Raw genomic sequence first — 230,686 nt, forward strand, 5'->3', positions numbered from 1 at the left:
GCTTTGAAATGTCCCTGAGCCTGAAGGCGAAATGGCGCCCGGATCTGGATGCGCTGGAAATTTGCCGCGAGCACGGCCGTGAAATCGCCCGCCAGTGGGCCCTCTCCCCGCTGCCGGCCAGCGCCGATAAAAAAGCGTCGGCTGAACAGAGCGCCTGCGCCGCTGCCGCCGCGGCCGACCTCGGCCCGTCGATGCAGTGCAGCGTGTGCCAGTGGATCTACGATCCGGCGAAAGGCGAACCGAACCAGGACGTCCAGCCTGGCACCCCGTGGAGCGACGTACCGGATAACTTCCTGTGCCCTGAGTGCTCTCTCGGCAAAGATGTCTTTGACGTTCTGGCAACGGAGGCAAAATGAGTGATGGTATCGTCATCATCGGCTCGGGCTTCGCGGCCCGCCAGCTGGTAAAAAATATTCGTAAGCAGGACCCGCAGATCCCGCTGACGCTGATCGCCGCCGACAGCATGGATGAGTACAACAAACCGGATCTCAGCCACGTCATCAGCCGCGGTCAGAATGCCGAGGATCTGACCCTGCAAACCGCAGGGGAGTTTGCCGAACAGTATAACCTGCGCCTGTTCCCCCACGTCCGGGTGAGCGATATCGACGCCGAGGGCAAAGTGGTCAAAAGTCAGGATCGCGAGTGGCGCTACGACAAGCTGGTGCTGGCGACCGGCGCCGCGCCGTTTATTCCGCCGGTGCCGGGCCGCGAGCTGATGCTCACCCTCAACAGCCAGCGAGAATACGGCGCCGCCCAAACCCGGCTCCACGACGCGCGGCGCGTGCTGATCGTCGGCGGCGGGCTGATCGGCTGCGAGCTGGCGATGGATTTCTGCCGCGCCGGCAAAGCGGTGACGGTGGTCGACAATTCCGCCAGCGTGCTGTCGGCGCTGATGCCGCCGGAGGCCAGCAGCCGCCTGCAGCATCGGTTAACCGATATGGGCGTGCACCTGATGCTGAAAACCCAGCTCGAAGGGCTGGAGCAAACCGCTGACGGCATCCGCGTAACCGTCGATCGTCAGCGCAGCGTGACCGTGGACGCGGTGGTTGCCGCCGCCGGCCTGCGCCCGGAAACCGCCCTGGCGCGTCGAGCAGGCCTTGAGATTAACCGCGGCGTGGTGGTCGATAGCCGCCTGCGCAGCAGCCATCCGGCAATCTTCGCCCTCGGCGACTGCGCCGAAATTAACGGCATGGTGCTGCCGTTCCTGCAGCCTATTTTGCTCAGCGCCATGTGCCTGAGCAAAAATCTGCTGGAGCAGCCGGGCGAGCTGAAGCTGCCGCCGATGCTGGTGAAGGTGAAAACCCCGGCTCTCCCGCTGCATCTGGCCGGAGATACGCGGCGCGAAGATTTAACGTGGAATATCGTGGCCGCCAACGACGGCCTGGTGGCTAAAGGCGTGGATGCGGAAAACCAGCTGCGCGCCTTTGTGGTCAGCGAAGACCGGATGAAAGAGGCCTTTGCGCTGCTGAAGCAGCTGGTGAGCTAAGCGCTTTCCTGGGTCGCGACGTCAACGCCTTGCCCGTGTATGGATGCCCCCCGTTATACAACCCATCTCTTCAGTTGTGTAACGGGGGTATATTGCGTTCGTATATCCGGCCCCTCTCTCAACACCATCACCATCACCACCGTATACGGCCAGGATGCTATCTGCGCGCCAGCTTCCCTTCGGGCTATCGGCTTGTTTATCAGAGCGCCTTCAGCCAGGCCAGCTTATTATGAGAAATGTTTATCTGGTAAAAATGCTCAACCAATTGCGTCCATTGCTCCCTTGTTTCGCAAAGTGAATGGGCTAACGCAAAAGACGTGTGTGGAAGGTGAAGAGTGCCCTGCAGATTTACGCTCCCCCGCCACGGACAGAATCACCGCAAAATCCTTCAGGATGAAAATTAGTTTTACCCCTACATTTAGTGGTGGCTACGTGAAGGAGGTTCATCTATTCTGCCTTTATCAGCGAGCAGGCCGGAGTCCCTCTTTGTGGATAATCCCATTCTTCAGAAAACCCTCATCATCTTTATTCTCATCCTGTGGGTAATCGATGAATTCCGGACCAGGAAAAGAAAAACTTCTGACCCCGCTATTGAAGCCGCTGATGCCAGGGAACGCCATCAATGGCGCTATCTCAGATGGGGGTTCCGGGCAGTACAAGCGGCAGCGACGGTGTATATCTTCGTTCAGCTGATTCAGGTATTGCTGAGATAGATGCCACAGGCAGGTACCGCTGGACAAACACATTTTACTGTCCAACTGGGCCTCGATGGGCGCCGTTGTGTAGGTGCCATGAGTGCCACGGGCGGACATCATTTAACCTTACCTGATGTGCGAGAAGCTAAGGACTACCTTGTAATCAATTTCTACTGAACGGTATTAAAAATGAAAAGCACAATTCTTTTTATAAACTGAAGTCTATTGTACATTATTAATAAATAAGATGATTGGGTAATTGATTCATCAGGGCTGTAGCAGCCCTGATGATTTCTTTGACCCTAATGCTTTCAACTCTACTAACTTATATAAAAATATCATTAGCGAACGATCATAGACCATAAATTTACATAAACTACAGCGCTCACGTTTTATTTTTTAATTCCTGGCAAAACTCTTGGAATAATCGTAATTGGATTATCAGATGGAGATATTTCGAAAGGGAACGCAGCACGTTCAAATAATGGTGATGAAATATCAACTTCAAACTTAAGGTGTTGCTCGGTAGATTTATTAGTTAGTTTGAAAACTGTTGCATCAATCCCGATTGTAGATCTGGCTATTATATCAAGTTGTTGATCGCTACTGTTGAATGTCATGCCAAGCATCACTGGTGTCAAAATAGCACCGAGTTTCATACGAAGGAGATGATCTTCATCGACAAGCTGGTTTGGTGCAGCATAATGTAAGGCAGCATAAATATCATCATAGCATGCTGCAAGTTCGTGTGTTTCTCGAGTTTCAAATCCAGCAGCCTCTAGTGCTGCACGATCTGGCTTTCCTGTTCCAATCTCTTCTGTCACTCCATAATAATTCTCTATTGCCCCCCGACGTAAAAAAAAGCATCCAAGATTGTGTAACGATTTCAATAGCACATCGTATTTTTTGCTAAGACTTTCAGCTCTAGATGATGCTTCGGCACCAAAACTTTTCGGTTCAGTAAGAATACGTGCTAACGTCACGCGACGTTTGGCATCAGCCCCAGAATCTTTACTTGACCAATCAAGATAATTTTCAGCCGCTAAATCTACCTCCTCCTTAAAGTCAGTAATGAAGGTTGTAATTGCTACTCGCAAATCTCTGTCAAGATCAGCGAGATTTGTTCGCCCTACCTGGTCTGCAATCGTCCCAGCTTCTGGTAATCCACTGAAAAAATTCACTAAATCATTCTCGTCAGCTAGAGCATCGAGATCTGCAAGCAAACTAACTCGCTTGTTCATCAGGCGAAAAAGCTTCGCAGCTTCTATAAATTCTCCCTTACCAGTAACTGGAAGTATCTGAGCGTTACGCGCAAGGAGACGGAGACCGAACTTTCTCGCCAGTTGTGTTACGATTATTTCGTCGCTAGGTCCTTCGACTAATAATACATGCTCAGCGAACATAGCTGTTCGATGGGTAGCGCTAAGGCGTGCTATTAATGCAGCCAGTTTTTTATTTCTAAGAATGTCCGCATTGTTTGAGATCTGAGCTGGAATCTGCTGTGCTGAGTTAAAAAATATTATTTTTGATAACTCTCCAATTCGTCGCAGCGGCAACATTGAAGGTGAATGTGTTGCTATGATAATCAACTTTTTATTTGGATTATTGGGATCGCCTGCTACCAATTCCATCTCTTCAAGCAGGAATGCTTGATGTTGTGGGTGTAGTGAGATCTCTGGCTCATCGATAATCAATGCGCCTATCTCGTCGTTATGAATTGCAGATAGTAACGCGACAACCTGCAGTATTCCGCTTGCTTCGTGATTAGCTGCATAGCCATCGCCGCCAGTGAGGGATGTTATTCTAATAGTCATTCCACTTTGAGACCACTTTAGTTCAACGCTTCGATCAAACAACTGTTGCAAACGTGCTTCAATTTTAAGTTTGAGGTCAGGTCGCCGGTCTAAAACCATTAAGTCACCAGTAACACTTTCATAATTCCACCAGTGTTCAAGGTAACTAACGTTTCCAATTGCTGCATCGCCAGAATTGACACCATGAGGACTATCTGAGCTAGACCTATAGGATTCAAATGGGCTACTACGTCCTGCCGAAAGAAAATGTACTTTCCTATTTTGAGCAGTCATCATATTTCCACTCATTAATTTTAATTTTATTGCACGTAGTGCTCGAGTTTTACCACTACCATTTGGCCCAACCAGCGTTGTAATCCCTGGCCCAATTTGTATTGTTGCTTTCGTATATAGGTTATCGACCAATGAATATTCAACATTAATCGGCCACGTAAAGTCTTTAGCTGTAGCATCTAAATTCATATACATCCCTTACAATATTATTTCGTTAAACTCAACATCACAATATACTGACGTGGTATTAGATTATGACAACAATAAAAAAGAAAGAAATTTTTAAAGTCTTAGGTCCGATATTCGCTCATAGATACCCTTTAGCCTTACCGTTCATCTCGTTGCCCGTACTCTGGCTCGCCCCAGTATCCAGGGTGGAAGGAAGTATTCATCAGTCCGCCATTCTTGACAGAAGGCAGCGGATAGATACCCTCAATGCCGCTACCCATGACAAAAGTACCGTGTACTCCTATTAATAATGCAACGTTGCATGATCTTATATTCTTTCCTGAATCCCCTTCGCAATAATCAATACTGTCCATGAAATATATACTGTGTTTTTATTCAGCACGGTGTAATAAATAAAGCCAGATAAAATCCTCACCTGTCATAACGGAAGGATGGAATAAGCAGGAAGATTTTTAAAGAGCGCGGTATGAAAGTGTTACCAGCACCTCCACACCGCTAACCACAGACAACTATCAAGGAGTTGAATATGGCTGAGCAGAATTTTAAGCCAGAAAGTGCTATTGCCAAAATAGATTCTGATGAATCAGAAACGAGTGGTAAAAATTGCGAGCTGTTACGTAAAAAATCCGTTAAGCACTTGCAGAATAAATCCACAGCGGAGTCACCGCAACCGCTTAGCCGCACGGAGTTTTATGACCGTATGCGGCATGACTATATCCCGCTCGAGGGTGACTGGCTTTCGCAGGCCGGATTTACGCCGGGTATGCCAATAAAAATCAGAGTGATGCCAGATTGCATTGTGATCACCGCCCAGAACAGCCGGGAGCTGTTCGGCTGTGCCGAAGGGTTAAGCGCGGCTCATTTCAGCAAGAAGAAAATGGATTTGTGGATCAAGACGTTCCCCGGGGCGCTTAACGATACCGGTGACCTGCCGGTCATCCGGCGGGAGAAGCCCCGCTATGATTGCCTGAAACGAAGCCGTGACTGATCCTTAAGGTAAAATCCCGGCTCAGGCGGCCGGGATTGTTATGAAGATCAATCAGCATCTGAAGGCGGTGATTTACGGGCTTTACGCTCATCTAAATAGCTGCCTTTCCCGGCCCTGGTGAATAATGCGCGAGCCGGGACCCCGAACCATTAAAAGGCCCGACCTACTGCGCCAGATTATCGTATCCGCGCCAGCGATAGTTAATCACCGACAGCACCCAGCAGGCGACAAACAGCCCGATAACCACGAAGCCGGCGTTGCCAAGATTATCGTTCAGCGCCCCCACCCAGCGCCACGGCCCGCCGCTGAGCGCAAATTTATCCATCAGCAGGCCCAGCGCCTCCATGCCGCCGATAAACAGCGCCACCACCACCGAAGTCCCGGTAATGGTCATATTGTAATAGAGCTTGCGCTGCGGCTTGCTGAACGCCCAGCCGTAGGCGCCCACCATCAGCACATTATCGAGGGTATCCACCAGCGCCATGCCGCTGGCAAACAGCGCCGGGAAGACCATAATCGACCAGATAGAGATGCCGCTCGAGGCGCTGGCGGCGGAGATGCCCAGCACGCCGATCTCGGTCGCGGTATCAAACCCGAGGCCGAACAGAAAGCCAACCAGGTACATCTGCCAGCTGCGGCTAATCAGGCGGAAGGTTTTGCCGAACAGCCAGCTCATCATCCCGCCGCCCGCCGCTACCTCATCGCCCACCTTCTCCCCGCGTTTCCACGCCTGAAAGCTGCGCCAGACGCTGCGCAGAATAACCAGGTTGATAAAGGCCATCAGCAGCAGAAACAGCGCCGAAACGGCGGTGCCGATCGCGCTGCCGGTATCGTGAAACCAGCTCATCTGCTGGCCGAACGCCGTCGCGGTGGCGGCAATGGCGGCGGAGGCCAGCACCACAATCGACGAGTGCCCCAGAGAGAACCAGGCGCCAACGCCGAACGGACGCCGCCCCTGCTGCATCATCTTGCGCGTCACGCTATCAATCGCCGCAATATGATCGGCATCGACCGCATGGCGCAGGCCGTATCCCCAGGCCAGCAGGCTGGCGGCCATCAGCGCGCCGCTGTCGCCAAAGGCCTGCCACGCCCAGACCCAGGCAATCAGGTTGGCTACAATAAGCCCCAGCACCAGCGCCGCAGCGCGCGGCTGCTGGCGTAAAATCGTCACTATCATGATGGTGTCCTGTGAGCCTGCCGGCGGGCGGCGGCGACCGCCGCCTGACCAAACGCTATCGCTCCATCACCGGCAGGCAGCTGATGCGGAAACAGCAGAGTAAAATCCGCCAGATAAAACGTCAATCGGCAAACCAGCAGCCGGTTGTGCAGCACACCGCCGCTAAACACCAGCGTAGAGATGCCGCGCCTGACGGCGTGGTCGCGCGCCATTGCCGCCAGCCCGCGGGCCAGCGCGTCGTGAAAGGCCCAGGCCTTGTGCGCCGGCTGCGCCTGCCAGCCTAGCCACCGGCGCCAGAAGGTGGCGAGATCCAGCCGACCGTCGCGCCACGGCAGGCTAACCGGATGATCGACACCCTCGCAGGTCGCCGCCAGTGCCTCCAGCCGGCAGGCCGCTTCCCCTTCGTAGCTCAGGCTCGTCGGCGCGCAGCCCAGCGCGCAGGCCACGGCATCAAACAGCCGCCCGCAGGAAGAGGCCTTAGGCGCGTTAATTTCCCGCTCGACGGCGCGGGCAACCAGCGGCCACGCCTGCCGGAGCAGAACCTGGGTTTCAGGATAGTTTTGCCAGTCCGGCACAAAGGCCAGACAGTGGGCCAGCAGGTTGCGCCACGGCTGACGAGCCGCCAGATCGCCGCCGGGGAGCGCCACCGCCGGCAGGCCCGCCAGATGTTCACACTGGCGGTAGTTGACCCGCAGGCATTCGCCGCCCCACAGCGCGCCGCCCTCCCCCATGCCGATGCCGTCCAGCACCAGGGCGATGACGTCCCCACCCGCCAGCGGCCAGCCGTGCTCCGCCAGACAGGCGGCGGCATGGGCGTGATGATGCAGCACCCGCTCGATCGGCAGCGCCATCGACGCCGCCCACCGCGTCGAACGATAGCCCGGATGCGCATCGGTCACGATCCCCTGCGGGGTGAAGGCGTAAATCTCCTGCATCAGGCGCAGCGCCTCGCGCCACTGCGCCTCCACGCCCTCATCGCCGAGGTCGCCAAAATGCTGGCTCAGCACCGCTTCATCGCCGCGCGCCAGGCAGAAGGTATTTTTCATATCCGCCCCGAGGCACAGCAGCGGCGGGACGTCGTGAAACCCCGGCGGCAGCGGCAGCGCATCCGGCACGTAGCCGCGCGAACGGCGCAGCATCTCCCCGCTCTGCCGCACCACGGAATCATCCATTCGCTGCACGATATCGCGGTTATGCAGCAAAAATCCGTCGGCAATCCCGGCTAAATCCGCCAGCGCCCGGTCATTAGCCAGCGCCGGAGGGCGCCCGCTGAGATTGCCCGAAGTCATCACCACCGGGCGCGCCAGCGCCTGCAGCACCAGGTGCTGGAGCGGGTTCGACGCCAGCATGACGCCCGCCTCCGCCAGCCCCGGCGCGATATCGTCGCATAGGCCGTCGATCCGCGTTTTATCCACCAGCACCACCGGCGCAGCGGGCGACGACAGCAGCGCCAGCGCCTCGGCCGGCAGTCCCTCCGCCGTCGGCAGCATCACCGCCAGCGGCTTAGCCGGGCGATGCTTGCGCTGGCGCAGGATTGCCACGGCGCGTGGGTTCCCGGCGTCGCAGGCGAGATGGAAGCCGCCAAGCCCTTTAATCGCCACAATCTGCCCGGCAGCAAGCCGGTCTGTTGCCGCCCGCAGCGCCGCCTCGCCGTAGCGGCTCTCCTCCCCGCTGCGCCACTCAAGCCGCGGCCCGCACGATTCGCAGGCCACCGGCTGGGCATGAAAGCGCCTGTCGGCCGGATTGCGGTATTCGGCTTCGCAGGACGGGCACAGCGGGAACGGCGCCATCGCGGTAAACGGACGATCGTAGGGCATGGCGCGAATAATGGTAAAGCGCGGTCCGCAGTGGGTGCAGTTGATAAACGGATAGCGGTAGCGGCGCTCCCGCGGATCGTTCATTTCCGCCAGGCACGCCGGACAGGTGGCGGCATCGGGAACAATCTGCGTGCGCATGGTTCCGCCTCCGCTTCGGCAGATGGTGAACGCCTCCGGCAGGGATTCCCAGGCAAAGGGTGAGGCCTGCGCGCTGTCGATACGCGCCAGCGGCGGGCAGCGGCGGGCCAGCGCGGCGACAAACTCCGCCTCGTCGCCCAGCAGGCGAACCAGCACGCCGTCGCCGTCGTTGCACACGTCGCCGAGGCGCCCTAAGCGCTGCGCCAGCTGCCAGACGAAGGGGCGAAATCCCACCCCCTGCACCTTACCGCGGATGCGGATTTTCACCCCGTTCATGCCGCTATCGCCCTACCAGGCCAGCGCCGTACGGCGACGTTTTTCAATATTCATCTGCTCAAGCTTATTGCGGTCAACGCAGATAAGCGCGTGCGTCGGGCAGGCGTCCATACAGGCGGGCCCCTCTTCGCGATGATGGCAAAGGTCGCATTTATTGGCTTCGGCCTTTTCCGCCGTCACGTTCAGGCCCGCGCCGCTATGGCGGATCACCGGACGCACCACCACCTCCATCGCCCCATACGGGCAGGCCACCACGCAGGTTTTGCAGCCGATGCAGCGCTCCTGCATCACGTGGACAAAGCCCTTATCGCGGCTGATGGCCCCGTTCGGGCAGACGTTAGCGCAGGGCGCATCTTCACACTGACGACAGGCGGTGGCCGTCGACACGTTGACACCCTTGATGACATGGATACGCGGTAAAAAGGATTTTGGCGTCAGCGCGGCGCAGTCCTGATTGGCCTGATGAGAGACCACGCAGGCCACTTCGCAGGTACGACAGCCGATGCATTTGCTCGCGTCGGCAATAATGAAACGGTTCATCCATTTCTCCAGCAGTAAGAAGGTTACGCGCCGGAGTATGCATAATACGTTCCAATTATTATCTAATTGATAGTAAAGGTAATTAATCGGGTGATTTCTGTCATCGTCACATCTGACGATGACAGGTGACGATCTCAGGCGCCGGGGCCTGCGCCAAGAGAATCGCGCTCAATCAGCTCGCCGGGGAACGTTTGCTGGAATTTTAAATCACCGCCGTCGAGCATGAAAATCAGCCGGTTAATGCTCTCTTTGATCATCTCCGTCACCGGGATTTTGACGCTGGAAAGCGCCGGGATCATATAGGGCGCCAGCACGATATCATCGAAGCCAATCACCGAGACCTGCTCCGGCACCTTCACGCCGTGCAGATGCAGCTGCTTCATCGCGCCAATCGCCATATCGTCGTTGCTCGCCACCAGCGCGCTGTAGCCGGCGTTGCGCTGGCGCAACGTCTCAACCCCGGCCGCACCGGTTTCCGGCGTCCATTTTCCCTTCACGATCAGCCCTTCATTGAGCGGAATGTCGTGCTGAGCCAGCGCATCTTTGTAGCCGGCGAGGCGCTCGATGCCGGTAGGTGAATCCAGCGAGCCGGTGATAAACGCAATCTCACGGTGGCCGCGGGCGATGAGCTGCTGTACCGCGGCAAAGGCCGAGGCTTTTTGATCGGACCAGACGCAGTGGCTGGCGTTGCGCCGCAGGCGGCGGTTAAGCACCATGATTGGCCGGTCGTGCTGCTCGACGATCTCGTCCATTTCATCGACGCTAAGAAAGCGCGGGTAAATAATAATCGCGTCGCAGCGCAGGTCTAGCAGGTACTGAATCGCCTCGCGCTCTTCGTCGGCGCTGTGCTTGCCGTCGGCCAGAATCAGCTGACGCCCCTTGTCTTCGGTCATCCGCGCCACCTGAAACAGCAGCTCGCTGAAGTAAACCCCGTGATAGAGGGTATTGGTGACGACCAGTCCCAGGGTCTGGCTCTTTTTGGTGGCCAGGTTGCGCGCCAGCAGATTCGGCCGGTAGCCGCTTTCAGCAACGGCCTGGAACACGCGATCTTTCGTCTCCTGGCTGACGTAGCCGTTGCCCGATAGCACCCGCGAAACCGTCGCCTTCGACACCCCTGCGCGCTTAGCGACCTCCAGCATCGTTGCCATGTTGTTCTTCCTGTTGCAAAAGATGCTCGCAGTGTACTGCACGCCCTGCCGTTTTACAGCCTTCACGTTGCTGACGGCCTGTTTTCCCTCTTCGCGACAAAGCGATCAAAATCACAAATTTGAAAACTGATTTTTTTAGATCTTGTATGAATCGATGAAACTAATCATGATTTTGTGGAACCGGTTTCCTACATATGCACGACGCCACGCAGCTTTACGGCGCGGTGAAAAGCCAGTACCCCATTGATAAACAGGATAAAATCCGATGTCTAAAAATTATGCAGCCCTGGCACAGCAGATCGTCTCGGCGATTGGCGGCGTTGAAAACGTCACCGCCGTCACCCACTGCATGACCCGCCTGCGTTTCGTGGTCAAAGACAACGAGCAGGTGGATAGCGCGACCCTAAAAGGGCTGAAAGGCGTACTTGGCGTCGTGCGAAGCGATAACCAGTGCCAGGTGATCGTCGGCAATACCGTCTCCCAGGCCTATCGCGAAGTCGTTGGCCTGCTGCCGGGCGATATGCGCCCGGCGGAGCCCGTGGGCAAACCGCCGCTGACCTTCAGGCGAGTTGGCGCCGGGATCCTCGATGCGCTGATCGGCACCATGTCGCCGCTGATCCCGGCGATTATCGGCGGATCGATGGTCAAGCTGCTGGCGATGATCCTCGAGATGAGCGGCCTCCTGCCGAAAGGCGCGCCGACGCTCACCATTCTGACGACGATCGGCGACGGCGCATTCTTCTTCCTGCCGCTGATGGTCGCCGCCTCTGCGGCGGTAAAATTCAAAACCAATATGTCGCTGGCGATTGCCCTCGCCGGGGTGCTGGTGCATCCGAGCTTTATTGAGCTGATGGCCAAAGCCGCTCAGGGCGAGCACGTCGAGTTCGCCTTTATTCCGGTCACCGCGGTGAAATATACCTACACCGTGATCCCGGCGCTGGTGATGACCTGGTGCCTCTCTTATATCGAGCGCTGGGTCGACAGAATCACTCCGGCGGTGACGAAAAACTTCCTCAAGCCGATGCTGATCGTGCTGATCGCCGCGCCGCTGGCCATTCTGCTGATCGGCCCGCTCGGGATCTGGATCGGTAGCGCCATCTCGACGCTGGTGTACACCATTCATCACTATCTGGGCTGGCTGTCGGTGGCGATTATGGGCGCCCTGTGGCCGCTGCTGGTGATGACCGGGATGCACCGCGTCTTTACGCCGACGATCATTCAGACCATTGCCGAAACCGGCAAAGAGGGCATGGTGATGCCGTCGGAAATCGGCGCCAACCTGTCGCTGGGCGGCTCTTCGCTGGCGGTGGCGTGGAAAACGAAAAACCCGGAGCTGCGCCAGACGGCGCTGGCGGCGGCGGCGTCGGCTATTCTCGCCGGGATCTCCGAACCGGCGCTGTACGGGGTCGCGATACGGCTCAAGCGCCCGCTGATCGCCAGCCTGATCAGCGGCTTTATCTGCGGCGCGGTAGCCGGCATCGCCGGGCTTGCCAGCCATTCAATGGCGGCACCGGGCCTGTTTACCAGCGTCCAGTTCTTCGATCCGGCGAATCCCATGACTCTCGTCTGGGTCTTCGGCGTGATGGCGCTGGCGGTGGTGCTGTCGTTTGTTCTGACCCTGCTGCTCGGCTTTGAGGATATCCCGGTGGAAGATGCCGCCGCCGATGCCCGACAGCGCCAGGCGACGGCCGAAGCATCGCACGCCTGAACATAATTTTTGACACAGAGGTAACGCATGGCGACTTTTCCACACGGATTTTTATGGGGCGGCGCACTGGCCGCCAACCAGGCTGAAGGGGCATATCTGGAGGGCGGCAAAGGGCTGACTACCGTCGATACCCTTCCCCACGGGGCCAGGCGCCTGCCGGTTAAGCTGGGGCTGGAGAAGCGCTTTCAGCTGCGTGACGATGAGTTCTACCCAAGCCATGAAGCGATAGACTTTTATCATCGTTATAAAGAAGACATCGCCCTGATGGCGGAGATGGGCTTTAGCGTATTTCGCACCTCCATCGCCTGGAGCCGCCTGTTCCCCAACGGCGACGAGCAGGAGCCGAATGCGCAGGGGATCGCCTTCTACCGTTCGCTGTTTGAAGAGTGTAAAAAGCACAATATCGAGCCGCTGGTGACCCTGTGCCACTTCGACGTGCCGATGCATCTGGTGACCGAATACGGCTCCTGGCGCAATCGCAAAATGGTGGGATTCTTTACCCACTACGCCCGCACCTGCTTTGAAGCCTTTGACGGGCTGGTGAAATACTGGCTGACCTTTAACGAAATCAACATCATGCTCCATAGTCCCTACTCCGGCGCCGGCCTGGCGTTCGAAGAGGGCGAGAATCAGGAGCAGGTGAAGTACCAGGCCGCGCACCATGAGCTGATTGCCAGCGCCCAGGTGACCAAAATCGCCCACGAGGTGAACGCGCAAAATCAGGTTGGCTGTATGCTGGCGGGCGGCAACTTCTACCCCTGGTCCTGCAAGCCGGAAGATGTGTGGATGGCGCTGGAAAAAGATCGCGAAAACCTGCTCTTCATCGACGTGCAGGCGCGCGGCGCCTGGCCGGTATGGGCGGCGCGGGTGCTCCGCGAGAAGGGCGTGACGATTGTCAAACAGCCGGGCGACGACGAGATCCTGCGCAACACCGTCGATTTTGTCTCCTTCAGCTACTACGCCTCGCGCTGCGCCTCGGCGGAGATGAACGCCAACAATACCAACGCGGCCAATATCGTGAAGTCGTTAAAAAATCCGCATATTCAGGCCAGCGAATGGGGCTGGGGAATCGACCCCCTCGGCCTGCGCATCACCATGAATATGATGTATGACCGCTACCAGAAGCCGCTGTTCCTCGTGGAAAACGGCCTCGGGGCGCGGGACGAAATCGACGCCAACGGCGAGATTAACGACGACTATCGCATCAGCTATCTGCGCGAGCACATCAAAGCGATGGGCGACGCTATCGAAGACGGTATTCCGGTGATGGGCTATACCAGCTGGGGCTGCATTGACCTGGTGGCCGCCTCCACCGGCGAGATGAGCAAACGCTACGGCTTCATCTACGTTGACCGCGATGACGCCGGCAACGGCACTCTCGACCGTAAGCGCAAGAAGTCGTTCTGGTGGTATAAAAAGGTCATTGCCAGCAACGGCGAAGACCTGGCGTAACGGCAATCCCCCGGATAGCGGCGCTGACGCCTCTCCGGGGAAACCTCACTCCGCCACCGCTTCCAGCGGAGCAAACCCGCCGAGGCCCTGCCAGCCGTTCAGCCGCCGGTAAACCTCGGCCACCGCGTCTTTAATCGGCTGGGTCATCGGATAGTAGAAGCCGACGATATCCGGCTGAATGCCTAAGAAAATCACCTCGCCGACGTCCTCTTTCAGCTGATCGATCAGATAGTTGAGCGGCATATTGTGGGTGGTCATCATAAACATTTCGGCGATATCGTCAGGATCGACGATGCGGATCGCGCCGGGACTGAGCCCCATGTCGGTCGCGTCGACGATCAGCAGGCGATCGGGGCGCAGCTCGCGGATCGCGACGATGTCGTTTTCCGGGGCGCTGCCGCCGTCAATGACCACCCAGCGGCCCGTCGGGTTTGCCGCGCACGTTTCCGCCAGCAGCGGACCCGCGCCGTCGTCGCCCATCATGCTGTTGCCCACGCAGAGTAAAACGTCAGTCACGGAGTCTCCTCACCATCAGATAGATGGCGCTTTCCTGGTGAATATCATGCAGCATGCTGAGCATCAGCCTGCTCCACGCCTGCTGCTGCGGCGTCTGCGCAACCTGCGCGTTATCAAAGGCGTTGGCCAGCATCGTCACGTGATTGCTGTCGATAACGATTTCGCCATATTTCGGCACGCCTTCCATTTTACGCCGGGCGGTGCTGCCCGCTTCAAGGGTCGCAATCCACGCCTGGTACTGGTCCCACGGGCAGCTCAGCGCCGTTTCCAGACAGTCGATAACCCCAAGATGGTGACCAATCGCCAGGCTGTAATAGACAACCTGCTGCGCCTGGTCAGGCGTGGCGTCGTTCTCATCAATAAATTTACGGCTCAGCTGGCTGAACACCACCGTTTCACTCATCGGATGCGCGCCTCCTCAACCACCTGATTGAGATGGGTAACGATCTCGGTCAGACGCGGATCTTTTTCCGCCTCCAGCCAGCGCACGACCTGGCTGTCGCCCTGGCCGAGCAGGCGCATATAGTCATCGGCAATCTGCCGACCGTAGCGATAGCCCGCCAGGCGGCGCGCTTCGCGGTCGATGCGCACCCGCAGCGGCTGGACCATATTCGGATGCAGAATTTCCGCCGCCTTATCATCCTGCTCGCCCGGCAGACGGGCGTGAATTTTCTGCTCCAGCAGGCCCAGCGCCATCGCAAAACCGTACAGCGTCGCGGCCGGCGTCGGCGGGCAGCCGGGAATATAGACGTCGACCGGCACAATTTTATCGGTGCCGCCCCATACGCAGTACAGATCGTGGAAGATGCCGCCGCTGTTGCCGCAGGCGCCGTAGGAGATACAGATTTTCGGGTCCGGCGCGGAGTGCCAGGCGCGCAGCGCCGGTGAGCGCATGGCGCGGGTCACCGCCCCGGTGAACAGCAGGATATCGGCGTGACGCGGCGATGGAACGACCTTTATTCCAAAGCGTTCGGCGTCAAACAGCGGCGAAAGCGTGGCGAAAATCTCAATCTCGCAGCCGTTGCAGCCGCCGCAGTCCACGCGATACACGTAGGCGGAACGCTTAATATTCTTCAGCAGCGATGCCTTCATGCTGGCGATAGACTCGTCTACCGTCATCGGCACAGGAATACCGTTTTCATCGCGCGGGCCCAGTAAATTACTCATCAGCTGGCCTCTCTCATATGGCGAGTCAGTTCAATACGATCGGACGGCACCAGGCACTTCTGGCGCTTGCACTCGGGGCAGGTTTCGAAGCTTTCGCGGCGCATCCCGGCGCGGGTATCGCCGTTGTGCTCCAGCAGCGCGATGGCGTAATCGATCTCTTTCTGCACGGCGAAGGGACGCGCGCACGTCCGGCAGTGGCACATATCAAAGCGCGACTGCTGGAGGAAATCCTCTTTCTTCCACACCGCCAGCTCGTACTCCTGCGAGAGCTTAATCGCCGCCGTCGGGCACACCTCTTCGCAGCGGCCGCAAAAGATGCAGCGCCCGAGGTTGAACTGCCACGCCAGCTGGTTAGCGGCGAGGTCAGTCTCCACCGTCAGGGCATTCGACGGGCAGGCGTTAACGCAGGCCGCGCAGCCGATGCACTGCTGGGGAGTGTGTTCCGGCTTGCCGCGGAAGTTTTTATCCACCGGCATCGGCTCCAGCGGATAGGCGTGCGTCGCGGTGCCGGTATTAATAACTTTTTTAATAAAGGTAAACATGGCGGCTCCTTATTTCAGCGGCGAGTTTTTACGCTCGATGCTGTAGCGCTCCAGCTCTTTGTACGGCACCACTTTGCTTTTCTTCTTCCGCACGTCGACCACGGTCATTCGGTCGGTACAGGAGTAGCAGGGATCGAGGCTGCCGATAATCAGCGGCGCATCGGAAACGGTATTGCCGCGCAGCATATAGCGCAGGGTCGGCCAGTTGGCGTAGGTCGCCGCCCGGCAGCGCCAGCGGTAGAGCTTCTGATTGTCGCCGGTCATGCTCCAGTGGATATCATCCCCGCGCGGCGCTTCCGAGAAGCCCAGCGCAAAACGATGAGGAATATAGGTGAAGCCATCCACCATCAGCGGGCCGCCCGGCAGATTGTCGAGGCCGAAGTCGATCATATTTAGCGCGGTGTAGACCTCGTTGATGCGCACCTTCAGGCGCGAAATCACGTCGCAGCCCTGCTCGCTGTGCACTTCCATCGGCAGCAGGCCGTAGCCGACAAACGGATGGTCGGCGCGGGTATCGCGCGCGTGGCCGCTGGCGCGCACCATCGGGCCAACGTTGCTGAAGTCGCGGGCGATTTGCGGATCGAGACGGCCAATGCCGACGGTACGCTGCGCCATGTTCGGCGTGCTGAGCAGCATCTCCACCAGCTCCTGCACGTCGCGGCGCATCTGCTGCGCCAGCTGGCGGGTCTGGAGCATATCCTCTTTCAGCAGGTCGCGACGGAGGCCGCCAATCAGGTTCAGACCGTAGGTTTTACGCGCCCCGGTGAGGATCTCCGCCATCTTCATCGACGTCTCGCGCACGCGGAAGAACTGCATGAAGCCGGAGTCAAAGCCGGTAAAGTGGCAGGCGAGGCCGAGGTTGAGCAGATGCGAATGCAGACGCTCCACCTCCAGCAGAATGGCGCGGATCATCTGCGCGCGCTCCGGCACCACGATGCCCATCGCGTTTTCTACGGAGGTGGTATAGGCGGTGCTGTGGGCAAAGCCGCAGATGCCGCACACCCGATCGGAGAGGAAGGTCACTTCGTTGTAGCCCATCCGGGTTTCCGCCAGTTTCTCCATCCCGCGATGGACGTAGAACAGACGGTAGTCGGCGTCGATAATATTTTCCCCGTCAACGAACAGGCGAAAATGGCCGGGTTCATCGGAGGTGACATGCAGCGGGCCAATCGGCACCACGTTGTTTTTCTTACTGCCCAGCTCGTTAATGAACTCGTAGGTTTCCGCATCGGTGGTCGGCGCCGGACGCTGACGGTAATCCATGCTGTCTTTGCGCAGCGGATAGAGTTCGTCCGGCCAGTCGTCCGGCAGCACCAGACGGCGCTCATCCGGCAGGCCAACCGGCAGCAGGCCGTACATATCGCGCACTTCGCGCTCGCCCCATACCGCAGCGGGCACCCGCGGCGTCACCGACGGATATTCCGGCTTATTGGCGTCCACTTCCACGCGCACGGTTATCCAGCACTTCGTCCCCTGCTCCATCGACAGCACGTAGTAAACGGCATAGTGGCCGTTGAGCTTGCGTTCGTCGTTACCGAACAGCACCGACAGCCAGCCGCCCTGCTGGTAGTAGAGAAACTCCACCACTTCCGGGAGATAGTTGATCTTCACCGTGACGGTGAGCTGATCGTTGGTCTGCCAGGCCTCGTCCAGCACCACGCCCGGGAAGGTCTGATGCAGCGCGGCGAGATAGCGTTGACCCGGTTTTTCTTCGTTCATATATAAAACTCTCTTAAATCACGCCGCCAGCAAGGAGACGAAGGCTAAAAAGGCAAAGCCAAAACCGGCCCAGGTAACGCGGGACGTGGCACAAAAGCGCAGGCGCGCCATGCTGTTTTCAAACAGGGCAATAATCAGGACGCCGGCCACCAGCTTGACGACGGCGACGACCAGCGCCAGCAGCAACCCGCCGACGCTAAAGCTGGTCATCTGCCCCCACGGAATAAACACGCCGACAAACATCTGCAGGACCACCAGCTGCTTGAGGCTAATCCCCCACTTCAGCACCGCGAAACCGCTGCCGCTGTATTCGGTCAGCGGCCCCTCCTGCAGCTCCTGCTCCGCCTCGGCAAGGTCGAACGGCAGCTTGCCCATTTCGATAAAGGTGGCAAAAGCGCAGGCGGCCAGCGCGAGGATCAGCGGAATGCTGCGCGCGGCGGGCCAGTGGTAGATGGTGTCGGTGATGCTGCTGATATGGGTCGAGCCGGCAACCTGCGCCGCCACCCACAGCCCCAGCAGCAGAATCGGCTCAACCAGCACGCCGAGCATCGCTTCGCGGCTGGCGCCGATGGCGGTAAACGGGCTGCCGGTATCCAGACCGGCGATAGCAAAGAAGAAGCGGGCGATGGCGAAGAGATAGATCAGCGTAATCAGGTCGCCCAGCCCCGCCATCGGCGAGTCAACGGTAACCACCGGCAGCGCGGTGGCGATGGTCAGCATCACGCCGACCATCACGTACGGCATCAGGCGAAACGCCCAGCCGGAGGCATCCGGACCGATGCTCTGGCGCCCCATCAGCTTGATAATGTCCCGATACTCCTGCAGCACGCCCGGCCCGCGGCGGTTATGCAGACGGGCGCGGGCGACGCGGGTGATGCCGGACAGCAGCGGCGCGGCGGCAAACAGCGCCAGCGCCTGCAACAATGCAACGAATACGCTCATTCTCAGGCTCCTCGTGAAATGACAATAACGACCAGCACCGCCAGCTCAATCAGCGCAACGCTGCGCAGCAGCGCGGGCGCGGAGCCGTTCTGCCAGCCGGGGATCAGGCGTACCGGGTTCAGCCAGTGGCGCAGCTTGAGCAGCGGAGCAAAGGCCTCTTTGACCGGCATCGCGAAGCCGTGGGCGGTCACCACCATCGATTTTTCATGGTCGTAGCCGCAGACCCAGGCCGCGCCGCGGGAGCGCGCGGGCAGGCGGTCGCCTTTGTAGAAAATCATCAGCAGCAGCGGCAGCAGCGGACAGGCGATCAGCAGAATGGCAATCAGCGGCTGCGACACCACGCTCGATACCTGAGCCTGGGCCGGGACCACGCCGCTCACCAGCGGCAGAAGCCACGGAGCTGCCACGCCGCCAATCACGCAGCAGAGCGCGGAAAACACCACGCTGAAGGTCATCAGCCACGGGGCGCTGGTGGCGTTTTCCGCCTGCTGGCTCCGCGGCGCGCCGAGGAAGGTGACGCCGTAGACTTTAGCCATGCACATCACCGCCAGGGCGCCGGTAATCGCCAGGCCTACCGCCAGCAGCGGCCCGAGCAGGCGGCCGATAAACGCCTCGCCGGTGCTGAGCCTAAAGAACGACTGATAGATAACCCACTCGCCGGCAAAGCCGTTCAGCGGCGGCAGCGCCGCCATAGCCATCAGGCCAACCAGCATAGAGAGCGAAATCAGCGGCATTCTTTTGCCGATGCCGCCCAGCTTTTCGATATCGCGATGGCCGGTGCGGAACCACACCGCCCCGGCGCCAAGGAACAGCGTGGTTTTAAACAGACTGTGGTTGATCAGGTGATACATCCCGCCGATAAATCCCAGCACCATCAGGCTGGCGTTACCGAGGGCCACGCCGGTGACAAACGCGCCGAGGCCCAGCAGGATGATGCCGATATTTTCCAGAGTGTGGTACGCCAGCAGGCGCTGGATATTGTGCTCCATCAGCGCGTAGAGCCCGCCGATAAACGCGGTGATCATCCCCAGCACCAGCAGCAGTACGCCCCACCACAGCGGCGGGACGCCGCCGGCAAGGGAGACCGTCAGGACGCCGAACAGGCCAACCTTCATCACCACCGTGGAGAACAGCGCGGCGGCCGGCGCGCCAGCGCCGGCATGGGCCTGCGGCGCCCAGCCGTGCAGCGGAATAATCCCCGCCAGCAGCGCAAAACCGACCAGCGCCGGGAGCCACAGCAGCATCTGCTGCGGGGCTCCGGCGGCCAGCAGGCTAATCTGCGTCAGATCGAGCGTGCCGTAAAACGACCACACCAGCCAGCAGCTCCACGCCAGCAGCAGCGTGCCGAAGCGGCCCAGCGCAAACCACAGCTTGCCGGACTGGGCGCAGCCGGTAAGGAAGGCTCCGCACAGGGCCATAATTTCCGCCATCACCACCAGGCTGCCAAAGCTGGTCGTCACGACGGCGCAGGTGGCGGCCGCCAGCAGCAGGTTGACCAGCAGGCCGTTAGCTTTTACCTGCGGATGGCGGTGCCAGGAGATATTAAATAGCGAAATCGGTAATGCCGACAGGCCGATGGCCAGCAGCCACAGGGCGTTAACCCCGCTAACCCGCACGGGCAGCGAGATCATCTGCAGCACGCCGGTGCTCACCCGGCCCGGCATCAGCAGCGTCGCCATCCCGGCGACGATCAGCATCGCGCTGGCAACCGCCCCGCCGATCCCGGCGATCGCGCCGCTTAGCGGTTTTCTCAGGCTAAAGAGCAGCGCCAGCACGGCGCTGACGGCGTACCAAACCACCGCCTGATTGACTAAAGAGATAATGTTCACTTCACGCCCCCTTGTTGCGCCTGAAACAGCGACAAATCGCCGAGGTCGGTGTTAAAAGTCAGCTCGCGCTTACGCCTGCTGGCCAGGGCGATGTCGCGGATATCAACCAGCAGCAGCGCTTTTGTCGGGCAGGTACGCACGCAGGCAGGTCCCTGCTCATCGAAATGGCACAGATCGCATTTCACCGCGATGGCGCGTACGCCCGGTACCCAGTCGAGCAGCGAGCTGACGCGGGCGGGCGCGGGCGGCGCGGCGGGCGCCATCGGCGTATTCGCATTTGCCGGAATATCCAACGGCCGGCTGCCGGAAAATTCGATCGCGCCAAACGGGCAGGCGATGCCGCACAGCTTGCAGCTTACGCACAGGCTTTCGTTTAGCTGGACCGCGCCGTCGATGCGGTTAATCGCGTTAACCGGGCATACTGCGGCGCAGGGGGCGTCTTCACAGTGGTGGCACATCTGCGGCGCGGATTCTTTTTCATTACGCATGACCTGCAGTCGCGGCATCGCCTGCAGGCCCTGCTGGCGATGCGTCTCAGCGCATGCGGCTTCGCAGGTGCGGCAGCCGATACAGACGGTGGAGTCAGCAATTACAAAACGGTTCACCGGGTCTTCCTCGGGTGAAAGTCATTTTTGACGAAATCAGGTGGTGCAGATGTCATTTTCGACACCCGTCGACACCTTGCGCTTAATCGTCCAGCTGCAGATGGCTTAAATCCACCGGCTGGTCCTGTTCCATGGCGTCGTACAGGCGGTCGTATACGGTCGCCACGATCGCCAGATAATGCTCCAGCACCTGCTCGCGGGAGCGGTTGCTGATGCGCCCGTCGATGGTGCCGTCAGAAGCCAGCGTAGCCTGCGCGATCAAGCGCTTATCTTCGCCATTTTTGCTTTGTACGTAGTATTCGATGGTGTGGTTGTTAAAGCCTTCCGCCAGCGCAACAAAAACCTGAAAGTGGCCGAACAGCACGAAGCACAGCTCTTTGTCCGGCGCGCAGCTCATCGCATGATGCAGGCGCGCCTTCGACAAGGTGATGCCCTGAACCAACGAGTTGCAGTAGGTATGCCACTGCTCCTGATGCTGGCGGTGACGATCGGCGATGTAGTCCGCCTTTTCACTTATTTCCCAAATAGTCATCTCGGATCTCCCGGTTGCATGAGATGCACTGCACTAGCATTTTCTATGCCAAATTTTATCTTATTGATATTTATTAAAATTAATAAAAGTCGGGGCCTTCAGCGACATGTCGACGACGTCATCAGGCCATCGTCATCGACAGTTTCTCCGACAGTACCGATGCCCTGGCATCGTTATTGCATATATGGCCCATTGCGGCGATGTGGAGGCCACCATGCACGAAATCACGCTTAGCCAGCGGGCGTTGGAAATTATTGAACAGCAGGCGCAGCAGGCCGGCGCGCGTCGGGTCACCGGCGTGTGGCTCAAGGTCGGGGCCTTTTCCTGCGTGGAGGCCAGCGCGCTGACCTTCTGCTTTGAACTGGTGTGCCGCGGCACGCTGGCCGAAGGCTGCGAGCTGCATATCGCCGAACAGCAGGCCGAATGCTGGTGTGAGTCCTGCCAGCAGTACGTGCGCCTGATCTCTCAGCACGTGCGGCGCTGCCCGCGGTGTCAGAGCGACAGGCTGCAGATCGTGGCGGACGATGGCTTACAGATTCAGAGAATAGAAGTGATCCCCGCATAGTGCGCCCGGGATCGCGGCGGCAGGCGCGCGAGCGCCGCCAGCAGAGAAACAACGCGCAGTATGGCGGGATAGACCAGGAGTAAAATTATGTGTACCACCTGCGGCTGTGGGGAAGGCAACCTTTATATAGAAGGTGACGAACGTAACCCCCACTCGGCGTTTCGCAGCGCCCCCTTCGCGCCGGCTACGCGCCGGCTGATGACCATTACCGGCGTCAAAACAGACGGTTTTACCCCCAGCCGCTCCGCTGAGGGCGACCTGCACTACGGCCACGGCGAGGCGGGTACCCATGCGCCGGGCATTAGCCAGCGTAAAATGCTGGACGTTGAAATTGACGTGCTGGAGAAGAACAACCGTCTGGCCGCCCGCAACCGCGCCCGCTTTGCGGCCAAAGGCCAGCTGGTGCTGAACCTGGTCTCCAGCCCCGGGTCCGGCAAAACCACCCTGCTGACCGAAACCCTGCTGCGCCTGAAGGCGAAAACCGCCTGCGCGGTGATTGAAGGCGACCAGCAAACGGTCAACGATGCGGCGCGCATTCGCGCCACCGGCACGCCGGCCATTCAGGTCAACACCGGCAAGGGCTGTCACCTCGACGCGCAGATGATCGCCGAGGCCGCCCCACGCCTGGAACTTGCCGATAGCGGCATCCTGTTTATTGAAAACGTCGGCAACCTGGTGTGCCCGGCGGGCTTCGATCTCGGCGAGCGGCACAAGGTGGCGGTCCTGTCGGTGACCGAAGGTGAAGACAAGCCCCTGAAGTATCCGCATATGTTCGCCGCCGCCAGCCTGATGCTGCTGAACAAAATCGATCTCCTGCCGTACCTCAATTTTGACGTTGAGCAGTGCCTCGCCTGCGCGCGGGAGGTAAACCCTGATATTGAAATCATCCTGCTTTCCGCCACCAGCGGAGAGGGCATGGAGCAGTGGCTTAACTGGCTGGAGGCGCAGCAATGTGCATAGGCGTCCCGGGACAAATTTGCGCCATTGAGGGCAACCAGGCCAGGGTCGAGATCTGCGGCATCCAGCGCGAGGTCGACTTAACGCTGGTGGGCGCCGTCGATGAGCAGGGCCGGCCGCGGCTCGGCCAGTGGGTGCTGGTGCACGTCGGCTTCGCCATGAGCATCATTAATGAAGCCGAAGCCCGCGATACCCTCGCGGCGCTGCAAAATATGTTTGAGGTCGAGCCGGACGTCGGCGCCCTGCTGTTCGGCGAGGAGCGATAATGCGTTTCGTTGATGAATACCGCGCGCCGGAGCAGGTGCTGCAGCTGGTGGATCGCCTGCGGGAGCGCGCTCGCCTGCTGCCGTATACCGCCGCCCGTCCGCTGCGGATTATGGAGGTTTGCGGCGGCCACACCCACGCCATCTTTAAATTCGGCCTCGACCAGCTGCTGCCGGAAAATATTGAATTTATCCACGGTCCCGGATGCCCGGTCTGCGTCCTGCCGATGGGCCGCATTGACGCCTGCATTGAAATTGCCGGCCGCCCGGGCGTCATTTTCTGCACCTTCGGCGATGCGATGCGCGTACCGGGGAAAAACGGCTCCTTGCTGCAGGCAAAATCGCGCGGAGCCGACGTGCGCATCGTCTATTCGCCGGTCGATGCCCTGAAGCTGGCGCAGCAAAACCCCGACCGCGAGGTGGTATTCTTCGGGCTGGGCTTTGAAACGACCATGCCCGCCACCGCGCTGACCCTACGCCAGGCGCGCGACCGCGGCGTCGATAACTTCTTCTTTTTCTGCCAGCACATTACCCTGCTCCCGACCCTGCGCAGCCTGCTCGATACTCCGGACAACGGTATCGACGCCTTCCTCGCCCCCGGTCACGTCAGCATGGTCATTGGTACCGAAGCCTACGGGTTTATCGCCAGCGACTACCGCCGGCCTTTAGTGGTTGCTGGATTCGAACCTCTTGATCTACTGCAAGGCGCGGTGATGCTGGTTGAGCAGACAATAGCGCGGTGCAGCCGGGTCGAGAACCAGTATCGTCGCGTGGTACCCGATGCAGGTAATCCGCTGGCGCAGCAGGCGATTGCCGACGTGTTCTGTCTCTCCGGCGACAGCGAATGGCGCGGGCTTGGGGTCATCAGCGATTCCGGCGTAGGGCTGACGCCTGAATATCAGCGTTTCGACGCCGAAGCCCATTTTCGCCCGGCGCCCCAGCGCGTTTGTGACGACCCGCGAGCCCGCTGCGGCGAGGTGCTGACCGGCCGCTGCAAACCGCATCAGTGCCCGTTATTCGGGCAGGTCTGTAATCCGCAAAGCGCGTTCGGCGCGCTGATGGTCTCATCAGAAGGCGCCTGCGCCGCCTGGTATCAATATCGCAGTCAGGAAAACGAAGCATGAAAAGCATCCAGTTAGCCCACGGTAGCGGCGGTCAGGCGATGCAGCAGCTGATCGCCTCCCTGTTTATGCAGGCCTTCGCCAATCCGTGGCTGGCGGAGCAGGAGGATCAGGCGCGGCTTGACCTGGCGCAGCTTGCCGCCCAGGGGGATCTCCTCGCCTTCTCCACCGACGGCTACGTTATCGATCCGCTGTTTTTTCCCGGCGGCGATATCGGCAAGCTGGCGGTATGCGGCACCGCTAACGACGTGGCGGTAAGCGGCGCCCTGCCGCGCTACCTCTCCTGCGGTTTTATCCTCGAAGAGGGGCTGGAGATAACCACCCTTGAGAAGGTGGTGAACAGCATGGCGCAGACCGCTCAGGCGGCGGATATCGCTATCGTCACCGGTGATACCAAAGTCGTGCCGCGCGGGGCGGCGGATAAGCTGTTTATCAATACCGCCGGGATTGGCGCGATTCCTCCCGAGATCCGCTGGGGAGCGCGGCAGATTACGCCCGGCGACGTGCTGCTGGTCAGCGGCACGCTGGGAGATCACGGCGCCACCATTCTGAATTTGCGCGAAGGGCTCGGGCTGGACGGCGCGCTCTCCAGCGACTGTGCGGTATTAACGCCGCTGATTCAGACGCTGCGCGACCTTCCCGGCGTGAAAGCGCTGCGCGATGCCACCCGCGGCGGCGTTAACGCGGTGGCCCATGAATTTGCCGCGGCCAGCGGCTGCGGGATTGAGCTGCACGAACGAGAGCTGCCGGTCAACGATACCGTACGCGGCGTTTGCGAACTGCTTGGGCTCGATGCCCTCAACTTTGCCAATGAAGGCAAGCTGGTTATCGCCGTCGCTCGCGATGCGGCGGAAGCGGCGCTGACCCGGCTGCGGGCGCACCCGCTCGGCCGCCGCGCGGCGATAGTCGGCGAAGTAGTTGAGCGCAGCGGCGTGCGGTCCGTCGGCCTGTACGGCGTGAAACGCACCCTCGATCTTCCTCACGCCGAGCCGCTGCCGCGAATTTGCTAGTCGCCTCTGGCCGCCGGGGTAGCGTTGCGGCGGAAAGCGCCCGACTGGCGCAAAAATGCTTTATTAACATACTATTACATCCTAAATAATTCGAGTTGCAGGAAGGCGGCAAGCGAGGGGATCCCGATGAGCTTACTCAGGTAAGTGATTCGGGTGACTGAACGCAACCCACGCAAATGCAACTTGAAGTATGACGGGTATATTTATGTCATCACTTTCTTATGCGCTGCTTTGTCGGCGCTTTTTGGACGTAAGCAATGTCGTATACACCGTTGGGCGATTTCGGGCAGCAGGGTCTGTTCGACATCACCCGTGTTTTATTACAGCAGCCCGATCTGGCCGCGCTGAGCGAAACGCTGACGCGTCTGGTCCGGCAATCTGCGCTGGCGGATCGCGCCGCTATTATTCTCTGGAACGCCGGCAACCACCGCGCGGCAAGATACGCCTGCGACGAAGCGGGCCTGCCGGTGAGCTACGAAGATGAGACCGTGCTGGCGCACGGGCCGGTGAGGCGCCTGCTTTCGCGCCCCGACGCGCTGCACTGCGATCGCGCCACATTTGTCGAAGCCTGGCCGCTGCTGGCCGATAGCGGCCTGTACCCGCCGTTCGGCCATTACTGCCTGCTGCCGCTGGCGGCAGAGGGCCGCATCTTCGGCGGCTGCGAATTTATCCGCAACGATGCGCGTCCGTGGACGGAAAAAGAGTATCAGCGCCTGCATACCTTCACGCAGATCGTCGCCGTGGTCACCGAGCAGATCCAGAGCCGGGTCAGCAATAACGTTGATTACGATCTGCTGTGCCACGAGCGCGATAACTTCCGCATTCTGGTTGCCATCACCAACGCCGTGCTCTCCCGGCTGGATATCGATGAGCTGGTCAGCGAGGTCGCCAAAGAGATCCACCGCTATTTCCGCATCGACGCCATTAGCGTGGTGCTGCGCAGCGGCCGCAAAGGCAAGCTGAATATCTACTCGACCCACTACCTCGACGCCAGCCATCCGGTGCACGACCAAAGCGAGGTCAACGAGGCCGGAACGCTGACCGAGCGGGTGTTTAAAAGCAAAGAGATGCTGCTGCTCAATTTGCACGAACACGACTCCCTGGCGCCGTACGAAAAAATGCTCTTCGAGATGTGGGGTAACCAGATTCAGACCCTGTGCCTGCTGCCGCTGATGTCCGGCAATACCCTGCTTGGGGTCCTGAAGCTGGCGCAGTGCGATGAGAAGGTCTTCACCACCACCAACCTCAAGCTGCTGCGCCAGATTGCCGAGCGCGTATCGATCGCCGTCGATAACGCGCTGGCGTATCGCGAGATCCAGCGCCTGAAAGAGCGGCTGGTTGATGAGAACCTCGCGCTGACCGAGCAGTTGAACAACGTCGAGAGCGAGTTTGGCGAGATAATCGGCCGCAGCGAAGCGATGCACAGCGTGCTCAAGCAGGTCGAAATGGTGGCGCACAGCGACAGCACCGTGCTGATCCTCGGCGAAACCGGCACCGGTAAAGAGCTGATTGCCCGCGCGATCCATAACCTCAGCGGCCGCAACGCCCGGCGAATGGTGAAAATGAACTGCGCGGCGATGCCCGCCGGGCTGCTGGAAAGCGACCTCTTCGGCCACGAGCGCGGGGCCTTTACCGGCGCCAGCGCCCAGCGCATCGGTCGTTTTGAGCTGGCGGACAAAAGCTCGCTGTTTCTCGATGAGGTCGGCGATATGCCGGTTGAGCTCCAGCCGAAGCTGCTGCGCGTGCTGCAGGAGCAGGAGTTTGAGCGCCTCGGCAGCAATAAGCTGATCCGCACCGACGTGCGGCTGATCGCCGCGACCAACCGCGATCTCAAGCAGATGGTCGCCGATCGCGAGTTCCGCAGCGATCTCTACTACCGGCTCAACGTTTTCCCGATCCATATCCCGCCGCTGCGCGAACGTCCGGATGATATTCCGCTGCTGGTCAAAGCCTTCACCTTTAAAATTGCCCGCCGTCTTGGGCGCAATATCGACAGCATTCCGGCTGAAACCCTGCGCACCCTAAGCCGCATGGAGTGGCCGGGCAACGTCCGCGAGCTGGAAAACGTCATTGAGCGCGCGGTGCTGCTGACCCGCGGCAGCGTGCTGCAGCTATCCATGCCCGAGCTGAACAGCGATCCGGAACCTCCTGCGGCAGAAATTCTGCCGCAGGAGGGCGAAGACGAGTATCAGCTTATCGTCCGCGTGCTGAAAGAGAGCAACGGCGTGGTTGCCGGCCCCAAAGGCGCCGCCCAGCGTCTTGGCCTAAAGCGCACGACCCTGCTGTCGCGGATGAAAAGATTGGGTATTACAAAAGATGAGCTAGTATAGGTCCGACACGCACTCAACCAGGTACAAGGAGATTCTATGGCGGTATCAGCACGTAATCAGCTCACCGGCACGGTCAGCGCGGTAGCCACGGGCGCAGTTAACGATGAGGTTGAATTAACCCTCGCGGGCGGCGCAAAGCTGGTGGCAATTGTCACCCACAGCAGCAAGGAAGCGCTGGGCCTGGTCGCAGGAAAAGAGGCCATTGCGCTGATTAAAGCGCCGTGGGTCACCCTCGCGACCGAGGATTGCGGCCTGAAGTTCTCCGCACGCAACCAGTTTGCCGGCAGCGTGACCCGCGTAACGGAAGGCGCGGTCAACGACACCGTACATATTAAAACCGATGCCGGTTTTGAGATTGTCGCTGTCGTCACCAACGAAAGCCAGCAGGAAATGAAGCTCGCGCAGGGCAGCCGCGTGATTGCGCTGATCAAAGCGTCGGCGATCCTCCTCGCAACCCGCGCCTGAGTCAGACTCAAAGCGCTGCTTCACTTTGAGTGAAACAGCGTTCATTGCAAACCTCCGCGTCAGCAGCGCCTTTCGGCATTTTTCCGCTGGCGCTGCGCCGATCGGGCGTCGATTTCGCGCCCGTTTCCCCTCCGCCGCTATGCCGATCTATCGTTTCCACGCTCATTATTCGCCCACCATCTAAATAATAATCATTTTCATTTAGCAATAGCCTGTGCTATATAACATAGCACAGGCTATAAATGATGATTAATTAATCGCAACGTTGTGAGGGAACCTATGCTGCACCTGCCACCGCTGAAACACCTGATGTTTGCCGCTACTCTGGCGATCCTCGCCGTCGCCCCCGCGCAGGCGAAAGATAAATTTAAGGTCATCACCACCTTTACGGTGATCGCCGATATGGCGCAGAACGTGGCCGGCGATGCCGCCGAGGTGAGTTCAATTACCAAACCGGGGGCCGAAATCCATGAGTATCAGCCCACGCCCGGTGATATCAAGCGCGCCCAAGGAGCGCAGCTCATTCTCGCCAACGGTCTGAATCTCGAACTGTGGTTCGCCCGCTTCTACCAGCATTTAAACGGCGTGCCGGAAGTGGTGGTCAGCAACGGCATTCAGCCGATGGGCATCAGCGACGGCCCCTATAACGGCAAGCCCAACCCGCATGCGTGGATGTCGGCGGACAACGCCTTAATCTACGTCGATAACATCCGCGACGCGCTGGTGAAATACGATCCGGACAACGCCGACGTCTATCGCCGCAACGCCGAGGCCTACAAGGAAAAAATCCGCCAGACCATGGCGCCGCTGAAAGCGCAGCTGGCGAAACTGCCGGAAGATAAGCGCTGGCTGGTCACCAGCGAAGGCGCTTTCTCCTACCTCGCCCGCGATAACGGCCTGCAGGAGCGCTACTTATGGCCGATTAACGCCGACCAGCAGGGCACGCCGCAGCAGGTGCGTAAAACCATCGACACCATGAAAAAAGAGCATATCCCGACCATCTTCAGCGAAAGCACCATCTCCGATAAGCCGGCGCGCCAGGTCGCGCGCGAAGCCGGCGCCCACTACGGCGGCGTGCTCTACGTTGACTCCCTGAGCACCGCCGACGGCCCGGTACCTACCTATCTCGATCTGCTGCGGGTGACCACGCAAACCATCGTCCAAGGCATCAACGACGGCCTGAGGAAACAGCCATGAGCGCAGGAACGGCGGGGCTGGTCATCGATCGGGTCAGCGTAACCTACCGCAACGGCCATACCGCGCTGCGGGATGCCTCCTTCAGCGTCCCGCAGGGTTCGATTGCCGCGCTGGTTGGGGTGAACGGCTCGGGGAAATCGACCCTGTTTAAAGCGCTGATGGGCTTCGTGCGCCTGGCGCGCGGCGATATTGCGATTCTCGGCCGGCCGGTCAACCAGGCGCTGCGGCAAAATCTGGTGGCCTACGTCCCACAGTCCGAAGAGGTCGACTGGTCGTTCCCGGTGCTGGTGGAGGACGTAGTGATGATGGGACGCTACGGCCATATGGGCTGGCTGCGGCGGGCAAAGGCTCGCGACCACGAGATCGTTGACGCGGCGCTGGCGCGCGTAGGCATGAGCGAATACCGCCAGCGGCAGATCGGCGAACTCTCCGGCGGCCAGAAAAAGCGTGTGTTCCTTGCCAGAGCCATCGCCCAGCAGGGCAAGGTGATCCTGCTGGATGAACCCTTTACCGGCGTCGACGTGCAGACCGAAGCGCGGATCATCGCCCTGCTGCGGGAGCTGCGCGATGAAGGCTGCACCATGCTGGTCTCAACCCACAATCTCGGTTCGGTCAGCGAGTTTTGCGACTACACCGTGATGGTCAAAGGCACCGTTCTCGCGAGCGGCCCGACCGAGACCACCTTTACCGCCGAGAATCTGGAGCTTGCCTTTAGCGGCGTGCTGCGCCACGTGGTGCTGAAAGGCGGCGAGGATCGCATCATTACCGACGATGAACGGCCGTTTATCAGCCGCCGGGCAACAGGAGGCGAAGGATGAACTGGCTGATCGAGCCGTTTGGCTATCAGTATATGCTGAACGCGATGTGGGTCTCCGCGCTGGTCGGCGGCGTGTGCGCATTTCTCTCGTGCTACCTGATGCTTAAAGGCTGGTCGCTGATTGGCGATGCCCTTTCCCACTCGATCGTCCCCGGCGTGGCGGGAGCCTATATGCTCGGCCTGCCCTTTGCGCTGGGCGCCTTTCTCTCCGGCGGGCTGGCGGCGGGCAGCATGCTGTTTCTCAACCAGCGCTCAAAGCTCAAGGAAGATGCCATTATCGGGCTGATTTTCTCCTCCTTCTTCGGTATCGGGCTGTTTATGGTGTCGCTCAACCCGACCTCGGTAAATATTCAGACCATTATCCTTGGCAATATTCTGGCGATTGCCCCGGAGGATATTATCCAGCTGGCGGCGATTGGCTTTATTTCGATAGTCATCCTGCTGCTGAAATGGAAAGATCTGATGGTGACCTTTTTCGATGAAAGCCACGCTCGCTCCATCGGCCTGAACACCACCGGACTCAAGCTGCTGTTCTTCACCCTGCTGGCGGCCTGTACCGTTGCGGCGCTGCAAACCGTGGGCGCGTTTCTGGTGATTTGCCTGGTGGTCACCCCCGGCGCCACCGCCTGGCTACTCACCGACCGCTTTCCGCGCCTGCTGGCGATTGCCGTCGCCATCGGCAGCCTGACCAGCTTCTTCGGCGCCTGGCTGAGCTACTATCTGGACGGCGCCACCGGCGGCATTATCGTGGTGGCCCAAACGCTGCTGTTTCTGGCGGCATTTATCTTCGCGCCAAAGCACGGCCTGCTTGCCAGCCGCCGTCGCGCCAGGGAGGCCTCATGCTGACCGCTCTGCTCGAACCGTTCCAGTTCTCTTTTATGATTAACGCCATGCTGGTGGCGGCTATCGTTGCCGTCCCCTGCGCCCTGCTGTCGGTGTTTTTGGTGCTTAAAGGCTGGGCGCTGATGGGCGATGCCATGAGCCACGCGGTGTTTCCGGGGGTAGTGGTGGCGTACATCGTCGGCATTCCATTCGCCATCGGCGCCTTTATTGCCGGGCTGTTCTGCGCCATTGCCACCGGCTATCTTGATGACAATAGCCGCATCAAGCGCGACACGATCATGGGGATTGTCTTTTCCGGCATGTTTGGCGCAGGGCTGGTGCTATACGTCGCCATTCAGTCCGAGATTCATCTCGACCATATTCTGTTCGGCGATATGCTGGGCATCTCCGCGAGCGATATCGCGCAAACGTCGCTGATCGCGCTGGCTATTGCGCTGATTATTGGGCTGAAGTGGCGCGATTTTCTGCTGCACGCCTTCGACCCGCATCAGGCCAAGGCCAGCGGTTTACGCTGCGGGCTGCTGCACTACGGGCTGCTGTGTATGATTGCGCTGACTATCGTCGCGACGCTGAAAGCGGTGGGGATTATTTTGTCGATTTCGCTGCTGATAGCGCCGGGCGCTATCGCGCTGCTGCTGACGCGGCGCTTTATCAGCGCGCTGCTGCTGGCGGTGGCGCTCGCCGTGAGCTGTTCGCTGGGCGGCGTCTGGCTGTCGTTTTATCTCGATAGCGCCCCGGCGCCCACCATCGTGGTGCTGTTCACCGCGCTGTTCATCATTACGTTCGTTTATACTTCGATGCGCGATAGCCAGACGCAGGCCGACTCCGCAGAGGTCGAGGGCCGCGGCTAGCGCCAGGGCCCGGAAAGGTGCCGGCTATTTTTTTGGCCGGTATTTTTCCGGCAGCTCGGGTACCGGGCGCCGGTCATCAATCAGATGACGAATGGTTAATATCGGGTGGCGCCAGAGCATTCGCGGCCCCGCCCAGCGCATGATCTGCTTCATCTCTTCGCGTTTTGCCGGCTGATAGCAGTGCACCGGGCACTGCTTGCAGGCCGGCTTTTCTTCACCAAACACGCATTTATCCAGCCGCTTGTCGGCATAGGCATTGAGCGCCTGATAGTGCTCCGCGTCGCCTGTAGCCTCCGGGCAGCGGCGCCGATAGAGCGAAATCATCCTGCTGATGGTCTCTTTTTCGCGATCGATACGTTTACCCGCCATAGCCTGCCCCCGGCAACAAAGATGCACCTATAATACACCTTAAGGCGGCGCGGTGCAGCCGGTTACTCCCTGAGGATTAGGCCGGCTTATCCACGTGCCCCAGCGGTTTTTCCGGGAAGCAGACATCGCGTACCCGACGCTTGAGCTCCGCCGCATCGGGGAAACCGTCGTCCTGTTTGCGATCCCAGATTTGCACATCGTCTACGCTGATGGTGAATATTCCCCCGGTTCCCGGCACCAGCGTTACCGAGCCGATATCGGTGCTGAAGGTGTGCAGCAGCTCCTGCGCCATCCAGCTGGCGCGCAGCATCCAGTTACATTGGGAGCAGTAGGTGATGGTAATGGCGCGCTTAGTCATTGTTATCCTCAATAGTTCCTACCTGAATGATCAGGTTAGTTAATCGTTAAGCCGAATTGTAAGCAACTTTATGAATAAAATGTGGAGATATAATGAATTAGTTGCAAATGGAAATACTTATCATTAGTATTCGCAAAATTACAGGGAATGAATTCGCCAGCGAAAGGAAATAACGGGGTGAATCGACAAATCTGGAAGTAACGCGTGAGCCGATACTAATAATTATCAAGGCGTGGCTACTATGTACAAATCCACTCAATCAACAGCATGGTTTAAAAAAAGCCTGCTGGTGACTTCTTTGCTCGCAGCAATTTATCAGACCTCCGCCGGGGCGGCTGACAGCACCAATAAAAATCTCACCAGCGATGCATCATCCGATGATAGTTCGGAGCTGATGACCGTGACCGCACCCGCGCCCGAGCTGAAGGCAGGCAGCGAACACTCCGTTAGCGCCCAGGATCTGCAGGATAAAGGCGCGAAAGATTTTGGCTCCATCATGCGCTATGAACCGCTGATTGGCGCCACCGGCGCCAGCGGCGGATCGGGCAACGGTAAAAGCGGCTTCGACCGCGGCGGCTATACCGGCTACAACATTCGCGGCATGGAGAGCAACCGCGTCGGCATCGACGTCGACGGCATTGCCCAGCCGAACGCGACCGGACGCAGCTACGTCAGCCGAGCGGGCCTCAACACCTTCGGCATCGGCCGCGACTACATTGACCCGTACATGTACGGCAGCATCAATATTCAGTCCGGCGCCACCTCTACCGAAACGGCCAACAGCTCCATCGGCGGTAACGTCTCTTTCCGTCCGAAATCTGCCGATGACTATCTGCACTCGGGTAAAACCAGCGCCTTTGGCTACCGCAGCGGCTACGACTCCGCCGACCGCAGCTGGCACAACGGCGTCACCATCGCCGGCGGCGATGAGACCCTGCGCGGGATCTTCGTCTACAGCCGTCGCGACGGTCAGGAAACGGAAAATAACAGCGGGACGGTCGATTCATATCCGGCCAACTGGCACTCCGACGCCTTTATGACCTCCGGGATCTGGCAGCCAAACGAAGAGCACAAGCTGACCGGCACCTTCGATTACTACCATAAAACCAACCATACGCACTACGACACCTGGGACTCCAGCGGCGGCAGCGTTATCGGCACCGCCAACCAGACCAGCCAGACGCGTCGCTGGGGCCTGAGTCTGAAAGACGACTGGACGCCGATGAACGACTATATCGATAGCGTGTCGACTAAGGTCTACTACCAGCATACCGAGGCCCATGACTGGACCTATATGCCGGATAGCACCTCCCTGGCAATGGAGACCGTGAACTCGAACTTTGACACCGACACCTGGGGGTTCCAGACCGCGCTGGCCAAATCCGTGGGCCGTCATGACCTGAGCGGCGGCCTCAACGCCAGCACCACCAAAACCCAGCGTCCGTTCAGCCAGTCGCCGGTACCGAGCGTCTACAGCGCGATCATGCAGCCGGAAGCGGATAGCCGCGGCTACGTCATCGCCGGCTTCGTGCAGGATAAGATTAACTTCGATCTCGACAGCCATAACTTCGCCGTGATCCCGGGTATTCGCGTAGTGCACCAATCGACCAAACCTGAGAACCTCTCGGATCTGACCACCAACAGCAGCGTGCTGACCGGCTCCGCCGTCTCGACGCTGTACGGTAAGAACTCCGATACCCAGGCGCTGCCGTCGCTGACCCTGCAGTACGATATGACTCCGCGCCTGATGACCTACCTGCAGTACCAGCGCGGCGCGCAGTTCCCGAACGCCAGCCAGCTGTACGGCTCATGGAACCTCGGCTCCAGCTATGCCGGACGGGCGCAGTACGCGCTGATCGGCAATACCGATCTGAAAACCGAAACCAGCGATAACTTCGAGTGGGGGATGAAAGGCGAGGTGACGGAAGGCATCACCATGCGTACCGCGCTGTTCTACAACAGCTATAAAAACTTTATCGCCTATAGCCGCTACACGCGCTCCGGCAACCCGGACCAATTCACCAACGTACCATCGAATATCTATACCATTTATCAGGCGGAAAACCGCGATAAGGCCTATATCTACGGCGGCGAAATCAGCGCCAAATTTAACTTTGGCACCTGGTTTGAAGAGGTTAACGGCCTGAGCGCCACCCTCGCCTACGGCTATAGCGAAGGGAAATCGAAGTCCAGCTATAACGGCGACAAGTACGTCGACCTCGATAGCGTCGCGCCAATGAAGGCTATCGTCGGCGTGGCCTGGGACGACCCGGCAAAAGTGTACGGTACCGCGCTGACCGCGACCTTTGTTAAGGGCAAACGCGCCAGCACCACCAACCGCGAAAGCTATACCAACACCGGCTCGGCGATCACAGATTCCACCAGCGAATATATGCGCGTGCCTGGCTACGGCATGCTCGACTGGACCGCTTACTGGCAGGTGGCGAAGAACGTGCGCCTGAACGGCGGGGTTTACAACATTACCGATCGTAAATACTGGGATTACCTGAGTAGCCGTAATATCGAGACATCGACCAACCAGGATGCCAATGACAAAGCGCTGGCGACGATGCCTGGCCGTACCTGGCAGCTGGGCGTGAACGTCGATTTTTGATAGATCCAATAATAAGAAACCTGCCCCCGGCCATCGTGCCGGGGTTACTCATCGTAGAGAAGGATGTGAATTATGCGAGACGCTCAACATCAACCTGCCCCGCTGTGGCAGCGCTATCTGACCACTAAAGCGCAATCCTCCGCCAAATACGCCCGCGATATCGCCGCCGAAATGGGGATTAGCGAAGCCGAACTGACCGAAGCCCGCCTCGGCTACGATGCCGTGCGCCTGCAGGACGACGCGCGCGCTATCCTGGCCGCGCTGGAAGCCGTCGGCGAAACGAAGTGTATCTGCCGCAACGAATATGCGGTACACGAGCAGGTCGGCGAATTTACCCACCAGCACCTCAACGGCCACGCCGGGCTGGTGCTCAACCCGCGGGCCCTCGACCTGCGCCTGTTTCTCAGCCAGTGGGCCAGCGCTTTCCACCTGACCGACAACGATCGCCAGAGCATTCAGTTCTTCGATCATCACGGCGACGCGCTGCTGAAGGTCTACGCCACCGAACAAACCGATATGGCCGCCTGGGACGCGCTGATTGCTGAGCACACCCAGAACGCGCCGACGCCGCTGGCGATTCGTCCCGTCGAGATCGCAAAATATGCAGACACCGTCGACGGCGCCGCGCTGGAGAGCGAGTGGCGCGCGATGACCGATGTGCACCAGTTCTTCGTCCTGCTGAGAAAGCATAATCTGTCGCGCCAGCAGGCTTTCCGGGCGGTGAGCGACGACCTCGCCTGCCGCATTGAAAACGATGCCCTGCCGCGCCTGCTGGGCGCCATCCGCGAAGAGGGCAACGAAATTATGATTTTCGTCGGCAACCGCGGCTGCGTGCAAATTTTTACCGGCGCGATCGAAAAGCTGCTGCCGATGCGCGGCTGGCTCAATATTTTCAACAGCACCTTTACGCTACACCTGCGCGAAGACAGCGTTGACGAGGTTTGGGTGACCCGCAAGCCGACCACTGACGGTCACGTCACCAGCGTCGAGCTGTTCGCCAAAGACGGCACGCAGATCGCCCAGCTCTTCGGCCAGCGCAGCGAAGGCCACCCGGAGCAGGAGCAGTGGCGCAGCCAGGTTGACCGTCTGACGACGGAAGGACAGACCGCATGAAACGCTGGCTCGTACTGTTGACGGTCTTGCCGCTGGTTGCCAGCGCCGCCGCCGAACGCATCATCTCTCTCGGCGGCGACGTCACCGAAGTGGTTTACGCCCTCAATGCCCAGCAGCAGCTGGTCGCCAAAGACAGCACCAGCACCTGGCCCGCCGAGGCGCAGTCGCTGCCGGACGTGGGCTATCTGCGCCAGCTCAACGCCGAAGGGATCCTCTCGCTACGTCCGACCCTCGTGCTGGCCAGCGCCCAGGCCCAGCCTTCGCTGGTGCTAAAAAAGGTGCAGGAAAGCAGCGTGAAGGTTATTGACGTGCCGGGGGGCTACAGCCTGGCGTCAATTGATAAAAAGGTCGCCACGATTGCTGATGCCTTAGGCAAACAGGAACAGGGCGATGCGCTGCTGCAGAAGCTGCACCAGCAGATCGCGCAAATCCCCACCCAGCCGCTTAACAAGCGGGTGCTGTTTATTCTCAGCCACGGCGGGATGAACACGCTGGTTGCCGGGAAGCAGACGGCGGCTGACGGCGCGATCCGCGCCGCCGGCCTGCAGAACGCGATGCAGGGCTTCGACCACTACCGCAGCATGTCCCAGGAGGGCGTGGTCGCCAGCCTGCCGGACCTGGTGGTCATCTCCGCCGACGGGCTTAAGGGCATGGGGGGCGAAGCGGGACTGTGGAAACTCCCCGGCCTGGCGCAAACCCCGGCGGGACGCCATAAGCAGGTGCTGGTGATTGACGATATGGCGCTGCTCGGGTTTGGCCCACGCACGCCGCAGGCGGTCATCACGCTGCGGCAAAAAGCGGAGCAGCTGCCCTGATGCGTGCCGCTCCCGCCCGTACTCTGTGGCTAATGCTGTTGCTGCTGGCAGGACTGACGCTGTTCGCCACCACCCTCGGGGCGATGCGTCTGCCGCTCGCCAGCCTGTGGCCGTCAGGAGATGAGGTGCTGCGCCATATCTGGCTGACGATTCGTCTGCCTCGCGTGCTGCTGGCGCTGCTGGTGGGCGCCGCGCTGGCGCTCTCCGGCTGCGTGATGCAGGGGCTGTTTCGCAACCCGCTCGCCGACCCGGGCCTGCTGGGGATCAGCAGCGGCGCGGCGCTGGCGGTAGCCTGCTGGCTGGTGCTGCCGCTGTCGGTGCCGGTACTGGTGGCGCTGTATGCGCCGATGCTGGCGGCCTTTATCGGCAGCATGGCGGTTATGGTGGTGATTTTTATCCTCAGCCGGGCCGGCGACGGCTCGCTGTCGCGCCTGCTGCTGGTCGGGATTGCCATCAACGCGCTGTGCGGCGCGCTGGTGGGCGCGCTGGCGTGGATAAGCAACGATACCCAGCTGCGCCAGCTTTCCCTGTGGGGGATGGGCAGCCTCGGCCAGGCGGAGTGGTCTACGCTGCTGGTGGCGGCCACGCTGATGGTCCCGGCATCAGCGGCGGTATGGCTGATGGCCTCGCGCCTCAATTTGCTGCAGCTTGGCGATGAGGAAGCGCACTACCTTGGGGTCAACGTCCGGGCGCTGCAGCGGCTTCTGCTGCTGTGCAGCGCGCTGCTGGTGGCGGCATCGGTAGCCATCAGCGGAGTGATCGGCTTTATTGGCCTGGTGGTTCCGCATCTGATGCGGATGTGGCTGGGGCCGGACCATCGCGGCCTGGTCCCCGGCTCGCTGCTCGCCGGCGCGATTTTACTGCTCCTCGCCGATACCCTCGCCCGCACCGTCGCCGCTCCCGCCGAAATGCCGGTCGGCCTGCTGACCAGCATGCTCGGCGCGCCGTGGTTTTTATGGCTTATTTTCCGCCAGCAGAGGACGATCAATGGATAACAGCTATATCGCCCGCTCGCTGTCGCTGCGCGTCGGCCAACGCCTGCTGATTGACGATATTTCACTGCAGCTGAGCGCGGCCGGAATGACGGCGCTGATTGGCCCGAACGGCGCGGGCAAATCGACCCTGCTCCGCCTGCTGACCGGTTTTTTAACCCCGGACAGCGGCGAACGGCGCGTAGAGGGCCGACCGCTGGAAAGCTGGACGCCGGAGGCGCTCTCCCGCCGTCGGGCGGTGATGCTGCAGCGTACCCAGCTTCACGCCGACTGGCCCGTTGAGACGGTGATCGCTATGGGACGCTCCCCGTGGGGCAAAACCCCGGACCTCCAGGCGGTCCGCAGGGTGATGGCGGAGACCGGCTGCGACCATCTGGCCGGCAGGCGCTACCCTTCGCTCTCCGGCGGCGAGCAGCAGCGGGTGCAGCTGGCCCGCTGTCTCGCCCAGCTGTGGCGCGACGACGCTCCGCAGGGCTGGCTGTTTCTTGATGAGCCGACCTCGGCGCTGGATCTTTACTATCAGCAGCACCTGCTGCGCCTGCTGAAACGGCTGACCCGCAGCGGCCTGCTGCACGTCTGCATCGTGCTGCACGATCTTAACCTCGCCGCGCTATGGGCTGACCATATCCTGCTGATGCATCAGGGAAAGCTGGCGGCGGAAGGCACGCCGCATGAGGTGATACAGCAGCCGATCATCAGCCGCTGGTACGGCGCCGACGTGCGCACCGGCCAGCACCCCGATCACCCGATCCCCCAGGTCTATCTGGCGCCATAATTCCGCCGTGGGTAGCGCGCTCGTCCGCGCTACCCGCTTTAGCAACTGGAACGCGGATCGCTACATCTCGTTTCGTCACTTTCCCTGAAAGTCGTATCTCCGTTATGATGTCTCTCCCATGTGATACCAACGAAAACAAAAAAGATCGCAACCCATTAAAACCCAGGGAGCTGGATAACTTTCTATGAGTACAATCGACAATCTCGACGCCCACACCCCCATGATGCAGCAGTATCTGAAGCTGAAAGCGCAGCATCCGGAGATCCTGCTGTTCTACCGCATGGGCGACTTTTACGAGCTGTTCTATGACGACGCTAAACGCGCCTCGCAGCTGCTTGATATCTCGCTGACCAAACGCGGCGCCTCGGCGGGCGAGCCGATCCCGATGGCCGGGATCCCGCACCATGCGGTGGAAAACTACCTCGCGAAGCTGGTGAATCAGGGCGAGTCGGTGGCGATTTGCGAACAGATTGGCGATCCGGCCACCACCAAAGGACCGGTCGAACGGAAAGTGGTACGCATCGTCACGCCCGGCACCATCAGCGATGAAGCGCTGCTGCAGGAGCGTCAGGATAATCTGCTGGCCGCCATCTGGCAGGACAGCAAAGGCTTCGGCTATGCGACGCTGGACATCAGCTCCGGGCGTTTTCGCCTCAGCGAGCCGGCCGATCGCGAAACCATGGCGGCGGAGCTGCAGCGCACCAACCCGGCAGAGCTGCTGTATGCCGAAGATTTTGCCGAAGCGGCGCTGATTGAAGGCCGCCGCGGCCTGCGCCGTCGCCCGCTGTGGGAGTTTGAAATCGACACCGCACGCCAGCAGCTGAATTTACAGTTCGGCACCCGCGACCTGGTGGGCTTCGGGGTCGAAAACGCCCCGCGCGGCCTGTGCGCGGCGGGCTGCCTGCTACAGTATGTCAAGGATACCCAGCGTACCTCCCTGCCGCATATCCGCTCGATTACCATGGAGCGCGAGCAGGACAGCATCATTATGGATGCCGCCACCCGCCGTAATCTTGAGATCACCCAGAACCTGGCCGGCGGCACCGACAATACCCTCGCCTCGGTCCTCGATTGCACCGTCACCCCGATGGGCAGCCGGATGCTTAAGCGCTGGCTGCATATGCCAATCCGCAACAGCGAGGTGCTGATCGAGCGCCAGCAGACCATCGGCGCCCTGCAGGAGCGCTATGGCGAACTGCAGCCGGTGCTGCGCCAGGTCGGCGATCTCGAACGTATTCTGGCGCGCCTGGCGCTGCGCACCGCGCGGCCGCGCGATTTAGCCCGCATGCGTCATGCCTTCCAGCAGCTGCCGGCGCTGCGCGACATGCTGGCCGACGTCCCCTGCGCCCCGGTGCAGCAGCTGCGCGATAAAATGGGCGAGTTCGCCGAGCTGCGCGAGCTGCTGGAAAAGGCCATTATCGACGCGCCTCCGGTGCTGGTGCGCGACGGCGGCGTGATTGCCCCGGGCTATAACGAAGAGCTCGACGAGTGGCGCGCGCTGGCCGATGGCGCCACGGACTATCTCGATAAGCTGGAGGTTCGCGAACGCGAACGGCTGGGGCTGGATACGCTGAAGGTGGGCTACAACGCGGTTCACGGCTACTACATCCAGATTAGCCGCGGCCAAAGCCAGCACGCGCCGATTCACTACGTGCGTCGCCAGACGTTAAAAAACGCCGAGCGCTACATTATTCCTGAGCTCAAGGAGTATGAAGACAAGGTGCTAACCTCGAAAGGCAAGGCGCTGGCGCTGGAGAAACAGCTCTACGACCGCCTGTTTGATATGCTGCTGCCGCATCTTGCCGACCTGCTGCAGAGCGCGAGCGCGCTGGCGGAGCTGGACGTGCTGATTAACCTCGCCGAGCGGGCCGAAACCCTTAACTACTGCTGCCCGACCTTTAGCGATAAACCGGGCATCCGCATTGTCGAAGGCCGCCATCCGGTGGTGGAGCAGGTGCTAAAAGAGCCGTTTATCGCCAACCCGCTCACCCTGTCGCCGCAGCGGCGGATGCTGATTATTACCGGTCCGAATATGGGCGGTAAAAGTACCTATATGCGCCAGACCGCGCTGATTGCGCTGCTGGCGTGGATCGGCAGCTACGTCCCGGCTGAAAAGGTCGAAATCGGCCCCATTGACCGCATCTTCACCCGCGTCGGCGCGGCGGACGATCTGGCAAGCGGCCGCTCAACCTTTATGGTCGAGATGACCGAAACCGCCAATATTCTGCATAACGCCACCGAACACAGTCTGGTGCTGATGGATGAAATCGGCCGCGGCACTTCGACCTACGACGGCCTGTCGCTGGCGTGGGCCTGCGCGGAGAACCTGGCGAATAAGATAAAAGCGCTGACCCTGTTTGCCACCCACTACTTCGAGCTCACCCAGCTGCCGGAGAAAATGGAAGGGGTGGCTAACGTGCATCTGGACGCGCTGGAGCACGGCGACACTATCGCCTTTATGCACAGCGTTCAGGACGGCGCGGCGAGCAAAAGCTACGGCCTGGCGGTCGCGGCGCTGGCGGGGGTGCCGAAAGAGGTGATCAAGCGCGCGCGGCAGAAGCTGCGCGAGCTGGAGAGCATTTCGCCCAACGCGGCGGCGACCCAGGTTGACGGTACGCAGATGTCGCTGCTGTCGGCTCCGGAAGAGACCTCCCCGGCTCTCGAAGCGCTGGAGCATCTTGACCCCGATACGCTGACGCCGCGTCAGGCCCTGGAGTGGATCTATCGGCTTAAAAGCCTGGCGTAATCCTCTTATCCTCTGAACGTCACTCCCGGGCAGCAATGCTTCGCCCGGGAGTGAACCGCAGAAATGGCCGCAGAAACCGGTATGTTACCCCACCCGCTGACGTAAAAAATCGATAAACGCCCGCACCTTAGTCGGCACGTGCCGCGCATCCGGATAGACCGCATAAACTCCCTGCGACGGAAAGCTTACCTCCGGTAGCAAATGGATCAAACGCTTCTGAGCCAACGATGAGGCCACCAGCCACTCCGGCAACAGCGCCACGCCGCTGCCGGCAAGGGCGAAGGCCATTAGCGCACTGGCGCTATCCGCCGACAGACGCGGGGTCTTTTGAATTTCAAAACCGAACGCCTCCTGATCCTGCCCGCTGAGCTGCCAGCGCAGCGGCGTTTGCAGGCGCTCATGAATAATCCACTCGGCCTGGGCCAGGTCTTCGAGGGTTGCCAGCGGATGCTGCGCCAGCCACGCAGGCGCGGCCACGGGCAGGATCGCGAAACGCGAAATCAGCGCCGCGCGGTAGCGCGAGTCCGCCAGCGTCCCGAGACGAATGGCGACATCAAAGCGTTCAGAAATTAAATCGGCATGATGCGAGGATGAAACGTGGCGCACGCGCAGCGCCGGGTGCAGCTGGCTAAACTCGGCCAGGGCGGGAATAATCACCCGTGCGCCGTACTCCGGAGTGGTGGTGATGCGCAGCTCGCCGCTCAATCCGGCGTGGCTGGCCCGCACCTCGTCCTGGAGATTTTCCGCCGCCTTCAGCAGCCCGACGCCGCGGTGATAGAACACCGTCCCCGCATCCGTCAGGGTCAGCCGCCGCGTGGAGCGTAAAAGCAGCGTGACGCCAAGCTCGCTCTCCAGCTGCCGCACGTTAAAGCTCACCACCGCCTTGGTCTGGGCCAGGGCGACCGCCGCCGCGGTAAAACTTCCGCACTCCACCACCGCCACAAACATGGCCATTCGTTGCAGATTCAGCATGCTAACTCAGCTTATTGTCAAAAATTATCAGACAGTATATCCCGCTTCGCCGCGTTTATCCCCCCGACGCAGAGGTTTAGAGTAGCGACCTTCTTTACCGGAGATCGCCATGACCTATCGCAGCAAGGTTGCCACCGTTTTTCTGCTCGGTTTCTTTCTCGACTTAATCAATATGTTTATCGCCAGCGTTGCCTTTCCCGATATGAGTCGGGCGCTCAACGCCTCCGTGGGCGAGCTGACCTGGGTCAGCAACGGCTATATCGCCGGGCTCACGCTGGTGATCCCCTTCAGCGCCTGGCTCGCACAGCGATTTGGCGCCCGGCGCGTTTTTCTGCTGTCGCTGCTTCTGTTCAGCGCGGCGGCGCTGGGAGCAGGAATGGCGGATTCGCTGAGCGCGCTGGTTTTCTGGCGCACGCTTCAGGGGATGGGCGGCGGGCTATTAATTCCCGTTGGTCAGGCGGTGACCTGGCGCTACTTTAAGCCCCACGAGCGGGCAAAGCTCTCTGCCGCCGTGATGCTGGTCGGGCTGCTGGCTCCCGCCTGCTCTCCGGCGCTTGGGGGGCTGCTGGTGCAGACGTTCAGCTGGCGATGGGTCTTCTTTGCCAGCCTGCCCGTCGCTTTTCTGACGCTGATCTTAGCCGCCTGCTGGCTTGAGAAAGAGGTGACAACGACGCGCCCGGGCCGCTTTTTACACCTGCCGCTGCTGGCCGACCCGCTGCTGCGCTTCGCGATGCTGATTTATCTCTGCGTCCCCAGCACGTTTATTGGCATCAACGTGGTCGGCCTGTTTTACCTGCAGACCCTCACCGGGATGTCGCCTTCAGCCATCGGGTCATTGATGCTGCCGTGGTCGCTGGCATCGTTTGTGGCGATAACGCTGACCGGCAGATACTACAATCGATTCGGCCCCCGGCCGTTTATTATCAGCGGATGCCTGCTTCAGGCGGCGGGGATCCTGCTGCTGATCGGCGTAAGCCCGCAGACATCGGCGAGCACCCTGATAAGCGCCTTCACGCTGATGGGCGCGGGCGGCAGCCTGTGCAGCAGTACGGCACAAAGCAGCGCCTTTTTGAATATCGCCAACCACCACCTGCCGGACGCCAGCGCGCTGTGGAATATCAACCGTCAGCTCAGCTTTTTAGCCGGCGCGGCGCTGCTGGCCGCGCTGCTCAGCGCCCTGCTCCACCACTATTCCACCGCGCTGGCATGGCGCGGGGTTTTTATCACCGCAGCCGGGATCACCCTCATCCCCCTGCTGAGCTGCCTGCGATTCGACAACCGGGCGCTGATCCTGCGTCTGCATAGCAAAATGGAGAAGAAATGAGCGCATATTTCGAGGAAGTCCTCAATGCCCACGTCATCATTGAAAACTGGTTAGGCCGTAAGGAAGGAAGCGCTGAGGCGTTAATGACGCGCTTTACCCACGATTTTACGCTGGTCGCCGCGGGCGGCGCCCGTATGGATCGCCGGGCGGTCAGCAATTTTTTTCAGCAGGCTGGCGGCAGCCGCCCGGGCCTGAAGATCGCTATTGATAGCCTCACGGAGCTTGCCAGCTGGCACGACGGCGCGGCGGTTCTCTATCGCGAAACGCAGACACTTCCCGGTCAGGTGACGACGGTGCGCTGGTCAACGGTAGTGTTCAGGCAGGAGGATGAGCGGATTTTGTGGCGCCACCTGCAGGAGACCTGGCTGGGGTAGAATAAGGCTGGCTAAAAAAGGAAAAGGCCCAATCAACCGATCGGGCCTTTTTTAAGAAAAATGTCTTATTCGCGGAATAGCGCTTCGATGTTCAGCCCCTGACCTTGCAGGATTTCCCGCAGGCGGCGCAGGCCTTCAACCTGGATCTGACGCACGCGTTCGCGGGTCAGGCCAATTTCACGACCTACATCTTCAAGCGTAGCGGCTTCATAGCCCAGCAGGCCAAAACGACGCGCCAGGACTTCACGCTGCTTGGCGTTCAGTTCGAACAGCCATTTGACGATGCTTTGTTTCATATCATCGTCCTGCGTGGTGTCTTCCGGGCCGTTATCTTTTTCATCGGCCAGAATATCCAGCAGCGCTTTTTCCGAGTCACCGCCCAGCGGGGTATCCACCGAGGTGATGCGCTCGTTCAGACGCAGCATACGGCTAACGTCATCAACCGGCTTATCCAGCTGTTCGGCAATCTCTTCCGCACTCGGCTCGTGGTCCAGCTTATGGGACAACTCACGCGCGGTACGCAGATAGACGTTCAGCTCTTTCACAATATGGATAGGTAAACGAATGGTACGGGTTTGGTTCATAATCGCCCGTTCAATCGTTTGACGGATCCACCAGGTTGCATAAGTTGAAAAACGGAACCCACGTTCCGGGTCAAACTTTTCAACCGCGCGGATCAGCCCCAGATTGCCCTCTTCAATCAGATCCAGCAGCGCCAGACCACGATTGCTATAACGACGGGCAATTTTTACCACCAGACGCAGGTTGCTTTCTATCATCCGGCGGCGTGAAGCGACATCACCACGCAACGCGCGTCGGGCGAAGTAGACCTCTTCTTCAGCCGTCAGCAGCGGGGAATAACCAATCTCACCAAGATAGAGCTGAGTCGCATCAAGCACGCGTTGCGTTGCGCCTTGCGACAGGAGATCTTCCTCGGCCAGATCGCTATCACTGGGTTCCTCTTCTACTAAGGCTTTCTCATCGAAAACCTCAACTCCGTTCTCATCAAATTCCGCGTCTTCATTTAAATCATGAACTTTCAGCGTATTCTGACTCATAAAGATGGCTCCTACCCGTGATCCCTGAGCAAAGCACCTTCGCTAAATATCATTCAAACGTCGCCAGGACAGCTTTTTAGCCCCAATGCAGAGCGGCGTTCACCGCCCCGGCGCCTTTTAACTGACGTTATGCTTATGCGTACTTCGCCAAATTATCGCTGCGGTAAATACTGCAGCGGGTTGACGGATTTCCCCTTGTAACGAATTTCAAAATGTAATCTTGTCGAGCTGGTTCCGGTGCTACCCATGGTAGCGATTTTCTGCCCCGCTTTAATTTCCTGTTGCTCCCGGACCAGCATGGTATCGTTATGAGCGTAGGCACTCAGGTAATCATCGTTGTGTTTGATGATAATAAGATTACCGTAACCGCGCAGTGCGTTACCGGCATAGACGACGCGTCCATCAGCGGTCGCGACGATAGCCTGTCCTTTACTGCCTGCAATATCGATGCCTTTATTACCGCCTTCGGCGCCGCTAAAGTTCTCGATAACCTTGCCCTCAGTCGGCCAGCGCCATGAAGAGATCGGCGAACTGGTTGACGTGCTGCTTGCAGTCGGTTGGTTGCTGCTGATAGCTGGAGCCGTAACCGGCGCAACGACTGTCGTCGCAGGCTTATTGTTCGGCAACATCTTATTAGCATTCTGTTCACCTGAGGGTTCAGAATACGTAATAGTTGGTTGTGACGCAACCACTGCGGTTGATTTTTGTGCAGGATGTGAGGCCGCCGTCGCACCTCCGCTTGCCCGAGCGCTGGCCTGAGCAACGGCGTTATCGCCGGTGATTGGCTGGCCCGCGGAGTTGCCAACCTGCAGAGTCTGGCCGACGTTCAGGCCGTACGGCGCCGGGATATTATTGCGTTGGGCAAGGTCACGGAAATCGTTGCCGGTCACCCAGGCAATATAGAACAGCGTGTCGCCGCGTTTGACGGTGTAGGTGCTGCCGCCGGTGTAGCTGCCTTTCGGAATATCGCCATATTTGCGGTTATAAACGATCTTGCCGTTCATGGTCTGCAGCGGCTGCTGCTGCTCCATCGGCTGAATTTGCGTCGGCCGGGTTTGAACCGGCTGCACCTGAGGCACGGCGGTAACGCCCGTTTTCGCCGGCGGGGTAATCAGCATCCCGGAGCTGGTCCCGGAGGAGGAGGCGCCTCCAGCCGAACTGACCGGCGCAGGCGGATTATTCGTATTCGAACAGCCTGCCAGCCACAGTGAAACCAGCGATAGTGCCGCAATACGGCTTAAGGTAAATTTTGGGCTTCCCGCGCTCATTTATCCCCCAGGAATAGGTTAACTACCAATATCTTGCTTACCGGGCAACGCCCGGCCAGGACACTGAAAATGTGTCCACCCTACGCCTAAAATCAGGCAAAAAAAACCTGGAATAATCCGGGTCTCACGCCAGCTCACCTTGAACCAGGGGAACGAAGCGAACGGCTTCAACGGTATCAATAACAAACTCATTACCGCGACGACGGATCCGTTTCAGAAACTGATGCTCTTCACCTACCGGTAAAACCAGCACGCCACCTTCATCCAGCTGCGCCAGCAGCGCCGGCGGAATTTCCGGCGGCGCGGCGGTGACGATAATCGCATCAAAAGGTGCTCGCGCCCTCCAACCCTGCCATCCATCACCATGACGGGTTGAAACATTATGTAAATCAAGTTGTTTGAGGCGACGCCGCGCCTGCCACTGCAGGCTCTTAATTCTCTCGACCGAACAGACGTGGTGCACCAGCTGCGCCAGTATCGCCGTCTGATAGCCCGAGCCGGTGCCAATTTCCAGCACCCTGGACTCTGGCGTCAGCGTCAGAAGCTCCGTCATCCGCGCCACCATATAGGGCTGCGAAATGGTTTGCCCCTGGCCAATCGGCAGCGCGGTGTTTTCCCACGCCTTATGTTCGAAGGCCTCATCGACAAACTTTTCCCGCGGCACCAGCGCAATCGCTTCGAGCACGCGCTCGTCGACGATGCCCTGAGTACGGAGCTGATTCAGCAGGCTTTCAACACGTTTGCTTACCATTGGCTGTCTACTCCGACGCGTTCGAGCCAGTCGGTGACCACTTCATGGGCCTGGTGGGCGGTTAAATCAACGTGCAGCGGCGTAACCGACACGTAGCCTTCATCTACTGCCGCAAAGTCGGTATCGGGCCCGGCATCGTGCTTCTCGCCCGGAGGACCAATCCAGTACAGGGTATTGCCGCGCGGATCTTTTTGCGGGATAACCTGATCGGCCGGATGGCGGCTGCCGCAGCGGGTCACGCGGATGCCTTTAATCTGCTCAAGCGGCAGATCGGGTACGTTGATATTGAGAATGCGCCCGGTGCGCAGCGGCTCGCGGCTGAGCGCGCGCAGAATAGTGCAGGTGATGGCCGCCGCGGTAGCGTAATGCTGATGGCCGTTTAGCGACACGGCCAGCGCCGGAAAGCCAAGGTGCCGGCCCTCCATCGCGGCGGCCACGGTACCGGAGTAGATTACGTCATCGCCAAGATTCGGCCCGGCGTTAATACCAGAAACCACGATATCCGGACGGGGGCGCATCAGGGCGTTGACGCCGAGATAGACGCAGTCCGTCGGAGTGCCCATCTGGACGGCGATATCGCCATTATCAAAAGTGAAGGTGCGTAGTGAAGACTCTAGCGTCAGGGAGTTCGATGCGCCGCTGCGGTTACGATCGGGTGCGACAACCTGGACCTCAGCGAATTCCCGTAAGGCCTTCGCCAGGGTCTGAATGCCCGGCGCATGAATCCCGTCATCGTTACTCAGCAATATTCGCATAGTCACCCGTTGTGTTGATAAGTTCCCTTACCACGCTGGTGGCGAAGCTGCCCGCTGGCAGCCAGAAACGCAGTTCAACGGTTACGTCATCCCACCAGTTCCAGCTCATCTGCTGCGGATAGAGCAGCATCGCCCGGCGCGCGGCCTCTACTTTTTCACGCACCAGCAGCGCCTGGAGCGGCGTCTCTTCAGCCACCGCCGCCCGTTCGGCGGCCAGCGCATCGCGTTGGCTGCCCCAGTCGCCGCTGCCCGGCAGCGCAGCGGTAATCAGCAGCTCGCGGTTATCAACCCGCCCCTGCAGTTCCGCCAGCTCTTCAGGCGCAGCGACAAACCAGCTGCCGCGCCCCGCTAATTGTAGCGCATCGCCATCAACAACCTGATTAAATTCTGTTTTTTTTAATCTAATACTGACCTGCTGATTAAACAAGCCGCTACGCGCCGCCGACAGCCAAAAACTGCGTTTATTTCGATCGCGCACCGGGGCTCCGCTCTCTGCCCAGCGCAGCGCGCCCAGCAGGTTGCTGCCGCCAATCCCAAAGCGCTGAGCGCCAAAATAGTTTGGCACGCCGCCGGCAGCGATGGCCTGCAGGCGCTGCTCGACATCATCGCGGTGGCTGACTTCGCGCAGGATCAGGGTGAACTGATTGCCCTTCAGCGCCCCAAGGCGTAGCTTGCGCTTATGGCGCGCGTACTCCAGCACCTGGCAGCCCTCGAGCTGAAACTTGCTGAGGTCGGGCATCTCTTTACCCGGCACCCGGGCGCAGAGCCACTGTTCGGTCACCGCGTGCTTGTCCTTTTGCCCGGCAAAGCTAACTTCCCGGGCATGGATTTTAAGGAATTTTGCCAGCGCGTCCGCGACAAAGCGCGTGTTGCAGTCCTTTTTGAGGATCCGCGCCAGCACGTGCTCACCTTCGCCGTCGGGCTCAAAGCCGAGGTCTTCTACCACCATGAAGTCTTCCGGGCTGGCTTTCAGCAGCCCCTGCCCCAGTGGTTTACCGTGCAGCCAGGTGAGTTCGTTGAAGGCGATCATTGTGCCGCCTTACGCAGCAGCGCCACCGCTTCACAGGCAATGCCTTCGCCGCGGCCGGTAAACCCGAGCTTTTCGGTGGTCGTCGCCTTCACGTTGACGTCGTCCATATGGCAGCCAAGATCTTCGGCGATAAAAACGCGCATCTGCGGAATATGCGGCAGCATTTTGGGCGCCTGGGCAATGATGGTGACGTCAACGTTGCCGAGGGTATAGCCTTTCGCCTGAATCCGGCGCCAGGCTTCGCGCAGCAGCGCGCGGCTGTCGGCGCCTTTGAAGGCCGGATCGGTGTCCGGGAACAGCTTACCGATGTCCCCCAGCGCAGCCGCGCCCAGCAGAGCATCGGTCAGCGCATGCAGCGCGACGTCGCCATCGGAGTGGGCCAGCAGCCCCTTCTCGTAAGGAACGCGCACCCCGCCAATAATGATTGGGCCTTCACCGCCAAAAGCGTGTACGTCAAAACCATGTCCAATTCGCATTAAGCCTTCTCCTGGTGTCGGGAACGGGTAAGGTAAAATTCTGCCAGCGCCAGGTCTTCCGGGCGCGTCACTTTAATATTATCAGCGCGTCCGGCTACCAGTTCGGGATGGAAGCCGCAGTACTCCAGCGCCGACGCTTCGTCGGTGATGGTTGCGCCTTCGTTGAGCGCACGCGTCAGGCAGTTAAAGAGTAATTCACGCGGGAAAAACTGCGGCGTCAGCGCATGCCACAGGTCGTTGCGATCGACGGTATGGGCAATGGCGGCTTTGCCGGGTTCGGCGCGCTTCATGGTATCGCGAACCGGTGCCGCCAGGATGCCGCCAACGCGGCTGGTTTCACGCAGCGCCAGCAGGCGGGTGAGATCGTCCTGATGCAGGCACGGGCGCGCGGCGTCATGCACCAGCACCCACTGCGCATCGGGCAGCGCCTTGAGGCCAGCAAGAACGGAGTCGGCGCGTTCGCTGCCGCCATCAACGACGGTAATCTGCGGATGGGAGGCCAGCGGCAGCTGGCTAAAGCGGACATCGCCGGGGCTGACGGCAATCACCACGCGCTGGACGCAGGCGTTGGTCAGCAGCGCGGCGACCGCGTGCTCGAGAATCGTTTTGTTACCGATTGAGAGATATTGTTTCGGGCATTCCGTTTGCATACGACGGCCAAAACCGGCCGCCGGCACCACGGCGCAAACGCCCGGAAAAGTGGCTGCCATGTCGTAATCCTGGGCTTATTTATCGATTATTCTGCGCCGATCCCTGATTGCGTTTAGACGCATCCGGGACCAGACGATAAAACGTTTCACCCGGGCGGGTCATACTTAGCTCGTTGCGCGCGCGTTCTTCGATCGCTTCCTGACCGCCGTTGAGGTCGTCGATTTCCGCAAACAGCTGATCGTTGCGCGCCTTTAATTTACCGTTAGTGTCTTGCTGAGCGGAGACATCGTCATTAACCCGACTATAGTCATGCAGACCATTTTTACCGAACCACAGCGAGTACTGTAGCCAGACCAGCAAAGCCAATAATAGCAGCGTTAATTTACCCATCCTGCCCCCTGAAAAACGGCATCATCATCCGATAACTCGCCCGAGCGTTTTACTCCGACGCGCGGACGATGCCGCGTAACGCGGGGACTGTACCACATTTTTGTCATCGATACCCAGGCTTGATTCATACGCCAAAAAGACTATCCCAGCAGCCAGAGGAACAGCAGGCCGAACATCAGTCCGATGGTTAAAATCGTCGCGCACGAGCTGTAGAGGAGTTTACCATTCAACAACGAATGCAGCGCAATACCGACCACAACGGCAACCGGCATCAGTGCAAGGAAGAACGGCCAGGTGTAGAGAAGAAAAAACAGCGTATTGCTGCCATAGATGAGAAAGGGGATACCCAGCGCCAGCAGCCATGAGATAAATCCCACGGCGGCGCCTGACAAAGACCAGGTGGTCTCGTCATTCGCCACCGGGGGTGGTTCTGAACGAATCATACTGAGGTTCTGGGTATTGCGCATATCGAATCCTGTTCACCGGGCGGCCAACATCTCAGTGCCGCCACCGTTTCAGGATCTGATAATATCGCTCTGTCTGAGCAGGTCTAATAGTTGGTGCACCAAATTTGTTACCAATTGTTCACCATCCAGATGAATTTCCGCCTTTTCCGGTGCTTCATAAACTGAGTCAATTCCGGTGAAATTGCGTAATTCTCCCGCTCGCGCCTTCTTGTATAACCCTTTCGGATCTCGCGCCTCGCAGATCGCCAGCGGCGTATCGACGAATATTTCGATAAAGCGCCCTTCCCCCAGGCGCTCACGCACCATCTGGCGCTCGGCGCGGTGCGGAGAGATAAAGGCCGTCAGCACAACCAGCCCGGCCTCAACCATCAGCTTAGCCACTTCGCCCACGCGGCGAATATTCTCTTTCCGATCGCCGTCGCTAAAGCCCAAATCGCTGCACAGGCCGTGACGCACGTTATCGCCATCCAGCAGATAGGTACTGACGCCTAGCTGCTGGAGCGCCTCCTCCAGCGCGCCGGCAACGGTAGATTTACCGGAGCCGGAGAGCCCGGTAAACCACAGCACCACGCCGCGATGGCCGTGGCGCTGCTCGCGCTGCTGCTGAGTGACCGGATGGGCATGCCAGACGACGTTTTCGTCATGCTGCGCCATTACTTGCCTCCCAGCAGATCGCGAGCGTCCCAGTGCGGGAAATGCTTACGGATAAGCTGGTTCAGCTCCAGCTCAAACGCGCTGAACGACGAAGCGGACGCCTGAGCGTGCTCCTGCGGTTCGCGCACCATGCCGGCGCCGACGGTGACGTTCGACAGGCGGTCGATAAAAATAAGCCCCCCGGTCACCGGGTTGTCCTGGTATTTGTCCAGTACCAGCGGCTCATCAAAGGTCAAATCCACGAGGCCGATGCCGTTGAGCGGCAGCGATTCCACCTCACTCTGGGTCAGATTGTTAATATCAACCTGATAGCGAATGCCGTCCACGCGGGCGCGGGTTTTCTTGCCGGCAATTTTAATATCAAAGCTCTGGCCCGGAGAGAGCGCCTGTTCAGCCATCCACACCACGTCAATGCTGGCGCTCTGCACGGCCGGCAGCAGTACCTGCGCATCGACCAGCAGGTCGCCGCGGCTGATATCAATCTCATCCTTCAGCACGATAGTAATCGCTTCCCCGGCTCCGGCTTCCTGCAGGTCGCCGTCAAAGGTCACGATGCGCGCCACGCTGGACTCCACGCCCGACGGCAGCACCTTCAGACGCTGGCCAACCGTCACTTTGCCGGAGGCTACGGTACCGGAGAAACCGCGGAAATCGAGGTTTGGACGGTTCACAAACTGCACCGGGAAACGCAGCGGCTGGGTTTCGACCTGGTGATGGATCTCAACGGTTTCCAGCACTTCCAGCAGCGTCGGGCCGCTGTACCAGCCCATCTTCTCGCTCTGGCTGGCAACGTTGTCCCCTTCCAGCGCGGAAAGCGGCACGAAGCGAATATCGAGGTCGCCCGGCAGCTGTTCGGCAAAGGTCAGATACTCTTCGCGAATCTGGTTAAACCGCGCTTCGCTGAACTCCACGAGGTCCATTTTATTCACCGCCACCACCAGGTTTTTAATACCCAGCAGCGTTGAAATAAAGCTGTGACGACGGGTCTGATCCAGCACCCCTTTGCGCGCATCGATCAGCAGGATCGCCAGATCGCAGGTTGAGGCGCCGGTCGCCATATTGCGGGTGTACTGCTCGTGCCCCGGCGTGTCGGCAATAATAAACTTGCGCTTTTCGGTAGAAAAATAGCGGTAGGCCACATCGATAGTGATGCCCTGCTCGCGCTCCGCCTGCAGGCCATCCACCAGCAGCGCCAGATCCAGCTTCTCGCCCTGGGTTCCGTGACGCTTGCTATCGTTATGCAGCGATGAGAGCTGGTCTTCATAAATCTGGCGGGTATCGTGCAGCAGGCGGCCAATCAGCGTGCTTTTTCCGTCATCAACGCTGCCGCAGGTCAGGAAACGCAGCAGGCTTTTGTTCTGCTGCGCGTGCAGGTAGGCTTCGACGCCGCCTTCATCAGCAATTTGTTGTGCAATTGTCGTATTCATGGCGGCTCCTTAGAAATACCCCTGACGTTTCTTCAGCTCCATTGAGCCTGCCTGGTCGCGGTCAATCATGCGACCCTGACGTTCGCTGGTCGTGGAGACCAGCATCTCTTCAATAATTTCCGGCAGCGTTTGCGCGTTGGACTCCACCGCGCCGGTCAGCGGCCAGCAGCCGAGGGTACGAAAACGCACCATCTGCTGTTTGATAACCTCGCCCGGCTGCAGGTCGATGCGGTCGTCATCGATCATCATCAGCATGCCGTCACGCTCGAGAACCGGGCGCTCTGCCGCCAGGTACAGCGGCACGATTTCGATATTTTCCAGATAGATGTACTGCCAGATATCCAGCTCGGTCCAGTTAGAGAGCGGGAACACGCGGATGCTTTCGCCTTTGTTAATCTGGCCGTTGTAGTTGTGCCACAGCTCCGGGCGCTGGTTTTTCGGATCCCAGCGGTGGAAGCGGTCGCGGAACGAGTAGATACGCTCTTTAGCGCGAGATTTCTCTTCATCGCGGCGGGCACCGCCGAACGCGGCGTCAAAGCCATATTTGTTCAGCGCCTGCTTGAGACCTTCGGTCTTCATGATATCGGTATGCTTGGCGCTGCCGTGGACAAACGGGTTGATGCCCATCGCCACCCCTTCCGGATTTTTGTGCACCAGCAGCTCGCAGCCGTAGGCCTTCGCGGTACGGTCACGGAACTCGTACATCTCACGGAATTTCCAGCCGGTATCAACGTGCAGCAGCGGGAACGGTAGGGTTCCCGGATAAAACGCTTTACGCGCCAGATGCAGCATCACGCTGGAATCTTTACCGATGGAGTACATCATCACCGGATTTGAGAATTCTGCGGCCACCTCGCGAATGATATGGATGCTTTCCGCCTCCAGTTGTCGCAGGTGAGTGAGTCGTTTTTGGTCCATTAACCGTTCCTTATAAGGCCTGTTGCGCCGGGCCTAAGCCAGATTGACCACAGAAGAGCCAAACCCTTCTGCGTTCGTTGTGTGTTGAAACCAGGCGAGCTGCTGATGTAGCTGCACCACTTCGCCCACCACCAGCAGAGCCGGCATCGGGGCATCTTTCGCCAGGTGTTCCAGTTGTTCTAACGTGCCGATCGTCGTTTGCTGATCGGCGCGAGTGCCGCGGGAGATAACCGCTACCGGCGTGTTCCTGTCGCGCCCGTGCGCGATCAGCTGCGCGCTGATTTCCGCCGCCTTCATCGTGCCCATATAGATAGCCAGCGTTTGCCGGCTCTGCGCCAGCAGCGCCCAGTCGAGCGGCGCGCTGTCCGCCTTGTAGTGGCCGGTGACAAAGGTCACGCTCTGCGCGTAATCGCGATGGGTCAGCGGAATTCCGGCATACGCCGTCGCGCCCGCTGCTGCGGTCACGCCGGGAACAACCTGAAAGGAGATCCCCGCAGCCGCTGCCGCCTGCAGCTCCTCGCCGCCGCGACCGAAAATAAACGGATCGCCGCCCTTCAGGCGCACCACCGTTTTGCCCTCTTTCGCCGCCGCGACCAGCATCTGATTCGTTTCATGCTGCGGTACCGAATACTCTCCGGCGCGTTTACCGACGCAGATCATCTCCGCATCGCGACGCACCAGCTCGCGTATCTCCGGCGTTACCAGACGATCGTAAAACACTACGTCCGCCCGCTGAATCGCCTGAAGGCCGCTTAGCGTAAGGAGTCCGGCATCACCCGGCCCGGCGCCGACAAGGATGATTTCACCCAACCGTTTTTCCGGCTGATACAGCTCATCCTCCAGCGCCTTATCCGCGGCGGCTCTGTTGCCGGCAATCATCAGGCTGACAAAGCGGCCGTTGAAAACGCGCTCCCAGAAACGGCGCCGCGCCGCGGTAGTGGTCAGATGCGTTTTAATATGATGCCGCCAGTAGCTTGCCGCTTCGGCAACGCGTCCCAGATTGGTCGGCAGCAGCGCTTCAATTTTTTCGCGTATCATCCGCGACAGTACCGGCGCCGAACCGCCCGAAAAGATCGCCACCAGCAGCGGGGAGCGATCGACAATGGAGGGGAAGACCACCGAACAAAGCGGCTGATTGTCCACCACGTTCACCAGGCGAAAGCGCGCGTTCGCGGCGGCAAAAACCCGCTGGTTCAGCGCGTCGTCTTCGGTGGCGGCAATCACCAGGAAAACGTCGTCGATCTGCTGTTCCTGAAACGCTTCTGCGCGCCACGTTATTTCCTGGCGCTCGACCAGCCCAGCAAGCTCATCGGATAGCGCAGCGGCCACAATCTGCACTTTCGCCCCCGCCCGACGCAGAAACATGATCTTGCGCTCGGCAATCTCGCCGCCGCCGATAACCAGCACCGGCCGCTCTTTTAATTCGGCAAATAAGGGCAAATAGTCCACGATGCCATAACTCGCTTACAATCAGTCATAGTGCGACTATAGGGTGCCACTTAGAGCAAATGAAATTACGAAATGGAATGAGTTGTTACTCAAAGGAATAACGACCTGGGAAAGCAAAGATCAAAAAGTGCTTAACATGCGACTTTTCCGCTATTTAAGAGCAAATGAAATTGTTTAACCTCGGTCACAGTTTCATACTAAGCGGGTCAAATTGTTCTGTTGCCGTAAGGACCCTCTTATGTTTTCCGCGTTGTGCCGCCGCCTGCTTCCACTGGCGCTTGGCGCAGGTTTTGTCTTCTCCGCCCCGGCTTTTAGCGCTATGGGCGAAACCGCTAATACTCAGGCTCGTCATATAGCGACCTTTTTCCCCGGAAGAATGACCGGCTCGCCCGCAGAGATGCTGTCGGCGGACTACCTGCGTCAGCAGTTCGCGCAGATGGGCTACCAAAGCGATATCCGCAGCTTTCATACGCGCTATATCTACACCACCAAAAATCAGCGACAGAACTGGCAAAACGTCACCGGCAGCACGGTGATTGCCGCCCACGAGGGCAAGGCGCGCCAGCAAATCATCATCATGGCGCACCTCGATACCTACGCTCCCATGAGCGATAGCGACGTGGAAAAAAACCTCGGCGGTTTAACCCTGCAGGGGATTGACGACAACGCCCTTGGCCTTGGCGTGATGCTGGAGCTGGCCGAACGACTCAAGAACGTGCCCACCCATTATGGCATTCGCTTTATCGCTTCCAGCGGTGAAGAGGAGGGCCGCCTCGGGGCGCAGAATCTGCTGAAGCGTATGGGCGACGAGGAGAAGAAAAATACCCTGCTGGTGATCAACCTCGATAATCTGGTGGTCGGCGATAAGCTCTATTTTAATAGCGGCCGCAGCACGCCCGCGTCGATTCGCAAGCTCACCCGCGACCGGGCGCTGGCCATCGCGCGTAGCAAAGGGGTTGCCGCCTTCAGCAACCCAGGGCTGAACCGTGACTATCCGCAGGGCACCGGCTGCTGTAATGACGCCAGCGTTTTTGACAGCGCCGGGATCCCGGTGCTGTCGGTGGAGGCCACTAACTGGTCGCTCGGTAAGAAAGATGGTTTTCAGCAGCGGGCAAAATCACCCGCCTTCCCAGACGGCAACAGCTGGCACAGCGTGCAGCTGGATAATCAGCAGCATATCGACAAAGCGCTGCCCGGCCGCATCGAGCGGCGCAGCCGCGACGTCGTCAAGGTGATGCTGCCGCTGGTAAAAGAGCTGGCGAAGGCCGATAAGCGCGGCTAGCTGGCGTTTTGCTGCTGCCGGTTGCACGAAAAAGCCCTCAGCGTGAAACGCGAGGGCTTTTTTTAAAACTCAATGTGTTTAAAGCAAACGTCTTTAAAACAAAGGCGATCGAGACCTACCCTTCGTGCAGTCCGCACTCGCGCTTCAGGCCGAAGAAGCGCGTCTCTTCTTCCGCCATCCCCGGCTCCCATTTGCGGGTAGTATGGGTATCCCCCACCGAAAGGTATCCCTGATCCCACAGCGGATGGTATTTCAGGCCGTGCTTCTGCAGGTACTGATAAACAGTGCGGTTATCCCAGTCGATAATCGGCAGCACCTTAAATACCCCGCGCTGAATCGCCAGCACCGGCAGGGTTGCCCGGCTACCGGACTGTTCGCGGCGCAGGCCGGCAAACCAGGTACGGGTGTTCAGCTCCTGCAGAGCGCGGTTCATCGGCTCGACTTTGTTGATGTCATTGTATTTCTCAATGCCCTCAACGCCCTGCTCCCACAGTTTGCCATAGCGGGCTTCCTGCCAGGCCGGGCTGGTCTGCGCCCGATAAACTTTCAGATTCAGCTGCAGCTTATCGGTAAGTTCATCAATAAACTGATAGGTTTCCGGAAACAGGTAGCCGGTATCGGTGAGGATCACCGGAATATCCGGACGGATCTGGTTAACCAGATGCAGGCTAACCGCCGCCTGAATACCAAAGCTTGAAGAGAGCGCATAGTCGCCGGGCAGGTTTTCCAGCGCCCACGCCACGCGTTCTTCGGCGCTGAGCTTCTCCAGCTGAGCGTTGGTTTCCGCCAGCTGCAGTACGCGTTCAACTTTCGGCAGTTCATTTAGCGCGTTGAGATCGAGTACGGACATAGTTACCTCGTTATTTTCCCTTCACCTCATTCCGCTCCCCGTAAGCAGGGAGGGAATCGTCAGGCGCAGATGAATAGGTTTATTCCCAGAAATCACGGGCTGGATCGAGCACCGGACGCACGATACCCGCACGCACCGTAAAGTCGCCGAAGCCTTCACCCGCTTCGCGCTCTTTCGCCCAGCGCCCGACCAGTTCGTCTATCGAATCGAGAATTTCCGACTCGGTAATATTTTCGCGATACATGCGCGGAATGCGCGTTCCGCTGCGGTTGCCGCCAAGGTGCAGGTTGTAACGGCCCGGCGCTTTACCGATCAGCCCAACCTCCGCCAGCAGGGCGCGGCCGCAGCCGTTCGGGCAGCCGGTCACGCGGGTGACGATATGCTCCTCGCCCACGCCGTACTTGCTCATCACGCCGTCCACCTTATCAATAAATGATGGCAGGAAGCGCTCCGCTTCGGCCATCGCCAGCGGGCAGGTCGGGAAAGAGACGCAGGCCATCGAGTTTTCACGCTGCGGGGTGACGCTATTCATCAGCCCGTGATCGCGAGCCAGCTTTTCGATCTTCGCCTTCTGATCTTCCGGCACGCCGGCAATAATCAGGTTTTGGTTCGCCGTAATACGGAACTCGCCTTTATGGATCTTAGCAATCTTCAGCAGACCCGTTTTCAGCGGACGCCCCGGATAGTCAAGGATACGACCGTTTTCAATAAACAGCGTCAGGTACCAGTTATTGTCGATACCTTTTACCCAGCCAATCCGATCGCCGCGACCGGTAAACTCGTAGGCGCGGATCGGCTCGAATTTAATGCCGGCACGGCGCTCAACTTCGGCTTTAAAGGTCTCAACGCCGACGCGTTCCAGGGTGTATTTCGTTTTCGCATTTTTGCGGTCGGTACGGTTGCCCCAGTCGCGCTGGGTAGTGACCACCGCTTCCGCCACGGCCAGAGTGTGCTCAAGCGGCAGATAGCCGAATTCGCTGGCGGTGCGCGCGTAGGTTTTCTTGTTGCCGTGCTCAATAGACAGACCGCCGCCCACCAGCAGGTTAAAGCCCACCAGCTTGCCGTTTTCGGCAATCGCCACGAAGTTCATGTCGTTGGCGTGCAGATCGATATCGTTCTGCGGCGGGATAACCACGGTGGTTTTGAACTTACGCGGCAGATAGGTCTGGCCAAGGATCGGCTCTTCGTCCGTGGTGGCCACCTTCTTCTGATCGAGCCAGATCTCCGCATAGGCGCGGGTGCGCGGCAGCAGGTGCTCGGAGATTTTTTTCGCCCACTCGTAGGCTTCAGCATGGAGCTGAGACTCGTTGGGGTTAGAGGTGCACAGCACGTTACGGTTCATATCGTTGGCCGTCGCCAGCGCGTCCAGCCCCACCGAGTGCAGCATCTGGTGCACCGGCTTGACGTTCTTCTTCAGAATGCCGTGGAACTGGAAGGTCTGACGGTTGGTCAGACGAATGCTGCCGTAGATCGTGTTATCGGCGGCAAACTTATCAATCGCCTGCCACTGTTTGGTGGTGATCACCCCGCCCGGCAGGCGGCAGCGGAGCAGCATCGCGTGACGCGGCTCCAGCTTCTGCGCCGCGCGTTCGGCGCGGATGTCACGGTCATCCTGCTGATACATGCCGTGAAAGCGGATCAGCAGGAAGTTATCGCCTTTAAAGCCACCGGTGAGGGGGTCGTTTAAGTCTTCTGCGATGGTGCCGCGCAGGTAGTTGCTCTCTACCTTCATACGCTCGGCGTCGGTCAGTTTACCTTCGACCACCAGCGGTCCAGGATGTTTTTCGCTCATTAGTAGACATCTCGCTGATAACGGCGCTCAACGCGCAGCTCACTTAAAAATTCGTCCGCCGCTTCGGCGTCCATCGCGCCGAATTCGGCAATCACTTCCAGCAGCGTCTGTTCAACGTCTTTCGCCATGCGATTGGCGTCGCCGCAGACATAAATATGGGCGCCGTCATTAATCCAGCGCCACAGTTCGGCCCCCTGCTCGCGCAGCTTGTCCTGAACATAGACTTTTTGTTGTTGATCGCGGGACCATGCCAGATCGATGCGGCTCAGTACGCCCTCTTTGACGTAGCTTTGCCATTCAACCTGGTAAAGGAAATCTTCCGTAAAGTGCGGGTTGCCGAAGAACAGCCAGTTCTTGCCCTCGGCGCCTTCCGCCGCGCGCTGCTGCATAAATGCGCGGAATGGCGCAATGCCGGTACCCGGGCCAATCATGATGACCGGAGTCTGCGGGTTGGCAGGCAGGCGGAAGTTATCATTGTGTTCGATAAAGACGCGGACTTCGCCATCTTCTTCCACGCGATCGGCGAGGAAGCTGGAAGCGCCGCCGGCGCGCGCGCGGCCTTCGATCTCATAGCGCACAACGCCGACGGTCACGTGAACTTCGTTTTCCGTTTCCGCCTGCGACGAGGCGATCGAGTACAGGCGCGGCGTGAGCGGGCGCAGCAGATCAATCAGCGCCTGGGCATCCAGCTGCGCCGGAGAGAAGCGCACCATATCGACGATCGGCGTGGTGGCCGCATAGTGCTGCAGCTGCGCTTTATCGCCCACCAGCGGCAGCAGCGTTTCGCTGCGCGTTAGGGTGGCATAGTTCTCAACGATGTTGCCGGTGTTCACCGTCAGCTCAAAGTGCCACGTCAGCGCTTCGGCCAGCGGCAGCGTCTTACCGTCAACGCTAACCGGCTCATCGCCCTTCAGCCACAGCAGTTCAGCCAGCTCTTTAACCAGCGCCGGATCGTTCTGATACCAGACGCCCAGCGCATCGCCAGGCTGATAGCGCAGGCCGGAGTCACCCAGATCGATTTCCACGTGGCGCACGTCTTTTTCCGAATCGCGACCGGTAATTTTTTGGTTTACCGAAAGCGTCGCGGTCAGCGGCGCTTCTTTAGTATAGGGGCTGGTGTGAATGTCATTGACCGCCCCGCTCGTCGCCAGCTGAGCCGGCGTCGCCGCCGGCGCACGGGCTTTCAGCACATCGACCACGCGGGTGCGCCATTCGGCCGCTGCGCCCTGATATTCGACGTCAGAATCAACGCGATCGAGCAGGCGCTCCCCGCCCAGCTCGGCCAGCCTGCTGTCGAAATCTTTACCTGACTGGCAGAAGAATTCGTAGGAGGTATCGCCAAGACCAAAGACCGCAAAAGCGGTGCCTTCGAGCTTCGGCGCTTTTTTCGAGAGCAGGAATTTATGCAGCGCGACGGCTTCTTCCGGCGGCTCACCTTCGCCCTGGGTTGAGGTCACGACGATCAGCAGTTTTTCGGAGGCTATTTGTTTGAATTTATAGTCGCCTGCGTTAACCAGCTTGACGTTCAGCTGCGCTGCCTGAAGGTCGTCACGCAGCGCTTCTGCCACGCGGCGGGCGTTGCCGGTTTGCGAGGCGGAAAGCAGCGTAATGCTCGGGACTTCCACAGCCTGAGCCGGAGCGGCAGCTGCCGCGCCGGAATGCTGATTCAGCACGCCCCAAAAATAGCCGGAAACCCAGGCAAGCTGGGTCGGTGTGAAGTCTGTCGTGGCCGCCTGCAGGCGCGCCATTTGCTCCGGGTTTAGCGGCAGCAAATTGGAAGGTGGGACCTGTGTCGTCATGCGTCGTTATGTTCCAGTAAGCAAAGCTGTTATTCGCACCCTGTCAGCGCGGCAAAAACAGAAGAGAATGTAAGGTTAACGGCGCTGATAGTAACAATTAAATAAGGGATGGAAATAACAAATAACCAAATGAACTAACCTGTTTTATCTATAGTTATTAACAACAAAATCGATTAAATAACCACATGAAATATAAAGAGATAATATGCATCAGCGCGGCGGATGCGGCGATTTTCCGCTCAGGGCCGTTTTAGTTAATGCTAAAAAATGTACTTTCCGGTACCCTACGGCGGTTTTTTTGTCTTATTGAGAGTAAAAGATGTCCACCACCCTGTTTAAAGATTTTACCTTCGAGGCCGCCCACCGCCTGCCCCACGTACCGGAAGGTCATAAGTGCGGTCGCCTGCACGGTCACTCTTTTATGGTACGTCTGGAGATTACCGGCGAAGTCGATCCTCATACAGGTTGGATCATGGATTTTGCCGAGCTTAAAGCCGCCTTCAAGCCGACCTACGATCGCCTGGATCACTACTATCTGAACGATATTCCAGGGCTGGAGAACCCGACCAGCGAAGTTCTGTCGCGCTGGATTTGGCAACAGATTAAACCCGTTGTGCCGCTGCTGAGCGCGGTGATGATTAAAGAGACCTGCACGGCGGGCTGCGTCTATCGCGGCGAGTGATTAAAGCCTTTGTGTCGATGGTCAATATTCCTTAGATAACGCCATGCTAGCCTATGCGCTCTGGGTATCTGGGGCGCAATATGGCTGACGATTTTGATATTATTATCATCGGTGCAGGGATAGCCGGCACCGCTTGTGCTCTACGCTGCGCGCGGGCAGGACTTTCGGTCCTGCTGCTCGAACGCGGCGAACTTCCCGGCAGCAAAAACCTCTCCGGCGGGCGCCTGTACTGCCGAGCTCTCGCCGAACTTCTCCCTCATTTTCAACAATCCGCCCCGCTTGAACGCCGTATCACCCAGGAAAACCTGACCCTGCTGACCGACGAGGGCGCCACAACCTATTCCAGCCTTCAGCCCGGCGGCGACTCCTGGAGTTTACTGCGCGCCCGTTTCGATCCGTGGCTGGTTAACCAGGCCGAAGGCGAAGGCGTACAGTGTATTACCGGCGCGACGGTCGCGGCGCTGCATCGCGAAAACGGCCGGGTTTGCGGGGTCATTTGCGATAACGAAACGCTGCGCTCCCGCTATGTCGTGCTGGCGGAAGGGGCCAACAGCGAGCTGGCGGAGCGTCACGGTTTACTCCCTCGCCCGTCCCCAACCGCCATGGCGCTGGGGATCAAAGCGGTGCTGGCGATGGAGCGCAAGACGCTGGAGGATCGTTTCCGCCTCGAGGGCAACGAGGGCTCCGCCATGATATTCACCGGCGGAGTCTGCGGCGATTTACCCGGCGGCGCGTTCCTTTATACCAATCAGGATACGCTCTCATTCGGTATCGTATGTCCACTCTCCTCGCTGGGAAAAGGTGCGGTTCCTGCCTCCGGGCTGCTGGATCGTCTCAAATCGCATCCGGCCCTGCGTCCTCTGCTGCACGGTAGCGAAACGCTGGAATATGGCGCGCATCTGGTACCTGAAGGCGGCCTGCACGGCATGCCGGCGCAGTATGCCGGAGAAGGCTGGCTGCTGGTCGGCGACGCGCTGCGCACCTGCGTCAATACCGGCTTCACCGTGCGCGGGATGGACATGGCCTTAATCGGCGCCCAGGCGGCGGCGCAAACGTTAATCCGGGCCTGTCGGCACGGCGCGCCGCAAAATCTGTTTGCGCAATACCATCAGGAGATCGAGCGCAGCCTGCTGTGGGACGTGCTCCAGCGCTACCGGCACGTTCCCGCGCTGCTGCAGCGCCCCGGCTGGTATCGCCGCTGGCCCGCGCTGATGGACGATATCTCCCGCGAACTCTGGCAGCAGGGCGAAGGTCCGGTTCCGCCGCTGCGCCAGATAGTCTGGCGTCATCTTCGCCGTCACGGCCTGCGTCATCTGGCAGGCGATCTTGTCCGGAGCTTACGATGTCTGTAGCACGTAACGTCTGGCGTCCCGCCGACGCCCCGCATATTGTCCCGACGGCTACGCCCGACCGGGAAGTCGTCGAACTGCTTATTGCCTCCTGTCCCGCCGGGCTTTTTTCACGAACGGCGGACGGCGGCGTGCAGGTCGACTACCGGGGATGCCTGGAGTGCGGCACCTGCCGGCTATTATGCGATAAGGCAACGCTGAAAGAATGGCGCTATCCTGACTCTGGATTCGGTATTACGTTCCGTTTCGGCTAATAAAACGACTCGTTATAATTCAGGCTGCAGGAACGCTCGCGCCCCCGCAGCCTGAATGATGACGAGTAAAATACGAAGGACACACCATGCCCCTGTTACACCTGCTACGACAAAACCCGGTCATTGCGGCCGTCAAAGATAACGCCAGCCTGCAGTTAGCCATCGATTCCGAGTGCCAGTTTATTTCCGTGCTGTACGGTAATATCTGCACCATCAGCAATATCGTGAAGAAAATCAAAAACGCCGGTAAATACGCGTTTATTCATGTCGACCTGCTGGAGGGGGCGTCGAATAAAGAGGTGGTGATTCAGTTTTTGAAGCTGGTTACCGAAGCGGACGGGATCATCAGCACCAAAGCGCCGATGCTAAAAGCGGCCAGAGCGGAAGGCTTTTTCTGCATTCATCGCCTGTTTATCGTCGACTCTATTTCCTTTCACAATATCGACAAGCAGGTGGCGCAGTCCAACCCGGACTGTATTGAAATCCTGCCGGGCTGCATGCCAAAAGTGCTGGGATGGGTGACGGAGAAGATTCACCAGCCGCTGATTGCCGGAGGCCTGGTCTGCGATGAAGAAGATGCGCGCAATGCGATGAAAGCCGGCGTTGCGGCCCTGTCGACCACCAACACCAGCGTCTGGAAATTAGCGAAGCAGCTTAATTAATCCTGCGTACAGGCTACCAGTGCTTCCAGTACCGGTAGCCAGTCATCCACGATGCCGACATCCGCCTGAGAAAATACCGGCGCGCTGGCGTCATGATTAATCGCCACGATAAATCGGCTCCCGCGCACTCCCGCCATCAGCGCCGCCGCCCCTGATGCGCCAGCCACAATGCAGATATCCGGAGCCAGCAGATGGCCGGAAATACCCACCAGGCGATCGGCATCATAGCCGCCATTCATCACTCGCGCTCGGCTGTAGCCCGCTTCCGCGCCCAGGTTTTGCGCAAGCGCCGCAATGCCTCCCGCATCGGCCTCTTCCCCGCCCTGCCCGACAACCAGCACCCGCTCCGCCGCCAGCAAAGGGTGCGCGCCCGCGCGCTCAACGCGCTCAATCTCCGTCAGCCACTCGGGCTGCGCCGCCGGTACGATACGGCGCTCCGGCAGGCCGTCAGGAAAATCCCCGGACGCATTCCCTCCGGGCTGGCGCGCCAGGGAGAGGCACAGCGGCCGGGCGCTCACCTCCAGCGTGGCCGTGAGCGCATTGCCCCAATGAGACTTCGTTACCCGACCCTCCGGCGCATTCAGCGATAGCACCTGGCATACGCTGCCTCCCCGCAGGCGCCAGGCCAGCCGCGTGGCCAGCTCATCGGCCAGCGTTCCCGCCGGGAATAGCACCATATCCACCGGCGTCTGTCGCCACTGAGCGACCAGCGCATCCAGAAGCTGCCCGGCAACCTCCGCCCCGGCGTTTGGCGTCCAGCGCTCGAGGTCCGCCGCAGCGAGATCGTTTGCCGCCAGCCAGCCGCCCATCGCGGCGCGATCGCCGGCGGCCATAACTATCGCTATCTTCATGGCCGCATCCTCTGGCATAAATAGTTCTCCCACAGCGCCCCGGCTTTCTCCTGCGCCGTCGCGCCCTCAACGATAACGGCCGCGCGCCGCGGCGCCGGGCGCATCAGGCGCAGGCACTGAACGTCAGACGTCGCCTCAACGGTCGCCGCCTGGCGCACGATGTCCGCCTTTGCCGCCGCCAGGCGCTGGCGCATGCCGGGCACCGGGAGCGCCACTTCGCCGCACTGCCTGACGGCAATCACCGCCGGTAGCCGCACCCGGCAGCGGCGGATGCCGGAGTCCGTTCGCTGCTCGACAACGGCGAAAGGCGGTTCGAGCGTAAAGCGTTCAACCTGGCTGAAACAGGGCCAGTTGAGCATTTCCGCCAGCAGAAACGGCGTCTGGCCATTTTGCCCTTCGCTGCTCTGACAGCCGGTCACGATCAGCTCCCCGCCGTGGCTGCGCTGCCAGTCTGCGATCTGTCCGGCGATAAACGATGGCGCAAAGCGCAGATCCGCTGCCGTCTCCAGCAGCACCCGCTGGTCAAACCCCAGCGCGGCAAAGTAGCGCAGCCAGTGCAGCGCGCGCTCGTCGCCAATGCTTAATGCGCTCAAGGTCATCTCGCAGCCCGCATTGCGCTGGGCCAGCAGCAGCGCGGCGGCGGCCTGCTCATCGGCGCCGATAGCGCTGCGCAATAGTGCGACATCCGGCCCGCAGGTATCCAGCGCGGCGGCCTGCCAGTCCTTTTCCGCCAGCATGCCGGCGTCAGGCTCCGGCTTAAACGCCAACAGAATGTTCATTCGCTCCTCCTTGTCTTTTGTCGCCGCTCCCGGCAGCAGCCAGCGGCAGCGCTTTGGTTTCCGGGGCCCACAGCCAGGTCACCACAAAGCCGATCAGCAGTACGCCGGCCAGTAGCAAAAGGGTGACCGTCATCCCCCACTGCGCCAGGGTCCAGGGCAGCAGGCCGGTGCCGATCGCGGCCCCAAGCCGGCTCATGGCGGTTGCGAAGCCAACGCCCAGCGAGCGGATATCCGTAGGAAAGCTTTCCGCCGGTAGGATCCCCACCAGATTGCTGACCGCCGAAATCGTGGTACTAAACAGGATAAAAAGCAGCAGCGTCCAGGGGCTGCCTGCCGGCAGGCAGGCCATGACGAGTAGCGTCGTCGCCAGCAGCAGAAAGCTGCCGAGCAGGAAATGACGATGGGCCAGCAGATGGGTTAATACCAGGCCCAGCAGCGCGCCAACGATCAGCAGCGCATTCAGCAGCAGGCTGGCGGTCAGCGCATCTTCAAGACCGATGGTTTCGGCGATGGTGGGCAGCCAGGTATAGATAACGAACCACGGGATCACCAGGCAGACAAAGAAGATGCTGTTAAATGCCGTTCGCCGCCAGTAGCGCGGTGAAAACAGCGTTCTGATCCGTTTATTGGTTGCCGTCACCACCTCGTCGCCGAGCAGCACGTGCGGGCCAAAGCAGCGGCGCACCACCGCATGAGCCTCGGCGAAGCGGCCCTGGCGTAATAGCCAGCGCGGAGACTCCGGCGTCCCCCAGCGCAGCAGCGTGATTAACAGCGCCGGTAGCGCGGATGAGGCCAGCAGCCAGCGCCAGGCCTCCGGGTTTTCGCTAATAAAGTGGTGCCCGGCGAGGCTTGCCAGAACGTACCCGATGGTCCACACCACGCTAAACGCCCCGAGCAGGATGCCCCTATGCCGGCGCGGCGCAAATTCGGCGAGCAGCGTATGGCCTACGGAGTAATCCCCGCCCAGCCCAATGCCTATCAGGATCCGCAGGCCAATAAGCTGTTCAGGCGTGGTGGCAAAAAACTGCAGAAAAGAAGCGATGGTAATCAGGACAAAGCTGAGGTTGAAAATCTTCTGGCGGCCAATGCGATCCGAGACCCACCCAAGGATCAGGCTACCAATAAACAGCCCAAGCAGCGCCTCCCCGCCGATCATCCCGGCCATAAAAGGCGTCAGGTGCATGGCGGGGGTCAGCTGGATAATGGCGTAACCGATGACGCCGAGGACGTAGCCGTCAACCAGGTGCGCGCCGAAGGTTAGTGCAGCAATCCGGCAGTGAAAACCGTTAAGCGGCAGGTCGTCCATTCTCACCGGTGAAGCGTTCATTTCTACCCCTTCATGGTCCGGTAAAGGCGGCTTCCCGGTTGAGAAGCCGTATATACCCGTCATACTTCAAGCGGCTTGTGGGTTAGCTTTGTTACCCGGCTCATCCATGAGCCTCGCCCTTGAGGACCGCCGCTACACGGCGTTCAAATCTGTTCCGGACAGATTTGTCGCTCACCCAACATAGCTATCTATGCTCCAGGGAATTGACTCTCTTGCCGCCTGCGAGCAACTCGAATTATTTGGGATATAACTATTATTTTTCAATCGGGTAAATCGTTCCGGTATTCATAATTCCGTTTGGATCAAACTGCTTCTTCAGCCCTTCCAGCAGCGGCCACGCGCTGCCGTGCTCCAGCTTGCTCCAGTGAACGCGATGTTTACCGATTCCGTGGTGATGCACCATTGAGCCGCCGAGGCGAATGGTCTCTTCGCAAATGATCTTGTTGAGCGGGTTATGGTATTTATCAATTTCCTCTTCCGGCTTACAGTCCACCACGTTGTAGTCGTAGACGAAGTACATGTTGGTGCCGTTCATATAGCTATGAGAAGAGTGGCCGCCCAGCATGGTGATATCGTCCGCGTGCGGGAACTCGGTGCGGATGCGGTTGATTACGCTTTCATAGATCTCATTGATGCAGCTCCAGCAGCCCGACACCTCCGTGGTAAAGCCCATATTGCCGGTTTTGAGGATCTGTACGCGTTCGGCAGCCACTTTTTCCGGGCCCCAGTTGAGGTGGTTGAACCAGGTTTCGATCAGCTTGCTGTCTACGCGCCGGCACTGCGGATAGCGCGCGACAACCTGCGCAATACCTTCCCCGGTTGCTTTCGCCATCAGCGGGTTGCCTTCGGCCATAAAGATCAGCACGCATTTGCCATCGGCAAAATGGGTAAAGTGCTGGGTGCCGTCCTCGGCATCGTACAGACGGGCGATCGACGGGCGATAACCTTCCACCATGACCTCGCGCAGGATGCTGAAGCCCACCTTCATATCGTCCAGCACGTAGCCGTAGAACAGGTTATTTTCCGGCGTGAACCTGAAGATTTTCACCGTCACTTCGGTGATATAGCACAGCGCACCTTCGTTGCCGATGATGATATGGCGAATATCTGGCCCGGCGGCGCGGCGCGGAACGTTTTTGATGCGGGTGACGGTGCCGTCGGGCAGCACGGCCTCAAGCCCGACTACCATATCTTCGATCGCCCCGTAGAGCGTGGAAAACTGGCCGATGCTGCGGGTTGCCACCAGGCCGCCCATCTGCGCCAGCGGCTTGGACTGCGGCGAGTGCCCGGTGGTGTAGCCTTTTGCCCGCAGCGCGTTTTCGAGAATTTCCAGCGGCACGCCGCACTGCGCGGTTGCCTGCATATTTTCAATATCAATATTCAGGATTTGGTTCATCCCGGCACCGTCCAGCACCACAGAATTTTCCACGACGGTTTCGAGGCCACCTTCGGTCGCCGAGGCGCCGGTACGCGGTACGCCGTTGATCTTATGCTGGTTCATAAAGGACAGTACGTCAGAAACCTGTTCGGTCGAGCCTAGCTTAACGACCGCGGCGGGCAGCGGCAGCGTAAAGACGCCGTGGATGTCGGCATATTTACGAAAGCGGTCAATACTGTTGCGCTTTAAAACGGTTTCATCGGTGATCACGCGATCGGAACCGACGATTTCTTTTAACTGGTCAACAATCGCTTCACGGGATAAAGACATAGTAATACCTTCCTGATAATTAATTCGGAACAGACACTTCATCCTTCAAGCTGCCTCTTTATTAACGGCTTTTATAAACCCCAATAACATTGCGTTCTATATTACCGGAGATTTATTTCCTTACGGCCTCGACGCATCCTGAATGATATTTTGTGACATAATTAATAAAAACACAGAAACCACCGGTTAAGAATTAACGCACCAGATAACCGCCGTCGACAACCAACAGATGGCCGTTAACATAATTGGATGCCTGACTGGCTAAGAATACGGCTGCGCCCATTAGGTCCTGAGTATCGCCCCAGCGGTTTGCCGGAATATGGTCCAACACGCGCTGATTGGTTTCGGGATTGCTGCGGGTCGCCAGCGTAATATCGGTTGCATAATATCCCGGGGCGATGCCGTTGACCTGGATATTATACTGACCAAGCTCGTCGCAATATGCCTTAGTAAAACCGGCAAGCGCGTGCTTAGTTGCAGAATAAGCCGGTGACCACTGGCCGCCAAGGTAAGAAAATAATGAGCAGATATTAATAATTTTGCCGCTGTGTTGCGGGATCATAATTTTTGCCGCTTCATGGCTGAGCTCGAAGGGTGCCGTCAGGTTAACATCGATCATCGGGTCCCAATCCGCACGCCCGAAGTCCAGCACCTTATTCAGTTTACAAATTCCGGCATTGTTGACGAGGATATCGACCGTGCCAAAGCGTTCACAGCAGGCGGCGATGATCTGCTGCGGCGCGCCTTTGGCGGTAATATCCACCTGCATAAACTCAACTTCAACACCCTGTTTTTCAATAATTTCTTTCGTCTCTCCGTTATCCTTGACGACGCTTGGGATAAACAGATTCGCTCCCGCTTTAGCCAGCGCCATAGCAAAGGCCTGACCCAGCCCGCTATTGCCGCCGGTCACAATTGCCGTTTTACCTTTCAGAGAGAAGAAATCCATTGAGAACGCGTTAAGAGATTCGATTGACATAGTTGGCTCCAAATTCCTTTAGGCAAAAAAAAAGAAAGGTAACTTCCCCCACGAGAGGGAAGTTACCTTTCTCATTGTCTCTGGTAACTGAGCTAATTTTTTAGCACAGCGCCCGAGCACCTAATGTGATCGCAATCACAGATAAATATTTCATTCATAAATTATGCGCAAAGCTATGAAGCGTGATTATTCTCACACTAAAACCCACGCTGACATGTTATTCCTAATCGCAATTACTAGAGACCAGAGAAAAGTAATCCACCTGCAAAGGCGGTTTACTTTTCTCTTTTTTTCGTCTATTTAAAATGAGATCACGATATGCAACAGAATTCATATCGCCGTTGGATAACCCTTGCCATTATTAGCTTTAGCGGCGGCGTCAGCTTTGACCTTGCCTATTTACGCTATATCTATCAAATCCCAATGGCAAAATTCATGGGATTTAGCAATACCGAAATAGGCTTAATTATGAGCACCTTCGGTATTACTGCTATTATTCTTTACGCCCCCAGCGGGGTTATTGCTGATAAATTTTCCCATCGTAAAATGATTACTTCAGCGATGATCGTTACCGGCCTGCTCGGTTTATTAATGGCGACCTATCCACCGCTGTGGGCCATGCTCTGTATTCAGGTCGCCTTTGCCATCACCACCATTCTGATGCTGTGGTCCGTTTCAATTAAAGCCGCCTCGCTGCTCGGCGATCATAGCGAGCAGGGGAAAATCATGGGCTGGATGGAGGGGCTGCGCGGCGTTGGCGTTATGTCGCTGGCGGTATTTACCATGTGGGCATTTTCCCGCTTCGCCCCTGACGATAGCAACAGCCTGAAGGTCGTTATCCTGATTTACAGCGTGGTTTATATCCTGCTGGGGATATTGTGCTGGTTCTTCGTCAGCGACGCGCCTCAGCGCGGCGGCGCGGCGCAGGAAGATAAAAAGGCGTTTCAGCTGAGCGATATTCTCGCCGTCCTGCGCATCAGCACGACCTGGTACTGCAGCATGGTCATTTTTGGCGTCTTTACCATCTACGCCATCCTCAGCTACTCCACCAACTATCTGACGGAGATGTACGGTATGTCGCTGGTGGCCGCGAGCTATATGGGGATTGTCATCAACAAAATCTTCCGCGCGATTTGCGGCCCGCTGGGCGGCATTATTACCACCTACAGCAGAGTGAAATCCCCGACTCGCGTCATTCAGCTGCTGTCGATCGTGGGGGTTCTGGCGCTTATAGCGCTGTTAGCCACCAATTCAAACCCGCAGTCCGTTGCGATGGGGATCGGCCTGATCCTGCTGCTGGGCTTCACCTGCTACGCTTCGCGCGGGCTCTATTGGGCCTGCCCCGGCGAAGCGCGGACGCCGGGCTACATCATGGGAACAACCGTCGGTATCTGCTCGGTTATTGGCTTCCTGCCTGACGTTTTTGTCTATCCGATCGTCGGCCACTGGCAGGACACCCTCCCTGCCGCAGACGCTTACCACAATATGTGGCTAATGGGCCTGGCCGCGCTGTGCATGGTGATCCTCTTTACCTTTTTGCTGTTTCGTAAAATACGCCGCACCGACGCCGCGACAGAACGCGAGGCATCGCTGGCCGCAGAAACTGCTGGCGAGTGATGGTGAAAATTTAAAGGAGAATAATAATGTCGAAGAAATACATCATTGGAATTGATGGCGGGAGCCAGAGCACCAAGGTCGTGATGTACGACCTGCAGGGAAACGTGGTCTGCGAGGGAAAAGGCCTGCTGCAGCCAATGCACACGCCGGACGCCGATACGGCGGAGCACCCTGATGATGATTTGTGGACCTCTCTCTGCGCCGCCGGACGGGATCTGATGGGCCGGTTCGCGGGCCAGAAAGAAGATATTGTCGGCATCGGTCTGGGCTCCATCCGCTGCTGCCGCGCGCTCCTTAAAGCCGACGGTACGCCCGCAGAACCTCTCATTAGCTGGCAGGATGCCCGCGTCACCCGGCCTTATGAACACACCAATCCCGACGTGGCCTGGGTCACCTCATTTTCCGGCTATCTGTCGCACCGCTTAACCGGCGAATTTAAGGACAATATCGCCAACTACTTTGGTCAGTGGCCGGTGGATTACAAAACCTGGGGGTGGAGCGACAATGATGAGGTCGTTAAGCAGTTTAATATTCCGCGCCGGATGCTATTCGACGTGCAGATGCCCGGCACGATTCTGGGTCATCTCACCGGCCAGGCGGCTCTCGCGACCGGCTTCCCGGCAGGATTGCCCGTTATCTGCACCACCAGCGATAAGCCGGTTGAGGCGCTCGGCGCAGGGCTACTGGATGATGAAACGGCGGTTATCTCATTAGGCACCTACATCGCCCTGATGATGAACGGCAAAGCGCTGCCGAAAAATCCCGTCGCCTACTGGCCGATTATGTCCTCCATTCCGGAGACGCTGCTGTACGAGGGGTACGGTATTCGCAAGGGAATGTGGACGGTTAGCTGGCTGCGGGACATGCTGGGCGAATCCTTAATTCAGGACGCCGGGGCCCAGGGCCTGTCGCCGGAAGATCTGTTAAATAAAAAGGCCGCAACGGTGCCACCGGGCTGCAACGGTTTAATGACCGTACTGGACTGGTTAACGAATCCCTGGGAGCCCTATAAGCGCGGGATAATGATCGGTTTTGATTCCGGCATGGACTACGCGTGGATTTATCGTTCCATTCTGGAGAGCGTTGCGCTGACGTTGAAAAATAACTACGACAATATGTGCAATGAAATGAATCGATTCGCTAAACATATCATCATTACCGGCGGGGGTTCGAACAGCGACCTCTTTATGCAGATCTTCGCCGATGTATTTAACCTGCCGGCCAGACGCAACGCTATTAACGGCTGTGCAAGCCTCGGGGCGGCAATCAACGCCGCGGTTGGATTGGGTTTGTATCCCTCCTACGCGGCAGCGGTTGCAAATATGGTGCGGGTAAAAGATACCTTTATGCCAGTAGAGAAGAATGCCAACAGGTATGAGGCATTAAATAAGGGGATCTTCAGGGAGTTAACCACGTATACGGATACGATTTTGAAAAAGTCGTATGCGGTCACCCACGGTAGCCTGGAAAACGTTGACGCGATTCAAAGCTGGTCGAACGCGTAGCGGACGCGCCGGGTAGAACGCATCTACCCGGCGATTTATCAGGCAATATTCAGATACTTATGCGTTTGCATCGATAGCCGCCAGTTGCGGGCGATGCAGGTCTCAATACACAGACGCGTCGCATCCTCTTTTTGGCTGATAGGCTGCAGAGCAATAATCCGCGGCTTGTCGTCGGTGAGCGTTTCCAGCAGTTCATCCAGCGCTTCGATATCGCGCACGCGCCCCACCGGATGCTTGATTTCATCCGCCCGCAGCAGCGCCTGCGACAGCACGTCGTAACCGCCGCGCATGTTGACCTTAGGGGAAACCGTCACCCAGGCCCGCGGGCTGCAGCGCACTTCATGGGTGCCGCTGGTTTCAATCTGGCAGCTGAAGCCGTTATGCTCAAGCAGGGTCGTCAGCGGGGTAAGATCGTGGATGCAGGGCTCGCCGCCGGTGATCACCACGTGACGAGCGGTCCACCCCTGACGGCCAATAATCGCCAGCAGATCTTCGCCGCTGGCCGGGCCCCATTTATCGCTCTCTTTGGTTTTCGCCAGAATGCTGAACAGCGACACTTCCCGATCGGCAAGTTTGTCCCAGGTATGTTTGGTATCGCACCAGGCGCAACCAACCGGGCATCCCTGCAGGCGAATAAAAATGGCGGGCACGCCGGTAAAGTAACCCTCGCCTTGCAAGGTCTGGAACATCTCGTTAATCGGGTACTGCATAATCATCTCTGTTTAGGTTCTAAACGATCATTATCGCAGATTTGCGCGCCCAGGTCTTGTCCTCAGCTGCGATGGCGCGTGCCTCGCCCCCCATACCCTAAGCAACGCCCTATCCGCCATCTGACGATAAAACTGCGGCTATTATTCATCTTTACGCTGCCAGATTTATGGATTATCCGCACCGTATTAATAATTCATTTTATTTTTTAGATTCGCGCCTTTGATGTAACAAAAAATTTTAAATATTACATTAATGAAAAATATTAAAACCTGAGAAATAAATAAAATAATCAATAAAATCATTAATGTACAAACTGATACATGAAAGTTCGAATCTTTATAAATAGCCTGATGTCGAATCCAATCCACGCCCGTTCATAACCTTAAAACAGTCTTAAGAATTGGTTTAAATGGCCCATTTTCCATTTACCCGCCGTTTAGTTTAGCCCGCCTAGAATCCACTCGACTAACCATGATGAGACTGTATTCATGAATACATTATTAATTACAGGCGTTACCGGATTTCTGGGTGGAGCAGTTTTAGAGAATATCCTGAATCAAAAAAATGGGGTTAATCTGCTGCTTTTAGTTCGTGCCAATAATGGTGAAGCAGCGCTTGCCCGGGTTAAAGACAATCTGCGTAAATTCAATATCGCTGAGGAGACGCTGGCGACGCTGAGCACCCGGCACATACTGCTGGGCGATTTGGCAAATCCTGAAGAATTCCTTGCCGATCCGCGCCTTGAGCGCGTTACCCACGTGCTCAACTGCGCCGCCGTCGCCTCGTTCGGCAATAATCCGCTGATCTGGAAGGTCAACGTCGAAGGGACGCTCCGCTTTGCCCAACGCATGGCCGAGGTCTCCGGGCTGCAGCGCTTCCTGCACGTTGGCACGGCAATGTCGTGCTCGCCGGAGCCTGATTCTCTGGTCGCGGAAAGCGCCGAATTCCGCGAGCGCGCCGAACATCTTGTCGAGTACACGCATTCTAAATCGACCATCGAGCGGCTGATGCGGCAGGAGTGCCCGACGCTTCCGCTGGCTATCGCCCGCCCCTCTATCGTCGTCGGCCATACCCATCACGGCTGCCAGCCCTCCAGCAGCATCTTCTGGGTATTCAGCATGGGCCTGATGCTGCAAAAGTTCATGTGTTCAATGGAGGACAGGATTGATGTTATTCCCGTTGATTACTGTGCCGACGCGCTGCTGATGCTGCTCGACAGCCCGCTTGCCCGTGGTGAAGTGGTGCATATATCGGCGGGGGAAGAAAACAGCGTCAGGTTTGCCGAGATTGATAGCGCGATGGCCTCCGCGCTGGAGCGGCTGCCCGTCGGCGACAGCTATGCCCAGGTGAGCTATGAGACGCTGGTTAAGATGCGCCGTGAGCTAAAGGACATCTTTGGTCCGTGCAATGAGCGCCTGATGCTGAAAGCCATGCGTCTGTATGGCGCATTCGCCACGCTTAACGTACGCTTCAGTAACGATAAGCTGCTGAGTATGGGGATGCCCAAACCGCCGCGCTTTACCGATTATATTGACCGCTGCGTGCAAACTACCCGCGGGCTTTCGATCCCGCAGCAAATGGCCGTCGACTTTAAATAATCGCCGCTGTGCAGACAAAAAAAATGCCAGTCCGCAGACTGGCATTTTTATATCAGATAAAGACCGGCTTATGCCTGACCTTTGATCTCTTTACGACCGTTGTACGGTGCTTTTTCGCCCAGAGCTTCTTCGATACGAATCAGCTGGTTGTATTTAGCAACGCGGTCAGAACGGCTCATAGAACCGGTTTTGATCTGGCCTGCAGCGGTACCAACAGCCAGGTCAGCGATGGTAGCGTCTTCAGTTTCGCCTGAACGGTGAGAGATAACGGCAGTGTAGCCAGCGTCTTTCGCCATTTTGATCGCAGCCAGAGTTTCGGTCAGAGAACCGATCTGGTTGAATTTGATCAGGATGGAGTTAACGATGCCTTTGTCGATACCTTCTTTCAGGATCTTGGTGTTGGTTACGAACAGATCGTCACCAACCAGCTGGATTTTGTCGCCCAGAACTTTAGTCTGGTATGCAAAGCCGTCCCAGTCAGATTCGTCCAGACCGTCTTCGATAGAAACGATCGGGTACTGTTTGGTCAGGTCTTCCAGGAAGTGAGTGAACTCTTCAGAGCTGAACGCTTTGTTGCCTTCGCCAGCCAGAACGTATTTACCGTCTTTGTAGAATTCAGAAGCCGCGCAGTCCATCGCCAGAGTGATGTCTGTGCCCAGCTCGTAGCCAGCAGCTTTAACCGCTTCAGCGATAACCGCCAGAGCTTCAGCGTTGGAACCCAGGTTCGGCGCGTAGCCGCCTTCGTCACCAACTGCAGTGTTCATGCCTTTAGCTTTCAGAACTTTAGCCAGGTTATGGAACACTTCAGAACCCATACGTACGGCTTCTTTCAGGGATTTAGCGCCAACCGGCTGAATCATAAATTCCTGGATGTCGACGTTGTTGTCCGCGTGCTCGCCGCCGTTGATGATGTTCATCATCGGAACCGGCATGGAGTATTTGCCCGGGGTACCGTTCAGCTCGGCGATGTGTTCGAACAGCGGCTGACCTTTAGCAGCGGCTGCTGCCTTGGCGTTCGCCAGGGACACGGCCAGGATTGCGTTCGCACCGAAGTTAGATTTGTTTTCAGTACCGTCCAGATCGATCATGATCTTGTCGATGCCGGCCTGGTCTTTGGCGTCTTTGCCAAGGATTGCCTGAGCGATCGGGCCGTTAACCGCGCCAACAGCTTTCAGTACGCCTTTGCCCATGAAACGGGATTTGTCGCCATCGCGCAGTTCCAGCGCTTCGCGGGAACCAGTAGAAGCACCTGACGGAGCTGCTGCCATACCAACGAAACCACCTTCCAGGTGTACTTCGGCTTCAACAGTCGGGTTACCACGGGAGTCGATGATTTCACGACCGATGACTTTAACGATTTTGGACATTAGATTTTCCTCAGTACAAGTTAAACTAAAACTCCAGACAAACAATGCACCCGGATGGGTGCATTGCCGTTCTAACTCTTTTACTTCGCCTGACGCTTCTGATACTCGCTTGCCGCTTTCACAAAACCTGCAAACAGCGGATGGCCATCGCGTGGCGTAGAAGTAAACTCCGGGTGGAACTGGCAGGCCACAAACCACGGATGGTTCGGCACCTCGATGATCTCGACCAACTGATCGTCCCCGGAACGGCCCGCAACGCGCAGGCCCGCATTTTCAATAGGTTTCAACAACATGTTGTTGACTTCGTAACGGTGACGATGGCGCTCGGTGATTGTCGGCTCGCCGTACAGCTGGCGCACCAGGCTCTCTTCGTCCAGCTGGCACTGCTGCGCGCCCAGGCGCATGGTGCCGCCGAGATCGCTTCTCTCAGTACGAACTTCAACGTTGCCTTCTTCATCACGCCATTCGGTAATCAGCGCCACTACCGGGAACTTACAGTCTGGCACAAATTCCGTGGAGTTGGCGTTCTCCATCCCCGCTACGTTGCGCGCGAACTCAATCAGCGCAACCTGCATGCCCAGGCAAATACCCAGGTATGGAATATTGTTTTCACGCGCAAAGCGCGCGGTGGCAATCTTACCTTCAACGCCGCGGTAGCCGAAGCCGCCCGGGATCAGGATAGCATCTAAATTCTTCAGAATTTCGACGCCGCGCGTTTCCACATCCTGCGAATCAATCAGCTTGATGTTCACGGTCACGCGATTTTTCAGACCGCCGTGTTTCAGCGCTTCAATCACCGATTTGTAGGCATCCGGCAGCTCAATGTACTTGCCGACCATACCGATGGTGACTTCGCCTGCCGGGTTAGCCTCTTCGTAGATAACCTGTTCCCATTCGGCCAGGTTTGCTTCCGGGCAGTTCAAGCTGAATCGTTTACAAATATAATCGTCCAGCCCCTGAGATTTCAACAGGCCTGGAATTTTATAAATGGAATCGACATCTTTCAGAGAAATAACGGCCTTTTCCGGGACGTTACAGAACAATGCAATTTTAGCACGTTCGTTCGCCGGTACCGCCCGATCGGAGCGACAGATCAGAATATCTGGCTGAATACCGATAGAAAGCAGCTCTTTTACGGAGTGCTGAGTCGGTTTGGTTTTGACTTCACCGGCTGCTGCCATGTACGGCACCAGGGTCAAATGCATAAACAGGGTATGCTCACGGCCGATTTCTACCGCCATCTGGCGAATAGCTTCGAGGAACGGCAGGGATTCGATATCACCCACGGTACCGCCGATTTCAACCAGCACCACGTCGTGACCTTCGCCACCGGCAAGCACGCGCTCTTTAATGGCATTAGTAATGTGCGGAATGACCTGTACGGTTGCGCCCAGGTAATCACCACGGCGCTCTTTGCGCAGAACGTCGGAGTAAATACGGCCCGTAGTGAAGTTATTGCGGCGACTCATTTTGGTACGGATGAAACGCTCGTAATGACCCAGGTCCAGATCGGTTTCAGCGCCGTCTTCAGTAACGAACACTTCCCCGTGTTGGATAGGGCTCATGGTACCCGGATCGACGTTGATGTACGGATCCAGTTTCATCATGGTCACGTTAAGCCCACGGGCTTCGAGAATAGCTGCGAGGGAAGCTGCGGCAATGCCTTTACCCAGAGAGGATACGACCCCGCCGGTCACAAAAATATAGTTCGTTGTCATGCTGAACCTGAGAAGTTAGGGTGAAACGATGGAATAACCAGGACGGGAAAGTAGTATACCCGAACACGACGAGCGCCACAAACTTTCATTCTCCGTCTCCTTTCCAGGTCATGACAATCATAAGGAGTGAGAAAATAGCTCCTTTTGGGTAAATGTTTTTGACGCAAATCAAGCGCTTGTCATTTAAAAAATCACACAAATTGCGCTTGATCGCAAAATTTCGTTAGAGATCAGTTTCCTGCCGCTTTACCTCTTGCCACACTTCTTCCATGGTATCGAGGTCAACGCCGGTCATCTCCAGCCCGCGAGCGGTCACAATCCGCTCAACTTCGCGGAAGCGACGCTCAAATTTCAGGTTGGCTTTTTGCAGGGCGACTTCGGCTTTAACGCCTAAATGGCGGGATAAATTGACCGTCGCAAACAGCAGATCGCCAACTTCCTCCTCCAGTTTAGCTTCATCTACCACCGCCTGCTGCACTTCGTGCATCACCTCATCGATCTCCTCGTGCACTTTGTCCAGCACCGGACCGAGCGAGGTCCAGTCAAAGCCAACCCCCGAGCAGCGTTTTTGTATTTTATGCGCGCGCATCAGCGCCGGCAGGCTATGCGGAATATCATCCAGCGCGGAGTGCTGGGATTTTTCCGCCCGCTCGGCGCTTTTAATCTCTTCCCAGCGCGCCAGCACTTCCGCGCTGGTACCGGCGCTGGCATCGCCGAAGATATGCGGATGGCGGCGCTCCAGCTTGTCGCTGATAGCGGCGCAAACGTCGTCAAACGCAAAACGCCCTTCTTCCTGCGCCATCTGGGCGTAGAACACTACCTGGAACAGCAGGTCTCCCAGCTCGCCGCGCAGATCGTCGAAATCTTCGCGGGCGATAGCATCCAGCACTTCATACGTTTCTTCGAGGGTATAGGGAGCAATGGTGGCAAAAGTCTGCTCTTTATCCCACGGGCAGCCGTTCTCCGGGTCGCGCAGCCGTTGCATTATCCCGAGCAGGCGGTCGATTTGAGTCATGGTGATTCCTTGCAAAATGTTGGTCTTTTTCGCTTCCCCCGGTGAAAACGCAGGAGAAAATCAGCGCGGTTGCCCTCTCCCCGGAGGAGAGAGGGTCATGGATGGAGGGATAAACCATTACCCGCCGTGCAGGCGGCGGGCATCAATAACATCCGGCACCTGGTTCAGCTTGCCGAGCACGCGGCCCAGCACCTGCAGGTTATAGATTTCGATATTCATATCGATGGTGGCCAGCTGCTGTTTCGTATCGCTACGGCTGGCAACGCCCAGCACGTTGACCTTCTCGTTGGCGAGGATGGTGGTGATATCGCGCAGCAGCCCGCTGCGATCGTTGGCGACCACGCGCACCACCAGCGAGTAGCCCGCCGAATAGCTCTCCCCCCAGACCGCATCAACGATCCGCTCCGGCGCGTGCGACTGCAGCTCCGCCAGCTGATCGCAGTCAGCCCGGTGCACCGAGATCCCGCGCCCCTGGGTGATAAAGCCGACGATCTCATCGCCGGGGATCGGCTGACAGCAGCGCGCGATGTGGTGCATCAGGTTGCCGACGCCTTCCACAACTACCCGACCGTTGTCTTTGCTGCGATTCTGCGGCGCCCAGCTCTTCTGCTGCAGCTGCTTCAGCGCCGCCGCATCCTGCTCGGCCGCGCTCGGCTTGTTGAACTGCGCCTGCAGGAAGTTGACCATCTGGTTAAGGCGAATATCTCCGCCGCCAATGGCCGCCAGCAGCTCATCCAGCTCGTTGAAGTTGTAGCGCGGCAGCAGATGTTTTTCTGCATCCTTCAGGCTGATGCCAAGATGCTCAAGCTCATCGTCAAGGATCTGCCGCCCGGCGATAATATTCTTGTCGCGATCCTGCTTGCGGAACCAGGCGTGAATTTTGGAGCGCCCGCGGCTGGTGGTCACATAGCCGAGGTTCGGGTTCAGCCAGTCGCGGCTTGGATTGGGCTGCTTCTGGGTGATGATTTCAATCTGATCGCCCATTTGCAGCTGATAGGTAAACGGCACAATGCGTCCGCTAATTTTCGCCCCGATGCAGCGGTGGCCGACATCGCTGTGGATATGGTAGGCGAAATCGAGCGGCGTCGAGCCGGCGGGTAAATCCACGACGTCGCCTTTCGGCGTAAAGACGTAAACCCGGTCGTCAAAGACCTGGCTACGCACTTCATCCAGCATTTCGCCAGAATCCGCCATCTCTTCCTGCCAGGCGATCAGCTTACGCAGCCAGGCGATGCGGTCTTCGTAACCGCGCCCGCCGCCCACCGCTGCGCCAGCGCCCTCTTTGTACTTCCAGTGCGCGGCGACGCCCAGCTCGGCATCCTCATGCATCTGGCGAGTACGAATTTGAATTTCTACCGTTTTGCCGCCGGGACCGAGCACCACGGTATGAATAGACTGGTAGCCGTTAGGTTTCGGATTAGCGACGTAGTCATCGAACTCATCCGGCAGGTGGCGATAGTGGGTGTGGACTATCCCCAACGCGGCGTAGCAGTCCTGCAGGCGCTCAGCGACAATGCGCACCGCCCGCACGTCAAACAGCTCATCAAAGGTGAGATGCTTTTTCTGCATTTTCCGCCAGATGCTGTAGATATGCTTCGGCCGGCCGTACACTTCGGCCTTAACGCCTTCCGTTTTCATTTCTGAGCGCAGGTGGCCGACGAATTCGTCAATGTAGTGTTCGCGGTCGATTCGCCGCTCGTGCAGCAGCTTCGCGATGCGCTTATATTCGTCAGGATGCAGGTAGCGGAAGCAGTAATCCTCCAGCTCCCACTTCAGCTGGCCGATACCTAAGCGGTTGGCCAGCGGCGCGTAGATATTGGTGCACTCTTTCGCCGCCAGAACCCGTTCATCTTCGGGCTCGTCTTTGACTTCCCGCAGGTGGGCAATACGTTCGGCAAGCTTGATGACCACACAGCGGAAATCGTCGACCATCGCCAGCAGCATGCGGCGAATGTTATCCACCTGTTCGGAGGAGACGGAGTCGGTGTGGGTCGCCTTGAGCTGGCGGATGGCCGCCATGTCGCGCACGCCGTGGATCAGGGTCACCACGGATTTGCCGACGCTCTCCTGCATCACCTCTTCGCTGACGACTTCGCCGTCCGCCAGCGGGAACAGCATCGCGGCCCGCAGCGTATCGATGTCCATGCTCAATGTGGAGAGGATTTCAACCATCTCCACGCCGCGCCATAGCAGGAGGTCCGCGCGCGGATGTCCCTGCGTTTGCTCGCGACAATAGTCCCAGGTTTCGGCTAAGCGTTCACACGACTGCTGGCTGGAAATTCCCAGACTCGCGATCCATTTATTCGGGTCAAATTCACCAGCTTTATTTAAATGTGCACTTCTTACCGCAACCATTGTCCTCTCCTTAAGGGACCTGGCCTGCCGAAGTCGGCAAGCCTCAACTTTTACACGTCATCCTGCAAATCGTATCAGCGCCGGCTTCCGTCGCCCACCTCAGTCGCTGAGCTGCGCAAGCCGCTGAGGATTTACTCTACTGCCACCTCGATGCGATTCGTATGATTTTATGTAAGCTTGTGCTCAAACAGCACCATTGATTCCAGATGCCCGGTGTGCGGGAACATATCCAGCATCGCCAGGCGTTGGATTTTATACCCCGCCTCTAAAAGCAGTTCGCTATCGCGCGCCAGCGTCGCCGGGTTACAGGAGACATAGACTACGCGCTGCGGGGCCAATTTTATAATATGTAACATCACGCCGGCCGCACCGGCTCTTGCCGGGTCGAGCAATATTTTATCAAAGCCATGCTTCGCCCAGGCCTGGCGCGTCACGTCCTCTTCCAGATTTTCGTGGAAGAATGTGACGTTATGCAGATTGTTAAGCGCGGCGTTTTCGCGCCCCTTCTCGACCAGGGCAGGAACGCCTTCAACGCCGACAACCTGCCCGGCGCGCTGCGCCAGCGGTAGGGTAAAATTACCCATTCCGCAGAACAGATCCAGCACCCGGTCCTGCGGCTGAATATCCAGCCACTCGAGGGCCGTACGCACCATCAGCTGGTTAACGCCATCGTTAACCTGAATAAAGTCGCGCGGACTGAACACTAAGCGTAGTCCGTCTGACGTATACCATGGCGCTTCCCCGGCAATATGTTCAAGTATCTCGCTTTGCGGCGCCAGGTACAGGGAAAGACCGTGAGATTGCGAAAATCGTTCCAGTTTTTCTTTATCGCCGGCGGGCAGCGCAGCGGTATGACGCAATACCATCAGCGGCCCGTTATCGGCCTGCACCAGCTCAACGTGGCCCAGCTGACGCATGGATTTCAGACCGCTCAGACATTCGCGCACCGCCGGCAGCAGCGCATCAAGAGCGGGCGCCAAAACGGGGCACTGCACCACGTCGACGATGTCGCTGGAGCTGGCCTGACGAAAGCCCATCTGTAATTGTTGGGTCTTTGGCTGATAATTCAAGCTCAGGCGCGCGCGTCGACGATAGCCCCACGGCGAAGCGGCTATAATCTCATCGACATCGCGCTTCATCAGCCGACCGAGCGCGGCGCGCTTGCTTTGCTGCTGTAGCTCAACGCTGGCATGCTGCTGCTGGCAGCCGCCGCAGACGCCAAAGTGCGGGCAGCGCGGCGTCTGGCGCTGCGGGCTGTCGTTCAGGCGGCGTTTAACCCTAGCGTGAGCGTACTGTTTTTTATCGTCAACCAGCACGACCTCGGCCTGCTCCTGCGGCAGCAGGCCGCGAACAAATAGCGCTTTTCCCTGGTGACGAGCAACGCCCTGACCAAAGGGATCGAGGTCATTGACTGTAACGGTTATGATCTGGCGCGTCGTCACACGCCGTTTTGCAGAGTAGAATTGCGCCATCGTAGAGATTTGTCTCAATCAAATATACTGACTCTTATTCTCCCATAACGGAACCGCATGACCAACTACAGCCTACGTGCTCGCATGATGATTCTTATTCTGGCACCTACCGTACTTATTGGTTTGTTGCTCAGTATTTTCTTCGTCGCGCATCGCTACCACGACCTGCAGCGGCAGCTGGAAGACGCCGGAGCCAGTATTATCGAGCCGCTGGCGGTCTCCAGTGAATATGGCATGAATCTGCAAAACCGCGAATCTATCGGGCAGCTGATAAGCGTCCTGCACCGTCGTCACTCGGATATTGTGCGCGCAATTTCAATCTATGATTCGCAAAACAAGCTCTTTGTTACCTCCAATTTTCAGCTTAACCCCAGCGAGCTGCGGCTGGAAAAGGGGGCAAAATTCCCCCGCCAGCTCAGCGTGACCCGCAAAGGCGACGTGATGATTCTGCGTACCCCTATCATCTCGGAAAGCTATTCGCCCGATGAGTCGCCGGTGACCGATGCCAAAATGCCCGGCAATATGCTGGGCTACGTGGCCCTCGAACTGGATCTCAAATCGGTACGTCTGCAGCAGTACAAAGAGATTTTTATCTCCAGCGTGATGATGCTGTTCTGTATCGGGATTGCGCTTATTTTCGGCTGGCGGCTGATGCGGGACGTCACCGGGCCAATCCGCAATATGGTGAATACCGTTGACCGCATTCGCCGCGGGCAGCTGGATAGCCGCGTCGAAGGCTTTATGCTCGGCGAGCTGGATATGCTGAAGAACGGCATCAACTCTATGGCGATGTCGCTGGCGGCCTACCATGAAGAGATGCAGCACAATATCGATCAGGCGACGTCGGATCTGCGCGAAACCCTCGAGCAGATGGAGATCCAAAACGTTGAGCTGGATCTGGCGAAAAAGCGCGCTCAGGAAGCCGCGCGCATAAAATCAGAGTTCCTCGCCAATATGTCCCACGAGCTGCGAACGCCGCTTAACGGCGTGATCGGCTTTACCCGCCTGACCCTGAAAACCGATTTAAATACCACCCAGCGCGATCATCTGACGACCATCGAGCGCTCCGCCAACAACCTGCTGGCTATCATCAACGACGTGCTGGACTTTTCCAAGCTGGAAGCAGGGAAGCTTATTCTTGAGAGCATCCCTTTCCTGCTGCGCAATGCGCTGGATGAGGTGGTGACCCTGCTGGCCCACTCGGCGCACGATAAGGGACTGGAGCTGACGCTGAACATCAAAAATGATGTTCCGGATAATATTATCGGCGACCCGCTGCGCCTGCAGCAGATCATCACCAACCTGGTGGGGAATGCCATCAAGTTCACCGAGCACGGTAATATCGACGTGCTGGTGGAGCAGCGCGCAATCACGAATTCCCGCGTGCAGATCGAGATCCAAATCCACGATACCGGGATCGGCATTCCGGAGCGCGACCAGTCGCGGCTGTTCCAGGCTTTCCGCCAGGCCGATGCCAGCATTTCCCGCCGTCACGGCGGCACCGGGCTGGGGCTGGTCATTACCCAGCGGCTGGTGAAGGAGATGGGGGGCGATATCTCCTTCCACAGCCAGCCTAATCGCGGCTCTACCTTCTGGTTCCATATCAGCCTCGACCTCAACCCGAACGCCATTCCCGATAGCCCGCTCACCGACTGTCTGCGGGGGAAAACGCTGGCCTATATCGAAGCCAACGCGGCGGCGGCCCAGTGCACGATGGAGCTGCTGGCCAGCACGCCGCTGGAAGTGGTCTACAGCCCGACGTTCTCTGCTCTGCCGGAGACGCATTACGATATTCTGCTGGCCGGCATTCCGGTTTCAATGCGCGACCTTAATCAGCAGAAGGATAAGCTCACAAAAGCCTGTTCGATGGCCGATCATTTACTTCTCGCGCTCCCCTGCCACGCGCAGATAAACGCCGAAGCGCTGAAGCGCGAGGGCGTGGCCGCCTGCCTGCTTAAACCGCTGACCTCAACCCGGTTACTCCCAGCGCTAACGGCCTCCTGTCGGGTACAGCCGGCGGTGATGCTGCCGCATACGGACAGCAGCAAGCTGCCGATGACGGTCATGGCGGTTGACGATAACCCGGCAAACCTGAAGCTTATCGGCGTGCTGCTGGAAGACCTGGTCCAGCACGTCACGCTATGCGAGAGCGGCCAGCGCTCCGTGGAGCTGGCCAAGCAGATGCAGCTGGATCTGGTGCTGATGGATATTCAGATGCCGGATATGGACGGCATTCGCGCCTGCGAGCTCATCCGCCACCTCCCTCACCATCAGCAAACGCCGGTCATCGCGGTCACGGCCCACGCGCTGGAGGGACAAAAAGCGAAGCTGCTGAGCGCCGGCATGAACGATTACCTGGCGAAACCGATTGAAGAGGACAAGCTGCACAGCCTGCTGCTGCGCTACCAGCCGGGAATGCACGCCGCCGCGCCGCTGGCGGCCGACATCATTGAAGCCCCGGTCGATCATAACGTTACCCTCAGCTGGCAGCTGGCGCTACGGCAGGCGGCGATGAAGCCGGATCTGGCGCGGGAGATGCTGCAGATGCTGCTCACCTTTATGCCGGAGGTTCGTAACAAGGTTGAAGAGCAGCTGGTGGGCGAAGAGCCGGAAGGGCTGCTGGATTTGATTCATAAGCTTCACGGGAGCTGCAGCTACAGCGGCGTGCCGCGGCTGAAGAAGCTGTGTCAGACCATCGAGAGCCAGCTGCGCGCGGGAACCACCGCCGAGGATCTGGAGCCCGAGCTTCTGGAGCTGCTGGATGAGATGGATAACGTCACGCGGGAAGCGTGCAAGCTGATGGGCATCTAGCCCGGCTGACTCTGCGGGTCCAGGCAACGACCCGGCCCCGCGGAGCGCAGCTACAGTCTGTGCCCCATTTTCAGTATCGCCGCCACGTTGCGCGCCGTCATGCGCACATTATCGGCGGCATTTTCCAGCGCCTCTTCAAGCGTGCACACGGAATAGAGCACGCTGAAGACCGCATCCAGCCCGTGCTGATGCACAACGCCCACGTCTGCGGTCAGGCTGCCGGCAATGCCAATCACCGGGATATTGTAGCTTTTCGCCACCTTAGCCACCCCAACCGGCACCTTGCCGTGGATAGTCTGGCTGTCAATGCGCCCTTCGCCGGTGATAACCAGGTCAGCGTCCGCCACCCGCTCCGCGAGGTGCAGCGCGTCGGTCACAATCTCAATACCTGGGCGCAGCCTCGCCCCGCAAAAAGCGTAGAGCGCGGCGCCCATTCCGCCCGCCGCTCCGCCGCCCTCAAGATTGAGGACATCAATGTCGAGGTCGCGATGGATAATTTGCGCGAAATGCGCCAGCGCGCGATCGAGGCGAGCGATCATCTCCTGCGTCGCCCCTTTCTGCGGGCCAAATACCGCCGTTGCGCCTTCCGGGCCGGTTAGCGGGTTGGTCACGTCGCAGGCAACCTCGATGCGGCAATCCGCCAGCCGTTGATCCAGCTCGCTGAGGTCAATCTTCGCCAGCTGCTCCAGCGCCGCGCCGCCGGCCGCGATCTGCCGGTTATCTTTCGTCAGCAGCTTTGCGCCCAGCGCCTGCACCATCCCGGCGCCGCCGTCGTTAGTGGCGCTGCCGCCGATACCGATAATAATTTGCTTCACGCCGCTGTCCAGCGCGTGGCGGATCAGCTCGCCGGTCCCCCAGCTGGTGGTGAGCAGCGGATTGCGGCGCGCCGGCGGTACGCTTTCCAGACCGCTGGCCGCCGCCATTTCGATATAGGCGCAGCGTTCGTCGCCGGAAAGGCCGTAAAAAGCGTTCACCGGCTCGCCGAGAGGGCCGGTAACGACAGCCCGCACCAGATGCCCCTGAGTGGCGGCGACCATCGCTTCAACGGTCCCCTCCCCGCCGTCGGCGACCGGTAGCTTGAGGTACTCTGCGTCGGGATAAATCTCCCTGAACCCCTGCTCTATCGCGGTCGCTACGCCCAGCGCACTCAGGCTCTCCTTATAGGAATCCGGTGCAATTACTATTTTCATAAGCTGTCCTTAACATGAACCAACGCCAGCTATCCAAAAGCTACCGGCTCCCGCAGGAACCGGTTTGTCCTCAGCGCACCATGCACGGGCGCTTGTTGTCAAACGTCCACTCGGGGATCAGATACTGCATCGCCATCGCATCGTCGCGAGCGCCCAGACCGTGCTTTTTATATAGTTCATTAGCCTGCATAACGCGGTCCATATCGAGCTCTACGCCAAGGCCAGGCGTCGACGGTACCTGCACCATACCACCTTTGATCTCAAAAGGTTGTCTGGTCAAACGCTGATTCCCTTCCTGCCAGATCCAGTGGGTATCAATGGCGGTGATCCTGCCCGGCGCCGCCGCCGCGACGTGGGTGAACATCGCCAGCGAGATATCAAAATGGTTATTGGAATGCGAACCCCAGGTCAGGCCAAATTCATGACACATCTGGGCAACGCGAACCGATCCCTGCATGGTCCAGAAGTGCGGATCGGCCAGCGGGATATCAACCGACTGCAGCGACAGGGTGTGCCCCATCTGCCGCCAGTCGGTGGCAATCATATTGGTCGCCGTCGGCAGACCGGTGGCGCGGCGGAATTCAGCCATCACCTCACGGCCGGAGAACCCCTGTTCAGCTCCGCACGGATCTTCCGCGTAGGCCAGCACCCCTTTCAGCTGTTTACCAATGGCGATGGCCTCATCGAGCAGCCAGGCGCCGTTCGGGTCAAGCGTCACCCGCGCCTGCGGGAAGCGTTTCGCCAGCGCGACGATGGACTCTGCTTCCTCCTCGCCGGCCAGCACGCCGCCTTTGAGTTTGAAATCGTTGAAGCCATACTTTTCGTAGGCCGCTTCCGCCAGGCGCACGACGGCGTCCGGGGTCATGGCCTCTTCGTGGCGCAGCCGGTACCAGTCACACTTCTCATCCGTTTGGCTCTGGTAGGCCAGCGGCGTGGCCTGGCGGTTACCGACGAAGAACAGGTAGCCAAGCATTTCCACTTCGCTACGCTGCTGCCCGTCGCCCAGCAGCGAAGCCACGTTCACGCCAAGGTGCTGCCCAAGCAGATCCAGCAGAGCCGCTTCAATCCCGGTCACTACATGAATAGTGGTACGCAGGTCAAAGGTTTGCAAACCGCGGCCGCCGGCATCGCGGTCGGCAAACTGCTGGCGAACGGCGCCCAGCACGTTTTTATATTCGCCGAGCGTTTTGCCGACAACCAGCGCCGCGGCATCCTCCAGCGTCTGGCGGATTTTCTCTCCGCCAGGAATTTCGCCCACTCCGGTATGACCCGAGTTATCTTTAATAATCACAATATTGCGGGTGAAGTACGGGGCGTGCGCGCCGCTGAGATTCATCAGCATGCTGTCGTGACCGGCCACCGGGATAACCTGCATAGAGGTGACTACCGGCGTTGAGAATTGCGTCGTCATTATTGAATCCTTTTCTAATTAATCGCGGCCGAAAACGGGACGTTTGCGGTCAAATTTCCAACCTGGGATCAGGTACTGCATCGGCCCTGCGTCGTTACGCGCCCCTCCGGGCAGCGTCTTATAGGCCTCGTGCGCTTTTTGCACCTGCTCCCAGTCCAGCTCCACACCCAGACCCGGTGCGTCCGGTACGGCAATCTTGCCGTTTTCAATCTGCAGCGGATTTTTGGTCAGGCGGCAGTCGCCCTCCTGCCAAATCCAGTGGGTATCGATGGCGGTCGGATTGCCCGGCGCCGCCGCGCCGACATGGGTAAACATGGCCAGAGAAATATCGAAGTGGTTATTTGAGTGGCAGCCCCACGTCAGCCCCCAGTCATCGCACAGCTGCGCGACCCGCACCGCGCCGGACAGCGTCCAGAAGTGCGGATCGGCGAGCGGTATATCCACCGCATTGAGCATCACCGCGTGCCCCATTTCACGCCAGTTAGTGGCAATCATATTGGTTGCGACCGGCAGGCCGGTGGCGCGGCGGAATTCCGCCATCACTTCCCGACCGGAAAATCCCTGTTCGGCGCCGCAGGGATCTTCGGCGTAGGTCAGCACATCCTGCAGGCCTTTACAGAGTTCAATGGCTTCATCAAGCAGCCAGGCGCCGTTCGGATCGACGGTAATACGCGCATCCGGGAACCGTTTTTTCAGCGCGCGAGCGGTGTCAATCTCCTGCTCGCCCGGCAGCACGCCGCCCTTAAGCTTGAAATCTTTAAAGCCGTAGCGATCCTGAGCGGCTTCGGCGAGGCGGACCACCGCTTCGCCGCTCAGCGCCTCCTGATGCCGCAGGTGGTACCAGTCGTGCTGGCCTGGGGTGGTCTCCAGATACGGCAGATCCGTTTTATTGCGATCGCCGATATAGAAGAGATAGCCCAGAACGGTGACCGCGTCGCGCTGTTTGCCCGGTCCCAGCAGTTCGCAGACCGGAACATTCAGCGCTTTGCCCAGCAGATCCAGCAGCGCAGCTTCCAGCGCCGCGACCGCGTTAACCCGCAGTTCAAAGGTCCAGGCGCCTTTACCGAACGTGTCGAAATCCGCCGCCTGATTACCTTTATGTACCTGCTGAACCACTTTGTTCAGGCGCGCAATTTCCTGCCCCAGCACCTGCGGAATAGCGTCCACCAGCGTCTGATAGATCACCTCGCCGCCGGGGGCCTCGCCGATACCGGTGTTGCCCGCGCTGTCGGTGAGTACCACAATATTGCGGGTAAACCAGGCGTTGTGCGCGCCGCCAATATTCAGCAGCATACTGTCATGCCCGGCAACCGGGATCACCTTCATGTCGGTGACGATCGGAGTAGATTGAGTATTCATCGTTAGCGTTCCCCAACAGGTTTCAGTTCTATGCGTTTAATATCCCCCACCAGCACCAGGTAGCTCAGCACCGCCACCAGCGCATGTATCCCGACATAAATCAGCGCACCGTTGAACGAGCCCGTCGTCCCGACGATGTAGCCGATCGCAATAGGCGTGACGATACCGGAGATATTGCCGAACATGTTGAACAGACCGCCGGAGAGACCGCTTATCTCTTTCGGGGCGGTATCCGCCATCACCGCCCAGCCCAGCGCGCCGATGCCCTTGCCGAAGAAGGCCATCGCCATAAAGCCGATAATCATCCATTCCGCGTTAACGTAGTTACAGAACACCATCACCATCGACAGCAGCATGCCGAGCACGATGGGAGTTTTGCGGGCAATATTCAGCGAGCCGGTGCGGCGCATCAGCCAGTCGGAGATAATGCCGCCCAGCACGCCGCCGACAAAACCGCAGATGGCCGGAACGGAGGCGACAAACCCGGCTTTCAGAATCGACATACCGCGCGCCTGCACCAGGTAAACCGGGAACCAGGTGATAAAGAAGTAGGTCAGCGCGTTAATGCAGTACTGGCCGATGTAGATCCCGACCATCATTCGCGATCCGATCAGCTGTTTGATCTGACCCCATTTTTCACTGAACGGAACCTTCCTGGCGTCTTTCTTCTGATCCATATTGATCAGCGCCCCGCCGGCGGCGATATATTCCAGCTCTTTTTGGTTCACTCCAGGGTGCTGATTCGGTTCGTGGATCACTTTCAGCCAGACGAAGCTAATCACGATCCCCAGCCCTCCCATAAAGAAGAAGACGTGCGACCAGCCGACCTCATGGGTCAGCCAGCCCATGATCGGCGCGAAGATAACGGTGGCAAAGTACTGGGCGGAGTTAAAAATAGAAACCGCGGTGCCCCTCTCCTGCGCCGGGAACCAGGCCGCGACGATGCGGCTGTTGCCGGGGAAGGATGGAGCTTCCGCTAAGCCGACGAGGAATCGCAGGGTAAACAGCGCGATGATGATGCCAAAACCGCTAAAGATATCGACGAAACCCTGCAGGAGGGTAAACATCGACCAAATGAAGATGGACCAAAAATAGACCCGTTTTGAACCAAAGCGATCGAGCAGCCAACCGCCGGGAATCTGACCAATCACGTAGGCCCATGAGAACGCCGAGAAAACGTAGCCCATGCCCACCGCGTCGAGGCCAATATCTTTGGCCATTTCCGAGCCGGCAATCGACAGCGTCGCGCGGTCGCCATAGTTAAAAGAAGTGACGATAAACAGCATCACCACTATCCAGTAGCGGGCGTTGGTGCGTTTTTCCGCGCCGCTCGCCGCCTGACTTAATGTACTCATTGTTGCACTCCTGAATCATAGCAATTAGCTACGTTCATTCTGAACAGCACAACCTGTAGGGTAGTCAGAATGACGTGTTAGTGTTTTCGTTTTATCTGGCATTTTGCTTTTTCAAACTGGCAGAGAAAGTATAAAAAGAGGACATGGCTGGCTCACCGTGCACATACACAGCTTTGCGGGACGTGCTGAAATCGATTTATGGCTTATGCCTAATCAGATGGGGGGTAGTTCACGGAAATGAAAAGCAGCCGCCGCTTAGCGCTGCCAGCGACGGTGCAAACGGCAGGAGTGTGAAATATCTCTCTTGACCCGGTGAAAACACCTGGAAAAAACCACTCTGTATAAGCGGTTATTATGCAGATGCCTGAACTCCTGGCGAGCGGGAACGGGTATGATCCCGTTGAGCGTTTATCCGGCGCTGGCCTTCAGAAGGGACGCCCTCTACGTAGGGGGAGAGCGTCACTTTTCATCCGCCTATTCGAGCAGGGTCGCCCACTGTTCAACCCACGGGTTGGAAACGCCTTCGGGTTCCGGGTCTTCGCTGGCGTCAATCAGCAGCATTTCGCCGACGCGCTTTGCGCCCTGCTCCTGCAGCAGCGCATCAAAGGTTTTGCCGCCGCCGCAGAAGTTAGCGTAGGTGCTATCGCCGAGCGCGATGATTCCGTAGCGCAGGTGCGGCTGGTACATATCCTTAATGCCTTCGTACAGCGGGACGATGCTATCCGGCAGATCGCCCTGTCCGGTCGTTGACGTCACGACCAGGACATATTTTCCGCTGTAGGGTTCCCAGTCCTGAACCTCCGGGTCTTCGAACACCTTCGCTTTATGGCCCAGACCGCTCAAAATGGCTTCAGCTTCTTCAGCGACCAGCAGCGCGTTGCCATACATCGTACCGACAAAAATCCCGACTTCTGCCATGTTTATCTCCCTGGATTGACCTCAATCTGTTCATCCTGACCGCTGTCGCCAGCAAACTCAACCCTTTCATTTAGCGGCAGAAGGCCTCGCCAGCCAAACTGCGACAGAGCCCGCATCCACACATCGTCCAGGCTGGCGCGAATGACCAGCGGCTCGCCGGTAAACGGATGAGTTAGCGAGAGCTGGCTGGCATGCAGCATCAGGCGGTCGCAGGCAAAGTTTTCAACCGCGCTGCGGTTCTGCCGCAGATCGCCGTGCTTGCTGTCACCGATAATCGGGTGGCGCAGGTGTGACAGATGGCGGCGCAGCTGATGCTTACGTCCCGTTTTAGGCTCCAGCTCAACCAGGCTATAGCGCGTCGTCGGATAGCGTCCGGTGGCGACCGGCATTTCCACCGTCGCCAGGCCACGATAGTGGGTCACCGCCGGCTGCGGGCCTTTATCTTCGCGCGCAAATTTATCGGCTATTTTATCCAGCTCTTCAACCAGCGGATAATCGAGCAGCGCCTCTTCGGTGAGCCAGCCGCGGGCAATGGCGTGGTAGCGTTTTTGCATCTGGTGTTGTTCAAACTGCTGCGACAGCCGCCTTCCCGCCTCGCTTGATAGCCCCATCAGCAGAACGCCGGAGGTCGGTCTGTCGAGCCGATGGGCGGTAAAGACGTGCTGGCCAATCTGATCGCGCACCGTTTGCATAACCACCACTTTTTCATCGCGATCCAACCAGCTGCGGTGGACCAGCCAGCCGGAAGGCTTATTGACCGCCACCAGCCACTCGTCCTGATAAATAATTTCCAGCATCAGGCGTTATCGCTCGCAAAAAGGGTATCGAGCAGCAGCAGCTCGGCCAGCACGCGATCGCGCAGCGGGTGGGCGGCATCAAGGGCCATCTCATAATAAGGGGAGACGGCAAAACTCTGCGGCAGCGGCTGCTCGCCATCCAGCAGCTGATGCATACGAGGGATCAGCACCCACTGGAGCCACTCCAGCGGCTCCATGGTATCCATGCAGAACGGACTGTCGCTGGCAAAGGCGCTGCTTTGCGGCGCGCTTTCCTGCCAGTACTGCGTTTCGCGCAGCAGCGCTTCAATCGCGTGCAGGCGCTCGCGCACGCTGAGGTGAAGAGTCATGGGGAAACCTCGATGAGTTGTAAACCGGCGCAGAATAGCAAATTCAGAAGAGAAATAAAAAAAGGGAGCACTGTATAAACAGTGCTCCCGGTTCGTTTCGCAGCAATCCAGCTACATTGGTGCTCCCTGCTCGTCCGTGAAAACTTTTCCTGAGGTCTCCTGACCATGTTCATCCATAAACCAGTGCGTCCTGCTTTCACACCACCCCGATGTGAAATTACCTGTCCTTAAGTCTATCCCGATCTTCCTGATCCACCGTTCATCATGAGCGGCTCACGTTCTCCATCCTGGAGGTGTCCATTACGCGTTCCTGCGTTATCCTGTGCTTCATCCTGAAGCCTGTCCTTGCTACGCCTTCCCGGCGGGTCCTGCAGAAGCGTCATCATCCTGATGTTCACTTCATTTCGCGACTTCCTGTCGACGTACATAGGATCCCTGATTCCGCCTCGTCTTACAAGCCTTCATACGACAATCTCTTAAGATTAGTCACCACTGAAAAAGACGATACAAAACCTAACCAACTGAATTTAATTGATTTATTAAAAATTAAATAGTTGAAAAATGACTTAAATGATGACGATCTCTTACAGGTCTTGTAAGAGATCTCTCACAAATGGACAGGCACAATGGGTTACAGAACCGGCTCAAGCTGGTTAAGAAAACTCGCAAGGGAGGGAGCAAGGGTCGTACGCTTGCGCGTGCCGAGCGTCTCTTTGAGGACTTCACCGCTCAGGTTACAAACGGAGATAACTTCCAGCTCGCTGTCCAGAGTGGCGATAAACAGCGTCGGCGACAGCTTCAGGCGTTTTTGCACCACCAGATGACCAATCAGATTTTCCTGCATACGCTGGAAGTCATCCGGACTCCAGGTTTGCAGCAGGGTCATCGTTTCACCGGCCAAGCGCGCCTGCATATCGCCGGCAAACTGGGTGGTATAATAACTATGAGTCGGCGGTTGTACCACAATATCTAAGGCCCTTTCAACCGCGCTGATATTGGCGGCGAGTGAAAAGGGCTGCGGTTGCCAGAAAACGGCGTCGGCGTCCGTCGAGCTGATGCAGGGCGACGGGATGCCGTAAAGCTCTTCGCTGCGCGGCAGGCTTGCGCGCTGCTGCTGCCAGGCGTCGCAATAACGTTGGGTAAATGCTTGCAGCGCTTCTGCGGTCTGATTGTCCACCGGTTTCTCTCTTCACGTTAGCCAGGATACACTTAGCAAATAGTGTACCCGCTTTACTATGGTGAAACATGTCTTCTTATGAGAATCATCAGGCTCTGGCTGGCCTGACGCTCGGTAAATCAACCGATTACCGTGATACCTACGACGCATCCCTGCTGCAGGGCGTGCCGCGCAGCCTGAACCGCGATCCGCTGGGCCTCCACGCCGACAGCCTGCCCTTCCACGGCGGCGATATCTGGACGCTGTACGAACTCTCCTGGCTGAATGCAAAAGGCCTGCCGCAGGTGGCGGTGGGCCACGTCGAGCTGAGCGATACCAGCGTGAACCTGGTGGAATCCAAGAGCTTTAAGCTCTATCTCAACAGCTTTAACCAGACCCGCTTTACCAGCTGGCAAGAGGTGCAGGCGACCCTGGCGCGCGACCTTAGCGCCTGCGCCCAGGGCGAGGTCACGGTTGCGCTCTATCGCCTTGACGAGCTCGAAGGCCAGCCGGTGGCCCATCTGCACGGCACCTGCATCGACGATCAGGATATCGAGATTGATAACTATGAATTCAGCACCGACTACCTGCTGGGCGCCGCCGGCGACAACATCGTCGAAGAGACGCTGGTGAGCCATCTGCTGAAATCCAACTGCCTGATCACCCATCAGCCGGACTGGGGTTCGGTGCAAATCCAGTATCGTGGGCCAAAAATCGATCGCGAAAAGCTGCTGCGCTACCTGGTCTCGTTCCGTCATCACAACGAGTTTCACGAGCAGTGCGTCGAGCGGATCTTCAACGACCTTCTGCGCTTCTGCCGGCCGCAATCGCTCTCCGTCTACGCCCGCTATACCCGCCGCGGCGGCCTCGACATCAACCCGTGGCGCAGCAACGCGGACTTTGTTCCGGCTATCGCTCGCCTGGCGCGCCAGTAGTAAAGAATTTTCACAACTTTGCGTGCGTTCACGCGTACGCAAGGTTGTGGAAACGCCGCAGGCAAGGCTATTGTAATCACAGGAAGACGATAATCGTCCTGTTAAGGAGTTCACTTGATTACACATGTTAGCCCGCTTGGTTCAATGGATATGCTGTCACAGCTGGAAGTGGATATGCTTAAACGCACCGCCAGCAGCGACCTGTATCAGCTCTTTCGCAACTGTTCGCTTGCCGTGCTCAACTCGGGGAGCCTGACCGATAACAGCAAAGAGCTACTGTCTCGTTTTGAAAACTTCGATATTAACGTGCTGCGTCGCGAACGCGGCGTGAAGCTGGAACTGATCAACCCGCCGGAAGAGGCGTTCGTTGACGGGCGTATTATCCGTTCCCTGCAGGCCAACCTGTTTGCCGTGCTGCGCGACATCCTGTTCGTTTACGGGCAGATTCATAATACCGTTCGTCTCCCGAACCTCGACCTCGAAAGTTCGGTGCATATCACCAACCTGGTATTCTCGATTCTGCGTAACGCCCGCGCCCTGCACGTCGGCGAAGCGCCAAATATGATCGTCTGCTGGGGCGGCCACTCGATCAATGAGACCGAATATCTCTACGCCCGCCGCGTCGGGACCCAGCTCGGCCTGCGCGAGCTGAATATCTGCACCGGCTGCGGCCCGGGCGCGATGGAAGCTCCGATGAAGGGCGCCGCGGTTGGCCATGCCCAGCAGCGCTACAAAGACAGCCGCTTTATCGGCATGACCGAACCTTCTATTATTGCCGCCGAGCCGCCGAACCCGCTGGTGAACGAACTGATCATCATGCCGGACATCGAAAAACGCCTTGAGGCGTTCGTGCGCATCGCCCACGGTATCATCATCTTCCCGGGCGGGGTGGGGACGGCGGAAGAGCTGCTCTATCTGCTGGGCATTCTGATGCACCCGGCCAACAAGGCGCAGGTACTGCCGCTGATCCTTACCGGGCCAAAAGAGAGCGCGAACTATTTCCGCGTGCTGGATGAGTTCATCGTCCACACTATGGGCGAATCGGCGCGCCGCCACTACCGGATTATCATTGACGACGCCAGCGAAGTTGCGCGTCAGCTGAAGAAAGCAATGCCGCTGGTGAAAGAGAGCCGCCGGGAAACCGACGACGCCTACAGCTTTAACTGGTCGATTCGTATTTCGCCGGACCTGCAGATGCCGTTCGATCCGACGCACGAAAACATGGCCAACCTCAAGCTCTACCCGGACCAGCCGGTAGAAGTGCTGGCCGCGGATCTCCGCCGCGCCTTCTCCGGGATCGTCGCCGGGAACGTCAAAGAGGTCGGCATCCAGGCGATTGAAAAATTCGGCCCTTATAAGCTGCACGGCGATGCGGAGATCATGCGCCGCATGGACGATCTGCTGCAGGGCTTCGTCGCCCAGCACCGCATGAAGCTGCCGGGCGGCAGCGCCTATATTCCTTGCTATGAAATAGGCTCCTGAGCCCTGTTGTAACCCTTCCCGGGCGGCGGCTGACGTCCTGCCCGGGCAGCCCAACCTGAACTCCAGCACTCCAGCACTCCAGCACTCCAGCACTCCAGCACGATAATCTGCCGACCCACCGGCTTCGCCGCGCGCCCTGTCAGAAATCTATTTCCTTTGTGAATGTTTTGTAGCTTTTTACAAAGCCAATCGTTTGCCTTTCCAAAAACAGCAACAAATATCACCACAAAAAAGATATTTGAGAGCTAAAACATCGAGAACATCTCATTTTTACAGCAAAAACCTCGTTATTACGCCGTCATGCTTTTATCTCATATGCTGCGAATGATAGCCTTCGCGCCACAAATATCTGGCTGAACATCAGAAACAGACTGTTGGACTAAAAATACCCACCTTGAAAGTGGATTATTGCAATTGAGATCGAGATCACTGATAGATTTCCAATATGAATGTATCTTTCCGCCCCACTTGTTACGGAGAAAATCACTAAAAAACCGTAAACAAACGAATTTTATATTACTTAATTGATTTTATTTATTATTTTTTGTTGCTTCCTCCAGGAGATACAGATGGAAACCACGCAAACCAGCACTGTCGTTTCGGGCGCAACCCGCAGCGGATGGCGCAAAACGGATACCATGTGGATGCTGGGCCTGTACGGCACGGCTATCGGCGCGGGCGTTTTGTTCCTGCCGATCAACGCCGGGGTCGGCGGCCTTATCCCCCTGATCATCATGGCTATTCTGGCTTTCCCGATGACTTTCTTTGCCCACCGCGGGATGACCCGTTTTGTGCTTTCCGGTAAGAATCCGGGCGAGGACATCACCGAAGTCGTCGAAGAACACTTTGGCGTTGGCGCCGGTAAGCTGATTACCCTGCTCTACTTCTTTGCTATCTACCCGATCCTGCTGGTTTATAGCGTCGCGATTACCAATACCGTCGAGAGCTTTATGCAGCACCAGCTGCACATGACGCCGCCGCCGCGCGCGATCCTCTCGCTGATCCTGATCGTCGGCATGATGACCATCGTGCGCTTCGGTGAGCAGATGATCGTTAAAGCGATGAGCGTGCTGGTGTTCCCGTTCGTGGTCGCCCTGATGATTCTGGCGCTGTATCTGATCCCTGAGTGGAACGGCGCGGCGCTGGAAACGCTCTCCCTGAGCAGCGCAACCTCTACCGGCAACGGCCTGTGGATGACCCTGTGGCTGGCGATTCCGGTCATGGTCTTCTCCTTTAACCACTCACCGATCATCTCCTCCTTCGCCGTGGCGAAGCGTGAAGAGTACGGCCAGGGCGCTGAGAAAAAATGCTCCAGCATCCTCGCCCGCGCGCACATCATGATGGTGATTACCGTTATGTTCTTCGTCTTCAGCTGCGTACTGAGCCTCTCCCCGACGGACCTGGCGGCGGCAAAAGATCAGAACATCTCGATTCTCTCTTACCTGGCGAACCACTTTAACGCCCCGCTGATTGCCTGGATGGCGCCGATCATTGCGATGATTGCCATCACCAAATCCTTCCTCGGCCACTATCTTGGCGCCCGTGAAGGCTTTAACGGCATGGTGATTAAATCCCTGCGCGGTAAAGGTAAATCCATCGAAATCAATAAGCTGAACAAAATCACCGCGCTGTTCATGCTGGTCACCACCTGGATTGTGGCGACGCTGAACCCGAGCATTCTCGGTATGATCGAAACCCTCGGCGGCCCGATTATCGCGATGATTCTGTTCCTGATGCCGATGTACGCGATTCAGAAAGTCCCGGCGATGCGCAAATACAGCGGCCACGTCAGCAACGTCTTCGTGGTGCTTATGGGCCTGATTGCTATCTCCGCAATTTTCTACTCTCTGTTCAGCTAATCTCCCCTTCGCGCCGCCCGCCGGCGGCGCGCTTTCCGACAGCTCTGGATGTGCATCATGATCAGCGTATTCGATATCTTTAAAATCGGCATTGGCCCTTCCAGCTCCCACACCGTGGGGCCAATGAAAGCGGGCAAACAATTCACCGACGACCTTATCGCGCGCGGGCTGCTTGCCAACGTCACCACCGTCATCGTCGACGTATACGGTTCCCTTTCCCTGACCGGCAAAGGCCACCATACCGATATTGCGATTATTATGGGTCTTGCGGGCAACATGCCCGATAGCGTCGATATTGACGCGATCCCTGCGTTTATTCAGGACGTCAACACCCACGGGCGCCTGATGCTGGCAAACGGCCAGCAGGAAGTCGACTTCCCGGTTGACCGCTGCATGAATTTTCATGCTGACAACCTGTCGCTGCATGAAAACGGCATGCGCATTACCGCCCTGGGCGGCGACAAGGTGCTCTATAGCCAGACCTACTACTCCATCGGCGGCGGTTTTATCGTCGACGAACAGCACTTCGGCCAGAGCAACGAAGCTCCGGTCTCGGTACCTTATCCCTACCAAAATGCGGCTGATTTACAGCGGCACTGCCGCGAAAGCGGGCTCTCGCTTTCCGGCCTGATGATGCAAAACGAGCTGGCGCTGCACAGCAAAGAAGAGCTGGAGCAGCACTTTGCCGCCGTCTGGGAAGTGATGAGCGGCGGTATCGAACGCGGCATCAGCACCGAAGGGGTTCTGCCGGGCAAGCTGCGGGTCCCGCGCCGCGCCGCCGCGTTACGCCGGATGCTGGTCAGCCAGGACAATACCAACAGCGATCCGATGGCGGTCGTTGACTGGATTAATATGTTCGCCCTGGCGGTGAACGAAGAGAACGCCGCCGGCGGCCGCGTGGTCACCGCGCCGACCAACGGCGCCTGCGGGATCGTGCCTGCGGTACTGGCCTACTACGATAAGTTTATCCGCAAGGTCAACGCTAACTCGCTGGCGCGCTACCTGCTGGTGACCAGCGCAATTGGCTCGCTGTATAAGATGAACGCCTCGATTTCCGGCGCCGAAGTGGGCTGCCAGGGCGAGGTCGGCGTGGCCTGTTCGATGGCGGCGGCCGGCTTAACCGAGCTGCTGGGCGGCAGCCCGGGCCAGGTGTGCATCGCCGCGGAAATCGGTATGGAGCACAACCTGGGCCTGACCTGCGACCCGGTTGCCGGCCAGGTTCAGGTGCCGTGCATCGAGCGTAACGCCATCGCCTCGGTGAAGGCCGTCAACGCCGCCCGGATGGCGCTGCGCCGCACCAGCGAACCGCGCGTGTGCCTCGATAAGGTTATCGAGACGATGTACGAAACCGGCAAGGATATGAACGCCAAGTACCGTGAAACGTCGCGCGGTGGCCTGGCGATGAAAATCGTGACCTGCGATTAAGCCCTCCCCGGCCCGGCAGCCGCGCCTGCCGGGCACTCTCCCGCACTCCCCGCCGCGCCGACCGATACTTTTGTTATATAGACTAAGATTTAGTTATTTATTGGTTATAAGGGCAATTTGTTACCTTACGGTTAACCGCTACAGGAGAACAAATCATGTCCAAAAGGTTCCATCTGGCCCTGCTGCCGCTGGTGCTCGGCCTCTCTGCTTCCGCGCTGGCACAGGCGCCGGAAACCGTTAACATCGGCTATCAAAAAGCCAATATTTTCGCCCTGCTGAAATATCGCGGAACCCTCGATGAGACCTTCAAAAAACAGGGCATCGCCGTCCGCTGGATAGAGTTTCCTGCCGGTCCGCAGATGCTGGAAGGGCTGAACGTCGGCAGTATCGACCTGGCGGCCACCGGCGACGCTCCGCCGGCATTCGCTCAGGCGGCGCGGGCGGATCTGGTTTATCTCGCCCACTCCCCGGCGAACCCCAAAACCGAAGCCATCGTGGTGCCGGAAAACTCGACGATCCACAACGTGGCCGACCTGAAAGGCAAGCGCGTGGGGCTGAATAAAGGCTCTGACGTCAACTACCTGCTGGTGGCCGCGCTGGAAAAAGCCGGACTGAGCTATAAAGATATCACGCCGGTCTATCTGCCTCCGGCCGATGCCCGCGCCGCCTTCCAGCGCGGCGCCATTGATGCCTGGGTTATCTGGGACCCGTACCTTGCCGAAGTCGAAACCAACGCCAGGGCGCGGCAGATCCGCAACGCTGAAGGGCTGGTGCCGCACTACACCTTCTATCTCGCCAGCCGCAAATTTGCCGAAAACCACCCGGATACGGCAAAACAGGTGGTGGATGAGTTACGCCAGCTCAGCGACTGGGCTAACGCTCATCAGGACGACGCCGCCGGGATTTTGGCGACCTCAACCGGGCTGGATAAGGCTATCTGGCTGAAAGCGCTCGCCCGCCTGCCCTACGGCGCCGAACGCATGACGCCTGCGGTCTATAACGAACAGCAGGCGCTGGCGGATACCTTCACCCGCGTTGGCCTGCTGCCGGTCAAAGTGGACGTGCGCAGCGCCACCTGGTCGCAGGATAAATAGTGATTAACGGCGACGGTTTTCCCCATCGCCTCCCTCCTTACCCCTGCGTTTTCTCGCCGTTGCCTATCTGCCAGATAAAGGTCGGCGCTTCGCCGTTGACCAGCCAGTTGCCGATATTGCGCGCTTTATAGATAACCGGATTATGCGACGCCACCGTGCGCGCGTTGCGCCAGTGGCGATCGAGCGCTTTGCCTACCCGGGTGTCCGACGCGCCGAGGGCGTTAAACAGCTCGGTCGCCGCGCGCGGTATCCAGTCGCTGGCAATCACCTGCGCCTGCGCCGCTTCAACCTCCGCCAGACGATTACGCTGCTCAATCAGCGCCTCGTCGCCGCTGGCGTGAACGATATAGGCCTGCTGTAAAGACTCCGCCGCCTGCAGCACCGCCGCGCGGGTCGCCCACGCCCAGCTGCTGATTTGCCCTACCACCTGCAGCACCTGAGGATCGTCGCGCGGCACGGCGGCATTGCCGTGGCTGTACATACGGGAGCGTTTTTTCACCCCTTCGGCGGCATCGCGTTCTACCGCCAGGCCGATACCCGCCAGCGTCGCCAGTAAGATATGCTGATAGAAGGCGGTCTGGTAGCGAAAGCGCTCGGCAAAATCGTAGACATGTTCCTGCTCAACCTGCGCCTGCCGGAAGCGGGTGGTGCCGCTGCCGGTCAGACGCTGGCCAAAGCCATCCCAGTCGTCCTCTCGCTCCACCCCGCTTTGCCTGGTACTGACCAGCGCTATCACGTCGCCGTTGTTGTCGCTGCGGCGGGCAAAGACGTCAATCCAGTCGGCGTACAGCGTCCCGGTGCTGTAAAACTTCTCGCCGCTGAGCCGCCAGCCGTGCTCGTCCGGCGTCACCTGAGTATTCACCTCCCCAAGCTTTACCGCCCCCGTTTCGGTCCAGCCGCTGCCCACCAGCTCCCCGTCGCGAAAACGCTGGAACCAGCGATCGCGCTGCGCGGAATCGGGCTGATTCAGACGATCCTCAACAAAGGCAAAATGAGCGCGCAGCGCCTGCGGCAGGTTTGAATCAGCCTCGGCCAGCTCAATCAGCAGGGCAATCAGCTGCGGCAGCGACGCGCCCCAGCCGCCCTTTTCCCGCGGAATGCGCAGCGTGCCGAATCCCGCCTCCTTCAGCCAGCGAATCGGCTCCTCGGGCAGAATACGCTGCTGCTCGCGGCTAGCCGCCCCTTGCGCAATGCGCGAGAAAATCGGCCGAAAGGCCGCCGCCAGCTGTTCGTAATCGGTACCGGTAGAAAGTAGTGTCATCATCTGTTCCTTAATGGTGGCTGTCGTCAATGTCGTGACGCGTCGGCTCGTGGCGAACCGCAAGCAGGAAGAAGATCGGAATCAGGGCGGCCAGCGATACCACCCAGAACATTTGCGTGCCGAGGGAGGCCTGCAGCAGCGGCAGCACGAACAGCGCCAGCGCGCTGCCGATCCCGGAGAGCGCCCGGCTGAAGCCGACGCCGGTGGCGCGAATCGAGGTTGGATAGGAGAGCGCCGGATAGATCATCAGCTGCGCGCCGGGGCCAAAGCCCTCGGCAAACAGCCACAGCCCAAGCATCGCAATCGCCAGCACCACGCCGACGGTGGCCTGCGGCTGACCCACCAGAGCAAGCACAATCAGGGCGATAAACTGCAGCGCGAAGCCGGCAATCGCCACGTGGCGCGACGGATATTTCCACGCCAGATGCATTCCCAGCAGACCGCCGGTAAAGGCAAACAGCGCGTTCAGCCCCAGCGAAGCGGAGATGGTTTCAAACACGCCGGCCCCGAGAAACTGCGCGAGGATCGACGGCAGGAAAAAGGCGATGGCGGTGTACTCAAAGGAGATACAGATATTCATCACCCCGGCAACGATGGTGCGCTCGCGGTACGGCTTTTCAAACAGCACGCGGAAGCTCACCTTCGGCGGCGGCGCGGGGCGTTCAGCCGGCGCTTCATGGGCGGCAATGCCGTAAGAGTCGCGCAGAATGCGCACCGCCGAGGCCAGGTCTCCCTGGTTTGCCGCCCACAGCGGCGATTCATTCATAAATTTTCTGCGCACGGCGATAATCAGCAGCGCCGGAACCGCGCCAAACAGCAGCGAGGCGCGCCACAGCCAGTCGAGATGCTCCTTTGGCAGCAGAAAATAGAGGCCGAAGATAATCAGAAAACAGACCGTCGAGGCGGCGTACCACATCGGGCACCAGGCGGCGAGGCGCGAGGCCTTGTTGCCTTTGCCGGTAAAACGAGAGAATTCAGCGAGGTAGGACATGGCGACCGGCAGATCGATACCGACGCCGATGCCCATCAGGAAACGGGCGCCGATCAGCACCCAGACGTTGGGCGCCAGCCCCGCGGCGATAGCCGAGACGACAAAAAACAGCATATCGGCCATAAACACCGAATAGCGGCCATATTTATCCGTTAGCCAGCCGCCGATCAGGTTGCCAAAAATGGTGCCGACCATAATGGATGAGGTGACCAGGCCGGTCAGCAGCGGCGAGAGCTGGAATTCACGCACCACGTCGTCGATGCCGTAGGAGAGCGTGGTTAAATCATAGGCGTCAAGGAAGACGCCGCCGAGAGCGAGGAAGACAATCATCCGCGCATATTTAGCCTGATCCTTGCCCGAATTAATTAGCCGCGCCACATCCCCGACGCTACTCACCGGCGCGGAGGCCACACCGGGATTATCAACAGACAGCGTACTCATGTTTTCACCTTATTATGTTGTGCAGACGATCGCAGTTATAGGCCGACCGCTGATAAAGTGGAACCAACAAATACGCATATAAAAATCAATATATTCAATAAGTTAATTGAATAAAACGGCAAAATCAGGACGAGCTTTCGCTCGTCCTGCGAGTTCGCTCATCAGCGCAGATTATTCGGCGGAAACCGGCACCAGCACGTCTTTCACCAGCGGATCGTCGGTGGTTTTCAGCCAGGTCTGGATCCGCGGGTCGGAAAACGCCTGTTTTAATTTGACGATATTCTCCTGCGACAAATAAGGCGTCCCGATGACCAATTGCGAAGCGAAGGTGCGCGGCGCCGGCGGGAATAAAATGCCTCTGTCACGCGATACTTTTCCGGCATCAAACTGCGAGACATAGCCGATTGCCGCATCCACCGAATTGAGCGCCCGCGGCATGGTTAACAGGTCCAGCTCTTTGAAATTAAACTGATGCGGGTTGCCGACGATATTTTTCAGCTTCGCCGTGCGCGGCTCCACCGCCGGGTCGAGCGTAATCAGGCCGATGCGCTGCAGCAGCCACAGCGCCTGCCCCTGGTTGGCGCCATCATCCGGCACCACGATCGTCGCCCCATTCGGCAGATCCTTAACCGATTTATAGCGATCGGAGTAAATGCCAAAGGCCCACTGGAACACCGGCACCGTGGTGGAAAGCGCGAAGCCGTTAGCGTCCACCACCTGCTTCAGCCACCACTGATGCTGATAGATGGTTCCGGCGTACTCCCCCTGCGCCACCGCGCGATCCGCCTGCACCGGATCCTGTACCCCCACCGCCTCCAGCTTCAGGCCGTAATCCGGCGCGATATGCTCGCCGATGTACTCGATGATCCGCTGCTCGCCGGCCATCGCCGGTTCATAATGAATTTTCAGGGTGGTGCCGAACACCACCTGCTGCGACCGGGCCTCTCCCCGCCACCACCAGAAGGCGACGGCCAGCGCCACAATCACTACCAGCGCCGCCAGCCACGGCCAGCGGCGGGCCTTACGTAACTCAAACTGTTCTGTTGTCATGAAGAGATCCCCTGCGTGTGGCGAAGTTTGTTGACCAGACGGTCACCGAAAAATTGAATCAGCTGGATAGTGGCGATCAGCGCGATAATGGTGGCGATCATGATGTGATTGTCGAAGCGCTGGTAGCCGTACACCACCGCCAGATAGCCGATCCCTCCCGCGCCGATGGTGCCGGCAATGGCGGAATATTCGATCATCGACACCAGGTTGAGCGTCACCGCCGCCACCAGCGCGGGCAGGGCTTCGCTCAGCTGGGCGCTGCGGATAATCTGCCAGCGCGAGCCGCCGCAGACGATCCCCACGGCGGTGACCTCCGCCGGCAGATCGCGCAGCGCGTTTTCCACCAGCCGGCCGAAAAACGGCACCCCGGCGGCGATCATCGGCACCACGGCGGCAGGAATGCCGATCGTTGTCCCGGTGAGCCAGAAGGTGAAGGGAATAATCGCCGCCATCAGCACCAGAAACGGCAGAGAGCGCCCCATATTCACCACCCAGTTCAGCACCCGGTACAGCGCGGCGTGCGGGAACAGGCCCCGCGACGAAGCGTTGAATAGCACCACGCCGACCGCTCCGCCGAGGGTCACCACAAACAGCATCACAATGGCCACCATCAGCCAGGTTTCGCCGTAGGCGGGCAGCAGCAGCGTATGGATCTCGCTCCAGGGGGTATCCTGGCTGATTACCGAAGGTTTCATACCGCCTCCTTGAGTTCCGGCGCGCCGTCAAGCACCTCCGCCGCGATACCAAGCTGCGCCAGCAGCGCCAGCATCCGCGCCGCCGACAGGCGCTCGCCCTGAAAGCGCACCCCCGCCTGCAGCCGTCCCGCCAGCCGGCCGTTGATCACCTCAACGTGGCCGCCGAGCAGGTCGATCTGCAGCGCAAACTGCTGGCTCAGGCGGCTGATCCAGTCGGTGGCCACCGGCACATCCCAGCGATAGCTCAGGCGCAGCAGCAGATCGCTATGGGCCGCCACCGGAGAGAGCGGCAGCAGCTGCTGGCCCAGCAGAGAATCCGGGCGCGCCAGCAGCTCTTTCACCTCGCCGAACTGGAGGATCGCGCCGTCGCGAATTTCAGCGACCGCATCCGCCGCCGCGCGTACCGCGTCCATCTCGTGGGTAATAAGCACGATCGCCAGGCGATACTCATCGCGCAGGCGTTTAAGCAAATTGAGCACCGCGGCGGTGGCCTGCGGGTCCAGCCCGGAGGTGGCCTCGTCCGCCAGCAGCACCGAAGGACGCAGCGCCAGGGCGCGGGCGATGCCGATGCGCTGGCGCTGGCCGCCGGAGAGCTGGGCCGGCCAGGCGTCGGCTTTATCGCTCAGGCCGACGCTTTCCAGCAGTTCGCCAACCCGGGCTTTAACATCCCGCTCCACCACCCCGAGGTACTCCAGCGGCAGGGCGATATTTTGCCAGGCCGTTTTGCGGTTCAGCAGCGCCGAGGACTGGAAAACGGTGCCGATCGCCCGCCGCTCGCGGCGCAGCGCCTCGCCGCTGAGCAGCGACAAATCGTTGCCGTTAACCCGGATGCTGCCGCTGTCGGGGCGCTCCAGCAGGCTGATGCAGCGCGCAAGGGTCGATTTACCCGCGCCGCTTGGCCCCACCACCGCGGTGATGGAGCCGGTCGGCACCCGCAGCGACAGCCCTTTCAGCACCTCGCTGACCCGCCCCCCCGCCGTGCGGTAGCTTTTATGCAGGTCGTCTATCTCAATCATGTCACCTTCTCCCCCGCCCCGGCGTCGATGCGCACGCCGCGCCGGTAGCCGGCTCCCGGATGCGGAGCCACCAGGCGCGGCCCGGCGCCGAACAGTTTTTCGCGCAGCGTGCCTTCGCGGTACTCCTGCTTGAAGACGCCGCGCTTTTGCAGCTCGGGAATAAGCAGATCCACCACATCGCGGAAGGTTTCGTGGGTGACGGCGTAGGCGAGGTTAAAACCATCGACATCGGTCTCCTCGACCCACGACTGCAGCTCGTCGGCCACGGTTTCCGCGCTGCCGACGATCAGCGGGCCGAAGCCGCCAATCCCCACCCAGTCGGCCAGCGCCTGCACCGTCCACTGACGGTCCGGATCGGCGGTGGAAAAGGCCTCGACCGCCGACTGAATGGCGTTGGTATGCAGATATTTCAGCACCTGATCCGGCTGGTACTGGCCGAAGTCGATCCCGGTCCAGCCAGAGATCAGCGCCAGCGCCCCTTCATAGCTGACGTAGGATTTATACTCCTGCCATTTGGCCTGCGCCTCGCGGTCGGTTTCGCCGACGATCACCGTTTGCAGGTTAAAAATCAGGATGCTGCGCGGATCGCGTCCGGCCTCCGCGGCGCGGCGGCGAATGTCGGCCACGGTCTTTTTAAGCAGCGTTTTTGACGGCGCGGCGACAAACACGCACTCGGCGTGCCCGGCGGCAAACTGCTTCCCGCGGCTCGACGCCCCGGCCTGATAGAGCACCGGAGTGCGCTGCGGCGAGGGTTCGCAGAGGTGGATCCCCGGAACCGAGAAGAAGTTGCCCTGGTGGTTGATCGGATGGATTTTCTGCGGATCGCTGAAGATCCCCCGTTCGCGATCGCGCAGCACCGCCCCGTCTTCCCAGCTGCCTTCCAGCAGTTTATAGACCACGTCGAGGTACTCGTCGGCGTAGTCGTAGCGCGCATCGTGATCGGTCTGCGCCTGATGACCAATGTTGCGCGCCCCGCTTTCCAGGTATGAGGTCACGATATTCCAGCCCACCCGGCCTTTGGTCAGATGGTCAAGGGTCGACAGGCGGCGGGCAAACGGATACGGATGCTCAAACGACAGCGATGCGGTCAGGCCAAAGCCGAGGTGCTCCGTCACCAGCGCCATCGGGGTAATCAGCGCCAGCGGATCGTTCACCGGCACCTGCGTTGCCTGGCGAATGGCGGCATCGCCGTTGCCGTTCAGCACGTCGTAGATGCCCAGCACGTCGGCAATAAACAGGCCGTCGAACTTCCCGCGCTCCAGCAGACGCGCGAGGTCAACCCAGTAGTCCAGATCCTTGTACTGCCATGAGCGATCGCGCGGATGGGTCCACAGCCCCGGCGACTGGTGGCCGACGCAGTTCATATCAAAAGCATTAAGACGAATTTCGCGTTGTGATGACATAGCACTTCTCCACGGTGCGTCCCGATCGAGGGGCGCACGCTTAATCATGAATAACGAAAGAACTCTCGATCCCCAGCGTCGCCAGCGCTTCGGCGGCGACCGCGGCGGCATGGTCGGCGACCTGCGGCAGACCCATCAGCTCGCCAAAACGTCCGCGGGCCGCCGGACCGGAAATCAGTACCTTTGGCGTCACCACGCCCTCGCGGCCAATCGCCCGGGAGCGCGAGTCGACGTCGAGCCCGAGCCCGAGCGCGTCGGCGCGGATCAGCCCCTCCTGCGCCAGGTCGCGCAGCAGCGGCTGGCTGTCGATCAGGCCGCCGTGCGCGGGGCCGGTGGTCAGAATCAGGCGATCGACGGTCAGCGATTGAGGGTCGCCGTGGCGCGGACTCAGGGTCAGGGTCAGCCGGCGGGCATCGCCCTCCAGCGCCGTCAGCCTTGCCGCCTGCACCTTCAGGCTGCCGTCGCGCTGCCGCTGGCTAAGCACATCGGCGACCTGCGGGGCGATGCGGTAGCGATGCACATCCCAGTAGCTGCGCAGATGGCGCAGGAAGCGCTGGCGGTCGGCAAAGGTCAGCCCCTGCCAGATGCTCTGCCCCTGGTTACGCACCGCGTCCAGCACCACCTGCCACGGCTGCCCCAGCTCCGCGGCGCGACGGACATCTTCCCGCACCCGCCGCAGCCGCTGACGCAGCGTGCCCTGGCGATAGTCGCCGGGCCACGGCTCGGCAGCGCCGCTGATGTTTCCTCTGGGCAGCAGGCCGTGCCGCGAAAATGCCGTCACCGGACCGCGATGTCCGAGCCGCGACAGGGTGGCGATGGTGTCGGCCATCGTCAAACCGGTACCCATCACCGCCACCCGCGCATCCGGCGCAATGTCGGCAAGCGCGTCCGCACGCCACGGATTGGCAATCAGCGCAGGATGGTCGTGGAAAGGGGCCGCCAGGCGCGGCAGCGCCGGCGGCGGATGGCTCACCGCGAGGATCAGCAGATCGCTTTTCAGCAGCCGGCCGCTGGCGGTGGTGACGCCGCGCGGGTCATAGGCCAGCGCCTGCTCACGCAGGTGGGCCAGCCGTCCCGCGCTCGCCCGCAGCGCATCGGCAAAGCGCTGGCTGACGTAGCGGCCAAACTGGCCGCGCTGCGGATAGAGCGCGCCGTCCTCACGCCGCGCCTGCGGGTCGTCGGCGAATGCCGGCTGGCCGCGATACCAGCGGTCGAAAGCGCCCTCCTCCTCGCCCGCCAGCTGCATCCGCGCGGCGGGGACGTTGATGCGATGGGAGGGCTCGGCGGTGGAGTAGGCCACCCCCGCGCCGGGCACGGCGCGAGGCTCCAGCAGCGTCACCCGCAGCCCGTGCGGGGCCAGGCGCAGAAGCTCAATCGCCACGGCGGCGCCGCTGAACCCGCCGCCGATAATGACCACCTGCGGTTCAGCGCTCATCGGCAATCCCCCTCTGGAGGCAGAAAAGCATGTCCACCTCCCGCTCAGCTGGCGCTGACCTGTTTAACCGGCCGCTTATCGCCGCCGATGGTTTCGCCAAACGGGCCGGTATTCACGCCGCGCGCTTTGGGCAGGGCGTTGCCGGCAAGCGGCAGCAGCGGCATGACCAAATCGGCAAAGCGGTGGGCCTCTTCGAGGTGCGGATAGCCGGAGAAGATAAAGTTGGTGATGCCGAGGGCCTGATATTCGCGAATGCGGTCCGCGACCTGCTGCGGGCTGCCGACCAGCGCCGTACCCGCCCCGCCGCGCACGAGGCCAACGCCCGCCCACAGGTTCGGGGCGATGCGCAGGTTGTCGCGGGAGCCGTTATGCAGGGCGCTCATTCGCGCCTGGCCCGCGGAATCCATGCGGGCAAAGATCTTCTGCGCCTGGGCGATGGTGTCATCATCCAGATGGGCAATCAGACGGTCGGCGGCGGCCCAGGCCTCTTCTTCCGTTTCACGGACGATAACGTGCAGGCGAATGCCGTACTGCAGGGTGCGGCCGCGGGCGGCGGCGCGCTCGCGCACGATGGCCAGCTTCTCCGCCACCAGCTCAGGCGGTTCACCCCAGGTCAGATAGCTATCGATTTGCCCGGCGGCAACGTCAATGGCCTCCTCTGAAGAGCCGCCGAAATAGAGCGGCGGGCCGTTTTCCTGCACCGGCGGGAAGAGAACTTCCGCCCCCTCAACCTGAATATGCTCGCCGTGATAATCCACCTTTTCGCCTTTCAGCAGGCGCGAGTAAACGTCAAGAAATTCACGGGTAACCTGATAGCGCTGGCTATGGTCGAGGAAAATCCCGTCGCCCTTGTTCTCCACCGGATCGCCGCCGGTTACCACGTTGATCAGCAGCCGGCCTTCCGACAGGCGGTCGAGGGTCGCCGCCATGCGCGCCGCCAGCGTCGGCGGCTGCAGTCCCGGACGCACCGCAACCAGATAGCGCAGGCGGCGGGTTAACGGCGCCAGCGCCGAGGCGACCAGCCAGGAGTCTTCGCAGCTTTTGCCGGTCGGGATCAGCACGCCGTAGTAGCCAAGGCTGTCGGCGGCCAGAGCAACCTGTTGTAAGTACGCTAAATCAACGGGGCGTCCGCCTTCGGTGGTGCCCAGATAGCGGCCGTCGCCGTGGGTGGGTAAGAACCAAAACACGTTGATCTTATCGCTAGCTTTCTGCGTCATTATCCATTTCCTATATAACCATATTCGATATTCATCGAAGAGTTGTTTTAATTTGGTTATATGAGTGTTAGCGATAATCGTGCCAATGCGGACAGGAAAATTAAGACAACAAAATCAAATAATTAATAAAATTCTGCGCCCGCCAGGCTGTTGCAAATGCGCCAGCAGATGGGGCGAGGCTGCCGCTTTTGCAACAAAACCACAGAGTTTGCCCGTGTTTACCGCCGCCGACAGAGGATAAGTTCAAGGCGTTATTTAGCGGAGGACTACCATGCTCAATCCTGAACCCCCAGCCGATACCCCGGTGCTGATCGATCCGGCGTCAAAAGCCTTTCAGAACCTGTTGGATAAACTGGCGCCCACGGAGGCCACCGTGCTGATCGTCGGTGAAACCGGCACCGGTAAAGAGGTGGTCGCCCGCTACCTGCATCACCACAGCAGCCGCCGCCAGCAGCCTTTTCTCGCCGTGAACTGCGGCGCGCTCACCGAGAGCCTGGCGGAAGCGGAGCTCTTCGGTCACGAAAAGGGGGCGTTTACCGGCGCGGTGCAGGGGCATCCCGGCTGGTTTGAGGCCGCCGAGGGCGGCACGCTGCTGCTCGATGAGATTGGCGAATTAAGCCTGCCGCTGCAGGTGAAGCTGCTGCGCGTGCTGCAGGAGCGCGAGATTACCCGCGTCGGCTCGCGCAAGGCGATTAAAGTCAACGTGCGGGTCATTGCCGCCACCCACGTAGATTTGGCGCAGGCGATCCGCGAGCGCCGCTTCCGCGAAGACCTCTATTACCGCCTGAATATCGCCATCGTCCCGCTGCCGCCGCTGCGCCAGCGCCGCCAGGATATTCCGCTGCTGGCCAATCATTTCTTATCGCTCTACGCCCGTCGGCTGGGGCGCCCAACCCGCTATCTGGCGCCTGAGGCGTTAGCCCGGCTGATGGACTACCCGTGGCCCGGCAATATCCGCGAGCTTGAAAACACGCTGCATAACGCGGTTCTGCTCAGCAAAGAGGAGGAGATTACGCCCGCACAGCTGCGCCTGACCACGCTGCACGCCGCGCCGCTGACGGCAACGGATATTGAGCTGGACGACTTTATCCACCAGCAGCTCGCCCAGCCCGGCGACGCGCTGTGGGAGCGCATGACCGGCGCGCTGATCCGCGGCGCTATGGCCCATTGCGACGACAATCAAAGCCAGGCGGCCGCGCTGCTGGGGATCAGTCGCCACACCCTGCGTACCCAGCTGGCCAACATCGGCATGATTAAAAGCCGCCGCCGGGTGGAATCGGCTCCGCGCCGGTTAGCCGAAACCGCGTCCGTAGACCGCGAGCTGCGCATCGGCTATCAGCGCTTCGGCAACCTCGGCATTTTAAAGGCCCGGCAGAGCCTCGAGAGCGCCTTCTCCAGCCTTGGCGTCAGCGTGCTGTGGAGCGAATTCCCCGCCGGGCCGCAGCTGCTGCACGCCCTTGCCTGCAATGAGATCGATTTTGGCACCACCGGCGAAGCGCCGCCGGTCTTTGCTCAGGCCAGCAACGCCGAGCTGGTGTACGTCGCGTGGGAGCCGCCGGCGCCGCAAAGCGTGGCGATGGTGGTGCCGCAGCATAGCGATATCCGCGCCCTCAGCGATCTGCGCGGCAAGCGTATTGCGCTGAATAAGGGCTCAAACGTGCACTGGCTGCTGCTGCAGATTCTGGAAGAGGCCGGGCTGAGCCTGAATGACGTGAAGGTGGTCTACATCCCGCCGAAGTACCCTCTCACCGCCAGCGATTATCTGGCGGTCGACGCGTGGATGATGTGGGACCCGCTGCTCAGCGACGCCGAACATACCGGAGAGCTGCGGGTGGTCGCCAGCGGCGAGGGCCGGGTACACAACCATCAGTTCTATCTCTCGCGCCGCGATTACGTCAATCGCAACGGCGACATCATGCAGCGCCTGCTGCACGAGCTGACGCAAACCGGGCAGTTTATCGACCGCCGGCGCGAGGAGGCCGCCGGCCTGCTTGCCGCCGAATTAGGCATTAACGTCGATTCGCTGGCCCTCGCCCTCGCGCGGCGCAGCCATCGCCCACGGATGATGGATCTTAAGGTCATCCGCGCGCAGCAGACCATCGCCGACCGCTTTTATGCCCTCGGACTGATCGGCAAACCGGTTTCCGTGCGCGAAGCCGTTTGGTACGGGGAAGCGGCCCATAGCGACCTGGGCCTGCTGCTGCACGCGGATTAAGCCGCTTTACGAGGCGCGTTCCCGATTATCCCCGTGCCGATAGCCTCCTCCGCACGGCAATGATACCCTTACATTTCTGAGAACATTGGTCGGGCACGGCGCCCGGCCAGGCCGGCCGCTCATCCGCCGGGCTAAATGATAAGGAGAGACCTGTGGCCGTTCATCTGTTAATCGTCGACGCGCTCAATCTGATTCGCCGCATTCACGCGGTGCAGGGTTCGCCCTGCGTTGACACCTGCCTGCACGCGCTGGAGCAGCTGATCGTCCATAGTCAGCCAACGCACGCGGTGGCGGTATTTGATGATGACGATCGCGCCCACAGCTGGCGGCACCAGCGTCTGGCTGAATATAAAGCCGGCCGCGCGCCGATGCCGGAGACGCTGGAGGCCGAAATGCCCGCGCTCCGTGCGGCGTTTGAACAGCGCGGAATACGCTGCTGGGCCTTAGCGGGCAACGAAGCCGACGATCTCGCCGCCACCCTGGCGATGAAGGTGGCCCTGGCCGGGCACCAGGCCACCATCGTCTCCACGGATAAAGGCTACTGCCAGCTGCTTTCGCCCACGGTTCGCATCCGCGACTACTTCCAGAAGCGCTGGCTGGACGCCCCCTTTATTGCCAAAGAGTTTGGCGTGACCCCGCAGCAGCTGCCTGACTACTGGGGCCTGGCGGGCATTAGCAGCTCGAAGGTACCGGGCGTGGCGGGTATCGGCCCTAAAAGCGCCGCCCAGCTGTTAACTGAGTTTACCGATCTGGAGGGGATTTACGCCCGTCTCGACGAGGTCGCGGAGAAGTGGCGCAAGAAGCTGGAAGAGCATAAAGAGATGGCGTTCACCTGCCGCGAAATCGCCCGTCTGCAGACCGATTTACAGCTCGACGGCAACCTGCAGCAGCTGCGGCTGACGGCGTAGTCGGTGTCGCTGGCATAGTCGGTATAGCTGGCGGCCGAGGTTCAGCCAGAAAGGGCGATAGCCAGCATCGCCCTTGCCCCCGGCAGCGTTTACCAGGCGGAGTGGTAAAGCTCGATAATCTCCGTCAGGCTGGCTTCCCGCGGGTTGCCGCCGGTGCAAACGTCGTCAAACGCCGCCTGCGCCAGCGCCGGAATATCCTCTTTACGTACCCCGACATCGCGCAGATGCGGCGGGATCCCCACGTCACGATTGAGTTTACACACCGCCTCTACCGCCGCCTGGCGTACCTCCTCTTCGCTTCTGCCTTCAACTTTCTCGCCCATAGCCCGGGCGATATCGGCAAACTTGCCTCCGCAGTACGCGGCGTTATAGCGCATCACGTGGGGCAGCAGAATGGCGTTGGCCACGCCGTGCGGCGTGTTGTAAAACGCGCCTAAAGGATGCGCCATGCCGTGCACCAGCCCGAGGCCGACGTTGGAAAAACCCATCCCGGCAATATACTGCCCCAGCGCCATCGCCTCACCGGACCGGCTCTCGCCGGCCACCGATCCGCGCAGCGCGCCGGCAATAATCTCTATCGCCTTCAGGTGCAGGGCGTCGGTTAACGCCCAGGCCGCCCGCGTAACGTAGCCTTCGATGGCGTGGGTCAGCGCGTCGACGCCGGTGGCGGCTTTCAGCGCCGGCGGCATCCCGTCCATCATATCGGCATCGATAAACGCCGCCTGGGGGATATCGTGCGGATCGACGCAGACAAATTTACGCCGCTTTTCCTCATCGGTGATCACGTAGTTGATCGTCACCTCCGCCGCGGTTCCGGCGGTGGTCGGAATGGCCATAATCGGTACGCTCGGGGCGCGGGTTGCCGATAGCCCTTCCAGGCTACGAACGTCGGCAAACTCAGGGTTAGCGCTGATAATCCCCACCGCCTTACAGGTATCCTGCGGCGAGCCGCCGCCAATGGCGATCAGGTAGTCCGCCCCGCTCTGCTGAAAAACCCGCAGCCCCTCCTGTACAACCGCAATCGTCGGATTCGGGATCACGGCGGAAAAGATCTCCCACGCCAGACCGGCGGCATCCATCCTGTCGGTGACCTTGCTAACCGCACCGCACTGAACCAGCGTCTTATCAGTGACAATCAGCGCCTTACGATAGCCGCGACGCTTCACTTCGTCGGATAATGCCGCTATCGCCCCTCGGCCAAACCACGCCGTTTCGTTCAAAATCATTCTGTTCGCCATTGCCCGTCTCCTGTTTGTCGTGCGGGATCACTCTTCGATACGTAGCCCATAGGTTTTGAATTTTTCCAGCACGATGGCTATCGCTTCGTCATCCAGTACCGGCACGGGATCGATAATCGCCAGCGTGCTGAGGTACAGCTGGGCCAGCACCTCCACCTCATGCGCCAGCCACAGCGCTTTTTCCAGACTCTCTTCACAGGCAATCAGCCCGTGATGCTGCAGCAGGGTCGCCTTGCGGTTTTTTAGCGCGACGGCCACATATTCGGAGAGCTCGCGCGTTCCGAAGGTGGCGTAGGGCGCGCAGGGGATGGAGTTGCCGCCGGCGGCGGCAATCATGTAGTGGATCGCCGGAATGGGCCGGTTAAGGATCGACACCGCGGTACAGTGCACCGCGTGGTTATGGACCACCGCCTGCGCGTCGGGGCGGGTCTGGTAGGCCGCCATATGGAAACGCCACTCGCTTGACGGCAGCTTGCCCTGCTCATGCTGGCCGTTGGCGTCAATCCATACGATGTGGGATTCGGTGAGCTTTTCGTACGGGATGCCCGTCGGCGTAATCAGCATGCCGCCTTCATAGCGCACGCTCACGTTGCCTGCGGTCCCCTGATTCAGCCCCAGCCGGGTCATTTCCAGGCAGGTATCAATAATCTGCCGCGCCAGCGTATTTCGTTCCATTCTTTACCTCTCTCAGCGTTTCAAAACAGACCAACAGAATCCTCACTTAACATCATCCCGGCTCTGTCGAATTAATTGGATATTTACTTACCATCATCATATTGAATAACCAGAATGGAATTGATATCAGCGTATTCTGTGACCGCCATCAATTAATCTCCGCGAATAAATAAAGCGCCGGTTACTTTCACTAAAGAAAACTGCCCGTTATTATTTTTCTTTTTTAAAACGGGCATTTCCCTCCGCCTTTAACAATTGCCCGTTTGCGCCGCAATAAATTAAATCGGGCAGCGCCGCTGTGGCTTTTAAATTAAATAATCTCAAACGGTCATTGTTTTAGATAAATTAAAGTGATGCTAATCACATAAAGCCATAGTCTTCGGGCCAAATGTGACCGCCATCATATTAAAAGGCGTTGTTTATTTGAAAATGAATTCATGAGTTCATCCATGAGAGCATTTTATTCGCTGCCGCTTAATCGGAACTCACCTTGTTTTGCCGGCTGGAGAGAGTTGCCAGCCGCACTCTAAAGATGCTGGACACGCTTCTGAACTGATGAGGATGCTATGGGAAACACAACAATACAAACGCAGAGTTTTCGTGCGATAGATGTCGGCCAAAGTAAGCGCTATATTATTCCATTCGCCCTGCTGTGCTCGCTATTTTTCCTGTGGGCCGTTGCCAATAATTTAAATGACATTTTGCTGCCGCAATTCCAGCAGGCTTTTACCTTAACTAATTTTCAGGCCGGGCTGATTCAATCAGCATTTTATTTTGGCTACTTCGTCATTCCCGTTCCCGCCGGGATCCTGATGAAAAAGCTCAGCTATAAAGCCGGGATAATTACCGGGCTATTCCTTTACGCACTCGGCGCCGCCTTATTCTGGCCAGCTGCGGAAATAATGAATTACACTTTATTCCTGATTGGCCTTTTTATTATTGCCGCCGGTCTGGGATGTCTTGAAACCGCCGCCAACCCTTTCGTTACGGTCCTTGGCCCGGAAAGCGGCGGTCATTTCCGCCTCAACCTGGCACAAACCTTTAACTCCTTTGGCGCCATTATTGCCGTCGTCTTTGGGCAAAGTCTTATTTTGTCTAACGTGCCGCATCAATCTCAGGAAGTGCTCGATAAAATGGCGCCCGAGCAGCTCAGCGCCTATAAGCACAGCCTGGTGTTATCGGTTCAGACGCCGTATATGATTATCGTGGCGATCGTGCTGCTGGTTGCCGTGCTGATCGCGCTGACAAAGTTCCCTTCTCTGCAAAGCGACGACCACGGAGATAGCGCCCAGAGCTCCTTGACCGCCTCCTTCTCCAGGCTGGTGCGCATTCGCCACTGGCGCTGGGCGGTTCTGGCGCAGTTCTGCTACGTTGGCGCGCAAACGGCCTGCTGGAGCTATTTGATTCGCTATGCTATCGAAGAGATCCCCGGCATGACGCCCGGCTTCGCCGCGAACTACCTGACCGGCACTATGGTCTGCTTCTTCATCGGCCGCTTTAGCGGCACCTGGCTCATCAGCCGCTTTGCCCCGCATAAAGTGCTCGCCGCCTACGCCCTGCTGTCGATGGCGCTGTGCCTGATTTCCGCGCTCAGCGGCGGGCATATCGGCCTGCTGGCGCTAACCCTGTGCAGCGCGTTTATGTCGATTCAGTACCCCACCATTTTCTCTCTGGGGATCAAAAATCTGGGGCAGGACACTAAATACGGTTCGTCGTTTATCGTCATGACCATTATCGGCGGCGGGATCGTCACGCCGGTCATGGGATTTGTCAGCGATGCGGCGGGCAATATTCCGACCGCCGAACTGGTCCCGACGCTGTGCTTCGCCATCATCTTTATTTTTGCCCGTTTCCGTTCACAAACGGCAACAAACTGAACATTTTCCGAATAACGTGAGGAGTCTGGAATGAAAAAAATCAGCTTACCGAAAATAGGCATTCGCCCGGTCATTGACGGACGTCGCATGGGCGTACGCGAATCGCTGGAAGAGCAAACCATGAATATGGCGCAGGCCACCGCCGCGCTGATCGGCGAGAAGCTTCGCCACGCCTGCGGCGCGCAGATCGAGTGCGTCATTGCGGATACCTGCATCGCCGGTATGGCGGAGTCGGCGGCCTGCGAAGAGAAATTTAGTCACCACAACGTCGGCGTGACCATTACCGTCACCCCCTGCTGGTGCTACGGCAGCGAAACCATCGATATGGACCCGATGCGCCCGAAAGCCATCTGGGGCTTCAACGGCACCGAGCGTCCGGGAGCGGTCTATCTCGCCGCCGCGCTGGCCGCCCACAGCCAGAAGGGCATTCCGGCCTTCTCGATCTATGGTCACGACGTTCAGGACGCGGACGACAGCTCGATCCCTGCGGACGTCGAAGAAAAGCTGCTGCGCTTCGCCCGCGCCGGGCTGGCGGTTGCCGCCATGAAGGGCAAAAGCTACCTCTCCGTCGGCGGCGTATCCATGGGGATTGCCGGCTCCATCGTCGATCATAACTTCTTCGAATCCTGGCTAGGCATGAAGGTGCAGGCGGTCGATATGACCGAGCTGCGTCGGCGCATCGACCAGAAAATCTATGATGAGGTGGAGCTGGAAATGGCGCTGGCGTGGGCGGATAAAAACTTCCGCTACGGTGAGGATCAGAACGCCAGGCAGTACAAACGCAATGCGGAGCAGAGCCGGGCCGTCCTGAAAGAGAGCCTGCTGATGGCGATCTGTATCCGCGACATGATGCAGGGCAACGCGAAGCTGGCGGAGAAGGGCCTGGTAGAAGAGTCGCTGGGCTATAACGCCATTGCCGCCGGTTTTCAGGGCCAGCGCCACTGGACCGATCAATACCCGAACGGCGATACCGCCGAAGCGCTGCTGAACAGCTCGTTTGACTGGCACGGGGTGCGCGAGCCGCTGGTTGTCGCGACCGAAAATGACAGCCTCAACGGGGTGGCAATGCTGCTGGGCCATCAGCTCACCGGCACCGCCCAGGTATTTGCCGACGTCCGGACCTACTGGTCGCCGGATGCGGTCGAACGGGTGACGGGCCAGCCGCTTACCGGGCTGGCGGAACACGGCATTATCCACCTGATCAACTCTGGTTCCGCGGCGCTGGACGGCTCCTGTAAACAGCGCGATGCCGAGGGCAATCCGACCATGAAACCGCACTGGGAAATCTCGCAGCAGGAGGCCGACGCCTGCCTCGCGGCCACCGAGTGGTGCCCGGCGATCCACGAGTATTTCCGCGGCGGCGGCTTCTCCTCGCGCTTCCTCACCGAAGGCGGCGTCCCCTTTACCATGACCCGGGTGAACATCATTAAAGGCCTCGGGCCGGTCCTGCAAATCGCCGAAGGCTGGAGCGTCGAGCTGCCGAAAGAGATGCACGACCAGCTGGACGCTCGCACCAACTCCACCTGGCCAACCACCTGGTTTGCGCCGCGTCTGACCGGCAAGGGCCCGTTCTCCGACGTCTATTCGGTGATGGCGAACTGGGGGGCAAACCACGGCGTGCTGACCATTGGCCACGTCGGCGCGGACTTTATCACCCTCGCCTCCATGCTGCGTATTCCGGTCTGCATGCATAACGTGGAAGAGGCGAAAATCTATCGCCCTTCAACCTGGTCTGCGCACGGTATGGATACTGAAGGTCAGGACTACCGCGCCTGCCAGAACTATGGCCCGCTGTACAAACGTTAATACGTTTCCGCCCTTTCATCGCGAAAGGGCTTTTTTTGTTTCAGGAGCAATGATGAAACAAGACGTTATTCTGGTCCTCGACTGCGGGGCAACCAACGTCCGGGCCATCGCTGTCGATCGGCAGGGGAAGATTGTCGCCCGCGCATCGACCCCCAACGCCAGCGATGCCGCTGCGGAAAACGGCGCCTGGCACCAGTGGTCTCTGGAAGCGATCCTGCAGCGCTTCGCCAGCTGCTGTCAGACGCTCGCGGCGGAGCTCGCCGCCTGCCGCATTCGCGGTATTACGGTCACCACCTTTGGCGTGGACGGCGCGCTGGTCGATGAGCGCGGCGCCCTGCTCTACCCGACGATCAGCTGGAAATGCCCGCGCACCGCGGCGGTGATGCGCGACATCGGTCGAATAATGCCGGCGCAGCGGCTGCAGGAAATCTCCGGCGTCGGGGCCTTCAGCTTCAATACCTTATATAAGCTGGTGTGGCTGAAAGAGAACCACCCGCAGCTGCTGGAAAAGGCGCATGCCTGGCTGTTTATCTCATCGCTTATCAACCACCGCTTAACCGGCGAATTCACCACCGATATCACTATGGCGGGTACCGGCCAGATGCTGGATATTCACCGGCGGGAGTTTAGCCCCGAGATCCTGCAGGCCGCGGGGATCCCGCGCCGGCTGTTCCCTACGCTGGTGGAAGCGGGAGAGAAGATCGGCACCCTCCAGCCCGATGCCGCCGCGCTGCTGCAGCTCCCCGCGGGGATACCGGTATTCTCCGCCGGGCACGATACGCAGTTTGCGCTGTTTGGCGCCGGAGCGCAGCAGAATGAACCGGTACTCTCGTCCGGCACCTGGGAAATTCTGATGGTGCGCAGCGCCGAGGTTAACACCCCGCTGCTGAGTCAGTACCCCGGCTCAACCTGCGAGCTGGACAGCCAGCCCGGACTGACCAACCCCGGGATGCAGTGGCTGGCGTCCGGCGTGCTGGAGTGGGTGCGCCAGCTGCTATGGACGCCGGAGACGCCGTGGCAAACGCTGATTGAGGAAGCGCGCCTCATTCCCGCCGGAGCCGAAGGCGTGAAGATGCAGTGCGATCTGCTGGCCTGTCAAGACGCAGGCTGGCAGGGCGTAACGCTGAATACCACCCGCGCGCACTTTTATCGCGCCGCGCTGGAGGGCTTGACCGCCCAGCTGCAGAGCCACCTGCGCACCCTGGAGAAAATCGGCGGCTTTAAGGCCAGCGAACTTCTGCTGGTGGGCGGCGGTAGCCGCAACGCGCTGTGGAATCAAATAAAAGCCAACGCGCTCGATATGCCGGTTAAGGTTCTGGACGACGCTGAAACGACCGTTGCCGGCGCGGCGATGTACGGCTGGTTTGGCGCGGGCGAGTTTGCCAGCCCGGAGCAGGCCAGAGCCGAGGTGCGCTACCAGTACCGCTACTTTTATCCACAAACCGAACCTGAACTGATAGATGAGGTATGACATGCTAAAAACGATCTCGCCACTCATCTCCCCCGAGCTGCTTAAGATCCTGGCCGAGATGGGCCACGGGGATGAAATTATTTTTTCCGACGCCCACTTCCCGGCCCACAGTATGGGGCCGCAGGTCATTCGCGCCGACGGCCTGCAGGTCAGCGACCTCCTGCAGGCGATCGCGCCGCTGTTTGAACTCGACGGCTACGCGCCGCCGCTGGTGATGATGGCGGCGGTGGCGGGCGACGCGCTCGATCCCGGCGTTGAGCAACGCTATCGCGATGCGCTCTCCCGGGAGTCGCCCTGTCCGGAAATCACCCGCATCGATCGCTTTGCGTTCTACGAGCGGGCGCAAAAAGCCTTTGCGATCGTTATCACAGGGGAGCGCGCGAAGTACGGGAATATTCTTTTAAAAAAAGGAGTAACGCCGTAATCTCATGCCGGAGCGCCCGCCTGATGCGGGCGTTTATTGACTGACAGGGTGAGAGAAAATGAAAGCGGCACGCCAGCAGGCGATCATAGACCTGCTGATCAACCATAGCAGCCTGACGACTGAAGCCCTATCGCTGCAGCTCGCGGTCAGTAAAGAGACGATTCGTCGCGACCTCAGCGAACTGCAGTCGCAGGGCAAAGTGCTGCGTAACCACGGACGCGTCAAGATCATCCACCGGCAGAGCCAGGACAGCGGCGATCCGTTTCATATCCGCCTCAAAAGCCACTATGCTCACAAAGCCGATATCGCCCGCGAGGCCCTTGCCTGGATAGAAGAAGGGATGGTTATCGCCCTCGATGCCAGCTCCACCTGCTGGTATCTGGCCCGTCAGCTCCCCGACGTCAACCTTCGCGTGTTTACCAACAGCCAGCCCATCTGCCAGGAGCTCAGCAAGCGCGAGCACATCCAGCTCACCTGCTCGGGCGGCACCCTGCAGCGTAAATACGGCTGCTACGTGAGCGCTTCGCTTATCCCGCAGCTCAGGTCCCTGGAGATCGATCTGTTCGTTTTTTCCTGCGAAGGCATCGATAGCAACGGCGCGCTTTGGGATTCAAATACGGTTAACGCCGAGTTCAAATCCCTGCTGCTCAAGCGCGCGGCGCAGTCTTTACTGCTGATCGATAAGAGTAAGTTTAATCGCTCGGGCGAGGCCAGCATTGGCCATCTCGATGACGTGACGCACATCATTTCTGATGAGCCCATCGCGGCGAAATAGCCGGCAGGAGAAGGGAGAAGAGAGCCCGGATAACGGCGCCGCTATCCGGGATACGACGACAAATTAGCGTTCGTCGCGACGACCGCCAACCGCAGCCCACAGGCGGCGAATATGAACGGTCACTTCTTCGCGATCGTGATACAGCTGGCGCGCCTGAATCTGCGCGTTAATGCCGTGCTCATCCAGCTGCTCCTGGATGTAGGCCAGATTGCGCGACAGCTCTTCATAGCGCTTTTTCATCGGCAGCTTCAGGTTGAAGATAGTCTCGCGGCACCAGCCGTTGACCAGCCACTGCGCCATCAGCGCCGCAACCTTAGCCGGTTTTTCCACCATGTCGCACACCATCCACGAGATGTTGTTACGGGTCGGACGGTAGCGGAAGCCGTCTTCGCGCAGCCAGGTCACCTGCCCGGTATCCATCAGGCTCTGCGCCATCGGGCCGTTATCGACCGACGAAACCCACATGTTGCGTTTCACCAGCTGATAGGTCCAGCCGCCGGGACAGGCGCCAAGATCCACCGCATACATGCCGTTGCCCAGGCGCTCGTCCCACTCATCGGCCGGGATAAAGACGTGGAACGCCTCCTCCAGCTTAAGCGTAGAGCGGCTCGGCGCATCGGCAGGGAATTTAAGCCGCGGGATCCCCATATAGAACGGAGAGTTGTTGTTGGAGTAAGAGTAGCCGGTATAGCAGCAGCCCGGGGCGATAAAGAACACGTGCACCACCGGACGCTTCGACGTTTCGTAGCTGGTCAGCACGCCCGCTTCACGCAGGGCCGCGCGCAGCGGAACCGTAAACTTACGGCAGAACTTCATCAGCTCTTTGCTTTCATTGGTATCGGCAACTTCCACCCGCAGGTCGCCGCCCTTCTCCACTACGCCCTGCAGCATGCCGACAATCGGCGTGATGCGATCTTCCGGCGGCAGGTCGCGAAGCAGCTCGCCCACCACAAACATCTGGCGGGCAAAAACCAGCGAGCTGAACGGCAGCTCGCGCGCCAGCTTGTCGCCATCTTCCATCTGATAGCATTCAAAAACCACGTACCCGGCGTTATCTTTAACGCGGGCAAAACCAAACACCTCAAGGCGGGATGCCTTATCGGTAATTTCTGCTGCGCACTCCTTCTCAAACCCGGGGCGACAATAGAGGACAACCTTATTCATGAACAACGCCCTTACGTTTCAGACGAATTGCACCAATTAACATTAAGACCCAGCCGGCGAGGAAGCTGACGCCCCCCACCGGCGTAACGAACGCCCACAGGCGTAAATGCGACAGCGCCAGGCAGTAAAGGCTGCCGCTGAATAAAACGGTACCCAGCGCCATAAAGACGCTGCTCCAGTAAAACCAGATGCTGATGCGGCGCTGCATCGCCACCGCCAGGCCAAAAATGGCCAGCGTATGGAAGGCCTGGTACTCAAGGCCGGTATGGATCCAGCCCATTTCCGCAACGCCCAGCGACCGGCTTAACACGTGCGCGCCGAAGGCGCCCAGAGCAACAAAGATAAAACCGCTTATCGCGGCGAATATCAGCATAAAACGGCTGGTCATGTTATTACCCTACAATCATTTATTGTTCGTAACGAAAGCGAAATTTTTCTTGTTCACTCGCCGCTTTCGCCAGTATCCACTGCCGGAAGGCGGCTATTTTACCCAGTTCAGCCTGACTGTCATGACAAACCAGATAAAAGGCATTTTTACTGACCAGAACATCATTAAACGGACAGACCAGGCGGCCGGCCTCGATTTCGGACTGGGACATCACGTTATTGGCGAGCGCGACCCCCTGCCCGTGAATTGCCGCCTGCAGCACCATTGCGCTGTGGCTGAAAATCGGCCCCTGCTGGACGTTAATATGGCTTAGACCCAGCTGGCGGGTATAAGTTTGCCAGTCGCGACGGGAAGCATCGTGTAATAGCGTATGTTGCGCCAGATCCGCAGGCGTTTTCAACGCTTTGTCGCCGGTCAGCAGCACCGGGGAGCAAACCGGCAGCAAATACTCGGCGTACAATTTTTCGACGCGCAGTCCCGGCCAGTTGCCGCGACCGTAGAAAATCGCCACGTCAACGTCATCCGCCAGCTTATCCTCCTGACGGTCCACCGCCTGGATTCTGACGTCGATTCCCGGATAAGCTGAGTTAAAGCTTGAAAGGCGCGGGACCAGCCACTGAATCGCAAAACTGGGCAACAGGCTGACCGTTAACGCCCCTTTTGCGCTACGCGCCTGCAGTTTACGCGTCGCTTCCGTCAGCTGCGAAAAAATATCTTTAATATCCTGAAAATAGCTCTGACCTTCTTCCGTCAGCAGCAGCGATCGATTGCGCCGCCGAAACAGCTTCAGCCCAAGAAAGTCCTCTAGTGACTTGATTTGGTGACTTACTGCGGCCTGGGTCACAAAAAGCTCATCGGCTGCGCGAGTGAAGCTTAAATGACGTGCGGCTGCATCAAAAACACGTAATGCATTCAGAGGTGGTAATCGCTTTGACATGGTTATTCTGGCTTAGATGTTAAGGCAATTTAACAAACAGGAAACAACAGTTAACCTATTAGTTTTTTTTATCTGAGACATTATAATTTGTCCGTTGAGGTTCTACCAGCAAATACCTATAGTGGCCGCACTTCCTGAGCCGGAACGAAGAGCTTTTTTTGGAATGCGTGTTCCAACAAGCTTTTGGCTTACGGTTGTGATGTTGTGTTGTTGTGTTTGCAATTGGTCTGTCTTTGCGGACCACGGTGGCTAAGCTACCCCCTTTTCACTTCCTGTACATTTACCCTGTCTGTCCATAGTGATTTAATGTAGCACCGCAATGCGCGGTGCTTTTTTTTGCCCTGAATTTCCCCTCTCTTCCTTATCCCGTGCTTGTCAGCCTTGCCCTGACGGATAAATTGCGCGACGATCGTCGTATTGCAACGAGGAGTTCCATGAACGCATTCAATCCCGCTCAGTTTCGCGCGCAGTTTCCTGCTCTGGCCGATGCCGGCGTTTACCTTGATAGCGCGGCGACGGCGCTAAAGCCGCTGGCCGCCATTGATGCCAGCGATCGGTTCTATCGCCTCAGCGCCGGCAACGTGCACCGCAGCCAGTTTGCCGCCGCCCGGCGTCTGACCGAACGTTATGAAGACGCCCGCGAGCGCGTCGCGGCGCTGCTAAACGCGCCGTCTGGCAAAGATATCGTCTGGACCAGCGGCACCACCGAGGCCATTAACATGGTGGCGCAAAGCTACGTTCGCCCGCGCCTGCGGCCCGGCGACGAAATCATCGTCAGCGAAGCGGAGCATCACGCCAATCTGGTTCCCTGGCTGATGGTGGCGGAGCAGACCGGCGCCCGGGTGGTGAAGCTGCCCATCGGCGCCGATCGCCTGCCTGACGTCGCGAGCCTGCCCTCCCTTATTACGCCGCGTAGCCGGGTGCTGGCCATTGGCCAGATGTCGAACGTAACCGGCGGCTGCCCGGACCTGGCGCTGGCGATCCGCCTCGCGCATGAAGCCGGAATGGTGGTGATGGTCGATGGCGCGCAGGGCGCGGTGCATTTCCCGGCCGACGTTCAGGCGCTGGATATCGACTTTTACGCCTTCTCAGGCCATAAGCTGTACGGCCCGACGGGGATTGGCGCGTTGTACGGTAAAAGCGAGCTGCTGAACGCCATGTCGCCGTGGCTCGGCGGCGGTAAAATGATTACCGAAGTCACGTTCGAGGGTTTTAAAACCCAGCCCGTGCCCTATCGACTGGAAGCCGGCACGCCAAACGTCGCCGGGGTCATTGGTCTGAGCGCGACGCTGGAGTGGCTGCAGGAGACGGATATCGCCCAGGCCGAAAGCTGGAGCCGCAGCCTGGCGACGCTGGCTGAAGACGAGCTGACCAAGCGTCCGGGCTTTCGCTCCTTCCGCTGTCAGAGCTCAAGCCTGCTGGCATTTGATTTCGCCGGCGTTCACCACAGCGATATGGTGACGCTGCTGGCGGAGTCCGGCATCGCGCTTCGCGCCGGGCAGCACTGCGCCCAGCCGCTGCTGGCGGCGCTTGGCGTCAGCGGAACCCTGCGCGCCTCGTTTGCGCCTTATAATACCCAGGATGATGTTTACGCGCTGGTGCATGCCGTTGACCGCGCTCTGGAAATTTTGGTGGACTAATGACGACTCCCGATCCGCAGAACCATCCGTTTGGCACCGCCATCACTGAAGCGACGCTGCGGCAAACCTTCGTCCCGCTGAGCCAGTGGGAAGATAAGTACCGCCAGCTGATCCTGTTAGGCAAAAAGCTGCCGCCGCTGGCGGACGAGGCGAAAGCCCGCACGACGGAGATTGCCGGCTGTGAAAACCGCGTCTGGCTGGGGCATACCCTGCGCGACGGTCGGCTGCATTTCTTCGGCGACAGCGAGGGGCGGATCGTTCGCGGCCTGCTGGCCGTGCTGCTGACCGCCGTTGAGGGGAAAAGCGCCGCCGAGCTGCTGGACCACGATCCGCTGGCGCTGTTCGATGAGCTGGGGCTGCGTGCGCAGCTGAGCGCCTCTCGCGGCCAGGGACTCGCCGCGCTGGGCGCAGCGGTGCTCGCCGCGGCCCGCGAGGCTTAATCTGGAATAAGAACGGCGCTTAGCCCTGACGCCCGGCTTTCGCCAGCATCTTCTTCAGCGCATGGGATACGGCGACAAAGCCAAAGGTGGCGGTAACCATCGTTGCCGCCCCAAAGCCCGACGCGCAGTCCATCCGCTTAGGTCCTTCCGCGCTGCTTTTCATGGCGCATACGCTGCCGTCAGCCTGCGGATAAACCAGCGCCTCGGTCGAGAACACGCAGTCGATGCCGAGCTTACCCTTACTATTTTTCACCACCCCGAACTGGCCCTTCAGGCGCTCGCGCAGCTTCGCCGCCAGCGGGTCCTGGATGGTTTTCGCCAGGTCAGCCACCTGAATCTGCGTTGGGTCAATTTGCCCGCCCGCGCCGCCGGTGGTCACCAGCGGCACCTTATAGCGGCGGCAGTACGCAATTAACGCCGCCTTTGGCCGCACGCTATCTATAGCATCAATCACGTAGCTGAAGCCCGCGCCCATATATTCGGCCACATTTTCCGGCGTCACAAAGTCATCAATTACCGTAACCTGACATTCAGGGTTGATCAGCCGGATACGCTCCGCCATTACCTCGGCTTTCGCCAGCCCGACGTTGCCGCCCAGCGCATGAATCTGCCGGTTGGTGTTGGTGACGCAGACGTCGTCCATATCGATAAGGGTAATGGTGCCGATCCCGGTTCTTGCCAGCGCCTCCGCAGCCCAGGAGCCGACGCCGCCGATGCCCACGACGCAGACATGCGCGTCGGCAAAGCACTGCAGCGCTTTTTCACCATATAAACGCGCCGTACCGCCGAAACGCTGGCGCCAGGCGTCGCTAATTACAACAGACATAAAACCTCAGAATAAAATGGCCGCTTCCCCGACACGCCCATGCCGCCGGGGAAGCGGAAACAAGAGCGTTAGCCGCTAAAGACGTTGCCAGCACCCGGCGCGTTTTTCAGCACCCAGACGCGACCATAGTGGTTATACCAGCCCGCACGATGCCCGGCATCCGCGCCGATACCTTGATAGATATCGAAGTGCTGGCCTTTAATCGCGCCGCCGACGTCCAGGGCAACCATCAGACGCAGCTCATACTGACCGTTAAACTTGCCTTTATTATCCAGCAGCGGTACTTCCGCCAGCAGGGTGGTACCCGGCGGGATAATGCTGCGGTCAGAGGCGACCGACGCGCGGCCAATCAACGGCACCGCGCTGGCGCCTTTCACCGGGGCGAAGGATTGCGGTTTAAAGAAGACAAAAGAAGGGTTCTCTTCGAGCAGCGCACGAACTTCAGCTTCGCTATGGGTTTCCCCCCATTCGCGGATCGCCTGCATCGACATATCTTCTTTCTTCACTTCGCCGCGATCGATAAGCACCTTGCCGATGCTGCGATACGACCAGCCGTTCTTCCCGGCATAGCTAAAGAAGTTCAGCGGCGAGCCGTCGCCAAAATCGATATAGCCGCTGCCCTGGACATCCATAATGAAGTTGTCCATCAGCGAATTGCTGTAGGCCAGGATATAGCTGTCGCTCAGCCCACCGGCGTAGATGCTGGCGCGAGACGGAAGCTTGCCGCGCTTCGGCGGCATGCGATAAATGGGGTACTGGAACTCACCCTGACGGGTGTGGCGCGCCTGCACCACCGGGGTGTAGTAGCCGGTAAACTGAACGTTGCCGTAGCTATCGGCGCCCTGCATCTGCCAGGCGTCAATCCCGTACTGGCTCAGCGTGCGGGTATCGCCACCGGCGCTTAGCCACTGCTGCAGGGAGTTATAGACGTTGCTCTGGCTATTATAGAGGCGCGGAGAGGCGCTGCGGATCTGCCTGACCTGTTCGGAGAAGTCGCCAGCGTTAATCGGCGTGCCGACCGCATCAGGCTGGTTAACCAGTGAAAACGGCTGGGTAAGCTTTCCTTCATTATACTGCTGACCGCGATCGGTCGGTTTCGAGGAACAGCCGGCGAGCATCGCCAGCATTGCTCCGGTTGCAACATACTTTGCCCAACATCCTTTCATGGTATCTCTTCTTTTGCTGCTTAGTACCGGTTGGTGATGAGGGAAGATAACAAACCGCCAGGGCTATTGAAATGCGATAAAGCAGCACAAATACAAAATCGGCTAAAAAACGCGCTAAAAACGGTTCTTTCTACATCATTCATTACAAAATTATCGATTTAGCTGAAAAAGGGTTGCATCAAAACGTTAGCAGAGTATAGTGCGCATCCACGGACGCGGGGTGGAGCAGCCTGGTAGCTCGTCGGGCTCATAACCCGAAGGTCGTCGGTTCAAATCCGGCCCCCGCAACCAATTAAAATCAGAGAAGTAAGCTTTACTCGATGGAAGAGTAAAGACGGACGCGGGGTGGAGCAGCCTGGTAGCTCGTCGGGCTCATAACCCGAAGGTCGTCGGTTCAAATCCGGCCCCCGCAACCAATTAAAATCTGATGCAAAGTTTACTCGATGAAGAGTAAAGACGGACGCGGGGTGGAGCAGCCTGGTAGCTCGTCGGGCTCATAACCCGAAGGTCGTCGGTTCAAATCCGGCCCCCGCAACCAACACAATAAACACCCTTCCGGGTGTTTTTTTGTTTCTGCGCTTCCTTGCGCACGCGCCTAATGCTGCGGCAGGACGATATTGCTGGCAGCCAGCTGGCCCATGTCGCGATACATGGCGCAGGCGGCCTCAACAATCGGCATCGCCAGCGCCGCGCCGCTGCCTTCACCTAAACGCATCCCCATATTCAGATACGGCTCCATCTCCAGATGCGCCAGCGCAATCCGCGCGCCCTTCTCCGCCGAATAGTGCGACGGGATCAGGTACGGCTTAATTTCCGGCGCTAACCGGCACGCCGCCAGCGCCGCGGAGTATGAGAGAAAGCCGTCCAGCAGCACCGGCAATCCGCAGGATGCCGCCCCGAGCATCACGCCGGCCATTCCCACCAGATCGAAACCGCCAATTTTTGCCAGCACGTCGATTCCGTCGTGCGGATCAGGCCGGTTGACGGCAATCGCCCGCCGCACCACCGCCACCTTATTGCCCACCTTTGCCAGCGGCAGGTTGGCCCCAATCCCCACCACCTCTTCGGCATCGCTGCCGCTCAGCACGCTAACGATCGCCGCCGCGGGGGTCGTGTTAGCCATTCCCAGCTCTCCGACGCCAAACAGCGTCACGCCGCTTTCCGCCAGCTTGCGGGTATAGCGAATCACCTCCAGCAGCAGCTCTGCGGCCTGGGTACGGCTCATCGCCGGGCCGCTGGCGATATTACCGCAGCCGCGCGCAACCCGCATATTCACCACGCCGGGAACCGGTTCGGCGTCAATGCCCACGTCAATCACGTGAACTTTCGCGCCCGCCTGCGCCGCCAGCACGCAGACGCCGGTAGTCCCGCGCGTCATATTTTCCGCCTGAATGGCGGTGACCGCCTTCGGCGAGATGGCGACGCCTTCGTCCCAGACGCCGTGATCGGCGCACATGACCAGTATCGCTTTCTTGTCGACGTGCGGTACGCCGTTAAGCCCCGGCATCCCCGCCAGCTGTACCGCCAGCGCTTCCAGGCGGCCAAGACTGCCGGGCGGCTTCAGCAGGCCATCAATATGCCGCCGGGCACCCGCCATCGCCGCCTCATCCACAGGGGGAATGGCGCGCAGTATTGAAGATAAATTCTGCATAAGAGTTCTCGTGGTAGTGGCCGGCTCACAGCAGAGCCAGCAGGAAGATCAGTTCGCCAAGTTCAATCGCCGCTCCCAGCGTATCGCCGGTTTGCCCACCGAGGGTTCGCTTTAAGAGCTGACCGAGAATGAAAATCGCCGCCGCGGTAGCCGCCAGCGCCGCCACTCCGCGCATGCCCGGCAACAGCACGGCGGCCAGAATGACCGCTAAACCCAGGGTTACGCAGGTTTGTCGCCCGCTCACCTTACCGATGAACAGGTTGCCCAGCCCCTCTTCCCGGGCATAGCGATGGCGGTACATCAGCAGCACGCTGGTCCCCCGCCCTACCGCGCAGGCTGCCGCCAGCGCCGCCAGCATCGGCGTTCCGCGCAATGCCAGTTCGCTGACCACCAGCACCTTCGCCAGCAGCACAAAAATCAGCGCCAGCCCGCCGTGAGTCCCTAGCCGGCTGTCGCGCATAATTTCCAGCATGCGTTCGCGGCGTCGGGCGGAAAACACCCCATCGCAGGTATCGGCCAGCCCGTCGAGGTGGAAGCCGCCGGTCAGCAGCGCCAGCGCCAGCACGGCAAACAGCGCCGCCAGCGGGATCCCGCACCAGGCCTGAAGCGCAATAAATACCGCGCCGCTCAGCAGCCCCAGCAGCGCGCCGACCAGCGGAAAAGTGACAATCCCGCGGACGTACTGCTCAATATCCAGCCCCTGCGACCAGCGCGCGGGCACCGGCAGGCGGCTAATAAAAGAGAGCGTTGCGCAGAATAATTTGATCATTTAATTTTGACTCCAATACCTGATACCACCAGCCAGACCTCATCCGCCGCGGCCGCAAGACGCTGGTTAACTCGTCCGGCAATATCGCGAAAATGGCGCGCGAGACGATTTTCCGGCACGATCCCCATCCCGACTTCATTGGTGACCAGCACTACCGTCGCCGGGCAGCGTTGACAGGCCGCAATCAGCGCGCGGATCTCGTCGTCGATCATCCGCTCCATCGCCGCGTAGTCCCAGCCGTCGGGGTCGGCATCGCCGCCGATCGCAAACAGCAGGTTGGTCACCATCGTGGTGATACACTCCAGCAAAATAGCTTCCGCAGGATCGTTGTGCGGCGTAATCAGCTCATCAAGCTGCTGCCAGCGCTCGGCTGTGCGCCAGTGCGCCGGCCTGCCGTCGCGATGGTGCTGGATCCTCGCGGCCATCTCCTCATCAAAAATCTGCGAGGTGGCGATATATAAAACCTGCGGTGAGCCGGCGATCAGCGCTTCGGCGTGACGGCTTTTGCCGCTGCGCGCGCCGCCGGTGACCAGAATCAGCATGATGGCTCCTGATGCTGCTGCATAATGTGGTAAATTTTTTCAATATCAATATGTTGGCGCATTGCGTCGGCCAGAATATCGAACTGCTGTGATTTATACCGCGCGTAGTGGAGCGTGGTATCCAGCGCCTCCAGGCCTTTACGTTGACGCAGGCCGTTGACCAGCGCGCGGGTGAAATCATCGCTGTCGAACAGGCCGTGCAGGTAGGTACCAAACGCCAGCCCGTCGTCCGTCGTCGCCCCGTCCGCCACCGGCCGCCCCTCTTTTTCCAGCTGCACCAGAGGCTGGCAATCGCCTTGCCGGGTCGTTTCACCCATATGAATTTCATAGCCGCGCACGCGTAGAGCGGAAGCGCCCGCCAGCCAGCCAGGGAGCGCGGCCGCCATCGTCGCCTCAACCAGCGTCGTGGTTTTATGGCGGGCAAACTGCGTCACGGTATTGAGCAGCCCCAGGCCGGGCAACCTTCCCAGGCCGGACTCCACTTCATCGATGATGGTCTCGCCAAGCATCTGGTAGCCGCCGCAGATCCCCAGCACCGGTATCCCCTGCTGATGCGCCTGCAGCACGCCCTGCTCCATCCCGCTTTCGCGCAGCCACTGCAGATCGCCCAGCGTATTTTTGCTGCCGGGCAGAATCACCAGATCGCTCGCCGTCAAATCCTGGGGATAACGAACGTAGCGCACGCGGACGTCCGGCTGCGCCGCCAGCGCGTTGAAATCGGTAAAGTTGGAAGTATGCGGCAGCTGAACGACCGCAATGTCGATCTCCCGCTTCGCGGTGCTCAGATATTTCCCTTTCTGCAACGCCACGCTATCTTCATCTTCCAGATCGACCTCCAGCCACGGCATCACCCCCAGCACGGGAACGCCGGTCAAAGCTTCAATCTGTTCGATTCCCGAGTACAGCAGCGCCGCATCGCCGCGGAATTTATTGATGATCACCCCTTTCACCCTGGCGCGCTCCTGCTCCTCAAGCAGCGCCAGCGTTCCGTAGATTGCGGCGAACACGCCGCCTCTGTCGATGTCGGCGACGAGGATCACCGGACACTGCGCCATCTCCGCCATGCCCATATTGACGATATCGCGATCGCGCAGGTTGATCTCCGCCGGGCTGCCGGCGCCCTCCAGCACCAGCACGTCATACTCCTGCGCCAGGCTGCGATAGACCGCCAGGATCTGCTCGCGCAGGCGCGGCTTATATTCGTGGTAGCTCACCGCGTCCATATCCGTCGCGACCTGCCCCATCAGCACCACCTGCGCTTTACGGTCGCTGGTGGGCTTCAGGAGTATTGGGTTCATGCGCACATCCGGGACAATACCCGCCGCTTCGGCCTGAAATATCTGCGCCCGCCCCATCTCTTTGCCGTCCGGCGTGATGCCGGAGTTCAGCGCCATATTCTGCGATTTAAACGGCGCGGTACGCAGGCCATCCTGATAAAAAATTCTGCACAGCCCCGCCACCAGCACGCTTTTACCCACGTCGGATGCCGTACCTTGCAACATGATTGCCTGCGTCATAAGGCCTCCTTTATCGCGTTCTGTCGCATTCGTATGAAAAACTCATCTTCTGTTTTACACAGCGGCAGCCCTAGCCGGGCATGCAGCTTCACCAGCCACGGCTGGGTTAACCCGGCCTCGGCAATCAGCTCCGTACGGGAAAAAACGGCCCCCGGCTCATCGTACGCCAGCACTTCCCCGCGGCGCAGAACATACACGACATCGCTCACTTCATAAATCAGATCGATATCGTGGCTGGAGATCACCACATGGTTTCCCTGGGCGACGATCCGCTTAATGATGGCGATCATCTGCGTCCGCCCGGCGGGATCGAGGCCCGCCGTAGGCTCATCCAGCAGAAGATAGCGCGCCTGCAGCACCAGGGCTCCGGCAATCGCCACCCGCTTTTTCTGCCCGTGGCTCAGGCACTGAATCGGCTGATGGCGAAAATGCCGGGCATCGACCAGCGTGAGCGCATCGTCCACGCGCCGGGCAATCTCGGCTTCCGCCACGCCTAAATTACGCAGGCTAAAGGCGATGTCGCTATCGATATCGGTATAGAAAATTTGCTGTTCCGGATCCTGAAAAACGGTGGCGACCTGCTGGCGCAGCGCCAGCAACGCCCGCTTGCTATACTCCAGCGGCTTTCCTTGCCACAACACCGCCCCTTTTTGCGGCCGCAGCAGGCCGCTCAGGTTCATAAACAACGTCGATTTTCCGCAGCCGTTCGCGCCCACCAGGCCGGTCACGGAATGTTGGGAAAAATCCAGCGTCAGCCCCTTGAGTACCTGTTCATCCTGATAACGGAACCAGAGATCTGTCGTGGCAAGCATGCTTTTCCTTAGAGGTGAAAATCACCCTGATACAATTTTATATCCAGCGTGGCGCTCATTTGCTGATAGCGAATGAGCACGCGGGTAAACAGCAACCCGACCAGCATTGCCAGCGAGCGATAGCCCTGCGGCAGGCTACGGTAGCCAAAGCGCAGCGTCTGCGCGCGATGAATGGCCAGCGCCTCATCAAACAAAATAAAAATAAAGCGCCAGGTCAGCAGGATTTGCTCGGTCAGCAGCCGCGGTACCCGCGCCCGCTTAAGCAGCACAATCAGCTGGGGAAACGGTAGGTTCAGCACCAGCCACAGCGTTGACGCCAGCGCGGCGAGGCTGCGCCAGAAGGTTTCATTGGCGGTGTTCAGCCCGGAGGCGGCGATCCCCAGCCAGTAGTCTCCCAGCGGCAGGCTCACCAGCAGGGTCTGCGGATCGCGGCTTACGCTGAACAAAATCGTCACGACCCCTACGGCTAAAAAGCCAAACGGCAGGGCAATCCAGCGGCACCAGCGCCAGAAGGAGACCCGCAGCAGCCGGCAGGTCAGCCCGGCGATAAGCAGCAGTTCAATACCCTGTCCCAGCGGAGGCAGGGTAAAGGCCAGCACCATCATAATAAGCCAAAACAAGAACTTACGTTCAGGCGCAACGTGGAACCAGCGGCTTTGATAGCTTAACCTGTCAAACCCGGTCATCACGGCGCTGTCTGCCTTTGCTATAGCCTAAAATGTAGAAAATGACCGCCGCGCCCAGCGACCCCTGCAGCGTAAACAGCAGGCTTTCAATTTCACCGCTTGCCGGCTCATACAGCGGCTGGAACCAGGGCTCATAGTGCGGAGCGACAACCTGAATCTGGCTCTCGGCCTCGCCGTCCGAGCCGCCGAACTCGCCGCCATGATCGATAAAGAACGGCAGGATCACCAGCGCAACCACCATCGCCAACAGTATCAGCATCTTTTTCATTTTAATGTCCTTGTGCGGTAATCAGCTGACGTTTGGTCAACTGGTCGTAGATCATCACGGTTAACAGCCCTTCGGCGATGGCGATCGGGATCTGCGTCAGGCAGAAGATCCCCATGAACTTGACGATCGAGCCAGTCGCGCCCGTGGCGGGGTCCGGGAACGCCACCCCCAGCTGGACCGAGGTGACAAAATAGGTCACCAGATCCGCCAGCATGGCGCAAAGAAAGACGCAGACGTCGCGACGGAACCCGGCGCGGCAGGCCAGCTTCCACACCAGGTAGCCGACGACCGGCCCAATCACCGCCATCGACATACCGTTAGCGCCCAGCGTCGTCAGCCCGCCGTGCGCCAGAAGAAGCGCCTGGAACAGCAGGACGATAGCCCCAAGGATCGCCACCACGCCCGGCCCAAAGAGAATCACCGCCAGGCCAACGCCGGTCGGATGCGAGCAGCTGCCGGTCACCGACGGAATTTTTAGCGCTGACAGAACGAAAATAAACGCGCCGCACAGGGCCAGCAGCACCTTCTGATTATGGTCCTGCTGGACGATACGGCGCAGGCGCACCAGCCCGTACCACAGGCAGGGTAAAAACAGCAGCCACCACGCCAGCGCCCACATCGGCGGCAGGAAACCCTCCATAATGTGCATCGCGAACGCCTTCTCAGGGACAATCATCAGCAATAGCGCCGCAGCCAGTCCGCTGAAAGACAGCTGTTTTAGCTGTTGTTCAAGTTTCATTCCGCATACTCCCACTGTTTGTTGACCAAAATGGTCGAGAAATAAGGCAGCGGCTGGTCGTCGCTCACGTCGCTCAGGCGGCGCCAGCACCGTTCGCCCGGCAGCGTGGCCTCGGACATCATCAGCGCCGAATCCAGCAGGCCGGTCCCGATCAGCAGCGCTTTGATTTGCGCAAAGCGGCCGTATACCTTCATCAATACCAGGCTATCGTGCTGCCGTAGCGCCCGCTCAATCTCCGCTTCCGGCGCGGTGCAGGAGACAACGGCCAGCGACTGCTGCTCCATAGCCAGCGGCGTTTGCGAACGGGCGGCGATGGCGGCAAATGAGGTTACGCCGGGAACAATTTCCAGCCATTCCCGACTGCCGATTCGCTGGAGCAGGAAGACCCAGGTGCTAAACAGCATGGCGTCGCCAAGGGTAATAAATCCGACCTGCTTACCCGCCTCGACTTCCTGAACCAGGGCGGCGGCTACGTCGTTCCAGACGGACTCTTTCTCAGCGCTGTCGGCGCTCATGGGGAAATGGCAGCAGCGCACTTCGGTTTGTTCGCCGAGGTATTCCCGGACGATCGACAGCGCAAGGCTGTCTCCGCCTTTGCGCCCGGCCGGGGCGTAGAGGATATCCAGCTTGCCGAGAATGCGCGACGCGCGAACGGTGATCAGATCGGCAGCTCCCGGCCCGGTGCTCAAGGCGTACAGTTTGCCGCTCATGCCGCCTCCTCCATCGCCAGATTCAGCGCCTGCTGCAGGTGGGCGACGAACATCGCGCGCACCGCCGGGTTTTCTCCCAACCCGCTAAGCCACGGCGTGGCCGGAATACCGGCGGCATTGAACCGCGTTTTCCACGAGTCCTCTTCGTCAGAAGCCATGTCGTTGATGGCATGATCGCCAGCCACCAGCATCAGGGGCATCAGATGCACGGCGGTGACCCCCTCCTGGCGCAGGCTTTCAATAAGGACATCGACTTCCGGATAGCTCTCCACCGCGCCAACCCGGGCCGGAAAGCGCTGCGCCGTCATCATATGGTCGAGACAGGCGTAGGCGGCGAAGGCGTGATGGCTGGCGCCGTGGCCCATAAACACCACCTTTTCACTCGCCGCCAGCTTCGGCATCTGCTGGAGCAGCGCCGGCATCAGCTGCGCATAATCGCGGTGGCTACTCAACAGCGGCGTCCCCAGCGTCAGGCGGGCAAACAGCGGGCGCATGCTCTGTACCTCGCGAACAACTTTTTCGTATTCATCGCCGTTGATAATGTGCAGCGACTGAACCGCCACATCCTGATAGCCCTGCTCGGCCAGCCTCTGTAGCGCCTGCAGCGGCGTATCAATCTCGATCGCGTCGCGCTGCCTGAGCTTGCGGATAATCATCCCTGAGGTGAAAGCACGAAACGGAGTGCGGTCGGGGCAGCTGGCCGCCAGATCCCGCTCGCAGGCGACAATATTTTTTTCGCAGGTATCGTGATAGCTGGTGCCAAAACTGACCACCAGAAGCGCTTTTTTCATTTCTGACTCCTTAAGCAGCAGCTAGCCAGCGCGCTAAGCGCCCGGCAAATGCGGCCTGACTTTCCAGTAATTCGTCACCGGTCACCAGCGGCGCCGGACGGGTAATTACGATGCAGGGAATACCTGCATCCAGACAGGGTTGAACTTTTTCCCGATAGCCTCCTTCGGCGCCGGAGGCTTTCGTGATCACCACATCGGCCCGGCACTGACGATAAAAGGCGGCGTTAAATTCGGCGCTAAACGGCCCGCAAAGCGCGAAGATTTCGCCGACGCCAAAGCCGAGTTCGGCGCATTGCGTCATCACCTCAGCAACGGGCAGCACGCGCGCCAGCAGCGTTTTCCCGGCTAATCCCTCCCGCCAGAGCCCCAGCTCCTTACTGCCGGTAGTCAACAGCACGCGCTCGCCAAAGCGCCGTGCGACAGCGCAGGCCTGCGCAATACTTTGCACGGGATAAAGCTGCGGATGCGTCAATTCGCTGAGCTGTTCGGGACGCTGATAGCGGCTCAGCAGCACGCCTGTCGCTGCGCAGGCGCGCACAATATTGCGGCTCACCGCCTCGGCGTAGGGATGCGAGGCGTCGATCGCCCAGCGGGTACGGTTTTCCTGCAGCCAGGCGATCATCTCTCTCAGCTCCAGGCGGCCGCAGCGTATCCGGCCTTTGATATTACCGGCCAGCGCCCTGCCGACGGGCGTGGCAACCGACAGGGTATAGCTGACCTGCGCCGCATCCAGCTGCTGGCATAGCGCCCGGGCGTCGCTGGTTCCGCCTATCACCAGCACCTCGCCCCCATTCACAGCGTGTAGCCTCGCGGGGTGATCATCAGGCCATCCTGCTCATAGGTGGCTTTGTTGCCGACGATCACCAGGCTGGTCATATCTACCGGTGCAAAATCCATCTCACCGAGGGTCGTCAGCCATTTCTCCTGCTTTTTACGCCCGGCCGATTTCACGACGCCCACCGGCGTATTCGCGCTTTTACTGGCAGAGAGCAGCTCGAAGGCGCGCGCCAGATGGCCTTCACGGCCCCGGCTACGCGGGTTATAGAAGCAGATAACAAAGTCAGCCTCGCCGGCAGCAATAATGCGTTTTTCGATAACCGGCCACGGCGTGAGCAGGTCGCTGAGGCTGATATGACAAAAGTCGTGCATCAGCGGCGCGCCGAGCAGGGAAGCCGCGGCGATGCTGGCCGTCATCCCCGGAACCAGACGAACCTCGACGTCCAGCTTCTGCTTGCTGACCAGCTCCAGCACCAGCCCCGCCATGCCATAAATTCCCGCATCGCCGCTGCTGATCAACGCGACCTTGTGCCCGGCCTGCGCCAGCTCAATCGCGGTCTGGCAGCGTTCAATCTCTTTGCACATCCCGGTTTTTATCACCTGCTTTTCGCCGGTAAAGGCCTTCACCAGATGGGTATAGGTTTTATAACCGACAATAATTTCCGCCTCCTGAAGCGCTTCAACGGCCTCCATAGTCATCATTGCCTGCGAGCCGGGGCCAATCCCAATAACGGTTAACATCAGTGTGAAACTCCCAAAGTAATAGTGACGCCCTGTTCGCGCAGGGTCTCGCCTAACAGCTGTCCATGACTCAGCAGCCACGCTGCCGGACCGGAGACGCTTCCTGTACCGACGGTCTGGCGGACAAACGTCGACACCGGAAAGCGGTGTTCATGTTCGCGCAGGGCGTCGGCGCTAAAGGTTTCAAACGGCACGCGGCAGCAGGAGGCAAGCTGAATCAGCCCCTGCTCATCTTTTTTAAGCGTGACGCTGCCGATGGCTTTTAGCGCCAGCGGGTCGAGCTTTTGTGCCGCAAGCTGCCGGGCCAGCAGCGCTGCCAGCAGCGGGAAAGGCGTATCGCGGCGACAGCCGATTCCGGCCACAACCCGCTGCGGCACCAGCTTCCAGTGCATAACCGGGAGCTCGGGAAGGTCGTTGCGCAGGCTGACGCACACCAGCGCATCGAGTGCGGGAAGCCGCTGCAGGTCGCTGACGGTGATAAACCCCCGGCGATCGCAGTGGCGTACGTCCTCAGCCAGCTCCTCGTCCCACCACAGCCCGACGCGCTTATGGCTCACCAGCAGCTGGTTGACGATTTTTACCGCCGTGCGAAAGTCGCTCATCCGGGCGTTAAGCTGGAATGCCAGCGTATCCAGCGCCGCCATTTCGTTGACGTCGGTGGCCGTCGTAATCACCGGATCGGCGCCCAGCATGCCGGCCAGATAGCGGCTCAAGGCGTTGGCGCCGCCGGCATGGCCGGAAAGCAGGCTGATCACGTGCTGGCCGCGCTCGTCAATCACCACCACCGCCGGGTCGCTAAACTTGTCGTTAACCAGCGGCGCCAGCACGCGCACCGCGATGCCGGTCGCGGCGATAAAAATCAGCGCGGAATAGTTGGCGAAAGCGTCGCGCGCGCTGGCGGCAAACCCGCCGTCAAAGGCGGTAAATCCCTCCTCCAGCAGCTTCTCGCTGGTAAAGCAGGTGACCGGCAGCATCGCCGCCAGCCGTTTAGCCAGCAGCACGCCGCCGGGCGTCAGGCAAAAAAGAGCTATGGATTCAGGCTTTACGGTATTCATGGCTAAAGTCCGCCGCATAGAGTCTGGAGTAGTGGTACTCCGTACCGAGGAAATTGCCGACCAGGATAAGTGCCGTTTTGCGGATCCCCGCCTCGCGAACCTTATCGCCAATGTCGGCCAGCGTGCCGCGTACGGTCTGACTCTCAGGCCAGGTCGCTTTATAGATAACCGCCACCGGAGTGGCCGCCGGGTAGCCGCCCTCAATCAGGCGCTCGGCGACCCGATGGATCCGCTGAACCGAGAGATAAATCGCCATCGAGGTTTGATGGCTGGCAAAGGATTCCAGCTGCTCGCGTTCCGGCACCGGCGTGCGCCCCTCAAGGCGGGTGATAATCAGGCTCTGCGAGACTTCCGGAACGGTGTACTCAACGCCAAGCTCGGCCGCAGCGCCCAGGAACGCGCTGACTCCCGGCACCACCTGCCAGCCGATGCCGCGACGGGTCAGCTCTTCGCCCTGCTCACGCACGGAACCGTAGAGCGACACGTCTCCCGTCTGCAGGCGTACCACCGTCTTCCCCGCTTTTACGCCCGCCGCCATCAGGTCGAGAATTTGTTCGAGATGCAATTCAGCGCTGTCGTGGCACTCCGCATCCGCCGGGCAGTACGCCAGCAGCTCGGTGTTGATAAGCGATCCGGCATAGATAACCACCTGGGCCTGCTGCAGTAACCGGTAGCCCTTGAGGGTAATCAGCTCGCGGTCCCCCGGCCCTGCGCCAACGAACCATACACAACGGGAATCAAATGTCTCAGCCATAGTTTTCTTCCTTCTGACAGGCGATAACAAAAACGGGGTTATTCGGTTTGAAGTAGTGGCCGCTACCTAGCGCGGTCAGGGACGAAACGTTGAGCTGCAGGCAATCAAGCCCGGTGATGCCGGACTGCTGCAGGTGCGCCAGGGCGGCGCTGAGGTTCTCCTGCAGGATAAAGGTCATCACCAGCCGGCCGCCGGGATAGAGCTGCTGCAGCGACCAGTCAATCAGCGCCTCGAGATGGCCGCCGCTGCCGCCCATAAAAATCGCGTCGGCTTGCTCGGTGATAACCATCGGCGCTTCACCGGGGTAGATGTCGATGTTGCCGCAGGCGAAGCGCTGGCGATTTTCGTCAAGCAGCCGCAGGGCCGACGGGTTTCGTTCGATTGCCGTCACCCGCAGGGAGGGGTATTGCAACGCCGCTTCAATCGAGACGCTGCCGGTCCCGGCACCAATATCAATCAGATGGCTGGCCTGATGCAGCTCCAGCTTTGCAAGGGCCAGCGCGCGTACCGCCTCTTTGGTCATCGGGACTTTCTCACCGCGCAGAAAAAGCTCATCTTTCATCAAGGATCACCACCGCATTCATTTCATATTCGGCGTCGACCTCACTGACCGGTAGCCAGTGGATCCGCTCGTTATCCATCGCCAGATTTTCGCCAATCACCATCCAGCGATACCCTTTGCCGCGTGCCGTGAGCTGGGCGGCTATTTCACGAGGGCCGCAGCGGGCATCCGTTACCATTGCCACCTTGCAATGGCGCGCCAGCTCGTCAAAACTGACGCTGCGGCCGTGGCTACTGGTGAGCCACATATCGTTCATATCGATCCCCGAACGCGCGCACAGATACTGCACGGCGCTAATACCGGGAATAATGCGCACGCGTTCCAGGCCAAAGTGGGCAACCAGACGGCTGCCGATGCCGTAGAACAGAGGGTCTCCGGAAGCCAGGACCACCACGCGCTGCGCCTCACGCTCGCCGAGCCACGCCAGCAGCTGAGGAATATTGGCGCCCAAAGCAAAGCGTTCGCCGCGAAATTCGGGGAACTGCTGCAGATGGCGCTGGCCGCCGACCAGAGCGTCTGCCGCCGCCACCGCTTCCCGCGCCGCAGGCGTCATCAGGTGCAGCCCCGACGGCCCCATGCCGACCACCGTTAACATGCCATCTCCCGCGCAATCTCTGCGACCGGGCGACTGCTGCCGAGAACCTTGTTATCAAAGGAGAACAGGATCGCATCGCAGACTGGCGGCGTTTTGGTAAAGCGCAGCATCTGCATCACGCGCAGGCAGATCCGCTCGGCAAGATGGTTATAAAGATGCTGAAAACCGTAGGCGTCGATATGTTCCATTGCCGCTTCGGTGGTGTCACAGTCGCTGACCAGTTTGAGCAGTTCGAGAGGCGCGCCGAGCAGCGCCAGATGCGCCACCAGCGTTTCCATCCGCGCATCGGCAATATGGCTGTGGGTATGAAAAATACCGGCGGCAATTTTGACCAGCTTACCCGGATGCCCGATCAGCACGATTTGCCGATAGCCCAGCCGAACCGCCTCTTCGATCATGTAACCGACAAAGTTGCTCATGGTGACCACGACCTGGGAATCAATACCCATCTGCTCGCGCACGAAGCGCTCCCCGTGGTTGCCCGGCACCAGCACCACCCGCTCCAGGCCCGCCGCGCGCTTGATTTCCAGCTCCAGCGACAGCGAGCGCTTCCAGCTCTCTTCGGACATCGGCGTGACGATCCCGGTGGTACCGATTATCGAAATACCGCCCAGAATACCGAGCCGCGAGTTATAGGTTTTTTGCGCCCGCTCTTCGCCTTCCGGGGCAAAAATCTCCACCTGCGCCCCGCGCGCGGGGCCGATGGCTTCTCGCACCGCCGACTCGATAGTTTGCCGAGGCGTACGGTTAATCGCCGGGCTGCCGATCGGCAGACCAATCCCTTTACGCGTCACGGTGCCGACGCCCTCGCCGCCCTGCAGGCTAATTTCACCGCTCTCATTGAGAGTGACCCGGGCAACAATCAGCATCCCGTGCGTGGCGTCGACATCATCGCCACCGTCTTTACGGATGGCCGCAATCGCCTGCTGCCCCTCGATATGCGGCGACTCAACGTTCAGAGAGAGGGTCACGCCCGATGGCGTAACGATCGAGACCTGATGAATCAGGTGCTGGCGCAGGACCATCAGCGCCGCAACTTTCGCCGCCGCGGTAGCGCAGGACCCGGTGGTATAGCCTTTACGCAGCGCCTTCCCGTTGTGCCAGACCGGCGCATCAAAGGATTGCTCGCTCATCGTGTGCGCTCCAGGTAATAGAGCATCGCGTTGACGATGGCGGCGGCAACGTTGCTCCCACCTTTGCGTCCGAGGGCGGCAATGGCCGGAAAGCGGCTTTTCGTCAGCGCATCTTTTGATTCCGCAGCCCCGACGAAACCCACCGGAACCCCACCACGCCGCTAACCGCCGCATCGTGTTCGAGCAGACGAAACAGCGCGGTTGGCGCATTGCCGAAAACAAACAGCTTCTCGCCCTCTTCGGTTACCGCGATATCGACGGCGGCCATTGAGCGGGTGATCCCCTGGGCTTTGGCCGCGCTCACCACCCGCGGGTCGCTGATATAGCAGCGGCACTCGCTACCCGACTTCGCCAGCAGCGTTTTATTGATTCCTGAAAGCGCCATCGTGGTATCGGTGTAAATCACGCATCGACGTTCGAGCGCGGCGCAAAGCCGTTCCAGCGCATCGCTGGAAAACCACAGGATATCCAGCCATTCGAAGTCGGCGGTGGTATGGATAACCCGTTTGATAATGGCTTCGTGCAGGGGGCTGGCAAAGCGGTAGTCCGGGCGGGTTTGCGCAATAATTTCGCCAATAATGTCGAAGCTTTTCGCTTCAATTGCCTGCGGCTGCTGGATGTAGTGCATCGTTTTGTCCTCAGGCCGCACCAATCAACAGGTACCGCGCCGCGATAAACAGCGCCAGTGCCAGAGTTGAGGCGACCCACATCAGTCGAATCGTTTGGGAAATGTCGTCAACGCAAACGTCGCGTACCGCGTCGCCTATCCAGGGCTTGTCTACACGCTGGCCGAAATAGTCATTCGGGCCGCCGAGGCGGATACCCAGCGCGCCGGCAACGGTGGCTTCCGACCATGCGCAGTTGGGGCTGCTGTGGTTGTAGCGGTCGCGCCAGCCGATACGGAAGGCCCGGGCGCCATCGAGGCGGCACAAATATGCCGCGACGCTGAAGAGCAGCCAGCTCAGGCGGGCGGGGATCGCGTTGGCGACGTCGTCAAGGCGCGCGCTGACCATACCGATGGCGCGGTATTTTTCATGCTTATAGCCGACCATCGAATCGAGGGTATTAATGGCTTTGTAGGCCATTGCCAGCGGCGCGCCGCCCAGCAGCAGGAAGAACAGCGGCGCGATAACGCCATCGACGGTGTTCTCCGCCACCGTCTCCACTACCGCGCGGTTAATCTGCTGCGGCTGCAGCTGCGAGGTGTCGCGCCCGACAATCCACGAGAGCTTCTCGCGGCTCGCGGCAAGGTCGCCCGCGCGCAGCGGGCGTTCGACTTCCCGGGCGGTGCTGGCCAGACAGCGCCCGGCCAGCACCGTAAAGACCATCCATACCTCGATAGCCCAGCCCAGCCAGGGGTGAATCGCTTCTGCCAGCGTCAGTACGCCCCAGGAGATCCCCCAGGTGAGGCCAACAACGACCAGCCACATTAGCCCTCCGCCGATCCTTAATGCGCGATCGCTGCGGCAGTAGCGGCGCACCGGGCGCTGGATCGCGGTAATGAGGTTGCCGATCCAGCGTACCGGATGAGGCCAGCCCTGCGGATCGCCAATAATAAAATCGAGGGTCCAGGCCACGCACCAGGCCAGCAGCGTCATAGCGCCTCCCTTGCGGCCGTCAGCCAGTGCTTGAGCATTGCGGGGCGCTGGGCGAAATGAACGTGCAGGTAGCTGGCAAAAGTGTTGCCTACCTGCCAGCCGCCGGACCACTCCAGCAGGGTCATACCGTCACGCACCTTGCGACATGCCAGAACTGCGGGGGTATCAGGCGTAAAATCCGAGTAATGAAACTCATGCCCACGCAGCCGCTCTCCCGGCGCCGCCAGCAGCGTTTGCCGAGTGGCCTGCGCCTCGCAATAGCCAAAGCGAGTCAGCCGTGAGCCCATTTGGCTGTGGCCAGGAATAATATCCGCCATTCTGTAAACCTCGCCGCGGGCATCCGTCAGCGAGGTTCCCAGGTACATCAACCCGCCGCATTCGGCGTAAATGGCCACTCCCCGTTGGTGCGCCGCCCGCAGCTGGGCCAGCATGGTCGTATTCGCCGCAAGCGCGGCCGCGTGAATTTCAGGGTAGCCGCCGCCCAGCCAGATCATCTGGCAGGCGGGTAAATCGCGGTCATGCAGGGGGCTAAAGCGGACGATATTCACCCCACAGCGTTCGAGAAGCGCGAGGTTATCCGGATAGTAAAAGTTGAAGGCTTCGTCGTCGGCCAGCGCGAGTGTCAGGCCCGCGCCGGACTCAGGCAGAGGCAGCGCGGGACACTCCCCGGCGGGTAGGGCCGGGAGCCGACTGACGGCAAGCAGCTGCGTAATATCCAGCGTCCGCTCCAGCGTGTCGGCAAAATCCTGCCACGGCTGCTGATTGACCACCGATTCTCGGGCGGTAACCAGCCCCAAATGCCGCTCGGGCAAGGCAACGCCGTCCATCCGCGGGACATAGCCGAGAACCGGCAGCGCGCAGTAACGTTCAATGGCGCTTTTCAGCAGCTGATAATGGGATTCGCTGTTGACGCGATTAACAATAACGCCGGCAATATTGAGGCTCGGATCGAAGTGTTGAAACCCCATCACCGTTGCGGCGATGGAGGTGGAGACCGCTTTGCCATCCACCAGCAAAATCACCGGACAGCCGAGCTGCTTAGCCATCGCGGCGGTACTGCAGTAGTTGGGGTCGGTGCCGTAGCCGTCATAAAGGCCCATCACGCCTTCAATGACCGCGATATCCGCCTGCTGCATCCGCTCGCAGAACAGCGCGTTGAGAACGGGTTCGGGCAGCATAAAGCTGTCGAGGTTACGGGAAGCTGTGCCGCAAACGGCAGTATGCCAGCCGGTATCAAGATAATCGGGGCCAACCTTGCAGGGCTGAACCCGCATGCCGCGATTTTTCAACAGGCTAAGCAGCCCCAGCGTAACCGTGGTTTTACCGCAGCCGCTGCCGGTACCTGCGAGAATAAATGCGTGAAGCCTTGCCGCCATACCCCGATCCTGTTCAGGGTGGTAGGGATGTAAAGGTGCGTATACCCGTCATTCCTCAGGTGACAGCGCTGCTGGCCCGCGCTTTCGCCCCGATCACCTGCTTTTGCAAGCTTGCGGAGCCCCGCCGCGTCGCCGCCTGGCTGAGACCTGAATGATGTAAGAGATATACCCTGGTCTTTCGACCGTACGCCTCTGAGCAACCCACTTCCCACCGAAGTTGTTGGTAATCACGGACAGGCAGGTCTTCTGGCTTAGCGTCATCCTCTCCCATCCTTCCCAATCTTGCGATCAGTGGTTTTTACCCGGCATATTTCACGTTGCGCCCGCTGGCGACAGCAGCAGGCCCGTCTATGGCCTCATCCCTGCGGGGCCGGCTCAGGCGCGGTTTGAAAGCGGCTGGAGCCTGTTATCCTGCAACGTGAATATTTAGGTAAATATGGGTTCGTCAGCATCACAGCAGCGGGGGCTGCGGGGGATTTTCACCCCCTTCCCTGGCACGTTTCGTGCCGTACCTGTCGGTTTTATGGCCAGAGCTCCGAGGCTCTCGCCATCGCTTATTTTCAGCTTATCTACTTCGTCACTGCGCCCTTCCTCAGACGCTGGAAAACGAAAGGTAATTTCTGATGTCACTCTACTCCATCAAAGAAATAAAAACTGGTGCAGCTTATCCTGCTCCGCTCATTATTTTGTTGCGCTATGACAATTTATTGCTTTGGAGGGGGGGTTTTATTTTTATAATGAGGCGGATACGTAGACATATCAAAAAAAAGCCATAACAAAATATTGTCATTTAAAATGGCTCAGTTTGTGATCCGGAATTTATTTGCTGGCGAAAAGCCTGCGGCGTGATCTGATAGGTTTGACGAAAAACTTTGCAGAAATAGCTGGTTTGAGAAAATCCTAAATTACGTGCAATGCTGGCGATACTCCAGTCGCTGTGAGAAAGCAGCTCCTTCGCGCTCACCATACGCTGATGATTCACCCAGGCATTAAAGCCAATTCCCTGATACTTTTTGAATAACTTACTGAAATAGTAGGGGCTGAGATAAACATGGTTCGCGACCTCCTCCAGGCGTAGTTCGTCAGACAGGTGCGCGTCGATATAGCGCAATGCCTTTTTCATTTTGCCATCGTGAGGGTTCACGCCCCGCTGGGTTCGCACGGGCTCCGGCTGCTGCTGATTATCCTTAATAACAACAAAGTTAAGCTGTTTTTTCAGGCAGTTTTCCACGATAAGTTTCAGCAGGTCGGCCGAGGCAATGACCCTGGAATAGTCCATTTCCGGGACGTTGCGAAACTCGCTCAATAGTTCAGAATCGGCCTGCCAGCCTATATCCACGTTCAGGATATCGACCAGCTCGACATCCTCGCGCAGGCGAACCTGCCCGCACAGAACAAACCCGACGAGATGCCCGGCGATCACCAGCGGGATGGAAAAATCCGTTAAGCCTGCATGGCAGCGATAAATGCACGGCTGATCGGATTTTGAGGCCTCAAGGCCACCACAGCGATCGCTCATACGGCAGCGGATGCTATGCTGAGGATGTTGACGCATGAGCTGACAGAAGGACGTAAAATTAAACAGCTCAGAAATTTCATCACCATGAATATTCACAACCACTACTGCCAGACTGGTGGCCTGAGCAAAATCCTGCGCGATTTTATTAATGAGTTCTGAGTTAAGCGAGCTCGCAGAAATCATGATAAAACCTCCCAGTTAATTTATTGTTATGAATAAAACATTCTATTCATATTTACTTTTCATTATTGCAACTAAAATTCATGATAGAAAGTAGGGTGACGATAACAAAAGTCTCCCACCTGCGGGAGACTTTTTGACCAGTTCGTGATACCGGTTCATGAATCATTTTCAGTATTTCATTAACCGTCACGCATCGTGGAACTTGCCTTCCTTGTCTTCCAGCTTGCAGGTATTACAAGGCAGGTTATTACCAATAAAGTATCGATAAATGGCCGCCCCGGCGCAGGCGCCAATTAATGGCGCAACGATCGGTACGATAAAGTACGGGATCTCTCGTCCGCCGGTCATGGCAATATTGCCCCAGCCGGCAAGCCAGGTGAAGATTTTCGGCCCAAAGTCGCGGGCAGGATTCATGGCAAAGCCGGTGAGCGGCCCGGTGGAGGCGCCAATCACCGCGACTAAAAGGCCAATAAGCAAAGGGGCCAGCGGCCCTTTCGGTACGCCGTTGCCGTCATCGGTCAGCGCCATAATCATGCCCATCAAAATTGAGGTTATCACTATCTCAACGAATGCCGCCTGCCAGACGCTCAGCTCTGCTGCCGGGTAGGTACTGAATATACTGGCTAGCTGAAGACTCTCAACGCTTCCACGCACCAGCTGATGCGTCGCTTCGAACCCGGTAAATACGCTACTGTAAAGGAGGTACGCCAACAGCGCGCCGGCAAAAGCCCCCGCGACCTGCGCAACAATGTAAGGCGCGACTTTCCTGCCTGGGAAGCAGGCAAACAGCCACAGGGCGACGGTGATAGCCGGATTGAGATGTGCGCCCGATATCCCGGCGGTCAGATAGACGGCCAGAGAAATCCCCAACCCCCAGATAATACAAATTTCCCAAAGACCAAGGCTTGCCCCGGCGATCTTTGCCGCACTCAGGCATCCGATACCAAAAAACAGAAACAGCCCGGTGCCCAAAAACTCGGCAGTGCATTGTGCTTTTAGCGAATCATTCATGGTGACACCTTCTTAGCAGAGTTCGTGTCCTGACCAGCACCAAGCTATGCTGGCAATGGGTACAGCGAGCATCACTATAGAAACTGGCGCCCACAAATTGTTGGCAATCTGTCGACGCTGGGCTCTGAAAAATCGTTCATGAGTAACAAATTATTGCTCTTCCGCTATTGTTCCGCACAGGCTTGATGCCTTATTCCGCAAATATTCCGGATAAATATACATAGCAATATTTTGCTAATTCCTGAATGTCATTTTTCAAACCGGTATCACATATGCATTCCCCCACATAGCAAACAACAATTAATCTGTCATCTATTAAAATGTAAAACTGGAATATAAAAAACAAAATAATCACATAACCAATAAAAATAAAAGACAACAAAAACAATGCATTAAAATTAATTCATCTGTTTTTTTATTATTATAAGACAACTATTTCCCCGTTTTAAAATTCAAGTCAGCCATTCTTTTCCCTTGCTTCTTTTTATAGTCATCAGCATTGGAACAATCCAGGCGAGGTCTTTATGCAACAAGAAGCATTAGGAATGGTAGAAACCAAGGGCTTAACCGCAGCCATAGAGGCCGCTGACGCAATGGTGAAATCAGCCAACGTGGTGCTGGTAGGCTACGAAAAAATTGGCTCCGGGCTGGTGACGGTCATCGTGCGCGGCGACGTCGGTGCGGTAAAAGCCGCCACCGATGCCGGTGCCGCAGCCGCACGCCACGTGGGTGAAGTGAAAGCCGTACACGTCATCCCCCGCCCCCACTCAGATGTAGAAAAAATCTTACCGAAGGGAATTAGCCAATGAGCAGCAATGAGCTGGTGGAACAGATCATGGCGCAGGTGATTGCCCGAGTGGCAGCGCCGGAACGGCAGGTCATCCCTACTGAAACCCATCCAATACGAGAGACGGCTATGGCAGAGAAAAGCTGCAGTTTAACGGAGTTTGTCGGGACCGCCATTGGCGACACCCTGGGTCTGGTTATCGCCAACGTCGATAGCGCCCTGCTGGAAGCGATGAAGCTTGAGAAACGCTATCGCTCCATTGGCATTCTCGGCGCGCGAACCGGCGCGGGCCCGCACATTATGGCCGCAGACGAAGCGGTTAAAGCCACTAACACCGAAGTGGTCAGCATCGAACTCCCCCGCGATACCAAAGGGGGAGCGGGCCACGGTTCGCTGATTATTTTAGGCGGTAACGACGTTTCCGACGTCAAACGCGGGATCGAAGTCGCGCTGAAAGAGCTCGACCGCACCTTCGGCGACGTTTACGCCAACGAGGCGGGCCACATCGAGCTCCAGTACACCGCTCGCGCCAGCTACGCCCTCGAAAAAGCCTTCGGCGCCCCCATCGGCCGGGCCTGCGGCATTATCGTCGGCGCACCCGCTTCCGTAGGGGTGCTAATGGCGGATACCGCGCTTAAGTCGGCCAACGTCGAGGTTGTCGCCTATAGCTCGCCGGCGCATGGCACCAGCTTTAGCAACGAAGCCATTCTGGTCATTTCCGGCGACTCGGGTGCGGTACGCCAGGCGGTTATCTCCGCCCGGGAAATCGGCAAAACCGTCCTGGCGACCCTCGGTTGCGAACCGAAAAACGATCGCCCGTCCTACATTTGATACCCACGAGGCTGACTCATGAGATCGAAAAGATTTGAAGCACTCGCGAAACGCCCGGTGAATCAGGACGGCTTCGTTAAGGAGTGGATCGAAGAAGGCTTTATCGCGATGGAAAGCCCGAACGACCCAAAACCCTCCATTAAAATCGCTAACGGCGCGGTGACCGAGCTGGACGGGAAACCGGTCAGCGAATTTGACCTGATCGACCATTTTATTGCCCGCTACGGCATCAACCTGAACCGTGCCGAAGAAGTTATGGCGATGGACTCGGTCAGGCTTGCCAACATGCTGTGCGATCCTAACGTTAAGCGCAGCAATATTGTCCCCCTGACGACGGCCATGACCCCGGCAAAAATTGTCGAAGTCGTGTCACATATGAACGTCGTTGAGATGATGATGGCGATGCAGAAAATGCGCGCTCGTCGTACGCCGTCGCAGCAGGCGCATGTCACTAACGTCAAAGATAACCCGGTACAAATTGCCGCCGACGCAGCCGAAGGCGCATGGCGCGGGTTTGATGAGCAGGAAACGACCGTCGCCGTTGCCAGATACGCGCCGTTTAATGCGATTGCCCTGCTGGTTGGCTCACAGGTTGGCCGTCCCGGCGTGTTGACCCAATGCTCTTTGGAAGAAGCCACCGAACTCAAGCTCGGCATGCTGGGCCACACCTGCTACGCCGAAACCATTTCGGTCTACGGGACTGAGCCCGTCTTCACCGACGGTGACGACACCCCGTGGTCGAAAGGCTTTCTCGCCTCGTCTTACGCATCGCGCGGTTTAAAAATGCGCTTCACCTCAGGCTCTGGTTCAGAAGTTCAAATGGGCTATGCCGAAGGTAAATCGATGCTCTATCTGGAAGCTCGCTGCATCTACATCACCAAAGCCGCTGGCGTGCAGGGTCTGCAAAACGGCTCCGTAAGCTGCATCGGCGTTCCCTCAGCGGTGCCCTCGGGTATTCGTGCGGTACTGGCGGAAAACCTGATCTGCTCCGCGCTGGATCTGGAATGCGCCTCCAGCAATGACCAGACCTTCACCCACTCCGATATGCGCCGCACCGCGCGTCTGCTGATGCAGTTCCTGCCGGGCACCGACTTTATCTCTTCGGGTTATTCCGCGGTGCCGAACTACGACAACATGTTCGCCGGTTCCAACGAAGATGCGGAAGATTTTGACGACTACAACGTTATCCAGCGTGACCTGAAAGTGGACGGCGGTCTGCGCCCGGTTCGTGAAGAGGACGTTATCGCAATTCGGAATAAAGCCGCCCGCGCTCTGCAGGCCGTATTTGCCGGAATGGGCCTGCCGCCGATTACCGATGAAGAGGTCGAAGCCGCGACCTACGCCCACGGCTCGAAAGATATGCCAGAGCGCAATATCGTCGAAGACATCAAGTTCGCCCAGGAAATCATCAATAAGAACCGTAATGGCCTGGAGGTGGTAAAGGCCCTCGCTCAGGGTGGGTTTACCGATGTTGCGCAGGACATGCTCAATATCCAGAAAGCCAAGCTGACCGGCGACTACCTGCATACCTCGGCCATTATCGTCGGCGACGGACAGGTGCTTTCGGCCGTGAATGACGTCAATGATTATGCCGGTCCGGCAACGGGCTATCGCCTGCAGGGTGAACGCTGGGAAGAGATTAAAAACATCCCTGGCGCACTTGATCCTAACGAGCTCGGTTAAGGGGTGAGAAATGGAAATTAATGAAAAATTGCTGCGCCAGATAATTGAAGATGTGCTCAGTGAAATGAAGAGCAGCGATAAACCGGTCTCATTTAATGCGCCGGCAGCATCTGCCGTCCAACAGGCCGCTGCGCCCGCTGGCGACAGCTTTCTGACAGAAGCTGGAGAAGCCCGCCAGGGCACGCAGCAGGACGAAGTGATTATCGCCGTTGGTCCGGCATTCGGCCTGTCTCAGACCGTTAATATCGTCGGCATACCGCATAAAAACATCCTGCGCGAAGTGATCGCCGGTATTGAAGAAGAGGGGATCAAAGCGCGCGTAATTCGCTGCTTCAAATCCTCGGACGTGGCGTTCGTCGCCGTTGAAGGCAACCGGCTGAGCGGCTCAGGAATCTCCATCGGTATCCAGTCAAAAGGCACCACGGTTATCCACCAGCAGGGGTTGCCGCCGCTCTCCAACCTCGAGCTGTTCCCCCAGGCCCCGCTTCTGACGCTGGAAACCTATCGCCAGATTGGTAAAAACGCCGCGCGCTATGCGAAGCGCGAGTCGCCGCAGCCGGTCCCGACGCTAAATGACCAGATGGCCCGCCCAAAATACCAGGCGAAGTCGGCCATTTTGCACATTAAAGAGACCAAATACGTCGTGACAGGCAAAAACCCGCAGGAACTGCGCGTGGCGCTCTGATAAAGGATAACCCCATGAATACCGAAGCAATTGAATCAATGGTCCGGGACGTTTTAAGCCGCATGAATAGCCTGCAGGATGACGCCCCCGCAACGGCAAGCAGCGGCGCTCCTGGCCAGGCTAAGGTGAGCGACTATCCGCTAGCCAATAAGCACCCTGAATGGGTTAAAACCGCCACCGGCAAAACGCTGGATGACTTCACCCTGGAAAACGTACTGAGTAACAAAGTCACCGCTCAGGATATGCGAATTACCCCGGAAACCCTGCGTCTACAGGCGTCGATTGCTAAAGATGCGGGCCGCGACAGGCTGGCGATGAACTTTGAGCGAGCCGCCGAACTGACCGCCGTACCGGATGACCGCATTCTTGAAATCTATAACGCTCTTCGTCCGTACCGCTCAACGAAAGAAGAGCTGGTGGCTATTGCTGACGATCTCGAAAGCCGTTATCAGGCAAAGATTTGCGCAGCTTTCGTTCGTGAAGCAGCGGTGCTGTACGTCGAGCGTAAAAAGCTCAAAGGCGACGATTAAGGAGCCGGGATGAGATATATAGCTGGCATTGATATTGGGAACTCATCGACAGAAGTCGCGCTGGCGCGACTTGATGAGGCTGGCGTGCTGACGATGACCCACAGCGCGCTGGCGGAGACGACCGGAATCAAAGGCACGTTGCGTAACGTGTTTGGCATTCAGGAAGCGCTCTCCCTCGCGGCAAGACGCGCAGGGATCAATGTCAGCGATATTTCGCTCATTCGTATCAACGAGGCCACGCCGGTTATTGGCGATGTCGCCATGGAGACCATTACCGAAACCATCATTACCGAATCGACCATGATCGGCCATAACCCGAAAACGCCGGGCGGAGTGGGTATCGGCGTTGGGCTGACGATTACCCCAGAGGAGCTGCTGACGCGCCCGGCGGATAGCCCCTATATCCTGGTCGTTTCATCAGCCTTCGATTTCGCCGATGTCGCGACCATGATTAACGCTGCGGTACGCGCCGGATATCGGATTACCGGCGTCATTCTGCAGCGTGACGATGGTGTGCTGGTTAGCAACCGGCTGGAAAAAATAGCGCCGGTTATCGATGAAGTGCGCCACATCGACCGTATTCCGCTGGGGATGCTGGCGGCGATTGAAGTTGCCGTTCCGGGGAAGGTTATTGAAACACTCTCCAACCCTTACGGCATCGCCACCGTGTTTAATCTCACTGCCGATGAGACAAAAAACATCGTGCCAATGGCCCGCGCGCTCATAGGCAACCGTTCCGCCGTGGTGGTTAAAACGCCCTCCGGAGACGTCAAAGCCCGCGCTATCCCGGCCGGAAATATTGAGCTGCTTGCGCAGGGAAAAACCGTGCGCGTCGATGTCGCCGCCGGAGCGGAAACCATCATGAAAGCAGTTTCCGCCTGCAGCCGGCTGGATAACGTCATCGGGGAGGCAGGAACCAACATTGGCGGCATGCTGGAGAATGTTCGTCAGACGATGGCCGTCCTGACGAACAAACCGAGCAGCGAAATCTTTATTCAGGATCTGCTGGCCGTCGATACCTCCGTGCCGGTTAGCGTGACCGGCGGGCTTGCCGGCGAGTTCTCGCTGGAGCAGGCCGTAGGCATTGCCTCAATGGTGAAATCAGACCGCCTGCAAATGGCGATGATTGCCCAGGAAATAAAGCACAAGCTCAGCATTGACGTCCAGGTTGGCGGCGCCGAAGCGGAAGCCGCCATTTTAGGCGCGCTAACCACGCCGGGTACGACGCGCCCGCTGGCGATTCTCGATCTCGGCGCCGGCTCAACGGATGCTTCAATCATCAACCCTCAAGGCGAGATCGTCGCAACCCATCTGGCGGGCGCCGGGGATATGGTCACGATGATTATTGCCCGTGAGCTCGGGCTTAGCGACCGCTACCTGGCAGAAGAGATTAAAAAATACCCGTTAGCCAAAGTTGAAAGCCTTTTCCATCTGCGCCATGAAGACGGCAGCGTCCAGTTTTTCCCGACACCGCTCCCTGCTGGCGTTTTTGCACGCGTCTGCGTGGTGAAACCCGATGAACTGCTGCCTCTTCCCGGCGATTTAGCGCTGGAAAAAGTGCGCGCCATTCGCCGTAGCGCCAAAGAGCGTGTTTTTGTTACCAATGCGCTGCGCGCGCTGCGTCAGGTCAGCCCTACCGGCAACATTCGCGACATTCCTTTTGTGGTGCTAGTGGGCGGGTCAGCCCTTGATTTTGAAGTTCCTCAGCTCGTTACCGATGCGCTGGCCCACTACCGGCTGGTCGCCGGACGGGGAAATATTCGCGGTAGCGAAGGCCCAAGAAACGCGGTGGCTACCGGGCTGATCCTCTCCTGGTACAAGGAGGTTGCGCATGGAGAGTAACCACACCGCGCCGGCAATCATCATTATCGCCCTGGCCGACTGCATCAACCTCTGGCGCGAAGTGCTGCTGGGTATTGAAGAGGAAGGCATTCCATTCCTGCTTCAGCAGCAATCGGCCGGGGACGTAACCAGCTGCGCATGGCAGGCGGCGCGAAGCTCGCCGCTGCTGGTTGGCATCGCCTGCGACCAACGCACGCTGGTCGTGCACTACAAGAATTTATCCGCATCCGCGCCGCTTTTTACGCTGATGCGCCATCAGGACAGTCAGGCCCAACGCAGTACAGGTAACAACGCGGCACGGCTTGTCAAAGGGATCCCTTTTCGGGATCTAAATAGCTAAGCAACAGGAGAACCGTAGTATGAACAACGCACTGGGACTGGTTGAAACAAAAGGGTTAGTGGGTGCCATTGAAGCTGCTGACGCGATGGTGAAATCCGCCAACGTGCAGCTGGTTGGCTACGAAAAAATTGGCTCCGGCCTTGTTACCGTGATGGTGCGCGGTGATGTCGGCGCGGTAAAAGCAGCCGTCGATGCGGGCAGCGCGGCGGCAAGCGTGGTTGGCGAAGTGAAGTCCTGCCACGTTATTCCACGGCCGCACAGCGACGTTGAGGCCATTTTACCGAAATCAGCCTGATCGAAGCCAATAAGGAACACCGCGTGAAGCAATCACTGGGATTACTCGAAGTTTGTGGTCTGGCACTGGCTATCAGCTGCACCGATATCATGGCGAAATCCGCTGCTATCACGTTGGTCGCCCTCGAAAAAACCAATGGGTCAGGCTGGATGGTTATCAAAATTACCGGGGATGTGGCCTCCGTGCAGGCGGCCATTATGACCGGTAAACAGTTTGCCGAACGGCATAGCGGTCTGGTTGCCCACAAGGTTATCGCCAGACCCGGAGAAGGGATCCTGCCTACGGACTCCCCTCTCTCCTCCGTTATGCCGCCTGAATCCAATGAACCCGATACGGCTGACGTCATCGTTGCAGAAGCGCCGGCAGATGAAGAGTCGTCGACCGCCGAACGGGTCAGTTGCAACCTGTGTCTGGACCCACAATGCCGGCGCCAGAAGGGCGATCCTCGTTCACTCTGCCTGCATTCAGGTAAGCGGGGTGAAGAGTAATGGATAAACAGCTGCTGGCCTCGACGGTGAGCAAAGTTCTCGATGAGATGCGCGAGCGCCCGATTCCTCTGGGCGTCTCGAACCGCCATATCCATCTGTCCGCACAGGATTACGCGAGGCTTTTCCCCGGCCACCCGATTGCGGAGAAAAAAGCGCTGCTGCAGCCAGGACAGTATGCCGCCGAGCAGACCGTCACCCTGGTTGGTCCGAAGGGCCAGCTAAATAACGTGCGCCTGCTGGGGCCGCTGCGCTCAGCAAGTCAGGTAGAAATATCGCGCACGGATGCCCGCACGCTGGGGATTACGGCGCCGTTAAGAATGTCCGGTAACCTGCAGGGGACGCCCGGCATCCGCCTGGTCAGCCCGTTTGCCGAACTGGATTTACCCTCCGGGGTTATCGTCGCCCAGCGGCATATTCATATGTCGCCCCTTGATGCGCTGATCCTTCGCGTAGCCCACGGCGACCGGGTCTGCGTGGCGATTGAAGGTAACGACCGTCGGCTGATCTTCGACAACGTCGCCGTGCGCGTGGCGGCGGAAATGCGCCTCGAAATGCATATTGATACCGACGAAGCCAACGCCGCAGGTGCCGATAACCCGCAAGCCTTCGCCAGGCTGGTAAGTTCGCGATGAACGGCGAAACCCTGCGGCGAGTTATTGAGGAGGTCGTCTCCCGGCTGCAGCAGCGCGCCCGCAGCACGGCCACGTTGAGCGTGGCGCAGCTTCGCCAGATGGACGGCCTGAGCCTGTGCTGTCAGTACGCTTCGCTGCGCATTGTGCTCATCGACCTTCCCCTGCTGGGCCGGCTTGTACAAAGGGAAACCGCAGATCCGGGGGTCGCGATCATTCATCACGCCATTGCTTTGGGTATCCACGTCGAGCTCGCCCTGCATAGCGGTCTGCTGCAGGCTATGCCACTAAAAAAACTGGCCCGTCTACCGGTGACGTTTACCGACGAGCATGGGCAGCCGCTCGTTCTGCATGCCGCCCCGGTGCTCAGCTATCGCGATGTCGCCGGTCGGGACGCCGGGCGCGTGGTCCTCCACCGCCGGTGCGTGGTTACCGCTCTGGCGCGGGAGGCAGCGAGCGCGCGCAATATTCAATTAATCAAGCAGGAGTAAATCATGCATCTGGCACGAGTCACGGGCGCGGTTGTCTCCACGCAAAAATCGCCCTCCCTGATAGGGAAAAAGCTGCTGCTGGTCCGTCGGGTCAGCGCCGATGGCGAACTTCCCGCATCGCCGACGTCAGGCGATGAGGTTGCCGTTGACTCCGTAGGCGCAGGCGTCGGTGAACTGGTGCTGCTCAGCAGCGGCTCCAGCGCCAGACATGTTTTTTCCGGGCCGAATGAGGCCATTGACCTCGCCGTGGTTGGCATTGTCGATACGCTTTCGCGTTAAGGGGAAGTTATGGCGATTTATACCCGAACGGGTGACGCAGGCACCACCTCACTATATACCGGCCAGCGCGTGAGCAAAACCCACCCACGCGTTGAAGCCTACGGCACGCTGGACGAGCTGAATGCGGCGCTGAGCCTGTGTACCTGCGCCGCCGCGGATGAAAACCATCGCACCTTACTTGAGGCCATCCAGCAGCAGATTTTCTGGTTTAGCGCCGAGCTGGCCAGCGACAGCGAGCAGCCGTCACCAAAGCAGCGCTACATCAACAGCGAAGAGATCTCCGCGCTTGAGGCCGCAATCGATCGGGCGATGGACCGCGTCGAACCGCTTCACAGTTTTATTTTACCCGGACGCAGCGAAGCCGCGAGCCGCCTACATTTTGCCCGTGCGCTGGCCCGTCGGGCCGAACGTCGCCTGGTTGAGCTGGCGGGAGAAGTTAACGTTCGCCAGGTATTGATGCGCTACCTCAACCGGCTATCGGACTGCCTGTACGCGCTGGCTCGTGCCGAAGATAGCGTTGCGCATCGCAACAGCATCATAAGTGAAATCAGCGCGCGCTATCTGGCTGCCAGCCAGCCCCCCCGCAGCAAGGAGACTCTTATGGCCCTCTCATTCAACGATCTCCATCAGCTTACGCGGTCCGCCGTTGAGCGCGCCCGGCAGCTTGAGGTGCCGGTAGCGATCGGCATCGTCGACGCGCACGGCACGCAAACGGTGATTTGGCGGATGCCGGACGCTCTGCTGGTCAGCAGCGAGCTGGCGCCAAAGAAAGCCTGGACCGCGGTGGCGATGAAAACAGCCACTCACCTGCTTTCAAGCGCGGTGCAGCCCGGCGCGCCGCTTTATGGTCTGGAGAGCCAGATGCAGGGAAAGGTCGTCACCTTTGGCGGCGGATACCCCTTGTGGCGTGAAGGCCAGTTGATTGGCGGCCTGGGTATCAGCGGCGGCAGCGTTGAACAGGACATGGATATTGCACAGGCCGCCATAGCGGCTATTAACGTGGGAACTAATCAATGAATACTTGTGAACTCGAAACCCTTATCCGCACCATTTTGAGCGAGCAGCTGGCCCTGGCACAAGCGCCTCATCAACCGCAGGGCAGCGGCGTCTTTCAGTCCGTCAACGCAGCGGTTGATGCCGCACACCAGGCTTTCTTACGCTACCAGCAGTGTCCGCTCAAAACTCGCAGCGCCATTATCAGCGCCCTGCGCCTGGAGCTGACGCCCCATCTTTCTCCCCTTGCCGCCGAAAGCGCGGCAGAAACGGGAATGGGCAATAAAGAGGATAAGTTCCTCAAGAATAAGGCAGCGCTGGACAACACGCCGGGAATCGAGGATTTAACCACTACCGCGCTCACCGGCGATGGCGGGATGGTGCTTTTTGAATATTCACCGTTTGGCGTTATCGGCTCCGTTACGCCGAGCACTAACCCGACGGAAACGATCATCAACAACAGCATCAGCATGCTGGCGGCGGGCAACAGCGTTTATTTTAGCCCACACCCGGGAGCAAAAACCGTCTCTCTGAAGCTCATCAGCATGATTGAAGAGATCGCCTTCCGCTGCTGCGGTATCCGTAACCTGGTGGTCACCGCCGCGGAGCCAACGTTTGAAGCCACCCAGCAGATGATGGCCCATCCAAAGATTGCCGTACTGGCTATTACCGGTGGTCCGGGAATTGTCGCTATGGGAATGAAAAGCGGGAAAAAAGTCGTGGGCGCCGGAGCCGGTAACCCGCCCTGTATCGTTGACGAAACCGCTGATTTAGTCAAAGCCGCCGAAGATATCATCAACGGCGCGGCGTTCGATTACAACCTGCCGTGCATTGCCGAGAAGAGCCTGATTGTGGTGGAGAGCGTCGCCGATAGTCTGGTACAGCAAATGCAGGCATTTGGCGCCTTGCTGCTAACCACCGCAGAGGTCGACAGGCTCCGCGCCGTCTGCCTGCCGGAAGGACAGGCGAATAAAAAGCTGGTCGGAAAAAGCCCGGCAGCTCTGCTGACGGCGGCCGGCATTAGCGCGCCGGCAAAACAACCTCGCCTGCTGATAGCCGTCGTCAGCGCCGACGATCCGTGGGTCACCAGCGAACAGCTGATGCCGATGCTGCCCATTGTCAAAGTGAGCGATTTTGATAGCGCGCTGGCGCTGGCCCTGAAGGTGGAAGACGGCCTGCACCACACCGCCATCATGCACTCGCAAAACGTTTCACGCCTGAACCTCGCAGCCCGCACGCTGCAGACCTCCATCTTCGTGAAAAATGGGCCGTCCTATGCGGGTATCGGGGTCGGCGGCGAGGGCTTTACGACCTTTACTATCGCTACGCCAACGGGTGAAGGCACCACCTCAGCGCGAACGTTTGCTCGCTCCCGGCGCTGCGTACTGACCAACGGCTTTTCTATCCGCTAAAGAGGTAGGGTGATGAAGACCTTTTCGCTACAAACCCGGTTGTACAGCGGTCAGGGGAGCCTGCAGGTGCTCAGACGCTTTACCAACAAGCATATCTGGATAATCTGCGATGGCTTCCTCGCGAGCTCGCCGCTCATCGGGACGCTGCGCGCTGCGCTGCCGGCGGATAATCGAATCACTATTTTTAGTGAGATAACGCCGGACCCTACTATCGATACCGTCGTCCAGGGGATTGCACAAATGCAGGATCTGCAGCCCCAGGTCGTCATCGGGTTTGGCGGCGGATCGGCGCTGGATGCGGCGAAGGCTATCGTCTGGTTCAGCCATCGGTTCGGCATTGAAATTGAAACCTGCGTTGCCATTCCTACCACCAGCGGTACCGGTTCAGAAGTGACCAGCGCCTGCGTAATTAGCGACCCTGATAAAGGCATCAAATACCCGCTGTTCAACAATGCGCTGTATCCGGATATGGCGATCCTCGACCCGGAGCTGGTGGTCAGCGTCCCGCCGCAGATCACGGCCAATACCGGAATGGACGTACTGACCCACGCGCTGGAAGCCTGGGTTTCGCCACACGCCAGCGACTTTACCGATGCGCTGGCGGAAAAAGCCGCCAAACTGGTATTCCGCTATCTGCCCACTGCGGTGGAAAAAGGTGACTGCGTGGCGACGCGGGGAAAAATGCATAACGCCTCAACGCTCGCAGGTATGGCGTTCAGCCAGGCCGGGCTCGGGCTTAACCACGCAATAGCCCACCAGCTCGGCGGGCAGTTTCATCTGCCGCACGGTCTGGCCAACGCGCTGCTGTTAACCCCGGTTATCCGCTTTAACGCCGGCGTTCCACGTGCCGCCAAACGCTACGCGCGGCTGGCCAAAGCCTGCGGCTTTTGCCCGCCAGAGGCCAATGATGTCACGGCGATAAATGCGCTGATTCAGCAAATCGAACGCCTCAAGCAGCGCTGCGCTCTCCCCTCATTGGCCGTCGCGCTTAAAGAAGGAAGATCCGACTTTTCAGCGCGCATTCCGGCAATGGTGCGGGCCGCGTTGGCTGACGTCACGCTACGCACTAATCCGCGCCCGACCAGCGCCGAGGAAATTCGGGAACTGCTGGAGGAACTGCTATGAGTACCGCCGCCAACACCGTTGCAATGCCCCATAGCGCGGATGAAATTCGTGAGCGCGTTCGCACTGCGGGCGTGGTTGGTGCGGGAGGCGCGGGGTTTCCCGCTCACGTTAAGCTCCAGGCGCAGGTGGAGATCTTTCTGGTTAACGCCGCCGAGTGCGAACCCATGCTCAAGGTTGACCAGCAGCTGATGTGGCAGCAGGCTTCGCGTCTTGTACGCGGCGTGCAGTACGCGATGACGGCAACCGGCGCGCGCGAAGGGGTGATAGCCCTGAAAGAAAAATATCGCCGGGCCATCGATGCGCTAACCCCGCTGCTGCCTGCAGGTATCCGGCTCCACATCCTGCCCGATGTCTATCCGGCTGGCGATGAGGTGCTGACCATCTGGCTGGCTACCGGTCGCCGGGTCGCGCCTGCCGCGCTGCCGGCCAGCGTCGGCGTGGTCGTTAATAACGTGCAAACCGTCCTCAATATTGCCAGAGCGGTCGAGCTGCGGTATCCGGTAACGCGCCGAACGCTGACCGTCAACGGCGCCGTTGCCAGGGCGCAAACGCTCACCGTGCCTATCGGCATGTCGTTACGCGAAATCCTCAACCTTGCCGGCGGGGCAACCGTCGACAATCCGGGGTTTATTAACGGCGGGCCAATGATGGGAAGCCTGGTGAAATCGCTGGACTCTCCGGTGACCAAAACCACCGGTGGGCTGCTGGTGCTACCGAAAAGCCATCCTCTCATTCAGCGACGGATGCAGGACGACCGCACGATCCTTTCCGTTGCCCGCACCGTCTGCGAACAGTGTCGGCTGTGCACCGATCTCTGTCCAAGACACCTGATTGGCCACGAACTCTCGCCCCATTTGCTGGTTCGGGCAGTGAACTACCTGCAGGGCGCTACGCCGCAGCTGCTGCTTAGCGCACTCACCTGTTCGGAGTGCAACGTCTGCGAAAGCGTAGCCTGCCCGGTAGGCATCTCGCCAATGCGCATTAATCGCCTGCTGAAGCGCGAGCTGCGGGCGAAAAACCTGCGCTATGAAGGGCCGCTGCATCCGGCCGACCAGATGGCGAAATATCGCCTGGTGCCGGTGAAGCGGCTGATCGCCAAACTGGGGCTAAGCCCCTGGTATCAGGAAGCGCCGCTGTCCGGGTGCGAACCTTCTGCCGAAAAAGTCACGCTGTTGTTACGCCAGCATATTGGCGCAAGCGCAGCGCCGTGCGTGGCAGTAGGGCAACCCGTCGTGCGCGGGCAATGCGTCGCCGATATTCCAGCGGGCGCGCTGGGCGCCCCTGTGCACGCCAGCATTGACGGCACGGTTTCGGCCATCAGCGAACAGGCTATTACGGTTGTAAGAGGTTAACTATGTCTCAGGCTATCGGTATTTTAGAACTCACCAGCATCGCCAGGGGAATGGAGCTCGGCGATGCGATGCTGAAAAGCGCGAACGTCGACCTGCTGGTCTGCAAGACCATTTGTCCAGGTAAATTTCTGTTAATGCTCGGCGGCGACGTCGGCGCGGTACAGCAGGCGATTGAAACCGGCACCTCGCTTGCAGGAGAAATGCTGGTCGACAGTCTGGTGCTGCCCAATCTTCACCGCGATATTCTCCCGGCAATAAGCGGCCTGAATAGCGTTGACCAGCGCCAGGCCGTCGGGATCGTCGAAACCTGGAGCGTCGCGGCCTGCATTAGCGCGGCAGATCGGGCGGTAAAAGCCTCGAACGTTACGCTGGTACGCGTGCATATGGCATTCGGTATCGGCGGCAAGTGCTATATGGTCGTCGCGGGTGAGATTTCAGACGTCAACAATGCGGTAGCTGTGGGTAGCGAAAGCGCGGGTGAAAAGGGGCTGCTGGTTTACCGCTCGGTAATTCCGCGCCCGCATGAGTCAATGTGGCGACAGATGGTGGAGGGATAATGGAAAAGCAGCAAACAACAGATCGCATGATTCAGGAATACGTCCCGGGTAAACAGGTCACGCTGGCGCACCTTATCGCTAATCCAGGTCAGGACCTGTTCAAAAAGCTGGGTTTGCAGAATGCGGTATCGGCGATCGGCATTCTCACCATTACCCCCAGTGAAGCCTCAATAATTGCCTGCGATATCGCCACCAAATCGGGCGCGGTAGAGATAGGCTTTCTCGATCGCTTTACCGGCGCCGTGGTGCTTACCGGGGACGTTTCCGCCGTTGAATATGCGCTGAAGCAGGTTACACGCACGCTGGGCGAAATGATGCGCTTCACCGCTTGCCCAATTACACGGACCTAAGCTCATGAAACGTTTGATGCTTATCGGCCCCAGCCAGTGCGGCAAGACGTCCTTGACCCAAAGCCTGCGCGGCGAAGCGCTCCATTATAAAAAAACGCAGGCGATTGAATGGTCCCCGATGGCCATCGACACGCCGGGTGAATACCTCGAAAACCGCTGTCTTTACAGCGCGCTGCTGGCCAGCGCCTGCGAAGCCGACGTTATCGCACTGGTGCTGAATGCCGACGCGCAGTGGTCGCCGTTTTCTCCCGGTTTTACCGCCCCGATGAACCGCCCGACCATCGGCCTGGTGACCAAGGCCGATTTAGCGCCCCCGCAGCGCCTTTCTCTGATTGAGGGCTGGCTTGAACAAGCCGGCGCGCAGCGGATCTTTATTACCAGCGCGCTCAATAAATCGGGACTCACCGCCGTACTGGCTTTTTTGAATGCGAAGGAACCCCTATGTCTCACAAAATAATGGCCATTAACGCCGGCAGCTCATCGCTAAAATTTCAGCTGCTGGCAATGCCTCAGGGTGAAATGCTCTGCCAGGGATTGATAGAGCGTATTGGTATGGCGGACGCCCGGGTGACGATAAAAACGCCAGCCCACGGCTGGCAGGAGAGGGTCCCTGTTGCCGATCATCGTGAAGCCGTGACTCTGCTGCTGGAAAAGCTCCTCCACCACGGCGTGATCGGCAGCCTGCATGAGATTGACGGTATCGGCCATCGCGTCGCCCACGGTGGAGAGCACTTTAAGGATTCCGCGCTGATTACCGAGGGGTCGCTGGCTGAAATTGAACGCCTTGCGGAGCTGGCGCCGCTGCATAATCCGGTCAATGCGCTCGGCATTAACGTCTTTCGCCAGCTGTTGCCCACCACGCCCGCCGTCGCAGTGTTTGATACCGCCTTTCACCAGACGCTGGATGAGCGCGCCTATCTCTACCCTCTTCCCTGGCGCTATTACAGTGAACTTGGTATCCGCCGCTATGGTTTCCACGGCACCAGCCACAAATACGTCAGCGCCCTGCTCGCAGAACAGCTCGGCGTTCCGCTCAGCGCGCTGCGGGTGATCTGCTGCCACCTGGGCAATGGCAGCAGCGTTTGCGCGATTAAAGGCGGCCATTCTATCAATACCTCAATGGGATTTACGCCCCAGTCCGGCGTGATGATGGGGACCCGCAGCGGCGATATTGACCCATCAATCCTGCCGTGGATTGCCCAGCGGGAGGGGAAAACGCCCCAGCAGCTTAATCATCTGTTAAACAATGAGTCCGGGCTGCTCGGCGTCTCCGGCGTTTCGCATGATTACCGCGACGTCGAGCAGGCGGCAGATGCAGGCAATCACCGGGCGGCTCTCGCCCTGTCGCTTTTTGCCGAGCGGATCCGCGCGACGATCGGCAGCTACATTATGCAGATGGGCGGCCTGGACGCGCTGATTTTTACCGGCGGCATTGGCGAAAACTCCGCGCGCGCGCGATCCGCAATCTGCCATAACCTGCATTTTCTCGGCCTGTCGATCGATAGCGAGAAAAACCAGCAGAATGCGGCCTTTATCCAGGCCGACGGCTCGGTCGTTAAAGTGGCGATTGTGAATACAAATGAAGAGCTGATGATCGCCCGCGACGTTATGCGCATCGCCCTCTCCGCGCGGGCGGATCTGTGCGTTTCGGCGTAAAACAGCCGCCCTCAGGCTTGAGTGAAATCATGGTAATAGCGGGATCGCCATGACACTATGCGCCATGAAAAATCGAGTGGAAAGGTGAACCGGTGGCCGTTGCACAATGTCCCGCATCCTGCGGAGAGCTCATCCAGGGCTGGATCCTTGGCAGTGAAAAGCTGGTCTCCTGCCCCGTCGACTGGTACAGCACCGTCGAGGTGAGCGCCGCGCCGCCTCTGCCTGATGAACGCCCGCTTTCCCGGGCAATGGTCGAGCGGCTTTTAGACTACTGGCAATACCCGGCAGGCCTGAGCCACGACATCCGTATCGAGGTGCACTCGTCGATTCCTGTCGCCAAAGGGATGGCCAGCAGTACGGCAGATATTGCCGCTACCGCGGTGGCCACGGCGCATCATCTCGGCCATACGCTGTCGGAGTCCGAGCTGGCGCGGCTTTGCGTCTCCCTGGAACCCACCGACAGCACCATTTTTCGCCAGCTCACGCTTTTCGACCATAACGACGCCTCGACGCAAATTGCCTGCAAGTCCCAGCCACAGCTCGATCTTTACGTTCTCGAAAGTCCCGTAACGCTACGCACAACGGATTATCATCGCCTGCCCCGCCGGTCCCGGCTGCTCGCCAGCTCGGCTACGCTACAGCTGGCGTGGGAAAAGATACAGGATGCCTGTCTTAGCGGCTGCCCGCGGCGGATGGGGGAAGCGTCGACGCTTAGCGCGATTGCCAGCCAGCTGCTGCTGGCAAAACCCGGTTTTACCTCGCTGCTGGCGCTGGTGGAAGAGTGCGACTTATACGGTCTGAACGTCGCTCACAGCGGCAGCGTTGTCGGCCTGATGCTGGACCGGCGGCGGCACGATATCGGCTATATACAGTGGGCGCTGGCGAAGAGGAGCATGAGCGAGCACTGGCCGCGGCAGCACCTGCTGAAGATGGTGCAGGGCGGCGCCCGCCTGCTTGCCGCTTCAGGCGTTCGCGCCAGCGATGCGCCTTAATGCGCTAATCAGCCGCTGATTCTCCTCCGCGCTGCGGATCGCCACGCGGAAATAGCCCGCCCCGAGGCCGGGATAGTTGGCGCAGCTGCGAATCAAAATATGCTGCTGCAGCAGCGCATACTGCAGGTCGATGCCCGGCATATCGGCGCGCAGAAACAGATAGTTTGCCTGACCCGGATATACCGTTAAGCCGGGAAGCCGGCGGAGCTGTTGGTAAAAACGCCGCCCCTCTTCGGCCAGCCACTGCCGGGTCTTCTGCTGGTAGGCGCTATCCTGCAGAATAATTTCCCCCGCCAGCGCGGCAAACGCGTTGATCGACCACGGCATTTGCCGCTCGCGCATCCGGGCGACGGCGCGCTCATCGCCGTTGACCAGATACCCCAGACGCAGGCCGGGTATGGCATAGAACTTCGTCAGCGAGCGTAGTACCCAGATATGCGGGTTATCGCGCAGCAGAGGGATAAACCCCGGCTGGTCGGGAATAAAATCGATAAAGGCTTCATCCAGCACCAGCGCGATGCTTAACGCTTTGCAGCGCTCGGCAATCGCCGCCAGCAGCCGGCGCTCCGGCAGCAGGCCGGTTGGGTTGTTGGGCGTACACAGGAGCAGGCAGTCCAGGTCTGGCGTCAGGGCCGCGAGAAGGGCCTCGGTCAGCTGCCAGCCATCCTCTTCACGCAGAACGAACTCGCGGATCGCGCAGTCCACCGAGCTCAGCGCGCGGCGATATTCGGCAAAGCCGGGTATCACGATCATCGCCTGACGCGGCTTCAGGCCGTTTACGACGGTGAAAATAGATTCGGTTTCGCCATTCCCCGCCACGATCCACGAGGCGGGAATGTGGTGATGCTCGGCCAGGGCCTCGTGCAGCTGCTGATAGTCCACGTCGGGATAGCGCTCTGCGCGGTCAAGATTATCGATCAGAGCGCGCTTCAGGCTTTCAGGCATGCCCAGCGGATTAATATTGGCGCTAAAATCCAGCAGCCGATCGGGCTTAATGCCCAGCAGCGCCGCCGCCTCCCGCGTATTGCCGCCATGCGCGCTCTTTAACAGAGCCATATCCCGCTCCTTTTATCAGCCACGCCTTGCCAGCGTTGCGCCATCGGCGAAGTAGGCCTTAATCCCCGCCAGTATCGACTCGGCAACTTCCTGCTGGAAGGTCGCCGTTTTCAGCTTACGCTCCTCCTCCACGTTGCTGATAAACGCGGTTTCGACCAGGATCGACGGAATATCCGGCGCTTTCAGCACCGCGAAGCCGGCCTGTTCAACCTGGTTTTTGTGGAGGTTATTAATTTTGCCCATCTTTTGCAGCACCGCCTTACCAAACTTCAGGCTATCGGCGATGGTCAGCGATTGCACCATATCAAACATCGTATGGTCGACGTAGCGATCGCCGCTCTTGCTGACGCCCCCCACCAGATCGGAGGCGTTCTGGGTTTGCGCCAGATACTTAGCCGCGGTGCTGGTAGCGCCTTTGGTTGAGAGCGCAAATACCGAAGAGCCCCTCGGCTGGCGGCTGGTAAAGGCATCGGCGTGAATCGAGACGAACAGATCGGCACGCTGCTTTTGCGCCTTGGCGACGCGCACCTTCAGGGGAATAAAGACATCTTCATTGCGGGTCATATAGGCCTTCATATTCCCCTCTTTTTCGATCAGCGCCCGCAGCCGGCGGGCAATCTGCAGCACAACGTCTTTCTCGCGGGTATGGTATTTGCCTACCGCGCCGGAGTCTTCACCGCCGTGTCCCGGATCGAGCATAATCACAATCGGCCGGTCGCGCCCGGCTTTACCCGGCTTCGGCCCGCTTTCTGCCGGCGGCACCTGACGATCGAGATCGCCCTTGTTGTAATCTTCCAGCAGCGCCAGCAGCGGGTCCTGCACATCGGTCGCCGTAGACGGATAGAGATCCATCACCAGGCGCTCTTTAAAGCCGGCAACCGGCGCGAGGGCAAAGAGCTGCGGTTTCACATTCTGTTTGAGCTCAAACACCATGCGCACCGTTTGCGGATCGAACTGCCCGACGCGAGCGGACTTAATATAGGGATCGTCGTCGCGAATGCTGGTTCCCATGCCTTTTAGCACGGAATTAAGGTTAACCCCTTCCAGATCGACCACCAGCCGCTCCGGATTGCTCAACGCAAACTGCCGATATTTCAGCACATGGTTGGATTCCACCGTAACGCGCGTATAGGTTGACGACGGCCAGACGCGCACGGCGACGACCTGTGCAACGGCAGCTAAACCAACCGGACTGACGCTCATTAACCACATAGCGCTCGCCCCCTGTAAAAAACGGCGACGGCTTAATCCTGACTTGTATCCCGGCATGCCACTCCCAAGCAATAAAAACGCATTCGTATCCAAAACAAACAGATTGACCAGAAACTTTAACGAAAGCCGTATAACCTGTCATCAATAAAAGGGTAAACAATCTTTGGTAGCGCGCTTTAAGTCACAGTTCTTTCGCAGGTTCGGGACAAATTTTGGCTTGCGTTTACGGGGAAAACAGAATAAAAATACACTTATTACGAATAATCATGCATTGAGGGTTGTTGTCATGGTGAAGGAACGTCGCACCGAACTGGTAGAAGGATTCCGCCATTCTGTTCCCTATATTAACGCCCATCGGGGAAAAACGTTTGTCATCATGCTGGGTGGCGAAGCCATTGAGCATGAGAATTTCTCCAGCATAGTCAATGACATTGGTCTGTTACATAGTCTGGGCATTCGCCTGGTGGTGGTCTATGGCGCGCGTCCTCAGATAGACGCCAACCTGGCCGAACATCATCATGAGCCGCTTTACCACAAACAGACGCGCGTGACTGACGCCAAAACCCTCGAACTGGTTAAACAGGCCGCCGGCATGCTGCAGCTGGAAATTACCGCGCGCCTGTCGATGAGCCTCAACAACACTCCGCTCCAGGGCGCCCACATCAACGTCGTGAGCGGCAATTTCATTATTGCCCAACCGCTTGGCGTTGATGATGGCGTCGATTATTGCCACAGCGGGCGCATTCGTCGTATCGATGAAGAAGCGATCCATCGCCAGCTTGATAATGGCGCCATCGTGCTGATGGGCCCGGTTGCGGTATCGGTCACCGGCGAAAGCTTTAACCTGACGTCAGAAGAGATTGCCACCCAGCTGGCTATTAAGCTGAAAGCGGAAAAAATGATCGGCTTCTGCTCTTCACAAGGGGTGTACAGCCAGGAGGGTGAGATCGTTCCCGAACTGTTCCCGAACGAAGCCCAGGCGCGGGTTGAAGAGCTGGAAGCGGAAGAGGACTACAACTCCGGTACCGTGCGTTTCCTGCGCGGCGCGGTGAAAGCCTGCCGCAGCGGCGTGCGTCGCTGCCACCTGATCAGCTACCAGGAAGATGGCGCTCTGCTGCAGGAGCTGTTCTCGCGCGACGGTATCGGTACTCAGATCGTCATGGAAAGCGCCGAGCAGATTCGCCGCGCCACCATCAACGATATTGGCGGCATTCTTGAGCTGATCAGCCCGCTGGAGCAGCAGGGGATTCTGGTGCGTCGCTCCCGCGAGCAGCTGGAGATGGAAATAGATAAATTCACCATCATTCAGCGCGATAACACAACAATTGCCTGCGCCGCGCTCTATCCGTTCCCGGAAGAGAAAATCGGTGAAATGGCCTGCGTGGCGGTCCATCCGGACTACCGCAGCTCATCGCGCGGGGAAGTGCTGCTGAACCGCATTGCGACCCAGGCAAAGCAGATGGGGCTAAGCAAACTGTTCGTGCTGACTACCCGCAGCATCCACTGGTTCCAGGAGCGCGGCTTTACGCCGGTGGATATCGACCTGCTGCCGGAGAGTAAGAAAGAGATGTACAACTATCAGCGCCGTTCCAAGGTGATGATGGCCGACCTTGGCTAAGTGAGCGCCCCCTTCCCGGCTAAGCGTAGCGCGGGCCGGGAAAGGTGAAGCGCTGAAGGTTGAGGCTACCCGACGCTGGCGAAGATGTCCGCCAGCCCGCTGCGCCGTTCGGTGCGCGCCACGATAGCCTGAGTAAGCACCTGCTCATCGGCATAAATCGACAGCTGCCTTTTAGCTCGCGTTATCGCGGTATACACCAGCTCACGCGTCACCAGCGGCACGCTGCGGGAAGGCAAAATCAGGGCCGCGTGGTCAAATTCCGAGCCCTGCGATTTATGCACCGTCATCGCCCAGGCGGTATCGTGTTCCGGCAGACGGCTCGGCTGCACCGACTTAATGCTGCCATCCGGCATCGGGAACCAGACGCGAAGCCCTTCTCCCCTTTCCAGCGCAATGCCAATATCACCGTTAAACAGCCCCAGCGCGCTATCGTTGCGCGAGATCATGACCGGGCGGCCTTCATACCAGCGCGAATGCCGCGGCAGCGCAATAGCCCGCTTACGATTGAGCATCAGCTCCAGCTGTTCGTTCAGCCCGCTGACGCCGTAGGGGCCCTCGCGTAGGGCGCACAGTAGCCGGAACTCGCCGAAAGCGGCAATCGCCGCCTCCGGCTCCGCCCGCTCGCGCAGCAGCCGAAGATAGCGATCGTAGCCGGCCTGCGCCTGCGTCAGCATCGTTTCATACTCCTCGGTGGTGCTTAGCGGGTGCAGGGCGATATCGTCGAACGGCTGACGCAGGGTCGTTTTGACGCCATGCCGATCGCCGGCGTTAACCGCCCGGGCCAGGCTACCGATACCGGAATGGCTGCCAAAACGATAGCTTTTCTGCAGCAGGCACAGGCTGTCGCGCAGGGCACCCGCCGCCTCGCCCTCGCCGGCAGGTACCGGCAGTCCGGTCAGCCGCTTTAGCTGCGCCGCGCGATCGGCGGTATAGCCGGCATTAACCCAGGCACAAATATCCCCCAGCACCGCGCCGGCTTCCACCGACGCAAGCTGATCGCGGTCGCCGAGAAAAATCACCCGACCGTGCGCCGGCAGGGCGTCAATCAGGCGAGCCATCATCGGCAGGTCAATCATCGAGGCTTCATCCACCACCAGCACGTCGAGGTGCAGCGGGTTGCCGGCGTGATAGCGCATACGCTGGCTGCCCGGCTGAGCGCCCAGCAGACGGTGCAGGGTGCTGGCCTCTGTCGGCAGCTGCGCCTTCTGCTCATCCGTCAGCGGCAGCTGGCGCAGCGCGCTGCCCAGCGATTCGGTCAGGCGCGCGGCGGCTTTCCCGGTGGGCGCCGCCAGGCGGATACGACAGCGGGGCCTATCCGTCGTCTGAATCAACGCCGCCAGCAGCCTGGCGACGGTGGTGGTTTTACCGGTGCCTGGGCCCCCGGAAATAACCGCAATGCGCCGGGTCAGCGCCACCGCCGCCGCCACCTTCTGCCAGTCAATATCGTCCCCGGCGGGGAATAGCGCATCCAGCGTCGACGCCAGGCGCGTTTCATCCACGCTCAGCACCTGATTGGCTTCGTTAAAAAAGCGCGCGACGGTCAGCTCGTTACGCCACATACGGTTAAGGTAAAGCCGTTCCCCGCAGAGGATCATCGGCGTCGGGCGCTCCCCGCGGCTCACCGCCGCAGAAGAGAGCAGCAGCGTCGACCAGTCATCAGGCGCTCCGGCCTGCGCCAGCAGCTTCTCGCGCAGAGCGGCGGCTTTCCCGCTCAGCGCATCGTCCGCCGCAAGGCGGGAGAGCGGCAGGCATACGTGCCCTTCGCCGGCATCGCGGCTCAGTATCGCCGCCGCCAGCCTCACCGCCGGGTGCGCATCCTGAGCGACCATCAGCGCAAACTGGACGTCAAGCGGACGTAACAAACGCTGGTTTGCTGCCTCAAGCAGCAGCTCATCCATGGTCATGAGGCGATCTCCTGAACTTCGCCGGCAAACAGGGCGTCCAGGCCGTCGATTAGCGGCCGCTCGGGGCGCGTGGTAAATATCCCCTGCCCGCCGTCCTGTCCGTCCATTCCGCGTAAAAAGAGATAAATGACGCCGCCAAAATGGCGCTCATAGTCATAGTCAGCAATGCGGTGGCGTAAATAGCGGTGCAGCGCCAGGCTATAGAGCTGGTACTGTAAATCATAGCGGTGCGTGCGCATCGCCTGCGCCATCGCCTGTCGGGTGTAGGCTTCGCGATCGTCCCCCAGCCAGTTGGATTTGTAGTCCAGCAGGTAGTAGCGATCGTTATGACGAAACACCAGGTCGATAAACCCTTTCAGCATTCCGCGTACCTGACGGAAATCAAGCTCCGGGCACTGCGCCGAAAGCGGGTCGTAGCGGCGAACCAGCGCGTCCAGGCGCCGCGGATCCAGCGGGGCCGCAATGGGTAAATAAAACGCCATCTCAACCTGCTTATCCGCCGCAGTCAGCTGATTCAGCGCGATACCGGCGCCCGGCAGCGGCGTGCGCAGCACATCATCCAGCCATTGGGTCAGCACCGGCGTCCACTGTTCGCCAAATCCGCCGGACTGCAGCTTTTCCGCCATCCAGCCGGCGGGAACCGGCTGGGTAAAGTCGAGATCTTCAAACAGGCCGTGCAGAAATGTCCCCGGCGACGCCCCGCGCGGGAACTGATGGGGAGTGAGCTGTGGCTCCTCGATCACCTCTCCCACGCCGGCGGCGTCAACGTCAAGACGGGGCAGTAAATCCTGCGCCGGGCTGTGGCCATGCTGCTGTAGCCCGGAGTAGCTGGTGACCCGCCAGTCATCGACGATCGCACGCGCCAGCATTCGTGCCGACAGCGGGGGGAGAACCTCCTGCGGCGCCTGCCAGGGTTGCCGATCGGCGACGCCGGGGGTTTGCAGCGCAATATCCGCGCTGCAGAATGCCTGCAGGCGGGCCGTCAGCCCCGCGGCATCCATCGCTTCGCCTCCCTGCAGAAGGCGCCCCAGCGCGCTGTGGTGAAAATCACTGTCGCCCGGCTTGTCGCTGCGCCGGGTGCTGAGCGGCGCCACGCCAAGACTGCAGTGCCAGACCGCTCGCGTCAGGGCCACGTATAGCAAACGCAAATCCTCCGCCAGACGCTCCGCTTCCGCCAGCTCGAGGCTCCCCTCATTCTGTTCAAGGTCGAGCACCGCCGCAAAGGAGTCGCGATCGTGATAAAACGCCTGATCCTGCTTACGGAAGCGGGCGATAAACGGCAGCCACACCAGCGGGTATTCCAGCCCTTTCGATTTATGTACGGTGACGATTTGCACCAGATGCTTGTCGCTTTCCAGGCGCATCTGCTGGCTGGAGGCATTGCTATCCGGCTCGGCGATGCGCTGCGTCAGCCAACGCACCAGCGCATGCTCGCTTTCCAGCTGGTTGGCCGCTTCCTGCAGCAGTTCGCTGATATGCAGGATATCGGTTAAGCGCCGCTCGCCGCCGCTCGTCACCAGCAGATTTTCGGCGATGTTCCGGGTGGTCATCAGCGCTCTCAGCATCGGCATGACCCCGCGCTGGCGCCAGATGCGGCGATAGTCGCTAAACTCTTCAACCAGCGCATCCCACGCGCGCTCATCCTGGTTCAGGTTTTCAATATCGAGAGCGTTCAGACCGAAAATCGAGGTCGCCAGCGCGCTGCGCAGCGTGTTTTCTCGTTCGGGCGCCAGCGCCGCCTGTAGTACCCACAGCAGCTCCTGCGCTTCCGGCGTTTCAAATACGCTATCGCGGTTGGAGAGATAGACCGATGGAATGGCCAGAACCTGCAGCGCATCGCGGATCAGCGATGCCTCCTGGCGATTACGCACCAGCACCGTGATATCGGAAGCCTGCACCGGCCGAGCGCGATCGTCGCGCCACAGCAGCGCCCGCCCCTGCTGGCCGGCGCTAAGCCAGTCACGAATTTGCGCTGCGCAGAGCTGCGCCATAAAGGTTTGATAATCCCCCGCGCCCACCGCTTCGCCCGGCATCAGCCAGATGTTCATTGCCGGAACCACGTCGTCGTCGACGGTAAAACGCAGATGCTGGTTTTTCGGCGCCGACTTCACCGGCAGGAACGGGATTTCGCGGAACATGAACGGATTATCGCTGAGGCTAAACAGGCGATTGACGCTATCCACCATCCCCGGAGAGGAGCGCCAGTTGGTATCCAGCGTGTAGTGAGCGGCAACGTCGCCGCGCGCCTTCATATAGGTAAAGATATCCGCGCCGCGAAAGGCATAAATGGCCTGTTTGGGATCGCCGATAAGCAGCAGCGCCGTATCCGGCTGCCGCCGCCAGATGCGGCGAAAAATGCGGTACTGCTGCGGGTCGGTATCCTGGAACTCATCAATCATCGCCACCGGAAAACGCTGACGGATCGCGCTGGCCAGCGCTTCGCCGCTTTCGCTGCGTAGGGCATCATCGAGGCGGCTGAGCATGTCATCAAAACCGAGCTCTCCGCGGCGACGTTTTTCCCGCGCCACCGCTTCGCGGATCTCCACCATTGCCCGGGCGATCACCAGATCGGTAAGGGTCAGCGGCGCGGAGAGAAGCGCCTCAATCGCGCTAAACAGCGGGTGAACCGGCGGTTCGCCACCCGCTTTGGTACGTTCATGCAGGAACGGCCGGGAGAATTTCTCCAGCGCCTCCGGCAGCCGGTAGCTCAGGGTCTCTTCCTGCGCCCAGAGGCTGACTTTCTCTATCCATTTCCCCTGATTGCCGCGATTGAATTTACGCCGATCGAGGCCGGAATTTTCCAGCACGCTTTCAATCTCGCCCACCTGCTCGCGCCACTGCAGCTTCACCGCGTCGATGCGATCGATGATTTGCCGATGGCGTTCGGCCAGCGTCTCTTCCTGCGCCGGCGGGGATTTAAGCTGCGGGGCTTCGCCCTGTAGCCAGCGGTCGAGGGATTTCAACAGATCGCGCGGGCCTTTCCACGCTTCGTGGATAACCGCCGCGATCTCGCGCGGGAGCGGGTAGCAGTGGCGGCGCCAGAAATCGGCGCAGGCCTGGTAACGGAGCCGGGATTCGTCCTCGATCAGCTGCTGTTCGAAGAGCATGCCGGACTCAAACGCGTTGAGGCTGAGCATGCGCTGGCAGAAGCCGTGAATGGTGAAAACCGCCGCTTCGTCCATCTGCCTTTCCGCCAGCATCAGCGTTTGCGCGGCCTGGTTTTTGTCCGGAATTTCCGCCAGCAGCGCGGCGTAGAGAGGGTCGGAGGCCGTTTCACGCAGGCAGGCGATACGCAGAGCGTGGATATTGCTGCGGATACGACCGCGCAGCTCCTCGGTCGCCGCCTCGGTGAAGGTCACCACCAGCAGCTCCTCCACGCTTACCGGCCGGGGAAAGGCGGATTCTCCGCCCAGCCCCAGCAGCAGCCGGAGGTACAGCGCCGCGATGGTAAAGGTCTTTCCGGTGCCCGCAGAGGCTTCTATCAGGCGCTCGCCCGTCAGGGGCAAGCGCAGGGGGTCAAGAGGCTCGGCGGTTTCGGTCATTCATTCTCTCGCATCAGGGGTAAGGATTTCTGCAATGCGCTGACGGTTTCCCAGACTTTGCCACCCGGCGGAAGGGCGTAATCCGTTTTACCGTTCTGGCTACCGGATACCTGGGATAATATCGCCATGCCCTGCGGATCCACCACCGTCTGATGGAAGAAGTCGGCAAGCTTTTGCGGCGTCAGCAGTTTAATCTGAGCCACTACTTTATCACGTGAATCGAAGCGCATATTACCGCGATCGAAATCTTTGCTCAGCTGCGAGGCTTCCCCGCCCAAAGTTTGCGGTGCCTGCATCATCTGGGCGATCGTCGCCTGCTGAATTTGGGCAAACTCTTCCGGAGTCATCGCCCTCAGCTTTGCTTCCGCCGTCGGGAAGAAGGCCTGGAAACGCTGCCACAGGAAGGCGGGCTGCTTATCGCTGCTTTGCAGCAGGAAGCCAACGCCCCACTGGCGACCGACGTTCATCGAAAACGCGAACACCGCATAGCCCAGCTGTTCTTCAGTACGCAGCTGGTTATAGAACCACGGCTGGATAATTTGCCCGAGCAGAGAGCTGGCGGCAGAGCTGCTGTACTCATCGATATTGGGCGGCGCAAAGACCGCGGCCAGCGCCGAGTCGGTGCTGCTGCCGGTTTTTTCAAAAATGGCCAGCTGCTTGCTATTCACCAGCACGTCTTTATTCCGGCACCATTCGTTCCCGTCGGAGCCCAGCTGTTGCTGAATGTGGCGCGCCATATCGGTGGATTGCCCGGCGGTCAGGTTGCCAATCACCAGCAGCTCCGGACGCCCTTTCGCTTTCAGGTTGTCACGGTATGCCAGAACCTCCTTGAGGGTGATTGCTGGCAGCAGCGCCCGGCGCTCCTCACGCTGGAAGTACGGCACCTGCGACACCATCTGGGCCGGCATAATCGCCTGATCGTACGCTTTGCCTTTATCCGCCGAGTCCATCATCTGCGCGTACCAGGATTTCGCCTGTTCCAGCTGCTCTTCGGTCGGCGCGTAGCTGAAGTAGCCGTCCAGCAGCGCGGTGAACAGCTGCGGCAGCCGCTGGGTATAGCCGTTAGCGTTAACCATCAGCCCGTTGTTAGCGCCGGTAGAGAAAGTGATGCCTCCCACCGCGGCCTGGTTGCTGAGCTGGTCGAGGGCAATCCCCGCCAGATAATCGTTGAGGGCAAACATCACCTGGCTTCTGGCGCTGTCCATCGCCTGCGGATTACGCAGCACCAGCGACACGTCGGCCTTCGGCTCGCTGGCGAAGAACTGGCTCGGGGCATAAACTACCCGCAGGGTCGGCTCATCGACGATCAGCTGCGGATGCGGATAGGCTTTATCGCTGTTGATAAGCGTGAAGTCGTCCGGAATATAGGGGTTCAGCACCGGCAGATTCAGCGCGATCGCGCTGGCTTTCTGCTGCCAGTCGCTAAAGGTCTGCGGGCTGATTTTATCGACCTGATACGGCGCGTTGACGAAATAGGCCGTTTTGTTATGCGGCTCCTGCGGGCTGATATACCAAACGCGCGCGTTTTGCGGGGTCATCATCGCCAGGCGGTCTTTAATCGCCTGCGGATCGTAGCGATCGGCAATATTCACCACGTCCAGAGTATGCTCTACCGGCACGCGGATCATGGTGTCCGCCAGCCATTCAACGTAGTCCATATCGCGGTTGATTGAGGGATAGCGGAAGTCGAGCGCCAGGACATGCGCCAGCTCGTCGAAATAGCGCTTATCGATGCCCTGGGTGCGCAGCAGGCTGAGGTAGCTGAAGATCGCCGCGGCAACCTCGTCACGATGCGCCAGGCCCTTATCGGTCAGGGTTGCGGAAATCGCCAGCACCCCGCTGTTGCCGTTCACCACCGGATCGGAGTCCGCGCGTATACCTTCAACCAGGCCCTGCTTCTGCAGCCAGTCGGACAGCGTGCCGGGGCTGCGGTTGCCGATCATATAGGTCACCAGCTCGTCGGTCTTGCTGCGGAACTGCTCGCTGTTGTTATCGATGCGGAATTCAACGCGCAGCACTTTACGAGGCATCGCCGGCACGTAGTGGATGATGATGCCCTTTTGCGCATCGGTCACTACCGGAACGTTAATCACCGGCCTGTCGATATTATGATTCGGCACCCGGCCGTAGGTTTTGGCGGCGATACTCGCCAGCTCCGGCAGCGGTTTATTGCTGTAAATAACCGCCTTCATCAGGTTAGCGGAGTACCAGCTGTCGCGGAAGGTATGCAGCGCATCAAGAACCGGTTTTCCCGGCTTGTCGCTTAGCGTTTCAAGGTTACCGCCGGAAAAATGCGCCGCCGGGTGCGACGGGTTTATGGTTTCGGCACTCACCTGAGCCATGCGCATCCCGTCACGGGTCCGCGCCATGGTCAATTCGGCATTGACCGCATTGCGCTCACGGTCGGCATATTTTTTATCCAGCAGCGGAGAGGCAATGGCATCCGCCAGGCGATCGACCGCCCCGTCCAGCGCATCATTTTCAACTTCGAGATAGAAAGCCGTGCGATAGGGCGCGGTGCTGGCGTTGTGGCTGCCGCCGTGCATTTTCAGGAACTCTGCGAGGCTGTCGGGCTGCGGATAGTTCTTCGAGCCCATTAGCGTCATGTGCTCGAGAAAGTGCGCCAGGCCCTGGTGCTCTTCCGGGTCCTGCAGCGACCCCACCGGCACCACCAGCGCCGACAGTGATTTTACCGCCTGCGGATCGGAAACCAGCAGAACGATCATGCCATTATCGAGGTGGATCGCCTGATACTGACGCGGATCTTTTTCGCTTTTACGGATGGATTCCTGAACGGGCTGCCATCCGCTATCTGCCTGACTTAACGGCGCCCAAAGGGCTGCCAGCACTACAATAACCTTGAACCATAAACTACGGGGCATTCACGGACCTCACCATTAACAAACTTTTCGCTGTGCAGAGCCAGCGTTGATAAAAAACATCAGTCCGTGATTCGTTGCGCATGATAATTGAAGAGCCGTCATCTGCGCAATTTTTATACTATGACAATTTTATTCGGACTGATGGAAACGAAATACCGGCAACAGATAACGCTGCGCCTGAGCAATAATTTCGTCATAGTAAGCAGGCTCAAGGGTGCGCCACAGGCGCTGGTACCAGACATCGCTACCCTCACCGCTAATCACCATATTGCCTTCATACGCCTGCAGAAACTTGCTGCGCGCTTTTTGCTGCGTCTCGTCGTCCAATAACATGACATCCTTTTCGGCGTCATAACAGGCTTTTAGCCATGCCCCCGCGCTTTCAGGCAGCAGCAGCAGCGGCTTTGACATGCCCTGTAAATAGCCGGCAACCAGCTCATCAAGATATGCCTTCGCCTGCTCCTGCGCCAGCGGCGGGAAACGCCATTCGCCCTCTTTACGCACCAGCAGACGGCTGGTGCCGGAGCCGCCGCCAGCACAGTAGACAAGGTGCTCCAGCCAAAGTTGCATTCCCTGCGCCACGCTGAGCAGCGAAGGCCGCCAGCGCAGCAGGCCGTCAGATTGTACCTGCTGCAGCCACCCCGTAATGTTGACACCGTTACATTGCAGATCGATTTCCATGCTTTGCCCCGGCTGGCGGCTGGCCACCACCCGTTCCGCGAGGTTCTGCATCTCCTGGCGCTGGGTCTCCCAGGCCAGTTCGCCGAAGGCTCCGTAGGGTAATTCGCCCGCCGCGCGGAAGCGGCGGTACATCACCGAGGCATCCTGCTGTTCAATCAGCGTATTCAGCAGCTGCTGATTGAGCTGGTAGCGGCTCAGCCCTTCGAGGGTGAACGGTTCGTCGTCCGGGATCCCGCTCTCTTCTGAGCGGAAATTTACCCGCAGCCGCTGCTGAAAGAAGGCGCGAACCGGATGCTGCCAGAAGCGCAGCAGCTGTTCAAACGGCAGAGTGTCGATTTCCGCCGCCGGAAGCGGCTGGATAAAGTCGCCGTGCGCCTCCCCCTGCTGGCTGGCGGCAGCCAGCCATTCCCGGGCGTAGCTTTGCTCTTCATCGTCGCGGAAGTTGGCCGTATCGAAGGGCATGCGGCTATGCAAATGGGTAATATGCGCTTTGACCCGCCGCTCGCTGGCGTCACAGTCCAGTTCCTCATCGCCCGCCAGGCAGTGGCTCTGGCCGATATAATCCGCCAGCTCCTGTACCAGCACCGATGGGTAGCGTTCGCTATTATCCTGGATTGAGCGGCCGATATAGCTGATATAGAGCTTCTGCTCGGCCGACATCAGCGCTTCGAGGAACAGGTAGCGGTCATCATCGCGGCGGCTGCGGTCGCCGCGCTGCGGCTTCTGGCTCATTAAGTCAAAGCCTAGCGGCGCCAGGGCGCGTGGGTAAACGCCGTCATTCATCCCCAGCAGACAAACGACTTTGAACGGGATAGAGCGCATTGGCATCAGGGTACAGATATTGACCGGGCCGGCCAGGAAACGCTGGCTGATACGCTGCTGATCGAGGCGCTGCGCCAGCTCATCGCGCAGTAAAGAGAGCGGCACCGTCTGCGCATACTGCGCCTGCGCGCCTTCGCCAATCACCGCCTGCCACTGCTGTTCAATCAGCGCCAGCGCGGCTTCCGTTTCGCTGTCGGGCAGGAAAAAGTCGTCCAGCAGGCCCCGGCACAGCGGCAGCCATTCCGCCAGCGGACGTTCAACCGCGAGCTCCCGACGCCAGAGGTTGAGCTGCATCAGCAGCGACGCCAGGTTGCCCACCAGTTCGGCAATCAGCCCGCTGGACTCGTCGTACGGCAGGACCGACTGCCACTCTCCCTGGCTGCTGTCCATCGCGTAGCCCAGCAGCATACGCGTGAGGCCAAAGCGCCAGGTGTGCTGCCCGGTGGCGGGGAGATCCAGCTCGCGCACGTTATCGTCATCCATGCCCCAGCGCACGCCGGATTCGTTCACCCACTGACGCAGGTAGCGCAGCCCTTCTTCGTCGATATTAAAACGCGCCGCCAGCACCGGGACATCCAGCAGAGCCAGCACGTCTTCGCTGGCAAAGCGGCTGTCGGGCAGGGAAAGAAGCGTGATGAACGCCTGCAGCGCCGGATGCGATTCGCGGGCCCGGCGGTCCGAGATGGCCCACGGCAGCCAGCGCTCGCCGCTGGCGGCACCGAACACCGCTTGTATATAGGGGCTGTAGCTGTCGATATCCGCCACCATCACGATAATATCGCGCGGCGTAAGGTCGGGGTCCTCCTCCAGCATCGCCAGCAGCCGGTCGTGCAGCACTTCTACTTCGCGCTGCGGGCTATGGCAAACGTGAATGCTCAGGCTGCGGTCGTTGGGAGCGAGCAGGCGCTTGCTGCGGCTATGAGCAAACTCTTGCGCCGTACGCCCCGCCACCGCCATATTGCGCAGCTCAAGGATGTCAGACTGCAGGTTATGCAGCAGGTTATCCGAAGCGATATCCACAAATGCATCCAGCTCTTCGTAACGCTCCAGCCCGGCCAGCAGATAGATGTAGTCCCGCCCCAGCTTGCCCCATGAGGCCAGCAGCGGGTTACCGATATCCTGTTCACCGTCGTCGTTAAACAGGCCGGGTGCCTGCTCTGCATCGCGAAATAGCGGTAGCTCTCGCGGCTCGCGATGGTGGCGGCGCTGACGCGACATCAGCTTTGCCAGAAACGCCGGATCTTTAATATCGCCCCAGTAGTAGCGGCACGGGTTGGTGAAAAGAACGTATACATCAACGTGTTTTCCGAGAGCCTGCAGCGCCTGCAGGTAGACCGGCGGCAGCGCCGAAATACCGCAAATAAAGACCCGCGACGGCAGCCCGGCCGGCGGCTCATCCGCGGCCTCAAGCGTGCTGATAAAACGCTGGTACAGGTTGGCGCGATGCCACAGTGGCTGTCCCAGCTCGGCGGTATGTTCGACTAACGCCTTCCACAGCGGCGCCTGCCACTGCTGGGCGTCTCCCAGACCGTCAACGCGCTCGTCTGCTTCCCAGCGCATCAGCCATTCCGGGCGATAGACCAGATACTGGTCGTAGAGATCCGCCACCCTGGCGGCCAGCTGGAATAGCTTACGCTTGTCGCTGTCGTCGCTGAGGTAGTGGCGCAGCAGGGCGAAGGCTTCGTCATCCAGCCTCTGCGGCAACAGGGTCATCAGCTTCCAGCTCATGCTCTGTTTGCTAAACGCGCTTTCGCCGGGGATATCGGAGAGCACGCGCACAAACATATCCCAGATAAAGCTCGCCGGGAGAGGAAACTCGATGTTGGCGGCAATACCGAAGCGTTTTGCCAGCGTCATCTGCAGCCATTGCGCCATCCCGGTACTTTGCACCAGCACCATTTCCGGCTTGAAAGGGTCGTCCAGCCGCTGGCGCTCGACGATAAACTCCATCAGCGCTTCAAGGACATCCAGACGGTTTGAGTGGTACACCCTTAACATATTCGCTCCTGACTACTGGCTGACCGGACAATGCAGCCGGGTCATCTGTACCCGCTTTTCCAGCGGCATGGTGATCGTTACCGTGATGCTGACACATCTTGCTGTCGATGTCTGCAAGCGGGTAATGCTCCCGCTTGCCGGGGATTCTGGCGGCTTGAGCTGCCCATAGCGCCACGCGTCTCGCCACAGCTGGCGATACTGGTTTAGCTGAGTAAAGCCGCCGGCCAGCCCCCGCTGGTAGCCGCTAAGGGCGGTAATAACCATCACCAGCAGCGCCGTTGCGAGGATCGTTTCCGGCAGGCTAAAGCCCCGCTGGCGGCTCAGGGCATCTGACATAGGCTCGGCTCCTTCAGCGGGCAAAAATCGCTCCAGCCGTGGGGCGAGAAGCGCACGCTTCCCTGCTCCACCCGGCCAGAGTGCCACAGCAGCACGCGGCCGCTGGCGGCGATCAGCAGCGCCGACGCATCGCTAAATACCCGCAGACAGACGTGCCAGCCTTCGGCGCCCGACCGTCGACACGCCTGCGCATCCTGCGCTGACCAGGTTAGCGTTTTCCCCCACTGCAGGGCGGAGTGCGCGCCAGCGGTATCGCGCAGCGCCCGGGTTTCGCCGGCGGTTTGCGCCAGCAGCGAGCGCTGCTGCTGGTTGAGCCCCTGCAGCAGCAGGCTGCCGAGCGCCAGCAGGAGCAGCACCATCAGCAGCGAAGAGAGCCCGCGCTGACGGTTCACAGGTTATACCCCGTCACGCTGTATTCCGCCTGCGCCGTGATGCGGTGATCCAGCGTCGAGCGCGCGGCCAGCATGATGCTAAGCTCCGGAGCGAAGCCGGTAATATTGTGGCGCTTAACCTGAAAGCGGGTCACCTCGATGGCGCTGGGGTTGGTCATTCTCTCCCAGCCTTGCTCGCCGCAGCTGGTCGCGCCGCGCCGGGTTTCGAGCGCGCCATTGCGCAGCCGAAACCCCGTCGCATCAGACATAGCCTCCGGCGAGGTATTCCAGACGCCGTCGCTCGCGCTGTCCCAGCGGACGATCGCGCAATCACCGCTGCCGGCAATGTGCAGCGGCTGCCCAACGCAGCTGCCGCGACAATAGCCGGCTCGCTGCAAATGCTTAGCAACCGTGAACAGCCGCTGCCAGAGCTCATTATCCAGGGAGTGCTGTTGGGTCTGTTTCAGCACCTGTCGCTGCAGCGCGGGCAGAAAGCGCGCGGTTCCGAGGAGCAAAACGGAGCCAATGGCCATCGCAATCAGCGTCTCTGGCAGCGAGAACCCTCGCGCGTCTACAGACATGATGCCGTCTCCATCCCGCGACAAAGGCGGATACGCCCCCAGTTAGAGACGATGATATTCCAGCCATCGCCGGCGTTTTGCAGACGGATATGCCCGGCCCAGGCGCTGTTGCGCAGGCCGTAAAAGCCCAGGCCCGGCGTGATGTTTGTCAGCGAGACTTCAGGCCAGTGCGGATGCAGCGTAAAGGGCCCCTTCGCCGCGCAGTCGGCCGGGGTGTCAGAGGCGCTCAGGCACCAGCCCTGCGCTGCTTGCCCAACGCTCAGCAGCCGATCGCGGTTATGCCAGTTGGCGTCATCGCGCAGCAGCACCAGATAGTCGCGGACCTGAACGGCGGTTTGCCACAAGCGCTGCTGCTGCTGCCAGCTATTCCAGCCGAACATCCCGCTGGCGCCGAGAATCATCACCAGCGCCAGCGTCACCAGGGTTTCAATAAGGGTATAGCCACGTTGTCTGTTCATAGGGCGAGTATGGGGATGACCCGGCCCCGGCGCGAGGGGCAGATCAGCCATTAGCGTAGCGCGTCGAAGAGTATCGGGAGATTTACAGGGAGTTGCAGAAAATCAGGAAGCGGGCGAGCAAAAGCGGCGCCGGCCAGAACGCTCAGTCCGGCGAAAGGCCCAAGAAGTCCGGGCGCAAAAACCGGCGCAACGCGCGTCATCGCGGTTGGTTAACAGAAGTTACGCCCAGCGACGATTATCGCGGCCGGGACAAAAAAAATGCCAGTCGGCGGCTTAGCTGACTGGCATGGGCGCGGCGGGCGCCGGCTTTGCTTATCGCGAGATAGCTGCGGAATTAAATCGCCACCGGCGCTTTAATGCCCGGATGCGGATCGTAGCCTTCGATATCAAAGTCTTCAAAACGGTAGTCAAAAATCGACGCCGGTTTGCGCTTGATCACCAGCTTCGGCAGCGGACGCGGCTCGCGGCTCAGCTGCAGATCGGTCTGCTCAAGGTGGTTGCTGTAGAGGTGAGTATCCCCGCCGGTCCAGACAAAATCACCCACTTCCAGATCGCACTGCTGCGCCACCATATGCACCAGCAGCGCGTAGCTGGCGATGTTGAACGGCAGGCCGAGGAACACGTCGCAGGAGCGCTGATAGAGCTGACAGGAGAGCTTGCCGTCCGCGACGTAGAACTGGAAGAACGCGTGGCACGGCGCCAGCGCCATTTTATCCAGCTCGCCGACGTTCCATGCCGAAACGATGATCCGGCGCGAGTCCGGGTCGTTTTTCAGCTGTTCCATCACGGTGCTAATCTGGTCGATATGGCGGCCGTCCGGCGCAGGCCAGGAGCGCCACTGTTTGCCGTATACCGGCCCCAGATCGCCATTTTCATCCGCCCATTCATCCCAGATGGTGACGTTGTTTTCGTGCAGATACGCAACGTTGGTGTCACCCTGCAGGAACCACAGCAGTTCATGGATGATGGAGCGTAAATGACAGCGCTTGGTCGTCACCAGCGGGAATCCCTCCTGCAGGTTAAAACGCATCTGATGGCCGAAAATCGAAATCGTGCCGGTACCGGTGCGGTCATTTTTTTGCGTGCCCTCGGCGAGCACTTTCTGCATCAAATCAAGATACTGTTTCATGGTTCCTCAAGAAGTTTGTTGCTGCGGAGGACGACGGTACGCCCAGACCATCATAATGATACCCGCAAGCACCATTGGAATCGAAAGAATCTGCCCCATGCTGATGTACTGGACCCATTCGCCGGTGAACTGCTGATCCGGCTGGCGGAAGAATTCAACGATAATACGGAACAGACCGTAGCCGATCAGGAACAGGCCTGAGACTGAGCCGGTCGGGCGCGGTTTACGGATAAACAGGTTCAGGATCAGGAACAGCACGATACCTTCCAGCGCCAGCTCGTACAGCTGCGAGGCGTGTCGCGGCAGGGCTCCGTAGGTGTCGAACAGCGATTGCCATTCCGGATGCGAAGGCAGCAGCGCCATGTCTTCCGCCCGCGAGCCGGGGAAGATCATCGTGTAGTGGAAGCTCGGATCGACGCGGCCCCACAGCTCACCGTTAATGAAGTTGCCCAGACGACCGGCGCCGAGGCCAAACGGGATCAGAGGCGCAATAAAATCAGCAACCTGGAAGAAGGTGCGCTTAGTGCGTTTGGCGAAAATGATCATCACCAGAATCACCCCGATCAGACCGCCGTGGAACGACATACCGCCGTCCCAGACGCGGAACAGATAGAGCGGATCCTGCAAAAACACCGGCAGGTTGTAGAACAGGACGTAGCCGATACGCCCGCCGAGGAAGACCCCGAGGAACCCGGCATAGAGCAGGTTTTCAACTTCGTTTTTAGTCCAGCCGCTGCCCGGACGATTGGCCCGACGGGTGGCTAACCACATCGCAAAAACAAACCCGACCAGGTACATCATGCCGTACCAGTGAAGGGCGACTGGCCCAACGGAAAATATTACCGGATCAAACTCCGGAAAATGCAGGTAGCCACTATTCATCTGTCACCATAAAGACTTGTTATTCCGCCGAAAGTGGACAGCGGTGATCTTGCGCACTCGCAGAAAACGGGCGCTCCAAAGGTTGCGAATGATAGCATAAGCGCCAGGCGCGATCCGCGCCGGGCGTGTAAAAGATATGTATACGAATGCGAATAAGCGCCGGAAAATTTCCCTGCGGCCGGCGCGCTACGCCCGTCCGGGCCGGGAATACCCGGAGAGCGGCGCAAACGCCTCATCAGAACTATCGACCGCCGCGAATCAGGCCGCCCAACCCTCGACGCTCCATAAAGGCCGCAACCTGATGGCGAACTTCCGTCGTCATCTGCGCCTCCAGGCTACGCCGGGAAAGCTCCTGGGCCTCTTCGATGTCAATGCGGCGCAGCAGGTATTTGACCCTTGCCACCGACCGGCCGTTCATCGACAGGTGGCGATAGCCAAGGCCAATCAGAATGGTGACGCACATCGGATCCCCGGCCATTTCACCGCAAAGACGCAGGTCGATGCCGAAGCGCTCGGCGTCGCGGGCAATCATCGCCAGCGCCCGCAGCACCGCAGGATGCAGGCTGTCGTACATATTCGCCACCCGGGTATTGTTGCGATCGACGGCGAGGATGTACTGCGTCAGGTCATTGGTGCCGACGGAGATAAAATCGACGCGGCTGGCGAGCTGCGCCAGCATGAAGACCATCGACGGCACCTCCAGCATCACGCCGATGCGCGGGCGCGGAATGGCGTAGCCAATCATCTCTTCAACTTCGCGGCTGGCGCGGTCGATCAAACGGCGCGCCTCGTCGACCTCATCGAGGCTGGTGATCATCGGCAGCAAAATGCTGAGGTTGCCGGTGGCGGCATTCGCGCGCAGCATCGCCCGCACCTGAATCAGGAAGATCTCCGGCTGATCGAGCGTAATGCGGATCCCGCGCCAGCCGAGGCACGGATTCTCTTCGCTGATCGGCATATACGGCAGCTGCTTATCCGCGCCGATGTCGAGGGTACGCAGCGTAACCGGCTTCTCGTTAAACATCTGCAGCATGCCCTGATACTGGGCGACCTGCTCCTCTTCCGACGGAAAGCCGCTCTGCAGCATAAAGGGGATTTCGGTGCGGTACAGGCCGATACCGTCAATAAAGCCGCCGAGCTTCTCTTCATGACCGAGGCTCAGGCCGGCGTTCAGCATGACCTTAACCCGCTCACCGCTTTTCAGCTCAGAGGCGCGCTCAAGGTCATCTTCCGCCAGGCGGCTGAGTTCGTTCTCTTCGCTGATCAGGCGCTGATACTCTTTCAGCAACGCCGGTTCCGGGTCGACCAGCAGCTCGCCGCGGTAGCCGTCCACGACCAGGGTATGCCCATGAAGCAATGAAGGCTGAATGTCGGCCCCCATAACCGTCGGGATCCCCAGCGCGCGCACCATGATGGCAGCATGCGAGTTGGCCGCTCCATCGCGTACGACAACACCTACCAGCCTGTCCTGGGGGACTTCCGCCAGCGTCGTCGCCGAGAGCTCGTCGGCGACCAGGACGATACGTTCCGGCCAGGTGTTTGGCCCCTGAGTCGTATCGTCAAGATGAAACAGCAGCCGCTGGCCCAGCGTGCGCAGATCGCCGGCCCGTTCTTTAAGATAGCCGTCGCTGAGCGCCGCAAACTGCTCAGCGAATTTCTCGATAATTTTTTTCACCGCCCATTCGGCGACGGCCCCTTTGTCTACTTCCGCAAAGAGTTCGCGACGCAGGCGCGCGTCGGAGAGCAGGTGTGAATAGAGGTCGAAGATAGCCGACGTCTCTTTTTGCGCCCCGGCGGCGTAGCGCTTACTGTAGCGACGAAACTCGCTGGCCGCCTCTTCCAGCGCTCCGGTGAGACGCTCGCGCTCGGAAGCCGTGTCCAGCGTTGAGGCTTCGTACACCTGCTCCATCTGCGGCAGGCTGACGTCCATCCAGCCTTCGGCGATTGCCACCCCCGATGAGGCGGGCAGCGCGCGGATTCGCGTCTGGCGATACTGGCCAAATAGCGCGGTCAGCTGCGACTGGGAGAGAATGGCGGCCATCTGCGTCGCCAGGGTAACGAGGAAGGACTCCTCGCTTTCGTCAAACTGACGCAGCTCGCGCTGCTGCACCACCAGCACGCCCAGCAGCTGACGGCGCTGGATAATCGGCACGCCAAGAAAAGCGCGGAAGCGGTCCTCTTTTACGGCCGGAATATATTTAAAGCTGGGGTGTTTTTGCGCATCGGCAAGGTTGATGGGCTCCGCCAGGCGCCCGACAAGACCCACAAGGCCTTCGTCAAAAGCGAGCGCAACGGTGCGACCGCGAGGTTTTTTCAGCCCGCGAGTCGCCATCAGGTAGTAGCAGCGTCGGTCGTGATCGGCCAGATAAACCGAGCAGACTTCCGTTTCCATCGCTTTGCAGATATCCGTAACCAGGATATCCAGCGCCTCGTTTAAACGCGGGGCACTCGCGACCTTCTCGACGATTTCTCGTAACCGAGTGAGCATAATGTGCGTGGCTTAACCTCTTTTACGTCGATATGCAGGCGCGCTTTGCGGCTTAGGTGCCGTTTCGGCCAGCGACATCGTGACGCTGGCGAACTCTTTCATCACCCGGCGGTAAACGTCGCGCTTAAACGATACCACCTGACGAACCGGATACCAGTAGCTTACCCAGCGCCAGCCGTCGAACTCAGGCGTGCTGCTGGTTTGCATATTGACTTCCGTATCGCTGCCGATCAACTGCAGAAGAAACCACTTCTGTTTCTGGCCGATACAAACCGGCTTCGTGTCCCAACGCACCAAACGTTTAGGCAATTTGTAACGCAACCAGTTACGGGTAGAGGCCAGAATGCGGACATCTTTACGACTTAGCCCAACCTCTTCAAACAATTCCCGATACATTGCCTGCTCGGCTGATTCTCCTGGATTAATGCCCCCTTGCGGGAACTGCCACGAGTGCTGACCATAGCGCCTGGCCCACATAACCTGGCCCTGGCGATTACAGATTACAATACCGACATTTGGGCGGTAGCCATCGTCATCAATCACCGGACTACCTCAAAATAATCTTCAATGTGAACGATTGTTTCACACTCGCCGGAAACGGTAAACCACTCTGTTGCCACACGGCTCACGAATAACATTTGAATAACTCACAGTTATCAGCAGAGTTATAAACAGCGTTAGCTATCACAGCGCCATTTTATTCACTTTTTCTGTGGATAGAGTTGTGAAGAAGTATGGAATTACCCAGGGAAAACCCGGAGTAGTCCTAAACGCTTACCCATAGCCATATTTAATAATGGCATTATATTCATTAAGTTAGAATGCATTATTTTCATAAATTACAGCATAACGTGATGATCATCACACATGCGATCCCGGAACTGATGAAAGATCGAACAATGTCGGTTTTATCCACAGATTACGCGAGCTCATCGGACATATTTTGTCTAAAAATTCGATTTTCGTCGCACGTCAAGGCTGTAAATGGAAACAGTAGTGACGCTTTTCCCCAGTTATCCCACTTTTCTGTGGATAACATGGTGTAAGATCCTGTTCATTGCCAGTGACCAGTTCTGGAAAACCCGCCGCGGTAATTTTTTTCGCGGCAAAAAAGACAAAAAAAAGTCATATGAATCATCAAATTGTCATACTTACCCAGGAAAAGGTAAACTCTATCCACAACGCACAAAAATAGCGCTTATTTTTTAACCAGAGGTTTCATCTTATGCCCACCCTCTCGCCCCTGCTTGCACCGCCGCAAACCCAGCAGCAGCTTTTAGCCCAGGCCCAGCGGCTGGCGGGCTATTCGCTGGGTGAGCTAGCCGCGCTGGCGGGTATTCCGATTCCGCGCGATCTGAAGCGCGATAAAGGATGGACGGGCATCCTGCTGGAGATTTGGCTAGGCGCCAGCGCCGGGAGTAAACCCGAGCAGGATTTCGCCGCGCTGGGCGTCGAGCTGAAAACGATCCCCGTGGACGCCCAGGGGCGGCCGCTGGAAACCACCTTTGTCTGCGTCGCTCCGCTCACCGGCAACAGCGGAGTCACCTGGGAGAGCAGCCACGTCCGCCATAAGCTCAAGCGCGTACTGTGGGTGCCGGTAGAGGGCGATCGCGCGATCCCGCTCGCGCAGCGTCGGGTCGGGGCGCCGCTGCTTTGGACCCCCAACGAAGAAGAGGATCGGCAGCTGCGAATGGACTGGGAAGAGTTAATGGATCTGATCGTGCTGGGCCAGGTCGAACGCATTACCGCCCGCCACGGCGAAGTGCTGCAGCTGCGCCCGAAAGCCGCCAACAGTAAAGCCTTAACCGAGGCTATCGGCGCACACGGCGAACCGATCCTCACCCTGCCGCGCGGTTTCTACCTGAAGAAAAACTTCACCGCCGCCCTGCTGGCTCGCCATTTTCTGCTCAGCCACGATTAATTTTTTGTTCTGCCTGCCGGGTTGCATATAATTGCTACTTTCTTTTTTGCAGGACTTTGAACAATGTTATTTGCATGGATAACCGATCCTAACGCCTGGCTGGCGCTGGGTACGCTGACGTTGCTGGAAATCGTACTCGGGATCGACAATATTATTTTTCTCTCTCTGGTTGTTGCCAAACTACCCACCGCCCAGCGCGCCCACGCGCGACGCATCGGGTTAATGGGCGCAATGCTCATGCGTCTTGGGCTGCTGGCCTCTATCGCCTGGGTCGTTAAGCTGACCAATCCGCTGTTTAGCGCGTTCGGCCACGACGTCTCCTTCCGCGATCTGATCCTGCTGCTCGGCGGCCTGTTCCTGATCTGGAAAGCCAGTAAAGAGATCCACGAATCGATCGAGGGGGAAGAGGAAGGGCCGAAGACCAACGTCCACTCTTTTATGGGCGCAATTGTGCAGATTATGCTGCTGGATATCATTTTCAGCCTCGATTCGGTGATCACCGCCGTTGGGCTCTCGGACCATCTGTTCATCATGATGGCCGCGGTGGTTATCGCGGTGCTGGTGATGATGTTTGCCGCCCGCTCGATTGGCGACTTTGTTGACCGCCACCCGTCGGTGAAAATGCTGGCGCTGGCGTTTTTGATTCTGGTTGGCTTTACCCTGATGCTCGAAAGCTTCGGTATCCATATCCCGAAAGGCTACATCTACTTCGCGATGTTCTTCTCGATTGCCGTCGAAAGCCTCAACCTGCTGCGTAATAAAAAAAATCCGCTGTAACCCGCAAAAATGCAGCCCAAACCTGGGCTGCAATCTTTTTTAAGACTTTACTGCTTTTTATGTCTCACAAATCAGGCTATTAATACACTGGTGTGAGGTGCGACCATTATAGAGGTGTTAACGATGAAAAAATGGGCAGTGTTGATTTCCGCCGTAGGACTGGCCTTCTCGGTTTCCGGTTGCAGCAGCGATTACGTTATGGCGACAAAAGACGGGCGCATGATTTTGACCGACGGTAAGCCGGCGGTTGACGACGATACCGGTCTTATCAGCTACGAAGATCAGCAGGGCAATAAAATGCAGATCAATCGTGACGACGTTTCACAAATTATTAAGCGCTAAAAGATTGCGGCGGCTCGCCGCTTGCCGGCAATCGCCTGGCAACGCGCCCTCTGCAACCAGCCTCGGTGTTGAGAAAAGAGTCGGGTAAACCTGATACGTCCGCGACAGCAGCCTGCGGACCCCACCAGCCCGGCTTTTTTGATCTTTTTACTTCCTCTTTTTCTTCCCCTCTGCCATTTTGATACTCCTTTGTCGGGGAAAGCCTGACCTTGTCGATAAAAAAGGAAGCCGGCTATGCAGTATCACCGTATCCCACACAGTTCTCTCGAAATCAGCACGCTGGGGCTGGGCACTATGACTTTTGGTGAACAGAATAGCGAGGCCGACGCTCACCAACAGCTCGACTACGCTGTCAGCCAGGGCATCAACCTGATTGATGTCGCTGAAATGTATCCTGTCCCGCCGCGCCCGGAAACTCAGGGGCTGACGGAAACCTACGTCGGCAACTGGCTGGCGAAACACGGCAGCCGCGAAAAGCTGGTTATCGCCTCCAAAGTCAGCGGCCCTGCGCGTAACAACGACAGCAGCATCCGTCCAAATCACGTTCTGGATCGCAAAAATATCCGCGACGCTCTGCACGATAGCCTGAAGCGCCTGCAGACCGATTATCTCGATCTTTACCAGGTTCACTGGCCGCAGCGCCCGACCAACTGCTTCGGCAAGCTGGGCTACACCTGGACCGACTCCGCGCCGGTGGTCACCCTGCTGGATACCCTGGAAGCGCTAACCGAATTCCAGCGCGCCGGCAAAATCCGCTATATCGGCGTTTCCAACGAGACGGCGTTTGGCGTGATGCGCTATCTGCACCTCGCGGATAAGCACGACCTGCCGCGTATTGTCACCATCCAGAACCCGTATAGCCTGGTGAACCGCAGCTATGAGGTTGCGCTGTCGGAGGTAAGCCAGTATGAAGGCGTAGAGCTGCTGGCCTACTCCTGCCTGGCATTCGGTACGCTGACCGGGAAGTATCTCAACGGCGCGAAGCCGGCCGGGGCGCGCAACACCCTGTTCAGCCGCTTTACGCGCTACAGCGGCGAGCAGACACAGCTGGCGGTCGCGGCATATGTCGATATCGCAAAACGGCATAACCTAGATCCGGCACAAATGGCGCTGGCCTTCGTGCGCCGTCAGCCGTTTGTCGCCAGCACTCTGCTCGGCGCCACTTCGCTGGATCAGCTGAAGACCAACGTCGAAAGCCTGCATCTTGAGCTCAGCGAGGAGGTTCTGGCGGAGATTGAAGCGGTGCACCGGATTTATACCTACCCGGCGCCGTAAACGGCTTATCCGGGCTACGGCAGCCGCACCGTCGTAGCCCGGTAAGCGCAAGACGTTCTAGCGCCGCCGTCCCCAGAGCCACAGGGCGGCGATGGCCAGCGCGAACACCGCACCAAAACCAACCCCGACGCCAACGACCGGAATACCCGCCTTGACCGCCAGCGAATAGAGCCCCAGCATCAGCAGCATGGCGACGTTTTCGCCGAGGTTTTGTACCGCTATCGCGTTGCCCGCGCCGACGGTATGCCTGCCGCGCTCCTGCAGCAGCGCGTTAAGCGGCACGATAAAGAAGCCGCCGAACACGCCGAGCAGCAGCAGCAGGCCAAACGCCGGCAGAAGCGCATGCTGAAGGGTAAAAAAGATCACCGCGATACCAATCAGAATCCCGGCAGGCATGCAGCGGGAGACCGTCTGCAGCGTCACCAGCTTCGCCGCCGCACCCGCACCCAGCACAATCCCCACCGCGACCATCGCATTAAGGTAGGTGGGCATGGCGTTGCTGGCGATCCCAAGCGCCACGGGTACCCACAGCACCAGCAGGAAGCGCAGCGTTACGCCGGCCCCCCAGAACAGGCTGGTTCCCACCAGCGAAAAGCGGGTCTCCCCGTTGCGCCACAGCGTTTTGCAGGCGCTGAAGAAGCTGTGGGTCATCGGCGTAAAGCGCCATGATTGTCCCGGACGGGCCGCGGGCAGTTTCGGGATCCACAGGTTCGCCACCACCGCTGCGCCGTAAACCAGCGCGCAGAGGGCCAGCGCCGCCAGAACGTGCCAGTCCGCAAGGATGCCGCCCGCCATCGAGCCCAGCAGAATCGCCGCGATGGTCGAGGACTCCATCAGGCCATTGGCTTTCACCAGCTTATCGCCGGTGGTCAGCTCGCCCAGGATGCCGTATTTCGCCGGGGAATAGGCGGCCGCGCCGATGCCGACCAGGGTGTAGCCGAGAAACGGGTTCACGCCGAAGCAGATACAGCCGGCGCCAACCAGCTTCATGCCGTTGGCGACCATCATCACCCGTCCCTTGGCGAAGCTGTCGGCAAACTGCCCGACAAACGGCGCAAAGAGAATGTAAGCGCCCACAAACAGCATCTGCATCACCGGCTGGCTCCAGTCAGGGTAGAACTGCTGCTTCATCAGCGCGAGGGTCGCAAACAGCAGCGCGTTATCGCCAAATGCCGACAAAAACTGGGCGCAGATAACCGCCACCATCCCCTTCGAGTACAGCGAATTGTTAGTGTGTACTGACTCACTCATCAGAATGTTCCGTCTCTTCAACCATACTTTTAAGGGTGACAAAGTCCGGCTTGCCGCTGCCCAGAACCGGGAGCTGCTTCAGCCAGCGAATGTCGCGCGGAACCGCCAGCTCCGGCACGCCGTGTTCACGAGCGTAGCGCAGCAGCTTTTCACGATTCAGTTCATTATCGGTGGTGAAGAGCACTAAGGCCTCGCCTTTGCTGGCATCCTGCCTGATGGCCGTACCGTGCATCCTGTCAGGAGAGACCGCCAGCGCCATCTGCTCGACCATCTCCAGCGACACCATCTCACCGGCAATTTTAGCAAAGCGCTTCGCTCGCCCCTGAATACGAACATATCCCTGCTCGTCGAAGACGACGATATCCCCGGTGTCATACCAGCCGCTCTCCATTTCGCCATGCTGGTTTTCCGCCTCCGGCGCTTCCAGCACGCCCGGATTTTCCACCCGCAGATAGCCGTTCATAATGTTCGGCCCTTTAAGCTGCAGGCGACCGCCCTGTTCAATGCCCGGCATCGCCAGCAGCCGCGCGTCCATTCCCGGCAGTATCCGGCCAACGGTGCCCACCTTCGCCGCCATCGGGACGTTAATCGACACCACCGGCGCGCACTCGGTTACGCCATAACCTTCGAGGATGCGCAGGCCAAACTTGTCCTGCCACAGCTGTTTAGTGCTGTCCTGAAGTTTTTCCGCCCCGGCCACCACGTAGCGCAGACGATAAAAATCGTAGGGATTGGCGAAGCGGGCATAGTTCCCGAGGAAAGTTGAGGTGCCGAACAGCACCGTACAGTTGCGGTCATATACCAGCTCCGGCACCACGCGGTAGTGCAGCGGGCTGGGATAGAGAAACACTTCCGCTCCGGTAAACAGCGGCGTGAACAGGCCAACCGTCAGGCCAAAGGAGTGGAACAGCGGCAGCGCCGACATAAAGCGGTCGTTGGCGGTAAAATCGGCGATGGTTTTAATCTGCTCGACGTTGGCAAGAATGCTCTTGTGGCTATGCACCACGCCTTTGGGGTGGCCTTCCGAACCGGAGGTGAAGAGAATGATTGCCGCATCTTCCGGCTGCTGCCTGACCTGCGCCAGCTTCGGCATCAGCAGATGGCTGAAGATCCACAGCTTATCGGCGCTGGTCACCTCGCCTTTTAAATCCTCCAGAAATACCCAGCGCACCTGGGTCAGCTGCTCCGGCAGGTGCCAGAGCTTGCCCTTATCGAGGAAGGTGCGGGAGGTGAACACGGTTTTGATTTCAGCGGCGGTAATCGCGCTGCTCAGGCCTTTTACCCCGGCGGTATAGTTCATCATCGCCGGAATACGCCCGCGCGCAATCGCGCCAAAAATCACCGCCGCGCTGATCCCGGCGTTCGGCAGCATCAGGCCGATTTTTTCGCCCTGAGCGCTGTATTTTTCCAGAATACGTGCGACAAACAGCGTTTTGGTCAACAGCTTGCGATAGGTATCCGGCTGGAAGTTAATATCTTCCACGCAGTTTTTCCGCGCGCCGAAACGGTCCTGCGCCGCCAGCAGAGATTCATACAGCGTTTCCCGCGGACGTACCGCCATCCGCGCTTCCATCATTATCTGATGCAGCATTTCGCCGGCAATTTTGCGGCGATCGCGGGCCCGCGGCGCTTCCGGCATCGGCAGATGCGTTGGCGGCAGCAGGTGCAGCCGGATACGCGGGAACAGGCGGCGTCTGACCAGCCCTTTCAGGCGGCTGAACGGGGTCAGCTCGGCGCCTTCGATACGCAGCGGAATAATGGTGGCCTGCGACTTCGCGGCAACGAACGCGGCCCCATCATAGATTTTCATGAGCGATCCGCTCACCGAGATGCGTCCCTCCGGGAAGATAACCACCGGCCGCCCCTGCTCAATCAGGCGCACGAGGTGTTTAATCGACATCGGTTTTGTCGGGTCAAGCGGGACAAAGTCGATAATCGGCGACAGCGCGCGCATAAACCAGCGCTGGCTGATGGAAGAGTACACCGCAAAGACCGGGCGAACGGGTAGAAACAGCGCCAGCAGGACCCCGTCAAGGAAAGAGACGTGGTTCGGGGTAATCAGGACCTTTTTGCCTTGCAGAGCCTGCGTGTCACCGGTCAGCCTGACCCGGTACATTCCTTTGAACAGCAGCCTGAAAAATGCCAAAAGCATAACAACTCCATTTGACCGGTTATTAAGTCATTGCAGGTTACACGAGAAGGCGCTTGAAAGCAGTGTGGGGGAGAATTTTCAGGATAAAAAAAACCTGCGCATCTGCGCAGGCCGGTGCAAGATAATCAGTACGAAATGCGTACTTAACAAACTCACCTATCAATACCTCTGGGACCCTGATTGTCAGGTTTTTTAGCCCCGAGACACCAGCGTTAAAACGCAAGGGAATAAGCCTAAGTGCAACCAGTTATTACCATTTTCGCTAACTGTAACAGCGGCGGATAGCAGGAAAAAACGGTGCGAGGATTTTGGCGGTTTTTTTGTGTTCAGGCTGGTTTGGGTGAGGACGTTTTCTTTCTCTGTGTTCGGAGGAAGGTTCCGTTCAGGGTTGGTGCGCGCATCCTGATGATTTCCGCTGCGGGTGAACGGCACGGGGCGTTACGACGGGCAAAAAAAACCTGCGCATCTGCGCAGGCTGGTGTAATTAGAGTGGTCAACGTGAAGTCGACTCCACCTATCAATACCTCTGGGATAACAAGAATATCAATGCAGTGAACAGAGAAACCAGCGAACATTCGCAACAGCTAATCGCAAAGTGTAACCAAAGGTGTGAATTTACCGCTCGCCGTTTCATTCACCGCGCCGGCTGTGTGTAACTTTGTCATCAGCAAGGCAAACCTGCATCACATTTGCGTTAACCCGTTAGCCCTTATCCTTGAATCTGCCGAGCTTTCCCGTAACATAACCTCAATGTAAACGCTTACCCTATAAAAGGTCTGGTATGGCGACAATTAAGGATGTAGCCCGACTCGCTGGAGTGTCCGTCGCTACCGTATCCCGCGTGATCAACAACTCCCCGAAAGCCAGCGAGGTTTCCCGTCAGTCGGTCACCGCGGCGATGGAAACGCTGAATTACCACCCGAACGCCAACGCCCGAGCGCTGGCGCAGCAGTCAACGGAAACCGTAGGCCTGGTGGTGGGCGACGTATCCGACCCCTTTTTCGGCGCCATGGTCAAAGCCGTCGAGCAGGTCGCCTACAATACCGGCAACTTTTTGCTGATTGGCAACGGCTACCACAGCATCCAAAAAGAGCGCCAGGCGATTGAACAGCTTATCCGCCACCGCTGCGCGGCGCTGGTGGTGCACGCTAAAATGATCCCCGATGACGAGCTTGCCGGGTTGATGAAGCAAATTCCCGGCATGGTGCTTATCAACCGCATATTGTCCGGCTTTGAGCAGCGCTGCGTGGCCCTGGACGACCGCTACGGCGCGTGGCTGGCGACCCGGCATCTGATCCAGCAGGGCCATACCCGCATCGGCTATCTGTGCTCCAACCATGCGATTTCGGATGCCGAAGATCGTCTGCAGGGCTACTACGACGCGCTCAAAGAGAGCGGCATTGCCATTAACGATCGGCTGGTGACGTTTGCCGAGCCGGATGAAAGCGGCGGCGAACAGGCGATGACCGAACTGCTGGGACGCGGCAGGAATTTCACCGCCGTCGCCTGCTACAACGACTCGATGGCCGCAGGCGCGATGGGGGTGCTGAACGATAACGGCATCGACGTACCGCGCGAGATTTCGCTGATTGGCTTTGATGATGTTTTGATATCCCGCTACGTTCGCCCGCGTCTGACCACGGTGCGCTACCCGATTGTCACCATGGCGACCCAGGCGGCCGAACTGGCGCTAGCGCTGGCGGACAGGCTCCCGCCGCCGGAAATCACCCACCTGTTCAGCCCGACGCTGGTTCGCCGTCACTCGGTGATCGCCCCATTAGAGAGCGACAGGTCGTAGCGGTAGAGGTGCACGGCGGTGGCCGGATAATCGAGGCCTTCGCCGATATAGCGCCAGCCGAAGCGCTCATAAAAATCCCGGCAGGCGGAGTAGAGATGCAGCTGCGGATAGCCGCTCCGGCGGGCATAATCAATAACATGCTGCTGCAGTTTCCCCGCCAGCCCCTGCCCGCGCGCCTCTTCGGCAACGTACAGCGCCGCCATCCACGGAAACAGGTCCTGGCGGCTGATCAGATCGCAGCGCCAGAGCCCCACCGTTCCCAGCAGAAGCTCGCCCTCAACGGCAATAAAGGTCAGCGGCAGCGCCCCCGGCGTCTGGCTGTGGGCGACGATGCTGGCAAAAAACGCCCGCGGCAGCGTCTCGCCGCCAAAGGCCTGCCACAGCCACTCCGCTACCTGCGGCGCGTGCTGCGGCGCGGCGTACAGGGGCAGAATGGTCATACCGGCTTTCCCTGAAAGATCGGTACCGACTCAAACAGGTAGCCGTCAAAATCCGGCGCGTCTTCGTCCGACAGCTCCAGCAGGCTGTTTTTAACATTTTCCAGGTGCTGCCACATCGCCTGCCAGGCGCCCATCACGTCGCGACGGCGCAGCGCGGCGAGAATCGCCTGCCGTTCACCGAGCCACTTCAGGCGATAGGCGCGGCTGGCGATATGCGCGTTAAACTGCTGCCAGAGCGGGCTGCTGTCCATCTGCAGCCAGATACGTTCAACCGTTGCCAGCAGCATCTGGTTTTGCGTCGCCCCGGCCAGCACCAGGTGAAACATCCGCGCGTTATCCTGGGAGGCGTCGTTGCCGGCAATCGCCCGCTGCTCCTGCTCGATGATGCGCTTAAGGTTGTCGATATCGGCACGCGTCGCCATTTTTGCCGCAAAGGCGGCAATATTGCTCTCCAGCAGCTGGCGGGCCTGCAGAATTTCAAACGGACCGACGTCGCTGCTCAGCATCTGCTCTTCCTCGCTATCATCCTCGTGGGGGATACGCATCACGTAAACTCCCGAGCCCTGGCGAATATCGACCGTGCCCTGCAGCTCCAGCATCAGCAGGGCTTCGCGGACGATGGTGCGGCTGACGCCGTAGGTTTCAGCGATATTGCGTTCCGGCGGCAGTCGCGACCCGATGGGGTAACGCCCCTGCGCAATCTGGGCGCGTAAATCATCGCCAATTTCCTGGTAGGGTTTCTTTTCCGGCGGAATGATAGCCTTCTCCACAATATCACCTGTGCCTTGTCTGCGAGTGAATCCATATCGGCGCTATCTTAGCAAAATTTACGCCGGGCTAGCGCAACTCATCGTCGATATCCAGCGTCAGCTCGCGGCTTTCGCGCAGCGTGCGAAACCAGCTGGCGGAAGCCTTCGGCCGCCGCGCCCGGTCGTTCTGCAGATCGATTTCAATCAGCCCGTAGCGATTTTTAAACGCGTTCATCGGCGACACGTTGTCGGTAAACGCCCACAGCATGTAGCCGTGACAGTTGGCTCCCGCCTCCCGCGCGAGCAGCGTTTGCCAGAGATGCTCGCTGATAAAGCGAATGCGGTACTCATCGACAATCATGCCTTCGCCGTCGCGAAACTGCCCTTCGTTTTCAACGCCCATGCCGCTTTCGGCGATAAACCACGGAATATTGCGGTAATCATTTTTAATCCGCATCGCCATATCAAAAACGATACGCGGATAGATTTCCCAGCCGCGGGAGGCGTTCATTCGCCGCCCGGGCAGCTCGAAGGGTTCGTAATACCAGGCCGGATGGAACGGCGTCTGCGGGTGCCAGGCGCGCGACGGCGCCTTGACCCGGTGCGGGTAGTAGAGGTTAATGCCCAGCTCATCCACGGTATTGTCGCGGATAATCGCCAGCTCTTCGGCGCTGTAGTCCCAGGCGACGTCGTGCTGCGCCAGCAGCGCAAATAGCGCTGGCGGGTATTCGCCGTGGACCAGCGGGTCGAGGAAGATGCGGTTATAGAACAGATCGTAAACTTCGGCGGCGCGCACGTCGTGAGCCGCCGCTGAGCGCGGGTAGGTCACTTCCGGATTGAGAATGCAGCCTACCGTTCCGCGATAGCCCTTGTCGCGAAACAGCCTGACCACCTTCGCCGTCGCCAGCACCTTGTGGTGGTTCCACTGCATCCAGGTCCCGGTATTTTGCTCGTAGGGCCAGCGCAGCGCGTCAAGGTAGACGCGGGTTTGCACGACAATCGGTTCATTGAAGGTAAACCAGCGCGTGACCTTCTGGTGATAGCGGGCAAACACCTTCTCCGCGTAGCGGACGAACAGCTCGACGACCTTTTTTGCCGCCCAGCCGCCGTACTGCTCCAGCAGGTAGCCCGGCAGCTCGTAGTGTTCAAGGCAGATCATCGGCTCGATGCCGTTAGCCAGCAGCTCGTCGAACAGCTGGTCATAGTAGGCCGCATACTCCTCATCAACCGTGACTTTTTCATAATCGGTCAGAAAGCGCGACCAGTTGATTGAGGTGCGGTAGTGGGTCAGGCCCGCCAGCTTCATCAGCTGGACGTCCTCGCGAAAGCGGTTGATAAAATCGGTGGCCACCGCCGGGCCGTAGCCGTTATGCCAGACGTGGCGGTCGCGTTTGTACCAGAGATCGGGCCAGGAGTCCTGCCCCTCTTTCTTGCCGCTCCAGCCCTCGGTCTGCCAGGCGGAGGCCGCCGCGCCAAGGATAAAATCGTCGGGAATCGCAATCCTTTTTGTACTCATCATATCCTCAGGCGTTGTTGGCGATCTGTGAGTTTTCCGCCTGCCGCTGCGCGGTTTCCAGACGGCGGGAGGCAATCTTCACAAACGGCAGGTAAATCAGTACCGCGGCGATGATACAAACCAGCTGGGTCACCACCGCCCCCATCGAACCGGCGGTAGAGAGCCAGGCGTTAATCAGCGGCGGCGTGGTCCAGGGCACCATCACCACCGCTTTTCCGGCAAACCCGGCCACCGTCGCGAAGTAGCCGATGCTGCCGGTCACCAGCGGCGTGATGATAAAGGGGATCGCGAGGATCGGATTGAGCATGATCGGCATACCGAAAATCACCGGTTCGTTAATATTGAACAGCCCCGGGCCAATCGATAGCTTAGCGATCTCTTTCATCTCCTTGCGCTTGCTGGCGATCATTACCGCAATCAGCAGGCCAATGGTCAGCCCCGAGCCGCCGATGCTCATATAGACGTCCCAGAACGGCATGGTGATGATGTTCGGCACCTCTTTTCCCTGCTCAAAGGCGCTCATATTGACGGTAATCGCGCCCAGCAGCAGCGGCTCGCGGATCGGTTTGATCATCTGATTGCCGTGAATACCGATAACCCAGAACAGCTGGGCGACGAACATCAGCAGCAGGATCCCCGGCAGGCTTTGCACCACGCGCTCCAGCGGCTGCTGCACCACCAGGTAGACCGCGTCATACAGATACATGCCGGTTAGCTGATGGAAAATAAAGCCAAAGGTGGCGATGGCGGTGGTGGTAATAATCGCCGGGATCAGCGCCGAAAACGACGCCGCCACGTTCGGCGGCACGGTATCCGGCATCTTTATCTTCAGGCCCTTGCGCGTCTCCAGCCAGCAGTAAATCTCTACCGACAAAATGGCGATAAACATGCCGAGGAACAGGCTGCGGGTATCTGAAAACTGGCGCAGCAGCACGTCTTTGACCACGTGCAGCTGCCCGTCAACCATCATCTCGACGGTGGTTGGGGTGACGCAGATAAAGCAAATCACCGCCAGCAGGCCGGGGAACAGGCTCTTGATACCGTTAATGCGCCCCAGCTCGATGCCGATCAGAAACACCGCGCCGATATTAAGGAAGTTGAGGGTCGCATAGTTGATAGCGCTGGTAATCGGCTTGAGCGCGGCGAGAAACGATAGCGACTGAAAGCTGGCGAGTCCGTTTTTCGGGTCCAGCACCATGTTTGAGATCAGCACCGAAAAGGCGCCAACGATGATCACCGGCATCAGGGTAATAAAGGCGGATTTTATCGCCATGATGTAGCGGTAGCTGTTGAATTTCGTGGCGAAACTCCCCAGTGAGTCGATCAATTTTTCCTGCAATGCCATAAAGGATACCTCAGGTTTAAGGGCTTCTTGCGCGCCAGGTGTACAGCCGAACACCTTTTGGCATACCAAAAAATAGTGAGAGGTGGTAAAAACTTCTGTGATTAAGATCTCAATGCGCTATTTGGTATTCCAAATTTTTATAAAATTAAATATTGGCATACCACATTGACGGCATCGCTTTCACCGCGGCGCAGTTCCTGCAAAAAGCGTGATCCCGATAGTTTTTTGCACGGCGTAGAGGTCATATCCCCCTGAATGTCTGTGATAAACTGCAAAACACCACGTGATATCAGGAATCGATGAATGGCTACAATGCTGGATGTCTCAATTCGCGCAGGCGTCTCTAAAGCGACGGTTTCCCGCGTGTTGAACGGCACAGGTCAGGTAAAAGAGAGTACCCGCCAACAGGTATTCAAAGCGATGGAGGAGCTGGGGTATCGGCCGAACTTTCTCGCCCGTTCGCTGGCCAACCGCACGAGCAACAGCATCGGACTGGTGGTGTCCACCTTCGACGGCTTCTACTTTGGCCGTCTGCTGCAGCAGGCTTCGCGCCAGACGGAAGCCTGGGGCAAGCAGCTGATTGTCACCGACGGCCACGATGCGCCGGAGCGCGAAGAAGAAGCGGTGCAGATGCTTGCCGATCGCCAGTGCGACGCCATCATCCTCTATACCCGCCATATGAGCGAAAAGAAGATCATGTCGCTGATCGACTCCGTCGATATGCCGCTGGTGGTGATTAACCGCGACGTCAGCCTTGCGCGCGAGCGCTGCGTGTTCTTCGAGCAGGAGGATGCCGCATTCCAAGCGGTTAATTATCTGATTACTCAGGGCCATCGCGAGATCGCCTGCCTGACCGTCCCCATGCACACGCCAACGGGCAAAGCCCGCCTGCAGGGTTACCGTAAGGCGCTGAAGAAAAATGGTATTGCGTGGGACCCGGAGAAAGTTAAATACGGCGATTCAACGATGACCCGCGGCTACGAGCTGTGCCGGGAGCTGCTGGAGGAAAAAACGCCGTTCAGCGCGCTTTTTTCCTGTAACGATGATATGGCGCTCGGCGCCTCAAAAGCGCTGCATCAGGCCGGGCTGCGGATCCCGCAGGACGTTTCGCTATTTGGTTTTGATGACGCCCCCAGCGCAAAATGGCTGGAGCCGGGCCTGTCGACGGTCTATCTGCCCATCGATAATATGATCACCACCGCCATCGACCAGGCGATCAAGCTTGCCAACCATCAGCCGATCGAAACGATCCCGCCGTTTACCGGCACGCTGGTGCTGCGCGAGTCGGTAACGACGGGTCCCTTTTTAGATCAGACTTGCTCTAAGACCAGCAGCTCCTGAATGGTCTGGCGGCGGCGAATCAGCCGCGCGCTGCCGTTATCGAACAGCACTTCCGGCAGCAGCGGGCGGCTGTTGTAGTTCGAGGACATAGACGCGCCGTAGGCGCCGGTATCGTGCAGCACCAGATAGTCGCCCGGCGCCACGTCAGGCAGCAGGCGCGTTTCCACTTTCCCCCCTTCCTGCTGCGTGAAGACGTCACCGGATTCGCACAGCGGCCCGGCGACCACGGTTTCAATCATCGGCGCCGCGCTGAGGTCGCGACCGTCCGCCGCCAGGGCGCTGATATGATGGTAGCTGCCGTACATCGACGGACGCATCAAATCGTTAAAGCCGGCGTCAATCAGCACAAAGTGACGGCTGCCCATCTCCTTCACGCTGCGAACCTGGGAGACCAGAACGCCGGATTCCGCCACCAGGAAACGACCCGGTTCGATCTCCAGCTTCACCGGATGCCCCAGATGCTTCGCCACCTGCTCGCGGGCGGCGTTCCACAGGCCGTAATAGTGATCGGTATCGATCGCCTCTTCGTCCTCGTGATAAGGGATCGACAGTCCGCCGCCGGCGGAGATCGCCTGCAGATCCTGACCAAACTCGATCACCTGACGCACCATCGCGCCGCACACCTGCTCCAGGTGAGCATAATCCACCCCTGAGCCAATGTGCATGTGAATACCCACCAGCTGCAGCTGATAGCGGCGCATCACTTCCAGCGCCGCCGGCAGATGGCTATACCAGATACCGTGCTTGCTGTTTTCACCGCCGGTATTGGTTTTCTGGCTGTGGCCGTGACCGAATCCCGGATTGACCCGCAGCCATACGCGATGGCCCGGCGAAACTTCCCCCAGCTGGCTCAGCATATCCACCGACCCGGCGTTCACCGGGATCTGCAGCTCCTTCACCCGCTCCAGCGTTGCGTCGTCGATCAGATCGGCGGTAAAGACAATATCTTCCGGATGCTGCTGCGGATCGTAGCCCGCCGCCAGCGCGCGCTCAATCTCCCCGAGGGAGACGGAATCCACCTTCACGCCCTGCTCGCGCATCAGGCGCAGGATATGAATATTCGAACACGCCTTCTGCGCAAAGCGCACCACGTCAAACTTGCTGAGCTGGGCAATCTGGCGGCGAATAATCTGCGCGTCGTAGACCCATACCGGGCAGCCAAACTCGGCGGGCAGGCGCAACAGGTTATCTGCGGTCAGGTCGGTATCGGTGGCGTAAAGCGAGCGTGGCATGGTGAACTCCGGCGTTGTCTGCGTTGTGCGTGTTTTTTATGATTACGCCATAGCCTGAAGGGAATAAAAAATATCGTTTTATCGTGAGTCTATGCAAAAATGATATGGACACCTGATGCCACCCGAGAGCCGCCATGCCCGCCGTCAATTTGCGTCATATCGAAATCTTCCACGCGGTGATGACCACCGGTAATCTGACCGAGGCCGCCCGCATGCTGCATACTTCGCAGCCGACGGTCAGCCGGGAGCTGGCGCGCTTTGAAAAGGTGCTGGGACTGAAGCTTTTTGAGCGCGCTCGCGGCCGCTTGCAGCCCACGGTCCAGGGGCTGCGGCTGTTTGAAGAGGTGCAGCGGTCGTGGTACGGGCTGGACAGGATCGTCAGCGCGGCGGAAAGCCTGCGCGAGTTTCGCCAGGGCGAGCTGTCGGTGGTGTGCCTGCCGGTATTTTCCCAGTCCTTTTTACCGCTGCTGCTGCAGCCGTTTCTGGCGCGCTATCCGGAGGTCAGCCTGCAAATCGTCCCCCAGGAGTCGCCTCTGCTGGAGGAGTGGCTCTCCGCCCAGCGCCACGATCTTGGCCTGACCGAAACCCTGCATACGCCCGCCGGAACCGAACGCACGCCGCTGCTGACGCTGAATGAAGTCTGCGTCCTGCCGCAGGGCCATCCGCTCGCCGCGAAGCAGGTTCTGACCCCCGCCGATTTCCACGCTGAAAACTACATCAGCCTGTCGCGGACCGACAGCTATCGCCAGCTGCTTGACGCCCTGTTCCTTGAACATCAGGTCAAGCGGCGGATGGTGGTCGAAACGCACAGCGCCGCGTCGATTTGCGCGATGGTGCGCGCGGGCGTCGGCATCTCGGTGGTTAATCCGCTCACCGCCCTCGATTATGCCGAAAGCGGCGTCGCGGTGCGCCGCTTCAGCATCGATGTGCCGTTTACCGTCAGCATGATCCGCCCGCTGCACCGCCCCGGATCGGCGCTGGTCGACGCCTTTATTCACCACTTGCAGCACAGCCTGGCGCAGATCCAGCGCCCGCTCGATACGGTGCTTAAGAAAGCATAAACTCCACCGCATCCGCGGCGTGAATGGCCGCGGTATCAAATACCGGCAGCGGGCTGCTTTCTACGGGCACCAGCAGGCCAATCTCGGTGCAGCCGAAGATAACGCCTTCCGCCCCCTGCGCCGCCAGCGCCTCGATAACCTGCAGGTAATAGTCGCGCGAAGCCTCGCTAAAGGTGCCGAGACAGAGTTCATCAAAGATAATCTGGTTGATCCGCTGGCGATCGTCAGCGGACGGAACCAGCGTCTCGATAGCAAACTGCTGCTGCAGGCGGCCGCGATAGAATTCTTGTTCCATGGTATAGCGCGTCCCCAGCAGGGCGACGTTGCGCATGCCCTTTTTCTCAATCGCCCGCCCGGTCGCATCGGCGATGTGCAGAAACGGCACGCCGCAGCGCGCTTCAACGGCATCGGCCACTTTATGCATCGTGTTAGTACAGAGCACGATGCCTTCGGCGCCCGCCTGCTGCAGGCCCAGCGCCGCCTGCGCCAGCATATCGCCGGCACGTTCCCATTCACCGGCGGCCTGACAGGCTTCAATCTCATGGAAATCAACGCTATGTAACAACAGCCTGGCGGAGTGCAGCCCGCCCAAACGCGCTTTGATACCCTCATTGATCAGGCGGTAATAAGGAATGGTGGATTCCCAGCTCATTCCCCCCAACAGGCCAATCGTTTTCATTATTCGCTCCTTTTATGGTTACCCCCCAGTGAAACAAACTTGTGATCAACTTTCCACTTCTCCCGTCGATCGTTTCTTTTTAGAAAATTGTGGGATAAATTAAATGAAACATTGTTTCACTTAACCACAGGACCAGCGGATGTTTATTTTTCATAAAGAGACCACCCTCGACGATCTGGGCAATGGCGTGACCCGGCGTATTCTGGCGCACGATGGCAAAATGATGGCGGTTGAGGTTAACTTTGACGCCGGCGCCATCGGGCCTATGCATAACCACCCTCACGAACAGCTGACCTACGTGCTTTCAGGCGAGTTCGAATTCACTATTGGTGATGAGAAACATGTGGTTAGCGCCGGCGACACGCTCTACAAGCGGCCAAATATTATGCACGGCTGCGTGTGCCTGAAGGCGGGAACCCTGCTGGATACCTTTACGCCCGTGCGTCAGGATTTTCTGCAAAGCTAATCTTCCCTGGGCATGTCCGGCATGCCCCTCCCCCGCCCGAGCAATCCCTCCTCCGCAATATTATTTGTTAAAAAATATGTGCAAACACAATCATTAGTCGGGCAATAAAACATCGCAAACCTGCGCAGCTTCACCTTCCCGGCATCGCTCACCAGCCCTTATGGTCCGGACAAAACGCCCGCCATCTCATTTTTTGAAACATCGTTTCGACTTCGATCACATTTCCGTTATGAATCGAATGACTCTGTAATAAATCGCAATAAAATAAATTTAAAACGGCGTTTTATAAAATTAAAGGCGCCGGGCATAGCAAAGCCGAACCGGTGCACGCTCAGCAGGGAGCTGCGGGTGACAAACCATGACAAAAACAGGGTCCAACAGGGAAGGAAGCGCCAGCACAGACACCAGCAACAGATCAACTTTTCCGGCTGATTTCTGCGCGGATGACGCACGCAGCTTGAAGTACGCCGGGTATAAACCGAATCCGTTTTACAAACTCGTAAGCCAGGTAGGTATGTATGAATGAAAACAAGCTGCTGGGATTGGCATGGATATCGCCCTATATCATCGGGCTGATAATCTTTACCGCCTTTCCCTTTGTTTCATCTTTCTTCCTCAGTTTCACTGAGTACGATTTGATGAGTCCGCCGGTATTTAACGGCATTGAAAACTATCGCTACATGCTGACCGAAGATTCTCTCTTCTGGAAGTCTATGGGCGTCACCTTCGCCTATGTCTTTTTAACCATTCCGCTGAAGCTGGCCTTTGCGCTGGGCATCGCGTTTGTTCTGAACTTTAAGCTGCGCGGCATCGGTTTTTTCCGTACCGCTTATTACATTCCTTCGATCCTCGGCAGCTCCGTCGCCATCGCCGTGCTGTGGCGCGCGCTGTTCGCTATCGACGGCCTGCTGAACAGTTTTATCGGCGTGCTGGGCTTCGACCCGGTCAACTGGCTCGGCGAGCCGTCGCTGGCGCTGATGTCGGTGACCCTGCTGCGCGTCTGGCAGTTCGGTTCGGCGATGGTTATCTTCCTCGCGGCGCTGCAGAACGTTCCGCAATCGCAATACGAAGCGGCGATGATCGACGGCGCCTCGAAGTGGCAGATGTTTATGAAGGTGACGGTGCCGCTGATTACGCCGGTGATTTTCTTCAACTTCATTATGCAAACCACCCAGGCATTCCAGGAGTTTACCGGACCGTACGTGATAACCGGCGGCGGCCCAACCTACTCCACCTATCTGTTCTCACTCTATATCTACGACACCGCCTTTAAGTACTTCGATATGGGCTACGGCGCGGCGCTGGCATGGGTGCTGTTCCTGGTCGTCGCGGTATTTGCCGCTATCGCCTTTAAGTCTTCGAAATATTGGGTGTTCTACTCCGCCGATAAGGGAGGCAAAAATGGCTGATATCCAACAAATTTCCGCGGCCCGGGACATCGCCGAGCGCGAGGTTGCCAGAACGCTGCGGCGTGAAAAAATGAACGCCAGCATCCGCTATGTGATCCTGCTGTTCGTTGGCCTGCTGATGCTCTACCCGCTGGTGTGGATGTTCTCGGCGTCGTTCAAACCGAACCACGAGATCTTCACCACCTTGAGCCTGTGGCCCGCTCACGCGACCTGGGACGGGTTTATCAACGGCTGGAAGACCGGGACTGAATACAACTTCGGCCACTACATGCTGAATACCTTCAAGTACGTCATCCCGAAAGTGATCCTGACCATTATCTCCTCCACCATCGTGGCGTACGGCTTTGCCCGCTTCGAGATCCCGTGGAAGAAATTTTGGTTCGCCACCCTCATCACCACCATGCTGCTGCCGAGCACCGTGCTGCTTATCCCGCAGTACCTGATGTTCCGCGAAATGGGCATGCTGAACAGCTATCTGCCGCTGTACCTGCCGCTGGCCTTCGCCACCCAGGGATTCTTCGTCTTCATGCTGATTCAGTTCCTGCGCGGCGTGCCGCGCGATATGGAAGAGGCGGCGCAAATTGACGGCTGCAACTCCTTCCAGGTGCTGTGGTACGTGGTGGTGCCGATTTTAAAACCGGCGATTATCTCGGTCGCGCTGTTCCAGTTTATGTGGTCAATGAACGACTTTATTGGTCCGCTGATTTACGTCTATAGCGTCGATAAGTATCCGATCGCGCTGGCGCTGAAAATGTCCATCGACGTCACGGAAGGCGCTCCGTGGAACGAAATTCTGGCAATGGCGAGCATCTCCATTCTGCCATCCATCATCGTATTCTTCCTGGCTCAACGCTACTTCGTACAGGGCGTAACCAGCAGCGGAATTAAAGGTTAAGAGGGAAATATCATGGCTGAAGTTATTTTCAAAAAACTGGAAAAGGTCTACTCCAACGGCTTCAAAGCGGTACATGCTATCGACCTGAAAATCGCTGACGGGGAGTTTATGGTGATCGTCGGGCCATCCGGCTGCGCCAAATCCACCACCCTGCGCATGCTGGCAGGCCTGGAAACCATCAGCGGCGGCGAAGTGCGTATCGGGGAGAAAATCGTTAACAACCTCGCGCCAAAAGCGCGCGGGATTGCGATGGTGTTCCAGAACTACGCGCTCTATCCGCATATGACGGTGCGTGAAAACCTCGCTTTTGGCCTCAAGCTGAGCAAGCTGCCAAAGGATCAGATTGAAAGCCAGGTTAACGAAGCGGCAAAAATCCTCGAGCTGGAAGAGCTGCTCGACCGTCTGCCGCGCCAGCTTTCCGGCGGCCAGGCCCAGCGCGTGGCGGTTGGCCGGGCGATTGTTAAAAAGCCGGACGTGTTCCTGTTCGATGAGCCGCTCTCTAACCTCGACGCCAAGCTGCGCGCCTCAATGCGTATTCGTATCTCCGATCTGCACAAGCAGCTGAAGAAGTCCGGCAAACCGGCGACCACCGTCTACGTCACCCACGATCAGACCGAAGCCATGACCATGGGCGACCGCATCTGCGTGATGAAGCTGGGCCACATCATGCAGGTTGATACCCCGGACAATCTGTACCACAAGCCAAAAAATATGTTTGTCGCGGGCTTTATCGGCGCGCCGGAGATGAACATCCGTCCCTGCAAGCTGGTTGAGCGCGACGGCCGCCTGCATATGCACATCGGTGACGAACTGCTGCCCCTCAACGATGTGCTGCAGAGCAAAGCCGAAGGCTACAAGGACCAGACGCTGTTCTACGGCGTGCGCCCGGAGTTTGTCTCCATTGCGGACCAGCCGTTCGCCGAAGGCTGCGGCTCCGGCGAGATGGTTCGCGTGGAAAATATGGGCCACGAGTTCTTCGTCTATATGAAGGTCGCCGATTATGAGCTGACCGCCCGCGTCCCTTCCGACGAAGCCAGGCCGATGATCGAAAAAGGTCTGCATCGTAAGGTCTATTACCGGTTCGATCTCAACAAATGCCACCTCTTTGATGCGGCGACCGAACAGAACATCTCTCTGTAATCACTGGAGTATTAAAATGAAAAAAGTGCTCTTAAGCGCCGCAATCTCCGCCACTCTGGGCCTGACCGCGCTACCTTCTCTGGCACAGGATGTCGACCTGCGCATGTCCTGGTGGGGCGGCAACGGCCGCCATCAGGTGACCCTGAAAGCGCTGGAAGAATTTCATAAGCAGAATCCGGATATTAACGTCAAAGCGGAATACACCGGCTGGGACGGCCACCTCTCGCGCCTGACCACGCAAATCGCTGGCGGCACCGAGCCTGACGTGATGCAGACCAACTGGAACTGGCTGCCTATTTTCTCGAAAAACGGCGACGGCTTTTACGATCTGAATAAGATGAAGGACGTCATCGATCTCAGCCAGTTTGACGCGAAGGAACTGCAGTCCACCACCGTGAACGGCAAGCTCAACGGCATTCCCATTTCCGTGACCGCCCGCGTGTTCTACTTTAACGACGAAACCTGGAAAAAAGCCGGCGTCGCCTATCCCAAAACCTGGGACGAGCTGATGGCGGCGGGAAAAGCCTTTGAAAGCAAGCTAGGCAAGCAGTACTACCCGGTGGTGCTGGAGCACCAGGACACCCTGGCGCTGCTGAACTCCTATATGATTCAGAAGTACAACCAGCCGGCTATCGACGATAAAACCAAAAAATTCTCCTACAGCAAAGAGCAGTGGGTAGAGTTTTTCCAGATGTATAAAAAGCTTATCGACAGCCACGTTATGCCGGATACCAAATACTACGCCTCCTTCGGCAAAAGCAATATGTACGAGATGAAGCCGTGGATTCAGGGCGAGTGGGCGGGAACCTACATGTGGAACTCCACCATCAATAAATACTCCGACAACCTGAAGCCGCCGGCGAAGCTGGAGCTGGGTGAATACCCAATGCTGCCAGGAGCCACCGACGCCGGTTTGTTCTTTAAACCCGCGCAGATGCTCTCGATCGGTAAATCAACGAAAAACCCGGAAGCGGCGGCAAAGGTCATTAACTTCCTGCTGAACAGCAAAGCCGGGGTCGATACCTTAGGACTCGAGCGCGGCGTGCCGCTGAGTAAAGTGGCGGTGCAGTACCTGACCGAAGACGGCACGATCAAGGCCGACGATCCGGCGGTTTCCGGGCTGAAGCTGGCGCAGTCCCTGCCGGCGAAACTCTCCGTGTCGCCCTACTTCGACGACCCGCAGATCGTAGCCCAGTTCGGCACCTCCCTGCAGTACATCGATTACGGGCAGAAATCCGTAGAAGAGACGGCGGCGGACTTCCAGCGTCAGTCAGACCGCATTCTCAAGCGCGCCATGCGCTAATTACGCGTCCCCCGAACCTCCCCCGCGGCTCAGGCTGCGGGGGATTTTTTCGCACGGCGCCCGTCACGAAAGGCAAAATCATCCCGCCGGGCTTTGCGACCGGGCGACCTGCTTTACCCTCAGAAGAGATATTTGAAGCGCACGCGCGCGCCGTAGCGTTCGTCCGGGCCCGTGCTTTTCTCCGCCGACGAATCCAGCCACGAAGCGTAGGCGCCGAGGTAAATATTAAAATTCGTCATATCCATGATATTCGGCAGCAGCCATGAGGCATGCAGCGTGTGGATGTCATAACGCCCCGGGGCGAGCACGGCACAATCGTTGTCGCATTCTGCGCTGACCCCCGCCAGATTAAACTGGTCGATTTTGTTATGCGCATAGATGTAACCCAGCTCCACGCGATGCCATAACGCGTTGATACCGGCGCTGAAGTCCTGCTCATCCGTGGCATCAAGATAGGCGGTACTCAGATTCACCACCGCGCCATCCCGGGCATCGGTTTTCAGCGTGTTCCAGCTCATGGTCATGCCGTAGCCGGTACGGCTCGACTGATCGACCCAGCGGCCGCGCGGGTCCTGATAGCCGTAGGCGTTATTGACGAGGTTGCTCTCCAGCGCCGCCGCCGCCGACCACGCGCCGGACTGCCACGCCACCACCGGGCGCACGTAGACGACGTTTTTCTGGTTATCCAGCGCGTTGCCGTGATAGTTGCGATCGACAAAAAGCGTGCTGCCGTCTTCCACCAGCGTATTCACTTCAAAGTACCAGCTATCGAGGGTTTTACTCAGCAGGAAGTTGCCGCCGCTGCTGCTGCGACCGCGCCCCTCTTTCATCATGTAAATATAGCCGTAGCCGTCGCTGTAAAGATCGTTCGCCGTATTGCCGGAATATTCAATAAAGGTATCCTGATTAAGCGGGAACATATCATAGGCTTCGAAGCGGCCAATTTTAATTTTCCAGTCATCCTGCTGACCAAAGAAAAAGGCCGCATCGTCCAGATTCATCTTGCCATTAATATCCGCCAGCGGCTGCACGCTGAAGCCTGCATACTTGCCATCAGCCCCTTTCCGCTGGCCATCAAAGCCGAGAAGAATACGCCCGTTAATATCCCAGCGTTCTTTTTTTCCCGGCGCCCAGCTTTTATTCGCGCTGGTTCTCACCGAGGTCAGGCTACCGCTGCGGCTGGCGCCGTCCATATTAAACTCAACGTCGCCATAAAATTTTAATTCGCCATAATCATTGAGCTGCAGCGTGGGTTTAGCCGCCGCGGCGCTGACCGCCGCGGCTGGCTTCTCCTGACGTTTTAGCGCACGAATCTCCGCCTCGGCGCTGGTCGCCCGCTGTTCGGTCTCCTGCAGCCGCTGCTCCATTTGCGCCAGCCGTTCCTCAAGAGATAACGACGGCCCGGCATAGGTCAGAGGGGTAAATAAAGACGTCAGCATGCAGCCGACCCAGATTTTATTCATCGGTAAACCCTTTTATTATTTAATAAAATAAAGTTTTTTAGTTATGGGTAAAGCACGACGATGATGACAATAATAACCCGCCCATCGTCGAAGACGGGTTATTAACGACAGAATAAACAGTAATTATATTATTCGAGCTGCCAGGCGCCGGCCTCAGATAAGCTGGCCGATCCGCTCCAGGCAAATAATGTTAATTCACGACGCGCGCCATCCGGATAAATACGGCTGCTGAGGCAGGCTTCACCATCATTAACGAAGACCTCCACGGAAGAGCTGTCGAAGAATACCCGTAGCCTGAGCGGCGCCCCGGCGGTTAACGGAACGCTGCGCACGCCGCACAGGCCATGCTGCGGATAATGGCGTTCCAGTACCAGGCGCTGCATCTGCGCATCAACGTAGACCCGCAGGCCGTCGCCGAAGCTGAGGCCATACTGCTCAGCGCTGCAACTGGCGCTATCCCAGTGCAGGATGACCTCCATCGCCTCACAGTTTTCCACCAGCATGGTCTGCTGGTTTTTCAAGGTGCTCACCGGCCACGGGAACCATGCCCCGCGCAGGCTTTCGACCTCCTTAGCCGGGCGCATCTGCAGCCGGTTGTCCGCGCTCAGGCTCAGCTCGCGCGGCAGCGAGAGCATCCCCGCCCAGCCGTCCTGCTGTTCCGGCAGCGGCGATTCCCACATATCCAGCCAGCCGATAACGATCCGGCGACCATCCGGAGCCAGGAAGCTCTGCGGCGCATAAAAATCATGCCCGCTGTCCATCTCAACAAACTCGCCTTCGCGCACAAAGGCGCCGCCGGGCTGCCAGTCGCCGAGCATATAGCCGCTTTGGAACAGGTTCCGATTCTGATAGCCCTGCGCCGCCATGCCCTGCGGAGAAAACATCAGCACGCGCCTGTCGTTGAGGGCAAAAAAGTCAGGGCACTCCCACATATAGCCCATCTCTTTTTCCGCCTCATCAAGCACGCCCGCGTCCTGCCACTGGCGCAGATCGGCCGAACGGTACAGGCGCACCTGGCCGACATCGCCGAGGCGCGCGCCGACAATCATGTACCAGCTATCGCCCTCGCGCCACACCTTAGGATCGCGGAAATGGTGCAGCCCTGGCGGGGTATCGAGGACGATCCCCTGCCGCTCAAAGTGGATGCCGTCGCGGCTGGTCGCCAGGCACTGCACCTGATAAAGGTTGGCCTCGTCGCTCGGATCGCCGTGGAATTTATGCCCGGTATAAATCAGCGCCAGCGTATCGCCGTCGACCACCGCGGAGCCAGAGAAACAGCCGTCTTTATCCTCCGGGCCTTCCGGCGCCAGCGCCACCGGCAGATGCTCCCAATGCACCAAATCTTTACTGCGCGCATGGCCCCAGTGCATCGGCCCCCACTGCGTTGAGTAGGGATGATGCTGGTAAAAGGCGTGGTACCAGCCGTCAAACCACACCAGGCCGTTAGGATCGTTGATCCAGCCCGCGCGGGCGGCAAGATGGTAGCGCGGGTACCAGCGCAGGTTCAGCGCGTCGCTTTTAGCCTGCAGTTCCTGTTCGGCGTTGCTAATTGAGTACGTCATAGTCTTCACTCTTTTCATTCAAATAACGGAGGGTTGCGGCATCAGCGGGTCCGAAGGCGACTTAGCCGATCGCAGCAAGAAGATGGAGATAAAGGTGGTGAAGAACACCAGCAGGCCCATAATCAAATAGGACCGGGCAAAGCCGTATATCTCGTAGCTATAGCCCGCCAGCGGCGACAGCACGGTAGCAATAACCGAGCTGGTGCAGGCAAAGCCCACCAGATACAGCGTCGATGAGAGGCGTTTATCAAAGTTTAAGCTGTTGTATTTAAAGATAGATACCAGCAGAACCGGCAGCTCGACCGCATGCAGCAGCTTGGTTATGGAGATTAGCAGCGGCCCCTCCACCAGCCCGGAGGCCACCATCCGCAGCGCCATCACCATGCCGGCGAAAATCAGGCCATTTTTCGCGCCAATGCGGTTAACCAGCCAGGGCGCGCAGAACATCCCCGCCGCCTCAAGAAACACCTGGAATGAGTTCAGATAGCCGTACATGGCGTTGCCTTCCTGCAGCGTGGCGAACTGCGAGGAGAAATAGACCGGGAACTGCTGGTCGTAGACGCCGTAAATACAGGTGCCAACGACGAAAAACACCAGCGCCCAGAAGCGGCGCAGGGTTAGCAGACGCAGCGCGTCTTCCAGCGTCACCTTGCCGCCCGCCACCGCTTCCTCCATCGCCTGCGACGCAGAGGAGACCCGCAGCCGCGCCAGCAGTATAAAGAACACCAGGCCGGAACAGCTGGCGACCGCAAAGTTCAGCTTCGGGTTGATGTTAAAAAGCAGGCCGGCAAAAAAGGTCGCCACCGCCCAGCCCAGCGAACCCCACATCCGCGCTTTGCCGAACTCAAACTGGCTCTGGCGCGCCACGCGCTCGGTGTAGGACTCCAGTACGCCGATCCCGCCGTTGAAGGTCAGGCCGATGTAGATCCCGCCAAAAATACTGCCGAGAAAAATGTTAATGCCCAGCAGGTAGCCAAACAGCAGATAGGCCGGCCCGGAAAGGATCAGCAGCGCGGTGATATACCAGAGCAGGTTTTTACGCAGGCCGAGCTTATCCTGAATAAAGCCGTAGCAAATTTGGGCAAACAGCGCTGAGACGGAGAGAACCGCATAGATAATGCCGGTATCCCCCGCCTTCAGGCCGACCTCCTGATGGAGCCAGATAGAGAGCAAAGAGCCGGACGAAGACCAGGTTACGAAAAAGAAAAACAGTAAGGCGCTGAGTATCGGATAGCTGTGAGAGTGATGTGCTTTCATCATGACGTTCTCTGTTGGAGTAATGCGTCAATGGTAACGTTAACAAAACCCAAAACTCATGCCCTTTCGCTGAGATACATGATGTTAATCACATAAGTTAACGTTAACATAACAGAGATGCGATCGCGATCAAATATTCCTCGTCAGCGCGGCCGCACAACCTGCGATAGAATATCGCATGATCCTTTTACATCAGCGACTTAGTTGTATAGCCTGTTGCCTGGCGGCAACGTTGGAGTAGTAAATATGGCATCCTTGAAAGATGTGGCAAAACTGGCAAATGTCTCTCTGATGACGGTTTCCCGCGCGCTGAACAGCCCGGAACGCCTGAAGCCGGAGACTCTGGCTCGCGTCCAGTCCGCCATTGAACAAACCAACTACGTCCCCGATCTCTCCGCCAAGAAAATACGCGGCGCCCACGCGACGCCAAACACCATCGGGGTACTGGCGCTGGATACCGTCACCACCCCCTTCTCGGTGGAAATTACGCTCTCAATCGAAGAAACCGCGCGGGCGCACGGCTGGAACAGCTTCGTGGTCAATATGTTTTCCGACGATAGCCCGGAAACCATCGTCGATCTGCTGCTCTCCCACCGGCCGGACGGGATTATCTACACCACGATGGGGCTGCGCCAGGTGCCGCTCCCGGCCAAGCTGCTGACAATCCCCTGCGTGCTGGCCAACTGCGAAAGCCTGCACGACCCGGTGGCCAGCTATATCCCGGACGATGAGCAGGGTCAGTATACGGCGGTGCAGGCCCTGCTGGCGGCGGGCTATCGCCGTCCGCTGTGCCTGCATCTGCCGGCTAAACATCTGGCGACCGTGCGCCGACGTCAGGGGCTGGAGCGCGCCTGCCGGGAAGCGGATCTCGATCCGCATACGCTCGAACACTGCTACATGGAGTATGGCGATGAGCACTACCGCGATATTCCGGCGATGCTGCTGGCAAATATCCGCGCGGGTAAGCCGCAGTTCGATGCGGTGATTTGCGGTAACGATCGTATCGCTTTTATGGTTTATCAGACGCTGCTGGCGCAGGGCCTGCGCATCCCGCAGGACGTGGCGGTGGTGGGTTACGATAATATGGTCGGCATTGGCGATCTGTTTTTACCGCCGCTCTCAACGGTGCAGCTTCCGCATTATGAAATAGGGCGCCTGAGCGCCCTGCATATTATTAACGGCGACAGCCATCGGGATACGGTGCGGGTTGCCAGCCCCTGGCTTCCGAGGGACTCGCTGTAATCAGTTGCCAATATCGCGCAGTTTCTTACCGGACATCAGATTGCGCTCGATGTGCTCAAGGGTGACGTTTTTGGTTTCCGGGATCAGCCAGAAGGTCACCCCGATAAAGGCGACGTTCAGCACGGTATACAGCCAGAAGGTGCCGGCGGCGCCGATCGCGTCGAGCAGCGTCAGGAAGGTCGCGCCGATAATCATATTCGACACCCAGTTGGTGGTGGTGGAACAGGTGATGCCGAAGTCGCGGCATTTCAGCGGCTGAATTTCCGAGCACAGGATCCACACCACCGGGGCGGCGCTCATCGCGTAGCCGGCAATACACATCATGGTCATGCCGACGGAAAGCCAGGACAGGCCGCTTGAGGCGGTGCCGTTATCAAACTGCATCAGGCAGTAGCCGAGCACCAGCGTGCCCAGCGCCATCACGCTAAAGCCGATTTTCAGCGCCGGTTTACGCCCGGCTTTATCCACGGTAAACACCGCAATAAAGGTGGCAAACATAAAGGTCAGGCCGACGACGAGGGTCGCCATCATCTGCTGCTCGGTGGTGGTGAAACCCGCCATTTTAAAAATACGCGGCGCGTAGTACATGATGATATTCATCCCGGTGAATTGCTGCATCGCCTGCAGCAGCATACCGAGGAACACCGCCCGACGGACGTTGCGGTTGATCTTAAACAGCGCCCAGCCGCCCTGCTTGAGCTTCAGGCTTTCGCGAATTTCATTGAGCTCGTCCCGGGCTTTTTCCGAGGTATCGCGCAGCATGCGCAGCACCTCTTCCGCCTCGACGTGCCGCCCCTTCTCCGCCAGCCAGCGCGGGCTGTTGGGCAGGAACACGACCAGAATAATCAGCAGGACCGCAGGCAGCGCCAGCACCCCCAGCATGGCGCGCCAGTTGCCGCTGTAGCTAAATGCCGTATCGGATAAAAACGCCATCACGATACCCAGCGTCACCATCAGCTGGTACATGCTTATCATCTTACCGCGGACATTTTCACTGGCCATTTCAGAGAGATAAAGCGGCGCGGTGTAGGAGGCGATCCCGACGGCAACGCCAAGGAGAACCCTCGCCAGCAGAAGGACCTCCACGTTGCCGGCAAAGGCGGAGCCGATGGAGCCGGCAACAAACAGTATCGCCCCGACCATTAAACTGTATTTACGCCCGAGGCGGAAAGAGAGCCAGCCGTTGAACAACGCGCCGATAGCGGCGCCCAGCATCATGCTGCTCACCACCCACTCCTGCAGGCGGCTGGATAAGGCAAAATGATCGGTAATAAAGGGCAATGCCCCGGCAATTACCCCAATATCGAGGCCAAAAAGGAGCCCGGCCACCGCAGCGGCAATGGAGACAAACTGGTTCATGCGCCGGGTATCGCGCTGCGTACGCGGCATTAACGTAGAGTCATTATTAATTGAGGTCATTTTTCCCTGCCAGAACATAGTAAGACGTGATCAGAAAGTACGGGATCGGCGGGGCAATGTGTCAGGGTGGAGATGCCAAAGATATGGACTAAATAGCTACCATCAATCGTTTTGTGATGGACATTCAACTTTCATAAAGGCGAGACGATTTCTCATCAACATAAAAATTCTTAATATCCATGCGATTCATTGTCACTCTATAACTAATTAATATGGATTTTTTTAGTTTATCGATATGGACGATTAATGTTCACACATAAAAAAACCTGCCGTCTGCGGCAGGTTTTTGTACGGCACAGCGGGAAAAATTAGCGCGCCAGCCAGCCGCCATCAACCGCGACGGTATAGCCATTGATGTAATCAGACGCGCTGGAAGAGAGGAACACCACCGGCCCCATCAAATCGCCCGGCAAACCCCAGCGGCCCGCCGGAATGCGCTCAAGGATTTCGGCACTGCGCTGCTCGTCGGCGCGCAGCTGCTGGGTATTATTCGTCGCCATGTAGCCCGGCGCGATCGCGTTAACGTTGATATTGTGCTTCGCCCACTCGTTCGCCAGCAGCCGGGTCACGCCCATCACGCCGCTTTTCGAGGCGGTGTAGGAGGGAACGCGAATGCCGCCCTGGAAAGAGAGCATGGAAGCGATGTTGATGATTTTGCCGCCGTTGCCCTGGGCAATGAAATGCTTCGCCGCCGCCTGAGACATAAAGAACACGCTCTTGATGTTCAGATCCATCACGTCATCCCAGTCCTTTTCGCTGAACTCGAGGGCATCCTGACGGCGAATCAAGCCGGCGTTGTTGACCAGAATATCGATATGGTCAAATTCAGCGACGGCGCGCTCCAGCAGCTGCGGGATCCCCTCAATCTGGCGCAGATCGGCGGTCAGGCTGAGAAAACGACGGCCCAGCGCGGTAACGCGCTCAATCGTTTCCGTTGGCTCAACAATATTGATACCGACAATATCGCAGCCCGCTTCCGCCAGCCCTACCGCCATGCCCTGGCCCAGCCCGGTGTCACATCCGGTCACAACGGCCACTTTACCCTGGAGAGAGAATGTATCGAGTATCATACCTGGTTCCTTTATCTTTCAGATAGCCCGTACTACACAGGCGAGGTTCTATCGGTTCGACCGGCTGCTTGCGCTGGCCATTATGGTAAGAAGAACTCTCTGGGGTGGCCCCATCATAAAAATAAAACAGAGTTCCGTTTTGCTAGTGTAACCATCTTATCTCCGGGCAAAGTCATTTTCAATTATTATTAAAACATCGTTTCAATTTTTAGGTAAGCAAATGCTAAAAATGCAAAACAGATCACGAAGCGTTGGCCCGACATGAGGGAAAAACGAATTAAATTCATTTAAATACAATGTATTATATAAACTTAGAAAATCGGCATCAGATCGTAAAAAGTCAGCATAAAAACAAAGTCCCCCTCTCTATACCGCTCTCAGCAGCCAAAAAAAGTGCGATCCAGAGCAGGAAGTTATTGCGAACTGCGCTCGCCATCACAAATAATGAAACAATGTTTTGATAAATTGATACCCATCTTTTAAATCAATCTCATCTGGTAAAACGTCCCTTTGGGAAGCGATACCGCAGGAAGGAAAAAGGAGTACATCATGGCTAAAGGCATGCGGGTAAAACTCAACTATGAAGTCAGCCGCGACCCCGATACCGGGGCAGAGGTCACCCGCTTAACCCCACCGGAAGTGACCTGCCATCGTAACTATTTCTATCAGAAATGCTTTTTCAATGACGGTAGCCACCTGCTGTTCGCCGGTGAATTCGACGGACACTGGAACTACTACCTGCTGGATATCGCCGCGGCCGAAGCCGTCCAGCTCACCGAAGGGGCTGGCGACAATACCTTCGGCGGCTTCCTCTCGCCGGACGATACTTCGCTCTATTACGTTAAAAATGACCGCACGCTGCTGGAAGTTAACCTCACTACGCTGCAGGAGCGCGAAGTCTATCGCGTCGCCGATGAGTGGGTTGGCTACGGAACCTGGGTCGCCAACAGCGACTGCAGCAAGCTGGTCGGCATTGAGATCGCCAAAAGCGACTGGACGCCGCTTAACGACTGGCAGACTTTCCACGACTTCTTCCATAAAGGCCCGCACTGCCGCCTGCTGCGCGTCGATTTGCAAAGCGGCGAAAGCCGCACCATCCATGAAGAGAAAAACTGGCTGGGTCATCCTATTTATCGGCCGTTTGATGACCACACCGTCGCCTTCTGCCACGAAGGCCCGCACGATCTCGTTGATGCGCGCATGTGGATGGTGAATGAAGACGGCACCGGCGTACGTAAAGTCAAAGAACATGCGCAAGGCGAAAGCTGCACCCACGAGTTCTGGGTGCCGGACGGCTCCGCGCTGGTGTACGTCTCCTACCTGAAGGGTCAGCAGGGACGAACCATTTACAGCTTTAACCCGGATAGCGGCGTGAACGAAGCGCTGATGCAGATGCCCGCCTGTTCGCATCTGATGAGTAATTTTGACGGCACTCTGCTGGTGGGCGACGGTTCCGGCACCCCGGTGGACGTGAAAGATACCAGCGGCTATACCATCGATAACGACCCCTATCTGTACGTTTTCGACGTGGCGAAACGGGCTTATTTCCGCGTTGCGCGCCACGATACTTCATGGGCGACGATCGCCAACAGCCGCCAGGTGACCCATCCGCACCCCTCCTTTACGCCGGACGACAGCGCGATTTTGTTTAGCTCCGATAAAGACGGTAAACCGGCTATCTATATCGCGAAGATCCCTGAGCAGCGCGAAATGCTGCAGGCATAGCGCGTTGTGACCTGAGTTTGATTGAGTGTTTCTGTAACTGGCCTTGCCCTCCTTTTGGAGGGCTTTTTTTTTGGCCTGCTGCCGGCCACATTCAGGCCGTCCTCGCGCGTAATAATCAACGGAGGACGGCGGCTGATTAACGACAAAACCCCGGCTAACTGCGCCGGGGTAAACGATGAGGCTGTTGTTTATGTCAGAAGGTATACGCCACGCCTACGCGGAAGCGGGTCTGGCGGTCGCTGCGGTCATTGACGCCAACGTTACCCACCTCGCCGTAGGGCGCCCAGTTTTTATCCAGCTTATAGGCCAGCTTAACGTTATATTCCTGGGAGTAGGGTTTATTGTCGTTACGATTTACGCCTTCGCTACTGCGGGCATAAACGTAGTTCAGCTCGGTACGCCAGTCGCCCATCACGAAGCCAGCCCACGCATCGCCGCGGTTAACTTTATCATCCTCTTTGCCCGCGTTTGCCGGATAGCGGGTGTAGTCATAACGGTAGCGGGCGGCAACGTAGAAACCGTTATCGAAGCTATACTGCACGCGCAAATTCGGCTTATAGATCGAGCGGCTGTCGTTACTTTCAATATTGAAGCCCGGCGTTACGGAGAAATTCTTGTTCGCCTTCCACTGCCAGCTGATGGTTTCTTCATGCCCGTTGCCAACAAAGTCTGAATAAGGCTGATCGGTGTTATCCCCTCCTGATTTCCACTTTGCCTCAACGGAGAAACCAAAACCGTTGGCGAACCGGTGCGACACGGAGACGCGGTCGGCGTTGGTTTTATCGGTTTTACCGCCGTCGATGAATTCATGACGCAAATCCACCGTGACGGCCGAAGCAGCAAAAGACGCGGCGCAGAGAGCAGCAAGGGCCAGAGATCGTGCAAACATAGGGTACCCCTCAAAAGTAAAATTATGTTTCTATTTTATGAAACTGCATTTTATTTTTTAAGGGATGATGTTTTAGTGATCGAGATCGTAATTATTTGTTTCAAAAAACATGGCACATAAAGACGTGACAAAGCTCAACAAATAGGGCCGTTATTCGCCCTTTTTGCTGAGATCTATCGCGGAAATCGTGCCCGGTGGCGAAAAAAAGCCCCCTGCTAACAGGAGGCTAAGAAGGGGAAACTCTTTTTTGGCCGCTACTCTCGTTCCACCGCCAGCGCGACGCCCTGGCCGCCGCCGATGCACAGCGTGGCCAGCCCTTTACGGGCGTCCCTTTTGATCATTTCATGGACCAGAGAAACTAAAATGCGGCAGCCGGAGGCGCCGATAGGGTGGCCGAGGGCAATGGCGCCGCCGTTGACGTTGACCCGCCGCTCGTCCCACTCCAGCACCCTGCCCACCGAAATAGCCTGCGCGGCAAACGCCTCGTTGGCTTCAATAAGGTCAACCTCGTCCAGCCGCCAGCCCGCTCTTTCCAGACAGCGGCGGGTCGCATGTACCGGCGCAATACCCATCAGCGCCGGATCGACGCCTACGCTTGCGAACGCGCGGATCCGCGCGAGGATCGGCAGGCCAAGCTCCAGCGCTTTCGCCTCGCTCATCATCATCACCGCCGCCGCGCCATCATTAATCGTGGAGGCATTGCCTGCGGTCACCGAACCCAGGCGGTCGAAGGTCGGCGGCAGACAGGCCAGGCCTTCCGCGCTGGCGTCAACCCGCGGCTGCTCATCGGTATCCACCCGCCGCTGCGCGCCGTTCTGCTCGGTCATCACCGGGACAATCTCGTCGCGAAAGCGCCCGGAGTCGATCGCCCGCCGCGCCTTGTGCTGTGAACTCAGCGCCCAGGCGTCCTGCAGCTCGCGGCTGATGCCGTACTCCCGCGCCAGATTTTCCGCCGTCACGCCCATATGATAATCATTGAACGCATCCCACAGGCCGTCGTGAACCAGGCTATCGATCAGCTGGCTGTTTCCCAGCTGCGCCCCGGTGCGGCTATCGGTTAACACGTGCGGCGCGCGGCTCATATTCTCCTGGCCACCGGCAATCACCACATCCGCCTCGCCACACTGAATGGCCTGCGTGGCGAGATGCAGCGCCTTCAGCCCGGAGCCACAAACGTCGTTAATCGTGATTGCCGAAACGGTATTCGGCAGCCCGCCGCGGATCGCCGACTGGCGCGCAGGGTTCTGCCCGGTGCCGGCGGTTAGAACCTGCCCGAGGATCACTTCATCAATAGCGTGGGGATCGATTCCGGCGCGTTCGACTAAAGCCTTAACCACCAGGCTCCCCAGCTCCACCGCCGAGTGGCGTGATAGCGTCCCCTGGAAGCAGCCAATAGGCGTCCGCAGCGCGCCAACGATCACGACATCTTTCATCCTCTACCTCTGCCTGCCTCTGTGCAAAGAAACAACAACATAGTAGAGAATTGTTATCAAAAAATTTCGCAAATGTTTAAAAAAAGTGAGGTGAATCACAAAGATTTGCGGCGATTTTACTGCTCCTGGCGCTGTAAATGCTGGCGTAGCCAGCTCCCCGCGACTCCCGGAGGCGCCCGCTTATTCCATAATAAATCCACGGATATCGCCCGCGGCCAGCCCGCAATGTCGAGCGGCACCAGCGTTCCGACGCCGGCAAACTCCTCAACCAGCGCGCAGGGCAAAATGCACCACCCCAGCCCCTGTACCGTCATGCTGAGCAGCAGCAGATAGTTGGGTGCCGACCACACCTGTCCCTGGGCAGGATCGGCCCGGCTCTCCAGGTAGGTGCTCAGCCGCAGCTCGCGCCAGCTATGCAGCTCATCCCAGACAACCCTCCCCTGCGCCGCCAGCGGGTGCCGAGGCGCCACGTAAATCGCCATCGCGGTTTGTAGCGGCAGGCGCGTACAGCCGATTTCCGGAGGATAGCTATCCCTGGCCTCAATCAGCCCCACCTGCGCCCGCTCCTTTTGCAGCAGGTCGACGACGTCCTCATCCTCGCCGATCAGGCACTCAAATTCGGTGTGCGGAAAACGACGGTCGAACTGCTCCAGCAGATCTTCAAGGACATCGGGATGCAGCGTATCGGAGAGCACAAAGGTGAGCCGGGCTTCCGTTTCGCCGGACAGAGAAATAGCCAGCTCGTCCAGCCGGTCGCTTGCCGCCAGAATCGCTTTCACATAGCCCAGCACCTGCTCGCCCTGCGGCGTCAGCACCGGCTGGCGGGCTGAACGATCGAACAGCGTCACGCCGAGATCGGCTTCAAGATTGGAGATGGCGGTGCTGACGGTGGACTGGCTTTTACGCAAGCGGCGCGCGGCGGCAGAAAACGATCCGCAGGCAGCGGCTTCGACAAAAGCGGTTAAAGCTTCGGGAGAATAGCGCATGACCTATCTACTTTATCGATGGGAACTATCTTTTGTTTATCATATTTTCCCATAAAATGCGGAGTAATTTCTTATCACCCGTTCAGCCGGCATCGCGATTAAACGGCTGCGAACGACGGCTTTACCCGGAGGTAAAAACCATGCAACAGAGCAACCTGCAGCGTAAGTCGCTGATGGAACGTATTATTCACGCGGTCAGCTTTGAGGGCCTCGCCACGCTGATCCTCGCCCCCACCGCGGCCTGGCTGATGCAGCGTTCGGTGGTCGAAATGGGCGGCCTGAGCGTTCTGCTCGCGACGCTGGCGATGGTCTGGAACCTGATCTATAACGCGGCCTTTGACCGTATCTGGCCGGTTTCCCGCGTCACAAGAAACCTGAAGGTTCGCGCCCTGCACGCCATTGGCTTTGAGAGCGGGTTTATCATCATCGGCGTCACCGCCGTCGCGCTGCTCCTCGGCGTGTCGCTGATGCAGGCATTTATGCTGGAAATCGGCTTTATGCTGTTCTTCCTGCCCTACACCATGCTGTTCAACTGGGCATGGGACACGCTGCGCGTGCGGGTGCTGAAGCGCCGCCGGCAGCGGATCCCCGCGCGTAGCTAAGCGCCGGCGGATCGCCGCGGGAACTCCCGGCGATCCGCCGTGCTACCCATCGTATAAAACTATCGCCACGACCAAAACATAGATGTGGTAAATTACACTCCTTTTTTTTGGTTTTACGGTTGATAAATTCATACAATGTCTAAAATTTGGTCTAAAGAAGAAACTCTCTGGAGTTTTGCCTTATATGGCACTGCCGTAGGCGCCGGCACTCTGTTTTTGCCGATCCAGCTAGGGTCCGCTGGCGCCGTTGTTCTGCTCATCACCGCGCTGGTCGCGTGGCCGCTGACCTACTGGCCGCACAAGGCGCTGAGTCAATTTATCCTCTCCGCTAAGGTTGCTCCCGGCGTTGGCATCACCGGTGCGGTCAACCACTATTACGGTAAGAAGGTCGGGAATCTGATCACCGGGCTCTACTTCCTCGCCTTTTTCGTGGTGGTCCTGATTTACGCCGTGGCGATCACCAACTCTCTTGCCGAACAGCTGGCACGACATATGCCGATTACCGCCGGCGTCCGCGCGCTGCTCAGCCTCGCCGTCGTCCTGGTGCTGAACCTGATCTTCCTGATGGGTCGTCACATCACGATTAAGGTGATGGGTTTTCTGGTGTTCCCGCTGATTGCCTGCTTCCTGTTCCTGTCTATCTACTTAATCGGCGACTGGCAGCCCGAGCACCTCACCAGCCAGATGCAGCTGAACTCGCATACGTTCCACCAGGTCTGGATCTCAATCCCCGTGATGGTTTTCGCTTTTAGCCATACGCCGATTATTTCAACTTTTGCTATCGACCAGCAGGAGAAATACGGCGAGCTGGCCATGGGTAAATGCAAAAAAATCATGAAAGTGGCCTACACCATCATCTGCGCCAGCGTGCTGTTTTTTGTCGTCAGCTGCCTGCTGGCGATACCGGCCTCTTATATTGAAAGCGCGCGAAATGAAGGCGTCACCATCCTGTCCGCGCTATCGATGATGCCCGGCTCACCGGCCTGGCTGGCGGTCACCGGAATTATCGTTGCGGTCGTGGCGATGTCAAAATCCTTCCTCGGGACCTACTTCGGGGTGATTGAGGGCGCCAGCGAAATCGTGAAAACCTCGCTGGGGCAGATGGGAATTCGCAAAAGCCGCGCCTTTAACCGCGCGATGTCGATCCTGCTGGTCTCGGCGCTGACCTTCGCGGTGTGCTTTATCAATCCCAACGCCATCTCGATGATATATGCCATCAGCGGACCGCTGATCGCCATGATCCTGTTCATCATGCCGACGCTATCGACGTACATCATTCCCGCCCTCAAGCCGTACCGATCGCTGGGTAATTTCATCACCCTGGTCGTCGGCCTGCTGTGCGTTTCGGTGATGTTCTTCAGCTAATTCTCCCCCCGCGGCGACGGCTACTGCCGTTGCCGCACGTTCTGCTAATATTCCCGCCGCTAGAAACCTCCTGACCGGTTTACACTTAGGACTTGCACATTATCAGGGGGAGTTTCCATGTCCAACGTACAGCTATCCGGAACCGGTACTTTAGGCGACCGTCAGGTTTATCGTCTGGGATACGGGGCAATGCAGCTGGCAGGCCCGGGCGTATTCGGCCCGCCGGAAGATCCTGACAACGCGATTCGCGTACTGCAGGCGGCGGTTGCCGCGGGGGTCAACCATATTGATACCTCCGATTTTTACGGTCCGCATATCACCAACCAATTGATCCGCAAGGCGCTGCATCCCTACCCTGATGATCTGTGTATCGTGACGAAAGTCAGCGCCCGCCGCGATGAAAAAGGTAACTGGCTCCCGGCCATGTCGCCGGCGGAATTGACCCAGGCGGTCGAGGATAATCTGCGAAACCTCAATCTCGATGTGCTGGAGGTTGTGAACCTGCGCAGTATGCTGGGTACCCACGGCCCGGCGGAAGGGTCGCTGGAAGGCCCGCTGACGACGCTGCTTGAGCTGAAAGAGCGAGGGTTAATCCGCCATATTGGGCTCAGCAACGTCACGGCCAAACAGGTCGCTGACGCGCAAAAGCTGACGCCAGTTGCCTGCGTTCAGAATCAATATAACGTCGCGAATCGCCTGGACGATGGGCTTATTGACGCGCTCGCCGCACAGAATATTGCCTACGTTCCCTTCTTCCCGCTGGGGGGTTTCACTCCGCTTCAGGCACAGGAGCTGAACGATATCGCCGCCGCGCTTGAGGCGACGCCAATGCAGGTCGCCCTCGCCTGGCTGCTGCAGCGTTCAGCCAATATTTTGCCGATCCCCGGCACCTCATCGCTCCAGCATCTCGAAGAAAACCTGGCCGCCGCCACCTTAACCCTGCCCGCCGATTCGCTCAGCATATTAGATAACCTCAAAGTCTGAGCCACTCCCCTGCCCATGGCATTTCTAAGCCCATGGCGACAGGGGTATTCTGTCGCTAATATTTGCCTGGAATTAACTCAACGCTGCTGGCACTATAGATCCTACAAATGGGTATTTGCCCCAGCCGTCCTTTCGCAAGTAACCCTATACATAGCATCATTTTATACTATTTCGACCGGCCTCCTTATTGGAGGCCGCGGTCGTTTGTATCTATCCTAATTTTTTGAACTCTTGATTACAGGAAAAACAACCGCTGATTCGACGTTTATACAAATCAATTTAGCTGCAAAGATAGCTAATAACATCAAATGCTCATTAAAACATCTGATTAACACAATCAGAATGTTGTCATTGCTATAAAAAAAAATCCACACACACAATATAAAATTAACAAGGACTTCACATGACAGAGGGAACAATAAAGACCAGTAAGTATGAGATCATTGCTATTTTCAGGGAGGAACTCAGAAAACAGTCTGAGATAGAAATTTTCTATAATAACAAAAACTTCATTACACAACTGGCGCGTGTAGATTTTTCAGAATTCCACATCGTCACCAACAGTAAAATCCCTCCGGGACATAAATTCAAATTTGTTCTGCATAGCGATTCAGGGAAGATAGAGTTCTGTTCAACCCTGAAGAAACATTCAGGGAGTGGTACGGCTAAAAGCAATAAAGTCTCATTTACCCTACCTGAATGTATCCAGGTGGTTCAAAGACGGCGGGACCCGCGATTTCGCTTACAGCATAAGCATGATTTTTTTTGTCATGGCCGCCATAAAAATGGGGAGAACTACACGTTTGAAATTAAAGATATTTCAGATGGCGGCTGTGCGCTGATGGCCAAAAATCCCAACCTCAAGTTTCTCACCCACAATTCAATCCTCAAAAATTCGATTCTTTCCGTCGCCGAATATGGAGAAATCACCGTCGACCTGGTGGTCAAAAATGTCGTGATGGTGACCCTCGATGAGGATGATGAAAAGGGGGAAAGCTATCATCAGGTTTCCTGTCAGTTTAAGTTTCGACATCACGATGATAAGAGAAAGATAGAGAAAATCTTGCTTGATTTGATTCTGGAAGCCAAGAGAAAAAAGAGAGTTTAAGCCCTTGGACAGTATATTGCTATACACCGATGATAACCTCATTGGTCAATCAATACATCGTTACATGATTGATAACGATAAAAACATTACCGCCTTAAGTTATCAGAACATCATGCGGGGCGCCGCCGTCCCCCAGGCTAAAATCATTATTTTCAACGTTATTCATAAGGATATTTCTGCTGCTGACACGGTGCATTTACTTAACAAACTGCGCTTCTGCCTGGCGCGCTGCGTGCGGCTGGTGCTGATCGTCAGAAGCGATATCGCCGGACTGTGTCGGGAGCTGATTTTTTTGGAAAACTTGATAATTTTAACTGAAAAATCATCACTTAACGATTTTTCAGACATAACAAACATGCCGACTTCCGCCGTGGATTACCGGTTTCTGTTAACCCAAAAAAAGCTCTCGGTGAGAGAGGTTCAGGTGCTGGAACTGATTATGGCCAGCTATAACAACAAGCGTATCGCCGCGGTTCTCAACATTGACCATAAAACGGTACACAGCCATCGAATTCACATCATGAAAAAACTCGGCATGGGCAGTTCCCGGGTTATGAATACAAAAATAGTCCACATGCATCAGTGTTAGACGTTTTTTTCGACCCGGCCTGAAAACAAAAGCAAGTGACCAATCAAAATACTGTCATCAATTGGTCACTTGCTTTTAATAAAAATTCACATCGGCATAAAGGTCACTTATAATATTTTCACCCTGCAGCCTACGCTTGCTAAATTTCCGACACGAGAAAATGAACGCTAATATATTTTCAGACCATAACTTATCACGTGGCGATATCTCTGTTCGTTATGTTTTTCAGAAAATGTTCTCACCGCAGGACACACTGGTTGCCGTGGAATGCCTGAGCCGCTTCGATCATATTCCCGTGGCGCCTGAGTATTTCTTCCGCCACGCCAATAAAGCGCTCCGTGAAAGTATTTTCATGGAGCAGCTGGCGCTGATTGAGAAGCATAAAGCATGGTTTATTAAGAATAATATTTCTGCCACCATCAACGTGGACGACCATATCCTCAGCATTTTACGCCAGCCGCAGATCGAAGAGTATATCCAGCGCCTGGGCTGCGTACATTTTGAAGTGACGGAAAATTCTAATAACCTGCTTAATAATGCACTTAGCGCCTGGCAAAGCACGCAAACCACCACCCTCTGGCTGGATGATTTCGGCGCCGGCAATGCGGGCATTAACGCCATTCGGGGATATCATTTCGATTATGTAAAAATCGACAAAGACTTTTTCTGGCATTTAATGCAAAAAGAGTCCGGTCGACCGCTAATGGATGCGCTGGTTACCTTCCTGTCCCATAATAACCACAACGTTATTATTGAAGGGGTCGAAAGCGAGGCGCATAAAAAGTGGCTACAGGGAATGTCGTGGTTTGCGATCCAGGGCCACTACTGGAAAGAGGTCAGCATTGAAGAGCTGGTCGAAGAAGATAAAGTGATTTAAAAAATGCCGGGCTCGCCGGCATTTTTTTCGTTCGGATAATGTAAACGATCCGCCGCAACGCGCGTTTTTGAGCCTGCTGACATAGGCTCTTAATTATAAACCAGCTCCCAGGTTGCCCAGCTGGTCATCGGACCGGAGGTGGCTTTTTCCGGCGCCGGGGAAACGTACCCGATATAATAGGTAAATACGCCACCATCTACCGCTTTTTCTTTAATCTGTACCCGATTTTGCAGCGGATCGGCCGGCACAATTTTATTGCTCTTATCCAGCGTATTATTGTCATTGGTCGACAGCGCCAGATAAATGTTACGCGCGCCGTCCGGCAGGGTGTTCGCCAGATAACCCGCATTTTCATTGTCGACGGTGTTCACCATAAACCCGTCGATCCAGCGAACGTTCACCGACCGGACTTCGCTTTGATCCGCCGCACCGCCATTGTGACGCAGCTGGCAATTCGACAGTTCGAGGGTAAAAGGCTGCGCTTTCATAAAGGCCCCGGCCCCGCGATCGTGCACTTCCGCCAGGCTTACCGGCGCCAGCCAGACGCTGCCGCTGCCGGCATTATGGCCACCGTTAAGCGCCACGCTGCAGGAGATATCGGTGACCCGGCCGACAAAATCCACCCGCCCGTCATCATAGTTGGTCATAAAACCCGAAGCGGAAGAAGCGACAAGCAGGCCGCTCATCGCCATCAGGCCGACAAGTCGTTTGCCGTTTTTCTTATATCCATTTTCCTTCATACCCGCCTCCCGAATTAATCGTACGTCAGGTTAAAGATCATATGAGACTCAACCTCGCCGGTGCTCGTGGCCGCCGCATACTGATAAAAACGCGCAAGGAAAGGCAACGTGATGTAGCGAGTTTCCTGACTGCTCAAGGTGCCGACGTTGTAATTCTTGTTGAACTCAACCGGCACGCCGTCTTTCAGCACCTGAATCCCAATCCCTTTGGCAATAGAGCTGCCGGCTTTTTCGTTCAGCAGCGCTC

Annotated in this window: 211 protein-coding genes, 3 tRNA genes, 2 pseudogenes and 1 riboswitch (2 of these 217 only partly in view); of the genes and pseudogenes, 95 read left to right on the forward strand and 121 right to left on the reverse strand. The window is 58.6% G+C overall.

The genetic code is table 11. The features are described from left to right. The 3 genes from norV to GO007_RS08645 all read left to right on the forward strand — a co-directional run. On the forward strand, positions 1-356 hold the 3' end of the coding sequence (gene norV / locus GO007_RS08635) for an anaerobic nitric oxide reductase flavorubredoxin (protein WP_095098423.1). 1,090 nt of this gene lie to the left of the window's left edge; the window shows 356 of its 1,446 coding nt (coding positions 1,091-1,446); its start codon lies beyond the left edge, outside the window; its stop codon occupies positions 354-356. After that, positions 353-1,486: an NADH:flavorubredoxin reductase NorW gene (norW, locus tag GO007_RS08640; RefSeq protein WP_095098426.1), complete on the forward strand. Its 1,134-nt coding sequence runs from the start codon at positions 353-355 to the stop codon at positions 1,484-1,486. The genes norV and norW overlap by 4 nt, the downstream gene beginning before the upstream one ends. Positions 1,487-1,974: 488 nt before the next feature. After that, entirely contained in the window at positions 1,975-2,199 is a 225-nt protein-coding gene (locus GO007_RS08645; RefSeq protein WP_095098429.1) for a hypothetical protein, read from the forward strand. Between the two features lie 374 nt (positions 2,200-2,573). On the opposite strand, the gene GO007_RS08650 is transcribed toward GO007_RS08645, so the two are convergent. Continuing rightward, a complete protein-coding gene (locus tag GO007_RS08650) occupies positions 2,574-4,457 on the reverse strand; it encodes an ATP-dependent nuclease (protein WP_095098434.1) in 1,884 nt (627 codons plus the stop codon). A 526-nt stretch (positions 4,458-4,983) separates the two neighbouring features. Between GO007_RS08650 and GO007_RS08655 the strand changes: the two genes are divergently transcribed. Then, complete coding sequence (locus GO007_RS08655; protein WP_095098436.1) at positions 4,984-5,445, forward strand: SymE family type I addiction module toxin; 462 nt, start codon at positions 4,984-4,986, stop codon at positions 5,443-5,445. A gap of 163 nt (positions 5,446-5,608) precedes the next feature. Here the strand turns inward: GO007_RS08655 and GO007_RS08660 are convergent, their stop codons facing one another. The 4 genes from GO007_RS08660 to GO007_RS08675 form a co-directional block, all read right to left on the reverse strand. Beyond that, on the reverse strand, positions 5,609-6,622 hold the full coding sequence (locus GO007_RS08660) for a HoxN/HupN/NixA family nickel/cobalt transporter (RefSeq protein WP_095098438.1): 1,014 nt from the start codon (positions 6,620-6,622) through the stop codon (positions 5,609-5,611). Next, positions 6,619-8,853, reverse strand: coding sequence for a carbamoyltransferase HypF (gene hypF / locus GO007_RS08665; RefSeq protein ID WP_095098441.1), 2,235 nt, complete (start codon positions 8,851-8,853; stop codon positions 6,619-6,621). The genes GO007_RS08660 and hypF overlap by 4 nt, the downstream gene beginning before the upstream one ends. A 12-nt stretch (positions 8,854-8,865) precedes the next feature. Continuing rightward, positions 8,866-9,393 (reverse strand): electron transport protein HydN, encoded by a 528-nt coding sequence (gene hydN, locus GO007_RS08670; RefSeq protein ID WP_095098443.1) that lies wholly within the window; start codon positions 9,391-9,393, stop codon positions 8,866-8,868. Between the two features lie 134 nt (positions 9,394-9,527). Continuing rightward, the gene (locus GO007_RS08675; protein ID WP_095098445.1) at positions 9,528-10,541 is read right to left on the reverse strand and encodes a LacI family DNA-binding transcriptional regulator; all 1,014 of its coding nucleotides are present in this window, start codon (positions 10,539-10,541) and stop codon (positions 9,528-9,530) included. Between the two features lie 265 nt (positions 10,542-10,806). Here GO007_RS08675 and ascF point away from each other — a divergent pair, with 265 nt between their 5' ends. Continuing rightward, positions 10,807-12,249, forward strand: coding sequence for a PTS cellobiose/arbutin/salicin transporter subunit IIBC (gene ascF / locus GO007_RS08680; protein ID WP_095098448.1), 1,443 nt, complete (start codon positions 10,807-10,809; stop codon positions 12,247-12,249). 27 nt (positions 12,250-12,276) lie between these two features. After that, positions 12,277-13,701: a 6-phospho-beta-glucosidase gene (locus tag GO007_RS08685; protein ID WP_095098450.1), complete on the forward strand. Its 1,425-nt coding sequence runs from the start codon at positions 12,277-12,279 to the stop codon at positions 13,699-13,701. Positions 13,702-13,746: 45 nt separating this feature from the next. Here GO007_RS08685 and hycI read toward each other — a convergent pair whose 3' ends face one another. The 9 genes from hycI to hycA all read right to left on the reverse strand — a co-directional run bounded on the left by hycI (position 13,747) and on the right by hycA (position 21,553). Beyond that, positions 13,747-14,217 (reverse strand): hydrogenase maturation peptidase HycI, encoded by a 471-nt coding sequence (gene hycI, locus GO007_RS08690; RefSeq protein WP_095098452.1) that lies wholly within the window; start codon positions 14,215-14,217, stop codon positions 13,747-13,749. Then, a complete protein-coding gene (locus GO007_RS08695; protein WP_095098454.1) occupies positions 14,210-14,620 on the reverse strand; it encodes a formate hydrogenlyase maturation HycH family protein in 411 nt (136 codons plus the stop codon). Before GO007_RS08695 ends, hycI begins: the two co-directional genes overlap by 8 nt. Continuing rightward, the gene (locus tag GO007_RS08700) at positions 14,617-15,384 is read right to left on the reverse strand and encodes an NADH-quinone oxidoreductase subunit B family protein (RefSeq protein WP_095098457.1); all 768 of its coding nucleotides are present in this window, start codon (positions 15,382-15,384) and stop codon (positions 14,617-14,619) included. The genes GO007_RS08695 and GO007_RS08700 overlap by 4 nt, the downstream gene beginning before the upstream one ends. Next, a complete protein-coding gene (locus GO007_RS08705; protein ID WP_095098463.1) occupies positions 15,384-15,926 on the reverse strand; it encodes a formate hydrogenlyase complex iron-sulfur subunit in 543 nt (180 codons plus the stop codon). Before GO007_RS08705 ends, GO007_RS08700 begins: the two co-directional genes overlap by 1 nt. Before the next feature lie 9 nt (positions 15,927-15,935). Then, complete coding sequence (gene hycE, locus GO007_RS08710) at positions 15,936-17,645, reverse strand: formate hydrogenlyase subunit HycE (protein WP_095098466.1); 1,710 nt, start codon at positions 17,643-17,645, stop codon at positions 15,936-15,938. Positions 17,646-17,663: 18 nt separating this feature from the next. Then, positions 17,664-18,587, reverse strand: coding sequence for a respiratory chain complex I subunit 1 family protein (locus tag GO007_RS08715; protein ID WP_095098469.1), 924 nt, complete (start codon positions 18,585-18,587; stop codon positions 17,664-17,666). Between the two features lie 2 nt (positions 18,588-18,589). Further along, on the reverse strand, positions 18,590-20,416 hold the full coding sequence (gene hycC, locus GO007_RS08720; protein ID WP_095098472.1) for a formate hydrogenlyase subunit 3: 1,827 nt from the start codon (positions 20,414-20,416) through the stop codon (positions 18,590-18,592). Further along, entirely contained in the window at positions 20,413-21,021 is a 609-nt protein-coding gene (locus GO007_RS08725; RefSeq protein ID WP_095098475.1) for a 4Fe-4S dicluster domain-containing protein, read from the reverse strand. The genes hycC and GO007_RS08725 overlap by 4 nt, the downstream gene beginning before the upstream one ends. A gap of 82 nt (positions 21,022-21,103) precedes the next feature. Continuing rightward, the gene (gene hycA / locus GO007_RS08730; RefSeq protein ID WP_095098478.1) at positions 21,104-21,553 is read right to left on the reverse strand and encodes a formate hydrogenlyase regulator HycA; all 450 of its coding nucleotides are present in this window, start codon (positions 21,551-21,553) and stop codon (positions 21,104-21,106) included. Positions 21,554-21,767: 214 nt separating this feature from the next. Here hycA and hypA point away from each other — a divergent pair, with 214 nt between their 5' ends. From hypA to sitD, 11 genes are all read left to right on the forward strand, one after another. After that, positions 21,768-22,118 carry a hydrogenase maturation nickel metallochaperone HypA gene (gene hypA / locus GO007_RS08735; RefSeq protein WP_095098481.1) on the forward strand — a complete coding sequence of 117 codons (351 nt, stop codon included), beginning with the start codon at positions 21,768-21,770 and terminating at the stop codon, positions 22,116-22,118. Positions 22,119-22,205: 87 nt separating this feature from the next. Continuing rightward, positions 22,206-23,078 (forward strand): hydrogenase nickel incorporation protein HypB, encoded by an 873-nt coding sequence (gene hypB / locus GO007_RS08740; protein WP_095098484.1) that lies wholly within the window; start codon positions 22,206-22,208, stop codon positions 23,076-23,078. After that, positions 23,069-23,341, forward strand: coding sequence for a HypC/HybG/HupF family hydrogenase formation chaperone (locus tag GO007_RS08745; RefSeq protein WP_095098487.1), 273 nt, complete (start codon positions 23,069-23,071; stop codon positions 23,339-23,341). The genes hypB and GO007_RS08745 overlap by 10 nt, the downstream gene beginning before the upstream one ends. Then, positions 23,341-24,462: a hydrogenase formation protein HypD gene (gene hypD, locus GO007_RS08750; RefSeq protein ID WP_095098490.1), complete on the forward strand. Its 1,122-nt coding sequence runs from the start codon at positions 23,341-23,343 to the stop codon at positions 24,460-24,462. Before GO007_RS08745 ends, hypD begins: the two co-directional genes overlap by 1 nt. Beyond that, positions 24,459-25,469, forward strand: a complete 1,011-nt coding sequence (hypE, locus tag GO007_RS08755) for a hydrogenase expression/formation protein HypE (protein ID WP_095098493.1) — start codon at positions 24,459-24,461, stop codon at positions 25,467-25,469. The genes hypD and hypE overlap by 4 nt, the downstream gene beginning before the upstream one ends. Positions 25,470-25,726: 257 nt before the next feature. Further along, positions 25,727-27,799 carry a formate hydrogenlyase transcriptional activator FlhA gene (flhA, locus tag GO007_RS08760; RefSeq protein ID WP_095098496.1) on the forward strand — a complete coding sequence of 691 codons (2,073 nt, stop codon included), beginning with the start codon at positions 25,727-25,729 and terminating at the stop codon, positions 27,797-27,799. A gap of 36 nt (positions 27,800-27,835) precedes the next feature. Further along, complete coding sequence (locus tag GO007_RS08765) at positions 27,836-28,264, forward strand: TOBE domain-containing protein (protein ID WP_095098499.1); 429 nt, start codon at positions 27,836-27,838, stop codon at positions 28,262-28,264. A 279-nt stretch (positions 28,265-28,543) separates the two neighbouring features. Further along, positions 28,544-29,461 carry a metal ABC transporter substrate-binding protein gene (locus GO007_RS08770; RefSeq protein ID WP_095098502.1) on the forward strand — a complete coding sequence of 306 codons (918 nt, stop codon included), beginning with the start codon at positions 28,544-28,546 and terminating at the stop codon, positions 29,459-29,461. Then, on the forward strand, positions 29,458-30,279 hold the full coding sequence (locus GO007_RS08775; protein WP_095098505.1) for a manganese/iron ABC transporter ATP-binding protein: 822 nt from the start codon (positions 29,458-29,460) through the stop codon (positions 30,277-30,279). Before GO007_RS08770 ends, GO007_RS08775 begins: the two co-directional genes overlap by 4 nt. After that, the gene (gene sitC, locus GO007_RS08780; protein ID WP_095098508.1) at positions 30,276-31,124 is read left to right on the forward strand and encodes an iron/manganese ABC transporter permease subunit SitC; all 849 of its coding nucleotides are present in this window, start codon (positions 30,276-30,278) and stop codon (positions 31,122-31,124) included. The genes GO007_RS08775 and sitC overlap by 4 nt, the downstream gene beginning before the upstream one ends. Further along, positions 31,118-31,972: an iron/manganese ABC transporter permease subunit SitD gene (gene sitD, locus GO007_RS08785; RefSeq protein ID WP_095098510.1), complete on the forward strand. Its 855-nt coding sequence runs from the start codon at positions 31,118-31,120 to the stop codon at positions 31,970-31,972. The genes sitC and sitD overlap by 7 nt, the downstream gene beginning before the upstream one ends. A 24-nt stretch (positions 31,973-31,996) precedes the next feature. Here sitD and GO007_RS08790 read toward each other — a convergent pair whose 3' ends face one another. Both GO007_RS08790 and GO007_RS08795 read right to left on the reverse strand, forming a co-directional pair. Beyond that, a complete protein-coding gene (locus GO007_RS08790; protein ID WP_095098513.1) occupies positions 31,997-32,341 on the reverse strand; it encodes a nitrous oxide-stimulated promoter family protein in 345 nt (114 codons plus the stop codon). Positions 32,342-32,417: 76 nt separating this feature from the next. Then, a complete protein-coding gene (locus tag GO007_RS08795; protein ID WP_095098516.1) occupies positions 32,418-32,699 on the reverse strand; it encodes an Rdx family protein in 282 nt (93 codons plus the stop codon). 241 nt (positions 32,700-32,940) lie between these two features. Between GO007_RS08795 and GO007_RS08800 the strand changes: the two genes are divergently transcribed. From GO007_RS08800 to mutS, 6 genes are all read left to right on the forward strand, one after another. Then, entirely contained in the window at positions 32,941-35,313 is a 2,373-nt protein-coding gene (locus GO007_RS08800; protein WP_095098518.1) for a TonB-dependent receptor domain-containing protein, read from the forward strand. A 72-nt stretch (positions 35,314-35,385) separates the two neighbouring features. Further along, complete coding sequence (locus GO007_RS08805) at positions 35,386-36,426, forward strand: hemin-degrading factor (RefSeq protein ID WP_095098521.1); 1,041 nt, start codon at positions 35,386-35,388, stop codon at positions 36,424-36,426. Continuing rightward, a complete protein-coding gene (locus GO007_RS08810) occupies positions 36,423-37,241 on the forward strand; it encodes a heme/hemin ABC transporter substrate-binding protein (protein ID WP_095098524.1) in 819 nt (272 codons plus the stop codon). The genes GO007_RS08805 and GO007_RS08810 overlap by 4 nt, the downstream gene beginning before the upstream one ends. Next, positions 37,241-38,236, forward strand: coding sequence for a FecCD family ABC transporter permease (locus tag GO007_RS08815; RefSeq protein WP_095098526.1), 996 nt, complete (start codon positions 37,241-37,243; stop codon positions 38,234-38,236). The genes GO007_RS08810 and GO007_RS08815 overlap by 1 nt, the downstream gene beginning before the upstream one ends. Next, positions 38,229-39,008, forward strand: a complete 780-nt coding sequence (locus GO007_RS08820) for a heme ABC transporter ATP-binding protein (protein ID WP_095098528.1) — start codon at positions 38,229-38,231, stop codon at positions 39,006-39,008. Before GO007_RS08815 ends, GO007_RS08820 begins: the two co-directional genes overlap by 8 nt. A gap of 184 nt (positions 39,009-39,192) precedes the next feature. Next, entirely contained in the window at positions 39,193-41,754 is a 2,562-nt protein-coding gene (gene mutS, locus GO007_RS08825) for a DNA mismatch repair protein MutS (protein WP_095098530.1), read from the forward strand. An 84-nt stretch (positions 41,755-41,838) separates the two neighbouring features. Here mutS and GO007_RS08830 read toward each other — a convergent pair whose 3' ends face one another. Further along, positions 41,839-42,726 (reverse strand): LysR family transcriptional regulator, encoded by an 888-nt coding sequence (locus GO007_RS08830; RefSeq protein WP_095098532.1) that lies wholly within the window; start codon positions 42,724-42,726, stop codon positions 41,839-41,841. Between the two features lie 109 nt (positions 42,727-42,835). On the opposite strand from GO007_RS08830, the gene GO007_RS08835 reads away from it, so the two are divergent. Then, positions 42,836-44,050, forward strand: coding sequence for an MFS transporter (locus GO007_RS08835; protein ID WP_095098535.1), 1,215 nt, complete (start codon positions 42,836-42,838; stop codon positions 44,048-44,050). Continuing rightward, entirely contained in the window at positions 44,047-44,424 is a 378-nt protein-coding gene (locus tag GO007_RS08840; protein ID WP_095098539.1) for a DUF4440 domain-containing protein, read from the forward strand. The genes GO007_RS08835 and GO007_RS08840 overlap by 4 nt, the downstream gene beginning before the upstream one ends. A 65-nt stretch (positions 44,425-44,489) precedes the next feature. Here the strand turns inward: GO007_RS08840 and rpoS are convergent, their stop codons facing one another. Both rpoS and nlpD read right to left on the reverse strand, forming a co-directional pair. Beyond that, positions 44,490-45,482 (reverse strand): RNA polymerase sigma factor RpoS, encoded by a 993-nt coding sequence (gene rpoS, locus GO007_RS08845; RefSeq protein WP_004866938.1) that lies wholly within the window; start codon positions 45,480-45,482, stop codon positions 44,490-44,492. 152 nt (positions 45,483-45,634) lie between these two features. Beyond that, positions 45,635-46,699, reverse strand: a complete 1,065-nt coding sequence (gene nlpD / locus GO007_RS08850) for a murein hydrolase activator NlpD (RefSeq protein WP_370525551.1) — start codon at positions 46,697-46,699, stop codon at positions 45,635-45,637. Between nlpD and GO007_RS29530 the strand changes: the two genes are divergently transcribed. Further along, entirely contained in the window at positions 46,641-46,772 is a 132-nt protein-coding gene (locus GO007_RS29530; RefSeq protein ID WP_259274799.1) for a peptidase, read from the forward strand. The genes nlpD and GO007_RS29530 overlap by 59 nt on opposite strands. A 102-nt stretch (positions 46,773-46,874) precedes the next feature. Here the strand turns inward: GO007_RS29530 and GO007_RS08855 are convergent, their stop codons facing one another. The 11 genes from GO007_RS08855 to cysG form a co-directional block, all read right to left on the reverse strand. Further along, positions 46,875-47,501 (reverse strand): protein-L-isoaspartate(D-aspartate) O-methyltransferase, encoded by a 627-nt coding sequence (locus tag GO007_RS08855; RefSeq protein WP_095098546.1) that lies wholly within the window; start codon positions 47,499-47,501, stop codon positions 46,875-46,877. Next, positions 47,495-48,256 (reverse strand): 5'/3'-nucleotidase SurE, encoded by a 762-nt coding sequence (gene surE, locus GO007_RS08860; protein ID WP_095098550.1) that lies wholly within the window; start codon positions 48,254-48,256, stop codon positions 47,495-47,497. The genes GO007_RS08855 and surE overlap by 7 nt, the downstream gene beginning before the upstream one ends. Next, positions 48,237-49,286 carry a tRNA pseudouridine(13) synthase TruD gene (gene truD, locus GO007_RS08865; RefSeq protein ID WP_095098555.1) on the reverse strand — a complete coding sequence of 350 codons (1,050 nt, stop codon included), beginning with the start codon at positions 49,284-49,286 and terminating at the stop codon, positions 48,237-48,239. Before truD ends, surE begins: the two co-directional genes overlap by 20 nt. Further along, the gene (gene ispF, locus GO007_RS08870; protein WP_041146943.1) at positions 49,283-49,762 is read right to left on the reverse strand and encodes a 2-C-methyl-D-erythritol 2,4-cyclodiphosphate synthase; all 480 of its coding nucleotides are present in this window, start codon (positions 49,760-49,762) and stop codon (positions 49,283-49,285) included. The genes truD and ispF overlap by 4 nt, the downstream gene beginning before the upstream one ends. Continuing rightward, complete coding sequence (gene ispD / locus GO007_RS08875; protein ID WP_095098562.1) at positions 49,762-50,472, reverse strand: 2-C-methyl-D-erythritol 4-phosphate cytidylyltransferase; 711 nt, start codon at positions 50,470-50,472, stop codon at positions 49,762-49,764. Before ispD ends, ispF begins: the two co-directional genes overlap by 1 nt. 19 nt (positions 50,473-50,491) lie before the next feature. Beyond that, positions 50,492-50,803, reverse strand: a complete 312-nt coding sequence (gene ftsB, locus GO007_RS08880; RefSeq protein WP_045857570.1) for a cell division protein FtsB — start codon at positions 50,801-50,803, stop codon at positions 50,492-50,494. Between the two features lie 140 nt (positions 50,804-50,943). Then, complete coding sequence (locus tag GO007_RS08885; protein WP_041146946.1) at positions 50,944-51,270, reverse strand: DUF3561 family protein; 327 nt, start codon at positions 51,268-51,270, stop codon at positions 50,944-50,946. 48 nt (positions 51,271-51,318) lie between these two features. Next, positions 51,319-51,924, reverse strand: coding sequence for an adenylyl-sulfate kinase (gene cysC / locus GO007_RS08890; RefSeq protein WP_095098567.1), 606 nt, complete (start codon positions 51,922-51,924; stop codon positions 51,319-51,321). Beyond that, the gene (gene cysN / locus GO007_RS08895) at positions 51,924-53,351 is read right to left on the reverse strand and encodes a sulfate adenylyltransferase subunit CysN (protein WP_095098569.1); all 1,428 of its coding nucleotides are present in this window, start codon (positions 53,349-53,351) and stop codon (positions 51,924-51,926) included. Before cysN ends, cysC begins: the two co-directional genes overlap by 1 nt. Positions 53,352-53,360: 9 nt before the next feature. Continuing rightward, entirely contained in the window at positions 53,361-54,269 is a 909-nt protein-coding gene (cysD, locus tag GO007_RS08900) for a sulfate adenylyltransferase subunit CysD (protein WP_041146949.1), read from the reverse strand. Positions 54,270-54,302: 33 nt separating this feature from the next. Next, positions 54,303-55,709: a siroheme synthase CysG gene (cysG, locus tag GO007_RS08905; RefSeq protein WP_157349172.1), complete on the reverse strand. Its 1,407-nt coding sequence runs from the start codon at positions 55,707-55,709 to the stop codon at positions 54,303-54,305. 247 nt (positions 55,710-55,956) lie between these two features. Here cysG and GO007_RS08910 point away from each other — a divergent pair, with 247 nt between their 5' ends. Next, a complete protein-coding gene (locus tag GO007_RS08910; RefSeq protein ID WP_095098575.1) occupies positions 55,957-57,000 on the forward strand; it encodes an aminopeptidase in 1,044 nt (347 codons plus the stop codon). A 115-nt stretch (positions 57,001-57,115) separates the two neighbouring features. Here the strand turns inward: GO007_RS08910 and cysH are convergent, their stop codons facing one another. The 3 genes from cysH to cysJ form a co-directional block, all read right to left on the reverse strand. Continuing rightward, positions 57,116-57,850, reverse strand: coding sequence for a phosphoadenosine phosphosulfate reductase (cysH, locus tag GO007_RS08915; protein ID WP_095098579.1), 735 nt, complete (start codon positions 57,848-57,850; stop codon positions 57,116-57,118). A 79-nt stretch (positions 57,851-57,929) separates the two neighbouring features. Next, positions 57,930-59,642, reverse strand: a complete 1,713-nt coding sequence (gene cysI, locus GO007_RS08920) for an assimilatory sulfite reductase (NADPH) hemoprotein subunit (protein WP_095098582.1) — start codon at positions 59,640-59,642, stop codon at positions 57,930-57,932. After that, complete coding sequence (cysJ, locus tag GO007_RS08925) at positions 59,642-61,441, reverse strand: NADPH-dependent assimilatory sulfite reductase flavoprotein subunit (RefSeq protein WP_095098584.1); 1,800 nt, start codon at positions 61,439-61,441, stop codon at positions 59,642-59,644. The genes cysI and cysJ overlap by 1 nt, the downstream gene beginning before the upstream one ends. Positions 61,442-61,760: 319 nt before the next feature. Between cysJ and queD the strand changes: the two genes are divergently transcribed. From queD to GO007_RS08945, 4 genes are all read left to right on the forward strand, one after another. Next, positions 61,761-62,123, forward strand: a complete 363-nt coding sequence (gene queD / locus GO007_RS08930; protein ID WP_095098587.1) for a 6-carboxytetrahydropterin synthase QueD — start codon at positions 61,761-61,763, stop codon at positions 62,121-62,123. A gap of 80 nt (positions 62,124-62,203) precedes the next feature. Further along, positions 62,204-63,475: an FAD-dependent oxidoreductase gene (locus GO007_RS08935; protein ID WP_095098590.1), complete on the forward strand. Its 1,272-nt coding sequence runs from the start codon at positions 62,204-62,206 to the stop codon at positions 63,473-63,475. Continuing rightward, the gene (locus GO007_RS08940) at positions 63,466-63,726 is read left to right on the forward strand and encodes a ferredoxin family protein (protein WP_095098593.1); all 261 of its coding nucleotides are present in this window, start codon (positions 63,466-63,468) and stop codon (positions 63,724-63,726) included. The genes GO007_RS08935 and GO007_RS08940 overlap by 10 nt, the downstream gene beginning before the upstream one ends. Positions 63,727-63,812: 86 nt before the next feature. Then, positions 63,813-64,388, forward strand: coding sequence for a glycerol-3-phosphate responsive antiterminator (locus GO007_RS08945; protein WP_095098596.1), 576 nt, complete (start codon positions 63,813-63,815; stop codon positions 64,386-64,388). On the opposite strand, the gene GO007_RS08950 is transcribed toward GO007_RS08945, so the two are convergent. From GO007_RS08950 to GO007_RS08970, 5 genes are all read right to left on the reverse strand, one after another. After that, on the reverse strand, positions 64,385-65,239 hold the full coding sequence (locus GO007_RS08950; protein ID WP_095098599.1) for an electron transfer flavoprotein subunit alpha/FixB family protein: 855 nt from the start codon (positions 65,237-65,239) through the stop codon (positions 64,385-64,387). The genes GO007_RS08945 and GO007_RS08950 overlap by 4 nt on opposite strands. After that, on the reverse strand, positions 65,236-66,018 hold the full coding sequence (locus tag GO007_RS08955; protein WP_095098602.1) for an adenine nucleotide alpha hydrolase family protein: 783 nt from the start codon (positions 66,016-66,018) through the stop codon (positions 65,236-65,238). Before GO007_RS08955 ends, GO007_RS08950 begins: the two co-directional genes overlap by 4 nt. Next, the gene (locus GO007_RS08960) at positions 65,996-67,408 is read right to left on the reverse strand and encodes an MFS transporter (RefSeq protein ID WP_095098605.1); all 1,413 of its coding nucleotides are present in this window, start codon (positions 67,406-67,408) and stop codon (positions 65,996-65,998) included. Before GO007_RS08960 ends, GO007_RS08955 begins: the two co-directional genes overlap by 23 nt. A 190-nt stretch (positions 67,409-67,598) precedes the next feature. Then, positions 67,599-69,053, reverse strand: coding sequence for an FAD-binding oxidoreductase (locus GO007_RS08965; protein WP_095098611.1), 1,455 nt, complete (start codon positions 69,051-69,053; stop codon positions 67,599-67,601). A 193-nt stretch (positions 69,054-69,246) separates the two neighbouring features. Further along, complete coding sequence (locus tag GO007_RS08970; protein WP_095098614.1) at positions 69,247-70,032, reverse strand: SDR family oxidoreductase; 786 nt, start codon at positions 70,030-70,032, stop codon at positions 69,247-69,249. A 318-nt stretch (positions 70,033-70,350) separates the two neighbouring features. Between GO007_RS08970 and GO007_RS08975 the strand changes: the two genes are divergently transcribed. Next, a complete protein-coding gene (locus GO007_RS08975; RefSeq protein ID WP_095098617.1) occupies positions 70,351-71,649 on the forward strand; it encodes an MFS transporter in 1,299 nt (432 codons plus the stop codon). Positions 71,650-71,675: 26 nt separating this feature from the next. Further along, positions 71,676-73,154, forward strand: coding sequence for an FGGY-family carbohydrate kinase (locus tag GO007_RS08980; RefSeq protein WP_095098620.1), 1,479 nt, complete (start codon positions 71,676-71,678; stop codon positions 73,152-73,154). Between the two features lie 38 nt (positions 73,155-73,192). Here the strand turns inward: GO007_RS08980 and queE are convergent, their stop codons facing one another. Continuing rightward, on the reverse strand, positions 73,193-73,864 hold the full coding sequence (gene queE / locus GO007_RS08985) for a 7-carboxy-7-deazaguanine synthase QueE (protein ID WP_041147731.1): 672 nt from the start codon (positions 73,862-73,864) through the stop codon (positions 73,193-73,195). Positions 73,865-74,353: 489 nt separating this feature from the next. On the opposite strand from queE, the gene GO007_RS08990 reads away from it, so the two are divergent. Then, the gene (locus GO007_RS08990; RefSeq protein ID WP_095098623.1) at positions 74,354-75,463 is read left to right on the forward strand and encodes an SDR family oxidoreductase; all 1,110 of its coding nucleotides are present in this window, start codon (positions 74,354-74,356) and stop codon (positions 75,461-75,463) included. 68 nt (positions 75,464-75,531) lie between these two features. On the opposite strand, the gene eno is transcribed toward GO007_RS08990, so the two are convergent. The 5 genes from eno to rlmD form a co-directional block, all read right to left on the reverse strand. Then, positions 75,532-76,830 (reverse strand): phosphopyruvate hydratase, encoded by a 1,299-nt coding sequence (gene eno, locus GO007_RS08995; protein WP_095098626.1) that lies wholly within the window; start codon positions 76,828-76,830, stop codon positions 75,532-75,534. Between the two features lie 80 nt (positions 76,831-76,910). Beyond that, a complete protein-coding gene (gene pyrG / locus GO007_RS09000) occupies positions 76,911-78,548 on the reverse strand; it encodes a glutamine hydrolyzing CTP synthase (protein ID WP_095098629.1) in 1,638 nt (545 codons plus the stop codon). Positions 78,549-78,771: 223 nt separating this feature from the next. After that, positions 78,772-79,563 (reverse strand): nucleoside triphosphate pyrophosphohydrolase, encoded by a 792-nt coding sequence (mazG, locus tag GO007_RS09005; RefSeq protein WP_095098632.1) that lies wholly within the window; start codon positions 79,561-79,563, stop codon positions 78,772-78,774. Positions 79,564-79,680: 117 nt separating this feature from the next. Beyond that, entirely contained in the window at positions 79,681-81,918 is a 2,238-nt protein-coding gene (gene relA / locus GO007_RS09010) for a GTP diphosphokinase (RefSeq protein WP_095098635.1), read from the reverse strand. A gap of 167 nt (positions 81,919-82,085) precedes the next feature. Beyond that, positions 82,086-83,390, reverse strand: a complete 1,305-nt coding sequence (rlmD, locus tag GO007_RS09015) for a 23S rRNA (uracil(1939)-C(5))-methyltransferase RlmD (protein ID WP_095098637.1) — start codon at positions 83,388-83,390, stop codon at positions 82,086-82,088. A 57-nt stretch (positions 83,391-83,447) separates the two neighbouring features. Here rlmD and barA point away from each other — a divergent pair, with 57 nt between their 5' ends. Further along, positions 83,448-86,201 (forward strand): two-component sensor histidine kinase BarA, encoded by a 2,754-nt coding sequence (gene barA, locus GO007_RS09020; RefSeq protein WP_095098640.1) that lies wholly within the window; start codon positions 83,448-83,450, stop codon positions 86,199-86,201. 50 nt (positions 86,202-86,251) lie between these two features. Here the strand turns inward: barA and GO007_RS09025 are convergent, their stop codons facing one another. The 8 genes from GO007_RS09025 to syd form a co-directional block, all read right to left on the reverse strand. After that, positions 86,252-87,391 (reverse strand): glycerate kinase, encoded by a 1,140-nt coding sequence (locus GO007_RS09025; protein ID WP_095098642.1) that lies wholly within the window; start codon positions 87,389-87,391, stop codon positions 86,252-86,254. Between the two features lie 70 nt (positions 87,392-87,461). Further along, positions 87,462-88,802, reverse strand: coding sequence for a glucarate dehydratase (gene gudD, locus GO007_RS09030; RefSeq protein ID WP_095098644.1), 1,341 nt, complete (start codon positions 88,800-88,802; stop codon positions 87,462-87,464). 18 nt (positions 88,803-88,820) lie between these two features. Next, positions 88,821-90,161, reverse strand: coding sequence for an enolase C-terminal domain-like protein (locus GO007_RS09035; protein ID WP_095098646.1), 1,341 nt, complete (start codon positions 90,159-90,161; stop codon positions 88,821-88,823). A 2-nt stretch (positions 90,162-90,163) separates the two neighbouring features. Then, positions 90,164-91,516: a galactarate/glucarate/glycerate transporter GudP gene (gene gudP / locus GO007_RS09040; protein WP_095098649.1), complete on the reverse strand. Its 1,353-nt coding sequence runs from the start codon at positions 91,514-91,516 to the stop codon at positions 90,164-90,166. A 474-nt stretch (positions 91,517-91,990) separates the two neighbouring features. Continuing rightward, entirely contained in the window at positions 91,991-92,434 is a 444-nt protein-coding gene (locus GO007_RS09045) for a flavodoxin (RefSeq protein ID WP_095098651.1), read from the reverse strand. Positions 92,435-92,436: 2 nt separating this feature from the next. Further along, complete coding sequence (gene truC / locus GO007_RS09050) at positions 92,437-93,231, reverse strand: tRNA pseudouridine(65) synthase TruC (RefSeq protein ID WP_095098653.1); 795 nt, start codon at positions 93,229-93,231, stop codon at positions 92,437-92,439. Beyond that, on the reverse strand, positions 93,231-93,560 hold the full coding sequence (locus tag GO007_RS09055) for a YqcC family protein (protein WP_095098656.1): 330 nt from the start codon (positions 93,558-93,560) through the stop codon (positions 93,231-93,233). Before GO007_RS09055 ends, truC begins: the two co-directional genes overlap by 1 nt. 631 nt (positions 93,561-94,191) lie before the next feature. After that, a complete protein-coding gene (gene syd / locus GO007_RS09060; RefSeq protein ID WP_095098658.1) occupies positions 94,192-94,737 on the reverse strand; it encodes a SecY-interacting protein in 546 nt (181 codons plus the stop codon). A 68-nt stretch (positions 94,738-94,805) separates the two neighbouring features. On the opposite strand from syd, the gene queF reads away from it, so the two are divergent. The 5 genes from queF to GO007_RS09085 all read left to right on the forward strand — a co-directional run bounded on the left by queF (position 94,806) and on the right by GO007_RS09085 (position 101,511). Continuing rightward, positions 94,806-95,651, forward strand: coding sequence for an NADPH-dependent 7-cyano-7-deazaguanine reductase QueF (queF, locus tag GO007_RS09065; RefSeq protein WP_095098660.1), 846 nt, complete (start codon positions 94,806-94,808; stop codon positions 95,649-95,651). A 114-nt stretch (positions 95,652-95,765) separates the two neighbouring features. Next, positions 95,766-97,133, forward strand: a complete 1,368-nt coding sequence (ppnN, locus tag GO007_RS09070; protein ID WP_095098663.1) for a nucleotide 5'-monophosphate nucleosidase PpnN — start codon at positions 95,766-95,768, stop codon at positions 97,131-97,133. Positions 97,134-97,702: 569 nt separating this feature from the next. Beyond that, positions 97,703-98,992, forward strand: a complete 1,290-nt coding sequence (locus GO007_RS09075; protein WP_095098665.1) for an HAAAP family serine/threonine permease — start codon at positions 97,703-97,705, stop codon at positions 98,990-98,992. Between the two features lie 57 nt (positions 98,993-99,049). Next, positions 99,050-100,417: an L-serine ammonia-lyase gene (locus GO007_RS09080; protein WP_095098668.1), complete on the forward strand. Its 1,368-nt coding sequence runs from the start codon at positions 99,050-99,052 to the stop codon at positions 100,415-100,417. A 155-nt stretch (positions 100,418-100,572) separates the two neighbouring features. Beyond that, positions 100,573-101,511: a sulfonate ABC transporter substrate-binding protein gene (locus tag GO007_RS09085; protein ID WP_095098670.1), complete on the forward strand. Its 939-nt coding sequence runs from the start codon at positions 100,573-100,575 to the stop codon at positions 101,509-101,511. A 37-nt stretch (positions 101,512-101,548) separates the two neighbouring features. Here GO007_RS09085 and GO007_RS09090 read toward each other — a convergent pair whose 3' ends face one another. From GO007_RS09090 to ssuD, 8 genes are all read right to left on the reverse strand, one after another. After that, positions 101,549-102,772 (reverse strand): acyl-CoA dehydrogenase family protein, encoded by a 1,224-nt coding sequence (locus GO007_RS09090; RefSeq protein ID WP_095098673.1) that lies wholly within the window; start codon positions 102,770-102,772, stop codon positions 101,549-101,551. A gap of 10 nt (positions 102,773-102,782) precedes the next feature. Beyond that, a complete protein-coding gene (locus GO007_RS09095; protein WP_095098676.1) occupies positions 102,783-104,204 on the reverse strand; it encodes an MFS transporter in 1,422 nt (473 codons plus the stop codon). Between the two features lie 171 nt (positions 104,205-104,375). Then, positions 104,376-105,254 (reverse strand): MetQ/NlpA family ABC transporter substrate-binding protein, encoded by an 879-nt coding sequence (locus GO007_RS09100; RefSeq protein WP_095098678.1) that lies wholly within the window; start codon positions 105,252-105,254, stop codon positions 104,376-104,378. After that, complete coding sequence (locus GO007_RS09105) at positions 105,251-105,949, reverse strand: methionine ABC transporter permease (RefSeq protein WP_095098681.1); 699 nt, start codon at positions 105,947-105,949, stop codon at positions 105,251-105,253. Before GO007_RS09105 ends, GO007_RS09100 begins: the two co-directional genes overlap by 4 nt. Then, positions 105,946-106,965, reverse strand: a complete 1,020-nt coding sequence (locus GO007_RS09110) for a methionine ABC transporter ATP-binding protein (protein ID WP_095098684.1) — start codon at positions 106,963-106,965, stop codon at positions 105,946-105,948. Before GO007_RS09110 ends, GO007_RS09105 begins: the two co-directional genes overlap by 4 nt. Then, positions 106,962-108,368: an LLM class flavin-dependent oxidoreductase gene (locus tag GO007_RS09115; protein WP_095098686.1), complete on the reverse strand. Its 1,407-nt coding sequence runs from the start codon at positions 108,366-108,368 to the stop codon at positions 106,962-106,964. The genes GO007_RS09110 and GO007_RS09115 overlap by 4 nt, the downstream gene beginning before the upstream one ends. A gap of 40 nt (positions 108,369-108,408) precedes the next feature. After that, positions 108,409-109,803 (reverse strand): FAD/NAD(P)-binding protein, encoded by a 1,395-nt coding sequence (locus GO007_RS09120; protein WP_095098689.1) that lies wholly within the window; start codon positions 109,801-109,803, stop codon positions 108,409-108,411. A 44-nt stretch (positions 109,804-109,847) separates the two neighbouring features. Continuing rightward, on the reverse strand, positions 109,848-111,020 hold the full coding sequence (ssuD, locus tag GO007_RS09125) for an FMNH2-dependent alkanesulfonate monooxygenase (RefSeq protein WP_095098692.1): 1,173 nt from the start codon (positions 111,018-111,020) through the stop codon (positions 109,848-109,850). A 271-nt stretch (positions 111,021-111,291) separates the two neighbouring features. Here ssuD and GO007_RS09130 point away from each other — a divergent pair, with 271 nt between their 5' ends. Beyond that, positions 111,292-113,235: a sigma-54-dependent Fis family transcriptional regulator gene (locus GO007_RS09130; protein WP_095098695.1), complete on the forward strand. Its 1,944-nt coding sequence runs from the start codon at positions 111,292-111,294 to the stop codon at positions 113,233-113,235. 152 nt (positions 113,236-113,387) lie between these two features. Further along, positions 113,388-114,143 carry a flap endonuclease Xni gene (gene xni / locus GO007_RS09135; RefSeq protein WP_095098698.1) on the forward strand — a complete coding sequence of 252 codons (756 nt, stop codon included), beginning with the start codon at positions 113,388-113,390 and terminating at the stop codon, positions 114,141-114,143. A gap of 89 nt (positions 114,144-114,232) precedes the next feature. Here xni and fucO read toward each other — a convergent pair whose 3' ends face one another. Further along, entirely contained in the window at positions 114,233-115,381 is a 1,149-nt protein-coding gene (fucO, locus tag GO007_RS09140; RefSeq protein ID WP_095098701.1) for a lactaldehyde reductase, read from the reverse strand. Between the two features lie 27 nt (positions 115,382-115,408). After that, entirely contained in the window at positions 115,409-116,056 is a 648-nt protein-coding gene (gene fucA, locus GO007_RS09145) for an L-fuculose-phosphate aldolase (protein WP_095098704.1), read from the reverse strand. A 566-nt stretch (positions 116,057-116,622) separates the two neighbouring features. Between fucA and fucP the strand changes: the two genes are divergently transcribed. Genes fucP through fucR form a run of 5 tightly spaced genes read left to right on the forward strand, consistent with a single transcriptional unit; the run spans position 116,623 to position 122,409 of the window. Beyond that, positions 116,623-117,933, forward strand: a complete 1,311-nt coding sequence (fucP, locus tag GO007_RS09150) for an L-fucose:H+ symporter permease (RefSeq protein WP_095098707.1) — start codon at positions 116,623-116,625, stop codon at positions 117,931-117,933. A gap of 30 nt (positions 117,934-117,963) precedes the next feature. Then, positions 117,964-119,739, forward strand: coding sequence for an L-fucose isomerase (gene fucI, locus GO007_RS09155; RefSeq protein WP_095098710.1), 1,776 nt, complete (start codon positions 117,964-117,966; stop codon positions 119,737-119,739). A 52-nt stretch (positions 119,740-119,791) separates the two neighbouring features. Next, entirely contained in the window at positions 119,792-121,210 is a 1,419-nt protein-coding gene (gene fucK, locus GO007_RS09160) for an L-fuculokinase (RefSeq protein ID WP_095098713.1), read from the forward strand. Position 121,211: 1 nt separating this feature from the next. After that, positions 121,212-121,634: an L-fucose mutarotase gene (gene fucU / locus GO007_RS09165; protein ID WP_095098716.1), complete on the forward strand. Its 423-nt coding sequence runs from the start codon at positions 121,212-121,214 to the stop codon at positions 121,632-121,634. Positions 121,635-121,692: 58 nt separating this feature from the next. Beyond that, positions 121,693-122,409 carry an L-fucose operon activator gene (gene fucR / locus GO007_RS09170; RefSeq protein WP_095098719.1) on the forward strand — a complete coding sequence of 239 codons (717 nt, stop codon included), beginning with the start codon at positions 121,693-121,695 and terminating at the stop codon, positions 122,407-122,409. Between the two features lie 63 nt (positions 122,410-122,472). Here fucR and rlmM read toward each other — a convergent pair whose 3' ends face one another. The 3 genes from rlmM to gcvA are packed head-to-tail and all read right to left on the reverse strand — an operon-like array spanning position 122,473 to position 124,898. After that, a complete protein-coding gene (gene rlmM / locus GO007_RS09175; RefSeq protein WP_095098722.1) occupies positions 122,473-123,573 on the reverse strand; it encodes a 23S rRNA (cytidine(2498)-2'-O)-methyltransferase RlmM in 1,101 nt (366 codons plus the stop codon). Then, positions 123,566-123,961, reverse strand: coding sequence for a DUF423 domain-containing protein (locus tag GO007_RS09180; RefSeq protein WP_041147011.1), 396 nt, complete (start codon positions 123,959-123,961; stop codon positions 123,566-123,568). The genes rlmM and GO007_RS09180 overlap by 8 nt, the downstream gene beginning before the upstream one ends. A gap of 19 nt (positions 123,962-123,980) precedes the next feature. Next, entirely contained in the window at positions 123,981-124,898 is a 918-nt protein-coding gene (gene gcvA, locus GO007_RS09185; RefSeq protein ID WP_041147012.1) for a glycine cleavage system transcriptional regulator GcvA, read from the reverse strand. 434 nt (positions 124,899-125,332) lie between these two features. On the opposite strand from gcvA, the gene csdA reads away from it, so the two are divergent. Both csdA and csdE read left to right on the forward strand, forming a co-directional pair. Next, positions 125,333-126,538 carry a cysteine desulfurase CsdA gene (gene csdA, locus GO007_RS09190; protein WP_095098725.1) on the forward strand — a complete coding sequence of 402 codons (1,206 nt, stop codon included), beginning with the start codon at positions 125,333-125,335 and terminating at the stop codon, positions 126,536-126,538. Then, positions 126,538-126,978, forward strand: a complete 441-nt coding sequence (gene csdE, locus GO007_RS09195) for a cysteine desulfurase sulfur acceptor subunit CsdE (RefSeq protein WP_095098728.1) — start codon at positions 126,538-126,540, stop codon at positions 126,976-126,978. Before csdA ends, csdE begins: the two co-directional genes overlap by 1 nt. 19 nt (positions 126,979-126,997) lie before the next feature. Here csdE and tcdA read toward each other — a convergent pair whose 3' ends face one another. Then, complete coding sequence (gene tcdA / locus GO007_RS09200; protein ID WP_095098731.1) at positions 126,998-127,804, reverse strand: tRNA cyclic N6-threonylcarbamoyladenosine(37) synthase TcdA; 807 nt, start codon at positions 127,802-127,804, stop codon at positions 126,998-127,000. 68 nt (positions 127,805-127,872) lie between these two features. Beyond that, positions 127,873-128,970 carry a murein transglycosylase A gene (gene mltA, locus GO007_RS09205; protein WP_095098734.1) on the reverse strand — a complete coding sequence of 366 codons (1,098 nt, stop codon included), beginning with the start codon at positions 128,968-128,970 and terminating at the stop codon, positions 127,873-127,875. 214 nt (positions 128,971-129,184) lie between these two features. Between mltA and GO007_RS09210 the strand changes: the two genes are divergently transcribed. The 3 genes from GO007_RS09210 to GO007_RS09220 all read left to right on the forward strand — a co-directional run bounded on the left by GO007_RS09210 (position 129,185) and on the right by GO007_RS09220 (position 129,508). Next, positions 129,185-129,261 (forward strand) — tRNA-Met (locus tag GO007_RS09210). Between the two features lie 48 nt (positions 129,262-129,309). Then, positions 129,310-129,386, forward strand: a tRNA-Met gene (locus GO007_RS09215). A 45-nt stretch (positions 129,387-129,431) separates the two neighbouring features. Beyond that, positions 129,432-129,508: transfer RNA gene (locus tag GO007_RS09220), tRNA-Met, on the forward strand. A 57-nt stretch (positions 129,509-129,565) separates the two neighbouring features. On the opposite strand, the gene cobT is transcribed toward GO007_RS09220, so the two are convergent. From cobT to pduF, 22 genes and pseudogenes are all read right to left on the reverse strand, one after another. Further along, positions 129,566-130,621, reverse strand: a complete 1,056-nt coding sequence (gene cobT, locus GO007_RS09225) for a nicotinate-nucleotide--dimethylbenzimidazole phosphoribosyltransferase (RefSeq protein ID WP_095098737.1) — start codon at positions 130,619-130,621, stop codon at positions 129,566-129,568. Between the two features lie 25 nt (positions 130,622-130,646). Beyond that, positions 130,647-131,390: an adenosylcobinamide-GDP ribazoletransferase gene (cobS, locus tag GO007_RS09230; RefSeq protein WP_095098740.1), complete on the reverse strand. Its 744-nt coding sequence runs from the start codon at positions 131,388-131,390 to the stop codon at positions 130,647-130,649. Next, a complete protein-coding gene (gene cobU, locus GO007_RS09235) occupies positions 131,387-131,932 on the reverse strand; it encodes a bifunctional adenosylcobinamide kinase/adenosylcobinamide-phosphate guanylyltransferase (protein WP_095098744.1) in 546 nt (181 codons plus the stop codon). The genes cobS and cobU overlap by 4 nt, the downstream gene beginning before the upstream one ends. After that, the gene (locus tag GO007_RS09240; protein WP_095098747.1) at positions 131,926-133,449 is read right to left on the reverse strand and encodes a cobyric acid synthase; all 1,524 of its coding nucleotides are present in this window, start codon (positions 133,447-133,449) and stop codon (positions 131,926-131,928) included. Before GO007_RS09240 ends, cobU begins: the two co-directional genes overlap by 7 nt. Continuing rightward, positions 133,446-134,261, reverse strand: a complete 816-nt coding sequence (locus GO007_RS09245; protein WP_095098750.1) for an energy-coupling factor ABC transporter ATP-binding protein — start codon at positions 134,259-134,261, stop codon at positions 133,446-133,448. The genes GO007_RS09240 and GO007_RS09245 overlap by 4 nt, the downstream gene beginning before the upstream one ends. Positions 134,262-134,269: 8 nt before the next feature. Further along, positions 134,270-134,947 carry an energy-coupling factor ABC transporter transmembrane protein gene (locus GO007_RS09250; RefSeq protein WP_095098753.1) on the reverse strand — a complete coding sequence of 226 codons (678 nt, stop codon included), beginning with the start codon at positions 134,945-134,947 and terminating at the stop codon, positions 134,270-134,272. Then, the gene (locus GO007_RS09255) at positions 134,934-135,215 is read right to left on the reverse strand and encodes an energy-coupling factor ABC transporter substrate-binding protein (RefSeq protein ID WP_095098756.1); all 282 of its coding nucleotides are present in this window, start codon (positions 135,213-135,215) and stop codon (positions 134,934-134,936) included. The genes GO007_RS09250 and GO007_RS09255 overlap by 14 nt, the downstream gene beginning before the upstream one ends. A gap of 1 nt (position 135,216) precedes the next feature. Next, positions 135,217-135,954, reverse strand: a complete 738-nt coding sequence (gene cbiM / locus GO007_RS09260) for a cobalt ECF transporter S component CbiM (protein WP_095098759.1) — start codon at positions 135,952-135,954, stop codon at positions 135,217-135,219. Continuing rightward, on the reverse strand, positions 135,951-136,664 hold the full coding sequence (locus GO007_RS09265) for a cobalt-factor II C(20)-methyltransferase (RefSeq protein WP_095098761.1): 714 nt from the start codon (positions 136,662-136,664) through the stop codon (positions 135,951-135,953). The genes cbiM and GO007_RS09265 overlap by 4 nt, the downstream gene beginning before the upstream one ends. Next, on the reverse strand, positions 136,661-137,455 hold the full coding sequence (gene cbiK, locus GO007_RS09270; protein WP_095098763.1) for a sirohydrochlorin cobaltochelatase: 795 nt from the start codon (positions 137,453-137,455) through the stop codon (positions 136,661-136,663). The genes GO007_RS09265 and cbiK overlap by 4 nt, the downstream gene beginning before the upstream one ends. A gap of 10 nt (positions 137,456-137,465) precedes the next feature. Then, positions 137,466-138,251 (reverse strand): cobalt-precorrin-6A reductase, encoded by a 786-nt coding sequence (locus GO007_RS09275; RefSeq protein ID WP_095098766.1) that lies wholly within the window; start codon positions 138,249-138,251, stop codon positions 137,466-137,468. Further along, positions 138,248-138,973 (reverse strand): precorrin-3B C(17)-methyltransferase, encoded by a 726-nt coding sequence (locus GO007_RS09280; protein ID WP_095098768.1) that lies wholly within the window; start codon positions 138,971-138,973, stop codon positions 138,248-138,250. The genes GO007_RS09275 and GO007_RS09280 overlap by 4 nt, the downstream gene beginning before the upstream one ends. After that, the gene (gene cbiG, locus GO007_RS09285) at positions 138,973-140,028 is read right to left on the reverse strand and encodes a cobalt-precorrin 5A hydrolase (RefSeq protein ID WP_095098770.1); all 1,056 of its coding nucleotides are present in this window, start codon (positions 140,026-140,028) and stop codon (positions 138,973-138,975) included. Before cbiG ends, GO007_RS09280 begins: the two co-directional genes overlap by 1 nt. Further along, positions 140,009-140,782: a cobalt-precorrin-4 methyltransferase gene (locus GO007_RS09290; protein ID WP_095098772.1), complete on the reverse strand. Its 774-nt coding sequence runs from the start codon at positions 140,780-140,782 to the stop codon at positions 140,009-140,011. Before GO007_RS09290 ends, cbiG begins: the two co-directional genes overlap by 20 nt. Continuing rightward, positions 140,775-141,344 (reverse strand): decarboxylating cobalt-precorrin-6B (C(15))-methyltransferase, encoded by a 570-nt coding sequence (locus GO007_RS09295; protein ID WP_095098775.1) that lies wholly within the window; start codon positions 141,342-141,344, stop codon positions 140,775-140,777. The genes GO007_RS09290 and GO007_RS09295 overlap by 8 nt, the downstream gene beginning before the upstream one ends. After that, complete coding sequence (locus GO007_RS09300; RefSeq protein WP_095098777.1) at positions 141,334-141,939, reverse strand: cobalt-precorrin-7 (C(5))-methyltransferase; 606 nt, start codon at positions 141,937-141,939, stop codon at positions 141,334-141,336. The genes GO007_RS09295 and GO007_RS09300 overlap by 11 nt, the downstream gene beginning before the upstream one ends. Beyond that, the gene (cbiD, locus tag GO007_RS09305) at positions 141,933-143,072 is read right to left on the reverse strand and encodes a cobalt-precorrin-5B (C(1))-methyltransferase CbiD (protein ID WP_095098779.1); all 1,140 of its coding nucleotides are present in this window, start codon (positions 143,070-143,072) and stop codon (positions 141,933-141,935) included. Before cbiD ends, GO007_RS09300 begins: the two co-directional genes overlap by 7 nt. Further along, positions 143,069-143,700 (reverse strand): annotated as a pseudogene (locus GO007_RS09310) (cobalt-precorrin-8 methylmutase). Before GO007_RS09310 ends, cbiD begins: the two are co-directional and overlap by 4 nt. A gap of 10 nt (positions 143,701-143,710) precedes the next feature. Then, positions 143,711-144,670: an adenosylcobinamide-phosphate synthase CbiB gene (gene cbiB, locus GO007_RS09315; RefSeq protein WP_095098781.1), complete on the reverse strand. Its 960-nt coding sequence runs from the start codon at positions 144,668-144,670 to the stop codon at positions 143,711-143,713. Continuing rightward, positions 144,667-146,046: a cobyrinate a,c-diamide synthase gene (locus GO007_RS09320; protein ID WP_095098784.1), complete on the reverse strand. Its 1,380-nt coding sequence runs from the start codon at positions 146,044-146,046 to the stop codon at positions 144,667-144,669. The genes cbiB and GO007_RS09320 overlap by 4 nt, the downstream gene beginning before the upstream one ends. A 219-nt stretch (positions 146,047-146,265) precedes the next feature. Continuing rightward, a riboswitch (cobalamin riboswitch) is annotated at positions 146,266-146,577 on the reverse strand. 259 nt (positions 146,578-146,836) lie between these two features. After that, entirely contained in the window at positions 146,837-147,748 is a 912-nt protein-coding gene (gene pocR, locus GO007_RS09325; RefSeq protein WP_095098786.1) for a transcriptional regulator PocR, read from the reverse strand. 186 nt (positions 147,749-147,934) lie between these two features. After that, complete coding sequence (gene pduF / locus GO007_RS09330; RefSeq protein WP_095098788.1) at positions 147,935-148,759, reverse strand: propanediol diffusion facilitator PduF; 825 nt, start codon at positions 148,757-148,759, stop codon at positions 147,935-147,937. Between the two features lie 524 nt (positions 148,760-149,283). Between pduF and pduA the strand changes: the two genes are divergently transcribed. The 21 genes from pduA to GO007_RS09435 all read left to right on the forward strand — a co-directional run bounded on the left by pduA (position 149,284) and on the right by GO007_RS09435 (position 166,076). Then, positions 149,284-149,568, forward strand: a complete 285-nt coding sequence (pduA, locus tag GO007_RS09335) for a propanediol utilization microcompartment protein PduA (protein ID WP_095098790.1) — start codon at positions 149,284-149,286, stop codon at positions 149,566-149,568. Continuing rightward, entirely contained in the window at positions 149,565-150,377 is an 813-nt protein-coding gene (gene pduB / locus GO007_RS09340; RefSeq protein ID WP_095098793.1) for a propanediol utilization microcompartment protein PduB, read from the forward strand. The genes pduA and pduB overlap by 4 nt, the downstream gene beginning before the upstream one ends. A gap of 18 nt (positions 150,378-150,395) precedes the next feature. Further along, positions 150,396-152,060 carry a propanediol dehydratase large subunit PduC gene (pduC, locus tag GO007_RS09345; RefSeq protein WP_095098795.1) on the forward strand — a complete coding sequence of 555 codons (1,665 nt, stop codon included), beginning with the start codon at positions 150,396-150,398 and terminating at the stop codon, positions 152,058-152,060. 10 nt (positions 152,061-152,070) lie between these two features. After that, entirely contained in the window at positions 152,071-152,745 is a 675-nt protein-coding gene (gene pduD / locus GO007_RS09350) for a propanediol dehydratase medium subunit PduD (protein ID WP_095098797.1), read from the forward strand. 14 nt (positions 152,746-152,759) lie between these two features. Then, on the forward strand, positions 152,760-153,275 hold the full coding sequence (pduE, locus tag GO007_RS09355) for a propanediol dehydratase small subunit PduE (protein WP_095098799.1): 516 nt from the start codon (positions 152,760-152,762) through the stop codon (positions 153,273-153,275). Between the two features lie 9 nt (positions 153,276-153,284). Continuing rightward, positions 153,285-155,117, forward strand: a complete 1,833-nt coding sequence (locus tag GO007_RS09360; RefSeq protein ID WP_095098801.1) for a diol dehydratase reactivase subunit alpha — start codon at positions 153,285-153,287, stop codon at positions 155,115-155,117. Then, entirely contained in the window at positions 155,107-155,457 is a 351-nt protein-coding gene (locus tag GO007_RS09365; RefSeq protein ID WP_095098804.1) for a glycerol dehydratase reactivase beta/small subunit family protein, read from the forward strand. Before GO007_RS09360 ends, GO007_RS09365 begins: the two co-directional genes overlap by 11 nt. 19 nt (positions 155,458-155,476) lie before the next feature. Then, positions 155,477-155,752, forward strand: a complete 276-nt coding sequence (gene pduJ, locus GO007_RS09370; protein ID WP_001057755.1) for a propanediol utilization microcompartment protein PduJ — start codon at positions 155,477-155,479, stop codon at positions 155,750-155,752. Positions 155,753-155,775: 23 nt separating this feature from the next. After that, positions 155,776-156,240: a BMC domain-containing protein gene (locus tag GO007_RS09375; protein ID WP_095098807.1), complete on the forward strand. Its 465-nt coding sequence runs from the start codon at positions 155,776-155,778 to the stop codon at positions 156,238-156,240. Then, the gene (locus tag GO007_RS09380) at positions 156,240-156,872 is read left to right on the forward strand and encodes a phosphate propanoyltransferase (RefSeq protein ID WP_095098810.1); all 633 of its coding nucleotides are present in this window, start codon (positions 156,240-156,242) and stop codon (positions 156,870-156,872) included. The genes GO007_RS09375 and GO007_RS09380 overlap by 1 nt, the downstream gene beginning before the upstream one ends. After that, positions 156,869-157,360, forward strand: coding sequence for a microcompartment protein PduM (pduM, locus tag GO007_RS09385; protein ID WP_095098813.1), 492 nt, complete (start codon positions 156,869-156,871; stop codon positions 157,358-157,360). Before GO007_RS09380 ends, pduM begins: the two co-directional genes overlap by 4 nt. 3 nt (positions 157,361-157,363) lie before the next feature. Continuing rightward, on the forward strand, positions 157,364-157,639 hold the full coding sequence (gene pduN / locus GO007_RS09390; protein ID WP_095098816.1) for a propanediol utilization microcompartment protein PduN: 276 nt from the start codon (positions 157,364-157,366) through the stop codon (positions 157,637-157,639). 9 nt (positions 157,640-157,648) lie between these two features. Next, complete coding sequence (pduO, locus tag GO007_RS09395; protein ID WP_095098819.1) at positions 157,649-158,656, forward strand: two-domain cob(I)yrinic acid a,c-diamide adenosyltransferase PduO; 1,008 nt, start codon at positions 157,649-157,651, stop codon at positions 158,654-158,656. Next, positions 158,653-160,044 (forward strand): CoA-acylating propionaldehyde dehydrogenase PduP, encoded by a 1,392-nt coding sequence (gene pduP, locus GO007_RS09400; protein WP_095098823.1) that lies wholly within the window; start codon positions 158,653-158,655, stop codon positions 160,042-160,044. Before pduO ends, pduP begins: the two co-directional genes overlap by 4 nt. 12 nt (positions 160,045-160,056) lie before the next feature. Further along, entirely contained in the window at positions 160,057-161,169 is a 1,113-nt protein-coding gene (gene pduQ, locus GO007_RS09405; RefSeq protein WP_095098826.1) for a 1-propanol dehydrogenase PduQ, read from the forward strand. Next, positions 161,166-162,521, forward strand: coding sequence for a 4Fe-4S dicluster domain-containing protein (locus tag GO007_RS09410; protein ID WP_095098830.1), 1,356 nt, complete (start codon positions 161,166-161,168; stop codon positions 162,519-162,521). Before pduQ ends, GO007_RS09410 begins: the two co-directional genes overlap by 4 nt. Before the next feature lie 2 nt (positions 162,522-162,523). Then, positions 162,524-163,078 (forward strand): propanediol utilization microcompartment protein PduT, encoded by a 555-nt coding sequence (gene pduT, locus GO007_RS09415; protein ID WP_095098833.1) that lies wholly within the window; start codon positions 162,524-162,526, stop codon positions 163,076-163,078. Beyond that, positions 163,078-163,428: a propanediol utilization microcompartment protein PduU gene (gene pduU / locus GO007_RS09420; RefSeq protein WP_095098836.1), complete on the forward strand. Its 351-nt coding sequence runs from the start codon at positions 163,078-163,080 to the stop codon at positions 163,426-163,428. Before pduT ends, pduU begins: the two co-directional genes overlap by 1 nt. Positions 163,429-163,432: 4 nt before the next feature. Further along, the gene (gene pduV / locus GO007_RS09425) at positions 163,433-163,885 is read left to right on the forward strand and encodes a propanediol utilization protein PduV (protein ID WP_095098838.1); all 453 of its coding nucleotides are present in this window, start codon (positions 163,433-163,435) and stop codon (positions 163,883-163,885) included. Further along, complete coding sequence (locus GO007_RS09430) at positions 163,870-165,084, forward strand: acetate/propionate family kinase (protein WP_095098841.1); 1,215 nt, start codon at positions 163,870-163,872, stop codon at positions 165,082-165,084. The genes pduV and GO007_RS09430 overlap by 16 nt, the downstream gene beginning before the upstream one ends. A 92-nt stretch (positions 165,085-165,176) precedes the next feature. Beyond that, the gene (locus GO007_RS09435) at positions 165,177-166,076 is read left to right on the forward strand and encodes a GHMP family kinase ATP-binding protein (protein ID WP_095098845.1); all 900 of its coding nucleotides are present in this window, start codon (positions 165,177-165,179) and stop codon (positions 166,074-166,076) included. Here GO007_RS09435 and cobD read toward each other — a convergent pair. Further along, positions 166,047-167,132 carry a threonine-phosphate decarboxylase CobD gene (cobD, locus tag GO007_RS09440; protein ID WP_095098848.1) on the reverse strand — a complete coding sequence of 362 codons (1,086 nt, stop codon included), beginning with the start codon at positions 167,130-167,132 and terminating at the stop codon, positions 166,047-166,049. The two genes, GO007_RS09435 and cobD, sit on opposite strands and share 30 nt — an antisense overlap. Positions 167,133-167,147: 15 nt before the next feature. After that, positions 167,148-168,401: an N-acetylmuramoyl-L-alanine amidase AmiC gene (gene amiC / locus GO007_RS09445; RefSeq protein ID WP_095098850.1), complete on the reverse strand. Its 1,254-nt coding sequence runs from the start codon at positions 168,399-168,401 to the stop codon at positions 167,148-167,150. Positions 168,402-168,630: 229 nt separating this feature from the next. Here amiC and argA point away from each other — a divergent pair, with 229 nt between their 5' ends. Continuing rightward, complete coding sequence (argA, locus tag GO007_RS09450; protein WP_041147023.1) at positions 168,631-169,962, forward strand: amino-acid N-acetyltransferase; 1,332 nt, start codon at positions 168,631-168,633, stop codon at positions 169,960-169,962. A gap of 65 nt (positions 169,963-170,027) precedes the next feature. Here argA and recD read toward each other — a convergent pair whose 3' ends face one another. From recD to rppH, 12 genes are all read right to left on the reverse strand, one after another. After that, a complete protein-coding gene (gene recD / locus GO007_RS09455) occupies positions 170,028-171,866 on the reverse strand; it encodes an exodeoxyribonuclease V subunit alpha (protein WP_095098853.1) in 1,839 nt (612 codons plus the stop codon). Beyond that, positions 171,863-175,408 (reverse strand): exodeoxyribonuclease V subunit beta, encoded by a 3,546-nt coding sequence (gene recB, locus GO007_RS09460; RefSeq protein ID WP_095098856.1) that lies wholly within the window; start codon positions 175,406-175,408, stop codon positions 171,863-171,865. The genes recD and recB overlap by 4 nt, the downstream gene beginning before the upstream one ends. After that, positions 175,405-178,290, reverse strand: coding sequence for a pitrilysin (ptrA, locus tag GO007_RS09465; protein ID WP_095098858.1), 2,886 nt, complete (start codon positions 178,288-178,290; stop codon positions 175,405-175,407). Before ptrA ends, recB begins: the two co-directional genes overlap by 4 nt. A 129-nt stretch (positions 178,291-178,419) precedes the next feature. Continuing rightward, complete coding sequence (gene recC / locus GO007_RS09470) at positions 178,420-181,791, reverse strand: exodeoxyribonuclease V subunit gamma (protein ID WP_095098860.1); 3,372 nt, start codon at positions 181,789-181,791, stop codon at positions 178,420-178,422. A gap of 12 nt (positions 181,792-181,803) precedes the next feature. Continuing rightward, positions 181,804-182,127 carry a prepilin-type N-terminal cleavage/methylation domain-containing protein gene (locus GO007_RS09475; protein ID WP_095098863.1) on the reverse strand — a complete coding sequence of 108 codons (324 nt, stop codon included), beginning with the start codon at positions 182,125-182,127 and terminating at the stop codon, positions 181,804-181,806. After that, the gene (locus GO007_RS09480) at positions 182,112-182,519 is read right to left on the reverse strand and encodes a DUF2509 family protein (protein WP_095098865.1); all 408 of its coding nucleotides are present in this window, start codon (positions 182,517-182,519) and stop codon (positions 182,112-182,114) included. The genes GO007_RS09475 and GO007_RS09480 overlap by 16 nt, the downstream gene beginning before the upstream one ends. Then, complete coding sequence (locus GO007_RS09485) at positions 182,516-183,079, reverse strand: prepilin peptidase-dependent protein (protein WP_095098867.1); 564 nt, start codon at positions 183,077-183,079, stop codon at positions 182,516-182,518. The genes GO007_RS09480 and GO007_RS09485 overlap by 4 nt, the downstream gene beginning before the upstream one ends. Continuing rightward, positions 183,070-183,537 (reverse strand): prepilin peptidase-dependent protein, encoded by a 468-nt coding sequence (locus GO007_RS09490; protein WP_095098871.1) that lies wholly within the window; start codon positions 183,535-183,537, stop codon positions 183,070-183,072. Before GO007_RS09490 ends, GO007_RS09485 begins: the two co-directional genes overlap by 10 nt. A gap of 334 nt (positions 183,538-183,871) precedes the next feature. After that, positions 183,872-184,666, reverse strand: coding sequence for a thymidylate synthase (thyA, locus tag GO007_RS09495; protein ID WP_095098874.1), 795 nt, complete (start codon positions 184,664-184,666; stop codon positions 183,872-183,874). Positions 184,667-184,672: 6 nt separating this feature from the next. Then, positions 184,673-185,548, reverse strand: a complete 876-nt coding sequence (gene lgt / locus GO007_RS09500) for a prolipoprotein diacylglyceryl transferase (protein WP_095098877.1) — start codon at positions 185,546-185,548, stop codon at positions 184,673-184,675. A 241-nt stretch (positions 185,549-185,789) separates the two neighbouring features. Further along, positions 185,790-188,036, reverse strand: a complete 2,247-nt coding sequence (gene ptsP, locus GO007_RS09505; protein WP_095098880.1) for a phosphoenolpyruvate--protein phosphotransferase — start codon at positions 188,034-188,036, stop codon at positions 185,790-185,792. A gap of 12 nt (positions 188,037-188,048) precedes the next feature. Then, a complete protein-coding gene (rppH, locus tag GO007_RS09510; protein ID WP_095098883.1) occupies positions 188,049-188,579 on the reverse strand; it encodes an RNA pyrophosphohydrolase in 531 nt (176 codons plus the stop codon). A 453-nt stretch (positions 188,580-189,032) separates the two neighbouring features. Between rppH and GO007_RS29535 the strand changes: the two are divergent. The 5 genes and pseudogenes from GO007_RS29535 to GO007_RS09535 all read left to right on the forward strand — a co-directional run. Then, a pseudogene (locus GO007_RS29535) lies at positions 189,033-189,173 on the forward strand (hypothetical protein); the annotation flags it as partial. 88 nt (positions 189,174-189,261) lie between these two features. Further along, complete coding sequence (gene mutH, locus GO007_RS09520; protein WP_095098888.1) at positions 189,262-189,957, forward strand: DNA mismatch repair endonuclease MutH; 696 nt, start codon at positions 189,262-189,264, stop codon at positions 189,955-189,957. A gap of 63 nt (positions 189,958-190,020) precedes the next feature. Beyond that, on the forward strand, positions 190,021-190,734 hold the full coding sequence (locus GO007_RS09525) for a TerC family protein (protein ID WP_045857424.1): 714 nt from the start codon (positions 190,021-190,023) through the stop codon (positions 190,732-190,734). 123 nt (positions 190,735-190,857) lie between these two features. Further along, positions 190,858-191,076, forward strand: a complete 219-nt coding sequence (locus GO007_RS09530; RefSeq protein WP_004867116.1) for a YgdI/YgdR family lipoprotein — start codon at positions 190,858-190,860, stop codon at positions 191,074-191,076. A gap of 234 nt (positions 191,077-191,310) precedes the next feature. Further along, entirely contained in the window at positions 191,311-192,351 is a 1,041-nt protein-coding gene (locus GO007_RS09535) for an NADP(H)-dependent aldo-keto reductase (RefSeq protein WP_095098891.1), read from the forward strand. A 57-nt stretch (positions 192,352-192,408) separates the two neighbouring features. Here the strand turns inward: GO007_RS09535 and lplT are convergent, their stop codons facing one another. After that, positions 192,409-193,602 (reverse strand): lysophospholipid transporter LplT, encoded by a 1,194-nt coding sequence (lplT, locus tag GO007_RS09540; RefSeq protein WP_095098894.1) that lies wholly within the window; start codon positions 193,600-193,602, stop codon positions 192,409-192,411. Next, on the reverse strand, positions 193,595-195,754 hold the full coding sequence (gene aas, locus GO007_RS09545; RefSeq protein ID WP_095098897.1) for a bifunctional acyl-ACP--phospholipid O-acyltransferase/long-chain-fatty-acid--ACP ligase: 2,160 nt from the start codon (positions 195,752-195,754) through the stop codon (positions 193,595-193,597). Before aas ends, lplT begins: the two co-directional genes overlap by 8 nt. 781 nt (positions 195,755-196,535) lie before the next feature. Between aas and galR the strand changes: the two genes are divergently transcribed. Continuing rightward, positions 196,536-197,552 carry an HTH-type transcriptional regulator GalR gene (gene galR / locus GO007_RS09550; RefSeq protein ID WP_095098903.1) on the forward strand — a complete coding sequence of 339 codons (1,017 nt, stop codon included), beginning with the start codon at positions 196,536-196,538 and terminating at the stop codon, positions 197,550-197,552. Here galR and GO007_RS09555 read toward each other — a convergent pair. From GO007_RS09555 to GO007_RS09570, 4 genes are all read right to left on the reverse strand, one after another. Continuing rightward, on the reverse strand, positions 197,513-197,992 hold the full coding sequence (locus GO007_RS09555; protein WP_095098907.1) for a GNAT family N-acetyltransferase: 480 nt from the start codon (positions 197,990-197,992) through the stop codon (positions 197,513-197,515). The genes galR and GO007_RS09555 overlap by 40 nt on opposite strands. Further along, positions 197,989-198,762, reverse strand: a complete 774-nt coding sequence (locus GO007_RS09560) for a GntR family transcriptional regulator (protein ID WP_041147044.1) — start codon at positions 198,760-198,762, stop codon at positions 197,989-197,991. The genes GO007_RS09555 and GO007_RS09560 overlap by 4 nt, the downstream gene beginning before the upstream one ends. Before the next feature lie 67 nt (positions 198,763-198,829). After that, positions 198,830-200,257, reverse strand: coding sequence for a glycoside hydrolase family 1 protein (locus GO007_RS09565; RefSeq protein WP_095100074.1), 1,428 nt, complete (start codon positions 200,255-200,257; stop codon positions 198,830-198,832). A gap of 7 nt (positions 200,258-200,264) precedes the next feature. Continuing rightward, the gene (locus GO007_RS09570) at positions 200,265-201,602 is read right to left on the reverse strand and encodes a PTS sugar transporter subunit IIC (protein WP_095098910.1); all 1,338 of its coding nucleotides are present in this window, start codon (positions 201,600-201,602) and stop codon (positions 200,265-200,267) included. A 312-nt stretch (positions 201,603-201,914) separates the two neighbouring features. Here GO007_RS09570 and GO007_RS09575 point away from each other — a divergent pair, with 312 nt between their 5' ends. Next, positions 201,915-202,943 carry a LacI family DNA-binding transcriptional regulator gene (locus GO007_RS09575; protein ID WP_189339854.1) on the forward strand — a complete coding sequence of 343 codons (1,029 nt, stop codon included), beginning with the start codon at positions 201,915-201,917 and terminating at the stop codon, positions 202,941-202,943. Here the strand turns inward: GO007_RS09575 and lysA are convergent. Further along, positions 202,913-204,175: a diaminopimelate decarboxylase gene (gene lysA, locus GO007_RS09580; protein WP_095098916.1), complete on the reverse strand. Its 1,263-nt coding sequence runs from the start codon at positions 204,173-204,175 to the stop codon at positions 202,913-202,915. The genes GO007_RS09575 and lysA overlap by 31 nt on opposite strands. Before the next feature lie 134 nt (positions 204,176-204,309). Between lysA and GO007_RS09585 the strand changes: the two genes are divergently transcribed. Continuing rightward, positions 204,310-205,236 (forward strand): LysR family transcriptional regulator, encoded by a 927-nt coding sequence (locus tag GO007_RS09585; protein WP_095098919.1) that lies wholly within the window; start codon positions 204,310-204,312, stop codon positions 205,234-205,236. Here GO007_RS09585 and GO007_RS09590 read toward each other — a convergent pair. Further along, entirely contained in the window at positions 205,223-205,915 is a 693-nt protein-coding gene (locus GO007_RS09590) for an aspartate/glutamate racemase (protein ID WP_095098922.1), read from the reverse strand. The genes GO007_RS09585 and GO007_RS09590 overlap by 14 nt on opposite strands. 139 nt (positions 205,916-206,054) lie before the next feature. Here GO007_RS09590 and GO007_RS09595 point away from each other — a divergent pair, with 139 nt between their 5' ends. From GO007_RS09595 to GO007_RS09615, 5 genes are all read left to right on the forward strand, one after another. Further along, entirely contained in the window at positions 206,055-206,381 is a 327-nt protein-coding gene (locus tag GO007_RS09595) for a cupin domain-containing protein (RefSeq protein ID WP_095098925.1), read from the forward strand. Between the two features lie 518 nt (positions 206,382-206,899). Beyond that, positions 206,900-207,790: a carbohydrate ABC transporter permease gene (locus GO007_RS09600; protein WP_041147051.1), complete on the forward strand. Its 891-nt coding sequence runs from the start codon at positions 206,900-206,902 to the stop codon at positions 207,788-207,790. After that, entirely contained in the window at positions 207,783-208,685 is a 903-nt protein-coding gene (locus tag GO007_RS09605) for a carbohydrate ABC transporter permease (RefSeq protein WP_045857405.1), read from the forward strand. Before GO007_RS09600 ends, GO007_RS09605 begins: the two co-directional genes overlap by 8 nt. 12 nt (positions 208,686-208,697) lie before the next feature. Beyond that, positions 208,698-209,825, forward strand: a complete 1,128-nt coding sequence (locus tag GO007_RS09610; RefSeq protein WP_095098928.1) for an ABC transporter ATP-binding protein — start codon at positions 208,698-208,700, stop codon at positions 209,823-209,825. Between the two features lie 16 nt (positions 209,826-209,841). After that, positions 209,842-211,128, forward strand: coding sequence for an ABC transporter substrate-binding protein (locus GO007_RS09615; RefSeq protein ID WP_041147054.1), 1,287 nt, complete (start codon positions 209,842-209,844; stop codon positions 211,126-211,128). Positions 211,129-211,247: 119 nt separating this feature from the next. Here GO007_RS09615 and GO007_RS09620 read toward each other — a convergent pair whose 3' ends face one another. From GO007_RS09620 to GO007_RS09630, 3 genes are all read right to left on the reverse strand, one after another. Next, positions 211,248-212,591, reverse strand: coding sequence for a carbohydrate porin (locus GO007_RS09620; protein ID WP_095098932.1), 1,344 nt, complete (start codon positions 212,589-212,591; stop codon positions 211,248-211,250). A gap of 128 nt (positions 212,592-212,719) precedes the next feature. After that, positions 212,720-214,153, reverse strand: a complete 1,434-nt coding sequence (locus GO007_RS09625) for a glycoside hydrolase family 32 protein (protein ID WP_095098936.1) — start codon at positions 214,151-214,153, stop codon at positions 212,720-212,722. Positions 214,154-214,171: 18 nt separating this feature from the next. Continuing rightward, positions 214,172-215,413, reverse strand: a complete 1,242-nt coding sequence (locus GO007_RS09630; RefSeq protein ID WP_095098938.1) for an MFS transporter — start codon at positions 215,411-215,413, stop codon at positions 214,172-214,174. 243 nt (positions 215,414-215,656) lie between these two features. Between GO007_RS09630 and GO007_RS09635 the strand changes: the two genes are divergently transcribed. After that, positions 215,657-216,652 carry a LacI family DNA-binding transcriptional regulator gene (locus GO007_RS09635; protein WP_095098941.1) on the forward strand — a complete coding sequence of 332 codons (996 nt, stop codon included), beginning with the start codon at positions 215,657-215,659 and terminating at the stop codon, positions 216,650-216,652. On the opposite strand, the gene araE is transcribed toward GO007_RS09635, so the two are convergent. Both araE and kduD read right to left on the reverse strand, forming a co-directional pair. After that, a complete protein-coding gene (gene araE / locus GO007_RS09640) occupies positions 216,653-218,071 on the reverse strand; it encodes an arabinose-proton symporter AraE (RefSeq protein ID WP_095098944.1) in 1,419 nt (472 codons plus the stop codon). Between the two features lie 308 nt (positions 218,072-218,379). Further along, entirely contained in the window at positions 218,380-219,141 is a 762-nt protein-coding gene (gene kduD / locus GO007_RS09645; RefSeq protein WP_095098946.1) for a 2-dehydro-3-deoxy-D-gluconate 5-dehydrogenase KduD, read from the reverse strand. Between the two features lie 549 nt (positions 219,142-219,690). On the opposite strand from kduD, the gene GO007_RS09650 reads away from it, so the two are divergent. Next, positions 219,691-220,866 (forward strand): oligogalacturonate lyase family protein, encoded by a 1,176-nt coding sequence (locus tag GO007_RS09650; RefSeq protein WP_095098949.1) that lies wholly within the window; start codon positions 219,691-219,693, stop codon positions 220,864-220,866. A 193-nt stretch (positions 220,867-221,059) separates the two neighbouring features. Here GO007_RS09650 and GO007_RS09655 read toward each other — a convergent pair whose 3' ends face one another. From GO007_RS09655 to GO007_RS09665, 3 genes are all read right to left on the reverse strand, one after another. Continuing rightward, complete coding sequence (locus GO007_RS09655; protein WP_095098952.1) at positions 221,060-221,755, reverse strand: porin; 696 nt, start codon at positions 221,753-221,755, stop codon at positions 221,060-221,062. A gap of 254 nt (positions 221,756-222,009) precedes the next feature. Then, positions 222,010-223,188: an acetyl-CoA C-acetyltransferase gene (locus GO007_RS09660; RefSeq protein WP_095098955.1), complete on the reverse strand. Its 1,179-nt coding sequence runs from the start codon at positions 223,186-223,188 to the stop codon at positions 222,010-222,012. A gap of 116 nt (positions 223,189-223,304) precedes the next feature. Continuing rightward, entirely contained in the window at positions 223,305-224,174 is an 870-nt protein-coding gene (locus GO007_RS09665; RefSeq protein WP_095098958.1) for a LysR family transcriptional regulator, read from the reverse strand. Between the two features lie 140 nt (positions 224,175-224,314). Here GO007_RS09665 and GO007_RS09670 point away from each other — a divergent pair, with 140 nt between their 5' ends. From GO007_RS09670 to mrkJ, 6 genes are all read left to right on the forward strand, one after another. Next, positions 224,315-224,776: a multidrug/biocide efflux PACE transporter gene (locus GO007_RS09670; protein WP_095098961.1), complete on the forward strand. Its 462-nt coding sequence runs from the start codon at positions 224,315-224,317 to the stop codon at positions 224,774-224,776. A 135-nt stretch (positions 224,777-224,911) separates the two neighbouring features. Beyond that, complete coding sequence (locus GO007_RS09675) at positions 224,912-226,141, forward strand: amino acid permease (protein ID WP_095098964.1); 1,230 nt, start codon at positions 224,912-224,914, stop codon at positions 226,139-226,141. 117 nt (positions 226,142-226,258) lie between these two features. Further along, a complete protein-coding gene (locus GO007_RS09680) occupies positions 226,259-227,125 on the forward strand; it encodes an aldo/keto reductase family oxidoreductase (RefSeq protein WP_095098967.1) in 867 nt (288 codons plus the stop codon). A 403-nt stretch (positions 227,126-227,528) separates the two neighbouring features. Further along, the gene (locus tag GO007_RS09685; protein WP_095098970.1) at positions 227,529-228,233 is read left to right on the forward strand and encodes a flagellar brake protein; all 705 of its coding nucleotides are present in this window, start codon (positions 227,529-227,531) and stop codon (positions 228,231-228,233) included. Between the two features lie 4 nt (positions 228,234-228,237). After that, positions 228,238-228,822: a helix-turn-helix domain-containing protein gene (locus GO007_RS09690; RefSeq protein WP_189339847.1), complete on the forward strand. Its 585-nt coding sequence runs from the start codon at positions 228,238-228,240 to the stop codon at positions 228,820-228,822. Positions 228,823-228,982: 160 nt separating this feature from the next. After that, the gene (gene mrkJ / locus GO007_RS09695) at positions 228,983-229,699 is read left to right on the forward strand and encodes a cyclic-di-GMP phosphodiesterase MrkJ (protein WP_095098975.1); all 717 of its coding nucleotides are present in this window, start codon (positions 228,983-228,985) and stop codon (positions 229,697-229,699) included. 89 nt (positions 229,700-229,788) lie between these two features. Here mrkJ and GO007_RS09700 read toward each other — a convergent pair whose 3' ends face one another. Together GO007_RS09700 and GO007_RS09705 are read right to left on the reverse strand one after the other, a co-directional pair. Further along, positions 229,789-230,391 (reverse strand): fimbrial protein, encoded by a 603-nt coding sequence (locus GO007_RS09700; protein WP_223261780.1) that lies wholly within the window; start codon positions 230,389-230,391, stop codon positions 229,789-229,791. A gap of 62 nt (positions 230,392-230,453) precedes the next feature. Next, a protein-coding gene (locus GO007_RS09705; RefSeq protein WP_095098981.1) for a fimbrial protein crosses the window boundary here: on the reverse strand, positions 230,454-230,686 show its 3' end. 763 nt of this gene lie beyond the right edge of the window; only the last 233 of its 996 coding nucleotides appear in the window; its start codon lies beyond the right edge, outside the window; it ends in the stop codon at positions 230,454-230,456.

Origin of the sequence: Klebsiella sp. 10-1 (genome assembly GCF_009758445.1) — a bacterium.
GTDB classification, from domain to species: Bacteria; Pseudomonadota; Gammaproteobacteria; order Enterobacterales; family Enterobacteriaceae; genus Klebsiella; species Klebsiella scottii.

Coding starts and splice junctions, on each gene's coding strand:
- norW (WP_095098426.1), top strand. CDS start 353: ATGAGTGATGGTATCGTCATCATCGGCTCGGGCTTCGCGGCCCGCCAG.
- GO007_RS08650 (WP_095098434.1), bottom strand. CDS start 4,457: ATGAATTTAGATGCTACAGCTAAAGACTTTACGTGGCCGATTAATGTT.
- GO007_RS08655 (WP_095098436.1), top strand. CDS start 4,984: ATGGCTGAGCAGAATTTTAAGCCAGAAAGTGCTATTGCCAAAATAGAT.
- GO007_RS08660 (WP_095098438.1), bottom strand. CDS start 6,622: ATGATAGTGACGATTTTACGCCAGCAGCCGCGCGCTGCGGCGCTGGTG.
- hypF (WP_095098441.1), bottom strand. CDS start 8,853: ATGAACGGGGTGAAAATCCGCATCCGCGGTAAGGTGCAGGGGGTGGGA.
- hydN (WP_095098443.1), bottom strand. CDS start 9,393: ATGAACCGTTTCATTATTGCCGACGCGAGCAAATGCATCGGCTGTCGT.
- GO007_RS08675 (WP_095098445.1), bottom strand. CDS start 10,541: ATGGCAACGATGCTGGAGGTCGCTAAGCGCGCAGGGGTGTCGAAGGCG.
- ascF (WP_095098448.1), top strand. CDS start 10,807: ATGTCTAAAAATTATGCAGCCCTGGCACAGCAGATCGTCTCGGCGATT.
- GO007_RS08685 (WP_095098450.1), top strand. CDS start 12,277: ATGGCGACTTTTCCACACGGATTTTTATGGGGCGGCGCACTGGCCGCC.
- GO007_RS08695 (WP_095098454.1), bottom strand. CDS start 14,620: ATGAGTGAAACGGTGGTGTTCAGCCAGCTGAGCCGTAAATTTATTGAT.
- GO007_RS08700 (WP_095098457.1), bottom strand. CDS start 15,384: ATGAGTAATTTACTGGGCCCGCGCGATGAAAACGGTATTCCTGTGCCG.
- GO007_RS08705 (WP_095098463.1), bottom strand. CDS start 15,926: ATGTTTACCTTTATTAAAAAAGTTATTAATACCGGCACCGCGACGCAC.
- hycE (WP_095098466.1), bottom strand. CDS start 17,645: ATGAACGAAGAAAAACCGGGTCAACGCTATCTCGCCGCGCTGCATCAG.
- GO007_RS08715 (WP_095098469.1), bottom strand. CDS start 18,587: ATGAGCGTATTCGTTGCATTGTTGCAGGCGCTGGCGCTGTTTGCCGCC.
- hycA (WP_095098478.1), bottom strand. CDS start 21,553: ATGACTATTTGGGAAATAAGTGAAAAGGCGGACTACATCGCCGATCGT.
- hypA (WP_095098481.1), top strand. CDS start 21,768: ATGCACGAAATCACGCTTAGCCAGCGGGCGTTGGAAATTATTGAACAG.
- hypB (WP_095098484.1), top strand. CDS start 22,206: ATGTGTACCACCTGCGGCTGTGGGGAAGGCAACCTTTATATAGAAGGT.
- GO007_RS08745 (WP_095098487.1), top strand. CDS start 23,069: ATGTGCATAGGCGTCCCGGGACAAATTTGCGCCATTGAGGGCAACCAG.
- hypD (WP_095098490.1), top strand. CDS start 23,341: ATGCGTTTCGTTGATGAATACCGCGCGCCGGAGCAGGTGCTGCAGCTG.
- hypE (WP_095098493.1), top strand. CDS start 24,459: ATGAAAAGCATCCAGTTAGCCCACGGTAGCGGCGGTCAGGCGATGCAG.
- flhA (WP_095098496.1), top strand. CDS start 25,727: ATGTCGTATACACCGTTGGGCGATTTCGGGCAGCAGGGTCTGTTCGAC.
- GO007_RS08765 (WP_095098499.1), top strand. CDS start 27,836: ATGGCGGTATCAGCACGTAATCAGCTCACCGGCACGGTCAGCGCGGTA.
- GO007_RS08770 (WP_095098502.1), top strand. CDS start 28,544: ATGCTGCACCTGCCACCGCTGAAACACCTGATGTTTGCCGCTACTCTG.
- GO007_RS08775 (WP_095098505.1), top strand. CDS start 29,458: ATGAGCGCAGGAACGGCGGGGCTGGTCATCGATCGGGTCAGCGTAACC.
- sitC (WP_095098508.1), top strand. CDS start 30,276: ATGAACTGGCTGATCGAGCCGTTTGGCTATCAGTATATGCTGAACGCG.
- sitD (WP_095098510.1), top strand. CDS start 31,118: ATGCTGACCGCTCTGCTCGAACCGTTCCAGTTCTCTTTTATGATTAAC.
- GO007_RS08790 (WP_095098513.1), bottom strand. CDS start 32,341: ATGGCGGGTAAACGTATCGATCGCGAAAAAGAGACCATCAGCAGGATG.
- GO007_RS08795 (WP_095098516.1), bottom strand. CDS start 32,699: ATGACTAAGCGCGCCATTACCATCACCTACTGCTCCCAATGTAACTGG.
- GO007_RS08800 (WP_095098518.1), top strand. CDS start 32,941: ATGTACAAATCCACTCAATCAACAGCATGGTTTAAAAAAAGCCTGCTG.
- GO007_RS08805 (WP_095098521.1), top strand. CDS start 35,386: ATGCGAGACGCTCAACATCAACCTGCCCCGCTGTGGCAGCGCTATCTG.
- GO007_RS08810 (WP_095098524.1), top strand. CDS start 36,423: ATGAAACGCTGGCTCGTACTGTTGACGGTCTTGCCGCTGGTTGCCAGC.
- GO007_RS08815 (WP_095098526.1), top strand. CDS start 37,241: ATGCGTGCCGCTCCCGCCCGTACTCTGTGGCTAATGCTGTTGCTGCTG.
- GO007_RS08820 (WP_095098528.1), top strand. CDS start 38,229: ATGGATAACAGCTATATCGCCCGCTCGCTGTCGCTGCGCGTCGGCCAA.
- mutS (WP_095098530.1), top strand. CDS start 39,193: ATGAGTACAATCGACAATCTCGACGCCCACACCCCCATGATGCAGCAG.
- GO007_RS08830 (WP_095098532.1), bottom strand. CDS start 42,726: ATGCTGAATCTGCAACGAATGGCCATGTTTGTGGCGGTGGTGGAGTGC.
- GO007_RS08835 (WP_095098535.1), top strand. CDS start 42,836: ATGACCTATCGCAGCAAGGTTGCCACCGTTTTTCTGCTCGGTTTCTTT.
- GO007_RS08840 (WP_095098539.1), top strand. CDS start 44,047: ATGAGCGCATATTTCGAGGAAGTCCTCAATGCCCACGTCATCATTGAA.
- rpoS (WP_004866938.1), bottom strand. CDS start 45,482: ATGAGTCAGAATACGCTGAAAGTTCATGATTTAAATGAAGACGCGGAA.
- GO007_RS08855 (WP_095098546.1), bottom strand. CDS start 47,501: ATGGTAAGCAAACGTGTTGAAAGCCTGCTGAATCAGCTCCGTACTCAG.
- surE (WP_095098550.1), bottom strand. CDS start 48,256: ATGCGAATATTGCTGAGTAACGATGACGGGATTCATGCGCCGGGCATT.
- truD (WP_095098555.1), bottom strand. CDS start 49,286: ATGATCGCCTTCAACGAACTCACCTGGCTGCACGGTAAACCACTGGGG.
- ispF (WP_041146943.1), bottom strand. CDS start 49,762: ATGCGAATTGGACATGGTTTTGACGTACACGCTTTTGGCGGTGAAGGC.
- ispD (WP_095098562.1), bottom strand. CDS start 50,472: ATGGCAGCCACTTTTCCGGGCGTTTGCGCCGTGGTGCCGGCGGCCGGT.
- ftsB (WP_045857570.1), bottom strand. CDS start 50,803: ATGGGTAAATTAACGCTGCTATTATTGGCTTTGCTGGTCTGGCTACAG.
- GO007_RS08885 (WP_041146946.1), bottom strand. CDS start 51,270: ATGCGCAATACCCAGAACCTCAGTATGATTCGTTCAGAACCACCCCCG.
- cysC (WP_095098567.1), bottom strand. CDS start 51,924: ATGGCGCAGCATGACGAAAACGTCGTCTGGCATGCCCATCCGGTCACT.
- cysN (WP_095098569.1), bottom strand. CDS start 53,351: ATGAATACGACAATTGCACAACAAATTGCTGATGAAGGCGGCGTCGAA.
- cysD (WP_041146949.1), bottom strand. CDS start 54,269: ATGGACCAAAAACGACTCACTCACCTGCGACAACTGGAGGCGGAAAGC.
- GO007_RS08910 (WP_095098575.1), top strand. CDS start 55,957: ATGTTTTCCGCGTTGTGCCGCCGCCTGCTTCCACTGGCGCTTGGCGCA.
- cysH (WP_095098579.1), bottom strand. CDS start 57,850: ATGTCCGTACTCGATCTCAACGCGCTAAATGAACTGCCGAAAGTTGAA.
- cysI (WP_095098582.1), bottom strand. CDS start 59,642: ATGAGCGAAAAACATCCTGGACCGCTGGTGGTCGAAGGTAAACTGACC.
- cysJ (WP_095098584.1), bottom strand. CDS start 61,441: ATGACGACACAGGTCCCACCTTCCAATTTGCTGCCGCTAAACCCGGAG.
- queD (WP_095098587.1), top strand. CDS start 61,761: ATGTCCACCACCCTGTTTAAAGATTTTACCTTCGAGGCCGCCCACCGC.
- GO007_RS08935 (WP_095098590.1), top strand. CDS start 62,204: ATGGCTGACGATTTTGATATTATTATCATCGGTGCAGGGATAGCCGGC.
- GO007_RS08940 (WP_095098593.1), top strand. CDS start 63,466: ATGTCTGTAGCACGTAACGTCTGGCGTCCCGCCGACGCCCCGCATATT.
- GO007_RS08945 (WP_095098596.1), top strand. CDS start 63,813: ATGCCCCTGTTACACCTGCTACGACAAAACCCGGTCATTGCGGCCGTC.
- GO007_RS08950 (WP_095098599.1), bottom strand. CDS start 65,239: ATGAAGATAGCGATAGTTATGGCCGCCGGCGATCGCGCCGCGATGGGC.
- GO007_RS08955 (WP_095098602.1), bottom strand. CDS start 66,018: ATGAACATTCTGTTGGCGTTTAAGCCGGAGCCTGACGCCGGCATGCTG.
- GO007_RS08960 (WP_095098605.1), bottom strand. CDS start 67,408: ATGACGGGTATATACGGCTTCTCAACCGGGAAGCCGCCTTTACCGGAC.
- GO007_RS08965 (WP_095098611.1), bottom strand. CDS start 69,053: ATGTCTTTATCCCGTGAAGCGATTGTTGACCAGTTAAAAGAAATCGTC.
- GO007_RS08970 (WP_095098614.1), bottom strand. CDS start 70,032: ATGTCAATCGAATCTCTTAACGCGTTCTCAATGGATTTCTTCTCTCTG.
- GO007_RS08975 (WP_095098617.1), top strand. CDS start 70,351: ATGCAACAGAATTCATATCGCCGTTGGATAACCCTTGCCATTATTAGC.
- GO007_RS08980 (WP_095098620.1), top strand. CDS start 71,676: ATGTCGAAGAAATACATCATTGGAATTGATGGCGGGAGCCAGAGCACC.
- queE (WP_041147731.1), bottom strand. CDS start 73,864: ATGCAGTACCCGATTAACGAGATGTTCCAGACCTTGCAAGGCGAGGGT.
- GO007_RS08990 (WP_095098623.1), top strand. CDS start 74,354: ATGAATACATTATTAATTACAGGCGTTACCGGATTTCTGGGTGGAGCA.
- eno (WP_095098626.1), bottom strand. CDS start 76,830: ATGTCCAAAATCGTTAAAGTCATCGGTCGTGAAATCATCGACTCCCGT.
- pyrG (WP_095098629.1), bottom strand. CDS start 78,548: ATGACAACGAACTATATTTTTGTGACCGGCGGGGTCGTATCCTCTCTG.
- mazG (WP_095098632.1), bottom strand. CDS start 79,563: ATGACTCAAATCGACCGCCTGCTCGGGATAATGCAACGGCTGCGCGAC.
- relA (WP_095098635.1), bottom strand. CDS start 81,918: ATGGTTGCGGTAAGAAGTGCACATTTAAATAAAGCTGGTGAATTTGAC.
- rlmD (WP_095098637.1), bottom strand. CDS start 83,390: ATGGCGCAATTCTACTCTGCAAAACGGCGTGTGACGACGCGCCAGATC.
- barA (WP_095098640.1), top strand. CDS start 83,448: ATGACCAACTACAGCCTACGTGCTCGCATGATGATTCTTATTCTGGCA.
- GO007_RS09025 (WP_095098642.1), bottom strand. CDS start 87,391: ATGAAAATAGTAATTGCACCGGATTCCTATAAGGAGAGCCTGAGTGCG.
- gudD (WP_095098644.1), bottom strand. CDS start 88,802: ATGACGACGCAATTCTCAACGCCGGTAGTCACCTCTATGCAGGTTATC.
- GO007_RS09035 (WP_095098646.1), bottom strand. CDS start 90,161: ATGAATACTCAATCTACTCCGATCGTCACCGACATGAAGGTGATCCCG.
- gudP (WP_095098649.1), bottom strand. CDS start 91,516: ATGAGTACATTAAGTCAGGCGGCGAGCGGCGCGGAAAAACGCACCAAC.
- GO007_RS09045 (WP_095098651.1), bottom strand. CDS start 92,434: ATGGCAGAAGTCGGGATTTTTGTCGGTACGATGTATGGCAACGCGCTG.
- truC (WP_095098653.1), bottom strand. CDS start 93,231: ATGCTGGAAATTATTTATCAGGACGAGTGGCTGGTGGCGGTCAATAAG.
- GO007_RS09055 (WP_095098656.1), bottom strand. CDS start 93,560: ATGACTCTTCACCTCAGCGTGCGCGAGCGCCTGCACGCGATTGAAGCG.
- queF (WP_095098660.1), top strand. CDS start 94,806: ATGTCTTCTTATGAGAATCATCAGGCTCTGGCTGGCCTGACGCTCGGT.
- GO007_RS09075 (WP_095098665.1), top strand. CDS start 97,703: ATGGAAACCACGCAAACCAGCACTGTCGTTTCGGGCGCAACCCGCAGC.
- GO007_RS09080 (WP_095098668.1), top strand. CDS start 99,050: ATGATCAGCGTATTCGATATCTTTAAAATCGGCATTGGCCCTTCCAGC.
- GO007_RS09085 (WP_095098670.1), top strand. CDS start 100,573: ATGTCCAAAAGGTTCCATCTGGCCCTGCTGCCGCTGGTGCTCGGCCTC.
- GO007_RS09090 (WP_095098673.1), bottom strand. CDS start 102,772: ATGACACTACTTTCTACCGGTACCGATTACGAACAGCTGGCGGCGGCC.
- GO007_RS09095 (WP_095098676.1), bottom strand. CDS start 104,204: ATGAGTACGCTGTCTGTTGATAATCCCGGTGTGGCCTCCGCGCCGGTG.
- GO007_RS09100 (WP_095098678.1), bottom strand. CDS start 105,254: ATGACAACAGAACAGTTTGAGTTACGTAAGGCCCGCCGCTGGCCGTGG.
- GO007_RS09105 (WP_095098681.1), bottom strand. CDS start 105,949: ATGAAACCTTCGGTAATCAGCCAGGATACCCCCTGGAGCGAGATCCAT.
- GO007_RS09110 (WP_095098684.1), bottom strand. CDS start 106,965: ATGATTGAGATAGACGACCTGCATAAAAGCTACCGCACGGCGGGGGGG.
- GO007_RS09115 (WP_095098686.1), bottom strand. CDS start 108,368: ATGTCATCACAACGCGAAATTCGTCTTAATGCTTTTGATATGAACTGC.
- GO007_RS09120 (WP_095098689.1), bottom strand. CDS start 109,803: ATGAGCGCTGAACCGCAGGTGGTCATTATCGGCGGCGGGTTCAGCGGC.
- ssuD (WP_095098692.1), bottom strand. CDS start 111,020: ATGACGCAGAAAGCTAGCGATAAGATCAACGTGTTTTGGTTCTTACCC.
- GO007_RS09130 (WP_095098695.1), top strand. CDS start 111,292: ATGCTCAATCCTGAACCCCCAGCCGATACCCCGGTGCTGATCGATCCG.
- fucO (WP_095098701.1), bottom strand. CDS start 115,381: ATGGCGAACAGAATGATTTTGAACGAAACGGCGTGGTTTGGCCGAGGG.
- fucA (WP_095098704.1), bottom strand. CDS start 116,056: ATGGAACGAAATACGCTGGCGCGGCAGATTATTGATACCTGCCTGGAA.
- fucP (WP_095098707.1), top strand. CDS start 116,623: ATGGGAAACACAACAATACAAACGCAGAGTTTTCGTGCGATAGATGTC.
- fucI (WP_095098710.1), top strand. CDS start 117,964: ATGAAAAAAATCAGCTTACCGAAAATAGGCATTCGCCCGGTCATTGAC.
- fucK (WP_095098713.1), top strand. CDS start 119,792: ATGAAACAAGACGTTATTCTGGTCCTCGACTGCGGGGCAACCAACGTC.
- fucU (WP_095098716.1), top strand. CDS start 121,212: ATGCTAAAAACGATCTCGCCACTCATCTCCCCCGAGCTGCTTAAGATC.
- fucR (WP_095098719.1), top strand. CDS start 121,693: ATGAAAGCGGCACGCCAGCAGGCGATCATAGACCTGCTGATCAACCAT.
- rlmM (WP_095098722.1), bottom strand. CDS start 123,573: ATGAATAAGGTTGTCCTCTATTGTCGCCCCGGGTTTGAGAAGGAGTGC.
- GO007_RS09180 (WP_041147011.1), bottom strand. CDS start 123,961: ATGACCAGCCGTTTTATGCTGATATTCGCCGCGATAAGCGGTTTTATC.
- gcvA (WP_041147012.1), bottom strand. CDS start 124,898: ATGTCAAAGCGATTACCACCTCTGAATGCATTACGTGTTTTTGATGCA.
- csdA (WP_095098725.1), top strand. CDS start 125,333: ATGAACGCATTCAATCCCGCTCAGTTTCGCGCGCAGTTTCCTGCTCTG.
- csdE (WP_095098728.1), top strand. CDS start 126,538: ATGACGACTCCCGATCCGCAGAACCATCCGTTTGGCACCGCCATCACT.
- tcdA (WP_095098731.1), bottom strand. CDS start 127,804: ATGTCTGTTGTAATTAGCGACGCCTGGCGCCAGCGTTTCGGCGGTACG.
- mltA (WP_095098734.1), bottom strand. CDS start 128,970: ATGAAAGGATGTTGGGCAAAGTATGTTGCAACCGGAGCAATGCTGGCG.
- cobT (WP_095098737.1), bottom strand. CDS start 130,621: ATGCAGAATTTATCTTCAATACTGCGCGCCATTCCCCCTGTGGATGAG.
- cobS (WP_095098740.1), bottom strand. CDS start 131,390: ATGATCAAATTATTCTGCGCAACGCTCTCTTTTATTAGCCGCCTGCCG.
- cobU (WP_095098744.1), bottom strand. CDS start 131,932: ATGCTGATTCTGGTCACCGGCGGCGCGCGCAGCGGCAAAAGCCGTCAC.
- GO007_RS09240 (WP_095098747.1), bottom strand. CDS start 133,449: ATGACGCAGGCAATCATGTTGCAAGGTACGGCATCCGACGTGGGTAAA.
- GO007_RS09245 (WP_095098750.1), bottom strand. CDS start 134,261: ATGCTTGCCACGACAGATCTCTGGTTCCGTTATCAGGATGAACAGGTA.
- GO007_RS09250 (WP_095098753.1), bottom strand. CDS start 134,947: ATGACCGGGTTTGACAGGTTAAGCTATCAAAGCCGCTGGTTCCACGTT.
- GO007_RS09255 (WP_095098756.1), bottom strand. CDS start 135,215: ATGAAAAAGATGCTGATACTGTTGGCGATGGTGGTTGCGCTGGTGATC.
- cbiM (WP_095098759.1), bottom strand. CDS start 135,954: ATGAAACTTGAACAACAGCTAAAACAGCTGTCTTTCAGCGGACTGGCT.
- GO007_RS09265 (WP_095098761.1), bottom strand. CDS start 136,664: ATGAGCGGCAAACTGTACGCCTTGAGCACCGGGCCGGGAGCTGCCGAT.
- cbiK (WP_095098763.1), bottom strand. CDS start 137,455: ATGAAAAAAGCGCTTCTGGTGGTCAGTTTTGGCACCAGCTATCACGAT.
- GO007_RS09280 (WP_095098768.1), bottom strand. CDS start 138,973: ATGTTAACCGTTATTGGGATTGGCCCCGGCTCGCAGGCAATGATGACT.
- cbiG (WP_095098770.1), bottom strand. CDS start 140,028: ATGAATACCGTAAAGCCTGAATCCATAGCTCTTTTTTGCCTGACGCCC.
- GO007_RS09290 (WP_095098772.1), bottom strand. CDS start 140,782: ATGGCTGAGACATTTGATTCCCGTTGTGTATGGTTCGTTGGCGCAGGG.
- GO007_RS09295 (WP_095098775.1), bottom strand. CDS start 141,344: ATGAAAGATGAGCTTTTTCTGCGCGGTGAGAAAGTCCCGATGACCAAA.
- GO007_RS09300 (WP_095098777.1), bottom strand. CDS start 141,939: ATGTTAACGGTGGTCGGCATGGGGCCGTCGGGGCTGCACCTGATGACG.
- cbiD (WP_095098779.1), bottom strand. CDS start 143,072: ATGAGCGAGCAATCCTTTGATGCGCCGGTCTGGCACAACGGGAAGGCG.
- cbiB (WP_095098781.1), bottom strand. CDS start 144,670: ATGACGCTGCTGGCCTGGTGCGTGGCCTGGACCCTCGATTTTATTATT.
- GO007_RS09320 (WP_095098784.1), bottom strand. CDS start 146,046: ATGGCGGCAAGGCTTCACGCATTTATTCTCGCAGGTACCGGCAGCGGC.
- pocR (WP_095098786.1), bottom strand. CDS start 147,748: ATGATTTCTGCGAGCTCGCTTAACTCAGAACTCATTAATAAAATCGCG.
- pduF (WP_095098788.1), bottom strand. CDS start 148,759: ATGAATGATTCGCTAAAAGCACAATGCACTGCCGAGTTTTTGGGCACC.
- pduA (WP_095098790.1), top strand. CDS start 149,284: ATGCAACAAGAAGCATTAGGAATGGTAGAAACCAAGGGCTTAACCGCA.
- pduB (WP_095098793.1), top strand. CDS start 149,565: ATGAGCAGCAATGAGCTGGTGGAACAGATCATGGCGCAGGTGATTGCC.
- pduC (WP_095098795.1), top strand. CDS start 150,396: ATGAGATCGAAAAGATTTGAAGCACTCGCGAAACGCCCGGTGAATCAG.
- pduD (WP_095098797.1), top strand. CDS start 152,071: ATGGAAATTAATGAAAAATTGCTGCGCCAGATAATTGAAGATGTGCTC.
- pduE (WP_095098799.1), top strand. CDS start 152,760: ATGAATACCGAAGCAATTGAATCAATGGTCCGGGACGTTTTAAGCCGC.
- GO007_RS09360 (WP_095098801.1), top strand. CDS start 153,285: ATGAGATATATAGCTGGCATTGATATTGGGAACTCATCGACAGAAGTC.
- GO007_RS09365 (WP_095098804.1), top strand. CDS start 155,107: ATGGAGAGTAACCACACCGCGCCGGCAATCATCATTATCGCCCTGGCC.
- pduJ (WP_001057755.1), top strand. CDS start 155,477: ATGAACAACGCACTGGGACTGGTTGAAACAAAAGGGTTAGTGGGTGCC.
- GO007_RS09380 (WP_095098810.1), top strand. CDS start 156,240: ATGGATAAACAGCTGCTGGCCTCGACGGTGAGCAAAGTTCTCGATGAG.
- pduM (WP_095098813.1), top strand. CDS start 156,869: ATGAACGGCGAAACCCTGCGGCGAGTTATTGAGGAGGTCGTCTCCCGG.
- pduN (WP_095098816.1), top strand. CDS start 157,364: ATGCATCTGGCACGAGTCACGGGCGCGGTTGTCTCCACGCAAAAATCG.
- pduO (WP_095098819.1), top strand. CDS start 157,649: ATGGCGATTTATACCCGAACGGGTGACGCAGGCACCACCTCACTATAT.
- pduP (WP_095098823.1), top strand. CDS start 158,653: ATGAATACTTGTGAACTCGAAACCCTTATCCGCACCATTTTGAGCGAG.
- pduQ (WP_095098826.1), top strand. CDS start 160,057: ATGAAGACCTTTTCGCTACAAACCCGGTTGTACAGCGGTCAGGGGAGC.
- GO007_RS09410 (WP_095098830.1), top strand. CDS start 161,166: ATGAGTACCGCCGCCAACACCGTTGCAATGCCCCATAGCGCGGATGAA.
- pduT (WP_095098833.1), top strand. CDS start 162,524: ATGTCTCAGGCTATCGGTATTTTAGAACTCACCAGCATCGCCAGGGGA.
- pduU (WP_095098836.1), top strand. CDS start 163,078: ATGGAAAAGCAGCAAACAACAGATCGCATGATTCAGGAATACGTCCCG.
- pduV (WP_095098838.1), top strand. CDS start 163,433: ATGAAACGTTTGATGCTTATCGGCCCCAGCCAGTGCGGCAAGACGTCC.
- GO007_RS09430 (WP_095098841.1), top strand. CDS start 163,870: ATGTCTCACAAAATAATGGCCATTAACGCCGGCAGCTCATCGCTAAAA.
- cobD (WP_095098848.1), bottom strand. CDS start 167,132: ATGGCTCTGTTAAAGAGCGCGCATGGCGGCAATACGCGGGAGGCGGCG.
- amiC (WP_095098850.1), bottom strand. CDS start 168,401: ATGCCGGGATACAAGTCAGGATTAAGCCGTCGCCGTTTTTTACAGGGG.
- argA (WP_041147023.1), top strand. CDS start 168,631: ATGGTGAAGGAACGTCGCACCGAACTGGTAGAAGGATTCCGCCATTCT.
- recD (WP_095098853.1), bottom strand. CDS start 171,866: ATGACCATGGATGAGCTGCTGCTTGAGGCAGCAAACCAGCGTTTGTTA.
- recB (WP_095098856.1), bottom strand. CDS start 175,408: ATGACCGAAACCGCCGAGCCTCTTGACCCCCTGCGCTTGCCCCTGACG.
- ptrA (WP_095098858.1), bottom strand. CDS start 178,290: ATGCCCCGTAGTTTATGGTTCAAGGTTATTGTAGTGCTGGCAGCCCTT.
- recC (WP_095098860.1), bottom strand. CDS start 181,791: ATGTTAAGGGTGTACCACTCAAACCGTCTGGATGTCCTTGAAGCGCTG.
- GO007_RS09475 (WP_095098863.1), bottom strand. CDS start 182,127: ATGTCAGATGCCCTGAGCCGCCAGCGGGGCTTTAGCCTGCCGGAAACG.
- GO007_RS09485 (WP_095098867.1), bottom strand. CDS start 183,079: ATGTCTGTAGACGCGCGAGGGTTCTCGCTGCCAGAGACGCTGATTGCG.
- GO007_RS09490 (WP_095098871.1), bottom strand. CDS start 183,537: ATGAACAGACAACGTGGCTATACCCTTATTGAAACCCTGGTGACGCTG.
- thyA (WP_095098874.1), bottom strand. CDS start 184,666: ATGAAACAGTATCTTGATTTGATGCAGAAAGTGCTCGCCGAGGGCACG.
- lgt (WP_095098877.1), bottom strand. CDS start 185,548: ATGAATAGTGGCTACCTGCATTTTCCGGAGTTTGATCCGGTAATATTT.
- ptsP (WP_095098880.1), bottom strand. CDS start 188,036: ATGCTCACTCGGTTACGAGAAATCGTCGAGAAGGTCGCGAGTGCCCCG.
- mutH (WP_095098888.1), top strand. CDS start 189,262: ATGCCCACCCTCTCGCCCCTGCTTGCACCGCCGCAAACCCAGCAGCAG.
- GO007_RS09525 (WP_045857424.1), top strand. CDS start 190,021: ATGTTATTTGCATGGATAACCGATCCTAACGCCTGGCTGGCGCTGGGT.
- GO007_RS09530 (WP_004867116.1), top strand. CDS start 190,858: ATGAAAAAATGGGCAGTGTTGATTTCCGCCGTAGGACTGGCCTTCTCG.
- GO007_RS09535 (WP_095098891.1), top strand. CDS start 191,311: ATGCAGTATCACCGTATCCCACACAGTTCTCTCGAAATCAGCACGCTG.
- lplT (WP_095098894.1), bottom strand. CDS start 193,602: ATGAGTGAGTCAGTACACACTAACAATTCGCTGTACTCGAAGGGGATG.
- aas (WP_095098897.1), bottom strand. CDS start 195,754: ATGCTTTTGGCATTTTTCAGGCTGCTGTTCAAAGGAATGTACCGGGTC.
- galR (WP_095098903.1), top strand. CDS start 196,536: ATGGCGACAATTAAGGATGTAGCCCGACTCGCTGGAGTGTCCGTCGCT.
- GO007_RS09555 (WP_095098907.1), bottom strand. CDS start 197,992: ATGACCATTCTGCCCCTGTACGCCGCGCCGCAGCACGCGCCGCAGGTA.
- GO007_RS09565 (WP_095100074.1), bottom strand. CDS start 200,257: ATGAGTACAAAAAGGATTGCGATTCCCGACGATTTTATCCTTGGCGCG.
- GO007_RS09570 (WP_095098910.1), bottom strand. CDS start 201,602: ATGGCATTGCAGGAAAAATTGATCGACTCACTGGGGAGTTTCGCCACG.
- GO007_RS09575 (WP_189339854.1), top strand. CDS start 201,915: ATGCTGGATGTCTCAATTCGCGCAGGCGTCTCTAAAGCGACGGTTTCC.
- lysA (WP_095098916.1), bottom strand. CDS start 204,175: ATGCCACGCTCGCTTTACGCCACCGATACCGACCTGACCGCAGATAAC.
- GO007_RS09585 (WP_095098919.1), top strand. CDS start 204,310: ATGCCCGCCGTCAATTTGCGTCATATCGAAATCTTCCACGCGGTGATG.
- GO007_RS09590 (WP_095098922.1), bottom strand. CDS start 205,915: ATGAAAACGATTGGCCTGTTGGGGGGAATGAGCTGGGAATCCACCATT.
- GO007_RS09595 (WP_095098925.1), top strand. CDS start 206,055: ATGTTTATTTTTCATAAAGAGACCACCCTCGACGATCTGGGCAATGGC.
- GO007_RS09600 (WP_041147051.1), top strand. CDS start 206,900: ATGAATGAAAACAAGCTGCTGGGATTGGCATGGATATCGCCCTATATC.
- GO007_RS09605 (WP_045857405.1), top strand. CDS start 207,783: ATGGCTGATATCCAACAAATTTCCGCGGCCCGGGACATCGCCGAGCGC.
- GO007_RS09610 (WP_095098928.1), top strand. CDS start 208,698: ATGGCTGAAGTTATTTTCAAAAAACTGGAAAAGGTCTACTCCAACGGC.
- GO007_RS09615 (WP_041147054.1), top strand. CDS start 209,842: ATGAAAAAAGTGCTCTTAAGCGCCGCAATCTCCGCCACTCTGGGCCTG.
- GO007_RS09620 (WP_095098932.1), bottom strand. CDS start 212,591: ATGAATAAAATCTGGGTCGGCTGCATGCTGACGTCTTTATTTACCCCT.
- GO007_RS09625 (WP_095098936.1), bottom strand. CDS start 214,153: ATGACGTACTCAATTAGCAACGCCGAACAGGAACTGCAGGCTAAAAGC.
- GO007_RS09630 (WP_095098938.1), bottom strand. CDS start 215,413: ATGATGAAAGCACATCACTCTCACAGCTATCCGATACTCAGCGCCTTA.
- GO007_RS09635 (WP_095098941.1), top strand. CDS start 215,657: ATGGCATCCTTGAAAGATGTGGCAAAACTGGCAAATGTCTCTCTGATG.
- araE (WP_095098944.1), bottom strand. CDS start 218,071: ATGACCTCAATTAATAATGACTCTACGTTAATGCCGCGTACGCAGCGC.
- kduD (WP_095098946.1), bottom strand. CDS start 219,141: ATGATACTCGATACATTCTCTCTCCAGGGTAAAGTGGCCGTTGTGACC.
- GO007_RS09650 (WP_095098949.1), top strand. CDS start 219,691: ATGGCTAAAGGCATGCGGGTAAAACTCAACTATGAAGTCAGCCGCGAC.
- GO007_RS09655 (WP_095098952.1), bottom strand. CDS start 221,755: ATGTTTGCACGATCTCTGGCCCTTGCTGCTCTCTGCGCCGCGTCTTTT.
- GO007_RS09660 (WP_095098955.1), bottom strand. CDS start 223,188: ATGAAAGATGTCGTGATCGTTGGCGCGCTGCGGACGCCTATTGGCTGC.
- GO007_RS09665 (WP_095098958.1), bottom strand. CDS start 224,174: ATGCGCTATTCTCCCGAAGCTTTAACCGCTTTTGTCGAAGCCGCTGCC.
- GO007_RS09670 (WP_095098961.1), top strand. CDS start 224,315: ATGCAACAGAGCAACCTGCAGCGTAAGTCGCTGATGGAACGTATTATT.
- GO007_RS09675 (WP_095098964.1), top strand. CDS start 224,912: ATGTCTAAAATTTGGTCTAAAGAAGAAACTCTCTGGAGTTTTGCCTTA.
- GO007_RS09680 (WP_095098967.1), top strand. CDS start 226,259: ATGTCCAACGTACAGCTATCCGGAACCGGTACTTTAGGCGACCGTCAG.
- GO007_RS09685 (WP_095098970.1), top strand. CDS start 227,529: ATGACAGAGGGAACAATAAAGACCAGTAAGTATGAGATCATTGCTATT.
- mrkJ (WP_095098975.1), top strand. CDS start 228,983: ATGAACGCTAATATATTTTCAGACCATAACTTATCACGTGGCGATATC.
- GO007_RS09700 (WP_223261780.1), bottom strand. CDS start 230,391: ATGGCGATGAGCGGCCTGCTTGTCGCTTCTTCCGCTTCGGGTTTTATG.